Origin of the sequence: Buttiauxella sp. 3AFRM03 (genome assembly GCF_003675305.1) — a bacterium.
GTDB classification, from domain to species: Bacteria; Pseudomonadota; Gammaproteobacteria; order Enterobacterales; family Enterobacteriaceae; genus Buttiauxella; species Buttiauxella ferragutiae.
In genome coordinates, this window is sequence record NZ_CP033076.1 from 1,954,165 (window position 1) to 2,184,850 (window position 230,686).

Here is a 230,686-nt window from a genome sequence, read left to right on the forward strand (position 1 = left end):
CCTGCGCTTATCCAACCTACATGTGAGATCTCGTAGGGCAGATAAGCGTAGCGTCATCCGCCAGCTTTTACTTCTCCAGCGGCCACAACCATGCGGCACCGCGCACGCCGCTGGAATCGCCGTGCACTGCTTTGCGGATTGGAGTTTCGCATTCGCCACCAAACACCCACGGTTTCACCAGCTGTGGCACCGTTTTGTACAAGCGTTCGTTGTTGCTCATGCCACCGCCTAACACGATCACATCAGGATCGAGAATATTGACGATGTGTGCCAAAGATTTTGCGAGGCGCATTTCATAGCGTGAGATCGCCAGTTCAGCGATCGGATCTTGTTGATCCACCAGATGCATAATCTCATTGCCTTTCAATGATTTCCCGCTCAGGCGATGGTAGTCGGTGCCGAAACCAGTACCGGAAATAAAGGTTTCGATGCAACCTTGTTTTCCGCAGTAGCAAGGCACTTCTTCACGAAAACGGAGTTCGTCTTCGTCCATCCACGGTAATGGGTTATGGCCCCATTCGCCCGCCGTGCCGTTGCCGCCGATCAGGCTGCGGCCATTAATGGCCACGCCTGCACCACATCCTGTACCAATAATCACGGCAAAAACCATCGCCGCACCAGCCGCCGCTCCGTCGATAGCTTCCGAAACCGCCAGGCAGTTGGCATCGTTTGCCAAACGCACTTCGCGCTGGAGCGCATCGCACAAATCTTTATCAAAAGGCTGCCCGTTAAGCCAGGTGGAGTTCGCATTTTTGACCACGCGTGTATAGGGTGAAATCGAACCTGGAATACCCATTCCGACCGTTCCCTTCTCCCCGGTTGCCTCTTCAGCCAGACGCACGAGTTCAACGATAGTTGCGATGGTTTGCTGATAATCATTTTTTGGTGTTGGCAGGCGATGACGAAAAAGTTGCTTTCCGTCGTTCGCCAGAGCGATCACTTCTGTTTTTGTCCCACCCAGGTCGATACCAATGCGCACAGCAACCCCCTAATTTGATTAGTATTATCAATAGAATAGAAGTGTTACGCCGTAAAGACAATGAAACACAGCGCCTGATTCGTTATCATGCCCGCTGCGTTTAACTGACAGTCCGGGAAAAAATCATGCTGTGGTTCAAAAATTTAATGGTTTACCGTTTAAGCCGTGACATCACGCTTTCAGCGGATGACATGGAAAAGCAGTTGGCCGCATTTACTTTTACCCCATGCGGTAGCCAGGACATGGCCAAGACCGGTTGGGTATCGCCAATGGGCTCACACAGCGATTCATTAACCCATGTCGCCAATGGGCAAATTGTGATTTGCGCCCGTAAAGAAGAAAAAATTCTCCCGGCTCCAGTGATTAAACAAGAGCTGGAAGCAAAAATCAGCAGGCTCGAAGCCGAACAAGCTCGCAAGCTGAAAAAGACCGAGAAAGATTCTCTAAAAGATGAAGTGCTGCACTCTTTGCTGCCACGCGCATTCAGCCGTTTTAACCAAACGATGATGTGGATCGATACCGTAAACGGTTTGATCATGGTTGATTGTGCCAGCGCCAAGAAAGCTGAAGATACGTTGGCGCTGCTGCGTAAAAGCCTCGGTTCGCTACCGGTTGTCCCGTTGGCACTGGAAAACCCAATTGAACTGACGCTGACTGAGTGGGTGCGCTCCGGCGATGTTCCTCCAGGCTTTGCGCTGATGGATGAAGCCGAGCTGAAAGCCATTCTCGAAGGTGGTGGTGTGATCCGCTGTAAGCAGCAGGATCTGGTGTGCGATGAAATTGCTGCGCATATCGAAGCCGATAAAGTGGTGACGAAATTAGCTCTGGACTGGCAAGAACGTATTCAGTTCCTGGTTGCCGATGATGGTTCAATTAAGCGTCTGAAGTTTGCCGATACGCTGCGCGACCAAAACGAGGATATTGACCGTGAAGATTTCGGTGCTCGTTTTGATGCAGATTTTATTCTGATGACGGGTGAACTGGCGGCGTTGATTAAGAACCTGGTGGAAGCGTTAGGCGGCGAAGCTCAGCGCTAAAATCTGTTCCCTCTTCCCGACGGGAAGAGGGAAATAAAGACATTATTTATCAGCCAGATAACGGCAAAGATAAGAGGTAGGTTCAGCAACTTGTAAATGGAATTCGCTGTGTCCTGGAACATGGAACACGGTGCCCGCCGCATAGGTTTTCCACTCGGTTTCACCCGGCAGTAACACGTGCAATGCCCCACTAATCACTGTCATTTCTTCTGGTTGGGCGGTCCCGAAAGTGTATTCACCTTCAACCATCACCCCAACACTTGCGCGGCCAGTGCTGCTGCTGGTAAACCCAATAGATTTCACTTTACCGGAAAAGTACTCATTACTTTGAAGCATAACCAGGCCCTTTTTAAAATAGTTGAAAAAACAATATAGAGGGGAACGGAAGAGCCTGTCACGCAAATTATTGACCGTTGTTATGCGAGCAACTCTGACGCTAAGCGCGCAATTAACACGTTCGATAACAATACCGGAACATCGAGTGATTTTTGCAACAAATCACGATGTTTTTGGTGGAAACCCAGACAGTCCAGAACCAGCACATCCGCACCATCTTTAACCAGTTTCTTTCCGGCTTCGATTAAATCCTGCTCGCTTCCATGAATGGGATTCGCCAATTCATACAGCGGCTCGTTTTCCAACAACTGCCATTTTTTATTCTGAAATTTCAGCAATTCAGGAACGGGGATGATGATACCGACTTGATGCCCATCGACAATTGAGGCCACCAGCGGTGGGATAATACGTTCTGGCTCGAGCAAAATACCGTTACGCACGGAGAGATTCGATAAGCGGTGGGTGCTCATCAGCAAAATGACATCGAAGCCCTGATTATCCAGCACTTCAATCACACTCTGCAGCGCCTTCTCAACTTTTTGTTTATCGACATAAACCAGCACGTTGCCGGATAAAAGCGTCAGAAGTGGTTCATTTCCCGGTGTAGGGGAGTATTCAGCCATCACTTCATCGTGAGAGAGGTGGCCCAGTAAACTGAGGTGTCTGATTCTCTCTTCAGAGATGTGATCTGTCAGTAGCGGCAGTATTTCACTGACCGGGACGACGCCGATGGTAATAATTGCCAATGTTTGTTTCATGTTCGTTCCGCCCTTGTCCCATATCAGCCCCTCAATGCTGCGCTGGTACCAATCCTTACAAATGATACTCTGCTGAAGGTCGCTCAATAATTAACCACAAAGCGTAGCAGCATATTTGCAGAGCACCTGCTGGAATATTCAACGAAACGTCAACGACATTGATACAACATCATGGTAATGAATATTTAACAAATGAATTGAGCAAAAGATGTGATTAATCACCAGGTCAATGAATTCACTTAAAAGATGAGGGGATTCTGGCGTCCTTGCCGGGATTTTACGTCTTTCGCGGATCTTCATAACGCTGTTTAGCATCCAGCGCTTCTTGTTCGCTTTCGTGCTCACTAATCAGCGTATCAGGATGGGGATGATCGGCTCGAAGTTGATACCAGGTCACAGTTTTATCTGTCGCACCTTTTTCAACGGCAACTATACGCGCTTCCCGGGGGTATGGAGGATTGCTCGCCATCGCTCTTCCTTTGGAGATGAATGAGCGTTAAGTATAGACAAAAATCAGCTGGCTCGAGCCGTATGCAGTACCGCCAGCACCGCTTCAACAATTTCCGCAGGCGGACGAGTGGCATCAACGACATGGTGTGCAGCCTGGTTGTAAAGCGCTTCACGCGCGGCGAGAACCTCAACGATTTCATCCGTAATAGGTCTGCCAGTGAGCGTTGGACGCTGGCCTTCTTCCGGGAAAGCTTCTAAACGTGATGCCAGGATTTGCGCAGGAGCTCGCAAATAAATGACGACACCATGCTCACGCATAAACTGACGGTTACTTTCGGCCAGAACCATGCCGCCGCCGGTGGCAATAACCGTACCGGGAGCAGTAACACTTTGCAGCGCACCTGATTCACGACGACGAAAACCTTCCCAGCCCTCTTTTTCCACAATATCGGCAACGCTCATTTTGGTGCTGTCTAAAAGGTAATGGTCGGTATCGACAAAGTTACAGCCCAATGCCTGCGCTAATGCAACACCGACGGTTGTTTTGCCACAACCTCGTGCGCCGACTAAATAAATGGGTTGAGTCATCAGTGGCTAATCCTCAGCAGTACGCCAGAGTTGGTAAAAATCTGAGTAGGTAAAAATCCAGAGACTGATGACAAACGTCTTCGTAGGTCGGATAAGCGCAGCGTCATCCGACACAACTGGCGTAAATGGTGGATGACGCTAACGCTTAGCCACCCTACAAAACACATTTATCACCCTTTGTCAGCAATCTGAATCTATAACGTTTTTCGTTACGCGAATCATCATATCAGCAAGCTAGTACGCGGAATAGAATTACATCGGTTTTAGGCGCCTTTTGAACGGCTGGCAACCAGCAGCCACTTTTCCAGTTCGTTGGCAAATAGCTGGCGGTCACGCTGGTTGAGGCTGTCTGGCCCGCCAGTTTGTACACCACTGGCTCGTAAAGTATCCATAAAATCGCGCATCGTCAGGCGTTCCCGGATAGTCGCTGGCGTGTACAGCTCTCCACGAGGGTTCAGTGCAATCGCACCTTTTTCCAGCACGTCAGCGGCCAGAGGAATATCTGCGGTGACGACTAAGTCGCCCTTTTCGCAGCGGCGCACAATTTCGTTATCAGCAACATCAAACCCGCTTGCCACTTGCAGGCTGCGGATATAGCGCGATGGTGGAACTTTTAGCCCCTGGTTGGCAACCAGAGTTACCATCATTTGTGCGCGTTCCGCTGCACGAAACAGTACTTCTTTAATCACTTTTGGACACGCATCAGCATCCACCCAGATTTGCATGACGATTCCTGTGGGTCGGGGTTTATGGTGGCGATCTTGCCGTGCTTTTGCAGAATCGCAAACTTTATCTTTGCTTACGGTTAGCCGAAGCGGCGGAAATCACGTTAAGCTATGCTCATCGTACAACTCAGAAGATGGAGTGAGACTATGGATAAGAAGATTGGTTTTATTGGTTGCGGCAACATGGGGAAAGCCATCCTTGGTGGTCTGATAGCCAGTGGACAGGTGCTTCCTGGTAATATCTGGGTCTACACACCTTCGCCCGATAAAGTGCAAGAGTTGCACGATCAATATGGTATTAATGCGGCAGAAAGTGCGCAAGAAGTGGCACAAATTGCAGATATTGTTTTCGGTGCCGTGAAACCAAATGTCATGCTAAAAGTGCTGAGTGAAGTCAATTCCAGCCTGAATAAAGACTCGGTGGTGATTTCCATTGCTGCGGGCGTAACGCTGGATTCTCTGGCTAAAGCACTGGGCCACGATCGCAAAATTATTCGCGCCATGCCCAATACCCCAGCGTTAGTGAATGCGGGTATGACGTCCATCACGCCAAACGCGCTGGCTACTCCCGAAGATATTGCCGATGCGGTTAACATTTTCCGCAGCTTCGGGCTTGCCGAAGTGGTGTCTGAAACCATGATCCATCCGGTTGTGGGGGTTAGCGGCTCTGCACCAGCGTATGTGTTTATGTTTATCGAAGCCATGGCTGATGCCGCTGTGTTAGGGGGGATGCCGCGCAAACAGGCCTATCAATTTGCTGCGCAGGCCGTCATGGGCTCAGCCAAAATGGTACTGGAAACGGGTAAACATCCTGGTGAGTTAAAGGATATGGTGTGCTCGCCAGGCGGCACCACTATTGAAGCCGTGAAGGTTCTGGAAGAAAAAGGGTTCAGAGCTGCAGTGATGGAAGCCATGGTGAAATGTATGGCGAAATCAGAACACTTGGGCAAATCATAATTTTGTTACCCTCTCCTGTTTCCGGGAGGGGGTTTTAAGCTGCAATATCGGCCACTTCAGTACGGCTGCGCCCCAGGTTTTTAGCTTTATACAACGCAACATCTGCCGCTTTTAACCATTCGCGATAGCTCACCATGCTGTGATCAAACTCCGCCACACCGACACTGATACGCAGTGAGATATGCGGTGCATGCGGTAAACGAAACTCATCAAGATAGTCACGTACACGAGCCATGGCCTGTATCGCGCTATCTTGCGCCGTGCCTGACATAATCACGCCAAATTCGTCACCACCGAAACGTCCGACAACATCTGTAATGCGCAAAGTGAGCTGCAAATGCTCTGTAATGGCCAGAATCGCCTCATCACCCACATCATGGCCGCATGAATCATTAATTGATTTAAAGTGGTCAATATCAATCAAAATCAAGGTGGCACTGCGATGATAGCGCTGGCAGTTGTCATATTCACCGTGCAGCAGATGTTCCCAGTGACGACGGTTATATACGCCGGTCATGCCATCACGAGTGCTCATGTGCATTAAGCGCCGTTTATGCTCGGAAAGTTTTAGCGCGGTTCGGTAACTGACCAGTCCAAAGTAAGTAGGGTAAATCAACAAAAACGGCAAGCAAATCCAGACCTGAGATGGCATGGTTTCTAGATTAAGGGGTATTAGGAACATACCTAGCGTCAACAGGCAACTCAGCACTATAAAGCCCAAGCCGTTGAAGAACAGTTTCAATCCACCGCAACCGACATTGTTCATGCATATCATCGCGAGGATTAATGCTGATGGGAGTGCATTCATTCCCATCACCCCAATCCATACGCCGCCCATTAACGAATCAATCATTAAATTACGGGTTTCTGCCCGGGCTGGGTCAGGTGCGCGATCGGCCATTTGCCATGCTAAGTGCGGCCAGATATAGCCATAGGCGATAAGTAACAACCACCACCACCCCGATACTGGCTGCATCACCAATACCGAGGCGACACAGAAAAAACCGGTCCCTAACCCAATAGTTCTCGGTATGTAAAGGCGGCGGGCAAACCGCCTTCCCGAACGATGTCGATCCTCATCGAGGTATGTTGAACCGTCCATAAGCCCCCCAGGAATCCATCTACCAGAATTGTGATCATTAATCATGATATTTAGGAATATTCTGAAACATTTGCCGTAATTATAGAAAGCATGCTTTGGGGGAAAGTATGATTTTTAGGGTGAGGCAGCGGAGCGTCTCACCCATTTAGCTTATTTAGGCTGTTTTTTCAGGCAATTATCCATGAAGGTTTTTCGCACATCACCGGATAAGGTTTGTCGCCCCGCTTGCGCATTACACTCTTTCATCTTCTGTTGTTGCGGGGTCAGGCTTTTATCTGCGGGGGGCGACTCGCTATTTTTTAAGCAGTTGCTCATGTAGGTTTTGCGTTCATCCCCTTTTAAGATTTGTGCAGTGGCTTTTTGATTACACGTCGTCATACGCTGTTGCTGCGGCGTCAGCGCTTTGTCTGCCGCCCCCGCAGAGCCAACAATACCTGCCAATAAAGCGAACATTAATACCGTTTTCATAGCACCACCCTTTTTAATGTGATGCTTTAATTTTGGTCTGTAGAGTGCGAAAAGGCGAACTGCCGGACGCAGGTATTCTGCCGCTTCGTCCGTTATCGAAACTCTGCTGTGAGGAATAATGGAGAAATAAAAACGATGAGTACAACTTAATTACCCTTATTAACTATTAAGGGTATTAATAATAAAAAACCAGACAGAAAAAAGAGTAATACCGAAATTCAAACTGATGGGCGATTCAGAAGTCGGATTAAATATTTCTTCAATAGATCAGTGTCATAAGATGTGACTGTATCACTGGGTTTGACATTGGCTAAAGAGTCTTCAATGCTAGATGTTATTGCCTGCTGATCCTGGTGCCCCATGCGGTGGAGAATGGCAGTAACGACTATTTCAAGGGCTTCTATCTGTGCAACAAACTCTTTTGACTCTTCTTCTTTTTCGGCGAGTCTGGTCAGTAACTCAGAAATGAGGTTTCTCATCATAATTATCCCAAAGGATTTGAAACCTGACGTTATCATTCTGTTTTCATGTTGCCTAGAGGGAGTAGCGACTATTTTTATATGGATTAACAAATTTGTGTTGGAGCGCAAAAACATTTTATAGATGACAACTTAAAAATATCACCATGCAGTTATTTCAGATCTAAAATTAACAACATAGTTTGTGGTTGATGTAATTTTGCTTGGTTTTTGTCCCTTTTAAAAGGGGTAATACCTTGCAGAAACTTTAAAGATTAAGGCAGCATCTGATTTCGCATGGCATCTTGCTGCCTTTTACGCCTTAACATCACGGCCAACTGCCATACATTAAGTAACACCACCAACGCCGTAGCAATAAATACCCAGCGATAGCCAGCCATGGCAGATACACCCGCACCAATTAAGGGGCCAATCACATTCCCCAGATACATAAACGACTGGTTATATCCAAAAATCCGCCCGGTCACCTGGTCACTGCAATACTTCACTAACAACGTTTGAACCGCTGGTAGCATCGCGCCATCGGCAAAGCCCAGTAAAAAACGTAATACGGCTAATTGCATAGGCGAGGTCACCCATGACATAGCAAAAAATAATAGGACTGAAATAATCAACGTTGCCATTAATACACGGGCAGTGCCAATTCTGTCACCCAACTTACCTAATCGTGGGGCCGAAATAAGAGCCGAGATACCGGGAACCGCCGCAATAAAACCACTGATAAAAGCGATATTGTTACTTTCAGGAGAAAGCTGTTTGATAAACAGAGTGAGTATTGGTCCCACCGAACCATTACAAAGCTGAATGACCATGGTGGTGACAAACAAACTCATCATTAATTTAGGATAAGGAAGTGAAGCAAACACGGCTTTGCCTGACAAACGGTCGGATTTACTTATTACAGGTCGTGCACCTTCTTTAATCAGGAATAATGTCACTAAAAAACTGACCATTAACAACGCCGCGGTGACATAAAAGACCATTCTTAAACCAAGGGTATCGGCCATATATCCACCCAATAATGGGCCAACAATAACCCCACTAATTTGCGCGGTTGAAAGAGTACTTAATGCCCAGCCGCTACGTTCCCGAGGGACTTGAGAGGCCACTAACGCCATCGCATTGGGGATATAGCCAGAGGTGAGCCCCATGATGGCGCGTAGAATAAAAAGTTGCCAGACGTTGGTGGCAAACGCCTGTAATAAAATGGCGACAGCCATCCCCAGTGATGCCCGCAGCAGCATTAATTTCCGCCCCTTGCGATCGGCAAGACTACCCCACATTGGCGATACAATAGCGGAAACCAGAAACGTCACGCTGAAGGTCAGCCCTGACCACATAGACAATGCTTGATGGGACGTTACGCCGAGTTGTTCAACATACAGCGGCAAAAACGGCAGAATTTGGCTAATGGCTAATCCGGTAAAAAAACACCCGAACCATACCGAGATAATATTGACCTTCCAGGATTCCATACCGTGCACATTTTATAAGTGAGATAAAAAAGAATAGCGAAGAATGTGAACTTTATCATACAAATTGATTTTATCGAGCCGAGTTGTTGCCCGGTATTTTCACTGCCAAGCCCTAATAACATGCAATATTGATTACGGAATAATCATTATAGAAATTGCGTTGTTTTAAGCTGCAGGAAGCACATGAATCCTCGCAATGAGCGTGGTATGTTGTCCGCCTTTGCACAGTTTAAGGATGGGTTTAGGCATGGCAAAACTGCGGGTGGGTATCGTGTTTGGTGGCAAGTCAGCAGAACACGAAGTGTCGCTGCAGTCAGCGAAAAATATTGTCGACGCCATTGATAAATCAAAGTTTGAAGTGGTGTTGCTGGGAATTGATAAACAAGGCCAGTGGCATGTCAATGATGCGTCGAACTATCTGTTAAACGCAGAAAATCCGGCATTGATCGCCCTGAATCGCTCCGGAACAAATGTCGCCGTGGTGCCTGGTCAAACCCAGAACCAACTGATTGAATCCTCCTCTGCGCAGTTTTTAGCCCCGGTGGATGTGATTTTCCCAATCGTTCATGGAACGCTGGGCGAAGATGGCTCCCTGCAAGGGATGCTGCGCATGGCTAACTTACCGTTTGTCGGTTCTGGTGTGTTGGGTTCCGCCGTAAGCATGGATAAAGACGTGACGAAACGTCTGCTGCGAGATGCCGGGCTGAACATCGCTCCGTTTATCACACTGACCCGAGCAAACCGTAACAAAACTAGCTTTGCCGAAATCCAGGCCAAACTCGGCCTGCCGCTGTTTATTAAACCTGCTAATCAGGGTTCATCCGTCGGTGTCAGTAAAGTCAGCTCCGCTGAGCAGTACGAAACGGCAGTGGCATTAGCTTTCGAATTTGATAGTAAAGTCGTGGTGGAAACGGGTATTAAAGGCCGCGAGATTGAATGTGCGGTGTTGGGTAACGATGAACCACGAGCCAGCACTTGCGGTGAAGTGGTTGTTAACAGCGATTTCTACTCTTACGACACCAAATATATCGATGATAAAGGCGCGCAAGTTGTGGTACCTGCGGCGATCGAGGCTGATATCAACGATAAAATCCGTGAAATTGCGGTACGTGCTTATCAGACGCTGGAATGCAGTGGGATGGCGCGGGTGGATGTGTTCCTGACCGCTGATAATGAAGTTATTATCAATGAGATCAACACGCTGCCTGGCTTTACCAACATCAGCATGTATCCAAAACTCTGGCAAGCAAGCGGCTTAGATTACCAAACGTTGATTACGCGTTTGATTGAGCTGGCTCTTGAGCGCCACCAGCAAGATAGCGCTCTGAAAAGTTCGATTACAGCTTAAGTTCTACTCTTTCGCTGCCGCCGGTTCTTCTGGTTCTGGACGGCGGCGAATGATCAACCCAGCCAACCAGAAGCAAATTACCCACGTCACCAACCCGACTGCATAGTTCTGCCAGCCTTCGGTTTTAAATCCCAGCAAGCCAATCACACCATTCAAAATAAAGATCATGCCAATCGCTACGGCGTAATAGTGCCAGTCACGGCGCATTTTTAAAGACAATGTTTTCGCAGACATGGTGCAACCCGTCAGGACAAAAAAGAGGACTTATTGTGGCATAGCCTGCGGCGATAAACCGCACGTTGATGCGGGCTAAACAGCATAATGTTACGAAAATTTCACCTAAGTTACGAATATGTGATCTCAGACATATAATCGCAAACCAGGACTATTCCGCCCCCTAAATTACCAACAATCTGATATTGACAAACAATATGACCTGCCAAACTCAGCGCAATTGATTTATCAGGCCGATGCCTGAATCGTTTTACTGTTGCATGGGAGGTCGTGATGACTGATATAAGTTTGTCGAAACAGGTTGTTCCGGTAGGCCTTGTTTCAACAACGAAAACAGAGAGATCTACCCGGAGTAATCTGGCTTATGCCGCATTCATTTTGTTCTGCTTCTGGGTGGGGGCGCAAATCCTGAGTTTGATGGTTCACGCCCCTGGCGTACTTGAACACCTCGCTCAGGGTAATGATGCCTCGCGCCCGCGCATTGAAATGGGTTTTGCAGTCAGCACTGTTTTTGGTCTGGTCCCCTTTCTTGCAGGCTGTGCATTAGTCGGAGTCATTTGCCTGGCGCTGAAATTCCATCAACGCCATTATTTTTAAACCTGTTTTGGCGGATAACATTTCGTTTATCCGCCTGCGAATTCCGACTTACAATTTCATACACGCAGCACGCCGCTCGTCCACTCGCTTAGCAAACCAGGCTGTCGTCAAATTACGGGTGATTTTTGGACTTTCGAGCGTAATGCCTGGCAACATTTCTCGTGGCAACTTCTTACCGGTTTTCTTCTCCGCTATCGCATAAACCTGCTGATATAAATCAGTTTTCTCAAAGTCGATGCTGTCGCCTTTTTGCAATGCACGGTGAATATGGCTTTCACTCATATCAAGTGTTTTCGCCAGCTTCCTGACAGCCAGTTCGGTGTTGCCTGCTTTATCGGTGTTATACAAAATTAAGTCGCCATCCAGCGCCAGTTTGACACCGCTGGCCTTGCTGACGGCGCTCTGGAATGCGGCGTTGCGGCTGGCGTACCATCCGGCGTTGAAATCCGCAAAACGGTAAAGTGGTTGGGTGTAATTCGCTGGGTAATTCAGTAAATGATACGTGCCAAACCACAAGCCACCGCGTCGCGTGAACACTTCCTGCCGCACGGTGCCTTCCATTTTCCATGGATAGCCGTTGGTGTGCTGTTCAGCAAAAGCGATACTCACCTGCATTGGGCCGCCGGTATGAACCGGGTTCAGATTGCCGAATAATTTCTGCCCCATCGGCACCATATCGATGAAATCATCAAAAATGGCGCTCAACTGCCCTTCCGTTTTCACGTTATCCAGACGTTCACTGTAACTCTTGCCATTCGGCGATTTGATTAACAGCGCGGTGTGAACCAGGAACACTGGAATATGCATTTTCTCGGCGCGACGGTCGATTTCCTTCCAGGCAATTTTATTCAGATTTGGCACGGTCGGGTCGGCAACCAGATTGGATTCTTGCTGCGCGACCGCCAAAACCGAGCAGATATTTTCCTCGCTTGGCGCAATATCCTGGCTCTTAAAAGTGCTCGCTAAATCTTTCGCCCAGTTGTTACGGTCTTTTACGCTAGCGGGGATTTTCTGCTTTACCACCGTTTCGACATCAACCGGCTTTGCGGTTTCTGAAACAGAAGGCGTGGTTTTAGTGGTACAACCCGCCAGCACCAAAATGGCACCGAGGCTGAGTGCGAAAAGTCCTTGTTGCCTGCTTAAAGTCACTATAGTCATAACGTTCCGTTGTAATTGTTTTGTAAGGCTGGATAAACAATAACAGTTCTGCAATCTGGCGTTTATCAGAGATTGGCTGATAAATGCCAGGGAGCATTCGGCGCGCTGACAAAAAGTGCGCTTATCTTGACACAAACTTGACAGTTAATTGCCTGGTCAGTAATTTCAACTGTAATTACTGACCAGGCAACTATCATGACGAACAATCCGGGTATTATCGATAACAAGCTTCATCTCGGTTTGCTTATCCACCTCGCGAACCAGTTTAAAGATCAGTTGATCAGCCAATATTTCTCTGGTGCGGATATCACCGCAGCGCAATTTAAGGTACTGATTAATATTTATAAAGGCGTGACCAGCCCTGTTGTCATCAGCAAAAACCTGGTGATGGATGCTGGCGCGATGAGCCGTATGGTTGGCCGCATGGTCAAGCGCGAACTGATTGTTCGCCATCCCAATCCACAAGATAAGCGCCAGGTGATTCTGGCTCTGACAGACAAGGGCCAGTTGATTTGCGATCGTTTTCAGAATGAAGCGCTCGCTTCAATTATTGCCTCTCTCACCGCACGCCTGACGCAGGATGAATCTCAACAACTGGTGGCATTAATTACCAAAATGCTGCCGGATGACATCACCGCGCCACATCGCTAACACCGTTTAAAGGCCAAAAGATGGAAACCACTCCAGAAGAACACGTTCAGCGATCCAGTAAGCGCAAACGTAATTTTATTATTTTTATCCTGATTCTTGTGCTGGCCGCCGCCGGCTGTCTCACATGGTATTTCTTGTATGCTCGTTTTTATGAGTCAACAGATGATGCCTACGTGAATGGCAATCAGGTCGCGCTAACCCCGCAAATTAACGGCACAGTGACTCAGGTCACCGCAGACGAAGGGGATTTCGTCGAGAAAGGCCAACCGCTGGTATTACTTGACCCAAGCGATACTCAGATTGCGCTACAACAAGCAGAAGCCAACCTGGCAAACACCGTTCGCCAGGTGCGCGGTTTATACAGCACAGCGGATAATTACCGTGCGCAAGTCGCCGCTAAACAGGTCGCCCTGCAAACGGCTCAAAATGACTATGCGCGCCGCGAGAAAATATTCTCGACTGGTGCGATTGCCGCAGAAGACCTCGCGCATTATCGCGATGCCGTCACCAGCGCACAAAGCGATTTGGCTGCTGCACAACAAGCATTGCGTACCAACCTGGCGATGGTGGATGACACCGTTATTGAAAGCCATCCGGAAATCAAAACTGCTGTTGCAACACTTCGTCAGCGTTATCTGGATAACTCGCGTACCACTATTGTGGCTCCGGTAAGTGGCTATGTCGCCAAACGCGCCGTGCAATTGGGGATGCAGGTCACTTCTGGCACCACTTTGCTGGCCATCGTGCCGCTCAATGAAGTGTGGGTGGATGCTAACTTCAAAGAAAGCCAGATGAAAACCATGCGTCTGGGCCAGAAAGTGACGCTTAACGCCGATCTGTACGGTGATGATGTTGAATACCACGGAACGATTGAAAGCCTTGGGATTGGCACTGGCAGCGCGTTTTCGTTGTTGCCAGCGCAGAATGCCAGCGGTAACTGGATCAAAATCGTTCAGCGCCTGCCAGTACGTATCACGCTCGATCCACATGATATGCGCAAGCACCCGCTGCGCGTTGGGTTGTCGATGAATGCACGTGTGGATATTCGCAATGAAGAGGGTCACCTGCTGCCACAAAAAACTGTCAGCGCCCCTCGCTTTACCACTGATGTCTATCAAGACTCACTGGAAGCGGCAGACAAACTGGTGACGAAAATCCTTCATGACAACAGCAATGCGGTAGCGTCAAGCGCCCATTAAGAGAGAAGTTATGCAAGATAAGGCGGCGTATACGCCACCCAGTCTGCTGCTCGCGACGCTCGCACTGTCGCTGGCAACTTTCATGCAGGTGCTGGACTCAACCATTGCAAACGTCGCATTGCCGACGATTGCCGGCAATCTGGGTGTTAGTGCAGATCAAGGCACGTGGGTTATCACTTCGTTTGCAGTGTGTAACGCTATTGCTTTGCCGCTCACCGGTTGGTTTACCCGACGCTTTGGTCAACTGAAACTTTTTATCGGATCGGTGGTGATGTTTACCCTCACCTCATTCCTGTGCGGTTTTGCCCACAGTATGACCGAGCTGATAATCTTCCGCGCCATGCAGGGTTTTTTCGCCGGCCCCATGTTCCCGATGTGCCAGACACTGTTGTTGGTTATCTTCCCGCCGATGAAACGTGGGATGGCGTTGGCGCTGTTGTCGATGGTGACGGTCGTCGCTCCCATCGTTGGGCCAATTACCGGTGGCTGGATTACTGATAACTACTCCTGGCCATGGATTTTTTACATCAACGTGCCAATCGGCATTTTTGCCTCGATTGTCGTTTGGACACAGATGCGTGGGCGCGAAGAAACTACCACTACATCACCGATTGACTATATCGGCATCGGATTGCTGGTAATCGGTGTAGGGCTGTTACAAGTAGTGCTGGATAAGGGCAACGATCTTGATTGGTTTGCCTCACCAGAAATTATCATCATGTCGGTGATTTCGGCGATTGGTCTGGTGGCTTTTGTCATTTGGGAGTTGGGCGAGCGCCACCCCATTGTGAATTTGCGTCTGTTTAAAGAACGCAACTTTGCGATTGGTACCACGGCATTAATGCTTGGATATGCGGCTTTCTTCGCTATCAACATTATCCTGCCGCAGTGGCTGCAAACACAGATGGGCTACACCGCAATCTGGGCCGGACTTGCCGCGGCACCGATGGGTTTCTTGCCACTGTTACTGACGCCGATTGTTGGCCGTTATGCCAGCAAAGTGGATTTACGAATTCTGGCGTCAATGTCGTTCCTGATTATGGGCGCGTCCTGCTTGTTCCGTGCGCAGTTCAATACCAACGTAGATTTCCGCACTATTGCTGAGGTGCAGATGTTTATGGGTATCGGCGTGGCATTCTTCTTTATGCCGTTAACAACGATTGTGTTGTCGAATCTTCATGGTGCTGAAGTGGCGGAAGGTTCTGGCTTAGCCACGTTCTTCCGCGTATTGGGTGGTTCATTCGCTTCGTCACTGACAACCTGGATTTGGTCACGTCGTGAAGTTTTCCATCATGCCAATCTGACCGAAAGCGTGTCGATTTATAACCCGTCTGCGGTGGATTATCTGGATAAAATGGGTGGCGCGACGCAACAGCATCTGGCGTGGGTTGATAAAACTATCGAACAACAGGCCTACATGATGTCGACCATCGACTACTTCTGGATTTTGGGTTGGGGATTTATGGGGCTGATTGTGATTATCTGGTTCGCGCGACCGCCGTTTATCCGCTCTGGCGCACCTGGCGCTCCGGCTGCGGGGCATTAATAGAATCTGGCGGGTTTCCCCGCCAGACTTTTATTCTTAGACTGACTCACCTGCCGCTTCCACTGGAATATCCTGCAACGTGCGCTCAAAACTGCGCAGACGTTTGTAGATAGACATCAGTTCAACGAGTGTGGTCCACGAGCTAATCAAATACTGGAACGAGCCGCGAACCTGACCGAACACGTTGGTGATTTGCGTCATGAGTCCAAGAGTAATGGTCCCCGCAACAATCGATGGGAACAACAAGAACAGGCCAAACACGTTATCGACTTGCAGATACAGAATACGTGCAATGTTGAAGTACATGTAATGGAAGTACAGCCGGAAATAGTTTCTGCGCACGCCGTCAAATAGCTCTTTTATGGTTGGTGGAGACGCACGAGAAGCATCGTCCTCGCCATAAACGAGCTCTTTACGATAAGCCGCTTCGACACGCTGATTTTTGAACTCAAGACCGGGTAATTTAATCCCGACGACAGCCAATAATCCTGTACCAAGCAAGGACCAAATAATCGCAGCAATGACCAGCCCGTATGGGATGTGCCCGACTATCGGCAAATTTGGAACGTGAGCAGAAAGAGTGACCAGCACCGGCAGGAATGCAATTAACGTCATGATAGCGTTAATAAAACTGACGCCCATATCCTCCAGTGTGGAAGCAAAACGCATGGTGTCTTCCTGCACACGCTGCGCGGCACCTTCGATATTACGCAGTAACTGCCAATTATCCATGTAGTATTCGTTCATCGCTGTGCGCCAACGGAATACATAGTGGCTGACAAAGAAATTGTTCATCACCCCGACAATGACTGCAATTAATGCAATTCCCAGGAACACGCCAACTTCATGATAGAACTGCTCAATCGTGACTTTATGAGGCGAACTGAGTGCCGTCTGGATTAGATCGTAGAATGGGGCATACCACGCATTCACTGCGACCCCGACTTCGACCAGGAACCAGGTCACGAAAATAATCAGTGAGGAGCCGAGAATCGACCAATATTGCCAACGGTGCGGGCTATAAATAAACCAGAAAACCGCAAACGCCCCCACACAAAGCGCGTAATAAGCGTAAAACACCAGATAGCCCATCGACCAAAAACGGGCGGCGCTGATAGGTACTTCCCCCGTCGCACCGGTAATACGCACTACCCAGTTGCCTCCGCCTGCCTGCCAGAAGACAACGGCGATCATCGCCCAAATAAAAGCCGACAGAAAAAACGCTGTCGGGCGTGGGAAAAACGATTTAAACATCTACAACACTCCTGAAAACAAACTCTTATTGTTATGACCATCACGACTCAATAAGGCTCACTGAATGTTGTATCAAGAGATGTCAGGTTTACTGCTTTACCACTGTTCGAGAATCTCCGCGGTAGATTTTACCCGCAGCGTGTTTCCCGGAATCGTAAAGTTACGCCAGACATCGTTGTAATGCTCGATCAACACTTCGGCAAGCGCAGCCGGACGATTTGCTGTTGTATGCGCGTCTGCAGCGACAGTCATGGCATAACCGCGACTGGCTCCGTTTTTAATAGTAGCGTCCACGCAATAATCCGTTGCACAACCGCATACCACAAATTCTTTTATTTGGTGGCGATTGAGGACTTCATCAAGCTCAGTACGGTAAAACGCATCGCACGCTGTTTTGGTAACATAAAGCGCATCAATGGGTTGTATTAACTCTGCTAAAAGATCAAACGCCGCAGTCCCCTGCTCCAACCCCTGTTCAGTATGTTGGATGAAAATGACTTTATCAGCGGCGTTAATCAGTTGGTTAATACGTGTCGTGCAGATGTCCCGGTTAATACGAGGGGCTTCAAAGACCCCATTCTGCATATCAATAACCATCAGTACACGTTGGGCAGGCATGATTGAGCTCTCATCAAACGAGGAATTGCGGAGCGTACCACATACCTGTTTTGGCTTTAAACTGTATAAAGTTTAGGCTCACCCTCTGGACGTGTTTTGAATCGACGATGCAGCCATAAGTATTGCTCTGGCGCACGCATGATTTCGCGTTCGATCTTCCGGTTCACGTACTCCGCTGCGGCCTGTTCGTCATCTAATGGATAATCTTCAAACTCGGGCTCAATAACCAGTTGATATCCTGTTCCATCTTGCTTACGGATTAGCACGATGGTCAGAATCGCAGGTTTTGCCAGACGAGCAATGGTGTAAGTTCCGTTGGTTGTCGCAGCCTTTTGCACAGCAAAAAATGGCGCAAATGAACTGCCTTTCGGACCATAATCCTGATCGGGTGCGAACCATACAGCTTCGCCTGCTTTAAGAGCCTTCACCATGCCTTTCAGATTACGACGATCCAGCATCGCTTTATTGGAGCGAGAACGGCCGCGCGTTTGAATAAATTCCATCGCTTTATTGTTGTGTGGGCGGTACATCGCCATCATCGGACGGCAGAGACCCATCACGCGGCCACCCAATTCCAGCGACATAAAATGCACACCGATAGCCATGACACCTTGCCCTTTATCACAAGCAGCAGTGATATGCTCAAGCCCACGCACTTCGAACCATTTGCGTACCCGTGCATCCGGCCAGAACCAGGCCATACCGGTTTCAATTAAACCCATTCCTAGCGACGAGAAATTCTGTACCACGATGGCGTCAACCTGCTCATCGGTGTAATGCGGGAAACATAATTTAAGGTTCTGGCGAGCAATGGAAACCCGTCGTTTGAGAAAACGCATGGATGCGCGACCAATGAAGTCGCCCATTTTCAGTAGCACAGGGTAAGGCAATTGCACCCACAACCACAAAATAGCCATACCAAACCAGGTCAGCCAGTAGCGAGGGTGGAGGAGTTCAGTTCGAAAGCGCGGTTTACTAGACATTATCAGCTTCTGTATGCGTAATGGGTGTGTATCGCATAAAGAAGTCACTCATTAGCGGTACAGCATAGTGCTCGTACTATGACGCCACTCGGCGGTAATAGTTGCAGCAGTGAAATCAAAGTGACTCCGATAATACGCATTTTCTGATCAAGCCATATATAGATGTTGTCAGTTTTTTTACGTATTTCGCTTCATTGCGTCAGGATTAGGAGTTACGCACCCATTTTAGTTTAAAAAATAGACGATTCAAAACATGTTTCGACGATTTACCAGGAGAGAATGTTGCATTTGCCAGTACCTCAATAGACGGTGAAAACACGAAGCTAAAATTGTGATTTCTAACGGATAAATTTTAGTCTTTTCCGCTGTCGAAAATCAATTTCTGGACTAATACTTATTGGGATTTCCCTACAATCTTCAGGAACCTGGCACAATGAAAAAACTAACTTTAGCGTTACTTTCCAGCACTCTTCTATTCGCAAGCGCCGGCGCCTTTGCCGAGAACCCAGCCACCAGCACATCGGGAATGCAGGCAGAAAAGGAACAACTCAGTAACCCTGGTCATATTATTGATGACTGCCGTGCCGCTGGAAATGAAAACAAGAAAGGCTGCGAATCAGGACACGAGATGCGTTCTGAGCATAAAAGTGACGATAAAATGCTTAAGAAAGGCGGGACAACTGACGAAGTAACGCAGAAAGATGTACAAAAGACAAATTAATGCAAATTGCACCGCAGCCTCAAACTGTGGTGCTTTACTAACCGATAATCCCCCTGAAATGCCGCGTTACGCTTTTTCTCATCACAATCCTCATTTTCCGCGTTTGCGTAGCGCCATAGAGTAGTATAAATACGATCAATATCGCTTCACTTCGTTTATGGGTTATCCGCGTTGAAAATTCGTCTCCCACGTCTCGCAGTACTCGTCATTGCTGCACTGCCAATTATGAGTTTTGCTCAAACTTCTCCCGATCCTGTTTTTGCTTCTGAAATAGCAGATCGTTATGCCAATCATATTTTTTATGGCAGCGGTGCTACAGGAATGGCAATGGTCGTGATTGATGGTAACCAGCGCGCTTTCAAAAGTTTTGGTGAGACACGACCAGGTAATAACGTTCGCCCGCAACTTGACTCGGTTATCCGTATTGCTTCGCTAACCAAACTCATGACCAGTGAAATGCTGGTAAAAATGTTGGATCAGGGCAAGGTTCAGCTCAATGATCCATTAAGCAAGTATGCCCCTGGCGGAGTCAGAGTCCCTACTTATAATGGCAAACCCATTACACTGGTGAATCTGGCGACTCACACCAGCGCATTACCTCGTGAGCAACCTGGTGGTGCCGCGCATCGAACTGTGTTTACCTGGCCGACGCGTGATCAACGCTGGAATTGGCTCGCCAATGCAAGTTTAAAAAGCGCACCAGGTACAATTGCCTCTTATTCAAATCTCGCATTTGATCTTCTCGCCGATGCGCTAGCCCGAGCTGCAAACAAACCTTACCCTCAATTGTTCGAAGAACAAATCACCCGCCCATTGGGTATGAAGGACACAACATTTACTCCTTCACCTGACCAGTGCAAGCGCCTGATGGTGGCAGAGAAAGGTGCCAGTCCTTGCGATAATACACTCGCAGCGATTGGCAGTGGCGGCGTTTATTCGACACCTGACGACATGATGCGCTGGATGCAGCAGTTTTTGAGTTCTGATTTTCATCGTCGTAATACTCAAGCTGACAGAATGCAGACGCTTATCTATCAACGCACACAACTCACCAAAGTTATTGGTATGGATGTTCCAGGAAAAGCCGATGCTTTGGGACTGGGTTGGGTGTATATGGCACCAAAGAATGGTCGTCCTGGCATTGTGCAAAAAACAGGTGGCGGTGGCGGATTTATCACGTATATGGCAATGGTTCCGCAAAGCAATGTGGGAGTGTTTGTTGTCATCACACGCTCACCATTAACTCGTTTTGTGAATATGAGTGATGGTGTAAATGATTTAGTTTCTGAACTAAGTGGTTCCACGTCTCAAGCCGGCCCTGCGTCCTGATAGAAAAGCAGGTCGATGTTTCGACCTGCTTTCTCAATAACTGGTCGGCAGACGACCAACAGAAACCAGCTTACCTTTATCCATCTCAATGTAATTACCTTTGCGTAGCGCAGACAATATTTCAGCAATTACAGAGCGTGATATTTTAGTTCTTTTTTGTATAAAACTAATGACCCCAATACGCGCACGTAAATCAAAACTCCATGAGTCCATAATGAGCAACGTCACCCGAATCTGAGAATAGGTTGTTGTACCAATAAAACGAGAATCACGCCTTTCAAGCCCACGAACAACATAGCTTGTCCAGTGACATGCCTGTTGCCACAATCTATTTTTTTCAATAATTTCAGATGCAAGATGTGCGGGAACGGTGAACCCTTGGCAATCAGTTTGCGTAACCAAGCGATATTTAATTGGAGTCGTTTGGAATATATTTGCCAAACCTAGCAGAGTGGGAGCAGATACGAGCTCCATCAAAAGTTCGTCTGTTTCCCTGTGTAAAATAATACTCCCTTCGCTAAAAAACCAGATTAATGGTTCATTATGTTCATTAAACATACTTAATTCACTGTCTGCTGGCAAGGTGAATTTATTGCCAACCTCCACCAACCTGCTACGAATAGCTTCGAGCGGGGTTAATGGTTTTGTAATCATAATAGATACTCTTTTATCTAATGATAGCTCAATAAAATGCCTGTCTCTATTCGAGACAGGCATCTTTATAATCACTTGATTCACTTTGAAGAGAATACTAAGGGGAGGCAAAAACCTTATATTCTGTGAGTCGTATAATTATTTATCTTATTACCAAGTGTATTTAACACCCACGTTTGCCGACCAATCTTGGTCAACATCACCACCACCAAGGTAGTTAGTGTCAGCATAGGCTGCAAAGTTTTTAGTGAAGCTGAACTGAGTACCAAGTCCTACGCGTACCGCAGAACCTTCCACCCCATTGTCAATATTGTCGCCATTCACATCAGCACTATTGCCGTTAGAATCGTCATAGACGTACGCCAGCTTGAAGTAAGGAGTCAGAGCTTGATCACCGTAGTCGAAGGTATACCCAGCGTCCATACCTAACTCATAACGCATGCTGTCATACGACTGGCTACCCACTTTCATATCATTGCTAAGTTGGTAGTTGTCGCCATCCTGGAACAGACCAGAAATAGAAGCATAAGGGGTCAGATAACCTTCCTTGCTGAGCTGCCAGTCGTAACCCAGTTTCAAGCCAAAGCCCCAGGCATCGGATGAAGCATCGCCGCTTACTGCTGCGCCATTGCTCATGGTTGCAGTCAGGTCATTGCTGTAATGGCTATAGCTCAGACTTGAATCAAAGAAGATATTATTCTGGAAGCGAGCCGAAGAGTAGATACGAGCAGACTGGCTGTCTTGATCTACGCTACCGCTGTTATCATTGATATCGCCTTTTGCAAAGCCTGCTGCTGCACCGACAGTCCACTTAGCACTATTGCCTTCGATCTGTTTATCCAGACCAACCATGATACCACTTACATCCTGGTCATAGTTCAACACGCCATTGTCACCGGAGAAACCGCCACCGATGTAAGTGACCCATGCACCGCCAGTATCACCTTCAGAATGACGGCCATTTGCCAGGCGGGTTGCCAGCGCGTCTTGCTCCAGGTTCCAGATATTGGTATTTGCAGAAGGAATGCTCAACGCCATGTTAGCGTAGTCAGTCAGCTCACCCTGCTTGAGCACAACAGTATTACCATACTGCTCAGCGTGATAGGTGTAAGCACCCAAATCAGCTTTGTTAGCAGCAGAGAAAGTTGCAGTGCTGTTCACATCGTTAACATAGATAATTTCTTTATCTTTATAGTTAGCAACAGAACCTGCACCCGTTGAATTATTGATACGCACTTTGTAGTTACCAGCAGCCGCTACTGTTCCATCGTTGGTATCATCTACACTGAATTCTTGATCAGCATTGTTACTATTACCGTTACCATTAATGGTCAGATGTCCGTCAGAGTTCATAGCAATTACGCCATAACCATAAGTCGCATCTTGAGTATTCGAGGTATTAGTATGACCATTCACTAAGTCAGCATCTAATACATAGTCGCTGCTATTGATGTTGAATACACCACCATTAGTCAGTTCCATTCTATCAGTGCTAAACAGGTTGGCATCGAAATCACCAGCACCAATGCTAAATTCGCCACCGTTAGAAACGGTAACAGTGTTAGCACGCAGGTAGGTGGTTTCATCAGTCAGATCGACTTTACTGTAACTATCAACAGTCAGATGGTCAGTGCCCACTTCACCGCCAGAACTCAGGTTCATCGTAGAACCGTTGGTCAGAGTAATTGAGTCTGACAGCAGAGAAGAATCTTGGGCTACGTTAACCTGAGAACCATTATTCACGGCCAGTGTATCAATATTGGAATTATTGACTGTATCCCATTCTGAACCGTTGTTCAGTGCAACGTTGAACACACCGCTCTGGAAAGTCTGATCATCGACAACATTACCCCAATGATCATAAGTAGAGTTTGGCTCAAGGCTGTTGACTGCAACATCGTACATGCTTGCAGGGCCAATAGCGTCATAGCTGAATACAGCTGCACCAACCCACTTACTACCGTTATCCAGGGTGATATTCAGTTCGTCAACGTTCAGACTATCGTCAGCCCAACCGCCATTGGTATCAAGAACACCATTATCGATAGAATCATGACCACTTGGATAGAAATTAGCATTCCAGGTGCTGGCAAACGCAACATCGCCCATCAGGGTAGAATGGTCGAATCTTACATTGTTTTTCATCGCATAATTTGATGCTGAACTATCAGCAAAAGACATTGCGATGTCGTTTACACTACCATCACCGTTATAGTCACTTGGTTCCTCAGAGTTACCATAGAAACCGTCGCCTTCCAGTGGGGTGTAAGCACCTGAAGTCACTGTAGAGTTAACAACAGAGATGTTGTTGTCCCAGGTGCGATATTCTGTGGCGTAATCTGTATTGCTGGTGTCCCCTTGAGACAGTGCAATACCGGCAACACGAGAGTTATCACTAATGTTGATATTGCTTTCAACATCTAGCGTTACTGCTGCGCCCAAATAGGCATAATCAGCTGTGCGATACTGTTCTGATGCTGCTATAGCATCAGCATTCAAATAACTGTCAGTAAAATAGAAATATTCGTAATCGTCGTCAATTGTAGAATTAGCGATATTAAGAGTGAATACATCACCATCAACCCACTTATAATCAACAGCAGTACCGTTCGTCCAGCCATAACCATCGTGGTCGTAAACTTTTTGAGAGGTAACCATACCGTGAATGACTGAGTTGGAAATGTTCAGCGTATTAGCATCACCATCTGCGTAATCATTATTCAGATAGTAAGTAGAGATAACGCCGTTTACTACATCGTTATTGAAGGTTTGATCATAAGCGCCATCTGCCGCATTGTTATAGATATAACCATCATAAGTAATATAGTTAAGCTTATCGGCATTTTCCCAATCGCTCCAGCTAAAAGCGGTGGTCGCGTCATCGTGATAACCGAAAGTGTTATAAGTAGTAGCATTTGCCTGAGAAGCAATTGCCAAAGTGCAGGCTAATGCTAGTTGTGATACAACGAGTTTCTTTTTCCAAGAGTGCATTTATCATCCCTCCTCAGGGACTAGATCTTATGTTGGTCCATCAATAGTCAATGCAGTAAGCGGTAACCACTAATACATGTAACGTTATTAGTGAGAGGATTATTATGTTCCAATAGCAAATCGTTCAATTAATTTCTGCTGTAAATACGAAAACAGATTTATACCTAAAAAGTGTTATTTCATACAAAATGGAGAAACATTTTAAACATCAATGACATTCATTAAAAAAAGCACAACACATATAAATAACGCATAAATTTCACAGCTCACTTAAATACAAAGTATCATTCAACAAACAAATAAAAACAGAGGTAACATATAAGACAATGCCATATTAACGATTAACATTAAATTTATTGGAATTAATTAAAACTTATTAAGGCGGATTGTTTTAATAGATCACTTGAGGCTTCAGGGTAATAGTAAATAAAGAAGGGTAGGTAACACGTATAACCTTATAGTTTCCAGAAAGACGTATTACCTTTGGTTCAATTACGCTCGGATTGTATCGTCGCCGAATCCAATCCATTTATAAGTCGTGAGCGCTTCCAGCCCCATAGGGCCACGAGCATGAAGTTTCTGCGTACTTACCGCAACTTCGGCACCAAGGCCAAACTGGCCGCCATCGGTGAAACGTGTTGAAGCATTCACATAGACGGCAGAGGAATCAACTTCATTCACAAAGCGGTTCGCATTACGCAGTGTACGAGTCAAAATCGCGTCAGAGTGTTGTGTGCCATGTTCCCGGATATGGTCAATAGCGTCATCAATATTAGCGACAACTTTCACATTCAAATGCAGTGACAACCACTCGTCATCATAGTCTTCTGCTTTTACAGGCAGTACTTCCGCAGGCCCATTCTGTAACAGTGGCAGAGCCTTTTCGTCAGCATGCAATGTTACGCCAGATTCAGCCATTTGTTGGCTTAGCGCAGGCAAGAAGTTTGCTGCTATTCCTTGATGGACCAGTAAGGTTTCTACTGTATTGCAGGTACTTGGACGCTGAGTTTTGGCATTAACAATAATTCTCAGTGCCGGCTCAAATTCAGCACTGTCATCCACAAAGATATGGCAAACACCAATCCCACCGGTAATAACTGGAATCGTTGATTGCTCGCGACAGAGTTTATGTAGGCCTGCGCCACCACGAGGAATCAGCATGTCTACATAACGATCCATGCGTAGCAGCTCATTCACCAGTGCGCGATCGGGACTTTCTATCGCCTGAACCGCTGCCGCAGGTAGGCCACACTCCGTCAGCGCTTGTTGAATAACCTTGACCGTTGCGGCATTAGTGCGCCAGGTTTCTTTCCCGCCACGCAAAATCGCTGCATTTCCTGTTTTCAGGCACAGTGAAGCAACATCAACCGTAACATTAGGACGAGCTTCATAAATCACACCAACTACACCTAATGGAACACGCCGACGCTCAAGACGTAAACCACTGTCCAGCACACCGCCATCAATGATTTGACCCACTGGATCTGCCAAATTGCATACCTGACGAACATCATTCGCAATGCTACTCAGACGTGAAGGAGTGAGTTGTAATCGGTCTAACATCGCTTCGCTTAGGCCATTGGCCTTTGCTTCGGCCAGGTCTTTTTCGTTGGCTTCCAAAATAGCTGCAGCCTGAGCTTCCAGATTATCTGCGATACATTCCAGCGCGCGGTTTTTTTCGCGGCTGGAGAGCAGAGCCATCTGATAAGAGGCAGCTTTAGCTGCTTTACCCATTTTTTCCAGCATTGCCTGCTCCTTAGTTAACTATCATATCGTCACGATGAACGGCTACTGGGCCATATTCGTAGCCAAGAATTTCACCGATCTGTTGAGAGTGATGACCTGCGATACGACGCAAAGCGTCACTATTGTAGCGACAAACACCATGGGCAATATCGCGGCCTTCAAGGCTGCGAATGCGAATAACTTCACCGCGGGAAAAGTTTCCAGTGACGTTTTTGATACCCTTTGGCAATAAAGAGCTTCCGCGTTCAAGAATCGCCGCAAGCGCGCCATCATCGACCGTGATTTCACCTGCAGGAGGCGCACCAAATATCCAACGTTTGCGGTTTTCTAATGGTGATTGTTGAGCATGGAAACGAGTCCCCACTGGCGTACCCGCCATAACATCACCAATCACCCCGGGTTTGCTGCCAGCCGCAATGACTACGTCGATACCTGCGCGGCAAGCGACATCAGCAGCCTGCAATTTCGTCCCCATGCCGCCAGTTCCCAGGCCAGACACGCTATCACCAGCTATTGCTCGCAGTGCGTCGTCAATGCCGTGAACTTCTTTAATGAGTTCAGCTTCAGGGTTATTACGCGGATCAGCAGTAAATAACCCTTGTTGGTCAGTCAGCAGTAATAGTTTATCTGCACCAGCCAAAATGGCTGCCAGCGCAGACAGGTTGTCATTATCACCAACTTTGATTTCTGCGGTTGCAACGGCATCGTTTTCATTGATTACCGGCACGATGTTGTTATCAAGCAGTGCACGTAAAGTGTCACGAGCATTAAGGAAACGTTCGCGATCCTCCATATCGGCACGCGTCAGCAGCATCTGCCCAACATGAATGCCATAAATAGAAAACAGTTGTTCCCAGAGCTGGATCAATCGACTTTGACCAACGGCTGCCAGTAATTGCTTGGATGCAATGGTTGCGGGCAGTTCGGGATAACCTAAATGCTCGCGACCCGCAGCAATTGCCCCAGAGGTCACAATAACAATGCGATGCCCGGAGGCGTGAAGTTGTGCGCACTGACGCACCAGCTCAACAATATGAGCTCTATTCAGGCGGCGCGAGCCACCGGTTAATACGCTAGTGCCTAGTTTTACCACCAGCGTCTGGCTTTCACTCATGATTCTCTGCCGTTTCAACGAAATTGGAAAATTAAAATACCAGATGACGTTGTAGCAGGAGTGACGCGGCTTGCCAACAGGCTCAGAAGGAAAACAGCGATTTGGATGTAAAGTGATCCATAAACGTAGCGGCCAATTTTGTCATTTTTATGACAAATACAAATAATTACCATTATTTAAACTTTCTCTTACTTTGTCATAAATCTTTCATCTCCAAACGATAAAACTCTCTGCGTTTTTTAACGGAATACTTTCCGATTAAATTTTAGCGCGAATACACTATTGGGATGAAAAATGAAGAAAAGCACATTGGCAGTAATGGTATTGGGTTTTCTGGCATCATCAACATATTCGCATGCAGCGGAAATTTATAATAAAGATGGCAACAAACTCGACCTTTACGGAAAAGTAAAAGCTGAACACTATCTAAGTGATAACAAGTCTGTAGATGGCGATCAGTCTTATGTACGTATCGGTTTTAAAGGTCAGACACAAATTAATGACCAATTAACGGGTTTTGGTCAGTGGGAATATCAAGTTGCTGCTAACAAAATTGAAGGTGATGCGAATACAACCAAAACTCGCCTGGCGTTTGCAGGGTTAAAAGCAGGTGATATTGGTTCCTTCGATTATGGCCGTAACTACGGCGTTCTTTATAACATCGCCTCTTACACCGATATGATGCCTGAGTTTGGTGATGACTCTTACACTAAAACCGATAACTTCATGACGGGCCGTGCAAACGGTGTGGCAACCTATCGTAATAACACCTTCTTTGGTCTGGTTGATGGCCTGAAACTTTCCTTGCAGTACCAGGGGAAAAACGAGAATGACGGGCGTGCTACCAGTAAGCAAAACGGTGACGGTTTTGGTACTTCCTTATCTTATGACATTGCTGATACTGGCCTGACTATTGGTGCGGGTTACTCTAACTCCAACCGTACTTTGGCACAGAAAAACCTGGCCGTGGGCACTGGTGATAATGCCGAAGCCTGGACCACTGGTTTGAAATACGATGATCACAATGTTTATCTGGCAGCAATGTATGCAGAAACACGTAATATGACACCCATTTCCGGCACTGCATCTATTAATGGTGTAAACAGAAGCATTAGTGGTTTCGCAAATAAAAACCAGGCGTTCGAAGTTATTGCACAATATCAATTTGACTTTGGTCTACGCCCTTCTTTGGGTTATGTCCAGTCTAAAGGTAAGGATATTGAAGGTGTGGGTGATGCGGATTTGGTTAAATATATTGATATTGGTGCCACGTATTACTTCAATAAAAACATGTCAGCTTTTGTTGATTACAAAATTAACCAACTGAGCGACGACAATGCCCTAAATCTGAACAGCGATGATGTTGTCGCATTAGGTTTAGTTTATCAGTTCTAAGATTCGGGTAAAAAAAAAGTCCCCACCTGGCCGGTGGGGACTTTTTTTATGCTGATAACTTTACCGGTTTTTCCGTAAAATCTTGTGCCGGAACTAATCCAAGACCCAATGTACTTAATAACTCACGCAAGCGCTCATGGAAACCACGCAGTGTTTGCTCAAGTCTTTCATCCACTTCTTTATCTTTTGCTGCCGTCGCAGTCCATTTACCGTCTTTGTCGAACAGACCAAACTGCCAGGTATAGGTAAATTGTTTTTCCTGAGCTTCCAACTCCATCCACCAGCCCCAGAATTCACGTTTCTCTGGTGCAGGCTTCACATTGACGCACACAGCCAGGCAATCGAAGAAGAAACGGTTATCTTCACATTGCTCTTCCCGGATATATGGGCCAAGCGAGGCAAATTTTTTAATCAATCTACTTTTCGGGTGTCCACTTGGTAACGTCATTCCGATCTCCTGTTGTGAAGCATCTGTTTTACCAAACCAATGAAATTTAGCAAATCATTAACGTAATCTCTGCTTGATCCATCCGGTAATTTCTTTCAGAGCTTTGTCAAAGTTTTGATACACCGGGTTAAACGGTATAGCTAACAACTTACCATCCGCAGATGACGAAGTAATTAATCGGGAATCGTCTTCCGGGCTGAACGGATCATTCGCCCAGTAACCAGATAACATCGGTGTTGGACAATGACGCCCCAATAGACCCTGTGTTTTTAACGAGTAGCGGTTTAACTCCACACGTAACGCGTTGTCAGATGCATCGTGCATTCCCAGGCGGCTCGCCAGCACATCAATATACATCTCTGGAACCTGAGCCTGGCGTGATGCATCACTCAATAAACTGTGAACAACCGGCCCAAGACATGCGACGGCTTTCAAACGAGGTGCTTCGATATACCCCAAACGCACTGCAACATTTGCACCGAATCGGAAACCGAACGCCGCCACACGGGTGTGGTCAATCCAGGGGATGTTGGGTAGAGCTTTTAAAACATGCTGGTGTAAAAGACTAGAATCCTGAGTCAGTTTCCATTTTGAAGAAAATCCGACCGACGGCATATCGATGGTTAACATCGCGATACCTTCAGGTGCAAAATATTTCTCAAACAACGTGTAATAATCGCTTTGCAGCGCATCCAAACCACCACAAATTAGCACCGTCGGGAATGGACCGTCACCTTCTTTAGGAACATGGAGGAACCCAGTGATTGCACCACCACCAGGAATAGCAAACTCCAATTCACGCAAGCCGCCGGAAAGACGTGGCGCAGCTTCTTCATAGGCACGGTTTGCCAGAACTTGCGCCTGTTCTGCCAGTTGGTCGCCTTTCAGGTGCGGATAGGCGGCAATGCTGTAAAGATTGGCAGCCTGTAGCCAATATTTTCCACTAAGAACTATATCTGTTTCCTGATTGGCCCGCTGCTGCCAAAGCATTGCTTGCTTCGACCATTCAAAAATCCAGTTGCCGCTGCGATAACCGACCACGGTATCAAACAGACTGTCATTGGTACGTTCTGCTGTATTAACCGTAATGCGAGCTTGCACCTCAAGGATTTCGCGTGGATCGACACCACGCCATACCCACAGCAGGCGGTTAATCATTCGATACCAGTGAGGGACAGATTTACCATCCAGCGCAGACTGGATAACGGGGGCAGTTTGATGTTGAGCACGACGAACTAAAGTCGACGTCTCGGGATGTTTAAATCGGGGTTTAAATAGCGTTTCGCTAAGATTGGCCTGTACCATCGCTTCTGCCTCCATACAAACGTCAGGAATGCAGCTATTGTACTCTGTCGGCAACTAAATAACACAAACGCCCGGCGATGCCGGGCGTAAATCAGTGCATATTCTCAGGCTATTAACGACCAGCCAACGGTGGTACAAACACCACGCCCATATCCCACGGCTGCTCAATCCAGGTGTCCTGAGGGATATCAACGACGTAATCGTCAACCAACGGCTGGCCAGCAGGCTTAGCGAAGATCGTAACGAAATGCGCTTTTGGATACATTTCACGGATAGCCACTGCGGTGCCACCGGTATCAACCAGGTCATCAATAACGATGAAGCCTTCACCGTCACCTTCAGCACGTTTCAGCACGGTCAGTTCACGCTGGTTGTCGTGGTCATAGCTGGAGATGCAAACAGTATCAACATGACGAATCCCCAGTTCACGTGCCAGCAGTGCGCCAGGAACCAGGCCACCACGGCTAACGGCAATAATGCCTTTCCACTGTTCAGCAGGAAGCAGACGGCTTGCCAGCTTACGCGCGTGAATCTGCAACATGTCCCAGGTGACGATGTATTTTTCGCTCATGTGAAATTATCCCAGCCAGTTATTAACGGCTTAAAAATGTTCAAAGGGGTTTTGGTTGCGCGAGATTATAGAGATCTGGCGCACTAAAAACCAGTGCTGTAGGCTCGCCGCTTTCGTTTTTAGGTGCTTTTGATCGTCATAACGTTAGTTAAAGTGGTATTCTCAGGCCAGCACACAATGCTTACTTGTGGTGTATTTCATTTAGATCAATCCTGGTCTCTGTTAACCAATATGGTCTGCAGAGTCGATGTCAAGGAGACTTATCGTGTCTGAATTGTCTCAATTATCTCCGCAACCGCTGTGGGATATTTTTGCCAAAATCTGTTCCATTCCGCACCCTTCTTATCATGAAGAACAACTTGCGGAACATATTCTGTCCTGGGCAAAAGAAAAAGGCCTACATGTAGAGCGTGACCAGGTCGGTAATATCCTGATCCGTAAACCTGCGACAGCGGGCATGGAAAACCGTAAAGCGGTGGTCCTGCAGGCTCACCTGGATATGGTGCCGCAGAAAAATAACGACACTGTCCATGATTTCACCAAAGATCCGATTCAACCGTATATTGACGGTGAGTGGATCAAAGCACGCGGTACGACGCTGGGCGCTGATAATGGTATTGGTATGGCGTCCGCACTGGCAGTGCTGGCCGATGATTCGGTATCTCATGGCCCATTAGAAGTTCTGCTGACCATGACCGAAGAAGCGGGAATGGATGGGGCTTTTGGTCTGCAAGCGGGCTGGTTACAAGCTGATATTCTGATCAACACCGATTCTGAAGAAGAAGGTGAGATCTATATGGGCTGTGCAGGTGGGATTGATTTTATCTCCACGCTGCCACTGCAACGCGAAGAGATTCCTGCCGGTTACGAAACATTTAAGTTGACCATCAAAGGCCTGAAAGGCGGTCACTCCGGTGGTGAAATCCATCTGGGTCTGGGCAATGCAAACAAATTGCTGGCTCGCTTCCTGTTTGCTCACACAGCAGAACTGGATGCTCGTCTGATTAATCTGAACGGCGGTACACTGCGTAACGCGATTCCACGTGAAGGCTTTGCTACTCTGGCTGTTCCGGCAAACAAAGCTGCACAGCTGAAGTCGTTGTCAGATGAATTCCTGTCGATTCTGAAAAATGAACTGGCGGCAGTCGAGAAAAACGTCACTGTACTGCTGGATTCAGTCACCACAGACAAGAAAGCACTGACAGCGAAAAGCCGTGACACTTTCCTGAGCCTGCTGAACGCCACGCCAAACGGTGTCATCCGTAATTCCGACGCAGTTAAAGGTGTTGTGGAAACCTCACTGAACGTGGGTGTGGTCACAATGAATGATGAAAGTGCAGAAATCATCTGCCTGATTCGTTCATTGATTGATAGCGGCAAAGACTATGTCGTTGGCATGCTTCACGCTCTGGGTCAGCTTGCTGGCGCACAAACCGTGGCCAAAGGCAGCTATCCTGGCTGGCAGCCGGATGCAAACTCACCGGTAATGCACCTGGTGCGTGAGACTTACCAAAAACTGTTCAACAAGACCCCTAACATCATGGTCATCCATGCGGGTCTGGAATGTGGTCTGTTTAAAAAACCTTACCCGGATATGGATATGGTTTCTATTGGGCCGACCATCACAGGTCCACACTCTCCGGATGAACAAGTTCATATCGAAAGCGTAGGCCAATACTGGATTCTGCTGACAGAATTGCTGAAAGCTATTCCAGTTAAGTAAGTTCTAAACGCCCTCATCCTCTCTCCCAGGAGAGGGAACTTGTTTGGTTTTCTCCTTCTCCTGAGGGAGAACGCCGGGATGAGGGCTTTTTTTATAGCCCCAACACCAGTTGGCGCTCCATCTGCGGGTCCAGTAAAGTCACATGTAACCCCACCAGCCTGACTCCCCGCCCTCCTCGCCGTTCTTCCCACGTTTGCTTCGCAATAGCGATTAAATCGGCTTTATTCAGCTGAGGCCAGACATGTTCCTGAGTCGTTTGCTGGAAATCATTAAACTTAAGTTTGATACCCTGGCGGGCAATCAATAAATCAGGTTTTACCTTTTTCAAACGGCGTTCAAGTTCAGGATAGAGTTGCTCAATAATAGCCTCACACTCCTGCCACTGATGAATATCTTCCGCGAGTGTTTTTTCAACTCCGACAGATTTACGTTGCCGCTCATTGTTAATCTCGCGTTCATCTATACCCTGACTACGCTCCCACAGTACACGGCCAAATTTGCCAAACCGCTTGAGTAACGAAGCTAAATCCGTTTTCTGCACATCGGCACAGGTGCGCAACCCAAGGCTTTCCAGTTTGCCCGCTGTAACTTTCCCTACGCCGGGGATTTTTCCAAGCGGTAAGGTTTGCAAAAATGCTGGAATCTCCTCGGGAGTGATCAAGAACTGCCCGTTAGGTTTATTGAGGTCAGAGGCAATTTTGGCGAGGAATTTAACCGGTGCAATACCAGCCGATGCGGTGAGATTAAGTTCATCTGAAATAGTCTGGCGAATTTCCCTGGCCATGAGTGTTGCAGAACCATGGCAGTTCGGGCTATCAGTGACATCCAGATAAGCCTCATCAAGTGACAGCGGTTCGATAAGCGTTGTGTAGCGGCTAAAAATTTCCCGGATATGATTTGAAGCTTCTTTGTAAGCATCAAAACGTCCAGGAAGCAGTGTCAGATGTGGGCATAACTTGAGAGCCATTGCAGTCGACATCGCGCTGTGCACACCAAATTTTCTAGCGGGATAATTTGCCGTACTAATGACACCGCGCCTTTTCGCACTACCTCCAATAGCTATCGGAATATCCCGCAGAGTTGGGTTATCACGCATTTCTACGGCGGCAAAAAAGCAGTCCATATCGACATGAATGATTTTACGCATACTTGTTCGCACCAGTTATATTACTGGATAAGTATACAGTTAAAATAATTAAGGAGGAAAGTCTTCAATGGAAAGAAAACCTCCCGACGATGCGGGAGGTTTTACTGGTTTACAGGATGCGGTTCTGCTGAAGTTTTGCTTGCCGCTCAGCCCTTGCGATACGCTTCTTACGAGCATCACAGGGTTCAGGGCAGTTACAAACTTTCTCCATGCCTAACGCGGCAATACCACCACAGCTACCCTGAAGCGATTTGCGCTTCACAATAACGCCCAGTGACATTCCAAAGATCACCAGTAGAAAAATAACGAAGGTGGCTAAAAATACTGTCAGCATAAACGCTCCTGTCAGCCGCCAAAGTCATCTAGCATGATGTTGTCATCCTCAACACCCAAATCTTTGAGCATTTTGATAACCGCGGCATTCATCATAGGCGGCCCACACATATAGAACTCACAATCTTCTGGTGCCGGATGGCTACGAAGATAGTTTTCAAGCAATACGTTGTGGATGAAGCCGGTGTAACCAGTCCAGTTGTCTTCTGGTTGCGGATCTGAGAGCGCCACATTGAACGTGAAGTTCGGGTTTTCCTGAGCCAGTTTTTCAAACTCTTCTTCGTAGAACATCTCACGCGAAGAGCGAGCACCGTACCAGAAACTCATTTTTCGCGTGCTATGAAGACGTTTAAGCTGGTCAAAAATGTGTGATCGCATTGGTGCCATACCTGCACCACCGCCGATGAATACCATTTCAGCGTCCGTCTCTTTAGCAAAGAACTCACCAAATGGACCGGATATTGTCACTTTGTCGCCCGCTTTTAACGACCATATATATGAGGACATAATCCCCGGAGGCGCATCAGGCACATTCGGCGGCGGCGTAGCGATACGCACGTTCAGCATGATAATGCCTTTCTCATCTGGATAGTTAGCCATTGAGTAAGCGCGAACGCATGGCTCTTTAACCACCGACTTGAAGCGGAACAGATTAAACTTATCCCAGTCGCCACGGTATTCCTGAGGAACATCGAAGTCCTGGTAGTTAACCTCATGCGGTGGACTTTCAATCTGGATATAGCCACCAGCACGGAACGGCACAACATCACCATCAGGGATACGCAGTTTGAGCTCTTTAATGAAGGTGGCTTTGTTATCATTAGAGATAACTTCACACTCCCATTTCTTAACGCCAAAGATCTCCTCTGGCAGCTCAATTTTCATGTCCTGCTTAACAGCAACCTGGCAGGCAAGACGGCAACCTTCTTTCGCTTCACGCTTGGTGATATGCGAAAGCTCAGTCGGCAGAATATCACCACCGCCCTCTTTTACGGTCACGCGGCATTGCCCGCAAGAACCACCGCCACCACAAGCCGAGGAGATGAAAATCCCCTGACTTGAGAGTGTGTTGAGCAGCTTATCACCCGCGGGTGCATGAAACTGTTTGTCTGCTTCGTTGTTAATCTCAATCAGCACATCGCCGGAGTTAACGAGCTTTGACTTGGCAAACAAAATCAACAGCGCCAGAGCCAAAACAATTAGCGTGAACATCACCACGCCAAGAATAATTTCCATACGTTTTCGCCCTTATAGCTGCACACCGGAGAATGACATAAAGCCCAGTGCCATCAATCCAGTGGTGATAAAGGTAATTCCTAAGCCACGCAATCCTGCGGGCACATTGGCATATTTCATCTTCTCGCGGATCCCTGCCATCGCGACAATTGCCAGCATCCAACCCACACCTGAGCCGATACCATAAACAATTGATTCACCGAAGCTATAGTCACGCTGCACCATAAACGACACGCCACCAAAGATCGCGCAGTTAACGGTGATGAGCGGCAGGAAGATACCTAACGCGTTGTAGAGAGCCGGGAAGAAACGATCGAGGATCATTTCGAGGATTTGTACCAGAGCGGCGATCACACCAATGAAGGTAATGAAGTTAAGGAAGCTAAGGTCAACACCTTCGACCAGCGCGCCGTCACGAAGAATCAGGTTATAAACAAGATTGTTCGCCGGAACGGCAATCCCTAAAACAACGGTCACCGCTACACCCAAACCGAATGCAGTGGAGACTTTCTTAGACACCGCCAGGAAGGTGCACATACCAAGGAAGAACGCGAGCGCCATGTTCTCAATAAACACTGCGCGAACAAACAGACTAATCATATGTTCCATAATCAGTTAGTCCTTTTCCTGTTGCGCAGGCTTAAGCGTACGCAAGGCCCAGATAAGCAGGCCGATAATAAAGAACGCACTTGGCGCGAGCAGGAACATACCGTTTGGCTGATACCAACCACCGTTCTGAACCGTTTCCAGTACCGTGATACCAAACAATTTTCCACTACCAATGAGTTCACGCAGGAAGCCAACCAGCAGCAATATCACACCATATCCCAAGCCATTACCGATGCCATCCATGAAGCTTGCCAACGGTGGCGACTTCATGGCGTAAGCTTCAGCACGCCCCATAACGATACAGTTAGTGATGATCAGGCCGACGAAGACCGAAAGCTGCTTGGAAATCTCGTAGGCGTAAGCACGCAGAATCTGATCCACAACGATAACCAACGAAGCAATGATCGCCATCTGCACGATGATTCGCACACTGTTTGGGATCAGATTGCGGATCATCGAAATGAACATGCTGGAAAATGCCGTTACCACGGTTACTGCGATGGTCATAACGAATGCAGTTTCCAGTTTCGTGGTCACTGCCAGCGCCGAACAGACCCCGAGTATTTGCAAGGCAATCGGGTTGTTATCCACCAAAGGACTCACCAGTACCCGTTTGACCTCTTTCATGTCTGAAATATCAGCCATTGTTGAGCGCTCCTTCACGAACGTGTTTCAGGAACGGGCCAAAACCAAGTTCACCCATCCAGAAATCAAAAGTGTGTTGTACCCCGTTTGCCGTCAGTGTGGCACCGGATAAACCATCTACCCCATACTCATCCCCCTGACGTGCACCACCTTTCACTAAGCGGATCGCTGGTTGCCCATTGTCATCAAGCAGTTTTTTGCCAATCCACTGCGCACGCCAGTTCGGGTTTTCAACCTCACCACCCAGACCTGGGGTCTCACCCTGATCATAGTAAGTAATGCCTTTTACCGTACGGCCATCGGTTTGCAGAGAAACAAAGGCATACATCATCGACCACAGGCCTTTGCCATAAACTGGCAACACGACTTCCTGCACTTTATTTTGCTCATCACGCACCAGATAAATTTCGACGATATTGCTGCGCTGCTTTATCCCGGCACGGTCGTCACTTGAATCAAGCGTGATGCTCTGTGTTGGATCACGGAGTGCTGCAGCCTGGTCAAATTTTGAGGAATTTTTATCCAGTAGTTCACCACTTTTTAGGTCTAACAAGCGCGGTGTAATGCGTGACTCATAGATTGATTTGACATCTTCGCCGGTCATTTTTGGTGTTGCTAAGCCTGCAACATCCAGGATGTTACGTTGCTTATCGAGCGCTTTCTGCTCTTGCTGGCGAGCTTTAAGCCCTACAGCCGAGCCTGCCACCACGACGGAACACACCAGGCAAAGCACCAGCACCACCAGCAGTGTTCTGCCGATGCTATCGTTACTTTTCACTTCAGCCACGCGACTTCCTCCGCTTAATATTGGCCTGCACCACCAGGTAATCGAACAGTGGCGCAAAGAGGTTGGCGAACAAGATCGCCAGCATCATCCCTTCTGGATAGGCTGGGTTGACGACACGAATCAAGACACACATCACCCCGATGAGTGCCCCGTACCACCATTTACCTTTGTTGGTAAACGAGGCAGAAACAGGGTCGGTCGCCATGAACATCATGCCGAAGGCAAAACCACCCAGCACCATATGCCAGTACCACGGCATAGCAAACAGCGGGTTAGTTGCAGAACCGATGAAGTTAAACAGGGTGGCTGTCGCAATCATGCCGAGCATCACCCCCGCGACAATGCGCCAGGAAGCCACGCGGCCAAACAGAATAATCGCACCACCGATCAGAATCATCAGTGTTGAAACTTCACCAATCGAACCAGGAATGTTGCCAAGGAAAGCATCCATCCATGTGACAGGTTGACCGGTTCCTACATTCACCAGGCCCTCGCTACCGCCGTTCGCCCACTGGGAAAGAGGAGTTGCACCTGAGAAACCATCTGCCGCAGTCCACACCAAATCACCTGAAATCTGCGCAGGGTATGCGAAGAACAGGAAGGCGCGGCCAGCTAATGCCGGGTTTAGGAAGTTACGGCCTGTTCCACCGAAGATCTCTTTAGCGATAACCACACCGAAAGTGATACCGAGTGCGGCTTGCCAAAGTGGTAGCGTTGGAGGAACCACCAGCGCAAACAGAATAGAAGTGACAAAAAAGCCTTCGTTAACTTCATGTTTGCGGATGATCGCAAACATGACTTCCCAAAAACCACCCACCAAAAATACAGTGATGTAGATTGGCAGGAAGAAGACCGCCCCGAGGGTCATCATGCTGAGCCAGCCAGCATCCGGCGTAAAGTTCACTCCGAGCCATTGGGCAACAACATAATGCCAGTCAGATGAAATCACCTGTTGGAGCTGTTCTGCACCGTACATTTTGTTCAGTGCGGGAATGGTTTGTAGCCCGACGTTGTACATGCCCCAGAACATGGCTGGGAATACCGCAAACCACACCAGGATCATCATGCGTTTCAAATCGATAGCATCACGAACATGGGAAGCTCCAGGCGTAACGATGCCTGGTGTATAGAACAATGTCGCCGTAGCTTCAAAGAGTGGGTAGTATTTTTCTAGCTTTCCGCCTTGAGTGAAATGCGGCTCTAGTTTTTCAAATAAATGCTTCAAGCCCATGACTTATCCTTCCTGCTCGATGCGGGTTAACACCTCGCGTAGCACTGGACCGTATTCATACTTCCCAGGGCAAACATAGGTACAAAGCGCTAAATCTTCTTCATCCAGCTCCAGACACCCCAACGCCTGAGCGCTGTCGGTATCCCCCGCCAGTAAATCGCGCAATAACATCGTTGGCAGAATATCCAGCGGCATCACACGTTCATAGTTGCCGATTGGCACCATTGAGCGCTCACCACCATTGGTATCTGTTGAGAAGTTAAAGAGTTTCCGCTTCAGGAAGTGGCCGACGGTGGTACGGGTAATTGAATATTTATCAGCACCCGGCATAACCCAACCAAATAGCTCTTTTTCACGCCCTTCTTTCAGCACAGTAACCTGCAGGTGGAAACGACCAAGCCAGGCTCGCGGACCCGCAGCCATTGTTCCACTTAACACCGAACCCGAAACAACGCGGTTTTCGCCTTCTTCCAGCTCACCCGCCGTAAGCACATCGAGCGAAGCACCCAGGCATGTGCGAATCAGGCGCGGCTTTTTAACCTGCGGGCCAGCTAACGCAATAACGCGTTCGGTCCACAGCTCGCCTTCCACGAACAATTTGCCAATGGCAATCACATCCTGGTAATTCAGGTGCCAGACCATTTTTTGCAAACTAACCGGTTCGAGGAAGTGGATGTGTGTGCCCACTAACCCAGCGGGATGAGGGCCAGCAAACTCATTGAAAGTCACTTGCCCAACAGGATGACCACCGAGCTTACCGCCCCCCGCCTGACAGACGTGGACTTTGCCATCCGTCAATCGGGATAGCAGGGTTAAACCGGCGTCAAACATTTCGCGGTGGGCGCGAATAATGGGTTGTGGGTCAGCCGCCAGCGGATTGGTGTCGATTGCGGTGACAAAAATGGCGGCAGGAACGCTTGCGGGTTGTGGGGCTTTGCTGAATGGACGAGTCCGCAGCGCAGTCCACAAACCGGAAGCTAATAATTGCGACTGAACGGTCTCACGCGGCAGTTTGGCAAGGTTGTCTGGTGCAAAACGTTCGAAAACGACCTGCTCATCACCTTGAACCTCAATAACCAGAGATTGCAGCACTCGACGCTCGCCACGGTTAATCGCTTTTACCGTTCCACTTGCAGGTGCAGTAAAGAGTACGCCTGGGTTCTTTTTATCTTCGAAGAGTGGCTGGCCTTTCAATACCTTGTCGCCCTCTTGCACCAGCATAGAAGGACGCATGCCCACATACTCTTCACCGAGCAGGGCCACTAAGGGTATCGCTGGGCCGTCATGAATTTGCTGTTCCGGCAAACCGGCAATAGGCAAATCCAGACCTTTTTTGATTTTTATCATAAGGTTATCACGTTTAAAATTGGCTTAAACATACCGACAAAAACTGTAGCCGACAACGGATGGGTCGAAACAGGGTTCAACCGATGCGACACATAAGGCAGATTAAAAATGGAAACGCATCCGTTCACTATTGCGAGAGGGAGTGCTAAGTCGCCCTTATGATCGGGACAACTGACTTATGGATAGTTTCCGTTCTAATCCGCAGGTCAACATTCGCGGGGGATTTTAGCATCAATAGGGTCTGGAATGGCGAGAAATCGACACTCCGATATGCAGCAATGCGAGCTGTTACGCAAAAAGTTAACTTACAGGGTTTATCTATTATCAGATAAACGTTAGATATGTTGCTAAATGCTTCGTATCAAGCTTGCGAAAATTCATAACGGTGCTAATGTTGAGCGCTCCTAATCCAGAGCATTCTGATTTCGGGTCTCTTATTTTGCCGTCCTGGCATTTGGTATAAGTCTTATCAAGGAATAAAGCAGTATGCGTAAGATCGCACTCATTATTGCGATGCTTCTGATACCGTGCATGTCGTTTGCCAGCTTATTGAGCGGCAATACGTCAACCACGCCTGTCAGCAAAGAATTCAAGCAACAACTTATGGGCTCTCCTGTTTATATTCAGATATTTAAGGAAGAGCGCACACTAGAGCTATACGTAAAGATGGGCGAACAGTTCCAACTGCTCGACAGCTATAGCATCTGTAACTATTCCGGTGGGTTAGGTCCAAAACAGCGTCAGGGTGATTTTAAGAGTCCTGAAGGTTTTTATAACGTGACCCGCAACCAGCTCAAACCTGATAGCCGCTTTTATAAAGCCATTAACATCGGCTTCCCAAATGAGTTTGATCGCTCACATGGTTATCAAGGCCAATATCTGATGATTCACGGTGCTTGCGTGTCTGTTGGCTGCTATGCCATGACTGACAGCAACATTGATGAGATTTTCCAGTTTGTTACCGGGGCACTGGTGTTCGGCCAGCCAAGCGTGCAAGTTAGCATTTATCCGTTCCGCATGACTGACGCCAATATGGAACGCCACAAGTATTCGTACTACATCAACTTCTGGAAACAACTGAAGCCGGGCTATGACTACTTTACGGCAAATCACCAGCCACCAGGCGTTTCTGTTATCAGCGGTAATTACGTGATTAGTAAGCCGGTTGTGCCAACGACACAACCACAGCTGGCATCAAACTACGCGCTCCCCGAGACAAAATAATTCCGACTCACCTGGTGCAATCTTGTGCCAGGTTTCGTTTCCTGTCAGAGGTTGAGTCGCGATGACCGTGACCACATCATTGAGTGTGGTCTCTTCCTGAAAATCGATTTCCACATCCTGGTCCAACAGTTTTGCCACGCCAAAGGGTGCCCGTCGGGTTATCCAGTACAGGTTCGTGGAACAGAACGCCATCACGTAGCGCCCATCCGACAACAACATATTAAACACACCTTTCTCGCGCAATTGCCCCGCAAGTTCGGTGATGTAACGGAACACTGCCTGCATATTGCCAGGCGTTCGTGGATAACGTTGTGTCAGCTTATGCAGCAGCCAGCAAAATGCTTGTTCACTGTCAGTTTCACCGATTGGACGGAACGGCCCGGTATCAAGAGAGCGATGTCCTTTAAGCTGGCCATTGTGGGCATAAGTCCAGTTACGGCCCCATAGTTCACGCGTAAACGGATGGGTATTCTCGAGCGCCACTTTACCGCGGTTTGCCTGACGAATATGTGCGACTACTGAACAGGATTTGATCGGATAATCCTGCACAAGTTTAGCAATGGGTGAATTAAAGCTGGGTTGCGGATCTTTGAACGTGCGGCAACCTTTACCTTCATAAAAGGTAATTCCCCAGCCATCTTTATGTGGCCCTGTTCCACCGCCACGCTGTACCAACCCAGTAAAACTAAAGCAAATATCCGTTGGTACGTTGGCGCTCATCCCGAGCAGTTCGCACATATTAACCTCCCACTACTCATTCTTTTGTTTTCACCTTCTCCCTGGGAAGAAGGCAGGGATGAGGGCGACCCGAACCTGAGGACAAACTCAATATTCAGGTGCCATCTTTTCCCCCTCACCCTAACCCTCTCCCTGATGGAGAGGGAACAAGATCAGGCAGAACTTAAGCTTTAACCATCTCTTTTTCGATAAGCTGGATCAGGATGTGAATCACTTTAATGTGAATTTCCTGAATGCGGTCAGCGTAACCAAAGTGCGGAACGCGAATTTCAACATCCGCAGTGCCATCCATTTTGCCACCGTCTTTCCCGGTCAGGGTAATGACTTTCATGCCTTTCGCACGCGCAGCTTCAATGGCTTTAATCACGTTGCCGGAATTACCTGAAGTGGAGATCCCCAGCAGCACGTCACCTTCACGCCCAACCGCTTCAATGTAACGAGAGAATATATACTCGTAGCCAAAATCGTTGCTCACACAAGAGATGTGGCTGACATCAGAAATAGCGATTGCCGGGTAGCCTGGGCGGTTTTCACGGTAGCGACCTGTCAGTTCTTCAGCAAAGTGCATTGCATCGCAATGTGAGCCGCCGTTACCGCATGACAGCACTTTGCCGCCTGCTTTGAAGCTATCAGCCAGCAGTACTGCTGCACGCTGAATCGCGTGAATGTTAGCGTCATCTTTCAGGAAGTTAGCCAGTGTTTCTGCTGCTTCATTCAATTCGTTACGAATAAGATCCTGGTACATGAGGATGTCCTTCAGCATTTTTCGATTGATTAACCCAAGCAGTTTACCGGATAGCGCGAGAAGCGCCATAACCTCCTTCTTTTGCGGTTCTGTGCGGTAACAATGTGAGCAAGGTTGTAATTATTTTGTGAATATATTGCTAAAAAAAACCACATGAACTAAAACCAATACATCCAAGTGGTCAGACCTCCTACAAGCAAGGGAGTTTCCTATATGTTGATTTTGAGTATTGTTGCAACGGTTGTTCTCCTCGGTGTGCTTTTCTATCACCAGGTCAATTTACTGCTCAGTAGCGCAATTTTGCTGGTGTGGACGGCAGCGCTTGGTTTCGCCGGTATCTGGTCAATCTGGGTGCTCGTTCCGCTGGCGATAATTCTGGTGCCGTTCGTCTTTACACCAATGCGTAAATCTTTAATTTCCGCTCCGGTATTCCGTAGCTTCCGTAAAGTCATGCCGCCAATGTCACGTACCGAAAAAGAGGCTATCGACGCCGGTACAACCTGGTGGGAAGGTGACTTGTTCCGCGGTAAACCAGACTGGGAAAAACTGCATAACTACCCGCAGCCAAAACTGACTGAAGAAGAACAAGCCTTTATCGATGGCCCAGTTGAAGAAGCCTGCCGTCTGGCGAATGACTTCCAAATCACACACGAAATGGCAGATTTACCGCCAGAGTTGTGGGCTTATTTAAAAGAACATCGCTTCTTCGCGATGATCATCAAGAAAGAGTACGGCGGCCTGGAGTTTTCTGCTTACGCGCAATCTCGCGTACTGCAAAAACTGTCTGGTGTTTCCGGCATTCTGGCGATTACCGTAGGTGTGCCTAACTCATTAGGTCCAGGCGAACTGCTGCAACATTACGGTACTGAAGAACAGAAAGATCATTACCTGCCACGCCTGGCTCGTGGGCAAGAAATCCCTTGCTTTGCATTAACCAGCCCAGAAGCCGGTTCTGATGCAGGCGCGATTCCTGATACCGGCGTGGTTTGCATGGGCGAATGGCAAGGTCAGCAAGTTCTCGGCATGCGTCTGACCTGGAACAAGCGCTACATCACGCTGGCACCTATTGCCACTGTTCTGGGGCTGGCATTTAAATTGTCGGATCCGGACCATTTGCTGGGCGATGAAGAAGAACCAGGCATTACCTGTGCGTTAATTCCAACTCACACTCCGGGAGTGGAAATTGGTAAACGCCACTTCCCGCTCAATGTGCCATTCCAGAACGGTCCAACTCGCGGTAAAGACATTTTCGTACCGATTGATTACATCATCGGTGGTCCGAAAATGGCCGGTCAGGGCTGGCGTATGCTGGTGGAATGTCTGTCCGTTGGCCGCGGTATTACACTGCCTTCCAACTCTACCGGTGGTTTGAAATCTGTGGCGATGGCAACGGGTGCTTATGCTCATATCCGCCGTCAGTTCAGAATCTCTATCGGCAAAATGGAAGGGATTGAAGAGCCACTGGCACGTATCGCGGGTAACGCGTATGTGATGGATGCAGCCGCTTCACTGGTGACCTACGGCATCATGCTTGGCGAAAAACCAGCGGTTCTGTCTGCCATCGTGAAGTATCACTGTACCCATCGTGGCCAACGCGCCATTTTGGATGCGATGGATATTGTCGGCGGTAAAGGCATTATGCTGGGCAATTCTAACTTTGTGGCACGAGCTTATCAGGGCGCACCTATCGCCATTACCGTGGAAGGTGCAAACATCCTGACTCGCAGCATGATTATCTTCGGCCAGGGTGCTATTCGTTGCCATCCGTATGTTCTGGATGAAATGACGGCGGCGCAAAACAATGACGTTAACGCGTTCGATAAGTTGTTGTTCAAACATATCGGCCACGTCGGCAGTAACAAAATGCGCAGCCTGTGGCTGGGTCTGACCAACGGCCTGACCAGCGCCACACCGACTAACGATTCAACCAAACGCTACTATCAGTATATGAACCGGCTGAGTGCCAACCTGGCGTTGCTGTCGGATGTATCGATGGCCGTATTAGGCGGTAGCCTGAAGCGCCGTGAACGTATCTCGGCTCGTCTGGGTGATATTCTGAGCCAGCTGTACCTCGCTTCTTCAGTACTGAAACGTTATGACGACGAAGGCCGTAACGAAGCGGATCTGCCGCTGGTTCACTGGGGCGTTCAGGATGCGTTGTATCAGGCAGAACAGGCGATTGACGATCTGCTGCGTAACTTCCCGAATGCGTTCGTGGCTGGCATGTTGCGTGTGGTTATCTTCCCACTTGGCCGCCGTTACGATGCACCATCGGACAAGCTGGATCATAAACTGGCGAAGATCATGCAGATCCCATCAGCGACACGTTCACGCATTGGTCGCGGTCAGTATCTGACGCCAAGCGAGTTCAACCCGGCAGGTCTGCTGGAAGAAGCACTGATGGACGTAATGGCTGCCGAGCCAATCCATCTGCGCATCTGCAAAGAAACCGGGCATAACCTGCCATTCACTCGCCTGGATGAACAAGCGAAACAGTGGCTGGCGGAAGGCAAAATCAACGCAGACGAAGCGGCGATCCTTACCAAAGCCGAAGCAAGCCGTCTGCGCAGTATTAATGTCGATGAGTTCGAACCGGAGGAGCTGGCAACCATGCCAGTAAAGGTGCCGGAAAAGCATCGTAAGATTGAAGCCGCATAACACTCGATAGTTTAAAAAACCCCGTTCGCGGGGTTTTTTATTGCCCAACAAAAGGCAGTTAACTCATGCTAAAGTGAATGAAAGACTGTTTATCATGAGGCTTCCGATTGTGTCTGGTTTGAAAATTACCGTTCTGCAACAACCGCTAGTCTGGATGGATGGCGCAGCCAACTTACGTCAGTTCGATGTGCTGTTAGATGGCATTCATGGCCGTGACCTGATTGTCTTGCCGGAAATGTTCACCACCGGTTTTGCCATGGAAGCCGCCACTCAGTCGCTCGCCGAAGAGGAAGTGATTGACTGGATGCAGTTTAAAGCCCAGCAAACGCAGGCGATGATTGCCGGAAGCGCAGCGCTGCAAACTGAACGCGGACCGGTGAACCGTTTTCTTCTTGTTCAGCCGGACGGCAAAGTCCATTTCTACGATAAACGTCATTTATTCCGCATGGCGGATGAGCATCATCATTATCAGGCGGGTGAAGAGCGCGTTGTGGTCGAATGGCGTGGCTGGCGTATTTTGCCGCAGGTCTGTTATGACTTGCGTTTCCCGGTATGGTCACGCAATCGCAACGATTATGACTTAGCCCTGTATGTCGCAAACTGGCCAGCACCGCGTTCGCTGCACTGGCAAAGTTTGCTGATCGCTCGTGCGATTGAAAACCAGGCGTATGTTGCTGGCTGTAACCGTGTCGGCACTGATGGAAACGGGCATCATTACCGTGGCGACAGCAAAATTATTAACCCGCAAGGCGACATTCTGGCAAATGGTGAAGCCCATAAAGCGATGCGCCTGGATGCCGATTTGTCGCTGATTGCCTTGCAGGAATACCGTGAGAAATTCCCTGCCTGGCAGGATGCCGATCCGTTTATCCTCTAGTATTAGCTTCCCCGATACGTCGACCACGACCACGGGGAAATCAAAAATGGCAGGTGATAATGCCCGCCATTTTGCGTAATCACGAAATCGATTTGCGCGGAGGGATACAACGTTTCTCTGTTCGTCGCCGCAAAATACTGGCCGATTTCTGCAGTCAGACGATAGCGCCCTGCCGCTAATGGCGATTGAGTGAAACCCTTCAAACGCCCATCAACATCCGTAACACCCTGAGCGATAATTACCCAGGTTTCTGCGTCCTGTTGTTCCAGGCGAATCACCACATTGACCGCCGGTTTTCCCAACGCAGTATCCAGAATATGCGTACTCAATTGGCTCATTGTGCAAACACTCCTTCCAGACGCAACAAGGTGATTTGGCGTAGTTGTTCCAGAGCTTCCACTTCTTCTTCCACGGCGGAGTTTTTCAGGCGGCGGTAGAGTTCACCCAGAATTTCTTCACCGCAGCGCCCCTTGGCGCGAATCAAAAACACGCGCCCAAACCGCGCTTCGTATTCGGCATTTCCCTGCGCCAGAGCCACAATTAACGCACTCTTTTGCCCATCAACAGCGGATTGTTCATTTTTTGAAAGCGCCGCTTCTTTGCTGTTGCCTTGCGCCTTTTCGCCAATCCGTGGATGGGCGCTCAGCGCCTGATTCAGCTCAGTTGTTCCCCAGTCATCGGTCAATTGCGCAGCATAATGCTGTAACACGTCGATGGCTGAAAATGGCCGCGCAGCCACTAAATGCTCAGCCCACGCGGCTATCGCAACGCATGGCGTGATAAGGCTAAGCGCTTCATGCTCTGGCGCTTCGTTAAATTCTGCCAAAGCATTTTTCGCAGCCAGCGCGATCACCGTTTGCGTATAAGCCTGCACTGCCTGCATCACATCCGCTTCCATCACCGACTCAGCCGGATGGTGGCTGATCCCGCGGTCACAACGCACAAACAACATGCCTGAAGGCCAGCATTCAGCAACCGCAATGGCATCATGCCCTGCCCCACTTGGTAGCGACAAACTGCGGCCTTGCACCGTAGTAATTGCGGAACTTAGCTGCTGCTGTAAATGAACATCACATGGCGTCGCCGGAATCGAATAATAGGTTTCAGCACTGAACGCAACTTCACGCGAGGCGGCGATTTTATCGGCCTCGTTTAAGAGATTTTCCAGCAACGCTTCGAGGTCAGAATCTCGCGGGCTGCGGATATCCAGAGTGAGTTGAACTTCACCGGGGATGACATTCGCCGCACCGGGTAAACATTGTAGCGACCCGATAGTGGCGACAATGTCTGGGGCATAAGCGCGCGCTGCACTTTCAACGAAGGTCATCCAGGCCACCGCCGCCGCAAGCGCATCTTTACGAATCACCATTGGCACCGTGCCTGCATGCCCTGCTTCACCCGTGAAGCGGCACTTTAAACGACGAGCGCCGTTGATGGCTGTTACCACGCCAAGTGCCAGGTTTTCACGCTCCAGCACCGGCCCCTGCTCAATGTGTAACTCAAGATAAGCGCTGAATTCTTCCGGGCGACGTGCCGCACTGTGAATCCGCGACGGATCAATACCTGCATTCACTAACGCCTGAGCAACACTGATTCCCGCGGCATCTTCACAGGCTAGCCAATTATCCGGCCATGTTCCGGTAATCCCACGGCTCCCCAACAACGTGATACCAAAACGCGTCCCTTCTTCATCAGCAAAGCCGACGATTTCAATCGCCTGCTCAAGCTGGAGATCGTGCTGATACAAGAAGGCGACAACTTCAAGTGCGTTTAACACCCCTAACATGCCATCGTAACGCCCAGCATTGCGCACGGTATCCAGATGTGACCCTAGCAAAATCGCCTGAGCACCTTCTCTTGCACCTTCGTAGCGCCCGCAAATATTCCCTACCGCATCCTGCCAGGTGGTCATTCCGACCTGTTCCATCCAACTGGCGACCAAATGGTTGGCACGTAAATGTTCGGTTGAAAGGTAGACACGTGTTAACTGGCCCGGGGTTTCGCTAATTTGCGCCAGCTCATCTGCTCGCTGCATGACGCGTTTCGCGGCCAGACTTGCCTGTGCGGCATTCATCGCAAGTTTTACCATCAGCGATTTTCCTGAGAATAGACATCCCACGCCGCCTGCATTGCAGCCCCTTGCGTCGTTTTAAAACCGAGGCGATTCAAGACGGCTTCAAGCGCGGTCAACGTTTGCAGCACGCAATCTTTACGCGCGTTATAACCCATGGTGCCAATGCGCCAGATTTTGCCTTGTAGCGGGCCAAATGAGGTGCCGATTTCGATATGGAAATCATCCAGCAGCATTTTGCGCACTTCTTCGCCGTGGACGACAGATGGGATCACCACGCCCAGTACGTTATTCATTTTATGTTGCAGATCGCCGAAGGTTTCCAGACCCATGCCCTGAATCCCGGCCACCAGCGCACGTCCGTGCAACTCGTGGCGAGCGATGCCCACATCCAGACCTTCTTCAAGAATAATGCGCGCGCATTCACGTGCGGCGAACAGCATGCTGGTGGCTTCAGTATGGTGGTTGAGACGTTCCGGTCCCCAGTAATCCATCACCATGCCGAGATCGAAATAATTCGAGTAGATCATTTCGTCATCGCCATCCTGATGCGCAGAGGTGCGGATCCCTTCTTCGATACATTTACGGCGGCGAATCACTTGTTCCATTTGCGGGCTGAGAGTGATGGGAGAACTACCAGATGGGCCGCCAAGGCATTTTTGCAACCCCGCCGAAACGGCATCTAATCCCCATGCGTCGGTTTCCAGCGCGTTGCCGCCAAACGAAGCGGTCGCATCGGTATAGAACAACACGCCGTGGCGGCGGCAGATTTCGCCCAGTTCAGCCAATGGCTGCAACATAGTCGTAGAAGTGTCGCCCTGAACGGTCAGCAGTAAACGGGGTTTAACACTTTTGATAGCATCTTCGATTTGGTCAGGCGTAAACACTTCGCCCCACGGCACTTCGATGGTGTGAACTTCAGCGCGGCAGCGGCGGGCAATTTCACATAGCAGATGACCAAAACGCCCAAACACCGGCACCAGCACTTTGTCACCAGGCCGAATAGCCGAAAGTAGAATTGCTTCAATGCCGGAACGGGAAGTGCCGTCTACCAGCATCGTCCAGCGGTTTTGGGTACGGAAAAGCTCGCGATACAGCACCATCACTTCATTCATATAGCCGGTCATGACCGGGTCATATTGCCCAATTAACTGGCTCGCCATGGCGCGTAATACACGCGGATCGGCATTAATGGGTCCCGGCCCCATCAATAAACGATGAGGTGGATTAATTTGTGTGAAGTGCTGAATATCGAACATGGCATTTCCTTTTATTCTGCGCGAAACAAAAGATTCTTAATGAAAATATTCTGCAACTAATGTGCCACCAATTTTTGTGAAAGACAAAAGAAGAAAAGAGACAGATGACATACCTCTTCGTAGCTACCGTCTTGGACGTCAAGCGGTAGCTGCATAATTTTCATCCCATGGTAATCGGGTTTTCAGTACGCCGAAGCACATATGTACCAGCTTACGCATCACTGCACCCAGCGCCGCTTTTTTCGCCTTACCTTTCGCTACCAGCCTTTCATATATCGCCTTCGCGGGTTTATTCCACCGGATTGCACTCAGGGCTGCTACATACAGTTTGGCTCTGACTATTGAGGGGCCTGTTTTTGACATATGTGCCCGCCCGCGTACCGAACTGCCGGACACTCTCTCCACCGGTGTTATTCCCAGATACGCTGCCACCTGCGAGGCACTTTTGAACGTCCCGTCTTTCAGTAGTGCCAGCATCTCCCGTCCCACCTGCTCCTTCACACATTTTATCGATTTCAGCAGCTCCAGATCGGCCTTCAGTCCCGGGTCGTTATCTGTGTGGTCAGTAATGAGCTTTTCTATCCGTTCCAGTTCATCACTCAGCCAGCCGTGTGTCCGCTCCAGTGAGCCTATGACCTCCCGTGGTGTCGAGGTTGAATGCGCTTTTTCAAGCCGGTTGGCCGTCCTCTGCACATCCTCTTTCAGCGCGTCGCGCTGACGCAACAACGCCCTGAGTTTACGGACTTCAACTGACGGTGGGACCCAGGCATCGGGATGCTTCAGCTCGCCATAACAGGCCAGCACAAATGCGTCCACTGTGTCATTTTTCGTGAGGATATCCATTCCGCAGGCAAACTCACGGACACGGTATGGATTGGCCATGCAGACAGAAATCCCCGCATCATGAAGCCCATACGCCAGATTCTCATGGTAGATACCCGTGGCTTCCATCACGACTGTCATATTATCAGAGGCGCATTTTTGGGCCTCCAGCCAGTCGATGATTTTGCGGGCCACACAGGGTTCATTGGTGAAGACTTTCTGCTTTTTCTTACCCTTAATACCGGCAACAAGCAGACAGACATCTATTTTATTTTTGCTGATATCAGCACCGAGAAAAGCCATATTTCATCTCCTTCCACGTGAACCAACACGCCATTCCAGCCTTGTACATGCGAAGTCAGAGCTTCTGGTTACCGTTCGGATTTTGAGTGGCGTGAAAGGTGAAACGGAGGGCTTAAGCTACGTCGGAAGATCGAGGTCTTCAGGTCGGATACAAGCTTCCTCCGTTTCATGTAACCGGTAGCTAACCAGCTACCGGTTCAAGATACAAGGTCGGATAAGCAGCAGCGTCATCCGACAAAAGCGGCGAAAATGGTGGATGACGCTGCCGCTTATTCACCCTACAAAAACCCGTTCACTGACTCTTCATCTCTGAACCAGAATGGTTCCCATGATGCGTGCAAACGCACCACTAAAGTGCATTACCGTTGTTCCAGTTCATCAAACTCAGAATACAACTCAGCAATATGATGAATACGCTGGCGACCGGTGGTTAGCGCCTCGTGGAGTACCGCATTAGACAACAAGTTCACCAGGCTCATCGCGCTGCTATAGCTATCAAAAGCTGAAACGCTATCAAGCGGTGCTGCAAAGTGCCAGCGGCAGAATGGCGTAAGACCTGAGCCTTGCGCTTCGCTCATTACCAGCAACGGTATCTGGCGCTTATGCAGGTTTGCCAGCAATGGCTTGATAATTCTCGGCCTTCTGCGAAACGCGATAGCAATAACGCAATCCTGCTCACTGATATCCACCACTTCTTCTGCCAGCGTCTGGCCCGGTTGTGGCAGTAACCAGACATCGTTGCGAGTCTGCAATAACTGTTGGCGCAAATGCGTCGCCACTGGCCATGAATTCCTTAAGCCAATGATGAAAATACGTTTTGAGGTATTAATCGCACTCACGACATCGGTAAATTGCTGCGTATCCAGCAGGCTAACCCACTGCGTCAGGTTGGCCATTTCTTGCTTATAATGTCGTGCTAATAAGGTGTTTCCCTGCACTGCATCGCGGTTTTCTGTCAGCGGCATTCCGCTCTGGCGCAAGGTACGTAACTCTTCACGCATATCTTTGTAACGGTCATAGCCCAAACGCTTAAATAAACGGCTAACCGTGGCTTTTGATACGCCAGAAAGGCGAGCAAGTTCCGCGCTGTTGTAGCTAATCAGGTCGTCAAAATGATCGAAAATAAATGTGGCAACACGTTGTTCTTGCGGAGAAAGCTGCTCATATGTCGCTCTTAAACGCTCATCTAATTGTTTCATTATGACCTCTGTAACTTTTGTTTCACTCGAGCCTGGCACAGTGAAATCAACCGCGTCAACCTGGAACATCTTTTGCTTAAAGATAACCCCGTCTTCCATTCTGAGAGATAACACGATGATGCAAAGCAATATGGCACCTTCCGGCATGGCGGTGACTCCGCACCATTTGGCCAGTGAATCCGCATTATCCGTGCTACGTCACGGGGGGGACGCCATCGAAGCGATGGTCGCGGCGGCGGCAACTATCGCCGTAGTTTATCCGCATATGAATGGTATTGGCGGGGATGGCTTTTGGTTGATCGTGCCGCCAGAAGGCGAACCGATTGCCATTGATGCCAGCGGTGCAGCAGGTTCGCTTGCCTCACTGGAGTTTTACGCCGGTGAAAACGCAATCCCACATCGTGGCCCAAAAGCGGCATTAACCGTACCTGGCACGCTAAGTGGTTGGGACGAAGCGCTAAAAATTGCCGGGCAACTCGGTGGCGGGCAATTACCTCTCTCGCGTTTATTGGCTGACGCCATCCGCTATGCGGCAGATGGTATTCCGGTGACCCAATCTCAGGCGCTCGCCACACACAGTAAATATGACGAACTGGTTAACATCACCGGTTTTGCCGAAACCTTTCTGGAACGAGGCGAAATCCCACGCGCGGGCAGCCGGTTTACTCAACCACGGCTGGCCGAAACGCTGACACGCCTGACCGTTGAAGGGCTTGATAGCTTTTATCGCGGGCCATTAGCCACACTGCTTGCCGAAGAACTCGCTGATTTAGGGATGCCGATTAACTTACAGGACCTCGCCGCCCAGCGTGCAAAACGCCGTATTCCGCTGCATCTGCACCACCAGCAGGGTGAGGTTTATAATATGACACCGCCAACGCAGGGCCTGGTTTCACTGGCGATTCTGGGGATCACCGACCATTTAGAGATGGCGCAAGCCAACGAAACCCAAACGGTTCACCGTATCGTCGAGGCCACTAAAAAAGCCTTCGCCCTGCGCGACAAATACATCACCGATCCTCGTCATATCACGACATCAATCCAAAGCCTGTTAGATCCCGCGCCACTTGCGGCGCTGGCCGCAGAAATTGATGACGGTAAAGCCGCAAACTGGGGAACCGGAAAAGGCCCTGGCGACACTGTCTGGATGGGCGTGATTGATAGCAGCGGCCTGGCCGTTTCGTTTATTCAAAGCATTTATCACGAGTTCGGAAGCGGCGTGGTTCTGCCAAAAAGCGGTGTGCTGTGGCAAAACCGTGGCGCAGCCTTCAGCCTCAACCCCGATAGCCTGTTAAGTCTTGCGCCCGGTAAACAGCCGTTTCACACCCTGAATCCGGCAGCGGCCCGCCTGGCTGATGGACGGACGATGGTGTATGGCTCGATGGGCGGCGACGGGCAACCGCAAACCCAGGCAGCCATTTTTACCCGCCATGTGATTCAGGGTATGCCGTTACAGGAAGCCGTTAGCGCCCCGCGCTGGTTACTGGGCAGAACCTGGGGGCAAGCCTCAGACAGCCTGAAATTAGAAGCCAGATTTAGCCAAGAGACTTTCGACACCCTGCGCCAGTTAGGGCATGAAGTTGAGTCTCTGCCAGATTTTAGTGAAGCCGTCGGCCATGCGGGTGCAATTGTGCGCTATACCAATGGCATGCTTGAAGGGGCTTACGACCCGCGCAGCAACGGCAGCGCGGCAGGATTTTAAGGAGGTAAAAATGACATTAAATTCTATCGACTGGCCCGCATACATCAAAGTCATGGAACAACTTCTCAACGTTCCACTCGATGAAGCACGCCGTAAAGAACTTGAAATACAACTGGCTCGCATGGAGACCCTGGCAGAACCGTTAATGGATTTTCCGCTACCGCAACGCCAGGAAGTCGCCGGAGTCTATAAATTATGAGCGAACTTTCCATTCGCGATATTCAGCAAGGATTAGCCAGCGGCGAGTTTTCAGCTCAGGAATTGGCCCGGCTTACACTGGAAAAAATCACACAGGCTAATCCCGAGATTAATGCTTTTACCGAAGTGACCGCGCAGCGTCTGCTACAAGAAGCCGAAGCCATTGATCAACAGTGCGCACGTGGTGAAACACTGCCGCCATTAGCGGGTGTGCCTTATGCGGTAAAAAATCTGTTTGATATTAAAGGGGTGACGACGCTGGCTGGCGCAGAACTGTTTAGCTCGCAACCCCCGGCAAATAGCGATGCATTTGCCATCAAACAACTGACTACTGCCGGAGCCATGCTTTCAGGCGCACTGAATATGGATGCCTACGCTTACGGTTTCACCACCGAAAATAGCTATTACGGCGCGACCCGCAACCCACATGATCTGGCACGAATTGCCGGAGGATCATCCGGCGGTTCTGCGGCTGCCGTCGCGGCTGGCATGGTGAACTTTACGTTGGGTACCGATACTAACGGATCGATTCGCGTGCCAGCTTCGCTGTGTGGTGTGCTCGGGCTAAAACCGACATTTGGGCGGCTTTCACGCAGCGGCAGCCAGCCGTTTGTTGCCAGCCTCGATCATATTGGCCCGCTGGCGCGCAACGTCGACGATCTGGCTCGCGTGTACGATGCCCTTCAGGGCGCGGATCCAAGCGATCACTTTCAGTCCATACGCAGCATCGATCTGACCAGTGAAAAACTGCAACCGGCTGGAAGTTTGCGTTGCGCGGTTCTGGGCGGTTTTTTTGATGACTGGTGTGACGCCGACGCCAAAGCGGCGGTGGCTCAGGTCGCTCACTCTCTTGCGGCGCTCGAGTCTATTTCAATGCCGGAAGCTGAATTAGCACGCTCGGCGGCATTTTTGCTCTCGGCAGCCGAAGGGGGAAATCATTACTTGCCCGCATTGCGCGAGCACGCTGAACAGTTTGAGCTGAATTCCCGCGAGCGCCTTTTGGCTGGCGCCATGACGCCATCAGCCTGGTACACACAGGCACAAAGGTTTCGGGCATGGTTCCGTGATAAAACACTGCCGCTTTTCAAGCAATACGATCTGCTCATCGCACCCGCGACACCTTGCAGCGCCACGCTAATAGGCCAGCAAACAATGCGTATCAACGGGGCAGACCTTCCCGTCAAAGCCAGTATGGGAATGCTGACACAACCCATTTCCTTCCTCGGCCTGCCGGTTGTGACGGTGCCATTAGCCACTGCCCATGGCAGCCCAATTGGTGTGCAACTCATTGCCGCGCCCTGGCGAGAAGATATCTGCCTGAGAGCCGCCCATCAGCTTGAAATAAAGGGTATGCTGATGGGAAAACCCACCAGGTAAGGTAAATACTATGATGCGTGACAATATTGATCGTCCTGCCATCGTCAATGAGGTAAGCGCTGCGTTTTACCGCTACGAACAGGCGTTAATTAGCAACGATGTCGCCGTATTAGATGAATTATTTTGGTCCGATCCCCGCACCGTTCGCTACGGTGCCAGTGAAAATCTGTATGGAATCGACGAGATCAGAGCGTTCAGGAATACCCGCTCTACTCAGGGGTTAGAGCGGCTGTTGCAAAATACCACCATCACAACTTACGGTGATGACATGGCGGTGGCCAGCACTGAATTTACTCGCGAAGGCAGTGACAAAATTGGCCGCCAGATGCAGACCTGGGTCAAGTTCCCCTATGGCTGGCGGATAGTCGCCGCACACGTCAGTATCATGAGCTAAGCTGTGGGCGGGTAAACTCGTGTTACCCGCAGCCACTCAAATCAGCCTTTAAACGGATGCGTCTTCACCCAATGCTCGGCAATATCCTGACGGCGGCAAATCCACACATCATCATGCTGCTGCAGATAATCCAGAAAACGTTGTAACGCCCTGAATCGCCCCGGACGCCCCAGTAAACGGCAGTGCATGCCGATAGACATCATTTTCGGCGCGGTTTCCCCTTCCTCGTACAACACATCAAAGCTGTCTTTCAGATAGGTATAAAACTGCTCGGCGGTATTAAAACCTTGCGCGGTGGCAAAGCGCATATCGTTGGCATCCAGGGTATATGGCACCACCAGATGCGGCTTGATGGAACCGTCGCTACAGGTCACTTCACTCCAGAATGGCAAGTCGTCGCCGTAATAATCGCTGTCGTAAAGGAAGCTGCCGTTTTCCGCCACCAGCCTGCGCGTGTTCGGGCTATCGCGGCCGGTATACCAACCCTGCGGCTTGCTGCCGAACAAATCCTCCAGGATTTCGATCGCCTGGTGCATATGCTGGCGTTCAGTCGCTTCATCGAGATTTTGATAGTGGATCCAGCGCCAGCCGTGGCTCACCACGTCGTAATCCGCCGCTTTAATCGCGGCGACGATTTCAGGATTTCGCGTCAGCGCCATTGCGACGCCGAAAATACTCATCGTCAGGCCGCGTTTTTGAAACTCATTGTGGATACGCCAGAAACCCGCGCGGGAACCATATTCGTACAGTGAATCCATCGACATATGGCGGTCGGGGAAGCTGGCGGCACCGATAATATCGGAGAGGAATTGTTCAGATCCGGCATCGCCATGCAGAACATGGTTCTCACCGCCTTCTTCAAAATTCAGCACAAACTGCACGGCGACTCGGGCGTTATTCGGCCATTGCGCATGAGGTGGTTTACCCGCATAACCTTTCATGTCACGCGGATAGTTCTCGGTAAAGTGATAGCGCTTATTTTTCGCTACTTCATTCATGGTTCGGTTCCTTATGAGCCGAGCCAGAACATCAACTCAGCATGTCAAAACAGCCTGATAACGGCTTTTTATTCGGATACGCGAGATCACCGTGTTTGCTGGTTCCAAGTCCAAGTGCGATGAGGGATTCCACCATTTTCACCGCAGCGGTGACGCCATCAATAACAGGAACACCCAATTCGGCCGTTAGCTCACGGGCAAGATTTGCCATCCCCCCGCAGCCAAGCACAATCGCCCCGCTGTTATCTTCTTTTATGGCCTGGATACAACGCTCGCGTACCTTCATCTGAGCAAGACCCGTGCCATCTTCTAATGCCAGAACCGGCAAATCGATGGCGTGCAGCGCGGCACAATGATGCTCAAACCCATACTGCCGAAGTAAATGACGGGCAATAATCACCGTTCGCGGCAAAGTGGTGACAATAGAAAAGCGCGTGGCAACCATTGTGGCGGTATGCATCGCAGCTTCGGCAATACCTATTACCGGCCCAGTTGCCAGTTCACGCGCGGCCAGCAAACCGGGGTCACCAAAACAGGCAATCACATGGCCGCTGACTCCCTGCTCTTTACCGCGTTTGATTTGCTCAAGAACTCCGATAGCAGCAATCGTTTCATCAAAATGTCCTTCTATCGATTCCACACCCTGTGAGGAGCAGACAGCAATAATCTCGCTGGTGTTTGCGGCTACGCTGCGAGCCGCTTCGGCGATAGTGTGGGTCATCGCCACATTGGTGTTGGGATTGACTACCTGAATCAAATGTTTCTTCACGTTCACTCCTTTTGGTTCCGTTAGCCCAGTGATTAGCACCACTTCTGGGCAAAAAATTAAACATCTGCACCATGAAAAGGCGCGTCATTCCTGGATGCTCTTCATTTTCTGCTTTCGTAGTCCGCGGTTTGCGTCTTGCTGCTAAAAAATCAAACCTGGCCTGGTTCCTGCAACAAAGGTTTCAGACAATCCGTCAGCATCTGTTTTTATTAGGGAGCAGATATCATGCCAGGTATTAAACACAACACGACAGCCATGAACGATAACGCCGGTTATAGCCCACGTTTATGCAATGAAGATTTGGCGCCGACGCGCAACCAGACATGGTCCTGGTACAATATTTTTTCTTTCTGGATGTCCGATGTCCACAGTATGGGCGGCTACGTGGTCGCCGCCAGCTTCTTCACCTTGGGGCTGGCGAGCTGGCAAGTTTTGCTTTGCCTGTTAGTCGGGATTTGCATCGTTCAGCTTTGTGCGAACCTGGTGGCCAAACCAAGCCAAATGGCTGGTGTACCTTACGCAGTGATTTGCCGTCAGGCATTTGGCGTGTTCGGAGCCAATATTCCGGCGGTAATTCGTGGGTTAATCGCCTTCGCCTGGTACGGCATACAAACCTGGCTGGCAGCCAACGCCCTGATGCTGGTTATGCTGAAATTCTGGCCATCACTGGCACCCATGACCACCGGGCACTTCCTCGGGCTTTCACATCTCGGCTGGATTTGTTTCGGCATTATGTGGGTGCTGCAGGCGATGGTGTTCTGGCACGGTATGAACGCGATTAAGCGCTTTATTGATATCGCCGGGCCTGCGGTTTACATCGTGATGATGGCTTTGGCTGGCTGGATTTTGTATCAGACAGGCTTTGATGGCATTTCATTTACGCTTGCCAGCAAACAACTGACTTCTGGTGAGCAAGCGTGGCAGATGTTGACTGCAATCGCTCTGGTGGTTTCGTACTTCTCCGGTCCACTGCTGAACTTCGGTGACTTCTCGCGTTACGGCAAGAGTATGAAAGAGATCCGCCGTGGTAACCGTTGGGGGCTACCATTTAACTTCTTACTGTTCTCTATTGTTACCGTGATCATTGTCTCCGGGACACAATCGCTGTTCGGCAAAATGATTACCGACCCTATCGAAACCGTCAGCCACGTTGGTAACAGCCTAGCAATGGCAATTGGTTTGCTGACCATGATCACCGCCACCATTGGTATTAATATCGTGGCGAATTTCGTGTCACCGGCTTTCGATTTCTCTAACTGCTCACCACAGAAAATCAGCTTCCGTACCGGTGGCATGATTGCGGCAGTAGGCTCAGTACTGCTGACCCCGTGGAATTTGTTCCAGTCGCCAGAACTTATTCACTACACGCTCGATGTGCTGGGATCGTTCATTGGACCGCTGTTCGGCATTTTGTTAACTGATTTCTATATCATTAAACGCAGCAAAATTTATGTCGAGGATCTGTTTGATGACACATCAAAAGGGCGTTACTGGTACAAAAGTGGCTTCAATCCCAAAGCGATTCTGGCACTACTGCCCTCAGTCGCCGTTTGCCTGACCATCAGCTTTATTCCATCGCTGCATGAAGTAGCTAACTTTAGCTGGTTTATCGGTGCATTCCTGAGTGCAGGTTGTTACCGCTGGCTGGCACGTGCGGAAATAGAGAGTGAAGTGGCGGGATATAACGGACAGGTTGTTGCTTCAAAAGATTAGGCTTCAGAAACGACGAAAGCCTGAATCATTTCTGATTCAGGCTTTCTGATTGTGGCGGAACGGACGGGACTCGAACCCGCGACCCCCTGCGTGACAGGCAGGTATTCTAACCGACTGAACTACCGCTCCGCGTTTGTTCCCCGTCGGGAACGAGGCAGATATTACGTATTGCACTCATGAGCGTCAATGTTTTTTCTTATAAATCTAATCGCTTGCCGCTATTTTCACCCAAACGGTTATTTTTAATCCATCAGTGCTGTTTTTACATGCGCCACAGACAACTTCCACCCTTCTTTTCTACCAAATCAAGTCTCGACTCATGTGCTTCCAATTCTGCATCGCTGGCCCGAATGATGCGTACGCCCGAACTATGGCGGACAACACGCTGAATACCGTTGTCTCCACTACGCTGTTGAACATCCCCTTCCATAGCAAACTTCAGAGAGGTTTGCCCACCGGTCATCATTAAATAGACATCAGACAGGATTTGGGCATCGAGCAATGCGCCGTGCAGCGTTCGTTTACTGTTGTCTATTTCGTAGCGTGAGCAAAGAGCATCGAGGCTGTTACGCTTGCCAGGGAACATCTTACGTGCGAGTGCAAGGCTGTCCGTGATTTTGCAGAAAGTATTGGTTTTTGGGATATCGCGCTTGAGCTTACTGAACTCGTAGTCCATAAACCCGATATCAAACGATGCGTTATGGATAACCAGTTCTGCACCGCGGATGTAATCCATAAACGAATCAGCAACCTGGTCAAAGGTTGGTTTATCTGCCAGAAACTCATCGGCAATTCCATGGACACCAAATGCTTCCGGGTCCACCAGCCGGTCTGGCTTTAAGTAGACATGGAAGTTATTGCCTGTCAGGCGGCGGTTGATCACTTCAACCGCACCGATTTCAATAATGCGGTGCCCTTCGTAGTGAGCACCGATTTGGTTCATACCGGTGGTTTCAGTATCGAGAACGATCTGTCGTGTAATTGCTGTGCTCATGGCGCTCGTTTATGTCAGACTTGGTTTTTTAATCACAGGAAGTCTACCAGAGATGCGTAAACAGGTAGAAATTTTCACCGATGGCTCTTGCCTCGGTAACCCAGGGCCAGGTGGATACGGCGCCATTCTACGGTACAAACAACACGAAAAAATTTTTAGTGTCGGTTATCGTTTGACGACGAATAATCGCATGGAAATGATGGCCGCTATTGTTGCTCTTGAGGCGTTAATCGAGCCTTGTGACATTGTGCTCAGCACCGACAGTCAGTATGTTCGCCAGGGAATTACCCAATGGATCCATAACTGGAAAAAGCGCGGCTGGAAAACTGCCGATAAAAAACCAGTGAAAAATGTCGACCTATGGCAGCGTCTTGATGCGGCTTTGAGCGAGCACAAAATCAGTTGGGAATGGGTGAAAGGGCATGCCGGCCACCCTGAAAACGAACGCTGCGATGAACTGGCACGCGTTGCCGCTTCTAATCCAACTCTTGAGGATGTTGGTTATCAACCAGAGGTGACGAAACTTTAGTCGTTTTCCGAAACTGCCTGGTAGCGCCAACTGCCGAGCGGATTTGCGTTTTCGCTTTTCGGCTTTTCATTGGGTTAAGCGTAAGTGGCAAGGTCCTCTTACGCGCCACTATGACATGCATGCAGCCCAGCGCTGGCAAGTGAGTACTCAGCATTTTTCCGCCTTGTTTACTCCAGGGTAAAACCTGGAAACTTCGCTGGTGCATGACTTCAAAATTCAGCAATGCCAACCAATCGAAAATCCTCATCGGCGTAAACATTCGGCAATGATACGGCGTGCGCTTGCGCATAAATGGCACTGTTTTGCCCAAACCTAACAAACTCATCGGGTTGAAGCTGCTCAGAATTAACCATCCGTCATCAATTAATATCCGATCGGCTTCACGCAGTAATCCGTGAGGATCCTGGCACCAGGGCAATGTATGGGCCAACATACAAGCATCTACAGATTTCGCCGCAAAGGGTAAATGAAGTGGATCGGCATTAACCTGAAGCCTGTCGCCCTGAAGGGCGACATTAACCTGATGTGAAATAGCGCAAGCTTCAGTGTTAATTTCAGCGCTTAGGTTGCCTATCTTCAATAGATGGAAACCAAACATTTTAGCAAGCCAGGGCTGGAGTTGAGTTTCCAGTGCCTCACGGTAGTACTCGCCCCACGGGAGTTCTCCCCAATGATGCGGTGAAATGAAATTTTCAGGTATCCTTGCCGGTTTCATCACTACCTTCTTAGCGCAATTCAAAGAGGTCGAATTATGAATCTTAACAGTATTTCCGCATTCCAGGATAACTACATCTGGGTTCTGAATGATGAGCAGGGTAAATGTATCATTGTGGACCCTGGTGAGGCTCAACCGGTGCTAAAAGCGATTGAAGAGAATCACTGGCAGCCAGAAGCCATTTTACTGACACACCATCACAACGATCATGTAGGTGGTGTAAAAGAACTTCTCAAAAAGTACCCAGGCCTTGTGGTATATGGGCCCGAAGAGACACAAGATAAGGGAACGAACCGGGTAGTCAGAGAGGGCGATAAGGTCAATATTTTGAAGTGTGAATTTAGCGTTATTGCTACACCCGGTCACACTTTAGGACATATCTGTTTCTATAGTAAACCTTATCTTTTTTGCGGCGACACGATGTTTTCCGGGGGGTGCGGCAGACTTTTTGAAGGTACCGCCGAGAATATGTATGATTCTTTTCAAAAGCTTAACAAACTCCCTGCTGATACGTTAATTTGTTGTGCACATGAGTACACGCTTTCAAATATGAAATTTTCCTTATCTATCTTGCCTGACGATGATGAGTTAAACCGTTATTGTCGAAAAGTTAAGGAGTTACGCGCAAAAAACCACTCAACCTTACCCAGTTCCCTGGCAATTGAGCGTAATATAAATTTATTTTTAAAAACAAATGACCTTGATTTAAAAGAAAAAATTTTCAAAGAAACAAACTTGCAACAACCACAGCAAATATTTGCCTGGTTACGGACAAAGAAAGACTCTTTCTGAATTTTCTGGTTGTGTTGTTGGAAAGCTGAAGGTATTCTTGCTCGTCTTTTAAGCAACTATTGACACACACATGAAGGCAAAAGCGATATTACTCGCCTCTGTCCTGCTTGTGGGGTGCCAGGCGTCAAAGTATGACGGCAACATCCAACAGCACGCACAGAGTCTGTCTGCAGCTGGTCAAGGTGAAGCAGGTAAGTACACAAGTACGCGATGGATGGACGATGGGACATATCTCGCAGATAACCAAAACTTGTGGAACTTCATTGGCGACGAGCTAAAGATGGGGATACCGGAAAATACCCGGATCCGCGAACAGAAACAGAAGTACCTTAAGAATAAGAGCTATCTCCACGATGTAACATTACGGGCAGAGCCGTATATGTACTGGATTGCCGGGCAAGTTAAGAAACGCAACATGCCAATGGAACTAGTACTGCTACCCATAGTGGAGAGCGCTTTTGACCCCCACGCTACATCATCTGCGAATGCCGCTGGCATCTGGCAGATTGTACCGAGCACGGGTCGAAATTATGGTTTAAAACAGACCAAAGCATACGATGCACGTCGTGATGTAGTGGCTTCAACCACTGCTGCACTCGATATGATGCAACGTCTGAACAAGATGTTTGACGGCGACTGGTTGTTAACCGTGGCGGCGTACAACAGCGGCGAAGGTCGTGTACTGAAGGCAATGAAAGCGAATAAAGCGCGTGGCTTGCCCACAGATTTTTGGTCGCTTTCACTGCCACGGGAAACCAAGATTTACGTACCTAAAATGCTGGCTTTGAGTGATATTCTCAAGAACAGCCAAAAGTACGGTGTACGCCTGCCGACCACTGACGAAAGCCGTGCATTAGCACGTGTAGAAGTGAGTGATCCGGTTGAGCTTACGCAGGTTGCCGAAATGGCCGGGATATCATTAAGTACGCTGAAAACGTTCAACGCTGGGGTTAAAACTTCGACGATAGGCAAAAATCAGCGTTATGTAATGGTACCTAAAAAGCATGCTGATAAGCTTAAAGCCTCTTTGGCTGCAGGTGAAATTGCAGCAGTGCAACCTACGTTAGTCGCTGATAACAGAGCTAATGCAGGCAGCAACAAATCTTATCGTGTTCGTTCAGGGGATACCTTATCGAGCATTGCTACACGCTTAGGCGTGAGCTCTAAAGATTTGCAAAGCTGGAACGGCATCAGCGGCGCACATATCAAAGTTGGTCAAACACTTAGCGTCAAAAAAGGCGATGAGCGTTTAGCGAAAAACGATAGCATCACTTACAAGGTTCGTAAGGGTGATTCATTGTCGAGTATTGCAAAACGTCACGGCGTGAACATTAAAGATGTATTGCGCTGGAACGATGATACTGACGATCTGAAACCTGGCGATCAGCTAACACTGTACGTTGGCAACAACTCTACACCTGATACGTGATTGTTAATCAAAGAAAAAGGCACCTTTTAGGTGCCTTTTTTATTTATCACTTACACTCGTTTAGCTTCAAGCATGATAATGTCGCTTGTGAACGAACCGTCCGTTTGCAATTCAAAGTAGCGCCGCACTTCATCAGATGCACTTTGCTGATACATCCGAATAGCGTCAGCCAGCGTTGCAGGTGTTCTCATCCGCGCAATCCAGCTTGAGAACTCCAGATTCAAGCGGTCGCACAACAGATTTTGTGAGCTCAGCCCTGCGTCATTAAACAGACTCAACCATTCGCCACTAGAATAATTACGCACGTGAGAGGTATCGCGTAATGCTTCTACCGTTTGCAACCAGATGTCTAACACAGGGTGTCCCGGAGACATCACATCCATGAAAATGACAACACCGCCAGGTTTCAATACGCGCCTTACTTCACGCAACGCTTTACCGACATCATGCCAGTGGTGGGCTGAATAACGGCTTATCACAACATCAAATGAGCAATCATCGAAAGGTAAGACTTCAGCGTAACCCTGCTGAGTTTCAACATTATTGATCCCACGAGTTTTAGTCGCTTCATTCACCACAGCCAGCATTTGCTCTGAGAGATCATAAGCAACAACTTCCCTCACGTGCGCTGCCGCAATAAAGCTCGCGTGCCCGGCCCCACATCCCATATCGAGTAATCGAGCCTGTGGAAATGCCACCAGGCGTTCACTGAGGCGTTCGAGATCACGACCAGAAGCATGAACCGCACTGGTCAGATAGGCACTAGCCTGTGAGCCAAATTGCTGATCGACTTTGTCATGGTGAGATTGTGTTGTCATTGTCTTGTCCTTGCAGTTGATGATAAGAAAGGGCAGCACATAGGTCTGCCCGATGGCAGACCTGACTAACCTTACTTCAGCTCAGGTTTGCCGGGACGGAATTCGACTAGTAGAGGGTTATGGTCAGATGCGCGAGTCACCAGAACAGAGGCTTCTGTGACGTTCAAACCACGGTAAAACACGAAATCGAGTGGGCGCCCAAATGCACGACGGCGATGATCATCAGTGAAGCGCACTTCGCGTAATGTCATTTCACGAGCGAAGCGGTAAAGCGCATTCATACGTGGGCGGCTCCAGGCATTGAAATCCCCTGCCATGATAACTGGGCCGTTATGGTGACCAATTTGGTCGCCAATTGGACCAAGTTGTTTGCTGTACACATCCACGCCGAGACTAAAGTTCACAGCATGAATATTAACGACCATCAACAGCCGCCCATCAGGTAATGGATAAACTGTCACTAATGCGGATTTAGATAGACGTAAAATCGGTTCTCTTTCGCGTAATGGACAGCAATAAACAGGATGTGCCGCAGATAACGTCATGACGCCTGAAGGATGTTGAGGCAATACAAAAGCCGGTACCTGGTCTGCCGCCAGATAATTACTGGTGGCAAATCTAACCAGTTCAGGCGTAGTTTGCGCTTCTTGCAATAAAACCAGGTGGGCATCTTTCCCGAAATTTTGCAGCACTGAAAGCCATTCTGCGCGCTGTTGCTTGAAGATGTTCCATACCAATACTTTTAATGATGCCTCACTCGGCAGGGGTTCTCCGGGCGGCAATGCCTGACCTATAGTCGCAAATGAGCCTGGAGGCAGAATGCGTTCTGCTGGCTGACCGGCAACATATCTCATGGCATAAGTATTTTTGCGCACGTTTTTACTAATGACTCCTGTAACCAAAGAAGCCTCCACATCGAAGGCTGTCTTTCAGTTATAGGGACTTTAGAGTCGAGTTTCAACGACCAATTCAAACCATTGCTGAACAAGACCGTAAGTAATTGCTAACAATCTGGCTCGCGTAGGTTAACCGATAGCAATTTCACGGCGTGTATCAAGCCGACCACTGAAGTTAATTAACAGTAATGCACCAGCGACAATAACCGCCCCGATCCATGGGGTTTGCTCCAAACCAAAGCTTTGCACTGTTTGTCCGCCAATAATCGATCCTAATGCTATCCCAATATTAAATGCGGCAATATTCAGTCCAGAGGCAACATCTACCGCATTTGGGGTATATTCCTCTGCTTTCTGCACTACGTAGACCTGCAAACCAGGCACATTTCCGAAGGCAAAAACCCCCATAATCAGCACTGTGACTAACGATCCAACATGTGAACTCGCGGTAAATTGAAACACTAAAAGTAATACGGCAAGTGAAGCAAAAATAAACTTTAATGCCGGTACTGCACCATGGCGATCTGCAAGTTTACCTCCCCAGATATTGCCAATCGCAACAGAAACGCCGTAGCCCAATAAAATCCAACTTACTGCCGCCGGTGAATAACCTGCAAGGTCTTGCATCATCGGAGCCAGGAAGGTGAATGCGGTAAACACACCGCCATAGCCCAGCGCAGTGATCGCATAAATGATCAGCAAGCGAGGATGGGTCATCACTTTTAATTGATCTTTAAGGCTAGCGACTGCTCGCATCGGGATATCTTTAGGAACCAGAATAGTGCTGCTAATTAAGGCAATAACTCCGATAACAGATACCGCAAGGAAGGTTTCACGCCAGCCGAAATGCTGGCCGATATACGTCCCAAGTGGAACACCTGTCACCAGGGCAACTGTTAAACCACCAAACATAATCGCTATCGCTGAGGCAGCTTTCTCCTTTGGTACGAGGCTTGTTGCAATCGTGGAGCCAATTGAAAAGAACACTCCATGTGTCAAACCCGTCAGCAGACGAGCAACAACCAATGTTTCATAGTTTGGTGACAGCCAGGCTAACAAATTGCCTGCAGTGAAAAGTGCCATTAAACCTACCAACAGCTGTTTGCGTGGGAGTTTTCCTGTCAGAGCAGTTAATACCGGTGCTCCGACGGCAACACCCAATGCGTAAATTGAAACCAGTAACCCAGCAGAAGGTAGTGAAATTGAAAGTTGATCGGCAATTGTTGGCACCAACCCAACAATAACGAATTCGGTAGTACCGATAGCAAATGCACTGATAGTCAGTGCCCATAGTGCCAGTGGCATGATTTACTCCATAGCAGGTGTCTTTTGATGGCACGCAGTATGGCAAGGTGGTTAAATAACAAAAATATGCAAAATCTCAATACAATTTTGTCTCAGGAGCAATAATGAAAGCCACCTCTGAAGAACTGGCAATTTTTGTCGCCGTTGTGGAAAACGGAAGTTTCAGTCGTGCGGCAGTGCAACTCGAACAAGCAAATTCAGCTGTGAGTCGTTCGGTAAAGAAACTAGAGATGAAGTTGGGTGTGACACTTCTTAATCGTACAACGCGCCAGTTGAGCTTGACTGAGGAAGGTGAGCGCTATTTCCGTCGCGTACAGCAGATCTTGCAAGATATGACCACCGCAGAAAATGAGTTAATGGAAACCAGACAAAGCCCGCGTGGTTTACTGCGTATCGATGCTGCCACACCAGTAATGCTACATCTTTTAATGCCGTTGATTAAACCGTTCCGTGAACGTTACCCGGATGTGACACTTTCTCTCATTTCATCAGAAACATTCATAAATCTGATTGAGCGCAAAGTAGATGTTGCTATACGCGCAGGTACTTTGACTGACTCAACTCTACGAGCCAGACCGCTTTTTACCAGCCGCCGTAAAATTATCGCATCACCAGAATATTTAGCGCAGCATGGCTTACCACAATGTGCAGAAGATCTTCAGGATCATATTTGCCTGGGTTTTTCTGAGACGGAGAGTTTGAATAAATGGCCTGTCGCACAGTCTGATGGGTTACGGTATGACATAACACCAGGAATAACCTCAAACAGTGGTGAGACTCTCAAGCAACTTTGCCTGAATGGGAATGGGATAGCCTGCCTTTCTGACTATATGATTAACAGGGAAATTGCTGAGGGGAAGTTTGTCGAATTACTGGCGGATAAGTTACTGCCGGTAGAGATGCCATTTAGCGCGGTGTATTACAGTGATCGGGCCGTGAGTAGTCGGATACGAGCGTTCATTGATTTTCTGAGTGAACATGTTCAACAGCCCCCGCAGGGGCTGTAATGGGTAATCAATCCCACTCAGGAGCCAAACCTTCTGGGCTAACCAGCCGGTCATTGCAATCCAGAGCAGCAATAGTAGTCATATCTTCAGTATCGAGAAGCACAGCCTGTGCTTGTAAATTACTTTGCAAATTCTCGCGCTTAGTCGAAGAAGGAATGACTGCGTAACCCAACTGCATTGCCCACGCTAAAATAACCTGGGCCGGAGTCGCATTATGTTTCAGTGCAATCTGGCTAATCACTTCGTCTTTCAGAGCCTTGCCATAGGCAAGCGTCATATATGACGTTATATGAATCCCCTGCACTTGTGCCCATCCAACTACCTTGCGATTCTGTAAGTAAGGTGAAAGCTCAATCTGGTTAGTTGCAATATTTTCAGCCCCAACGGTATCAATAGCCTTCTGCATCAGATCAATATTGAAGTTAGAAACACCAATATGGCGAGTCAAGCCTTCACTTTTTGCTTCCAACAATGCCTGCATGAATTCTTCTACCGAAACAGCATTATTCGGTGAAGGCCAGTGAATAAGTGTCATATCAACGTATGGCGTACGCAGTTTACGCAAACTTTCCTTCAGACTTGGAATTAATTGGTCTTTTCCAAGATTCTCAATCCAAATTTTGGTGGTGAGAAACAGTTCATCACGCCCCACTCCACTTTCTTCAATCGCCTGGCCGACTGCAGCTTCATTGTCATAGATTTGAGCTGTATCTACGGCACGGTATCCCAGTTCAAGAGCAGTTTTTACCGATGCGATAACAACGTCGTCTTTTAAGCGAAAAGTACCTAAACCAAATGCAGGAATTGTCATTTTTTACCTCGTTGGGGGATATATATTTGTTATACGAGGATTATGGAGGTGATTACTTTGCTAAAAAAGAGATCCAAATGCAGAAGATATTTGCGAAATTAACAATAATAAGAAAATTTCCAGTGAATTTTAGACGGCAAAAAGCCCTGAGTCTAAAAGACTCAGGGCTTAATAAGTGGCGGAACGGACGGGACTCGAACCCGCGACCCCCTGCGTGACAGGCAGGTATTCTAACCGACTGAACTACCGCTCCACCGAATTTCTTTACTACCACCAGATGTCACAGTCTGGCTTTTACTGCTTTGAATTTGGAGCCTGGCAGTTCCCTACTCTCGCATGGGGAGACCCCACACTACCATCGGCGCTACGGCGTTTCACTTCTGAGTTCGGCATGGGGTCAGGTGGGACCACCGCGCTAGTGCCGCCAGGCAAATTCTGTTTTGTTAACCGTTGCGTTATCCACACAACCATCAACTTAATCTCGGTTCAAGCTGAAAATCAAATGCTTAGTCTCTCAACCAAAACACCTTCGGTGTTGTAAGGTTAAGCCTCACGGATCATTAGTACTGGTTAGCTCAACGTATCGCTACGCTTACACACCCAGCCTATCAACGTCGTAGTCTTCAACGTTCCTTCAGGACCCTTAAAGGGTCAGGGAGAACTCATCTCGGGGCAAGTTTCGCGCTTAGATGCTTTCAGCGCTTATCTTTTCCGCATTTAGCTACCGGGCAATGCCATTGGCATGACAACCCGAACACCAGTGATGCGTCCACTCCGGTCCTCTCGTACTAGGAGCAGCCCCCCTCAATTCTCCAGCGCCCACGGCAGATAGGGACCGAACTGTCTCACGACGTTCTAAACCCAGCTCGCGTACCACTTTAAATGGCGAACAGCCATACCCTTGGGACCTACTTCAGCCCCAGGATGTGATGAGCCGACATCGAGGTGCCAAACACCGCCGTCGATATGAACTCTTGGGCGGTATCAGCCTGTTATCCCCGGAGTACCTTTTATCCGTTGAGCGATGGCCCTTCCATTCAGAACCACCGGATCACTAAGACCTGCTTTCGCACCTGCTCGAGCCGTCACTCTCGCAGTCAAGCTAGCTTATGCCTTTGCACTAACCTCACGATGTCCGACCGTGATTAGCTAACCTTCGTGCTCCTCCGTTACGCTTTAGGAGGAGACCGCCCCAGTCAAACTACCCACCAGACACTGTCCGCAACCCGGATTACGGGTCTACGTTAGAACACCAGCCATTAAAGGGTGGTATTTCAAGGTTGGCTCCACAAGAACTGGCGTCCTCGCTTCAAAGCCTCCCACCTATCCTACACATCAAGGACCAGTGTTCAGTGTCAAGCTATAGTAAAGGTTCACGGGGTCTTTCCGTCTTGCCGCGGGTACACTGCATCTTCACAGCGATTTCAATTTCACTGAGTCTCGGGTGGAGACAGCCTGGCCATCATTACGCCATTCGTGCAGGTCGGAACTTACCCGACAAGGAATTTCGCTACCTTAGGACCGTTATAGTTACGGCCGCCGTTTACCGGGGCTTCGATCAAGAGCTTCAGCTTGCGCTTAACCCCATCAATTAACCTTCCGGCACCGGGCAGGCGTCACACCGTATACGTCCACTTTCGTGTTTGCACAGTGCTGTGTTTTTAATAAACAGTTGCAGCCAGCTGGTATCTTCGACTGCCTTCAGCTCCATCCGCAAGGGACTTCACCTACCGACAGCGTGCCTTCTCCCGAAGTTACGGCACCATTTTGCCTAGTTCCTTCACCCGAGTTCTCTCAAGCGCCTTGGTATTCTCTACCTGACCACCTGTGTCGGTTTGGGGTACGATTTGATGTTACCTGATGCTTAGAGGCTTTTCCTGGAAGTGCGGCATTTGTTACTTCAGCACCGTAGTACCTCGTCATCACACCTCAGCGTTAGATAAGAGTCCGGATTTACCTAAACTCTCCGCCTACATGCTTAAACCGGGACAACCGTCGCCCGGCTAACATAGCCCTCTCCGTCCCCCCTTCGCAGTAACACCGAGTACAGGAATATTAACCTGTTTCCCATCGACTACGCCTTTCGGCCTCGCCTTAGGGGTCGACTCACCCTGCCCCGATTAACGTTGGACAGGAACCCTTGGTCTTCCGGCGAGCGGGTTTTTCACCCGCTTTATCGTTACTTATGTCAGCATTCGCACTTCTGATACCTCCACCAGACCTCACAGTCCAGCTTCAACGGCTTACAGAACGCTCCCCTACCCAACAACGCATAAGCGTCGCTGCCGCAGCTTCGGTGCATGGTTTAGCCCCGTTACATCTTCCGCGCAGGCCGACTCGACCAGTGAGCTATTACGCTTTCTTTAAATGATGGCTGCTTCTAAGCCAACATCCTGGCTGTCTGTGCCTTCCCACATCGTTTCCCACTTAACCATGACTTTGGGACCTTAGCTGGCGGTCTGGGTTGTTTCCCTCTTCACGACGGACGTTAGCACCCGCCGTGTGTCTCCCGTGATAACATTCTTCGGTATTCGGAGTTTGCATCGGGTTGGTAAGCCGGGATGGCCCCCTAGCCGAAACAGTGCTCTACCCCCGAAGATGAGTTCACGAGGCGCTACCTAAATAGCTTTCGGGGAGAACCAGCTATCTCCCGGTTTGATTGGCCTTTCACCCCCAGCCACAAGTCATCCGCTAATTTTTCAACATTAGTCGGTTCGGTCCTCCAGTTAGTGTTACCCAACCTTCAACCTGCCCATGGCTAGATCACCGGGTTTCGGGTCTATACCCTGCAACTTAACGCCCAGTTAAGACTCGGTTTCCCTGCGGCTCCCCTATACGGTTAACCTTGCTACAGAATATAAGTCGCTGACCCATTATACAAAAGGTACGCAGTCACCCCATAAAAGAGGCTCCCACTGCTTGTACGTACACGGTTTCAGGTTCTGTTTCACTCCCCTCGCCGGGGTTCTTTTCGCCTTTCCCTCACGGTACTGGTTCACTATCGGTCAGTCAGGAGTATTTAGCCTTGGAGGATGGTCCCCCCATATTCAGACAGGATACCACGTGTCCCGCCCTACTCTTCGAGTTCACAGTATGTGCATTTTTGTGTACGGGAGTATCACCCTGTACCCTGCGACTTTCCAGACGCTTCCACTAATACACAAACTGATTCAGACTCTGGGCTGCTCCCCGTTCGCTCGCCGCTACTGGGGGAATCTCGGTTGATTTCTTTTCCTCGGGGTACTTAGATGTTTCAGTTCCCCCGGTTCGCTTCGTTAAGCTATGTATTCACTTAACGATAGTGCAACGAATTGCACTGGGTTTCCCCATTCGGAAATCGTCGGTTATAACGGTTCATATCACCTTACCGACGCTTATCGCAGATTAGCACGTCCTTCATCGCCTCTGACTGCCAGGGCATCCACCGTGTACGCTTAGTCGCTTAACCTCACAACCCGAAGATGTCTCGTAAGACACAATCGTATGTTGCGAAAATTTGAGAAACTCGAACACACCGCATTTTCCTTTCTTATTACGGAGAAAGGAAACAGTGTGTCGTTTCAATTTTCAGCTTGTTCCGGATTTTTAAAGAGCAAATACTTCTCAGCACACTGTTAAACAGTACACTTAGAAGTATTGGGTGAGCATGAAATGATGGTGGAGCTAAGCGGGATCGAACCGCTGACCTCCTGCGTGCAAGGCAGGCGCTCTCCCAGCTGAGCTATAGCCCCATCGATTTCGTAAAACCTTTTGATTTACCTTTAACTTCTCATCAGGCAAGGCGCGTCACCGCGAAGCATACTAAAGTATGTGAGCGGGGTCGCAACACAGCATGGAGAGAAGTTTGGTAGGCCTGAGTGGACTTGAACCACCGACCTCACCCTTATCAGGGGTGCGCTCTAACCACCTGAGCTACAAGCCTATAAGGTTTTACTGCTCGTTTTCTATCAGACAATCTGTGTGAGCACTACGCAAGTTCGTATCTATTAGGTAAGGAGGTGATCCAACCGCAGGTTCCCCTACGGTTACCTTGTTACGACTTCACCCCAGTCATGAATCACAAAGTGGTAAGCGCCCTCCCGAAGGTTAAGCTACCTACTTCTTTTGCAACCCACTCCCATGGTGTGACGGGCGGTGTGTACAAGGCCCGGGAACGTATTCACCGTAGCATTCTGATCTACGATTACTAGCGATTCCGACTTCACGGAGTCGAGTTGCAGACTCCGATCCGGACTACGACGCACTTTATGAGGTCCGCTTGCTCTCGCGAGGTCGCTTCTCTTTGTATGCGCCATTGTAGCACGTGTGTAGCCCTACTCGTAAGGGCCATGATGACTTGACGTCATCCCCACCTTCCTCCAGTTTATCACTGGCAGTCTCCTTTGAGTTCCCGGCCGAACCGCTGGCAACAAAGGATAAGGGTTGCGCTCGTTGCGGGACTTAACCCAACATTTCACAACACGAGCTGACGACAGCCATGCAGCACCTGTCTCAGAGTTCCCGAAGGCACTAAGCTATCTCTAGCGAATTCTCTGGATGTCAAGAGTAGGTAAGGTTCTTCGCGTTGCATCGAATTAAACCACATGCTCCACCGCTTGTGCGGGCCCCCGTCAATTCATTTGAGTTTTAACCTTGCGGCCGTACTCCCCAGGCGGTCGACTTAACGCGTTAGCTCCGGAAGCCACTCCTCAAGGGAACAACCTCCAAGTCGACATCGTTTACGGCGTGGACTACCAGGGTATCTAATCCTGTTTGCTCCCCACGCTTTCGCACCTGAGCGTCAGTCTTTGTCCAGGGGGCCGCCTTCGCCACCGGTATTCCTCCAGATCTCTACGCATTTCACCGCTACACCTGGAATTCTACCCCCCTCTACAAGACTCTAGCCTGCCAGTTTCGAATGCAGTTCCCAGGTTGAGCCCGGGGATTTCACATCCGACTTGACAGACCGCCTGCGTGCGCTTTACGCCCAGTAATTCCGATTAACGCTTGCACCCTCCGTATTACCGCGGCTGCTGGCACGGAGTTAGCCGGTGCTTCTTCTGCGAGTAACGTCAATCGCCAAGGTTATTAACCTTAACGCCTTCCTCCTCGCTGAAAGTACTTTACAACCCGAAGGCCTTCTTCATACACGCGGCATGGCTGCATCAGGCTTGCGCCCATTGTGCAATATTCCCCACTGCTGCCTCCCGTAGGAGTCTGGACCGTGTCTCAGTTCCAGTGTGGCTGGTCATCCTCTCAGACCAGCTAGGGATCGTCGCCTAGGTGAGCCATTACCTCACCTACTAGCTAATCCCATCTGGGCACATCTGATGGCAAGAGGCCCGAAGGTCCCCCTCTTTGGTCCGAAGACGTTATGCGGTATTAGCTACCGTTTCCAGTAGTTATCCCCCTCCATCAGGCAGTTTCCCAGACATTACTCACCCGTCCGCCGCTCGTCACCCAGGAGCAAGCTCCCTGTGCTACCGCTCGACTTGCATGTGTTAGGCCTGCCGCCAGCGTTCAATCTGAGCCATGATCAAACTCTTCAATTAAAAGCTTGATTTGCTTCAACTCGTGAAGCGGTGCTCAAAAATTAACTTTCGTAGTACTTCTTTAGTTAAACAAGTCAACTAAATGAATTACTGCTTGGTCACTCTTCAAGACTTGATATTTTTTTGATACCCGAAGGTATCTGAGATATCAATCCTGCGAGTGCCCACACAGATTGTCTGATAAATTGTTAAAGAGCAGTGAGTTACGCGCTTCCGCTTGCTAACTCGAGGTGGCGTATATTACGCTTTCCTCTTTCAGAGTCAAGCGTTTATTTTCGCTTTTCATCTGGCTGACGGGCCGGTTTGTAAGCCGTTGTGCCGTGTCAGTGGAGGCGCAGTATAGGGATTTTCTGGAGGCTGACAACCCCTATTTTCAAAATAATTGCCAACCGTTTAACTTTTGAGCGTAACGTCTATTTTTGACGCGCTTTTATCGCTTTTGGTAGGTCTGCGAGGCTATTAATAACAATATCAGCCGCGGCTTCGCTTTGCTCAGTGACCGGTTTACCTGTACGAACCAATACTTTTGTCCCGACTTGTGCCGCTGCAGCTGCTTGCATGTCTTCTAACTTGTCTCCAACCATATAAGAAGAAGCCATATCTATATGAAGGAACTCTTGAGCTGAGAGCAGCATCCCCGGTTGTGGTTTACGACAATCACAGGTTTGGCGAAACTCTTCTACTATTGCCTCAGGGTGATGTGGGCAATAATAGATACCATCAAGGTCAACACCACGGTCAGCTAAGGACCAGTCCATCCACTCAGTCAGATTTTCAAAATCAGCTTCAGTAAACATGCCACGGGCAATGCCAGACTGGTTAGTGACAAGAACTAACGCATAACCCATTGCTTTTAACTCACGCATTGCGTCAATCACACCATCAATGAACTCAAACTGATCAACTTCATGGACATAACCATGATCAACATTAATGGTGCCATCACGATCGAGAAAAATAGCGGGAACAGACTGTGCCACTTGGAAACTCCTGATACTGGGGATTTGGTGTAGTATCGCATGAATTACTATTTGGGCGAGAACAGACAATCATTCGCTGATTGATTTAGACGTCTGGATGCCTTAACATCCATATCGATAACGGTCATCGCCCGTTATCGGCAGCAGAAAATGCCACGGCTTACACTCATACGATAATAAATAACCTAATGATAAAACTTTCTAATATCACCAAAGTGTTCCAGCAAGGTAACCGCAGCATACAGGCGTTGAATAACGTCAGTCTGCATGTTCCTGCTGGGCAAATTTATGGCGTGATTGGCGCATCTGGTGCAGGGAAAAGCACATTGATCCGTTGTGTGAACCTGCTTGAGCGTCCAACACAAGGTTCTATTCTGGTCGATGGCCAGGAATTGACGACTCTTTCTGAAAGCCAGCTAACCAAAGCACGTCGTCAGATTGGCATGATTTTCCAGCACTTTAACTTACTCTCTTCCCGCACTGTGTATGGCAACGTCGCTTTGCCTTTAGAGTTGGACAATACACCGCGCGAAGAAATCAAACACCGCGTATCTGAATTACTCGATTTGGTCGGTCTGAGCGAAAAGCACGATGCGTACCCAGCCAACCTCTCTGGTGGACAAAAGCAGCGTGTTGCGATTGCTCGAGCGCTGGCAAGCAACCCGAAAGTTCTTCTATGCGATGAAGCCACCAGCGCGCTTGATCCAGCAACAACACGTTCCATTCTCGAACTGTTGAAAGATATTAACCGCCGTCTTGGTCTGACTATTCTATTGATTACCCATGAAATGGATGTTGTAAAACGCATCTGTGATTGTGTCGCGGTGATTAGCGACGGTGAATTAATAGAACAAGATACGGTAAGTGAAGTGTTCTCTCATCCGAAGACACCACTTGCACAACAGTTTATTCAGTCCACTCTGCATCTGGATATTCCTGAGGATTACGCGCAACGCTTAAGTACAGAAAAGAGTGGAGATACCGTTCCATTGCTGCGCCTGGAATTTACCGGCCAATCGGTTGATGCGCCGTTACTTTCCGAAACAGCCCGTCGCTTTAATGTGAATAGCAATATCATCAGCGCGCAGATGGATTACGCCGGTGGTGTGAAGTTCGGCATTATGCTGTGCGAGTTGCATGGAGAACATCAGGATATGGACGCTGCGATCGCATACTTGCAGCAGCAACATGTAAAAGTAGAGGTGCTGGGTTATGTCTGAGCCAATGATGTGGTTACTCCTTAAAGGAGTGTATGAGACGCTGGCAATGACTTTTGTGTCTGGCTTCTTTGGCTTCGTGCTTGGGCTACCTGTTGGTGTGCTCCTCTATATTACACGTCCGGGTCAAATCAGCGAGAACGCCAAGCTTTATAACAGCCTTTCGGCGTTAGTGAATATCTTCCGTTCTATACCGTTCATTATATTGCTGGTATGGATGATTCCGTTTACCCGCACCATTGTCGGCACTTCAATTGGCCTGCAAGCGGCAATCGTTCCATTAACCGTAGGTGCAGCACCGTTCATCGCACGTATGGTGGAAAACGCCCTGTTAGAAATCCCATCGGGTCTGATTGAAGCTTCACGCGCAATGGGTGCAACTCCAATGCAAATCATCCGCAAAGTTCTGCTGCCAGAAGCACTGCCAGGTCTGGTAAATGCAGCCACCATTACACTGATTACTCTCGTAGGTTATTCCGCGATGGGCGGTGCCGTTGGTGCCGGTGGCTTAGGTCAGATTGGTTATCAGTATGGTTATATCGGTTATAACGCTACCGTGATGAATACGGTATTAGTGTTATTGGTAGTATTAGTGTATTTAATTCAATTCTCTGGCGATCGTATCGTCCGGGCTGTAACTCACAAATAATACGTTCAACACAACATCGTTTTTTACACATAGTAAGGAAAGGATATGTCTTTTAAATTTAAAACCTTTGCGGCAGTTGGTGCTCTGATTGGTTCTCTGGCACTAGTGGGTTGTGGTCAGGACGAGAAAGATCCAAACCATATTAAAGTAGGCGTCATTGTTGGTGCTGAGCAGCAGGTTGCCGAAGTTGCGCAGAAAGTCGCAAAAGAGAAATACGGCCTGGATGTTGAGCTGGTTACTTTTAACGACTACGTTCTGCCTAACGAAGCACTGAGCAAGGGCGATATCGATGCTAACGCTTTCCAACACAAACCATACCTGGATCAGCAGATCAAAGACCGTGGCTACAAACTGGTTGGTGTAGGCAATACTTTCGTTTACCCGATTGCTGGCTACTCCAAAAAAATCAAATCTGTAGATGAACTGCAAGCTGGCGCGCAAATCGCTCTGCCAAACGACCCAACTAACCTTGGCCGTTCTTTGCTGCTGCTGCAAAAACAAGGTCTGATTAAACTGAAAGATGGCGTGGGTCTGCTGCCAACCGTTCTGGACGTAACTGAAAACCCTAAAAATCTGAAGCTGGTTGAACTGGAAGCTCCACAGCTGCCACGCTCCCTGGACGATGCTCAGATTGCGCTGGCTATCATCAACACCACTTACGCAAGCCAGATTGGCCTGACTCCAGCGAAAGATGGTATCTTCGTTGAAGACAAAGACTCTCCATACGTGAACCTGATCGTTTCCCGCGAAGACAATAAAGATGCAGAAAACGTGAAGAAATTCGTTCAGGCTTACCAGTCTGACGAAGTTTACGAAGCAGCAAACAAAGTCTTCAACGGCGGCGCAGTAAAAGGCTGGTAAGTTTCCATTCTTTTATTTTTGCGTAAATATTCTAAGGCGGGCGAAAGCCCGTCTTGTTATTTGTGCAATAGCTTGATTCAATAATCGCGTTTTATCATTCATTGAGGAAAAATTATGCGTGCTTTACCGATCTGTTTATTAGCAGTCATGCTGAGCGGCTGTACGATGCTAAGCAGATCCCCTGTTGAGCCCATCAAAAGCACCGCAACACCACCGAAACAGGAGCCTGCAAAACCAAAAGTCGTGCGCCCTGCCCCCGTAAAAATCTATACCAATGCTGAAGAGTTAGTGGGTAAACCTTTCCGTGATCTCGGTGAAGTCAGCGGCGATTCATGCCAGGTGAGCAATCAAGATTCTCCACCGAATATCCCAACTGCCCGCAAACGCTTGCAAGTCAACGCCTCAAAAATGAAAGCCAACGCGGTGTTATTGCATAGCTGTGATGTTACCAGCGGCACACCAGGTTGCTACCGGCAGGCCGTTTGTGTAGGTTCGGCATTGAACGTATCGGCAAAATGACAGCGTTTAGCTTTGAGCAGATTGGCGTTATTCGCTCCCCTTATAAAGAGAAGTTTGCCGTTCCCCGTCAGCCCGGTTTAGTGGCTGATGGCGGTGGCGAGTTGCATTTTCTGCCACCGTATAACGTGGCAGATGCGGTTCGTGGCCTCGAAGGCTTTAGTCATTTATGGCTGCTATTTGTTTTTCATCAAACGATGGAAGGCGGCTGGCGGCCCACGGTGCGCCCACCTCGTCTGGGTGGCAATGCCCGAATGGGTGTTTTCGCTACGCGTTCGACATTCCGACCAAATCCCATTGGAATGTCATTAGTTGAACTGAAAGGCATTCGCTGCCAAAAAGATCAGGTCATTTTGCAATTGGGGAGTCTCGATTTGGTCGATGGCACACCGGTGGTTGATATCAAACCTTATTTGCCATTTGCTGAAGCTGTACCAGAAGCCATTGCGGGATACGCGCAAAACGCCCCCGCAGCCGATATGCCGGTTTATTTCACACCTGAAGTACAGCAGCAGTTATTGCTGCTTGAGAAACGTTTTCCCCACATTGAGCGTTTCATCCGTCAGGTACTGGCTCAGGACCCTCGCCCGGCTTATCGCAAAGCTGAAGAGCCAGGTAAAAGCTACGCCGTTTTATTGCTGGATTTTAACGTCCGCTGGCGTGTTACCGAGCTAGGTTCAGAAGTGTTTGCCGTTGAGAACCGTTAATTTATCGCCCTTCTCTTTTGACATTCCTGCCACACTGGTAAACTAAAACACTTATTTTGCATCAGGCTACTCAGGTAGCCAGTTATCTGCCGTTCAAATGGAACCGTAACAACATGCGTACTAGCCAATATCTGCTCTCCACATTGAAGGAGACACCAGCCGACGCCGAGGTCATCAGCCATCAACTGATGCTGCGCGCCGGGATGATCCGTAAACTCGCTTCAGGTTTGTATACCTGGTTGCCGACCGGTCTGCGTGTCCTGAAAAAAGTCGAAAACATCGTGCGTGAAGAGATGAACAACGCCGGTGCCATCGAGATGTGCATGCCCGTGGTTCAGCCCGCAGATTTGTGGCAGGAGAGCGGTCGTTGGGAACAGTATGGCCCGGAGCTGCTGCGTTTTGTTGACCGTGGCGATCGTCCATTTGTCCTCGGCCCAACTCACGAAGAAGTCATCACTGACTTGATTCGTAATGAACTCAGCTCTTACAAACAGCTGCCACTGAACTTCTTCCAGATTCAGACTAAGTTCCGTGACGAAGTTCGCCCACGTTTCGGCGTGATGCGTTCCCGTGAATTCCTGATGAAAGACGCTTACTCTTTCCATACTTCTCAGGAATCCTTGCAGGAAACTTACGATGCGATGTATCAGGCTTACAGCAAAATCTTCAGCCGTATGGGTCTGGATTTCCGCGCAGTAGAAGCTGATACCGGTTCTATCGGCGGCAGTGCATCTCACGAATTCCAGGTGCTGGCACAAAGCGGCGAAGATGATGTCATCTTCTCAACCGAGTCTGATTACGCAGCTAACATCGAATTTGCTGAAGCGGTTGCTCCAGTTGGCGGCCGTGCGGCACCGACTGTTGAAATGACGCAGATCGACACCCCGAACGCAAAAACCATCGCTGAGCTGGTTGAGCAGTTCAATCTGCCAGTTGAAAAAACAGTGAAGACTTTGATGGTCAAAGCCACCGAAGGGAGTGCTTATCCTCTGGTTGCTCTGCTGGTTCGTGGCGATCACGAACTGAACGAAGTCAAAGCAGAGAAACTGCCACAGGTTGCCAGCCCACTGACTTTCGCGACCGAAGAAGAAATTCGTGCAGTTGTTAAAGCAGGCCCTGGTTCACTTGGCCCAGTCAATCTGCCTATTCCGGTGGTTGTTGACCGTACTGTTGCGGCGATGAGCGACTTCGCTGCGGGTGCAAACATCGACGGTAAACACTTGGTTGGTATTAACTGGGAACGTGATGTTGCGCTGCCAGAAGTTGCCGACATTCGTAACGTGGTTGAAGGCGACCCAAGCCCTGATGGCAAAGGAACTTTGCTGATTAAACGCGGCATCGAAGTGGGCCATATCTTCCAGCTCGGCACCAAGTATTCAGAAGCGATGAAAGCATCTGTTCAGGGTGAAGATGGTCGCAATCAGACGCTGACAATGGGTTGCTACGGTATCGGTGTGACTCGCGTAGTAGCAGCTGCCATTGAGCAGAACTATGACGACCGTGGCATTCTGTGGCCAGATGCGATTGCTCCGTTCCAGGTTGCTATTCTGCCAATGAATATGCACAAATCTTTCCGTGTGAAAGAGTTGGCAGAAGAGCTGTATTCGACTCTGCGTGCCAAAGGCATTGAAGTACTGATGGATGACCGCAAAGAACGCCCAGGCGTAATGTTTGCGGACATGGAACTGATTGGTATTCCGCACACTGTCGTTATCGGCGATCGTAACCTTGATAGCGAAGAAGTCGAATACAAAAACCGTCGTGAAGGCGAGAAGCAGATGATCAAAACCAGCGAAATCATTGATTTCCTGCTGGCGCAGATTAAACGCTAACAACAATTGTGTTCAGTAAAAAGCCCCGCTAATTTCTTAGCGGGGCTTTTTTTATTCATTTGATTAGTCGTGGCAGGTTTTCTTCGGCTCGAACTTAGCGGCCCGGTCTGCAACCACTGTTTTTCTCAATTCGCCGCTATCAGGTGAAGCCTGTAAGGCAAAGTGCGCTTCAACCACCAGCAACACGGGCTGGAAATCCTCGCCACGTGCGGCCGCATAGCCACGCTCAAGTTCAGCATTGCTGGCAACGTCAAAGGTTTTCCCTGTCGCACAATCCTGGAAAATTGCCGCATCAGCCATGTACTTATACATGCCTTTCATGGTCATTGGTGTCGCAGGCAGAGCGTCTTTCATCGGCTGTAGCGTGTAATTGAGCTGTGACTCAATGGGATTGCCACTCCTATCCAACATTTCCAGGCTATCACCTTTAGGACGGAAGTAGAGCTTTTCACCGTCGCTTGCGGTCAACACTAATTTATCAGCCGTACGCGCCCAACTGCCATATGAGGCAAATACCGCTGGCTCTTTCGCGCCCTCGTAGCGCTGATTCATGACCCACGAGCCATCTTTTTCCAAAAACAGCGAGGTTTCAATTCCTGAGCAATCCGCACAAGGTAAAACACCACGGTAGCTTTGCTGCATCGGTTGCAGCTCTGCAACTTGCGTCTGCTGCAACGTTTGAACTTCGGCCCGGTTATTACAGCCAAAAAGAGCGAACAAACTGCACACAGCCACAGCTGACAATAGTATTTTTTTCACCATCTCTTCCTTCTGCTGGTCAATTTCTTTGCCGTTCGTCATTCAGGGCGACGGACTTTTCCTCGTAGCGACTTAGTCGTAGATTTTTGTGATTTCGATGCCAGACGGCGCTCTTTTGACGCGCGTGTAGGCCGGGTCGCCCGACGGTTTTTCTGCTCAACGGTTAATTCCTGAATCAAGGAAACGAGCCTTGCCACCGCCGCTTCACGATTCATTTCCTGGCTACGATATTCCTGCGCTTTAATCACAACCACACCATCAGGCGTAATCAGATGATGGCTGGCCGCCAATAAGCGTTCTTTATAATACTCTGGCAGGCTGGAGCCTCGAATGTCAAAACGCAAATGGATTGCCGTTGAGGTTTTATTCACATGCTGGCCACCCGCTCCTTGTGCGCGGATAGCCGTAATGGTGACTTCGTTGTCCGGTATGGCTACCGCACGAGAGACGACAATCATCAATGATGCTGCCAGGCCGTGAAGTGAATTTCGAGATTATTCTCAGCATCAGACAGCCAAATCGCACCATCCTGAATCGTGGCCTGCAAGTTCATTGAGCGCGTGCCGAACTCACACAGCTTCGCCAGTTGCTCATCATCCAGGTACCAGATAGACAAGTTTTGGTATTGCTTGAGTTTATTTTGATGCTGCTGCCACCAGATTTCTGCGGCACGGCTGTTATAAGTAAACAGCGCCACTTCTGCAGATTGGCTACAGGCTTTTTTCAGGCGTTTTTCTTCCGGCAGACCGAGTTCAATCCACAAGTCGATGCCCATATGATCGTTGCGCTGCCAGATTTCAGGCTCGTCTTCAGCACTTAATCCGCGAGAAAACTGCAGGCGCTCATTGGCATATTTAATCCACGCCAGCAAACGCAGCATCATGCGTTCTTGAGTTTCCGAAGGATGGCGCGCAAGCGTCAGGTTGCTATCCAGAAACTGATTTCGATCGAGATCGGCAACATTCACCATCGCTTTATAGATTGTCGCTTTTAACGCCATCACACTTCTCCACACTAATTAGGCAGTCATTGTAACGAAAACCTCGCTAAAACGCTGTTATGTATTCACTGATGTAGAGAGTTACGCTGCTGATATCGCTTTCATCACTGTGGTATAGTCACCTTGCTAAACAGAGTTTATCTTCGTAGGCTTAACTTGCATCCCACGATTAAGTCTGAGGTCGGGACTCTGAAAGGAGGGCGTGTGGAAAAGTATTGTGAATTAGTACGAAAGCGCTATGCGGAAATAGCCAGCGGAGATTTGGGTTACATTCCGGATGCACTAGGTTGCGTCTTGAAGGTGCTGAACGAAGTGGCTTCCAACGAAGCACAACCAGAATCTATCAGGGAACAGGCGGCGTATGCTGCCGCGAACTTACTGGTGAGCGATTATGTCAATGAATGATGCCTATCAACCCATCAATTGTGATGATTATGACAATCTCGAGCTCGCCTGCCAGCATCACTTATTATTGACGCTGGAATTAAAGAGCGGAGAAGTTTTCAAGGCGAAAGCCAGTGACCTGGTATCTCGTAAGAACATCGAATATTTGATTGTCGATGATGCCGGCGCCACTCGCGAAGTTCGTCTCGATAAAATAACCAGTTTCAGCCATCCTGAAATTGGGACTGTCGTAGTTAGCGAGTCCTGATACGCAAAGTATCCGCATGCGCGGGCAGCCTTACTTGGCTGCCCGTTTTTTTTACTACGGTTTCATGGACGCGTAGTAAGCCGCCAGATTGCTAATATCTTCATCAGACAAACCACTGACGTAAGCCTTCATGATTTCCGCTTGTCCGCCACTGCGTTCGCCTTTTTTATACGCTTGCAATGAGTGCTCAAGATACGCCTGGTTTTGCCCCGCCAGATTCGGGTACATCGGTACAGAAACTTTCCCGGTCGCGCCATGACAGGCCACACACATCATGGCTTTCTGTTCACCGGCTGCGGCATCACCTTTTGCCCATACAGGCTGAGCGCACACCAGCACACCGGCCAAAATAAATATTCTCTTCACTGCTGATTCTCCTTTTGCCAGTCGACATGCCAGCATGATTGTTCTGTTGCCCTTCCCTCCTGGGTGACAAAAACGCCCAGAGCGGCAATTAATTTTTCGCCGTAATATAACAGCGGTGTTCGCTCGCGTAGCCATGGCGGAATGCCAAATTCCTGCCATATTTTTTTCAGGCTACGGCCACGATCCCGCCCGACAATGTGGAGCTGCCCGGTAGCCTTAAATCGAATACTCACCGGTTCGTTATCCAGCGGTGCACGAATCTCTTGCCCGGTTGCCACAAGTTGAACCACTCCCAAACCGTCGGGCAAGATTAATGGCTCGAAAGGCGCAGCCCAGCGAACCACTTCATCACCTAACCCATGGATTATTGGCAACCAGTACAGCGCGCCCTGAAAACGACGGACTTCATAGCAGCCAAACTTCAGCCGCGGATTGGCATCCTCACGGCTGGTTGCCACTTCATCCCATAAACGCACAAGTGCTGCTCTGGAAGGCATCACCGCTTTCTGTCTGGCAATCCAACGGCGTAACAGCGCAGCACGACGAACCTCGCTCAACGGCTGCATAGGCTCAATTAACAACGATCCATCAGACTGAATGAGTTCATCGAGTTGTTCGGCCAGCAACTCATCAAGTAGTTGTTCTTGTTCACCGCACAACTCCGCACTGCGCGCCACGCTTTGCGGGAAATGAGGCCAGCGCTGTTGGATTTCAGGAAGCACTCGCAGCCGTAAGAAATTACGGTCGTAGCTGTCGTCCTGATTACTTTCGTCTTCTATCCAGGTTAGCTGGTGTTCATCCGCCCATGCTTGCAACTGCTGACGCGCTTGCCCGAGCAACGGCCTGATTAATTCCGTCTCGCCCAAAGGCAAGCGCACTGGCATTGCGGATAATCCCGCAGGGCCACTTCCACGCTTTAGGGCCAACAAAAACGTTTCGCATTGGTCGTCGAGATGTTGTGCTGTGAGTAGCACCTCTTCAGGAAGTAATGCTTCCGTCAGCGCCTGATAACGTGCTGCCCGGGCGTGAGCTTCAATGCCTAATCCGTCGTCGGCTAACTGCACTCGTCTGACTTCGCATGGCACGTTCCATTGCAAACACACTTTCTGACAATGCTCAGCCCAATCATCAGCGAAAGGGCTTAAGCCGTGATGAATGTGCATTGCACGAATTTTATAATTTGCAGCCTGGCTGTCACGCAGTGTGACCAACTGATGCAGTAAAACCGTGGAATCCAGCCCGCCACTAAACGCCACCAGCAATTGTTGGTGCGGATGCAGTAATGTGAATAGAGGACGAAGTTGCATAATCAGTAGTTTGAATAAGGATTTGCCCAGCACGTTACTGGGCAACGAGATATGAGGCAAGTGTTACTGCTGATAAAGCTCCAGCGGTAAGCCATCTGGGTCACTAAAGAAAGTAAAACGTTTATCCGTGAAAGGATCGATACGCACGGGTTCGCACTTCACGCCATGCTTCTCAAGATGAACAATCGCGCTATCAATGTCATCAACGCTAAACGCCAAATGGCGCAGCCCACAAGCTTCCGGGCGGCTTGGCCTTGCAGGCGGAAAAGGAAACGAGAACAGCTCAATGACATATTGCCCGTTCAGCGCCAAATCCCCTTTCCATGAATCTCGCTCTTCACGATAAGCCTCTGCCTGCAGCGTGAAGCCGAGAATGTCACAGTAAAAATGCTTACTGATTGGGTAGTCCGAAGCAATAATCGCGATGTGATGAACTTGTTTTAAACCCAGCATAAGTGCTCCTTTATCTTTTCCGCACGGTAACTATCGCGCCTTGCTAAATCAAGACCCTAAACCGTTTTTAAGACTCGTACACGGTAGATGCCATCGTCACCCAATTTAGCGCCGTGAATATCGGTTTCAAAGCCGGGATAGTGTTCTCCAACCGAGCACAGCATCAGCAAGAAATCGAGCACGGCGCGGCTTTCATCGGTAATCATCTCACCAGGCATCACCACCGGGACACCCGGCGGATACGGCAGGATCATGTTAGCCGAGACACGGTTTAGTAGTTGTTCAATTTCGACCGTTTCAACGTTGCCTTTCACTTGTTGTTGATAGGCTTTGTGCGGTGTCATTTTCATTTCCGGTAACACATCAAAAGCCCGCAGCATCAGATCGGAAAGGTTGTGCTGCTTAATCAGTTTATGAATGCCTTGCGCCAGATCCTGGATACGCATATTGCGGTAAAAATCTGGGTCTTCGGCATACAAATCTGGCAGCATGTTTTTCACCCGCAGATTGAGGTCATAAGAGCGTTTAAACTCCGTCAAACCACGCAGCAAACTTAAAGCTTTGGTTTTGTCGATGCCAATACTGAACAGGAAGAGCAAGTTATACGGCCCGGTTTTTTCAACCACCACACCACGCTCATCAAGGAACTTCGCCACCAATGCCGCAGGGATCCCCTGCTCGGCCATCGTACCTAACTCATCCATGCCCGGCGTCAGAATGGTGACTTTAATCGGGTCGAGGTACATATGGTCGGCATCCGCATCTTTGAAGCCGTGCCAGTCTTCTTCGCCTGGTGAAATAGGCCAACAAGCCGCTTCGTCTATGTGTTCCGGCTGCCAGATATCGAAGAACCAATCCTCAGTCTCTTCACGTAAACGCTGAACTTCACGACGAAAATGCAACGCACGTTCTACTGAACGGTTGATCAACCGCTTACCTGGGTTACCACGCAGCATCGCTGCAGCCGTTTCAATCGACGCCACCAACGGATAACTTGGCGAGGTCGTGGTGTGCATCATGTAGGCTTCGTTGAAAGTCTCCTCGTCGTAATTCCCTTTAATATGAATCAGAGATGCTTGTGAGAACGCTGCCAGTAACTTGTGTGTGGATTGAGTTTCGTAAATGACTTTTCCCACGACCCGATCGCCGCTCATGCCACTTTTCCCCTGATAAATCGGATGGAAATTGGTGTATGGCACCCAGGCGGAGTCAAAGTGGATAGACGGAACATCCAGGGTTTGTTTGATAAATTCGGTGTTATACAGCAAGCCGTCGTATGTCGAGTTGGTAATGACCGCATGAACTGGCCACTGCGCATTTTCAGTGTTCGCCACCTTTTCTTCGATGCTCGCGCGCATAAACTCACGCTTCGGAATACCGCCTAAAATCCCCAACGCGTTACGAGTCGGCTTGAGCCAGATGGGAACCAAATCCGTCATCATCAACAAATGCGTCAGCGATTTGTGACAATTACGGTCAATCAACACCGTGCTGCCAGAAGGAGCTGCGTACATACCAACGATTTTATTCGACGTCGATGTACCGTTAGTCACCATGTAGCTCTGTTCAGCACCGAAAGTACGGGCGATGTATTCCTCGGCTTCCAGATGCGGCCCTGTGTGATCCAGTAACGATCCCAGTTCTGTCACCGAAATAGAGACATCTGCCTTGAGAGTGTTCGCACCAAAAAAATCGTAGAACAGGCAGCCGACCGGGCTTTTCTGGTAGGCCGTGCCCGCCATGTGGCCAGGTGTGCAGAAGGTATATTTTCCTTCGTTAACATAGTTAAACAGCGCTTTAGTTAACGGCGGAGTGATGTTATCCAGATACTCGTTGGTGTACTGACGGATGCGCAGGGCGATGTCGTCAGCGGCACTGAGAGCATATTCAAAAAACCACAGCGCCATGCGCATTTCGTTGACGCTGACATCCAGCGAAGAGTGCGTATTGATAAACGCATACAGCGGCAAATATTCATTCAGCGCATTAATTTCGCTGCATAAATCCATGCTGTACTCGTCCCAGTCAAAAATGACACCACAAATACGCGGATTATGTTCGATGAGTTTAAGCAGGTCGGTGCTGTTGGTGGGGTAAATGAGCCGGAAACCTTGCACTTCCAGTGCTTTATGTAACTCTTTAATTGGCTCATCTTTGTAGAAAACACCATGCGGGCCCATGATTGCAATAATATTCAACGCTTACCTCCTGGCAAAAAACCTTTAAGTAAGCATAGTTTATTGAAATCAGGCTGAGGACAAGCTCAGTGGTGTAAAGCTTTTTAAAGTCTGGGATTCAGGCAATAAAAAAGGCCAGAATTTCTTCTGACCTTTCCTGGCAATGCTTCATGCTATCACGCGTAGCCGTAGCTCATCAGACGGTGATAACGACGAGCCAACAGCTCTTCGGTATTCAGCACGTCCAGATCGGCTAAATCAGCCAGTAACTGCGCTTTCAGTGATGCTGCCATTACTTCCACGTTACGGTGCGCACCGCCCAGCGGTTCAGGAATGACGGAATCAATCAGCTTCAGCTCTTTCAGGCGCGGAGCAATGATGCCCATCGCTTCTGCGGCGATAGGGGCTTTATCAGCACTTTTCCACAGAATTGACGCACAACCTTCTGGGGAGATTACGGAATAGGTGCTGTACTGCAGCATATTCACTTTATCGCCCACACCAATTGCCAACGCACCACCAGAACCACCCTCACCAATTACGGTACAGATGACGGGCACTTTCAGGCCAGACATCTCACGCAAGTTGCGAGCGATAGCTTCGGATTGACCGCGCTCTTCCGCACCCACACCAGGGTATGCGCCTGGAGTGTCGATGAAGGTAATGATTGGCATCTTGAAGCGCTCAGCCATTTCCATCAAACGCAGTGCTTTACGATACCCCTCAGGTGCTGGCATACCGAAGTTACGGCGAATCTTCTCTTTGGTTTCACGGCCTTTTTGATGGCCAATAACCATCACCGGACGACCATCTAAGCGCGCAATCCCGCCAACAATAGCTTTATCGTCAGCATACGCACGGTCACCCGCAAGCTCATCAAACTCATCAAAAGCGAGACGCAGGTAATCAAGCGTATACGGGCGCTGCGGATGACGCGCCAGTTGAGCAATCTGCCATGCCCCTAAATCGGCGAAGATTTTACGTGTGAGTTCTACGCTTTTTTCACGCAGACGCTGCACTTCTTCGTCGAGATTAATATCTAACTTTTCGTCCTGACGGCTAACTGCAGTCAGGGAATCAATTTTCGCTTCCAGCTCTGCAATCGGCTGTTCAAAATCGAGGAAATTCAGACTCATAATATTCCTGTATTAGTCAAACTCCAGTTCCACCTGCTCCGAGCCTATCAGCGTGCGAAGCTCATTGAGCAAACGATCGCTTGGGGATACACGCCATGCTGCGCCAAAACGCAAACGCGCTCGTGCATCCGCTCTCTGATAGTAGAGATGTACTGGAATGGTCCCCGAACGATGGGGTTCCAGAGACTGACGGAGACGGTTCAAAAGCTGGTCATCAATTTGCCTGTCCGTCAGCGAGATAGCAAGCCCACGCGCATACTTTTCGCGGGCCTCGTCAATGTCCATTACTTCGCGAGCAGTCATTTTAAGGCCACCGCTGAAGTCATCAAAGCTGACCTGTCCGCTGACGATCAGGATACGGTCTTTTTCCAACAGATGCTGGTACTTTTCTAACGCATCTGTGAATAGCATCACTTCCAGGCGACCAGAACGGTCATCCAGAGTACAGATGCCAATGCGATTGCCGCGCTTGGTAACCATCACCCGCGAAGCAATCACCAGACCCGCAGCCGTGGTCATTTTACCACGTTCTGTCGGGTGCATCTCTTTCAGGCGCATGCCACCGACATAGCGCTCAATTTCTTTAAGGTACTGTGTGATGGGGTGGCCAGTAAGATACAAGCCCAGCGTTTCACGCTCGCCGTCCAGTACCACTTGCTCAGGCCACGGCATCACGCTGGCATAAGACTGTTCAACCTGCTCTGGTTCATCAGCCAGTACACCGAACATATCAACCTGGCCGATAGCTTCCGCTTTAGCGTGCTGATCAGCCGCTTTTAGCGCATCGGGCAGCGCATTCATAAGTGCAGCCCGATGCGGTCCAAGACGGTCAAAGGCCCCGGACATCACTAATTTTTCAAGGATACGTTTATTGAGTTTTTTAACGTCAGCACGCGCACAGAGGTCGAACAACTCACGGAAATAACCGCCTTCGTTACGCGCCTCAATTATCGCTTCAATTGGGCCTTCACCAACACCTTTAATCGCGCCAATGCCGTAAACAATTTCCCCGTCGTCATTAACGTGGAAATGGTACAGACCCGAGTTAATATCTGGTGGCAGAATTTTCAGACCCATACGCCAGCATTCGTCGACCAGGCCAACGATTTTCTCGGTGTTATCCATATCCGCAGTCATTACTGCGGCCATAAATTCTGCCGGATAGTGCGCTTTTAACCATAGCGTCTGGTAGGAAACCAGCGCGTAAGCTGCGGAGTGAGATTTGTTAAACCCGTAACCGGCGAATTTCTCTACCAGGTCAAAGATTTTGATCGCCAGTTCGCCGTCAATACCGCGAGATTTCGCGCCATCTTCAAAGCCACCACGCTGCTTCGCCATCTCGGCTGGGTTCTTTTTACCCATCGCACGACGCAACATATCTGCGCCGCCGAGCGAGTAACCCGCCAGAACCTGCGCAATTTGCATAACCTGTTCTTGATACAGGATGATGCCGTAGGTCGGTTCCAGCACCGGTTTCAGGCTTTCATGCTGCCACTGAATATCCGGATAAGAGATAGCTTCACGCCCGTGCTTACGGTCGATAAAGTTATCAACCATGCCTGATTGCAGCGGGCCAGGGCGGAAAAGCGCCACCAGTGCGATCATATCTTCGAAGCAGTCAGGCTGTAGACGCTTAATCAAATCTTTCATGCCGCGGGATTCAAGCTGGAACACCGCAGTGGTTTCCGAGCGTTGCAGCATGTCGAAGCTTTTCTTGTCTTCGAGCGGAATAGCGGCGATATCAATCGGCTCTAAACCTTGCTTTGCCCGACGCGGGTTAATCATCTTCAACGCCCAGTCGATGATGGTCAGCGTACGCAAGCCAAGGAAGTCGAACTTCACCAGACCCGCATATTCCACATCATTTTTATCGAACTGGGTGACCGGGTTCTGCCCCTGGTCATCGCAATACAGCGGAGCAAAGTCGGTAATTTTGGTTGGCGCGATGACAACACCACCGGCGTGTTTGCCAGCGTTTCGCGTCACACCTTCAAGTTTTCGCGCCATATCGATTAGCGCTTTAACTTCTTCGTCAGCCTCGTAGATTTCAGGAAGCTGTGGCTCGACCTCAAACGCTTTGGCAAGCGTCATTCCCGGATCTGGCGGGATCAGTTTAGAAATACGATCGACAAAGCCGTACGGGTGACCCAGTACGCGGCCCACATCGCGGATAACCGCTTTTGCCGCCATGGTACCAAAAGTAATGATCTGCGATACCGCCTCACGCCCATACATTTCGGCCACGTGATCAATAACCCGATCGCGTTTCTCCATGCAGAAGTCGATATCAAAGTCAGGCATCGAAACACGTTCCGGGTTCAGGAAGCGTTCGAACAGCAGATCCAATTCAAGCGGATCGAGGTCAGTGATTTTCAGAGCGTAAGCAACCAGCGAGCCCGCACCAGAACCACGACCTGGGCCGACTGGCACACCGTTATCTTTGGACCACTGGATAAATTCCATTACGATCAGAAAGTACCCAGGAAACCCCATCTGGTTGATAACTTTGAGTTCAATTTCCAGACGCTCATCATACGGTGGCCGTTTTGCTGCCCGCTCTTCAGGATCTTTGAATAAGAATTCCAGACGATCTTCTAGCCCTTCCCGGGATTTCATCACCAGGAAATCTTCGGTCGACATTTCACCGGTTGGGAATTGGGGCAAGAAGTACTCACCCAGGCGCACGGTGACATTACAGCGTTTGGCAATTTCTACGCTATTTTCTAGCGCTTCCGGAATATCTGAAAACAGCTCACACATCTCTTCTTCAGTGCGCAAGTATTGCTGCGAAGAGTAATTGCGTGGGCGTTTCGGGTCATCAAGCGTAAAGCCGTCGTGAATCGCGACACGAATTTCGTGAGCATCAAAATCTGTGGCTTCAATAAACCTGACGTCGTTGGTCGCCACCACCGGCAAACCACGCTCATCGGCCAAAGCCACAGCGGCGTGTAAATAGCTTTCTTCATCGGGACGGCCGGTTCGAATCAGCTCCAGATAGAAGCGATCGGCAAAATACTGCTGGTAGAATTCCAGGCACTGATCAAGCTGTGCCGTATTGCCACGCAACAAGTTTTTGCCAATATCCCCCATCCGCCCGCCAGACAGCAGGATCAGCCCTTCGTTGAGCTCGGCAAGCCAGGTTCGGTCAATAATCGGGCCTGCTGCTCCATAACCACGTTGGTAGGCTTTAGAAATCAACAGGGTAAGGTTCTGGTAACCGTCATTATTGGTGGCGAGAACCGTCAGATGGCTAAGCTCATCACCCAACAACTCATTGGCAACGTTAAAATCAGCACCGATGATCGGCTTAAGCCCTACGCCATGAGCTGCACCATAGAATTTCACCAACCCGCAAAGGTTAGTAAAATCGGTGATAGCGATCGCCGGCATCCCCATCGCCGCGGCTTTCTTCACCAGCGGAGCAGTTTTTGCCAGGCCATCAACCATAGAGTAGTCGCTGTGCACCCGCAGGTGTACGAAACGTGGTTCAGCCATTTCTCATTCCGTTTAGATGTGTAACGTACGTCCGCAAATCAGGACGCCAGTCCGAGAGCGCGTTTGACCGGAGCAAAACTACGACGATGATGTTCAGTCGCACCATGCTCTGCCAACTTTTCCAGATGAAAAGCGGTAGGGTAACCCTTGTGTTGGGCAAAACCGTATTGCGGAAAACAGAGGTCTAGCTCTGTCATTTCACGATCGCGCGTCACTTTGGCAATTATCGATGCCGCGCTAATTTCTGCAACCCGGCTGTCGCCTTTTACTACCGCCAGTGAAGGCATTGGTAGCGCTGGGCAGCGGTTACCATCGATCAGCACATATTCAGGCACCACACTGAGGCCAGCAACTGCACGCTGCATCGCCAGCATAGTGGCATGCAAAATGTTTAACTGGTCGATCTCTTCCGGTTCAGCTCGGCCAAGACTCCAGGACAGCGCTTTTTCGATGATTTCATCGTAAAGCGCGTTGCGGCGTTTTTCAGAGAGTTTCTTCGAATCAGCAAGGCCAATAATAGGTTTTGCAGGATCAAGAATCACCGCCGCAGTGACAACTGCGCCAACCAGTGGGCCACGACCCACTTCATCAACACCTGCTACCAGGTGCGTATGAGGGTAAATAAATTCAATCATTGTGCGAGCTCCAGCACGGCGTCTGCGGCCTGTTCATCTGCGTTACAACGAATTTGCTGATGCAGATCGCGGAAGGTGTCATGCATTTGGTGACTCTGCGCACCGTCTTCAAGCAACGGGCCCAGCGCCTTCGCAAGCGCATTGGGCTCACACTCATCCTGCAATAACTCTTTAACCAGTTCACGGCCAGCCAGCAGATTTGGCAATGAAACGTAATCAGTTTTAACCAGGCGCTTCGCAAGCCAGAAAGTGAACGGCTTCATGCGATAACCAACCACCATCGGGCATTTCGCCAACATGCACTCCAGTGCAGCGGTACCCGATGCCAGCAATGCGGCATCGCTCGCCACCATCGCTTCGCGCCCTTGCCCATTGAGCAAGTGCATCGTCAAGTCTGGAGCGACTTCAGCTTTGATTCGTTCGAATTGTTCACGACGTTTGGCATTAACCAGCGGAACAACGATTTCCAGACTCGGAAAACGTTCACGCAGCAAAAGTGCTGTTTTGAGAAAATCTGCGCTGAGCATTTCAACTTCTGCACCGCGGCTACCAGGCAACAGTGCCAGGCATTTAGCCTCAGGGGAAATACCTAAAGTCGCGCGTGCGGCATTTTTATCAGGATCAAGCGGCATAGCATCCGCCATGGTATGACCGATAAACCGACACGGCACATTAAATCTATCGTAAAACGCTTTTTCGAAAGGCAGAAATGCGAGCACTAAATCCGTTGCTCTGCCAATTTTGAAAACACGTTTTTGACGCCATGCCCAAACAGAAGGACTGACGTAATGAATGGTACGAATACCCTGCTTTTTGAGATTACCTTCCAGCGTGATGTTAAAATCAGGCGCATCGATACCGACAAAAACATCTGGCTGTAATTCTGTGAAACGGCGAGTCAAATCAGCACGAATATGAAGTAATCGACGCAGGCGACCCAGCACTTCAACAATGCCCATCACGGCCAACTCTTCCATTTCATACCAGGCTTCACAACCTTCAGCCTGCATCAATGGCCCAGCGACACCCACGAAGCGAGCATCAGGAACACGAGCTTTTAATGCACGAATCAGACCTGCACCAAGAATATCGCCGGAAGTTTCTCCGGCGACCAGGGCAATCGTAAGCGGACGACCAGGCTTCATTTAGCGAATCAGACCACGAGTTGAACGAGCGAAGAATTCAACGAATGCGTTCACTTCTGGATGTTGCTCGGCAATTTGAGCAATCTCAGGCTTAGCTTCTTCGAAGGTTTTCCCGCTGCGGTAGAGAATTTTATACGCATTACGAACTGCGTGGATTGCTTCTCTACTGAAACCGCGGCGTTTAAGCCCTTCGATATTGACGCCAAATGGTGTCGCGTGGTTGCCCTGCGCAATAACATACGGTGGAACATCTTGTGCTACACCAGAGCAGCCACCCACCATCACGTGCGCACCGATAATACAGAACTGGTGCACCGCGGTCATGCCGCCGATGATGGCAAAATCATCAACGCAAACGTGACCAGCAAGTGTTGCGTTATTCGCGAGGATACAACGATTACCAACCGTACAATCATGCGCCACGTGGGCGTTAATCATCAGTAAGTTATCGCTACCCACCTTCGTCAAGCCACCGCCCTGTTCTGTTCCACGATGGATGGTTACGCTTTCGCGAATGCGGTTGCGGTCGCCAATTTCCACTCGGGTTGGTTCACCAGCATATTTAAGATCCTGGTTCACTTCACCAATGGACGCGAACTGATATATCTCGTTATCGCGACCAATAGTCGTATGACCATTTACCACAACATGAGACTTCAGAACGGTACCGTCACCGATCTCAACATGCGGACCAACAATACAAAACGGACCAATATGAACGTTAGCACCGATGACGGCACCTTCTTCCACAATGGCTGATGGATGAATAAAGGCGGATTTATCAATCACGTATTAACTCTCCCGGCTGCGGGCACACATCATAGTTGCTTCGCAGACAATTTTACCGTCAACAGTTGCCACGCCTTTGAAGCGCGTCAGACCACGGCGGGTTTTCTCGAAAGTAACTTCCATGACCATCTGGTCACCAGGCACGACTGGGCGCTTGAAACGTGCTTCATCAATACCAGCAAAGTAATAAAGCTCACCAGGTTCCAGTTTGCCTACGCTTTTAAACGCAAGAATACCGGTGGCTTGCGCCATCGCTTCAAGAATCAAAACACCTGGGAAAATCGGTTTACCAGGGAAGTGGCCCTGGAAAAACGGCTCGTTTACTGAGACATTTTTTACTGCACGTAAAAAACGGCCTTCTTCAAAATCCAGCACGCGATCTACCAGCAAGAACGGGTAACGGTGCGGCAGAAGTTCTAAAATCTCTTCGATGTGCAGAGTATGAGTGTCGATAGTCAAGATACTCTTCCTGTCTAAATGTACCAAATGACAATAATAACACGGCCTGCGGCTATCTCGGGATAGCTAGCAGGCCGCAAATCAGTAAGCACTAACGCGTCTTGGGCGGGTGACTTTTAGTCTTGTTGATTGATTTTTTTCTCAACTGATTTCAAGCGCTTGCTGATTTCGTCGATATTCATCACCAACGCGGCTGTTTTACGCCACACTTTGTTTGGCTGTAGTGGAATACCTGAGGAGTAAACTCCCGGTTCTGTGATTGGGCGCATTACCATGCCCATTCCAGTCACGGTGACTTTATCGCAGATTTCCATATGACCATTGATAACACTGGCACCGCCAATCATACAGTAGCGCCCAATTTTCAGGCTACCAGCCATGATGACACCACCAGCAACGGCAGTATTGTCGCCAATCACAACGTTATGTGCAATCTGGCATTGATTATCGATGATAACACCATTGCCAATAATCGTGTCGTCCAGTGCACCACGGTCGATTGTTGTACATGCACCAATTTCAACACGATCGCCAATGATCACTCGGCCAAGCTGGGGGATCTTCACCCAGTTTCCACGATCGTTAGCATAACCAAAACCATCAGAACCAATGACAGTACCGGACTGAACCAGGCACTGCTCACCAATCTGGATTTCGTGATAGATCGACACATTCGCCCACAGGCGAGTGCCAGCACCAATATTGGTGTTTTTGCCCACGAAACAGCCAGGGCCAATCACGACATTATCGCCCAGCACTACGCCAGATTCGATAACCGCATTAGCGCCAATGGCGACATTTTTACCCAACGTCGCAGTCGCATCAACCACCGCGCCTGACGCGATATTTTGAGCAGGTTGCGGCGTGGAATCAAGAATTTGCGCCATACGAGCATAAGTCAGGTAGGGGTTATTCACTACCAAAGCTGCGCTATGTGCGAAAGGAAGATCGGCTTCAGTCATCACGACGGCAGAAGCCTGGCAAACAGCCAATTGCTCACGATAACGAGGGTTTACCATGAATGTAATTTGGCCTGCTTTTGCCGTTTGCATAGATGCAACGCCGGTGATGACGAGTTCGCCATCACCGTGCAATTCTGCATCCAACTGCTGGGCTAAATCAGCCAGTCGAATTGAAGACATTACTTATTTAACCTGTTTCAGAACATCTGAAGTGATGTCTTTTACACTGCTGCCTGCATAAGCAACGGTGTTAGTATCCAGAACTACGTCGTAGCCTTTGTCGTCAGCAACTTTCTTCACTGCGCTCTGAATACGAGTAACCAGTTTACCACGTTCTTCGTTAGAACGACGGTTACGGTCTTGTTCAAAAGCTTGAGCTTTGGTCTGGAACTGCTGGCGCTGAGCCATCAGATCTTTTTCCATTTTGCTACGGTCAGCAGCTTTCATGGTAGAACCATCACGTTGCAGCTTTTGCATTTTGGATTGCAGATCGCCTTCCATTTTCTGCAACTCGCTCGCGCGGCCTTTGAACTCGTTTTCCAAAGTTTTGGACACACCGGTGCTCTGTGCAACCTGTTGGAACAGATTACCCATGTTGACTACAGCAATGCTGTCTGCTGCTTGAACACTGGCTGATGCAGCCATAGCGAGGCCAAGACCTGCGGCAAATAACCACTTTTTCACAATAAACTCCTTACCATCCCGTATGTGTCCTGAGACACTCTTTTTGCGCGTGCCAGTTCTGCATTTAGCGAACTGGCATCAACGCGACACTGCTTACTCGCATTCCTTTGCACAAAACAATTACCAGGTTTTACCAATGTTAAACTGGAATTGTTCCGCTTTGTCACCTTCATATTTCTTGAACGGTTGGGCATAAGAGAACACCAACGGCCCTAACGGTGACATCCATTGCAATGCAATACCTGCGGACATACGAATGTTGCTTGGGTCACTGTAGTCAGGAATCCCATCCGCAGCATACTTCTCATTATCCCAGTTTGTATCCCAAACGGTACCCATATCCATGAACAGCGAGGTACGAACCGAGTTCGCATACTTCTCGCTCAGGAATGGCGTTGGCGTGATAAGTTCTAAACTTGCCACAGCCATTGCGTTACCACCGACTGCATCGTCGGATGAGCAATACCCGTTATCCTGGTCGCAATTATCATTTCCAGGACCACCAATATAGACCGCTTTCGGACCAATGTTGTTGGACTGGAAGCCACGGACTGTACTGGAACCTCCGGCATAGAAGTTTTCATAGAACGGCATTTCTTTGCCGCCCAGGCCATCACCGTAACCAATACGAGCACGGCCTAACATTACCCAAGTATGATCATCATCAATTGGGAAGTAGCTTGCTGTATCAAACGTGACTTTGTAGAACTCGTTGTCAGAACCTGGTACGGTCACTTTACCGTTCAGGTTCACACGTGAACCTTCCGTTGGGAAGTAACCACGGTCAAGTTTGTTATACGTCCAGCCATAGTTCAGCGTGAAGTCATCTGCCGCAAAACCATTATCAGTCGACGTAGTACCCGCTGATTGACCCATTGAATCCAGGTAACGCCACATCGCAACCTGCGGCTGCATGTTGGACAGGTCGTTGTGTACATAACCTACACCAAGACGCAACGTGTTGTTTTCATTAACCGGGAAACCAAGGGTTCCATCCACACCATAACTTTTGTTGGTGTAGTCAGAAAGGTCCGCGTCATCTGCTTTAAAGTCGTTGTAGAAGACACGACCGCCAAGGCTCACACCATCAACTGTAAAGTACGGGTCGGTTAAGGACAATTCCGCATATGTCTGATAATCGTTTTTGGTCCCGTTGATACCGACAGAGTAACCCGTTCCAAGCCAGTTATCCTGCTGGACACCCACCTGGAAGCTGATACCACTTTCAGTACCGTAACCGATACCAAAGTTGAAGCTACCGGTATTACGCTCCTTAACTTTGTAAACCACATCAACCTGGTCAGGGCTACCTGCCACACGCTGCGTGTCGACATCTACAGTTTCGAAGTATCCCAGACGGTTCAGACGTTCTTTGCCTGAGTCGACAAGGTCACTACCCAGCCACGTTCCTTCCATTTGGCGCATTTCGCGACGCAGGACAGAATCTTTACTGGTGTCGTTACCTTCAAAGCGAATTTTACGCACGTAGTAACGGTTACCTGAATCAACGTTAACATGCAGTTTAACGGTCTTGTCTGCATCATTGATTTCAGATTGTGTTTGCACGCGCGGATAGGCGTAACCATAACGACCCAGCAATTTCTTGATGTCGTCTTCCATTTTGGTCACTTTAGTGCCGTTATAAAGCTCGCCCGGCTTGAGTTTAGTCAGCGTTTCAATTTCTGCTGAGTGCCCTGCCAGATTACCGCTCACCGTCACGCCAGCAATCTTATACTGATCACCTTCTGTCACGTTGATGGTAACGTAAATGCTTTTCTTATCAGGCGTCAAACTGACCTGGGTAGAATCGATGTTAAAGCGTGCATAACCACGATCCAGGTAGTAACTGCGCAGTGTTTCGAGATCACCAGCAAGCTTCTGCTTCTGATATTTACGATCGCCCACCACGTTCCACCACGGCACCTCATCACGCAACTGGAAGTGCGAAATGAGCTCGTCAGTAGCAAACGCATGGTTGCCCACGATGTTGATTTGCTGAATTTTGGCGGAAACGCCTTCCTGGAATACCAGTTTCAGGTCAACACGGTTACGCGGCAGTGGCGTAACAACGGCTTTCACGCTGGCACTGTATTTACCAACGCTGTAATAGAAATCTTCCAGCCCTTTTTCAATATCGGCCAGGGTTGTTCTGTCCAGTGACTCACCGACACGCACGCTAGAAGCCTCGAGGTTCTGTTTAAGCATGTCGTCCTTCACGGACTTGTTACCAGAGAAAGTAATACTCGCGATTGTCGGGCGTTCTTTCACCTGTACAACCAACGTTTCACCATCACGCAGTACCCGGACATCTTCGAAGTTCCCGGTAGCAAAAAGTGAACGGATAGTATTACTGATATCCTCGTCAGAGACAGTATCGCCTACGCGAACCGGCATGCTGAGGAGGGCCGCACCGACGGCGACTCGCTGCAGGCCTTCGAAATGAATATCCTTCACCACGAACCCGTCTGCACCGTATACGGTGGCGCTGCTAAACAGCAGCGACGCTATGAGCAACTTTTTCATCGCCATCGTTGTTATGCGTTCTTCCTAACCTAATTCTCTCTAAAACCGAGAGAAATCATTGAAAAGTGCAAGCCCCATCAACAGCACCAGCAATATAGAGCCAATGCGGTAACTAAAGTCTTGAACTCGCTCGGAAACCGGTCCACCTTTCAGTTTTTCAATCGCCAAAAAGAGCAGATGCCCCCCGTCCAGGACGGGTAACGGAAACAGGTTGATAATCCCCAGATTGACGCTAATCAGCGCCAGGAACATCAGATAGTAAATCAACCCAGATTCCGCTGACATACCAGCCCCTTGAGCTATGGAGATTGGCCCACTGAGGTTATTCAGCTTGATGTCACCGGTTATTAATTTTCCCAGCATATTGACCGTAAGCTTCATCAGTTGCCAGGTTTTATCCGTGGCTTCCGCAACAGCCGCAAACGGCCCATACTGGCGTACTGTTTTATACTCATCCGGTAGCGGGATAACCTTTGGAACCACACCCGCAAACCCTTCAGCCTTCGCTTTACCCAGTTTTGTATCCGGTATCAACGTTAAAGACAAGAGCGCCCCTTGTCTTTCTATTTCTAGCTCCAGTGGTTGACCTGGATTGTCACGCACCTGACTAACAAATTCTGTCCACTGAATCAGTGCCGCACCGTTGACTTTAGCGATCCTGTCGCCAGCTTGCAAACCCGCTTTTTCCGCTGCGGAATTTGGCTGTACTTCCTGTAGTAATGTCTCAATCTGCGGACGACGTGGTTCGATACCTAAAGAAGTGATCGGATTCTGCTTTTCTGGGTCAAATTGCCAGTGGCGCAAATCAAGCGTTTTTTCACTTTTCAGATTCGAGCCCAACGGTGCCGTCGTCATCTTGACGCTGTCATCGCCAATTTTGCCCATTAACGCAAGTTGAACTGATTCCCAATCAGGCGTTTCGATACCATCTATCGCTTTAAGTTCCGTGCCTTGTGCAATTTGTGCCTCGGCCGCTATCGAGTTGGGCATAACTTCGCCAACAATCGGACGAATACCAGGAACACCGATAATAAATACCAGCCACCAGGCAAACACAGCGAAGATAAAGTTGGCAATCGGGCCGGCAGCAATAATTGCTGCTCGTTGAGAAACAGTTTTGTTATTGAAAGCCTGATGGCGCAGTTCCGGGCTAACCGGCTCAACACGTTCATCAAGCATTTTGACGTAGCCGCCAAGAGGGATTAGGGCAATGACAAATTCGGTACCATGACGGTCAGTGCGACACCAGAGCGCTTTACCAAAACCAATGGAAAAACGTTCTACTTTTACACCGCAGCGACGAGCAACCCAAAAATGGCCGAACTCATGCACGGTAATTAACACACCCAGTGCAACGATAAATGCAGCCAAATTCCAGAGTAAGCTCAGCATATAACCTTCCGTTAAATCGTCCTGAATACCAGCAATAACAGACAGGCAAATACCGGTACTGCTGCTGTAAGGCTATCAATGCGGTCAAGGATACCACCATGACCGGGGATCAGGTGACCGCTATCTTTAATCCCAGCTTCGCGCTTAAACATGCTTTCGGTTAAGTCACCAAGAACTGAAGCCAGAGCCGCAACGACCGAACAGGTCAACAGGATAGCCGGTGATACATCCAGGTTCGCCCACATGCCGAACAGCACTGAGATAATCGCAGAAGTGAACAAGCCACCAAAGAAACCCTGCCATGTTTTGCCAGGCGATACTTTCGGAGCTAGTTTATGTTTGCCGAACATTTTGCCAAACATATACGCTCCGGAGTCCGCACCCCAGACCAGAACCATTACATACAACAGCCAGATTGAACCGGTGTAGTGGTTGATATCGTAATGCCAGTTACGCAGTACAATCATGCCCCAGAAAAACGGCACGATCGTCAGCACACCAAATACCAAACGCAGTGTTTTTGAATTACGCCAAATGGATGCAGAGCCCGGATAGAACAACACCAGTAACAGTGCAGCAAACCACCAGGCGAGCGATGCCCAAAGTGACGCCTCAATGAACGGAATATGGACCGTACGCTGGTACTCGGGCAATGCAAACAACATCAGCGCCAATAACAGGCCGCACAGCACAGCAAGCCATACTCGCTGAGAGCGTGCTTTAAAGCCTGCCAGCTGCCCCCATTCCCAGGCGGCGAGCATGCAGACCACCAGAGTGGTAATAGCAAATCCTACGGGTGGGAGCCAAAATAGCGCGGCTATAACCACCGGGATTAAAATAAACGCAGAAAGCAGGCGATACTTCAGCAAAGGTGACCCCCAACAGGCTTACTCACTACCAGGTGCCGTGCCGCCAAAACGACGCTCTCGATTTGCAAAAGCATGTAGTGCACCTTCAAAGTCTTGTTCATCGAAATCAGGCCAAAGAACATCAGTGAAATAAAGTTCTGCATAGGCAATCTGCCAAATCAGAAAGTTACTGATACGATGCTCTCCCCCTGTCCTAATTACTAAATCTACGGGAGCCAGTTCATTCATGCAGATTTGCTGACTCAGCATCTCTTCATCAATCTGGTCTGGGCGCAATAAGCCTTCCTGTACCTGTTCGGCAAGATGCCGCACTCCCTGAATAATATCCCAACGTCCGCCATAATTCGCGGCAATGTTGAGAGTTAAACCGGTATTGGCACTGGTGAGGGCTTCGGCTTTGTTAATACGTTCTTGCAGGCGAGCATTGAATCGACTGGTATCACCAATAATCCGCAGACGAACATTGTGTCGATGTAAACTTTTGGCTTCACTATCTAAAGCCCACACGAACAATTCCATCAACGCGCTGACTTCTTGAGCAGGGCGATTCCAGTTTTCACTACTGAAGGCATAAAGTGTTAGCGCATCAATACCGTTGTTTGCTGCAAAACTCACAGCCCGCCGTACTGATTTCGCACCCGCTTTATGGCCGGAAATCCTCATCTTCCCCTGTCGTTTAGCCCAACGTCCATTACCGTCCATAATGATGGCAACATGACGTGCGCCATGGTCAGATTGTGATTCGCTTAATTGTTGGTTTGCAGACAACATAAGACGTAATTATTCCCAGATAAGGATTAAGCGGTACTCAGAATGATTTCAGCTTTTACATAAAAAAGCCGTGCTATAACACGGCTTACCTATCTTTCAGTCAATAATTATCGACTGAAAGATGGCGCAGACTATATCACTGAAGCACAGAGCTAACAAATGGAGGCACATCAGCCGGATGAATAATCATCGGGAAGCGATACGTGTCACCAAATTTCGAGCAACTTCACGCGCTTTTGCGTCCACAGTAATCACATCTTCAACGCTCTTCGGTTCCGTCAAATCAACACTTTCCAACACGGCCCGATTCAGGGCTGCAATCTCGGTGAATCGCAGTTGTTCGCGTAAGAAGGCTTCAACAACCACTTCATTAGCCGCATTTAGTACTGTCGTTGCGGCCTGCCCCTGCTCAAACGCGTCCATCGACAATTTCAGACAAGGATAGCGGTGATAGTCTGGTTCCATGAAGGTGAAAGTGCCAATTTTACAAAAATCGAGCGGCTCAACACCGGATATAACACGCTCCGGGAACGCCATTGCATGTGCGATTGGTGTGCGCATATCTGGCGCGCCCAATTGTGCCAATACACTGCCATCGCGATAGCGAACCATCGAATGGATAACCGACTGCGGATGTATCAGGACTTCCATTTGCTTCGCTGTTGCATTGAATAGCCAGCGAGCTTCAATATATTCGAGACCTTTATTCATCATGGTGGCTGAATCGACAGAGATTTTACGTCCCATCGACCAGTTCGGATGGCTACAAGCCTGGTCTGGCGTCATTGCAGCCAAGTCGCCTAAAGGCGTCTCACGGAACGGGCCACCTGAGCCAGTAAGAATAATGGACGAAACGCCATTACTCTCAAGTTCAGCGTACCCGAGGTTTTGCTGGATTGGTTCCGGCAAACTCTGAAAAATTGCGTTGTGTTCACTGTCGATAGGTAGCAACTGGGCTTTACTGCGTTGAACGGCGTCCATAAATAGACGACCACAAGTCACTAACGACTCTTTGTTTGCCAGTAAAACTTGCTTGCCTGCAGCGATAGCTGCAAGTGTTGGTAACAACCCCGCAGCGCCAACAATCGCGGCCATAACCTGATTAACTTCATCCAGCGCGGCCATTTCGCAAGCCGCTTGCTGCCCTGCCAGGACTTCGGTGCGACTCCCATGCTCTTTTAACAGGCGACGTAACTCACCGGCAGACTTCTCATCATCCATCACTGCCCATTTTGGCTGGAACTCCAGGCACTGCTCGGCCATACGCGCGACATTTTTCCCGGCAACTAATGCCGTGACGGAAAACTTCTCAGGATTATGACGAACAACGCTAAGGGTACTGGTACCGATAGACCCGGTAGAGCCAAGAATGGTCAGTTGCTTCATAAGACGCTCTGGAATTTTAGAATTAATAATAGTTTGCCGCGACACAGAGAGATTGCCGACACTTTCGCGTGAAAAACAAAACGCCGTAAACAATGACTGCAACGTTAGCCACAGCCTGTATACGGCGTTTGATCCGTCATCTCAACGGATTAGAACTGCATCAACTCAGCTTCTTTCTCAGCAAGCGCAGCATCTACTTTTTTGATAGCAGCATCAGTCATTTTCTGAACGTCATCCTGTGAACGACGATCGTCATCTTCACTGATTTCTTTATCTTTCAGCAGTGCTTTAACTTTGTCGTTAGCATCACGGCGAACGTTACGAACCGCAACACGCGCGCCTTCAGCTTCGCCACGTACAATTTTGATCAGATCTTTACGACGTTCTTCAGTCAGTGCTGGTAGTGGAACACGAATGTCGGTACCGGCAGAGCTTGGGTTCAGACCGAGGTCGGAAGTCATGATCGCTTTCTCAACGGCCTGGCTCAGAGAGCGGTCAAACACGTTGATCTTCAGTGTACGAGAATCTTCAACCGTTACACTTGCCAGTTGGCGCAGTGGAGTTGGTGTTCCGTAATACTCCACAATGATACCGTCCAGCAGAGATGGAGAGGCGCGGCCGGTGCGGATTTTACTGATTTGAGTTTTGAATGCTTCTACGCATTTTTCCATACGCACTTCGGCATCTTTTCTGATATCACTTATCACGTTACGAATCCTTGAAAACTGGTTTAGGGCAGACCACACTTCACGCTGCGATGCAGACGCTGCGAGCTAAGTATAGCCCTGTTTATTCATGGCGCCCGTTGGGGTTGCCTGCTACTCAATTAATCAGAGTAAGTGAAATCGAATCTTACCCTGATTTATCATCGACTGAAATTATTCAGTGATTAAAGTGCCTTCTTTTTCGCCCATCACAACACGGCGAAGCGCACCAGGTTTGTTCATGTTGAAAACACGAATCGGGATTTTGTGATCGCGTGCGAGGGTAAACGCCGCCAGGTCCATCACTTTCAGTTCTTTTTCCAGTACTTCGGTATAGGTCAATTGCTCACAAAGCGTAGCGGTAGGATCTTGAACCGGATCTGCGGTAAACACGCCATCAACTTTTGTCGCTTTCAATACGACGTCAGCTTCAATTTCAATACCGCGTAAACACGCTGCAGAGTCAGTGGTAAAGAACGGGTTGCCAGTACCGGCAGCCAGGATAACTACGCGGTTATTACGCAGCAGGCTGATGGCTTCTGCCCAGCTGTAGTTATCACACACGCCATTCAATGGAATAGCGGACATTAAGCGGGCGTTCACATAGGCGCGATGAAGCGCATCACGCATTGCCAGGCCGTTCATGACGGTGGCCAACATGCCCATGTGGTCGCCCACAACACGGTTCATACCGGCTTTTGCCAGGCCCGCACCGCGGAATAAGTTGCCACCACCAATCACCACCCCGACCTGAATGCCCAATTCAACCAGCTCTTTAATTTCCTGAGCCATACGATCAAGGATGCTTGCATCAATACCGAAGCCTTCGGTACCTTGCAGCGCTTCGCCGCTTAGCTTGAGCAGAATGCGTTTGTAGACAGGTTTTGCATTGGTAGCCATGATTCTTTCCTGGGAACAGTCAACGAATGGGGATGGTAAATTCAGGCGACATAGTGTCGCATATCAGTAAGATCTGTATCAGAGCAGACTGATTTTTAAAGGCAGATATAAAGGAGCCGCCAATTGGCGGCTCCTTTAAAAATTAAGACTGCTTAGACATTGCAGCAACTTCTGCTGCGAAGTCAGTCTCAACTTTCTGGATGCCTTCGCCCACTTCAAAGCGGATGAAGCCAGTCACGTCAGCATTGTGCTCTTTCAGCAACTGAGCAACAGTTTTGCTTGGGTCGATTACGAAAGGCTGACCAGTCAGAGAAACTTCGCCGGTGAATTTCTTCATGCGGCCTTCAACCATTTTCTCTGCGATTTCTTTCGGCTTACCAGACTGCATAGCGATGTCCAGCTGAACCTGGTACTCTTTCTCAACCACGTCAGCAGACACATCTTCTGGCTTAACGAATTCTGGCTTGCTTGCAGCAACGTGCATAGCAATTTGCTTAACCAGTTCTTCGTCAGCGCCTTTAGCGGCAACAACAACACCGATGCGAGCACCGTGCAGGTAGCTACCCAGAACGTCGCCTTCCAGAACAGCAACACGACGAACGTTGATGTTCTCACCGATTTTAGCAACCAGTGCAACACGCTCTTCTTCGAATTGTGCTTTCAGCACTTCGATGTCAGTTACTTTGCCTGCAGCAGCAGCGTCCAGCACTTTGTCAGCAAATGCCTGGAAACCACCATCTTTAGCAACGAAGTCAGTCTGGCAGTTAACTTCCAGAATCACAGCATAGCCGTCAGCAATCTTAGTTTTGATCACGCCGTCAGCAGCAACGTTGCCTGCTTTCTTAGCCGCTTTGATCGCACCAGACTTACGCATGTTTTCGATTGCCAGCTCAATGTCGCCATTAGCTTCAGTCAGTGACTTTTTGCAATCCATCATGCCTGCGCCAGTACGCTCACGCAGTTCTTTTACCAGAGCAGCAGTAATATCAGCCATTCTAAAATCCTCGGTTATCTCGTAGAGAGAGATAAGCCCTGGTCCACGGAACAGACGAACCCTGGCTCAAAATAAAAAGGGGGCCTGTGCAGGCCCCCTAACCAAACTATTCAATATACCCATAATCTTTCAAGCCACAGGGGCGTTGGCTGCACTCACTCACCCAGTCACTTACCTAAGTAAGCTCCTGGGGATTCTTGAGTTTGCCGTCTACCTGCAACTCGAAATCTAAAGGGTATACCTGGTTAATAAGAGCTCAAATAAGAGCGAACCTTATTATTCAGCTTCTACGAAGCTTTCTTCTGCCTGAGAAGCCAGATCCTGAGAACGGCCTTCACGAACGGTAGCAGCTACAGCACCCAGGTACAGGGTTACAGCACGGATTGCATCGTCGTTACCAGGGATAACGAAATCAACGCCATCTGGATCAGAGTTAGTATCAACGATAGAGAATACTGGGATACCCAGGTTATTCGCTTCTTTGATTGCAATGTGTTCGTGATCGGCGTCGATTACAAACAGTGCATCCGGCAAGCCGCCCATGTCTTTGATACCGCCGAGGCTGTTTTCTAACTTAATCAGCTCACGGGTACGCATCAGCGCTTCTTTCTTGGTCAGTTTGTCGAAGGTACCGTCCTGAGACTGGATTTCCAGGTCTTTCAGACGTTTGATGGACTGACGAACGGTTTTCCAGTTAGTCAGCATACCGCCCAACCAGCGATGGTTCACGAAGAACTGATCGCAGCTCAGAGCAGCTTCTTTTACTGGTTCGCTTGCTGCGCGCTTAGTACCAACGAAAAGGATTTTGCCTTTACGAGAAGAAATCTTGCTCAGTTCAGCCAAAGCTTCGTTGAACATAGGTACAGTTTTTTCAAGGTTGATGATGTGAACTTTGTTACGAGCGCCGAAGATGAAAGGCTTCATTTTCGGGTTCCAGTAACGGGTTTGGTGACCGAAGTGAACACCAGCCTTGAGCATGTCGCGCATGGAAACAGTTGCCATGATTAAAACCTCTATATAGTGATTGGGGTTAAGCCTCCACGTATCCCATATTACCGACCCCAAAGGGCACCCCGGAATATGTGTCGATACGTGTGTGTTATTTACACAAAGTGAGAGTGTTGGCTGTATCCGAAAAATCGAAATACAAGTCCGGCGCGCTTTATACCATAAAACGCACCAGGACTCCAATAGTTGTTGGCAGATAGTGCGCGCAAGGATTCTCAATTTGGCACCGATCGCCTGCCCTGATAACATTGCTATACACTTGCTCAATTATTGTCGATATTGACGACACCTGCGGATCGAATTAATGGCTATCTCAATTAAAACCCCTGAAGAAATTGCAAAAATGCGCGTTGCGGGCAGGCTTGCCGCTGAAGTGCTGGAAATGATTGAACCTCACGTGCGGCCTGGTGTTAGCACTGGTGAGTTGGATCGTATTTGCAACGATTACATCGTTAACAACCAACAGGCTATTTCAGCGTGTTTGGGTTACCACGGCTTCCCAAAATCCGTGTGCATCTCCATCAACGAAGTGGTATGCCACGGTATCCCTGATGACACTAAAATTTTGAAAGATGGCGACATCGTCAACATCGACGTCACTGTCATCAAAGATGAATACCACGGCGATACCTCAAAAATGTTCCTCGTGGGCAAACCAACCATCCTTGGTGAGCGTCTGTGTCGTATCACGCAAGAAAGCCTGTATTTGTCTCTGCGCATGGTAAAACCAGGCATTCGCCTGCGTACCCTCGGTGCGGCAATTCAGAAGTTCGTTGAAGCAGAAGGTTTTTCTGTAGTACGTGAATACTGTGGACACGGTATTGGTCGCGTATTCCACGAAGAACCACAAGTGCTGCATTATGATGCTGACGACGGCGGCGTAGTGCTGCAACCGGGTATGACGTTCACCATCGAGCCGATGGTGAACTCCGGTGATTACCGCATTCGCACCATGAAAGACGGTTGGACGGTGAAAACCAAAGATCGCAGCTTGTCTGCACAATACGAGCATACTATTGTGGTGACAGATAACGGCTGCGAAATTCTCACTTTGCGTAAAGATGACACCATCCCAAGTGTGATTTCGCATAACGAGTGATTCGCCTGACGAAAGTCAGCGATCGAAGCCGGCTTATGCCGGCTTTTTTTATGGATGGCGACATGACCCAGAGTTTACCCGAGCAGTACGCGACCACAGTGCTTCCTGAGATTTCCGGGCAACCTGAATACCCCGTCAGTTGGCCAGATGCAGAGCTTGAATGCAGCCAGATAAAAGCCCGAATCGACCTCTTCCAGCAATGGCTGGGGCGCGCTTTTGATGACGGGATTTCAGCCGAAAAGTTAATGGATGCCCGCACCGAATTTATCGATCAACTGCTACAGCGGTTGTGGCTGAAATATGACTTTGGCGATGTTGCCGAAACGGCTCTGGTCGCGGTTGGGGGATACGGACGCGGGGAGCTACATCCTCTTTCCGACATTGACTTACTGATTCTCAGCCGTAAGCGTCTGACCGAATCTCAAGCCCAGAAAATCGGCGAGCTGCTAACGCTATTGTGGGATGTGAAACTGGAAGTCGGCCACAGCGTGCGTACGCTTGAAGAGTGTTTACTCGAAGGTTTGTCAGATTTAACCGTCGCCACTAACTTGATTGAATCGCGCTTGCTGATTGGCGATGTCGCTCTGTTTCTCGAACTTCAAAAACACATTTTTAGCGATGGTTTTTGGCCATCGGCGAAATTCTTTGCCGCCAAAATTGACGAGCAAAACGAACGTCATCAACGTTATCACGGTACCAGTTATAACCTCGAGCCAGATATCAAAAGTAGCCCCGGTGGCCTGCGCGACATCCATACTCTGCAATGGGTTGCCCGTCGCCACTTTGGCGCAACGTCATTAAGTGAAATGGTCGGCTTTGGCTTTTTAACCGAAGCGGAACGAAATGAACTCGACGAATGTCAGCACCTGTTATGGCGCATCCGTTTTGCACTGCATCTTGAAGTGAATCGCTACGACAACCGCTTATTGTTCGACCGCCAGCTCAGCGTCGCCCAACGCCTGAATTACACCGGTGAAGGTAATGAGCCAGTCGAGCGCATGATGAAAGATTTTTATCGCGTGACCCGACGTGTGGGTGAGCTTAACCAGATGCTATTGCAGCTTTTTGACGAAGCGATTCTTGCCCTGGATGCCAGCGAAAAACCTCGCCCGCTTGATGATGACTTCCAGCTGCGCGGAACACTGATTGATCTGCGTGACGAAACACTGTTTATGCGCGAGCCACAGGCCATTCTGCGCATGTTTTACACGATGGTACGCAATCGAGACATCACCGGAATTTATTCGACTACCCTGCGCCATTTACGTCATGCACGTCGCCATCTCAAACAGCCTCTTTGCTACATTCCTGAGGCGCGTGAACTGTTTCTGGTTATCCTGCGCCACCCTGGTGCCGTTAGCCGTGCATTATTACCGATGCACCGCCACAGCGTGTTATGGGCTTATATGCCACAGTGGTCGCATATCGTCGGCCAGATGCAGTTTGACCTATTCCACGCTTATACCGTTGATGAACATACTATTCGTGTGCTGCTAAAACTGGAGAGTTTCGCCAAAGAAGAGACTCGCTCGAAACATCCTTTATGTGTGGATCTGTGGCCACGCCTGGCGCATCCGGAACTTATTCTGATCGCAGCCCTGTTCCACGATATCGCCAAAGGCCGTGGCGGAGATCACTCGGTCCTCGGCGCACAGGACATTGTAAAATTTGCGGAACTTCACGGGCTGAACTCGCGTGAAACACAGTTAGTCGCATGGCTGGTACGCCAGCATTTGCTGATGTCGGTAACGGCACAACGCCGCGATATTCAGGATCCAGAAGTGATTAAGCAGTTCGCTGAAGAGGTACAGACTGAAAACCGCCTGCGCTATTTGGTTTGCCTGACCGTTGCCGATATTTGCGCGACTAACGAAACTTTGTGGAACAGCTGGAAACAAAGCTTGCTACGTGAACTGTACTTCGCAACCGAAAAACAGCTACGCCGCGGGATGCAGAACAGCCCGGATATGCGCGAACGTGTGCGCCATCATCAATTACAGGCGCTGGCATTGTTGCGTATGGACAACATCAACGAAGAAGCGCTGCATAATATCTGGCGCCGTTGCCGGGCAAACTATTTCGTCCGCCATACACCAAACCAAATTGCCTGGCATGCCCGCCATTTACTGAAACACGATCTCAGCAAGCCGATGATTTTACTCAGCCCGCAGGCAACTCGCGGTGGCACCGAAATTTTCATCTGGAGCCCTGACCGCCCTCACCTGTTTGCTGCGGTTTGCGCGGAGTTAGACCGGCGTAACCTTAGTGTTCACGACGCGCAAATCTTTACCACCCGCGACGGAATGGCGATGGATACCTTTATCGTTCTGGAGCCAGACGGCAGCCCGCTTTCCGCCGACAGGCACGAGCTTATTTGCCACAGCCTGGAACAAGCCATCACGCAAGCCAGCTGGCAGCCACCACAACCCCGGCGCCAGTCGGCAAAACTGCGCCATTTTACTGTCGATACTGAGGTGAATTTCCTGCCGACACACACCGACAGACGCACATTCCTCGAGCTGATTGCTTTAGATCAGCCGGGTTTGTTGGCAAGGGTTGGGGAAGTATTTGCCGATCTCGGGATCTCGCTTTATGGTGCAAGAATCACGACAATTGGTGAGCGAGTAGAAGATTTATTTATAATAGCCACTGCCGACCGGCGTGCTCTTAATGATGAGTTACAACAGGAAGTACAGCAACGGTTGACAGCGGCCCTTAATCCCAACGATAAATAACAGTCTTTTTTAATTCAGCTACGATCAGGAAAATTTTAATGCAGCAGCTACAAAATATCATTGAAACCGCTTTCGAGCGCCGCGCCGAAATCACTCCGGCAAATGCAGATACCGTGACTCGTGAAGCGGTAAACCAGGTCATCTCCCTGCTCGACAGCGGTGCGCTGCGCGTTGCCGAAAAAATTGATGGCCAGTGGGTTACCCACCAGTGGCTCAAAAAAGCCGTTCTGCTCTCTTTCCGTATCAATGACAACCAGGTTATTGATGGCGCAGAAAGCCGCTACTTCGACAAAGTGCCGATGAAATTCGCCAACTATGACGAAGCACGCTTCCAGAAAGAAGGTTTCCGCGTTGTGCCACCAGCGGCAGTACGCCAGGGCGCATTCATCGCGCGCAATACCGTTCTGATGCCTTCTTACGTCAACATCGGCGCATACGTTGATGAAGGCTCGATGGTTGATACCTGGGCGACCGTAGGTTCTTGCGCGCAGATTGGTAAAAACGTACACCTGTCTGGTGGCGTGGGAATTGGTGGTGTTCTGGAACCACTGCAGGCTAACCCAACCATTATCGAAGATAACTGCTTTATCGGTGCGCGTTCAGAAGTTGTGGAAGGCGTTATCGTTGAAGAAGGGTCTGTCATTTCCATGGGCGTTTACATCGGTCAAAGCACGCGTATTTATGACCGTGAAACGGGTGAAGTGCATTATGGCCGCGTACCAGCAGGCTCCGTAGTTGTTTCCGGTAACCTGCCATCCAAAGATGGTAAGTACAGCTTGTACTGCGCGGTTATCGTGAAAAAAGTAGACGCCAAAACCCGCGGTAAAGTGGGCATCAACGAACTGCTTCGCACTATCGACTAAATATAAATGTTCAAAAGGCGGGGCGACTCGCCTTTTTTGCATCCGGGACTGGCGGAAAGGGAATTTTCCGTTGATTATCTATAGGTTAATGATATCGAAAAGGTAACACTATGTACGATAACTTGAAAAGTCTGGGTATTACCAATCCTGATGAAATCGATCGTTATAGCCTCCGGCAGGAAGCCAACAACGATATCCTGAAAATCTATTTCCAGAAGGATAAAGGCGAGTTTTTTGCTAAAAGCGTGAAGTTTAAATACCCACGCCAGCGTAAAACTGTCGTTGCCGATGGCGTTGGCCAGGGCTACAAAGAAGTACAGGAAATCAGCCCGAACTTGCGTTATGTGATTGATGAACTGGATCAACTGTGTCAGCGCGATCGCACAGAAGTCGATCTGAAACGCAAAATTCTCGACGATCTCCGCCATCTGGAGTCTGTGGTTGCTCATAAGATCAGTGAAATTGAATCCGATCTCGATAAGCTAACCCGCGGTAAATAAAGTCCTGCGTATGCCACGAGTGGATGACACAACGTCATCCACTCTATTTCATCTCTGTTCATCCAGTTGCAACGCCACATACAGCAACAACCGGTCGTCAAAATTCCCTAAGTCCAAACCCGTTAATTCGGAGATGCGATTTAACCGATATTCAAGCGTATTACGATGAATAAACAACGCTTTAGATGTCGCCAGCGGCTGCACATTATGACGAAACCATGCGCTAAGCGTGCGGCGTAATAATCCATTGTTATCCATTGATTTCAGACGAGCCAACGGACGAGCCAGTTCGTTCGCCTGCCAACCGCCACGCAAACTATCCAACAGCACCGGCAACATCAAATCCTGATAAAAATAGCCACGGCTTTCCGGCATACGCTGTTTACCAACTATCATGGTGGTGCGAGCGGTACGATACGAACGTGCGATACTGCCAGGGCCGGTAAAATAGTTGCCCAATGCAACGCGAAAACGCAGCTGACCGTTTTCTTTCATGCGGCTAATCAACTGTTCAACGCGTTTGCGATGATCTTCTGCATCCCAACGGCCAAACTGGTTGAGTGCCGGTTTCAGCACGACCATTTCGGTTAACGACACAATAGCAATCAGGTTATTTCTCTCAGGTGTCGTCAGCGCAGTTTGCAGTTGTTGCAACTCTTCCATGGCACTGTCCACGCCAAGCTGACCGCTGTCGACTTCCACCACGGCAACCACTCGAGGCTGATTCAGGTCAATCCCCAAACGCTGCGCCCATTCACTCAACGCGGGCGTATGCTCTTCCGCCTGAATCAAATTCATCACCAACTCTTCGCGTAAACGGCTGTCTTGCGCCAGCAGGTGCATCAAACGAGATTGTTCAAGCATCATCTCGGCTGTCATACACACCAACTCACCGTACTTACGCAACGAGCCCGGTTCCCCCGTCAAACCAATTACACCAACGATTTCACCATCGATACGCAAAGGCAGGTTGATGCCCTGACGCACGCCGTGAAGATGCCGGGCTACTGCGTCATCAATATCGACAACACGTCCCTGAGAGAGCACAAGCAACGCACCTTCATGCAGTTCACCAATACGTTCTTTATCACCGCTACCAATAATCCGCCCACGCGCATCCATCACGTTGATGTTGGTATCAATGATGGTCATGGTGCGCGCCACAATGTCCTGCGCCATTTTGGTATCAAGATGCCAGCCAGCCATGCTTCCTCCTGAATCGTGCTAATGGCCTAGCATAGGCGAGATGAATCGCCCCAGCATTGTGCAAATGCACAAAGCACAAAGGAAGAGTATGGAGTTGTGGAAAGGCTCACAAAAAAGGGCCGCATAGCGCGGCCCTGATAGTTTTGAGTGTATCTCAGTGACGATTACTGCATCAGCAGGTAGATAGTGGTATCACCTCGCTGAATGTTCAGCGCCATTACTGACGGTTTAGCGTCAAGAATTTTACGCAATTCAGCAATGTTGTTCACTGCCTGCTGGTTCACACCAATGATGATGTCACCTTTTTTCAGGCCAATACGTGCCGCCGGGGTATTCCCTTTAACGTTGTTAACGATAACCCCTTTTTCGCCTTTACCGCTGCGGTTGCTCATTTCAGCACCTTCAATACCGGTAAAGATGGTTGCTGAGTCAACCTGAGTCTGGCTACTTTGTTGCAACTCCAGATCTACCGATACTGGTTTGCCATCACGCAGCAGGCCAAGAGTCAGTTTGCTACCCACCGGCATAGAACCGACTTCAGCACGCAATGCGGCAAAGCTGGTAATTGCTTTACCGTTCATTGACACCACCACATCACCGGCTTTAATACCCGCTTTTGCAGCAGAAGAGTTTGGCATCACCTGGCTGACAAATGCGCCACGCTGCGCGTCGACTTTCATCGCTTTCGCCAACTCAGAGTTCAGCTCGGTACCCATAATCCCCAGCTCGCCGCGTTTAACCTGGCCGAACTCCACCATCTGAGCAGTCAAGTTTTTCACCATGTTGCTTGGAATGGCAAAGCCGATACCGATGTTGCCGCCGTCCGGTGCCAGAATCGCAGTGTTAATCCCGATCAGTTCGCCATTCAGGTTAACCAGTGCGCCACCCGAGTTACCCCGGTTGATTGCCGCATCTGTCTGGATAAAGTTTTCATAGTTTTCAATGTTAAGACCACTACGACCCAGTGCAGATACAATACCGGAAGTCACGGTTTCACCCAGGCCGTATGGGTTACCAATTGCCACGGTGTAATCACCAACGCGCAATGCGTCTGAATCAGCCATTTTAATGGCAGTCAGATTTTTCGGATCTTGTAATTGCAATAGTGCGATATCAGATCGTGGATCTTTACCCACCACTTTCGCCTCAAACTTGCGACCATCACTCAGTGAGACCTGAATTTTTGTTGCATTATCAACAACGTGGTTGTTGGTCACGACATAGCCTTTCGCTGCATCAATAATGACACCAGAACCAAGGGCTGCAAATTTCTGTTGCTGTCCACCACCCTGGCCGCCGTTCCCAGGCGCACCTTCCTGGCAGAATGGAGAGCTCTGGAACGGTGAACCTTCCTGGCAGAATGGTGAGTTATCACCAAAGAATTGCTGGAAGTTACGTCCCATGCGTGGCGTGTTAACGGTAGTGCTGCCTTCAACATTGATGCTCACCACTGAAGGCATCACTTTTTCCAGCATCGGCGCAAGGCTTGGAAGCGGTTGTGCTGCGGATGCGGAAGATGCGGTTTCTGCTGCAATTGCAGATACAGGGCTCAGCGCTAAACCCAAACTCAGAGCCAGCGCGCTCATTGCTAAAGTTGTTTTTTTCATTGATTTCGATCCAAAGTTAATAAGTCACGCAAAATTGCTGTGTAGGCCAATATAGAGTGACTAATGCGACGCTAAGTTCCGTCTATAAGTCACTGGAAAACGTAAAAGTTTATTGTCCGTCTTTACAAAACTCAGCGACTCCATTACTCCACAGCCATCAGACGACGATATTCATCCCAGGCGAATAAGTCCGTCATTCCACTGATATAATCCTGAATCAGGCGGCAGCGGTAGTAATATTCCCATACCGGAAAATCACTGGCCGACGGCGTCAAATCATTGACTGCCTCTATGTAAGCAAGCCGATGTTTTGTCGATAATTTATGGAATAACCGACTCTCAATCGGCAAACGGCGTAAACTTTCCTTTTCCACCAACTCAGCAAAATCCTCAAGGGATATATTGAGTAAGGGACTGTAAATATCAAGTAAGCCGCTTATTACCCGATAACCCTGTAACTCTAACTGCTCAACCTCCGGGTGGCTAAACACGTGTTTGAACGCCACTTGTTTATATAACTCCAACAGGCGCGCAAATGGGCTGTCATCTTCAAGAAGCGCGTGATTAAACTCCCCACGAAAGATCTCAGCCAGGTTATCGATAAAACGCTGGGCGGCATACGGCACCAGTTGATTTAGCGTGTTGACACGCAGATACATAAAGAACTGATCTTCGGTGCTGCGGCGCATCTGGTTTGAGCGGGATTTCTCCCAGGCTTCATTCACCACGCGTTCGAAAAGATCCCCCTCGCGATGCTCGCCCCAGGCGTCACATAAGTGCTGGTAAAGTTGATCAACACTGAAAATGCGCTTCTCAACGGCATCTTCGAGATCCGCCACGCAATAAGAGATGTCGTCAGCCGCTTCCATTATCCACGTCAGTGAAAAACGGCTGTACTCACCGAGTTCAAGTTCGCTACGCAAACGCACAATGTACGATTCTTCGGAAAGATAAAAACCCGGCTTCTTCATCAGATAGGCGTGGCTTTCTGGAGGCTCACCAACAAACCAGGCGGGACGGGTATATTTGAGGATGCAGCCAACCTGCGCCCAGGTCAGATTCATACGCAGCAGACTGTGTACCAGACGAATGCCCTGAGCATTGCCCTCAAACTGGCAGAGATCCTGGCGGACTTTACGGCGCAAACCGTTCAGTTGATCTTCGCCTTCGTGCAGACGCAACGTCGCCACACGGCAACGATCATCGCTGCGTGGCTGGCTCCCGGCATCAGCAGGAAACAAACGCTGGCGGAACCAGTCATTTATTGCCGATTCCCCAAAATGACCAAACGGCGGGTTACCGATGTCGTGCATCAGGCAGGCCATTTCGACAATACTTTCAAACGGGCCGGTCAGTTCATGCAGCCCGTAGCGCTCAAGCGCTTGCTGCTCTTTCAAGCGGCTCAACACTTCTTTGGCGATATAGCGCCCGACCTGCTGCACTTCCATTGAATGCGTTAAACGCGTGCGCACCGAAGCATTACGCTCCAGGGGGAAGACTTGTGTTTTCTGCTGCAAGCGGCGAATCGCCGGGGAATTCACGATACGCCCGCGATCGCTTTCAAAAATTCGCAGGATCTCATGCTCGCTTTTCTGCCCTTCTGGCGAGCGGAAACGGCGGTGCCAGTTAATTTTCTTGCGGAAATCTATCTCACTCATGCCCTCTCCTGCGCCGTTTTCTCTGCGGTTTGTCATGGTAGACTATGCGACTGATTTATTACTTTAGCGAGTATCACTATGAAAGCAGGCATTATTGGTGCAATGGAAGAAGAAGTTACGTTGCTGCGTGACAAAATTGAAAACCGTCAAACTCTGACGCTGGCTGGGTGTGAAATCTACACCGGCACACTGGACGGCGTTGAAGTCGCATTGTTGAAATCAGGCATCGGTAAAGTGGCCGCAGCCATGGGTGCAACGCTTCTGCTTGAGCATTGCAAACCAGATGTTGTGATTAACACCGGCTCTGCAGGTGGCCTCGCATCCACGCTCAAAGTAGGCGATATCGTGGTTTCCGATGAAGTGCGTTACCACGATGCAGACGTTACCGCTTTTGGCTATGAATATGGTCAATTACCTGGCTGCCCGGCAGGTTTCGCCGCCGACGCTAAACTGATTGCCGCGGCTGAAGAGTGCATTGCCGAGCTGAACCTGAATGCAGTACGTGGCCTGGTGGTCAGCGGTGATGCCTTTATTAATGGTTCTGTGGCATTGGCAAAGATCCAACATAACTTCCCGCAGGCTGTAGCCGTTGAAATGGAAGCGACCGCCGTTGCGCACGTTTGCCATAATTTCGGTACACCATTTGTGGTAGTTCGCGCGATTTCCGACGTCGCCGACCAACAATCTCACCTGAGCTTTGACGAGTTCCTCGCCGTAGCGGCGAAGCAGTCCACGCTGATGGTTGAAAAACTGGTACAGAAACTGGCTCGTGCATAATAAAAAAATCTGGCGCGGGCTCACCGCGCTGCTGTGTTGCCTCCCGGCGTTGCTGATTGCAGCGCCGCGGGTTATCTCATTGTCGCCCAGTAATACTGAACTGGCGTACGCTGCGGGAATTACCCCTGTGGCGGTCAGCGCGTGGTCGAATTATCCGGATGCCGCCAAAAAACTTGAGCAAGTCTCTAACTGGCAGGGGATGAACCTCGAACGTATCGTGGCACTTAAACCCGATGTAGTGCTGGCGTGGCGTGGTGGTAATGCCGAACGGCAAGTCAATCAAATGCAGGCACTGGGGATTAAAGTCATTTGGCTTGATCCAACAACCGTTGAAGGTGTGGTTGCCGCACTGCGTCAACTTGGCCAATTCAGCCCAACACCACAAACTGCCCAGGACGCCGCAGATCGGCTGGCAAAAGAATTTGCTGAGTTAAAAGCCCAGTACTCTCAACACCCGAAGAAAAAAGTATTCCTGCAATTTGGTCAGCAACCGTTATTTACTTCAGGAAAAGGTTCGATTCAGAACGAAATTCTGGAAGTCTGTGGCGGGCAAAATATCTTTGCGGACAGCCGGGTTCCCTGGCCACAGGTGAGCCGCGAACAAGTGATTAGTCGGCGTCCCCAGGCTATTATTATTACCGGCGATGAGACCCAGATTCCTCCGGTTGAACAATTTTGGAATACCCAGTTAAAAATTCCGGTTATCGCAGTGAATGATGACTGGTTTAGTCGCTCGAGCCCACGTATTATCCTCGCCGCAAAACAGCTCTGTAAGGAGCTGAATAACAATGAACAATGAGGGTAATCTCACATGCTTGTCTATTGGCTGGACATCATAGGCACAGCCGTCTTTGCCATATCCGGCGTATTGTTAGCTGGAAAACTCCGTATGGACCCGTTCGGTGTACTGGTGCTGGGCGTAGTGACAGCTGTGGGCGGTGGGACAATACGCGATATGGCTCTGGATAACGGCCCGGTATTTTGGGTTAAAGACCCGACCGACTTAGTAGTCGCGATGGTGACCTGTTTACTCACTATCCTGTTAATACGCCAGCCGCGTCGCCTGCCAAAATGGATTTTACCGGTACTGGATGCGGTCGGTCTTGCGGTGTTTGTCGGAATTGGGGTAAATAAAGCATTTCTGGCTGGCGCCAGCCCGCTGATTGCTATCTGCATGGGCGTGCTCACTGGCGTTGGTGGCGGGATCATTCGTGACGTTTTAGCGCGTGAAATCCCGATGATTCTGCGCACCGAAATCTACGCGACAGCCTGTATTGCAGGCGGTATCGTTCATGCCACCGCCTATCACACCTTCCACGTCCCGCTAGACCAGGCCAGTATGATTGGCATGGTGGTCACGCTAGGGATTCGTCTGGCTGCCATTCGCTGGCACTTAAAACTGCCGACGTTTGCGCTGGATGACCGGTAATTTAGACATAAAAAAGCCGTGTTAAAAAACACGGCTTCGGATAGCTAAACAGGTTTTGTAGGGTGGATAAGCGTTAGCGTCATCCACCATTTTTGTCGGATGGCGCTTCGCTTATCCGACCTACAAAAGAACGATGTCTTTAAACGCTGAAAGATGAACCACACCCGCAGGTGCTCTTGGCGTTCGGGTTGGTCACCACAAAGCGGGAACCTTCCAGACCTTCGGTGTAATCCACCGCACCACCTACCAGATATTGCAGGCTCATCGGGTCAACAACCAGTGCAACGCCTTGCTTCTCGATAGTCATATCGCCGTCGTTGATCTGGTCATCAAAAGTAAAACCATACTGGAAGCCGCTGCAACCACCACCGGTGATGTAAACGCGCAGTTTCAGATTCGGGTTTTCTTCATCCGCGATCAGGGTTTTTACTTTATTGGCTGCGGCTTCGGTAAACTGCAACGGCAGCACTGCTACGTCATCACTCATTTTTTGCTCCCAACGAAATAAGAAGTCGGGCAAAGAATAACCCGATCTTTAGCGCCATTATCTAATACCCGAGTAAATCGTTCAAGTATTCTCCCCGACCGGGCTTTGCTGCTCTTTGCTGTGCTTTTCGGCGTCTTGTTTGGCAAGCGTACGCGCAAGGATCGAGGAGTATAGCGGTTTTCCACCCAGGAATTGTGCCAATAGTGTCGCGCCCAGGCAGGTAATAATCATTGGCAGAATGAGCTGATAATTGTCAGTCATTTCCAGCACCAGCACAATTCCCGTCAGTGGTGCACGCACGGAAGCCGCAAATAATGCGCCCATACCAGCAATGGCAAATGTTCCCACTTCAAGATGATAGGCCGGGAACCAGGCGACACTAGCGGCACCGAAAGCCGTACCCAGCAATGTGCCCAGTGCCAACATTGGCGCAAAGATCCCACCCGGCGCACCGGATGCGAAGCACAACAATGTGGTAATCACGCGGGCAATAAAAATAAATAGCAGCATGCCGATGGTGTAGTTACCCGCCGCAGCAATAGGGATCAAGTTAAAACCGCCACCGGCTGCTGCGGGCTGAATGAGACCTAACACACCGCAAACACCGCCCAACAGGCCACCGATGATCACCCATTTTTTGAGGTTGCCGCCATGAATACGCTGGAACATATCCTGAGTGCGAAACACCATCGCATTAAACATGACGCCGACAATGCCAAATACCATGCCGAGTACCAGATACAGCCACAATGTGTTAACCGGCGCGTTAGAAAGTTTCTCGACTTCAATAACCGCATTTTCACCGTTAAAAATACGGAACACGACGCTCGACATAATCACGCCGATAAACACGGCTTTGATCGAAATGAGGTTGTAGCGGAACTGCGGGCGCATCTCTTCGATGATGAACAAAATGCCCGCCAGCGGAGCGTTAAACGCCGCGGATAAACCAGCAGCCGCACCGGTGGCTAACAGTGAATGGCGAGCTTCGGCACCGCGCAGACGGAAAATATCCAGCACCATACGGCCGATATTCCCGCCAAGTTGTACTGTTGGTCCTTCGCGGCCCAGCACCATGCCCGCGCCGAGCGTCCCCATACCGCCGATGAATTTCACCGGGATGACACGCCACCAGCGAACCGGGCGCAACTCTTCAAGCGCACCTTCAATTTCAGGGATGCCTGAACCGCCTGCTTCCGGCGCAAAACGACGCACCAGATAGTAGCCGATCATCGCCAAAAGCATTGAACTGATGAATGCCAGCGGCCAGACGATCACGCTGTAATCTGCCACATGCGCCAGCATCGCCAGGCGATTTTGTTGAATCCAGGTCACTGATTTTTCAAACGCGACCCCCACTAAACCGGTTAACGTCCCTACTATCGCGGCCATAAAAAGAATAGCGACAGGGGTTTTATCCTGTCGAATCAGGCGACGCACCATGTCGCCCCGGCGTAAGCGCACAACCTGTTGTGCTTCAAAAGAGGGCTGGGAGTGATTCATTAGGCTAATCATTTATTGGTAATACAAATCGAGCGGGCATTCTACTCCCTCGACGCGTTTGGGCAATACTTTCATAACGTCGGCGGTTTCCCTTAGAATAGTGCGTTGCCATTCTTTATACGAATCCAGGAGCCGCTCCATGAGTAAGTCTGAAAACCTCTACGCTGCCGCACGTAAAGTCATCCCGGGTGGGGTGAACTCGCCAGTTCGTGCTTTCACCGGCGTCGGCGGTGTGCCGCTGTTTATCGAACGTGCTGACGGGGCTTACCTGTTTGATGCAGACGGCAAAGCCTATATCGATTACGTAGGTTCATGGGGGCCAATGGTTCTCGGCCATAACCATCCGGCGATTCGCAACGCGGTTATTGAAGCTGTTGAGCGTGGTTTAAGCTTTGGTGCGCCGACGGAGATGGAAGTAAAAATGGCGGAACTGGTCACCGAACTGGTTCCAACAATGGACATGGTTCGCATGGTGAACTCCGGTACAGAAGCCACCATGAGCGCGATTCGTCTGGCGCGTGGTTTCACCGGGCGCGATAAAATCATCAAATTCGAAGGCTGCTATCACGGCCACGCCGATTGCCTACTGGTGAAAGCCGGTTCTGGCGCCCTGACCCTTGGCCAGCCAAATTCACCGGGCGTTCCGGCTGATTTCGCCAAACATACCCTCACCTGTACCTATAACGATCTCGCCTCGGTGCGCGCCGCGTTCGAGCAATATCCGCAAGACATCGCTTGTATTATCGTTGAGCCGGTTGCCGGCAACATGAACTGCATTCCGCCAAACGATGATTTCCTGCCAGGCCTGCGCGCGTTGTGCGATGAGTTTGGCACACTGTTTATTATCGACGAAGTGATGACTGGCTTCCGTGTCGCGCTGGCTGGCGCACAGTCTTACTACGGCGTGGAGCCTGACTTAACCTGTCTGGGCAAAATCATCGGTGGTGGCATGCCTGTCGGAGCATTCGGTGGCCGTCGTGAAATTATGGATGCGCTGGCACCAACCGGACCGGTTTATCAAGCGGGAACACTTTCCGGTAACCCAATTGCCATGGCTGCAGGCTACGCTTGCCTGACAGAAGTCGCACAACCGGGCATTCACCAGACGTTGACCGAACTGACCGAAATGCTGGCTGATGGCTTGTTGAATGCAGCGATTGCCGAAAATATCCCACTGGTGGTGAATAATGTTGGGGGGATGTTTGGTTTGTTCTTCACCGATGCCGAGAGCGTAACGTGCTATCAGGATGTGATGGCGTGTGACGTTGAACGCTTTAAAAAGTTCTTCCACTTAATGCTGGAAGAAGGTGTTTACCTGGCACCGTCTGCGTTTGAAGCAGGCTTTATGTCAGTTGCCCATTCGAAAGAAGATATTCAGAAGACTATCGACGCTGCGCGTCGGGCATTCGCAAAACTGTAACGCTGATTGCAAAATAGGTTCGTAGGGCGAGCTATCGCCCTACGAAAGTGGTTATCACGTAGTTTCAATGCAGCAATAAATGCAGCAATATCAGAACCCAGTTACCATAAACTCACCAAATTCTTCCTTAAGTTTTGTCGATTGACTGACTGAAGGTTTACCTCCTCCCGCCAGCGCTGAAAAGTGCCTCCTTACTTCGCTAAGTAACGGCAATCGATCCGCATCTTCTGCCTCCTTCAGTCCAATCATTTGCGCCAGACGCATAGAGCTGAGTAGCGTGTTGTTCAGTTCTTTCACATTGCTAAAAGTATGTGACATGCCTTGCTGTAACATAACCTGGATACTGCTGTTGGCTTCTTTCTCGGTCGCATTAAGCGCCTGGAAGACGAGTTTCAAATATTTACGTGTGGCTTTCAGCAATGGGCTTCGATTCATAATCTGCTCAACTTGCTCAATATTTTTGAAATTGATGGCGATATCATTGTTAAACAACCGATCATAAGCCTGCCGCACATAGCTATTTTGATCGCTAATTGCGGTAATGAATTCGTTCATGGTGCACGGTGCTTCACGCGTTTTAGGCTGATCGCTAACAAAACGCAGAAGCGAATCAGAAAGTTGTTCGGTTGCAAGTGTACGTACCACAAAAGCTTTGATTTCGTTGTCTTCAGAAATCACATCGGCATTCTTCTCTTGCTCGTTGTGACCTTCAATAGGTAAGACCAACAAGCGTGAACCACATCCCGCCTGTTTCCGTAAATAGGCAAATTCGCCAATCGTACCCGCCCCAGCGGTAGTAATACCATCAGCATCGGCAATATAAGCCAGATGCATGGCATTAAAATCACCCGCAGCTCCCGGCCCGCAAAATAAGAATATTATGCTCTGAAAAAGGGGATCATTGGCACACATTCGTTCATTGACACAACGTGCTACTATATTTGTTTTCTTATGTGCATAAACATAAACAATATTTTGGGCATCGCCACCATGCTGCACTAAAGAACCCGCCATCACACCAGAAAAGGGACGATTAGCATCCGCTAATTTTTCTTTAATTTTTTCTGCAGGAAGCGCATGTGACAATAATAAATCAGCAATTTTTAGCCTGGCAATATATTTGGGTGTTCCACTTAATATACCAAGACGTTCAGTAATATTACTGATACTCACCAACGTATTACGCCCACCTAAATCAATATGCGAGATTTGCTCACCGTATCCACCTAATACTTTTGATAACAGAGCATATTTAGGCAATATGTTGAGCTGGCTATCATTAAGATTCAGTAAAATTGCATGATTTTGTTGATCCAGGCATCGTTTCCCTGGAACCCCCGCAGCCTGTGCCGCTTTCTGCAAATAGGGGTCCATATCAGTCAAAACATAACAACGCTCCGCCATAATTTCACGCCCAAATGTAGCCGCCATGCTATTCATCAGATTCTTTGCTGAAATAATGGGCAAATTCTTACAATCTTCATCAGTTTGGAAAGAAACACATTGCGTAAGTTCTGTGATCGTTTTCTGGCTATCATCCTTTCTGGCGGATTGGGGCGTGACATTGCGTTGAGGAAAGCGCGTGATATGCTGGAGAATGCTGGCATCATCTGATCCCCCCGTCTCTTTATTCAGATATCCATAGATAGATTTATCTGACTCAGCTATCCAGACATTAATTTGGCGATTGATGAGTGTCTTTGCAAGATTTGCGACTAAAGGGGAGCGTGGCGTACCTTCCCAGGGACAGGGGACATGAAACATAACGATGCTATCTTCGGGGATTGATTTTTTTTCTAGCGCCATCGAAATAATATTGAGTAAACGTGCAGTATGCCCACCCCCGGTTGGTGAGTAGCTAACAATAATTAATTTAGCGGAAGGATTGCTTATATATTTTTTTACAGTTGCAGTAATCATGAGTTCCCTTCTAATACATCACTTAATATAAATCCCAACCAATATCATTGACCTAAATGATAGGTTTAACTTAATTCATTGATGGAATAAATTTAACTTTGATATCTATTCTAGGCGGCTGCAGCATTCATCTGTTAGCTACAAATGCTAAAGAGTAGTGATATCAGCCACATTTTTAATCATGATATTTTGCAACGTAAATAAACTCTTCATTATAAGAACCAGGTCGTCATAAAAATTCACCTCTTGGAAGGAAATTAAAATGTATAAAAGATATCTGGATTGTAATGCCTCAGATTTGATGGATCTTTCCCGTACCGATTTACTGTTTTCTCTCAGGGCCTGCGAAGGCCGTATTCTGGTGAGTGAAACCATTGTCACCGTCGCACCGTTACTGACCTCGGTCACCAATGCTGAACTCGCTGCCAGCCAAGGGGCAGATCTTTTATTGCTCAACCTGTTCGATATTGAAAATCCAAAAATTGCAGGAATGCCTGCCGATACCCCGCCCGAGGATGTCATCCGCAAATTGCAGCATCTAACCGGGCGGATAATTGGCGTTAATCTGGAAGCAGTAGATAAGGGTTTTTCTGCAACACACGAAGAGCTTTGGATGATGCGTCAGGGGCGTTTTGCTACCGCTGCTAATGCACGCCGGCTCCATGAAATGGGCGTCGGATTTATTGTGCTGACGGGAAACCCGGGCAACGGCATCAGCAATGAAGCGATCGCTGAAAGTTTGCAGGAAATACGTGCTGAATTAGGTGAGGATATGGTGCTGATAGCAGGGAAAATGCACTCTGCGGGGATCTTACCCTCTGGCTCTCAAAAGCTGATAACGCCAGACGATGTAGAGAAATTCATCCAAAAAGGTGCCGATATTATTTTGTTGCCCGCCCCCGGAACTGTACCAGGAATAACGCTCGAGTATGCGCAAAAGCTTATCGATCTGGCACATCAAATGGGCGCGATGACCATGACCGCAATTGGTACCTCGCAAGAAGGTGCGGACGCTGAAACGGTACGTCAAATTGCACTGATGAGTAAAATGGCCGGAACGGACTTACACCACATTGGAGATACCGGTTACACCGGGATAGCCATACCCGAAAATATTCGCACCTACAGCATCGCTATCCGCGGTGTTCGTCATACCTACACGCGTATCGCAAGGTCCGTCAATCGCTGATACAGATAGGGCCGTTATAGACCCTATCAACGGCTCTGCTTACGCAGTAAATAAACGAAATAAGGCGCGCCGATAAAGGTCGCCAACAACCCCGCCGGAACCTGATCGGGGAACAGAATCATCCTTCCACACCAATCCGCTGCCACCATCAACATACCACCTAACAACGCCGACATGATCAGTTGCGGCATCGCACGGCGGAATCCCAGCATGCGCGCGATATGCGGTGCCATTAAGCCAACAAAACTCAGCGGGCCGACGGTCATGGTTGCTGCTGCCGTCAACGTGGCGGCTAGTAATAACAGCGCAAAGCGTGATGGTGTCAACGCCATACCAATGGCACGCGCGGTTGCCCCACCTAGCGGCAGAATCATCAACCAACGGCGGCACAGCGGCGTCAGGGCAAACAAAATCACCATCAGGATTAACGTTCTGACCGCCTGATCGCCGGTCACGTTATAGGTTGAACCAGAAATCCAGGTGAGAATGCCAGCCATGCGCGGGTCACCACTCGCCATCAGTAACATCAGCAACATGGTAAATGCGGTGCTCAGCGCCATCCCGGCCAGCAACATACGTTGCGGGGAAAAACCGCCACGGCTGGCAGTGACCATAATCACCAGTAATGTGACCGCCGCTCCCAGGCTACCCGCAGGGAATAACCAACCGAACGCATTCCCCGGTACGATAAACAGCATTACGACCACGCCGAATGCCGCACCGGAACTGATACCTAACACTTCCGGGCTGGCCATCGCATTACCCGTCAGGCGCTGGATAACGCTACCGGCAACCGCCAACATCATACCCGCCGTCAACGCGGCTAATACTCGCGGCCAACGCCACTGCAACAAATCATGGAATAACGAACCGCTCACCCAGTTCCAGCCATGTACGTCACGCCCCAGCGTCAGCGCAGTGACAATCACCAGCGCTAACACGCCGCTGCCGATTAACGCCCACCAGCCCAAATGCTGGCGTTCAGCCGGAACGTTGTCGCCCTGATTCATCGCAGGCGTGCCGACGGTACGCAGGCGCGGCAGCAACCACAGCAGCAACGGTGCACCAATCAGCGCGGTCACGGTACCGGTCGAAATTTCACGCCACACGCTCGTCAGCCAGATAACCGACTGATCCGACAACCACAAGATCAACGCGCCGATAAGCGGAGCGAGGAACAAACGCGCCACCAGGCGACGCGCGCCGAGCATCTTCGCCAGCAACGGCGCGAACAGGCCGATAAAGCCAATAATCCCAACCGCATTCACCAGCAGCGCACTGATGGCAATCGCCAGCACTAGTGTGGCGAGGCGCACCATCGAAAGTGCCAGACCAAGATTTCGCGCCACACCATCGTCAAGCCCCATCAGGGTAAGCGGGCGCAACAACAGCAATGTCAGCAATAAACCACCCACCAGGCGCGGCCACAGGCCGTTGACGATGTCCCAGTCTTGCTGGTTCAGCGAACCGGTGCTCCACAGGAACATGTTCTGCAATTGGTCGTGATGGAAAATCGCTAATAGCTGATTTACCGCGCCGCAGTACAGGCTCAGCACCAGACCGGCGAGGATCAGCGTGACCGGCGATAACCGCTTGCCCCAGGCGACACCAAACACCAGCAAACCAACAACGCCTGCCCCGACTAATGCCGCGAACTGTTGGGTAACAAACCCACCCGGCAACGCCCACAACGTAGCAACGGTGACACCTAACTGTGCACCACTGGCCACGCCCAGGGTGGTCGGTTCGGCAAGTGGATTTCGCAGCACTTGCTGGAAAAGCACGCCCACTAACCCCAGCCCCGCGCCCACTAACAGCGAGATAGCAAGGCGTGGAAGCAAGCTGTAGTGGAATAACATCTGGTTGATGTTATCAATGTTGGGCTGCCACCAGGCCGCACTCCACTGGGCAGCAGGCAGTTGTGCGTTGAGGTTGTGTAGTGTTAGCGCGCAGGCAACCACAAACAGCAGCGATAACAGTATCGCCGGGAACAAGGCATAACGATGTTTCACGCTTCGCTCCCTATAGCTTTAGCCAGCGTGTTGGTGAAACTCATCGCAGAGAGTGTCGCCCCGTAAAGCCAGACTGGCGGGACTCGCTGGAAACGCTGCTGGCGCACAAAAGGCATCGCCTTCCATAATGGTGTCGCCATCACACGCTCCATTTCAGCGTCGTTATTGTGATCAAAGCAGATAACGTCGGCGTCTTTGACTTCAGCGAGACGTTCAAGCCCCACCACCGCGCTGCCCCAGAAATTGGTTTCCCCAGACCAGGCATTTTTCACACCGAGTAAGTCCATCACTTGCTGGAACAGGCTGTTTTTGCCGATCACCAGCGCATGGCGGGAATCTAATAACGTCATCAGCAACACAGGTTTTTCACCACGTGCGGCAAAGCGCGGTTTCATCTGCTCAATAAATTGGTCGAATTTCTGCAAGTGGTCACGAGCCGCTTGCTGCATGCCCAGTTTCTCGCCCAGTTCAATCAGCGACTGGCGCGCTACGGTCAGCGGTTTTCCGGAACCGTCGTTAAAGCTAAAACCTAATCCCGGAGCGATACGCGCCATTTTTTCAGGCTGTGGGCCATAGCCTGCAGAATAGAGAATCAGTGAAGGTTTCAGCTGTGTCAGGAGTTCAAGATTGGGTTCAGTGCGCAGGCCGACTTCAATAATGCCATCCGGCAATTTCGGTTCGCCGACCCACGCCTGGTAATTTTTAATGTCCGCCATGGCGTAAGGCTTGATTCCCAGCGCCAGCATCAGTTCTACGGGCAACCACTCCAGCGCCACAATACGCTGAGGGTCAATGGTTGCCGCCTGTGCATTACCCATTTTGAGCAATAGCGGTGAGAGTGCCAGAGCAGTGAGCAACTGACGACGACTCAACAAAGGATTGATTAGTTCAGGCATCAGTAAACAAAGCTCACCGGAGCGGCACCCGCAGGATGAGGCAGAATGCCCATTGGAATTCCGTAAATCTTCTCCAGCGTTGCGCTTTGCATCAGGTCAGCCGGGCTACCCTGGGCAATCATTTCACCACCGCGCAGTGCCACCAGGTGGTCGCAATAGCGAGCGGCCATATTGATATCATGCAGCACAGCAATCACCGTCAGACCGCGTTCCTGGCTCAGACGATGGATAAGCGCCAGCACGTCAACCTGATGGGCAATGTCCAGTGCCGACGTGGGTTCATCAAGCAGCAAACAGCGGCTGTCCTGCGCCACTAACATAGCAATCCACGCCCGTTGGCGCTCGCCACCAGAAAGACTATCCACCAGACGATGCGCAAAAGGTTTCAACCCCACCAGCGTAATTGCCTCTTCAACCAATTCACGGTCTGCCGCGCCGAAACGCCCCAGCGCGCCATGCCACGGATAACGACCAATCGCCACCAACTCACGCACCGTCATCCCTTCTGCCGCCGGAAGTTGCTGCGGTAAATACGCGACTTTGCGCGCAAATTCCTTGCTGCTCCAGCTATCTAACGGTTGATTGTTGAGCTGAACTTCCCCATCAGAAGGCTTTTGATGACGGCCAAGCATTTTCAGCAATGTCGATTTCCCCGAGCCATTGTGCCCAATCAGGCCGGTGACTTTGCCAACGGGAAAGGTTATCGAGAGAGGGTGAAGAAGCGTGCGACCGGGTACGCGAAAGGTAACGTCTGAGAGGCTAAACGTGGTATCGGGATGAAGGTGTTTGTCCTGCATGGTAGCCAACTTTGTTGATGGGCACGGCGAACCGTGCCCGAATACACTTAGAAGCGGAATGTAGCAGTCGCAACAACCTGGCGCTCAGCGCCCCAGAAGCAGCCATAAGTGGCGAAGCAGCTGGCAACGTATTCACGATCAAGCAGGTTGTTCACATTCACCGCCACGCTTGAACCATTCATACCGAAACGGCCGAGGTCATATTTAACCACTGCATCCAGAACCGCAGCACTACCCACTTTGAAGCTGTTAGCCGGGTCGCCGTAGCTGGAGCCGATGAAGCGACCACCGGTACCGATAGTCAGACCGGTCAGCGAGCCTTCATTGAAGGTATAATCCCCCCACAGTGAAGCCATGTGCTCTGGCACCTGCTCAGGCGTGTTGCCTTTGTAGTTGGTGTCAGTGGTGTATTCCGCATCGGTGTAGGTGTAAGAAGCCGTCACGTTGATGTTGGCATTCACCGCCGCTTTCGCTTCGAGTTCTACGCCGCGAGAACGAATTTCACCACCCTGAATGGAGGAGAAACCGTGGGAAGTGTCTGGGTCGGACATCAGGTTATCAGACTTAGTCAGTTGATAAATCGCACCAGTAATCACCACCGCCATATCCTTCGGCACATACTTCACGCCCGCTTCGTACTGACGGCCTTTAGACGGTTTGAAGGTGTTGCCGTAGAAATCTGCACCTGAGTTTGGCTCGAAAGATTCGCTGTAGCTGATGTACGGCGACACACCGTTATCGAACAGGTAGTTCAGACCCGCACGGCCAGTGAATTCGCTATCGTCACGCTCGGTGTAGTTATTCGCCTGGTAAGCGAGTGTTGACTGTTTCAGCCAGTCGTAACGGCCACCGACGGTCAGAACAAACTTGTTCCACTCAGCTTGATCCTGAATGTAGATGCCGGTCTGTTTCTGTTTGTTTTGCTGATACGGGTCTGCATCGCCAAAATCGTAGTTTTCGTACACTGGGTTATACAAATCCAGTGGCGGAGCGCTGCCGAAGGTGGCGTTCACATCGTTACGCATCTGCTGGAAATCAACACCAGTCAGCAAGGTATGTGCCACGTCACCGGTCGCAAAATTACTTTGCACTTGAGTATCAACAGCAAAGTTGTGCAGCTTTTCGTTATCCACAACAGTGCCGCGAGTCAGCATATAACCTGAAGAGTCTACGCCAGTGCCGTAAACGCTTTTCTGATTGGTTTTAGACTCAACATAACGCAGGTTCTGACGCACGGTGAAAGTGTCGTTGAACTCATGGTCAAAGGTATAACCGACCATTTTATGGGACAACGAGTAGGTGTTATTTGGAACACCTTCGTTGAAATCAGTCGGCAGATAAGAACCATCTGGCAACGGCTCAACGGTACCTTCTTTCGGCAACCAACCGTAATAACCCGTCTCTGGAGTGTCTTGCAGGTTCGCTAAGAAAGTGAAATTAGTTTTATCGTCAGGACGCCAGGTGAATGACGGAGCAATCGCATAACGTTTCTGTTTGGAGAATTGTTGCTGGTCGTCGTTAGAACGCGCCACACCAGTCAGACGATAAGAATAAACGCCTGCATCATCCAGTGAATCACTGAAGTCGAAACCGGTTTGCCACAGATTGTCAGTGCCCATCTTGAACTGAACTTCTTTCAGCGGTTCAGTGGTTGGACGCTTGCTTACCATAGTGATAATACCGCCTGGACTGCTTTTTCCGTACAGCACGGAAGTTGGGCCACGCATTAATTCCACGCGCTCAAGCATGTACGGGTCGATGATCACTTCGTTATAGAAGTCGCCCTGAAGTTTCAGGCCATCTAAATAGTTGTTCTGGTTAACCGAACCGAAACCACGAATTTTCACCGCGTCATAGGTGTCGGATGCACCACGGGTAGAAACGGTGATACCTGGCGTGTAGCCCAACGCTTCTTTCACGGAAGCTGGCTGGTGAGTATCCATCTCTTCACGAGTCACAATCGAAATAGACTGTGGAGTCTTTTCAATTGGCGTATCAGTTTTGGTCGCGGTTGCCGTGCGTTTAGCGGCAATCGTTGGAGACGGGCCCCACGCGCTTTCGTCAGCAACACTGGCGGAAACGGTGATGGTATCTTCTTTAGCTGTTGTGTTGTCTGCTGCAAAACTTGATGCACTGACACCGCTTACAGCGGCAGCAACAAAGAATGCAAGTTTGCGAATTGAGGTATTGACTGGTTGTCCAGTTCTTAAGCGCGCCATTGTATTATCTCTGATGAAGTAACGAATGATAACGAAAACGAGAATTATTATTATGCCGCAGAATAATAGACGAAACGGAAAGTGCATGGCAAGCGGATCACACCCCCTGGGGGACCAGGGGGATAAAAAATAACCATACAAAGTGCAAGGAGTGAAAAAGGACTCACAAACAGAGAAAACCAGGCAGGAATGACACATCCCGATCACGCTGTCAGCAACGTGACCGAATGGCTAATGCGAGTGGTTCAGGAAATCGCGCTTCTGTCTATCAATGAATAATGCTGTTTATTTTTTGAAGCGAGTGTTTTCCCAGCAGCGGTTTGCTCAAAAATAATAAATTTACCCACGCGAATACTCTCGCGAGAACATTCATCGTAAAAAGGGTCAAACGTACCTTCGACACATTTCCCCATAAGCCCACGATTGGACCATTTATTCATTTTCATTTTCCATTCGAGGGAGTAATGCGCTATTGGGCAAACGATTTTCGCCCATGGATCACATATTAATGTGTTCTCAATTAATTTCCGACTGCCGCGACGAGGTAGTGTGCCGACTAATACCAGACAGTGATCCACGGGATGTTGAAGGAAAATTTGTAATATAAGGATTGGGCACCCGACCTTCCGTTCAAGCTTGCTAATACGATCGGTGAGATAGCAAAAAGCGATTCGGGCATTTTCCCCACAATTGCCTGCGTTCTGCACTCCATTGCGGTAATCATTTTCAACTTTTTGGTACAGTTGCCTGGAAGATAGCTTGAGTTTGCGCTGTGCAGAAACCGCCGCGCTGCGCATCTTGTCCCCGCCAAGGGTATGCAGCCGATATTTTTGCGGATTCGTCAACATCCACTTTTCAATCATATTTTTATCTGGATAAAACTTATTAGATGATTTTAGAGATAACCTGGAACGGGTAAAAAGCATGGCTTCGGTGAGATGTGGTAATACTATTTTTTGAAATGTTTTGCTGTCCATCTGACTTTCCTGTCTTGTACTGTGAAATTTTAAGCATTCAACAAAACATTAGAGCATTCTTCACAAGAGGCAGACAGGAAATAAATAATTAAGAAAAATATATGCCACCCGTTAGATTATTATTCTAAAAGGTGGCACACAAGGACGTTCAGCAATTAATTCCCGCCGAACATATCCTTAATCCAACCGGCAACACCATCACTGGATTCAGGCTGCTGCTGAGGTTGTTGCTGCTGTTGCTGCGGCTGCTGTTGAGGCTGTTGCTGCTGCGACTGATTAAATGGATTATTGGTCTGCTCGGCCTGCTGGCTTTGCTGGCACAATCCATCCGGATTGGTCGTCCAGACAGGAAGGACGCGATCCCCACCGCCACCACACTGGAAGTAACCCGCGCTATCAACACCCATATCAACAATGTCTTCCGGTGGATTCAGCACCAGCGGAATTGGCGTCTGGTTAGCCAGATAACGTTGATACAGCGACATCGCCCCGCTCGCACCATATAGTTTGGTCGGCTGGTTGTTGTCACGTCCTACCCAGGTAATCGCCACTTCTTTGCCATCAATACCGGCAAACCAGGTATCCACATTATCGTTGGTGGTACCCGTTTTCCCTGCCAGATGCAGGTTCGGATACTTGCCACCCAACGCACGCCCGGTACCACGAGCCATAACCTGCTGCATGGTAAACAGCGTCATGTAGGCTGCCTGCGGAGGAACTGCCTGTTCCGCCTGCGGGAAGCTTTGATATAGCACGGTGCCGTCTTCCGCAATCACCGAACGCAATGCAGAAAGCGTTGCACGGTTACCGCCGCTGGCGATGGTCTGGAATGCCTGCGCCACTTCGATTGGCGTCAGGTTCAGCGCGCCCAGCAACATAGCCGGAACCGGATGCAATTGGTTCTGCGGCACGCCGAGTTTGACCCAGGTGTCGGTTACGGCTGGCAAGCCCAACGCCATCCCCAGATTTACGGTTGGCACGTTCATCGAACGCGTCAGCGCATCCACTAACATGACCTTACCGCTCTCACTGTAGCGACGGTCATCGTTTTGCGGCGACCACACTTGTCCGTTTGGCTGTTTCAGCGCGATTGGCGCATCGGTAATCCAGGTATTCAGGCGGTACGAATCCGGCTGGCTTAACGCCGTCAGATAAGTCGCTGGTTTTGCCAGAGAACCGATGGAACGACGAGCCTGCATCGCACGGTTAAAGCCGGCAAATTGCGTTTCTGCCCCGCCGACCATGGCACGAACTTCGCCGGTCGAACGGTCAACAATCACCATAGCCGCTTCGAGATCTTTGAGCTTACGAGAGGCACGCAGTACCGGAACCCCTTCGCTTACCGCTTTCTCTGCCGCATCCTGGGAAACGGAATCAAACGTGGTGAAGATCTTCACCCCAGACAGGTCTTTAACTTTGTCACCAAGCTTAGTCTGAAGCTCGTTACGCACCATCTGCATAAAAGCAGGCTGTGGCGAAATCACGCCACCGCGCGGTTGCACACCCAGAGGACGGGCGCTCAGCATGTCGTAAAGTTCCTGGTCGATCACCTTCTGCTCTTGCAGCAAGCGCAATACCAGGTTGCGACGTTCCAGCGCCAGTTTCGGGTTACGCCACGGGTTGTAAATCGACGCCCCTTTCACCATGCCCACCAGCAACGCTTGCTGGTCAAGGCTCAGCTCTTCAACCGGACGACCAAAGTAGTACAGGCTCGCCAGCGGGAAACCGCGAATTTCGTTATCGCCGCTCTGGCCGAGATACACCTCGTTCAGATACAGCTCAAGGATGCGATCTTTGCCATAACGGGCGTCCATGATCAGCGCCATGTACGCTTCGTTCGCTTTACGCCAGTAAGAGCGCTCGCTCGACAGGAACAGGTTTTTCACCAACTGTTGCGTCAGCGTACTTGCGCCCTGCACGGTGCGACCCGCGGTTAAGTTCGCCAGCATCGCACGACCGATGGAGTACAAACTGATGCCATCGTGTTCATAGAAATGGCGGTCTTCGGTAGCAATCAGCGTATCAACCAACAAATCCGGGAAGCCGGTGCGTGGGACGAAAAGACGCTGCTCACCGTTCGGTGAAGACAACATGGTGATCAAACGTGGATCCAGACGGAAGAAACCGAAGCTGCGGTTACTATCCATGTTCTGGATCGATTCCAGATGATCATTATCAAACACCAGACGTGCGCGGATCTGCCCTTCTTTACTGTCAGGGAAATCAAACGGACGGCGGATCATTTCGATGCTGTTGCCCTGTACTGTAAACTCACCAGGACGCGTCATCTTCGTCACCTGACGGTACTGCGTGGCTTCCAGCAGGTTGACCATCTCTTTTTTGCTGTACGGCATGTCTGGCTCAAGGTTCACCATACGGCCATACACTGCTGCCGGCAGTTGCCAGACCTTGCCATCAATACGGGCACGGATCTTCTGGTCAAGATAGACGCCGTAGATCACGAACAGCACGACAAAGACAACAAACAGTTTGACTAAGAACCACAACCAGCGGCGCTTTTTACGTGGCGGACGGCCATTGCCGCTGCCTTTTCCTTTGCGTGGCGGCATCGGTTCCTCGTCATCATAATCATCATCGTAATCCGCGTCGTATTCCTCTTCACGGACTCGACGGCGGCTTACTTTCTCTTTTACAGGACGTGAAGGTTTACCTTTACGTCCAATCGGTTCGCGGTCATTCCCCGCCATTGCTTTCTCCACCAAAAATAAGGCGCATCGCCTGATTCTCCTTTCTTCCGCTCTGGTCGGAAGAGGAAATCTCTCAAAGTTATTGGTACTTTTTAGTGCGCCGCGTGGGCTGCGCGTCTGCTGGCGAATCCGGCCAGACGTGTTTTGGATAACGTCCTTTCATCTCTTTTTGCACTTCCCGGTAGGCTCCGTTCCAGAAAGCGGTTAAATCACGCGTTATCTGTAGTGGCCGCTGTGCCGGGGAGAGCAGTTCCAGAACCAGTGGCACACGGCCTTCAGCAATTACTGGCGTCCGCGCTTCGCCAAACATCTCCTGCATACGAACAGCAAGAACTGGCGGGTTTTCATCATCATAGCGAATGGCTATCTGGCTGCCAGTCGGCACAGTGTAATGAGTTGGCAACGCACTATCCAGACGTGCACGCGCGTTCCAGTCGAGCAAATTGTGTAACGCACGTGTGACATCAATGTTTTTTAATGCCCGCAGCGAGTGTACACCATGCAGTTCAGGTAATAACCAGCTGTCTAAATCACGCAGCAAAGCATCGTCCGAAACATCAGGCCAGGCAAGTTCCGGCAACCATTTTGCCGCACATGCCAGGCGCAAACGAAACTGTTGCGCATGCGCTGACCAGTTCAATACCGACAGCCCTTTTTCGCGAATGCCATTGAGCATCGCTTGATGCAATTCGTCTTCGGAAGGTTTCGCCAGCGGCTGAACTTTCAGAATTAGCTTGCCAATCTGGCTGCGGCGAAACGCTTTTAAAGTACCTTGCGTTTCGTCCCATTCCACGGAGTCGCTTTGCGTCAGCAACATCGGGCATTGCGCAGTCAGTGCGTCAATATCCAGCGGAATAGCCTGCAAGATTCGCGCATCAGGCGTGTTACTTCCCTGCAATAACAACGGTGCTAACAGCCATTCATAACGCGTTAAAGGATCGTCCTGATTAAGCATCGCCCCCATACCGTTGGCTAACTGGTAGCGACCATCCTGACCACGACGGCGAGCAATACGGTCGGGAAAAGCTTGCGCCAGTAACGGGGCGGCAAGAGCGAAATCCACTTCTCCACCACGGCTATTAAGCCGTTTGAGCAACTGAGCGCTGCGTTGTTGCCAGTTATCCTGGCGGCGGCTAAACGCGTTTCGTAAATCACTGTCCTGGCCACGTGGCGGCTCTTCCAGAATCGCGACAATACGTGCCGCCGTAGCTTGTTCATCAGGCGTTTTGGCGTTGACCAACACCGCAGCGAGGCGTGGATCGTTACCGAGATTCGCCATTTTTTGGCCAATGGGCGTGAGCCGGTGTTGTTCATCCAGCGCATTAAGCTGGCGTAGCAATGTTCGCGCAGCAGCAAGATTGACAGCAGGCGGCGTATCAAGCCAGGTCAGTTGCTGTGGGTCCTGACATCCCCATTGCAGCAAATCGAGTAACAAACCGGAGAGGTCGCTTTGCAGGATTTCCGGCTCGCTTTGTGCAGCTGCGCGTTCTGCCTGTTCAGCGCTGGTCAGATGCAGGCAGATCCCCGCCTCCAGACGCCCCGCTCGCCCGGCGCGTTGGATCATCGACGCCTGGCTAATGCGCTGTGTGATAAGCCGCGTTAAGCCAGTGCGCACATCAAAGCGCGCCACCCGTTCTTGCGCGGTATCCACCACCAGGCGAATGCCTTCGATGGTGAGACTGGTTTCGGCAATGTTGGTCGCCAGCACCACTTTGCGCATGCCGTTTGCCGCCGGTAAAATAGCTTTACGCTGTTCGCTCAACGGTAATGCGCCGTATAACGGGCAAAGCTGAACGTCGCTCGCCACGCGCTCTTGCAGTTGCTGCCCAACTCGCTGGATTTCCCCCACGCCCGGTAAAAACAGCAGCAGCGATCCAGATTCTTCACGCAGCAAATTCGCCACGGCAATCGCCACCGCTTCATCAACACGAAGGTTTGTGGAAAGCGGGCTGTAACGGCGTTCCACAGGAAATGCGCGCCCTTGAGAACTGATAACCGGCGCGTCAGGCAAACACTGCTGGAGGCGCGAATTATCCAGCGTTGCCGACATAATCAGCAGTTTGAGATCGTCGCGTAGCCCTTGCTGCACATCCAGTAATAATGCCAGCGCCAGGTCGGCTTGCAGGCTGCGTTCGTGAAATTCATCGAGGATCACCAGCGTCACGCCTTCCAGCTCAGGATCGTGCTGGATCATGCGTGTCAGAATGCCCTCGGTGACCACTTCGAGTTGGGTATTTGGCCCGACGCAGGTTTCGGCACGCATTCGGTAACCGACGGTTTCACCCGGTTTTTCGCCTAATAATTCTGCAAGGCGCTGTGCGACGTTCCGTGCCGCCAGGCGGCGTGGCTCCAGCAACAGAATTCGACCGCCTAAATTGGCCTGCTGTAAAATCTGCAACGGCAGCCACGTCGATTTACCGGCACCTGTCGGCGCACTCAGTAAAACCTGCGGCGCGTTTTTCAATGCGCTAAGAATATCGGGCAGCACGGCAGCAACCGGTAATGACGACACAAACGGCTCCAAAAGGGTATGATGCAAAGTTCGCTAGTGTAGCATCACATGAATCTATACCCGAGAATCCACCATTACCGAGAGACCCACAATGGCTGAAACTCGCCGTCTGTTCTTTGCCCTCGAATTACCTGCAGAGGTACAAAAACAGATTATCCAGTGGCGCGCCACGCAGTTTCCTGAAGATGCTGGTCGCCCGGTTGCTGCGGCAAACCTGCACCTGACGCTGGCCTTTTTGGGTGATATCAGCGCTGAAAAGCAAAAAGCACTCAGCCAGTTAGCCGGACGTATTCGCCAGCGCGGTTTTACCCTGACCATTGATGATGCCGGGCAGTGGCTGCGCTCGAATGTGGTGTGGATTGGCCCGCGCCATGCGCCTTTGGGGCTGATTCAACTGGCAAATATGTTACGCTCCCAGGCAGCGCGCAGCGGCTGTTACCAAAGCCCGCAGCCGTTTCATCCACATATCACGATTTATCGTAACACTTCGCGTGCAGTCTCTATTCCGCCCCCTAATTTCCGCTGGCAATATCCGGTTGAAGAATTTGTGTTGTATGAGTCTGTTTTTAAACAAGGGCGAACGCGTTACCTGGAATTACAACGCTGGACATTAAGTAATAAGGAAGAGTGAATGGAATTTTCTCCGCCGTTGCAGCAGGCCACGTTAATCAAACGCTACAAACGTTTTCTGGCTGATGTCATCACACCTTCCGGTGAAGAGCTAACGCTTCATTGCCCAAATACCGGCGCAATGACCGGTTGTGCCACACCTGGCGACACCGTGTGGTATTCCACTTCGGATAACCCGACGCGCAAATACCCTCACACATGGGAAATGACGCAGACGCAGAACGGGGAGTTTATTTGCGTAAATACCCTGCGGGCGAATGCCGTGGCTAAAGAAGCGTTAGAAAAAGAAATTATTTCGGAATTAACCGGTTACAGCACAATTAAAAGCGAAGTAAAGTACGGCGCCGAACGCAGCCGTATTGATTTTATGTTGCAGGCAGGTTGCAAAGTTAACTGCTATATTGAAGTGAAATCAGTCACGTTATCACAACAAGGTTGTGGCTATTTCCCGGATGCAGTAAGCCTGCGTGGCCAGAAGCATTTACGGGAATTGATGAACGTGGTTTTGCAGGGCGAACGCGCGGTGCTGCTGTTTACAGTGTTGCATTCGGCTATTACTCAAGTCTCCCCGGCACGCCACATCGATGCAAAATACGCGCAATTGTTATCCGAGGCGCAACAGTGTGGAGTAGAAATTATTGCCTGGAAGGCCGAACTTTCGGACAAAGGCCTGACTCTAACCTCGCCGTTGCCTGTCCTTCTATAATTTTTACTTAATAAAAGAGCAGTTAACGTTTGTCTGTTTTGTATGCTGGTGGCTCGCGTAAATACGCTTTTCTTCACAGGCTTGTCAAGAGAGGAATTTATATAATTGCCATCCTGAAAAGCATCTGCTATTTATAGCGGCCTGATTTTCCCCCTACCAGGGGACCGATAGTGCGTGTTAAGGAGAAACAACATGCAAGAAGGGCAAAAGCGTAAAACATCGTCCCTGAGTATCCTCGCCATCGCTGGGGTGGAGCCATATCAGGAGAAAGCGGGCGAAGAATATATGAACGAAGCCCAGCTGTCGCACTTCAAGCTAATTCTTGAAGCCTGGCGTAGCCAACTTATGGATGAAGTTGATCGCACGGTGACGCATATGCAGGATGAAGCAGCAAACTTCCCGGACCCGGTAGACCGTGCAGCCCAGGAAGAAGAATTCAGCCTCGAACTGCGTAACCGTGACAGGGAACGTAAACTGATCAAGAAAATCGAGAAGACCCTTAAGAAAGTAGAAGACGAAGATTTCGGCTACTGCGAATCTTGTGGCGTTGAAATCGGCATCCGCCGTCTCGAAGCTCGCCCGACAGCTGATTTGTGCATTGACTGTAAAACGTTGGCAGAAATTCGCGAAAAACAAATGGCTGGCTAACAGCCCGCAATTTCAGCACGTACCCAAAATAATTCGCGTTGCAGGAAGGCGACCAGACCGTAAGTCCCCAGGAGCATAGATAGCTATGTGACCGGGGCGAACGGGTGCAGCCAACGCACCTGCAACTTGAAGTATGACGGGTATACTTTCAAAGGCGGGAGACTCTCCCGCCTTATTCATTTCTGACCTGTCACAAAACTGATGACCACATCTCGCTACATTGGCCGCTTTGCCCCTTCGCCTTCAGGTGAACTCCACTTTGGTTCGCTGATTGCCGCACTAGGCAGCTACCTACAAGCACGCGCGCAACGCGGCCTTTGGCTGGTGCGTATTGAAGATATCGACCCGCCTCGTGAAGTTCCTGGCGCTGCCACAACGATATTGCAACAATTAGAACATTACGGTTTGCACTGGGATGGTGAGGTTTTGTGGCAATCCCAACGGCACGAAGCCTATCGTGAAGCACTCTCTTTCTTGCAACAACAAGGTTTGAGTTATTACTGCACTTGCACCCGCAGCCGTATTCAGCAAATTGGCGGTTACTACGATGGCCATTGCCGCACCCTGAATCATGGGCCAGAAAATGCGGCGCTACGATTTGTACAGCATCATCCGGTATTAAGCTTTGAAGATAAGCTACGCGGGAAGCTAATTGCCGATGAAAATCTGGCGCGCGAAGATTTTATCATTCACCGCCGCGATGGGTTATTTGCCTATAATCTTGCTGTAGTAGTGGACGATAATTATCAGGGCGTAAGCGAAATTGTCCGCGGTGCAGATTTAATTGAGCCTACGGTGCGACAAATTTCTCTGTATCAACAGTTTGGCTGGACAGTACCTGATTACGTTCATTTACCGCTGGTGCTCAACGAAAATGGCGCCAAGTTATCGAAGCAAAATCACGCGCCAGCCCTGGCTCAGGGCGATCCGCGTCCGGTTATTCATGCCGCGCTGACGTTTTTGAACCAACCAATAATTGCTGGCTGGCAAGATTTGAAGCTGAGCGAATTACTCCGTCTGGCGGTGCAAAATTGGTCGCTGCCGGCTGTTGTGCCAGGCTCTTCGTGAATACATCATTCTCAAATGCCGCACACTGAGCTATGATTAGCCGCTGTTTTTTTGTCCCTATGATTGACACTGCCGAGGTGTACTATTTTTACCCGAGTCGCTAATTTTTGCCGCAAGGTGCTTAACCGCGATGACGTCGTGGTCGAGGAGAATGAAGATCTCCCGCAAATCACGGTGATTCCGCGTGACCAGCACGCTCTGTCCCGCAAAGATATCAGTGAAAATGCCCTCAAGGTACTCTATCGTCTGAACAAAGCAGGCTACGAGGCTTACCTCGTGGGTGGTGGTGTCCGTGACCTGTTGCTCGGCAAACAGCCGAAAGACTTTGATGTCACTACCAGCGCCACACCGGATCAAGTGCGTAAACTGTTCCGCAATTGCCGCCTGGTTGGCCGTCGCTTCCGCCTGGCTCATGTGATGTTTGGGCCGGAAATCATCGAAGTTGCCACTTTCCGTGGTCACCACGAAGAGCAAAAGTCTGATAAACAGACTTCCCAGACTGGCCAGAACGGCATGCTGTTGCGCGATAACATCTTTGGTTCAATCGAAGAAGATGCTCAGCGCCGTGATTTCACCATCAACAGCCTCTATTACAGCGTGGCTGATTTCTCAGTTCGCGATTATGTCGGTGGCCTGCGTGATTTACGCAATGGCGTTATCCGTTTAATCGGCGATCCTGAAACGCGCTATCGCGAAGACCCGGTGCGCATGCTGCGTGCGGTGCGCTTTGCTGCCAAACTGAATATGACGATTAGCCCGGAAACTGGCGAGCCTATTCCGCGTTTAGCCACCTTGATTAATGATGTCCCTCCAGCCCGTTTGTTTGAAGAATCGCTGAAACTTCTGCAAGCCGGCCATGGATATGACACTTACGAATTGCTGCGTGAATATCAGCTGTTCCAGCCGTTATTCCCGACCATCACTCGCTACTTCACCGAACAAGGTGACAGCCCGATGGAGCGCATGATCACTCAGGTGCTGAAGAATACCGATAACCGCATTCATAACGATATGCGCGTTAATCCGGCCTTCTTGTTCTCCGCCATTTTCTGGTATCCGCAACTGGAGATGGCTCAAAAGCTGACTCAGGAAAGCGGCCTTGCCTATATGGACGCCTTCGCATTAGCAATGAACGAAGTGCTTGATGAAGCCTGCCGTGCGCTGGCGATTCCAAAACGCATTACCACGCTGGTTCGTGATATCTGGGGCTTGCAGCTTCGTCTGTCACGCCGCCAGGGCAAACGCGCCTGGAAGCTGATGGAGCATCCTAAGTTCCGCGCGGCGTATGATTTGTTGGCACTGCGTGCTGAAGTGGAAAACAACCAGGAATTACAACGCCTGACCAAATGGTGGGGTGAATTCCAGGTGGCTGCTCCACCGGCGCAAAAAGATATGCTTGATGTGTTAGGTGATGAACCTGCGGTACGCCGCCGTCATCGTCGCCCGCGCAAGCGTGCACCACGCAGCGGTGGAAGTGCATGACGCTTGCGTATATCGCGCTAGGCAGCAACCAGGCGTCGCCGCTTGAGCAAGTGACTCATGCGCTCGACGCCATTGCAGCCATCCCGCAAAGCCGGGTGGTTGCCATCTCCTCTTTCTATCGCACCCCGCCGCTCGGCCCGCAAGACCAACCCGATTACCTGAATGCTGCTGTCGCACTGGAAACTGAACTGTCTCCCGAAACATTACTGGCCCATACTCAACGTATAGAGCTGGAACACGGACGAGTGCGCAAAGCTGAACGCTGGGGGCCACGCACGCTTGATCTCGACATGATGCTGTTCGGTAATCTGACTATTGCCACATCAACGCTGACAGTGCCGCATTACGATATGAAAAACCGCGCTTTTATGTTGGTTCCATTGCTGGAAATTGCGCCTGACTGCGCGTTCCCCGAAGGCCTGCCAGTCGCGAAAGTTTTAGAAAACCTCTCCCAGGATGGGATTACTTTTTGGTAACCACGGACGCGTTCATTTAATCAATATCATTTCTCACCGGGACTGCCATGAAACCAATCACTATGTCTCAGTTGCGCCAATGGAAACAGGCTCAACGCAAGTTCGCCACCATCACCGCTTACGATTTCAGCTTTGCCAAACTGTTTGCCGAAGAAGGCATTGGCGTGATGCTGGTTGGCGATTCATTAGGGATGACCGTTCAAGGCCACGACTCCACGCTGCCAGTCACCGTAGAAGATATTGCCTACCACACTCGCGCAGTACGCCGTGGCGCGCCGAATTGCCTGTTGCTGGCAGACCTGCCGTTTATGGCTTATGCCACCCCGGAACAAGCTTTTGCTAACTCCGCTGAAGTGATGCGCGCTGGTGCCAACATGGTCAAAATCGAAGGCGGTCGCTGGCTGGTCGAAACCGTCAAAATGCTGACCGAACGTGCCGTGCCGGTCTGCGGGCATTTGGGCCTGACGCCGCAATCCGTGAACATCTTTGGTGGTTATAAAATCCAGGGCCGTGATGAAGCTGCCGCACAAACGTTGTTTGACGATGCCGTGGCGCTCGAAGCCGCAGGCGCTCAATTGTTAGTACTGGAATGCGTACCGGTTGTGCTGGCAAAACGCATTACCGACGCGCTGACGATCCCGGTTATTGGTATTGGCGCGGGCAATGTCACTGACGGGCAAATTCTGGTGATGCACGATGCCTTCGGTATTACCGGCGGTCACATTCCAAAATTCGCTAAAAACTTCCTCACCGGAACCGGCGACATGCGTGCTGCGGTGCGTCTGTACATCAACGAAGTTGAGTCCGGCACCTATCCAGGTGAAGAACATAGTTTCCACTGACAGGAGAAGGGTTGTGTTGATTATCGAAACGATACCGCTGTTACGTCAGCAGATTCGCCGTTGGCGCCAGGAAGGTAAACGCATCGCATTGGTTCCGACCATGGGCAACCTGCATGACGGGCATATGAAGCTGGTCGACGATGCGAAAAGCCGCGCCGATGTCGTTATCACCACCATTTTTGTGAATCCGATGCAGTTTGACCGCCCGGATGACTTAACGCGCTATCCACGTACGTTGCAGGAAGATTGCGAGAAGCTAAACCGCCGCAAAGTGGATTTGGTATTTGCGCCGGCACCTGGCGATATTTTCCCGAAAGGCCTGGATTCCCAGACCTTCGTCGAAGTGCCTGGCCTTTCGACCATGCTTGAAGGCGCCAGCCGCCCAGGGCATTTCCGTGGCGTTTCGACCATCGTCAGCAAGCTGTTTAATCTGGTGCAGCCTGACATCGCTTGCTTCGGTGAGAAAGACTTCCAGCAAGTGGCCGTGATCCGCAAAATGGTGGCGGATATGGGCTACGACATTGAAATTATTGGCGTGCCAACTGTGCGTGCAAAAGATGGCCTGGCGCTGAGTTCACGCAATGGCTATCTGACCGCCGAGCAGCGCAAAATCGCGCCCGGTCTGCATAAAGTGATGCAATCCCTGGCGGATAAACTGCGTGCGGGCGAGCGTGATACCGAAGAGATGCTGGCGATTGCCGCCACCGAGCTTAACGAAAAAGGCTTCCGTTCCGACGACCTGCAAATCCGCGATGCCGATACCCTGCTGGAGCTGAATGTTGAGAGCAAACGTGCGGTGGTACTTATGGCCGCGTGGCTAGGCCAGGCGCGTTTGATTGATAATATTCAGGTCGAGCTGGCGCAGTAGACAGCGTCATAAAATCGGGCAATACTGCCCGACTAAATTCCGGTGGCAAGCATTCTGGCTTGCTGCTTACGTAACTCTAGTGATGAAGGTTTAAGCTATGATACGCACCATGCTGCAAGGCAAACTTCACCGTGTCAAAGTGACGCAGGCGGATTTGCACTATGAAGGCTCCTGCGCCATCGATCAGGACTTCCTTGAGGCGGCAGGCATTCTGGAATATGAAGCCATTGATATTTATAACGTCACCAACGGTAAGCGTTTTTCAACTTACGCTATCGCTGGCGAACGGGGTTCTAAAATCATTTCGGTGAATGGTGCTGCGGCACATTGTGCTGATGTGGGTGACATTCTGATTATCGCGACCTACGTCACCATGCCGGATGAGCAAGCCCGTAGCTGGCAGCCAAAAGTGGCCTATTTCGATGGCGACAACGAAATGAAACGCCTGGCGAAAGCCGTACCGGTTCAGGTGGCGTAATCTTTACGGATTTGTAGGTCGGGTAAGCGAAGCGTCACCCGACATAATTGACGCATTTGGTGGATGACGCTTTCGCTTATCCACCCTACAAAACCATTATACCTTTCAAGACTGCGGCTGGTTACTAATCAACCGCGACATCGTTTCCAGCGAATCCGTCCGCAAAATATATAGCCGTTTTAGCAAAAACGGATTATCCCCCGGCTTCACCTTTCCACGCACCGTTGTCACCGCCATATGGAATCCCGCATCGTTCGCCGCTTTCACAGCCTTATCGTTATATCCACCAAACGGATACGAGAGGTACAAAACATGCGGATTAAACTGCGCCAGGGCGCGTCTTGAGTGTTCAAAATCAAGCAGGATATTACGATAGCTACGACGTAACAGTGTCGGCTGGCGGTTAGCGTCAACGCGATGCAGGAAATGGGTATGCGACTGAACATCAAACACATCCTGGCTGGCCTGCAATTCCGAAATACTCATAAATTGCAGTGCCTTCGGGTTCCAGAGTTGCGGGTGCGCTTTAATACGTGACGAAATGATAAATGAGGTTGCCTTAAAACCGTACTGTTTGAGAATTGGGTATGCATAGCGATAAACCGATTTCAGTCCGTCATCAAAGGTAATCACCACCGCACGTGCTGGCATATTCATCCGGTTACGCACATAACCTTCAAGTTGATACATCGTCAGCGTGGTATAGCCCATATCGCGCAGCCAGGTCATCTGGTTGTTGAAGGCCACCACCGAAGTCGTGGTTGAGGTATGACGGAAGCGAGTATTCTCTTCATCACGCAAAATATGGTGATAAGTCAGCACCGGAATGCCGTTATCGGGCTGCGCATCAAGGCTGCTGACATACCCGAGGCGGTTACCAATGCGGATTTGATACCAAGTTTGATTGAGGTGGTCTTTTAGGCTGGCAATAATCGGGTAACGCAAATTGTCTGCCAGCGTACCGAACTGAGCACTACCGCTGCTAGGTGCGTTATATACCGTGATATCGCGGAAGGTGACCAGATTCTGGTTGCTCAACGGTTTGTGCAAATCACCCAGACGGTCTTCAACACGTTGTTTTCCTGCTACCGGTTCAAGGTGTGTTTTATCAATAAAGCCGGTGCCAAAACCAAAATTGAACTCGTAATAATCTGCCGCAGTAGGCACTACGGCCAGGATTTGCCCTTCCTGAATGTTACCGACAGAAATGACTTTATCCCCCACCTGTGCCCAAATATCAGCATCTTCTGTGGTTTGCATATATTGTGCGGGAGTGTGATGGCTACTGAGCAGGCTGGCATTGGCGCTACTGCCACCAATCAGCATCAGCACGGTAAAGAAAAGGCGAGTTAGCATAACAAGTTTGATAACACTGGGTGTCTCAATGGCGAGAAGAAGCGGTTATTCTAACAAAAGTCCACCCAATACCAACCTTTCCGCTCAATATTGGTGGAGTAACACAAACGGTGGGTTTTTCTGCTGCTGATGCCAAAGGCTGGTGACGTCACCCCCTCCATGCTCAACAATAAGTTCACGGAATGCTTCGCCAGTTTGTGTTTCACGGTGCGCACGCATCGCAAACAGCAGCGGCAGTGTGACGCCTGAAATCACTTCACAATGGGGATGCTGGTGGCTAATCAGTGCCGCAGTACGGTAAGGAGCCGCGCCAGTAATATCCGTCAGAAAGATCACGCCATCACCAGAATCACAATTGTACAACGCATCACACATCATACGGCTGAGCATATTGGTGCTAAGCCCTTGCCAGTAATTTACCGCACAGCATTGCGGCTGTGGGCCAAAACGTCGCTCAATCGTATCGAGCATATCCTGAGCATAATAGTCATGACCGGCAATAACCCAACCCAACATGGCCTTCTCCTTTTTGCGGAGCGACAGTGTGCCAGAGCGAAAAATAAGCACCCTGATGCTAATCAAAACTGGGTAAGAAAGAAGGATGTTTACCTCCCCTTGCGGGGAGGTCAGATTGCTGACAAAGGTCACTGAACAGGTTTTGTAGGGTGGATAAGCGATAGCGCCATCCACCATTTACGCCAGTGATGTCGGATGACGCTATCGCTTATCCGACCTACGAAAGAGCTTTGTCATCAGTCTCTTAGCTACGTAGACCACGGCCACGCTGAATCAGATACCAGCACAGAATGTAGAAGGCCAGAATAAAGCCCACCAGCACGGCAACGGTAAACAGCAACGGGACATCGTTAATGCCGAGGAAACCATAACGGAAGCCGCTGATCATATACACCACAGGGTTGAGGTGAGACAGCGCTTTCCAGAATGGAGGCAGCAATGAAAGAGAGTAAAACACACCACCTAAATAGGTCAGCGGGGTCAGCACGAAGGTTGGGATCAGGCTGATATCGTCAAATGTTTTAGCAAACACCGCGTTCAACAAACCGGCCAGCGAGAACAGAATCGCCGTCAACAGCAGAGTTAACGCAACAAACAGCCATGAATGCACCTGGAACGGCACAAAGAACAGCGACACAGCGGTAACCAGAATACCAACACACAAGCCACGCGCCACACCACCACCAACATAACCGGCGATAATAATATGCGTCGGCACCGGCGCCACCAGTAGTTCTTCAATGTTGCGCTGGAATTTAGCGCTAAAGAAAGAGGAAGCAACGTTGGCATAAGAGTTGGTGATCACCGCCATCATGATCAAACCCGGCACGATGAACTGCATGTAGGTAAAACCATGCATTGAACCGATTTGCGAGCCAATCAAATTACCAAAAATGATGAAATACAAGGTCATGGTAATGACCGGTGGGACGAGAGTTTGTATCCAGATACGCGTGAAACGGTGGACTTCTTTGGTCCAGATACTTTTTAACGCCACCCAATAGAGATGCATCATGCCTGGTCTCCTTTATGACCGTTAACCAGCGTGACAAACAGCTCTTCAAGACGGTTAGCTTTGTTACGCATACTTAGTACCTGAACCCCTTGAGAACTTAACTGGCTAAACACGCTGTTGATTCCCTGTTCGCGCAGCACTTCTACTTCCAGGGTGGAAGTATCAACCAGGCGATATTGGTAACCATCCAGCTGCGGAAGTGGGCTTTTCGGCGCAAGATCGAGGATAAATGTTTCTGACTTCAGCTTTGAAAGCAGTGATTTCATGGAGGTATTTTCGACCAGCTCGCCATTTTGAATAATACCGATGTTGCGGCAGAGCATTTCTGCTTCTTCAAGATAGTGAGTGGTCAAAATGATAGTAGTGCCTTTGTCGTTTAAATCCTTCAGGAAACCCCACATAGAGCGGCGCAGCTCGATGTCGACGCCCGCGGTGGGTTCATCAAGGATCAGCAATTTTGGTTCGTGCATTAAGGCACGGGCAATCATTAAACGGCGCTTCATGCCACCAGATAACATACGCGCACGTTCGTTGCGTTTTTCCCACAGATCGAGCTGTTTCAGGTACTTTTCGCTACGTGCGATGGCATCAGCTCGTTCAACACCATAATAGCCCGCCTGATGAACGACAATTTGCTGCACGGTTTCAAACGGGTTGAAGTTAAATTCCTGCGGCACCAACCCGAGCTGACGTTTAGCGTTAACCACGTCTTTTTCCAGGTCGTATCCAAACACACGCACCCGGCCAGAGGTTTTATTAACCAGCGAGCTAATAATCCCGATGGTGGTGGATTTTCCTGCGCCGTTCGGCCCCAGCAGAGCATAAAAATCCCCTGCTTCAACACGAAGATCTATGCCGCGCAGCGCCTGAACACCGCCGGGATAGGTTTTCGTTAACTGTTCCAGCTCTAATGCAATAGTCATGGATATACGGTTACCTTGTCCGGTACAAAAAAAATTATGCCGTTTAAAAATTATTTCAGTTGCCCTATATTACCTCAACGCACTTCTTCCGTTACAGGTTGTTAACCTCCATGAAAGACATTGATACCCTCATCAGCAATAACCAGGTCTGGTCAAAACTGATGGAGGACGAAGACCCGGGCTTTTTTGAACGTTTGTCTCAGGCCCAAAAACCGCGCTTCTTGTGGATCGGCTGTTCTGATAGTCGCGTACCCGCTGAGCGTCTGACCGGCCTTGAGCCTGGCGAATTATTTGTTCACCGTAACGTGGCAAACCTGGTCATTCATACGGATCTAAATTGCCTTTCTGTAGTGCAGTACGCCGTTGATGTTCTTGAAGTTGAACACATTATTATTTGCGGCCACTACGGATGCGGCGGCGTACAAGCAGCGGTTGAGAACCCAGATTTAGGGCTTATCAACAACTGGCTGCTGCACATCCGCGATATCTGGTTCAAGCATAGTTCGCTGTTGGGAGAACTCCCACCAGAGCAACGTCTGGATACGCTTTGCGAGCTGAATGTCATGGAACAGGTTTATAACCTCGGCCATTCCACCATTATGCAATCAGCATGGAAACGCGGGCAGAAAGTCACAGTACATGGCTGGGCTTACGGGATTCATGATGGTCGCCTGCGCGATTTAGAAGTCACCGCCACTAGCCGTGAATCGCTGGAAAAAGGTTACCGCAGCGGAATTTCGAATCTGCAAAACTCCCATCGCAGCCACAAGAATAGAACACCTTCGCAGTAACTCAGATAGCAAAAAGGGCCTTAAAGGCCCTTTTTATTTATCGGTGATTGGGCGTTTGCTCAACTTATTCGTCTAACAAAACCACTTTACCGACGTATGGCAGATGGCGATAACGCTGAGCGTAGTCAATGCCATAACCCACCACGAACTCGTCAGGAATGGCGAAACCAACCCACTCCACGTTCACGTCCACTTCGCGGCGCTCTGGTTTATCCAGCAGCGTACAAATGGCCAGTGATTTTGGCTCACGCAGGCTCAGAATTTCGCGCACTTTGCTCAGCGTATTACCAGAATCGATAATATCTTCGACGATCAGCACGTCTTTGCCGCGAATATCTTCATCAAGGTCTTTGAGGATTTTCACATCGCGGGTGGTAGACATGCCACTGCCATAACTGGATGCGGTCATAAAATCGACTTCGTGGGGCACTTGAACTTCACGGCACAAGTCAGCCATAAACATAAATGAGCCACGCAGCAAGCCAACCAGCACCATATCACTACCGCTATCACGATAATGTTCAGTGATCTCACGACCCAATTCAGCGATACGGGCTTTGATCTCCGCTTCGGGGATCATCACTTCAACAGTATGTTTCATAGTTATAACCATATGATTTAAAAATAAATCATTCGATGTCGATTAAATTTCAACCAACACAAAATATTCAGGCCAGCAGTATACCAGCAAAACACATTCGCATGCGCTATCAGTAAAAAAGCCATTTATGTGATGAATATCACGTTTGTTAATAACTATAATGAATTGCTATCAAATTTTTAAGAGCGTGATAATTGTGAAAACAAATAACTCCGGTTCGCGAGTCATCGCAACCTTAACAGTCCTGTTTGCGGTATTAACTGGGCTGTATTTACTCATTGGCGGGATATGGTTAGTGGCAATTGGTGGGTCATGGTATTACCCGATTGCCGGGGTGGTGATGTTAATCACCGCAGTGTTACTTTGGCAACGTAAAGCGCTGGCGCTGGGGATTTACGCCGCATTACTGCTTTGCACCGTGGCGTGGGGTGTCTGGGAAGTAGGTTTCGACTTCTGGGCATTAACACCACGTTTAGACGTACTGTTCTTCTTCGGCGTATGGCTGCTGCTGCCGTTCGTTTATCGTCATCTGACTCTGCCTTCTTCGGGTGCCGCAGCAGCACTTGGCTCGGTGCTGGCGATTACCGTGGTGGTATTGGCCTGGGCCGTGTTTAACGATCCTCAAGAAATCAACGGTACGCTCAGTGCGGATGCGCAGGCTCCTGTGGCAGCAAGTTCCGCAATTCCTGATGCCGACTGGCCTGCATATGGCCGCAATCAGGAAGGACAGCGCTACTCTCCTCTAAAACAGATCAACGATAAAAATGTCGGTCAACTTAAAGAAGCGTGGACTTTCCAGACTGGCGATGTGAAGCGCCCAACCGATCCGGGTGAAATCACTAACGAAGTCACCCCGATTAAAGTCCGCGATACGCTGTACCTGTGTACCGCTCACCAGCAACTGTTCGCGCTGGATGCGGCAACCGGTAAGCAGAAGTGGAAATTCGATCCGCGTCTGGATACCAATCCTTCGTTCCAGCATGTGACCTGCCGTGGTGTTTCTTACCACGAAGCAACGGCTGATAACGCGAGTGCGGATGTGGTTTCTGACTGCCCTCGTCGAATCATTCTTCCAGTGAATGATGGCCGTCTGTTTGCGATTAATGCCGATAACGGCCAGCTTTGCGAAAGCTTTGCTAACAAAGGCATTCTGAACCTGCAAACCAACATGCCGGTGACCACTCCAGGGATGTATGAACCGACATCACCACCGATTATCACCGATAAAGTGATCGTGATTGCCGGTGCAGTGACCGATAACTACTCCACTCGCGAGCCGTCTGGCGTGATCCGTGGTTTTGATGTCAACAGCGGCAAACTGCTGTGGGCATTCGATCCGGGAGCCAAAGACCCGAATACAATTCCAGGCGACGAGCACCATTTCAGCCTTAACTCGCCGAACTCCTGGGCACCTGCGGCCTATGACGCGAAGCTGGATTTAGTGTATCTGCCGATGGGTGTCACCACGCCAGATATTTGGGGTGGCAACCGCACACCGGAACAAGAGCGTTTTGCCAGCAGCATCGTGGCGCTGAACGCGACCACCGGCAAACTGGTGTGGTCTTATCAAACGGTGCACCACGACCTGTGGGATATGGACATGCCGTCGCAGCCAACGCTTGCCGATATTACCGTTAAAGGCGAAACCGTTCCGGTTATCTACGCGCCTGCGAAAACCGGCAACATCTTTGTGCTCGACCGTCGTGACGGTAAACTGGTTGTTCCGGCTCCGGAAAAACCAGTTCCACAAGGTGCGGCGAAAGGTGACTACGTGACGCCAACTCAGCCATTCTCGGATTTGAGTTTCCGTCCGAAGAAAGACCTGAGCGGTGCCGATATGTGGGGTGCGACCCTTTACGATCAAATGGTCTGCCGCATTATCTTCCACAACCTACGTTATGAAGGCATCTTCACGCCGCCTTCTGAGCAAGGCACGCTGGTGTTCCCGGGGAACCTGGGGATGTTCGAATGGGGTGGGATTTCAGTCGACCCTAACCGTCAGGTGGCGATTGCCAACCCAATGGCACTGCCGTTTGTTTCTAAACTGATGCCACGCGGGCCAGGTAACCCGATGGAGCCGCCAAAAGATGCTAAAGGCAGTGGTTCTGAATCCGGCATTCAGCCGCAGTACGGCGTACCATTTGGCGTGACGCTGAACCCGTTCCTTTCTCCGTTCGGCTTGCCGTGTAAGCAACCGGCCTGGGGTTACATCTCTGCGGTAGATTTGAAAACCAACGAAGTGGTGTGGAAAAAACGTATCGGGACAGTGCGCGACAGTTCGCCGCTTCCGCTGCCGTTTAAAATGGGGATGCCAATGCTGGGCGGCCCAATTTCTACCGCCGGGAATGTGTTGTTCATTGGCGCAACCGCAGATAACTACCTGCGTGCTTATAACATGAGCAACGGTGAAAAACTGTGGGAAGCGCGTCTGCCAGCCGGTGGCCAGGCAACGCCGATGACCTATGAAGTGAATGGCAAGCAGTACGTGGTGATTTCTGCAGGTGGCCACGGATCCTTCGGGACGAAGATGGGCGATTACATCGTCGCTTACGCTTTGCCGGACGTTAAATAAACCATTATCTCCCGGCAGGCAACCTGCCGGGAGATAATTTTATTCATAGGAGATAGTAAAAACAGCCTGCGAGGTAAAAGAACCCGGTCGGGTAGATTTACCATTTTTCTCTAATTGTGCGGTCAGATTTATAGTCGTTGAGCCAGTCATTGATACACTAAAGGTAGAAGAGCCATCCGGGACGACCGTTGAACTGCCGTTCTTAATTCGTAATGCTACGCCGGTGCTACCACTGGAAGTCGTCGTGGTATTTTTTAATAACTGGCTGCTATCTTCCCTGGAATTAGTATTAAGTTTGACCTTAACTTTTGTACCCACGCACTGAGTCATTTTAAGTGAAAAAGGTACGGGGTCCTTTCTATTCAAGTCATCCATATCATATTCACCAAGCGCTAGTGTATTTCCGCTAACGTTGGTACCCGCGACAACCGCAGTGCTACAGGTAGGAAAACTGTTTAGAAGATTAATACTAATTGCACTATTAGTAAGCACGTCCGTATTAAAATCACTCATTTGTAACGTCGTTAATCTTCCTGCTATTGGATGCGCAACCGTCTGGCCTGGAGCCCATTTGTAGTCAGGAGTTTGATAAATCCTCATGTAAATTCCATAGGTTTGACTATCTCTATCCCATGGGTACGATTCGCTGCCGAGATGCCCCCAGTTATTAGTTGCTCCAAGTGGCAAAGTCTGGTTGTTTCTTATACCGCCATCGCATCCATTACTTTTGTGGGCGCGACATATTATGGCCACCTCATAGACGATACCTGGAATAGTGGTTCTAAAGAAAGTTGAATAATTATTACTACCACCTGAGTCACCGGTATTGGTATCTTTAATGACAACATTCTGCGCATTGCCTGATATTTGATTAAAATACAGATACCCCCTGCCATTATAACAGTCAGTTTTAATAGCACTAGTCTCAGTAAGTGATATCCAACTTGGCGTCAGTCTCACATAGGGCGCATTATTGACACCTGCAAACTGATATACAGAAATAGCCGCCGAAGGTATTGTCACTGAATAAGGCGATTCAAATTGACAAAATGTTGCGGCGATACCAGGTGTACTGAATAAAGTATAAAATGAAGACATTATCAGCAGTAATATTCTAACAACAGGTAGAATTTTCAGACATTGCAGGTTAATCATAAATTACACTCACCATAATATTCGAAGCCACTCTTCCAGCTGAAACGACTCCCGTATTCTGGTAACGGGCATAAAAGAGATAATCTGTTAAATACTCTGAAGATGTTTGATCCTGCACGTCATAAATAACATCGGAACTACCATCGCTCTTCAAGACATTGGTATTTGTCAGCGCAGAGAAAATGACAACACCAACGTTCTCCGCACCGCCTGACGAAGGGGAAGCTTCATTAATAAAGACTTGTTTTGACTGCGCAGGAAATTGTTCCGAAACGGGTTTAAACTGAAAATGAAGGCGGTTTGCCTCACCCTGAACCCAGTCAACGCAGTCATCAACTGTAATTTTAAAAGGTTGCCCACCTGCAGCATCTGTAGGAGACAACGGCGCTGGAGGATTGCCGCGTGGTGAAAAATAATCCCGACTCACCGTCGGCAAATGCACACTGCCATTATTTTCTACCGTCACATTACAGGTATTATTAATTATGTTGGCGTTGATATTCATATCCACACCAGCCTCGCACGCTAAAGAGGTGCCACTTGCTAAAATGAATAGTGCCAGGTACCTAAAAATAGCTCCACGAGACCGGTGGGATATCATAACCAAACCTTATTTGTAAGTGATAACAAAAGTAATCGGGACTTGGAAGGTACCGGCAGTAACCTCGTCAATTGAGCGCTCATTCCCAATCACCATTCTGGCATTCATAGCAACATCAAGCGTACTTCCAGAAATAGCAAGTTCCTGAGGGATGGAACGATCTTTACAGCTAAATTCTGTACCGCTGTCCGGCAGACCGCGCCATATCTCAACGGCAGTTGCTACCGCAGTGCCCGTATAATTTGGATATGAGGTTCCATCGCCATTTAGGCCAGAGCACCCCCCGCCGCTAATTTGTGTGCTCACCATGGCACTCTTGACCCCAGAACAGCCGCTAAACGCTAACTTAAAATTCTCGACACGAGCCTTCGTCTGTAAATCAGATTTAAATACATCGCCGAAAGAAATAGTTGACGTAGCCGCTCCTGCACTATCCTTTATTTGAGCATTGCAAGTCCCCGCTTCTACAGTCGAGGTAAATGTTGCAGTCACACTATCCGTACCCGTAATAGCGTAAGCGGATGATATGGAAAATAGACTTGCAAACAGAGATAAGAAATAGATTTTTAGATTTATATTCTTCATGATCGCACTCCTTGATCTGAGCGAGAAAAATTATTCATAAGTGAAGTTAAATATTGCAGTGGCATTAAAAGCACCCGTTGTGACCTTCGTGGCATCCGTAGGCACAAGCTTTGCTAACAAATTAACTTTCTTAGCAGCTATTTCACTGGTAGTCCAAACCAAACGCTTAGCATCTACCGTTGAGTTAATAGTGAATGCCTCGCCACCTGAAGCTCTCGCTACTGAAACCCCAAGATAATCTGCCTTGTCAGTACTTGTAATACCATTGATGATTAATGTAGGGACAATTCCAGATTGAGTGCCAGTTATAGTGGTTTTTATTACTGCCAGGCTCGATGGGCATGTCACGATATCCAGTGAAAAGGGAACCGAAACGCTGGCGTCACCGGATAATATCTTATCTAAAGATGTTTTCCCTGAATTACCAATGGCAATAGTATTATTTTGATTATTTCCCGTGCCACCGGTAATGCGCATATCACACGTAGTTTCCCGAATATTCGCAGTAAAATTGACAGTCAGATCTGTAGCATAAATGTTACTGGATAATATTCCACATGAAACACATAGTAATTTTGCTATCGATGAATTTAACCTCATTGAACTCCTCCTTGATTATAATAAATAACTACCTATTATTAATTCACATGACAACTTTGGTTAGTTAATACCGTGGTTAAACCGATTGTTTGCGCATTCGCAGGGATCTGATAATTTACTGTGCATTGTTCTTCAGACTTGTTTCCCCAGCGAATCGTTAATCGTCCTGCGTCATTAATACCCCTGACAAACGCACGTCCCGCCTGGCCCACGCTACCTACAACATTATTATTTTCATCATAGACATCAGCCCCCAACGGAATAAAACCTTTATCATTACGAATGAGTTCAAGAAGTACCGAGCGCCCCTCTTCAGTGGCAAAATCAACACGCACGACAGCACCATCACGCGGAATAGCAGTGGTACTGGTGTTCATAATTGCCACATCATTTTCCAGAGTATCAATATTCAGCCCAATGGTATTTTCACGATATGGCGAAAGATAAGGCACCACCGCGTAACCCTGCCCATCGATTTCTCCATCACCGTTGGTCATTTTTGCGCCTTTCGCCCCTTTGGCTTTTACCAAAGCGATCGTACTTGTTGTGCCTATGTTTCCGGGTGAAAAGGTTATTCCACCTGAATGAATAACGACACCACCGCTATTGCCAAATGAAGCTTGTTGTCCACTGTGATCATTGATAGAAGCAGACACGCTTATAGGCCCATAGGCACTATTGTAACTGCCATAACCACCAATCTGAGTTAAATCCTGAGACTCCGACAATGTTGAAGATGCATTCACACTATAGTTATAGCGGTTGTCTGCAGAATTACCCGATGCAGAAACATCAGCCTGAGAATTCCCTTTAAAATCACTGCTGATGGAAGCATTCATGTTATTGAACCCTCCTTTGCGAATATCATGTCCGGGTAGATTACCAAACGGAATACTTAAACCTATATACGCACGGTCATCTTCTTCACCATTGACGTTATAAGCACGCTGCAACGAGAGATTATAGCTCACCCAGCTAAATGAATTGCTATAACCAAATGAATACTGTGACGTTGTTTTACTATTATTCCAGTAATCTTCCCAACTCCCGGTTAAATAAACGGAACCGTAGTTATTATCTCCGGCTTGCAGCAGTTGGTTGATACTCACCTGGACTTGGTTTTTCTGTCGATCAAAATTGTTCCAGCTGTTTTCATTTCCATCAGCATTATTAGTACTATCGATATCATTATTTAAACTACTTGCATCACTTAAACTAAGGTAGTCCGTCGTTGAGAACCGATATGCGGTAACGTTGAATGAGGTATCGGTCATTTCCAGCAGTTTACTAAATGTAAGACGATAGCTCTGCCCCTGCAGTGTTCCAACAGTTTCGATATCCGCCTGCGACTGTGTTACATCTAATGCTATTGCGCCGAAAGAAGTATTTACCGCCACACCGAGTAAAGCAGCGAAATAATCAGTATCCGTGAATTCAATACCGGTGTAGCCGGTTAAAAGATTATTGATCCCATAATATCCGGAAGCCACAACGACTTTAGGTTTGTTACCGGGAGTCTCATCATTGAGTTCACCCAGGCCAAAATCCCAACGCGCAGTACCCGGACGCAACATTTGAGTAACCGAAGAGAAGGGGATAGAAAAGCTACGTTTGCTACCATCGGCCTCTTCAACTGTTACATCAAGATCGCTACCAGAACCCGATGGATTCAGGTCATCGATAGCGAAGGGGCCTGGCGGTACAGTGGTTTCGTAAATGGTATTGCCACTCTGGCGCACGGTAACCTTGGCATTGCTGTTAGCCACCCCGCGTACTACTGGTACATAGCTTTCTTCCCCACCAGGTTGCATACGGGTATCGCTGTATAAACGGATCCCTCGCAAACTCACTGAATCGAAAGTATCCCCGCTGGTAAAGGTATCACCGATAACAAACTGAGATTTCAGTGACGGAATATCACGCTGGACATAAATATCCTGGCTTTCATATCCGCTGCCATTATCTTTCGACCAATTAGCCGAACCACGAGATCGAAAACGCCATGCCCCCAGGTTCACACCATAATTAAGCCCCATATAAGCGCTTTGAGCCATGTCGCCATCATTGTTAGAGGTATATGCATTCAGATCGTAAGAGAGCATGGCCGCGTTGACACCGCTATCCCACAAAGAAGGATCGATATACCCTTTTGGGCGCTTAAGAACATATATTTGTGGCAACGAAATATCCAGTCGTTGCTCTTCGCTGGCAAAGCTGACATGAGAACCAGAATAAATTGCACTTAAGTCGTAACAGGTCGCCTGCTCGGAGGAAGCATCCTCTTCTTCCGCAACAAACTTAATAGTAGAGGTGTCTATTCCTAACTGAGACAATAGCAACTGAGTAATACAGGGTGAAGCAATATCAGTACCATTGGCTTTGAATGTGATTTTCCCATTATATTTTGCAGCGTTATTAACATATACGACAACACTGTAAACGCCAGGTAATACCGGGTTCCCGTGAGAGAAACGGCTGACATCCACCTTGCCACTGCTGTCTGTGTTAAAGAGAAATTGATCGTTGAACTCAACACCGTCTTCTGAAGAAGATATTTGTTCGTGATTCTCTTCCGCATAAATAGGTACCGATAATAAAGTACCTATTAAAAATAACGGACTATAGTATCTCGTTAAGCCACGCACGATAGCACACATCCATATTATGATAAACCAGGTCCACCTGAAAAGTTAGATATTCACTTCACGCTCAATGCTTCCGCCATAGTCATTTATTGCGCTATATTTTATTTTCCCACCAGAGGCGGTATTACTAAGATCCTTTATCTTAAAGGAAGCACTGCTACCTGGTGCTATAGCACTGGTATCAATGCTATATTTTTTATTGTTATTTAAATATGTAGCATCACTGAATGACACATAATATTGAGAGCTATTTTTTACTTCTGCATATACTCCCTGCGCATCTTTTCTTAATGACCATTGTAATTTCGTGGCCGCTTCTTCAGGAGTACCTTGTAAACCATCAGGACGATAGAACATTTTTATCCGTGTACGGAAAGCAAGTTGGACAATATTCTCACCATCTGTATTTTTAGCTTTAGGCGGTACTTCCAGTACGTTAAACCAAAAGAGACTTTCTTTATCCTTCGGTAACTCAGCCCCAAGAGAAGTAATCCTGATTGTCTGCCCTTTATTTGGATCAATACGTGAAACTGGTGGGGTGACTAAAAAAGGAAGCTTTAACTCCTGCGGATTCACAGAATCACGCCCATCATCCAGCCATGACTGGACAAGCAAAGGCTTTTGCCCACGATTATCGAGTTTAACCGAAACATCTTTCGCAGATTGCTGATAGATAATCCGGGTACCCGAAATAACAATATCGGCATAACAGTTAGAAGCCACAAACCAAGCGCTCAAGAAGACGACTAAAGAATATACTCTCTTGTAATTAATGAAGCTCATAATGATATACCGGTAAAATAAAGAATAATAAACCTGCCTTAATGGCAGGTTTAATAAATAACACTTTAGAATAAAATTTTATTCATAAGCCATCGTGAAGGTAACGTTGGTATTGACTTTACCTGGCACAACGGGATTGCTGGCTACGTTCCAGTCAGCACTGGGTACATAAGCGGCACGATAAGCAAATACACCTCTACCAGCATCGAGGGTGACCACCTGAGAAACATCAGTTGGGTCACCAATCTTAACCTGAGTGACATTACCTGAAGCGTTATTAAACAGCGCCACACTCACGTTTTGAGCAGCGCCAGAAACAGTGGAATCAGGCTTCAGAGTACCATTTGATAGCTCAGCAAATTGCTGTGAAGAGAATGAAATTGTTGCTTTAGTCAAAGACTCTTCACATTCGTTTAGCATCAGTTCAAATTCCTTCGAACCCACACCACCCGCAACAAGAGTTGAGCCTTCTACAGCCGCTTTAGTGACTACCGGCATTGAAATAGTTACGTTACTAGCATCAATTCCGTTGTTGGTCGTAATTTTACAAGTGGTACCTGTAACTGCACCATCGAGAGTAATCAGACCAAGATCTGTTGCATGGGCAGAAAATACCCCCATTGCCAATAGCAACGCAGAAACTTTAAATTTCATATAAACATCCCTTTAATTTAAAATTAATTATCTATTAATAATTCCAGTGACATAGGCATGAACTAATAAGCGCAATATGCGTTAAATACATTTAACACAAGCGATCATTAGATATTTTATTGAAAATTTGCAAATGCCAGTAGAAAGATGGAGTATGTAGTCAAGGGAGGGTATACACAACACCTCATTATTGAAATAATATATTAAGTAATCGTTAATACACCATCCAGAGCACAACAAGATGAATAGCAGGTGTCGGGTAATGATGTTTTATCTTTAATGAAAAATAAAAAGCCTGCATTTTTTCATGCAAGCTTTTATGAGGCAGAGTTTATTTAGAGAATATGAGAATTTACTTAACAGTAAATCCTAACATCATGCCAGTATCTTCATGTTCCAGCAGATGGCAGTGCGCCATATAGGCATGTTCCTGAGAGGCGGCATGTTCAAAACGTACTAATACTTCACTACGCCCGCCTTCGACACGAACCGTATCTTTCCAGCCCTGACGATGTGGAGCAACGGGCTGACCGTTTTCACTCAGGATGCGGAACTGCGTGCCATGAATGTGGAACGGATGCAGCATCATGTCGCCTTCACCAGAAATCGTCCATTTCTCGAATTTGCCTTTCTCGGCGGCAAACGCTGGGGTGTTCATATCAAATGCTTTGCCGTTAATCTTGTTGGCATTATGGAAGTCGAATCCTGAACCCTGTTTTCCGTGCTTCATGCCACCATGGTTCATCATTCCATCCTTCATATGGCTCATGTTGCCCATATTACCCATATCGCCGTGTCCGGACATGCTCATGCCCGCCATTGCCTGCGGACCATATTTTTCCATCAACGCCTGCATACCCATCATGTCCAGCATCGGGTCCATCATCAGCTGTAGCCAACGCTCGGTAATACCTTCAATTTTCGGCAACGGCGGAACATCTGCTAGCTTGTCTGGCATTTCGCCAGAAGCCGCAATAATTAAAGGCTGGATGTGCACTATCGGCTGCGGTTTATCGAACGGGGCAACCGTCATGCCCATTTGTTTAACAGGCAGCGTGACAATATCAAACGCTTTGCCGTCGCGGGTATCGATCAGTACTTCGAAACGCTCGCCCATCAGCATAGAAAGTTCAGTGACTTTCACAGGCTCCGCTAATAAGCCGCCGTCGCTAGCTATAACGTAAAGCGGACGGTTATCACTAGCGGCAATATTGAGCGAACGCGCGTTACAGCCGTTCAACAGGCGTAAACGCAACCAGCCACGCGGGTTAGCATGTTGTGGGTACATCGCGCCATTACACAATAATGTATCGCCAAACCAGCCAACTGCGGCACTCATCACGTCCAATTGATAGTCGATTTGCCCGTCAGCAGCGAAACGCTTGTCCTGAATGATCAGCGGCACGTCGTCGATGCCCCACTGTTTCGGTAAACGCAACGCACGGCTTTCGGCATCGTCGATTAACACCAGCCCCGCCAACCCCATCGCCACTTGATGGCCGGTTTTGCCATGCTGATGAGGATGGAACCAACATGTTGCAGCGCGTTGTTGCGGAGTAAATTTCACAGTGCGCTTGCCACCTGCGGCAATCACTCCTTGCGGCCCACCGTCGACATCGCCAGGCACTTCTAATCCATGCCAGTGCAGCGTGGTTTCTTCTGCGAGGTTATTATTAATCTCAACAGTGACTTCTTCGCCCTCACTTAACTGCAATGCTGGCCCCAACAAGTTACCGTTATAACCCCAGGTGGTAGCGGTTTTTCCGTTGAAAGTACTTTTACCCGCTTGCACTGTTAAACGGATGCTATTCTTTGCATCAGGGGCGAGAATTTGCGGGATCGGTAATACGGGTCTGTCAGCCGCCAGCGCAGCTTTACTCCAGAGCGGCAGTGCACTGAATGCACTGATGGCTGCAGAATATTTCAGAAAATCACGGCGATGCATATTCAATTCCTTTCTATTAGCAGGCTTGGGATTGAGCATAAACCTTACCCCAAGGGTAAGGTCAAATTTAAAGCGATGAATAATTCTCGTCGTGCCTCAATTAACTGTGTTAACGTTTCGTATCTAATAAAAAGTGGTAGAAGTGATGAAGATGGGTGTTAGGGCATTAATGCTGGGGTTATTGCTGGCTTTTTCCACCAGCAGTCAGGCACTTAGCGAGTCTGAAGCAGAAGATATGGCCGATCTTACTGCGGTATTTGTGTTCCTGAAAAATGATTGTGGCTACCAAAACCTGCCTAATGGACAAATTCGTCGCGCATTGGTCTTTTTTGCCCAGCAAAACCAGTGGGATTTGAGTAATTACGATACCTTCAATATGAAAGCATTGGGGGAAGATAGTTATCGCGATCTCAGCGGTATCGCCATTCCGACAGCAAACAAATGCAAATCCCTTGCCCGGGATTCATTGAGCTTGCTCGCCTACGTGAAGTAACCCGCCCTTCTCATTCTGGCTACTTTGAATCGAGTGCTCCCAAAAGTCGTTCAGCAAACTTTTGGGACACCGTATTGAAAAACAGGTTTAGCGCTTGTGAGAGATAAATTCCCGATAAGCGTTAACCACCTGCATAAAGTCCTCAATACCGCAAAAAGACAAACTTTCTTCGTCGTAGTAGTTCATCCCGTCTTCCATTTCATCACCAGTAATTTCCAGCTGATTGGCCCGGATAATCACCTCTTCACCGTCGAGCCACAACGTGTATTCGTGCCCGGTGCGTTGCCACTGACGCTCACTGCCTTTAACTGAGTTTGCTGCCTCTTCGACTTCATCGAGCAGGGCGAGATTATCTTTTACTTCTTCATTAAACCAATGACCCACCACTTCGTGACCCATCGACATACGCACTTTCACCAACCCGGTGACATCACGCAAAAATTCATATTCCATGGTGTTTTCCTCTACCCAGCCTGGGGAAATGCAGTACCCCTTAGCGTATAAGGTAATTATCGCAGCAAAACCGGCGAAAAACAGCGTGGTGGGCGCGCGTGAAGGAAATAAAAAGGGAGGCCTAAGCCTCCCCTGTCGCAGAATGGGTAAATGTTATACCGCAGTCTGGAAAATCACGCCGTCTGCTTTCTCGGTGTACTGAGAAAGTTTGTCGAAGTTCAGGTAACGGTAGGTATCCACAGCAGTCTTATCGACTTGTGCCATGAAGGTCTGGTACTCGTCAGGCGTTGGCAGTTTGCCCAGCAGTGAAGCCACTGCGGCCAGTTCTGCTGAAGCCAGGAATACATTCGCACCGGTGCCCAAACGGTTCGGGAAGTTACGGGTCGATGTTGAAACCACGGTTGAACCGTCCGCCACACGCGCCTGGTTACCCATGCACAGTGAACAGCCAGGGATCTCAATACGCGCACCGCTCTTACCAAACACGCTGTAGTAGCCTTCCTCAGTTAACTGAGCGGCATCCATACGCGTTGGTGGCGCAACCCACAGGCGAGTTGGCAACTGGCCTTTGTGGCTATCCAGCAGTTTACCTGCCGCACGGAAGTGGCCAATGTTGGTCATGCAAGAACCGATGAATACTTCATCGATTTTCTCGCCAGCCACATCAGACAGCAGACGTGCATCGTCAGGATCGTTTGGCGCACACAGAATTGGCTCTTTGATATCGTTCAGATCGATTTCGATGATCTCTGCGTATTCCGCATCAGCATCGGCTTCCATCAACTGAGGATCTGCCAGCCATTTTTCCATGCCCTGGATACGGCGCTCAAGCGTACGACGATCGCCGTAACCTTCGGCGATCATCCACTTCAGCAGCACGATGTTTGAGCTCAGATACTCTTCGATCGGCTCGCGATCAAGCTTGATGGTACAGCCCGCAGCAGAACGCTCTGCGGAAGCATCGGTCAGCTCAAACGCTTGTTCAACTTTAAGCGTAGGCAGGCCTTCGATTTCCAGGATGCGACCAGAGAAGATGTTTTTCTTACCTTTCTTCTCAACGGTCAGCAGACCTTGTTTAATCGCATACAGCGGGATCGCGTGAACCAGGTCGCGCAGAGTGATACCCGGCTGCATTTTGCCTTTGAAGCGCACCAGTACCGACTCAGGCATATCGAGTGGCATCACGCCGGTTGCCGCAGCAAACGCCACCAGACCAGAACCTGCCGGGAAGGAAATCCCGATTGGGAAACGAGTATGGGAGTCACCGCCAGTCCCGACGGTATCAGGCAGCAGCATACGGTTCAGCCAGGAGTGGATAACACCATCGCCCGGACGCAGCGACACGCCGCCACGGTTCATGATGAAGTCCGGCAGCGTGTGGTGAGTGTTCACATCCACCGGCTTAGGATAAGCAGCAGTGTGGCAGAAAGACTGCATCACCAAATCAGCAGAGAAGCCCAGGCATGCGAGGTCTTTGAGTTCATCACGGGTCATTGGACCGGTGGTGTCCTGAGAACCTACAGAAGTCATTTTTGGTTCGCAGTACTGATTCGGGCGAATACCTTCCACGCCACAAGCACGGCCAACCATTTTCTGCGCCAGCGAGAAGCCGCGCGTGCTTGCTACGACGTCTTTTGCCTGCACGAACACTTCGCTGCGTGGCAGATCCAGCGCTTCACGTGCTTTAGTTGTCAGACCGCGACCGATGATCAACGGAATACGGCCACCGGCACGAACTTCATCCAGCAGCACGTCAGTTTTCAGCTCGAAATTAGCGATAACATCGTTGGTTTCGTGGTTACGCACTTCGCCTTTGTATGGATAGATGTCGATAACATCGCCCATGTTCAGGTCGTTGACGTCAACTTCGATTGGCAGCGCACCAGCATCTTCCATAGTGTTGAAGAAAATTGGCGCGATTTTGCCACCCAGCACCACACCGCCGCCGCGCTTGTTCGGCACGTTCGGGATATCGTCGCCCATAAACCACAGCACGGAGTTGGTTGCAGATTTACGCGAAGAACCCGTGCCCACAACGTCGCCCACATAGGCCAGCGGGAAACCTTTTTTGTTTAACGCTTCGATCTGTTTGATCGGGCCAACGCTACCAGGTTGATCCGGCTCGATACCTTCACGGGCGTTTTTCAGCATCGCTAACGCGTGCAGAGGGATATCCGGGCGTGACCAGGCATCAGGTGCCGGTGACAGGTCATCGGTGTTGGTTTCACCAGTGACTTTAAATACGGTAACGGTGATTTTCTCAGCCAGTTTAGGACGAGACAAGAACCACTCGGCATCAGCCCAGGATTTCAGTACTTGTTGTGCATGGGTGTTACCGGCTTTTGCTTTCTCTTCTACGTCGTAGAAGTTATCAAACATCAGCAGCGTATGGGACAGCGCTTTGGCTGCAATCGCGGCCAGCTTTTCGTTATCCAGCGCGTCAATCAGCGGATGAATGTTGTAGCCACCTTGCATAGTGCCAAGCAGTTCTACAGCTTTTTCAGGAGAGATTAGCGGGGAAGTGGCTTCGCCTTTAGTCAGGGCAGCCAGAAAACCAGCTTTAACATAGGCGGCTTCATCAACGCCTGGCGGAACACGATTAGTAATAAGATCTAAAAGGAATTCTTCTTCACCCGCTGGCGGGGTTTTCAGCAGCTCGACCAGTGCGGCCATTTGGGATGCTTCTAAAGGTTTTGGAACAATCCCATCTGCAGCACGTTCGGCTACGTGCTTACGGTATTCTTCTAGCACGACGGTTCTCCTCGCTCTCATTGTCATTTCGGTTCCGGCTATTCTCTTCACGCTCCTGTGAGACAGCAGTTTGTAGGGTAAATGCCCGGTACCGCGACGGGCAGCATAGCAGGATTTTCAGGGGGTGTTAATCCGTTTACAAAAAAGCAACATTAAATACTTGCTGAATCGTTAAGGGCAAAATATTACTTTTCGATATGACCTTCGGGCACAAAAAAACCGCCTTTGGATACCTGTTTTGTACAGAATTTGTATAGCCAGAAATAATATTTCACGGTTTCGTACTACATTTACGGCAAGAATCACCGTTTAAGACAAAAATTAAACTATCAGCTCCATATACTCACCCAGACACAGCCGCCTCCCGGCATAGCTCTCTAATTCACGGGTATCCTTCTGAATACCAGGAGAAGTTAAATGAAGTTGCCATTCAAGCCTCATATTTTTGCCCTTGTAGGGAGTGCTGTCATTTTAGCGGCATCCGGCATGCTATTTGTGAAAAGCCAATCCACGGAGGCGGCATCATCTCCGCCAGCTCCGGTTGCACAACCTGCAACGCCTGCTCCTGTGGCGGCACCCGCAGCACCCGTAGCAGGGGCGACAGCACCGCTAACCAATGCACCTACATTTACTACTGCCCAAATCGACCAATGGGTTGCGCCTGTTGCGCTATTCCCTGACCCGCTTCTATCGCAAGTGCTAATGGCGTCAACCTATCCGGCGAACGTCGTTCAGGCGGTGCAATGGTCCCATGACAACCCGAAGCTACAAGGTGATGCCGCCGTTCAGGCTGTCTCAAATCAACCCTGGGATCCGAGTGTAAAATCTCTGGTCGCTTTCCCGCAATTAACAGCGCTGATGGGTGAAAATCCGCAATGGGTGCAAAATCTGGGTGATGCGTTCCTCGCACAACCTAAAGATGTCATGGATTCCGTGCAGAAATTGCGTTTGATGGCGGAACAGACGGGTACTCTGAAAACCACTCCGCAACAAACGGTGACCACTACCCCTGTTACGGTAAACCAAAATACGACGGTTCAAGAGCCATCCACTACCAGCGCAGCTCCGGCTCAGGTTATAAAAATCGAACCCACTAATCCGGAGGTCGTTTATGTTCCTACTTACAACCCAACGACCGCGTACGGTACCTGGCCAAATACCGCTTATCCGCCTGTCTATCTTCCACCTCCCGAAGATCAGTTCGGTGACAACTTTGTTGATGGGCTCGGATTTGGCCTTGGTATCGTGACCACTGCGGCTTTATTTGGCAGCATCGACTGGGATGATGACGATTACGATGGTTATCATGGTGGTGGTGGTGGCTATAACCGTAATGGGGACAACAACATTAATATTGACGTTGACCGTTACAACCGCGTTTCCGGGCAGCAACTGGCCAAGGGCAGCAATGTGCGCTTCCAGCATAACCCAGCCTACAGGGATGGGGTTGGCTATCAATCCAACGCAGTATCTCAACGATATAACCGGACTAATACTGCAGGTGGGCTGAGCGCAACGCCTAATGCCGCAACAGTCAACCGTGATGCCCAGCGGCAAGCGGCCAGGACGCAAATGCAGCAGACTCAACGGAAAGACGCAGGCACAGCAGCACAGCGCACTACCCGCGACACTCAGCGTCAGGCATCTTCCCAACAAGTGAACAAAATTGCTCAGCGCAATAATTATCGGGGTTACGACAGCCCTAACACTGACGCACGCCGTAACGCCGCGAAGACTCAGGCCAACCGTTCAACGAATCAACAAACACAGCGTCGTCAGGAAGCAGCCAGAACCCAGACGCGAGAAACCCAGAATCGGGCCACGACCAATACCAGGCCACGTCAGCAACAAACGAGGTCTGCATTAAGCGGTAACGACAGCCGTTCCCCTTCCTGGCAGGCGCAGAACCAGCGTGGCCAGCAAAGTCTTAACCGCTCATCAGCTAACCGTGAGCAACGGAGCCCTTCCAGAGAACGTAGTTCTGGGCATCGTGAAGTTAATCGCCGTTAAAAGGAGGCATCATGAAAAATCGTATGAAGTTATGTGCATTAGTAATGCTTATGCTGCCTGCCTTTGTTCAGGCACAGCAGTTGTTCACTACACCTGAACTGGCAGCCACCTCATTTGCCGACGCTGTCATTAGTCAGGATGAAGCCGCACTGACCAAGGTGCTGGGTGATAACTGGCGGCAGTATCTTCCCGATGACAAAGCCGATCCTGAAGCAGTGGCTCGTTTTGTTCGTGACTGGAAAGTGAGCCATAACATTGAGCAGAAAGGTGAAACTGCGCATCTGAATGTTGGGCACGAAAACTGGCAATTGCCTATCCCGATAGTAAAAACCGATGCGGGCTGGCACTTCGATATGCAGCAGGCGGCGGATGAAATTCTCACGCGCACTATTGGCCTTAACGAGCTTTCCGCGATTCAGGCGATAGACGCTTATGTCGCGGCACAGGAAGATTATTATCAGCTCAATCAGCAATATGCCCAGAAATTTGTCAGCAGCGAAGGTAAGAAGGATGGATTGTACTGGCCACTCACACCGGGTGAATCTCCCAGCCCTCTCGGCCCAAGTTTCAGTCCTGAGCATCCTGGCATGGGCTATCACGGATATCACTTCCGAATTCTTACAGCTCAAGGGGCAGACGCTGCGGGTGGTGAGAAAAACTATATTTCAGACGGGAAAATGGCAGCTGGCTTTGCGTTAATTGCCTGGCCTGTGGAGTATGGGGAAACAGGTATCACCACCTTTATGGTCGATAACCAGGGGGTGATTTATCAGAAGGATCTCGGTGAGCAAACGGCTGAAAAAGTGAAAGAGATAAAACAGTTCAACCCGGATAAAAGCTGGGAAGAAGACCAATAGTAACCCAATAAAAAAGCGGCCAAGGCCGCTTTTTTATTACCATCAAGCGCTTACTTCTTTTTCTTCGCTTTCGGGTTTGGCAGGTCGGTAATGCTACCTTCGAAGATCTCGGCAGCCAGACCTACAGACTCGTGTAGAGTCGGGTGCGCGTGGATAGTGAGCGCGATGTCTTCTGCGTCACAACCCATTTCGATAGCCAAACCAATTTCGCCCAACAGCTCGCCGCCGTTAGTCCCGACAATCGCACCACCGATAACACGGTGAGTTTCTTTGTCGAAAATCAGTTTGGTCATACCGTCTGCGCAATCGGAAGCGATAGCACGGCCAGAAGCAGCCCACGGGAAGGTGGCGGTTTCGTAGCTGATGCCTTTTTCTTTCGCTTCTTTCTCGGTCAGACCAACCCATGCAACTTCTGGTTCGGTATAAGCGATTGAAGGAATCACTTTCGGGTCGAAGTAATGCTTCATACCGGCGATAACTTCAGCGGCAACGTGACCTTCGTGAACACCTTTGTGCGCAAGCATTGGCTGGCCGACGATGTCGCCGATAGCGTAGATGTGCGGCACGTTAGTGCGCATTTGCTTGTCAGTGCGGATGAAGCCACGCTCATCAACTTCAACGCCAGCAGCGCCTGCATCCAGCAGCTTACCGTTAGGTACGCGGCCGATTGCCACCAGAACCGCATCGTAACGCTGTGGTTCAGCTGGGGCTTTTTTGCCTTCCATGGTGACGTAGATGCCATCTTCTTTGGCTTCAACCGCAGTCACTTTGGTTTCCAGCATCAGGTTGAATTGCTTGCTGATACGCTTGGTGAAGACTTTAACCACGTCTTTGTCGGCAGCAGGGATAACCTGGTCGAACATTTCAACCACGTCAATCTCTGAGCCCAGCGCATGGTACACAGTACCCATTTCCAGACCGATGATACCGCCGCCCATAACCAGCATGCGTTTTGGTACGGATTTCAGTTCCAGTGCGTCGGTAGAATCCCATACGCGTGGATCTTCATGCGGAATGAATGGCAATTGAATCGGACGAGAACCCGCCGCGATAATTGCGTTATCAAAAGTGATAGTTGTTGGACCATTCTCACCTTCAACAACCAGGGTGTTAGCGCCGGTAAATTTACCCAGGCCATTCACCACTTTAACTTTACGACCTTTTGCCATACCGGACAGGCCACCAGTCAACTGGTTGATAACCTTTTCTTTCCAGGTACGAATTTTGTCGATGTCAGTTTTCGGCTCACCGAAAACAATGCCGTGCTCAGCCAAAGCTTTTGCTTCTTCGATAACTTTAGCAACGTGCAGCAGGGCTTTAGAAGGGATACAGCCAACGTTCAGACAAACACCACCGAGGGTGCTGTAACGCTCTACAATGACGGTCTTCAGACCTAAATCAGCGCAACGGAATGCAGCAGAATAACCTGCCGGGCCTGCCCCAAGTACGACGACCTGAGTTTTGATTTCAGTACTCATCATGACCTCTTAATTTATTTCCGGCGGTCCCTGGTCTTTAACGCCCATCGCCACCGGGACGTTCTATCCGCACGCAGTTTACAAAATTGTTAACAATTTTGAAACAACAAACGGCAAACGAATTGTCCTTTGCATCAGATAATCTCGAACTGCATCACGAGATTACCAGAAAAAAGCCGACCGCAAGGCCGGCTTTTTGGCTTACATCACCAGACGGCGAATGTCGGCCAGCATATTGTTGATGATGGTGATAAAGCGCGCACCATCAGCACCGTCAATCACGCGGTGGTCGAAGGAAAGAGACATCGGCATCATCAGACGCGGCGTGAACTCTTTACCATTCCAGACCGGCTCGATAGCGGACTTGGAGACACCGAGGATTGCCACTTCTGGCGCATTAACGATTGGCGCGAAGTGAGTCGTCCCGATACCACCCAGGCTTGAGATAGTGAAGCAACCGCCCTGCATTTCGCCAGCAGTCAGCTTGCCATCGCGAGCTTTCTTAGAGATAGCCATCAGTTCGCGAGACAGCTCGCTGATGCTCTTCTTGTTCACGTCTTTGAAGACTGGAACAACCAGGCCGTTTGGCGTATCAACCGCAACACCGACGTTGATGTATTTTTTCAGCGTCAGCTTCTGACCGTCTTCGGACAGGGAGCTGTTGAAGCGAGGCATTTGCTCAAGAGCGGCAGCCACGGCTTTCATGATGAACACAACAGGAGTGAACTTCACGTCCAGCTTGCGCTTGGCCGCTTCATCGTTCTGCTGTTTGCGGAACGCTTCAAGGTCAGTGATGTCGGTTTTGTCGAAGTGCGTAACATGCGGGATCATTACCCAGTTACGGCTCAGGTTCGCACCAGAGATTTTCTGGATACGGCCCAGTTCAACTTCTTCGATTTCGCCGAACTTGCTGAAATCAATTTTCGGCCATGGCAGCATGCCTGGCAGACCGCCGCCAGTTGCAGCTGCTGGTGCTGTTTCAGCACGCTTAACCGCGTCTTTCACGTAAGCCTGAACGTCTTCGCGCAGGATACGACCTTTACGGCCAGTCCCTTTCACTTTCGCCAGGTTCACACCAAACTCACGCGCCAGACGGCGAATCAGTGGGGTGGCGTGAATGTATGCGTCGTTTTCAGCGAATTCAGTTTTGCCGGAAGCCTGAGCTGGTGCAGCAGCCGGTTTCTGAGCCGCAGGAGCCGGAGCAGCTGCTTCTTGCTTAGCGGCAGGAGCTGGTGCAGCGCCTTCCACTTCAAAGACCATAATCAGAGAACCAGTAGACACTTTGTCGCCAGTTTTGATTTTGATTTCTTTGACTACGCCTGCGAACGGAGCCGGGACTTCCATAGAGGCTTTGTCGCCTTCTACGGTGATCAGTGATTGTTCAGCGGCAACTTTATCGCCCACTTTAACCATCACTTCAGTCACTTCAACTTCGTCACCGCCGATGTCTGGCACGTTCACTTCTTTCGAGCCAGATGCCGCTGGTGCTGCTGCCGGAGCCGCTTCAGCTTTGGTTTCTGTGGCAGCAGGTGCAGCACCCGCTACTTCGAAGACCATAATCAGAGAACCGGTAGACACTTTGTCGCCAGTGTTGATTTTGATTTCTTTGACAACGCCTGCGAACGGTGCCGGGACTTCCATAGAAGCTTTGTCACCTTCAACGGTGATAAGAGATTGCTCTGCTTCTACTTTGTCGCCCACTTTAACCATGATCTCGGTAACTTCTACTTCGTCACCGCCGATGTCTGGCACGTTCACTTCTTTAGCTGCAGCTGCTGCCGGAGCGGCTGCTGGCGCTGCTTCTTTCTTCTCTTCAGCCGGAGCTGGTGCAGCTGGCGCTGCACCTTCGGCGGATTCGAAAATCATAACCAGTTTGCCGGTTTCAACTTTGTCACCCACCGCAACTTTGATCTCTTTGACCACGCCTGCTTGCGGAGAAGGGACTTCCATTGAAGCCTTGTCACCTTCCACGGAGATGATGGACTGGTCAACTTCAACCTTGTCGCCCACTTTCACCATGATTTCGGTAACTTCAACTTCGTCTGCACCGATGTCCGGTACCTTGATTTCGATAGCCATTTTATTCTTTACCTCTTATGCCAGACGCGGGTTGACTTTATCTGCATCGATGTTGAATTTGGTGATAGCGTCAGCCACCACTTTCTTATCGATTTCGCCACGTTTAGCCAGTTCGCCAAGTGCTGCAACAACCACATAAGATGCGTCCACTTCGAAGTGGTGACGCAGGTTTTCGCGGCTGTCTGAGCGACCGAAGCCATCAGTACCCAGTACGCGGTAATCGCTTGCCGGGATGAAGTTACGGATCTGCTCAGCGAACAGTTTCATATAGTCAGTAGATGCCACTGCTGGTGCATCGCTCATTACCTGAGCAACGTACGGTACACGTGGTTCAGCAGTTGGGTGCAGCATGTTCCAGCGCTCACAATCCTGGCCATCACGAGCCAGTTCAGTGAAGGAAGTTACGCTGAATACATCAGAGCCAACGCCGTAATCTTTAGCCAGGATCTGTGCCGCTTCACGTACGTGACGCAGGATGGAACCCGAGCCCATCAGCTGAACTTTACCTTTGCTACCTTCAACTGTTTCCAGTTTGTAGATACCTTTACGGATGCCTTCTTCCGCGCCTTCTGGCATGGCTGGCATGTGGTAGTTTTCGTTCAGCGTAGTGATGTAGTAGTAAATGTTCTCTTGCGCTTCACCGTACATACGCACCAGGCCGTCATGCATGATGACTGCAACTTCGTAAGCGTAAGATGGATCATAAGAGATACAGTTAGGGATAGTCAGAGACTGAATATGGCTGTGGCCATCTTCGTGCTGCAGACCTTCACCGTTCAGCGTCGTACGACCAGAAGTACCACCGACCAGGAAGCCACGCGCCTGTTGGTCACCCGCTGCCCAGCACAGGTCGCCAATACGTTGGAAACCGAACATGGAGTAGTAGATGTAGAACGGGATCATTGGCAGATCGTTGGTGCTGTAAGAAGTCGCAGCAGCCAGCCAGGAAGAACCTGCGCCCAGCTCGTTGATACCTTCTTGCAGGATCTGGCCTTTCTCGTCTTCTTTGTAGTATGCAACCTGCTCACGGTCCTGCGGGGTGTACTGCTGGCCGTTCGGGCTGTAAATACCAATCTGACGGAACAGACCTTCCATACCGAAAGTACGCGCTTCATCAGCAATGATTGGAACCAGACGGTCTTTGATAGACGGGTTCTTCAGCATTACGTTCAGGGCACGAACGAAAGCGATAGTGGTGGAGATTTCTTTGTTCTGCTCTTCTAACAGAGAGCTGAAGTCAGCCAGTGTTGGCAATTCCAGTTTCTCGGTGAATTTTGGCAGGCGAGTCGGCAGGTAGCCGTTCAGTTTTTCACGCTGGCCATGCAGATATTTGTACTCTTCGCTGCCTTCTTCGAACTTGATGTATGGCAGTTTTTCAATTTCGGCATCGGTCACTGGCACATTGAAACGGTCGCGAACATAACGCACGCCGTCCATGTTCATTTTCTTAACCTGGTGAGCGATGTTTTTACCTTCGGCAGTTTCACCCATGCCATAACCTTTAACGGTATGAGCCAGGATGACAGTTGCTTTGCCTTTGGTTTCTTGTGCATTTTTCAGTGCAGCGTAGATTTTCTTAGGATCGTGGCCGCCACGGTTCAGTGCCCAAATCTCATCGTCGGACATATCTTTAACCAGTGCAGCAGTTTCAGGATAACGACCGAAGAAGTGCTCACGTACGTAAGCGCCGTTTTTGGATTTGAAGGTCTGGTAGTCACCGTCAACGGTTTCGCCCATCAGCTGCAGCAGTTTACCGCTGGTATCTTTACGCAGCAGAGCATCCCAACGAGAGCCCCAAATCACTTTAATCACGTTCCAGCCAGCACCCGCGAAGATACCTTCCAGTTCGTTAATGATTTTGCCGTTACCGGTTACTGGGCCATCCAGACGCTGGAGGTTACAGTTGATGATGAAGCACAGGTTGTCCAGCTTCTCACGGGTTGCGATAGTGATCGCACCTTTGGATTCTGGCTCATCCATTTCACCATCGCCCAGGAACGCGTAAACGCGCTGTGCGGAAGTGTCTTTCAGACCACGGTGTTCCAGGTATTTCTGGAATTTAGCCTGATAGATAGCACCGATTGGACCCAGACCCATAGATACGGTCGGGAACTGCCAGAATTCAGGCATCAATTTCGGGTGCGGATAAGAGGACAGACCATTACCGTGAACTTCCTGACGGAAATTGTTCATCTGGTCTTCAGTCAGACGGCCTTCAAGGAAAGCACGTGCATAGACGCCTGGGGAGATGTGGCCCTGGAAGTACACCAGATCGCCGCCATCTTTCGCATTGCGTGCGCGGAAGAAGTGGTTGAAACACACGTCATACACGGTTGCAGAGGACTGGAAAGAAGACATATGGCCGCCCAGATCGAGGTCTTTTTTAGACGCACGCAGGACGGTCATGATGGCGTTCCAACGGATAGCAGAACGAATACGGCGTTCCAGCTCCAGATTCCCCGGGTATTCCGGTTCATCTTCAACGGCGATGGAGTTTACGTACTGACGGGCAGCAGAACCTTCTGCAACTTTTACTCCGCCTTTACGGGCTTCGCTCAGTAACTGATCGATCAGGTACTGTGCGCGCTCAACACCTTCTTCACGGATGACCGATTCGATCGCCTGTTGCCAGTCGCGAGTTTCGATCGGATCCACGTCATTTGGGAAACGTTCTGACATGGGTGGTATTCCTTATCTGTGTCTAATACGTTGATTATCTGGAACCTGTCCCATTGTGCTTTTTGCCCTTCATATTTCGGGTTGTCTCTTTGTTGGCAGCACTTCCTCACCCCAGTCACATAGTTAGGCTATGCTCCTGGGGATTCGCGCGCTTGCCGCCGCGATACACCCCGAACTATTTGGACAACACAAAGCACAATAAGACAGGTTCTGCGTTTAGTTGCCGCGCTCTAAAAATTGGCGCTTATATTTTACCCTTTAACATTCAGGTTGCTGGTAGGCGGCAAAGGAGTGAATCCCGATGAGCTTACTCAAGTAAGTGATTCGGGTGAACTCCTGTAGCCAACACCCCAGCAGCGTGAAGGATGAAGGGTAGAAGACTCTTATTCCTTACGTTGCTGCAAGCGCCGCAGAGAACGTTCTCGACGGCTCTGTTCGCGGTTGCGATCCAGCAATATTTCTTCGATAAATGCCAGGTGACGGTGCGACGCTTCACGCGCCTGCTCCGGCTGGCGAGCCATAATCGCCGCAAAAATACTGGCGCGATGGCTGCTCACTTGCGCCAGCATTTCACGGCGCGCATAGAGCAATTCAAAATTCTGACGAACGTTTTGTTCGAGCATCGGTGACATACAGCGCAACAAGTGTAGTAGCACCACATTGTGGGCGGCTTCGGTTACAGCGATTTGATACTGCATAACCGCATCGGATTCTGCATCCAGATCGCCGGACTCTTGCGCTTTTTGAATGGCTAAATGGCAATCGCCAATACGTTTGAGATCTTCGTCCGTACCACGTAAGGCAGCGTAATACGCAGCAATACCTTCAAGTGCGTGGCGGGTTTCGAGCAGATCAAACTGGGATTCGGGATGGTCAGACAGCAGTTCGACCAGTGGGTCGCTTAAACTTTGCCAAAGACTGTTTTGGACAAAAGTACCACCGCCCTGACGACGTAGCAGGAGCCCTTTCGCTTCAAGGCGTTGAATAGCCTCGCGCAGTGAAGGACGAGAAACGTCGAACTGTTTTGCCAATTCGCGCTCTGGTGGGAGTTTTTCGCCGGGACGCAAGGTTCCCTCGAGGATGAGAAACTCCAACTGCTGCTCAATCACATCGGATAATTTTGGTTGGCGGATTTTGCTGTAGGCCATGTATTCCCTGTCTCTGCCATTAGCGCTTATGCCCTTCAAACTTTAAATCATTCGGGGCAAAGTCAATTGGTATGACCAATTTCACATTCTTGACGCTAAAGTAACAAAGTATTCACCTTCTGTCCATATTGGTTTTGATTGAAATCATTAAACCCGGCACATTTTAACAACATTACAGAAATGACGTTTCATAACTGTAACTTTGCACAAATGTCACATTTACTCACACCCAGACGTATTTAACGTTTACGAAACAGTAAAAAGTGCTTTTTCTTGCAAATTGAAGCGATTCATCAGTTTAAAATATGAATATTAATTCACTGACATCGCTTAACCTGGATGAATAATTGACGAAGTGGAAAATGTGAGCGATATGACAACTGGTTTCTTTTTATTCAACTCGTCACGGCAATAATAGAAAGCAGGTGCAAATGCTGGCACTTACCACTATTCTTTGCGCTGCGGTAGTCTAATGCGCAAAATACTGGAATTAAAAACCGTAAAACAAACACTACACATTACGGAATTACAAACTTACATGTGCCGCTACGAGTACATAAATAAGAAAAGACACGAGGGTTAACAATGGAACAAGGCGACACGCTTAAACGCGGCCTTAAAAACCGCCATATCCAGCTCATCGCGCTGGGCGGAGCTATTGGGACAGGCCTGTTTCTGGGCAGTGCATCCGTCATTCAATCCGCCGGGCCGGGGATTATTCTTGGTTACGCGATCGCAGGCTTTATTGCCTTTCTGATCATGCGCCAGTTGGGTGAGATGGTGGTTGAAGAGCCTGTAGCAGGTTCATTTAGCCACTTTGCTTACAAATACTGGGGTGGTTTTGCCGGTTTTGCGTCTGGCTGGAACTACTGGGTGCTGTACGTGCTGGTCGCCATGGCAGAACTGACTGCCGTCGGTAAATACATTCAGTTCTGGTACCCGGAGATCCCAACCTGGGCATCTGCTGCGGTGTTCTTTGTGGTTATCAATGCCATTAACCTCACCAACGTGAAAGTGTTCGGTGAAATGGAATTTTGGTTCGCTATCATTAAAGTCATCGCTGTCGTCGCGATGATTCTGTTTGGTGGCTGGTTGCTGTTCAGCGACAATGCAGGCCCACAAGCAACAGTGCGCAACCTTTGGGAACAAGGCGGATTCTTGCCACACGGCTTCACTGGTCTGGTGATGATGATGGCAATTATCATGTTCTCCTTCGGTGGGCTCGAGCTGGTCGGTATTACGGCTGCAGAAGCGGATAACCCACACGTTAGTATTCCGAAAGCGACCAACCAGGTTATCTACCGTATTCTGATTTTCTATGTGGGCTCACTGGCAGTTTTGTTGTCTCTGATGCCGTGGACTCGCGTTACTGCTGATACCAGCCCGTTCGTGCTTATCTTCCACGAATTGGGTGACACCTTTGTTGCCAACGCGCTTAACATCGTGGTTCTGACCGCCGCACTGTCTGTTTATAACAGCTGTGTTTACTGCAACAGCCGTATGCTGTTCGGCCTGGCGCAGCAAGGCAACGCGCCAAAAGCATTCCAGAAAGTGGATAAACGTGGCGTGCCGGTGAATACCATTCTGGTCTCCGCACTGTTCACCGCACTGTGTGTCCTGATTAACTATTTGGCTCCAGCAGAAGCATTCGGCCTGCTGATGGCTCTGGTGGTTTCTGCACTGGTAATCAACTGGGCGATGATCAGCCTTGCACACATCAAGTTCCGTCGTGCGAAGGATAAAGAAGGGATGAAAACCCGTTTCCCTGCCCTGTTCTATCCATTAGGTAACTACATCTGTCTGCTGTTTATGGCGGCGGTGCTGGTTATCATGGCGATGACGCCAGGCATGGCGATCTCCGTATGGTTGATTCCTGTGTGGGTGGTGATTCTTGGTATCGGTTACTTCATCAAACAGAAGAACCTGAAGAGCGTTAAAGCTTAAGACTTTCTTCTTTGAATAAAGCGCCCCGGTGAGCCAACGCTTGCCGGGGCGCTTTGTTATCTACTTCACACTTCCTTTACAATGACAGTATTGTCCATCACTGCGCTGAATTACTGACACGCAATTATTCACCAATAGTTCAATACTCTTGTCCATATACTGGTCAGGAGCATTTCCAATGGAAAGCAGCAAATTATCGATTAAAGAAAAGATTGGCTACGGAATGGGCGACGCCGGGTGCAACATTATCTTTGGCGCCATAATGTTGTTTGTTAACTATTTTTACACTGACATCTTTGGCCTGGCTCCGGCACTCGTCGGCGTGATGCTGCTTTCTATCCGCGTTATTGATGCCGTCACCGACCCCATTATGGGCGCAATTGCTGACAGAACGCAGAGCCGCTGGGGGCGTTTTCGTCCATGGATTTTATGGATGGCTGCGCCATTCGCCTTCTTCAGCTACCTGATGTTTACCACACCAGACTGGGCTTATAGCAGCAAAGTTATCTATGCCTTCGTCACTTACTTCCTGCTGTCTTTAACCTATACCGCCATCAACATTCCTTATTGCTCACTCGGAAGCGTTATCACCAACGACCCGAAAGAACGCGTGGCCTGCCAGGCATATCGCTTTGTGATGGTCGGGATTGCCACGCTTATCCTGTCACTTTCACTGCTACCGATGGTTGACTGGTTTGGTGGCGGCGACAAAGCCAAAGGTTACCAAATGGCGATGGGTGTGTTGGCGGTACTGGGAATGTGTATGTTCCTGTTCTGCTTCACCACCGTTAGAGAACGTGTGCGCCCGGCTGTACCAAGCAACGACGATCTGAAGGCTGACCTGAAAGATGTGTGGAAAAACGACCAGTGGGTGTGCATTCTTCTGCTGACCCTGTGCAACGTCTGTCCTGGATTTATCCGCATGGCAGCCACCATGTACTACGTCACCTGGGTAATGGGGCAAAGTACCAGCTTCGCAACGTTGTTCATCAGCCTGGGCGTGGTAGGCATGATGGGCGGCAGTATGCTGGCGAAAGTGCTGACCGACCGCATTTGCAAACTGAAAGTGTTCTTCTGGACCAACATCGTACTGGCGATTTTCTCCTGTGGTTTTTACTTCCTCGACCCGCACGCCACCACGCTTATTGTAGTGATGTACTTCCTGCTCAACATTCTGCACCAGATTCCGTCACCGCTGCACTGGTCATTAATGGCTGACGTTGATGACTACGGCGAGTGGAAAACCGGTAAACGCATCACCGGTATCAGCTTCTCTGGTAACTTATTCTTCCTGAAACTGGGGTTAGCAATTGCTGGTGCGATGGTTGGTTTCCTGCTTTCCTGGTACGGTTACGATGCGGGTGCAAAACAACAAAGCGCCGACTCAATTAACGGAATCGTGATGCTGTTTACCATTATCCCTGGCGTCGGCTACCTGATTACCGCAGGCGTAGTGCGTCTGCTGAAAGTTGACCGTGAACTGATGCAGCGCATTCAGGCTGACCTTGAAAAACGCCGTATCAACTACCGCGAACTGAATGAATATCACGACAGCAAACCTGTTGAAGCCAAACTTTAAGGAAGCGTTATGAACCAGGAGCAATGGCCAAATCCCTTTATAGAGCAACGCGCTGACCCGTTTATTTTGCAACATGGCGATGGCTACTATTTTATTGCGTCAGCGCCGGAGTACGACAGACTGGAGATCCGCCACGCAGCAACTTTAAGCGAGTTGCCTAATGCACAGCCTTCCGTTGTGTGGCGCAAACCGAACCACGGCCCGATGAGCGAGCTTATCTGGGCTCCAGAACTGCATCATATCGACGGCAAGTGGTATATCTACTTTGCCGCCACCCATACACAAGAGCTGGATCAGCTAAATATGTTCCAGCATCGGATGTTTGCGCTGGAATGCGCAGACGCCGATCCGTTAAGCGGAAAATGGAGTGAAAAAGGCCAGGTAAAAACCCAATTCGACAGCTTCTGTCTGGATGCCACAACCTTTAAACATCAGGGCAAGCAATGGTATTTATGGGCGCAAAAAGATCCGAATATTGCCGGTAACTCGAATATCTATCTTGCCGAACTGGAAACGCCGTGGGCCATCAAAGGCACGCCTGTGATGTTAAGCAAGCCTGAACTGGACTGGGAATGCAGAGGTTTTCTGGTTAACGAAGGCCCGGCGGTGGTGGTTCATGGCGACAAGCTGTTTGTCAGCTATTCAGCCAGCGCCACCGACGAAAATTACTGTATTGGGCTGTTGTGGATCGACCTGAAAGCGGACCCAACCAACGTGGCTAACTGGCACAAATCTCCGCAGCCGGTGTTTACCACCAGCTACGAGAACAAACAGTTTGGGCCAGGGCATAACAGCTTTACCAAAACCAAAGACGGTAAGGATGTGCTGGTGTACCACGCGCGAAATTATACGGAAATTGAAGGTGACCCGCTGTATGACCCGAACCGCCACACACGTCTGAAAACACTCGAATGGGATGAAAACGGTATGCCAGTGTTTGGCATACCGCCTGCGGATAACCGTTAACCTGAGCGGCGCTCTGGCCTAAACCAGAGTGCCGTAAATAGTCAGCAACGCCACTACCACCAAAATCACCAAAGATGTTTTCTTCGCCAGAGAAACGGCGGCTTTCGGCGTTTTGATTTTATCGAGATGCGGCTCTCGTGCCAGTGAAAACTGGGCGAGTTGAGTCAGCACCTGATACTGCGAAGTATGACGGTCGGCCAGGGATGCAAACCACGCCGGAAGTGCCCTTTCACCGTGCCCCAGTAGCGCGTAAGCCACGCCAACCAGACGCACCGGCACCCAATCCAGCACATGCAGAATGGCATCAATTCCTGAATGCAGACGCTGCTGCGGCGTGTGATGACGAGCAAGCCAGGTCTGCCAGGCGCGCAGAAAAGCATAGCCCGCAAGCGTAACCGGCCCCCAAACTCCACCGACGATAAACCAAAAAAGCGGTGCGATATAAAAACGAAAGTTAATCCACAACAGCGCGTTTTGTAGCTCTTTGAGGTACTCACGTTCATCGCAGTCTGGCGGGATGCCATGAATCAGCGTCAGTTCACTCGCCATCGCATCACGCGCGTGGCTGTCGTCGTGGCTCGCTGCCTGCAAATAAGCGTGATAATGCAATCGAACCTGGCCTGCGCCAATACACAGCACGCCGAGCGCAATCCAGAAAACCAGCAACGGGACATTGAAGAACAAACCATGCAACGCACGAATACAGAGGAAAACCACCAGCATGCACAGGGCGGTCATCAAGATAGTGCGCATCAGCGAGAAGCTTTTTACTCGCCGAAAAAGCACTTCAAGGCGGTGATCTAACTGCCAGTGCTCACCCAGCTTAAACAGCCGCTCTGAAATCATCACCAGCAGCAATGTAAATAGCGTCATTTGTTCTCCTTGTTTGACGTGACCTCAACCGCCTGACGAAAACGCGACCAATCAAACGCGGGGCCTGGGTCTGTCTTACGATCCGGTGCAATATCGCAATGCCCCGTCATATTGTCAGCAATTGACGGATACGCCTGAATCAATGTTTCAGTGATAGCCGTAAGCTGTTGATATTGCGCATCAGTATAAGGCAGCGTATCGGTACCCTCCAGCTCTATACCAATGGAAAAATCGTTACAGCGCTCACGCCCCTGATACAAAGAAATACCCGCATGCCAGGCACGTTTATCAAAAGGAACATACTGAACGATTTTGCCATCACGGCGAATCAAACAATGCGCCGAAACGCGCAAATGGGCGATTCCGGCAAAATATGGGTGAGCCGTGGCGTCAAGCGTGCCACTAAACAAAGCATCAATCCATGGACCACCAAATTCTCCTGGTGGCAAACTGATGTTATGCACCACCAGCAGCGAAGGGGTTTCATCCTCCGGTCGGCAATCGAAATGTGGGGAAGGAACCTGCTTTACGCCCACTAGCCAGCCGTCTTTTAGCTGCATCCATAGTCTCCTCAGTAGTGGTACTTGACGTCGCATCAATGTAGCATGTTTCGACATTAACTAAGCCATTTCGGAGTTTTATCATGCCGCCTCGCCGTTATAACCCAGACCGCCGACGTGACGAGCTTCTCGAACGTATTAACCTTGATATTCCCCAGGCTGTTTCCCAGGCTTTACGTGAAGATCTGGGTGGTGACGTCAACCCTCAAAATGATATTACCGCGCAATTACTACCTGAAGAACATTGTTCCCATGCGGTGGTCATCACCCGTGAAAACGGCGTATTTTGCGGTAAACGCTGGGTTGAAGAAGTGTTCATCCAACTTGGCGGAGATGTCAAAGTCACATGGCATGTCGAAGATGGCGATCTCGTTGTGGCTGACCAGCCGTTGTTCGAACTGGCCGGCCTTTCGCGCGTATTGTTAACCGGCGAACGGACTGCGCTTAACTTTGTGCAAACGCTGTCTGGCGTCGCCAGTGAAGTTCGCACTTACGTCGACCTGCTGGCAGGGACCAATACGCAACTACTTGATACGCGTAAAACACTGCCAGGCCTGCGCACCGCGCTGAAATACGCAGTATTGTGCGGTGGCGGCAGCAACCACCGCTTAGGCTTGTCTGACGCTTTCCTGATTAAAGAAAACCACATCATCTCCTCGGGTTCGATTCGCCAGGCGATAGAAAAAGCCTTCTGGTACCATCCGGATGTGCCGGTAGAAGTTGAAGTTGAGTCGCTTGAAGAACTGGAACAGGCGCTGCATGCTGGGGCTGATATCGTCATGCTTGATAATTTCAACGTTGAAGATATGCGCCAGGCTGTCGCTATCACCGATGGCAAAGCCCGCCTGGAAGTTTCCGGCAACGTGACGAAAGAAACCATCCGTGAATTTGCCGAAACAGGTGTCGACTTTATCTCTGTGGGTGCGCTAACTAAACATATTCGCGCACTCGATCTCTCTATGCGCTTCCGCTAATGCCTGCCAGGCAGATGAGGTAATATTCATCTGCCTTTTTCTTCTCGTTTCGTCACCGCTCGCATTTTCAATGCTTCCCTATGCAAACCATAAATAAATCCTGGAAGACGCCTTCCTGATACTTCGACTCGCCCTCGTCTGAGCCATTTTTACGGCGCAAAGTGCCCGCAATCATATTCAGGAGCGGCACATGAACAAACAACATGGATTCACACTCATTGAGCTAATGGTGGTCATTGGCATCATTGCGATTCTTAGCGCCATCGGCATACCGGCTTACCAAAACTACCTGCGAAAAGCGGCACTGACAGACATGCTACAAACCTTTGTCCCCTACCGTACCGCTATAGAGCTTTGCGCGCTTGAACGAGGTGGAATTAGCGAGTGTGATGCCGGAACTAACGGTATTCCGCCCCCTAAAACGACCCGTTATGTCAGTGGTATGAGCGTTGAAAATGGCACGGTTACTCTGACAGGACAAGAAAGCCTGAATGGGCTTTCCGTTTCGTTAACCCCAAGCTGGAGTGACTCCGAGGGTGTGGAAGGTTGGACACGAACCTGCGCCACGACCGATGGCGGTTCGCTTAAACAGACTTGTGAAGAGGTTTTCCGTTTTGATAATAACCAGGCGGGAAACTAAGCCATGGAAAATCGGCAGATCCTCGCCCTGTGCAACCAATATCAAGCAGTATTACTTTCTGAAACTCCAACACTGCATATCGCCATTGCACCGAATCCGCCCGCGCAGTTTTTTGAAGCATTGCGTTTTATCTGTGATAAACCAGCAAACATTGAATACTGGCCAGTCGAGCAGTTGGAGAAAGCACGCCATTCAGGTGTTTCTGCCAACACAGCTGAAACAGCTGAAAATTTCGCGCCAGTGGTTAAGTTGCTACAAGAAACACTTCATAAAGCAATACAACTCCGTGCTTCAGACATTCACTTTGAGCCGATAGAGCAAGGCTACCAGATTCGTTTTCGCGTCGACGGTGTACTACAACTGCAACCCCTTCTACCCGCTCATCTGGCTGCACCATTAACGGCAAGGTTAAAAGTACTGGGAAGTCTGGATATCGCAGAGCGTCGCTTACCCCAGGATGGGCAAATGGAGATTGAAGTCGAACAGCACAAATGTTCATTTCGCATTGCTACGCTACCGGTGTATCACGGTGAAAAGGTCGTTCTACGTTTAATGACCCAAACCAAACAAACTTTTGAGCTTTCAGATTTGGGAATGTCACCGGATGACTGCACCCGTTTTCAGAGTTGTTTAGCCAACCCACAAGGCATGATTCTGGTCACCGGCCCCACCGGCAGCGGTAAAACCATCACACTTTACAGCGCACTAAAGATACTCAACCAGATTTCCAGCAACCTCTGTAGCGTAGAAGACCCGATAGAAATTCCGATGCGGGGGCTCAATCAAACGCAGGTAAACAGTAAAGCAGGGTTGAGTTTCCAGAGTGTATTACGCGCCTTACTGCGCCAGGATCCCGACATCATCATGGTGGGTGAGATTCGGGACGGTGATACCGCTGATATTGCCATTAAAGCAGCGCAAACTGGGCATCTTGTACTTTCAACACTCCATACCAACTCAACGGCTGAAACTGTGGTTCGCCTGCAACAAATGGGGGTGGAACGCTGGATGTTAGCCTCGGCGTTGAACATGGTGGTCGCACAGCGACTGGTTCGCAAACTCTGCCCTCACTGCAAGCAACAGCTTGCGGAAGACATCACGCTTCCGACAACACTCTGGAATCGAGCTTTACCCTACTGGCAGGCAGTCGGTTGTGAACGCTGCTACGGCGGCTTTTATGGGCGAAGCGCCTTGTTTGAAATTTTGCTTATCGACCCGCATCTACAAGCTGCGATTATCAAAGGCATGCCCGCTAATGAAATCGAAGCTTTGGCTCGTCAACAAGGTATGGAGACGCTATTCGAAAATGGTTGTCGAGCAGTGGAACAAGGGCTAACCACTCTCGAAGAGTGTTATCGGGTACTGGGTATACCTCATGGCTAAGTTTTTGCTTTGGCGCTGGAAAGCGATCGATCAATTCGGACAAGTACAGAAAGGAGCGGTATTGGCGGAGGATGCCACATCCGTTACCGATCAATTATTCAATGCCGATCTTCAGCTGTTGCATCTACGTAAAACCTCACACACCCGTCGTGGATGCTGGAATATTCAGCAAAAAATTCAAGTATTCCGCCAGCTTGCTACGCTACTTCAGGCAGGAATTTCCTTATCTGATGGATTAGTGCTTATTGCTCAGCAACATCCCTTTGAGGAATGGCGGGCTTTGCTAAAAGACATTGAGCAACGTGTTTCAAACGGTACACCATTTTCTGCCGCATTAAGGCAATGGCCGAAGATTTTCCCTGCGCTATTCATTGCCCTTATTCACATTGGGGAGTTAACGGGAAAGCTGGACGAGTGCTGTAAAAGATTAGCTGACCAACAAGAAAAACTGTATCAGCTGCGTAAAAAGGTCATGAAAGCCTTGCGCTACCCACTGTTTATTATAGTTGTCGCCTTACTTGTCACTATCGGAATGATGAGTTTTGTGCTGCCGGAGTTTGCCAATATCTATCGATCTTTTAACGCTCCACTGCCTGCCATTACGGCGATGGTAATGGCAGTGTCAAATTGGGTCACGACGCAAGGTTTGGGATGGTTATTGGCGTTTGTCATTCTGTTTGCCTGTGGATATTTTCTTCGGCGACGAAAACCTCACTGGCAAGAGTATGAGCAAAATCTTTTGCTGCACATTCCGCTGATTGCCCCACTTTGGCGAGGGCAAATTCTCAGCCAAATCTATACCACACTGTCACTCTCCCAGCAGGCAGGCATTCCTTTATTACAAGGACTTGAGGCGGTGGAAACGACACTCACTCCACTGCTGTGGAAAAAAGTGATCTCGCAAATTAGCGCCAAAGTGATCCAGGGTGTTCCGTTTTGGCATGCGCTCAATGAGAGTGAGCGATTCACAGCGTTGTGTTGTCAGCTGGTACGGGTTGGTGAAGAGTCAGGCTCTTTGGATTTGATGCTGGAGAAACTGGCGAGTTGGCATCACAACAATACTGAGGAACTGGCGGATAACCTGGCCGCAGCGCTGGAGCCAATCATGATGATCGTCGTGGGTATTATAATTGGGACACTAGTGATTGCGATGTATCTGCCTATTTTCCAGCTAGGAGATGCGATGAGTGCGGGATGACGGCGCGGCCAAAGCCACGCCGTTTATATCGCTTAGAGGCTATTGAAAACGCGGTTTTCCTGCTCATTCACACGAATGAACGTAGTACGTTTGGTCAACTCTTTCAGGCGAGAAGCACCAACGTAAGTACAGGCAGAACGCAGGCCGCCCATAATGTCACGAGCAGTGTTTTCAACCGGGCCGCGCAATGGCAGCTTAACGGTTTTGCCTTCTGCTGCGCGGTATTGCGCAACACCACCAACGTGGCGAGTCATTGCAGACTCGGAACTCATACCGTAGAACAGCATGAATTTCTCACCGTTTTCTTCAACGATTGTGCCACCGCTTTCGTCATGACCAGCCAGCATACCGCCCAGCATCACGAAATCTGCACCGCCGCCGAATGCTTTAGCAACATCGCCCGGCATAGTACAACCACCGTCGCTAACAATCTGGCCGCCAAGGCCATGAGCCGCGTCGGCACATTCGATAACAGCTGAAAGCTGTGGGTAACCCACGCCGGTTTTCACACGGGTAGTACAAACTGAACCAGGACCGATACCGACTTTAACGATATCCGCACCAGAGAGAATCAGCTCTTCGCACATTTCGCCAGTCACAACGTTACCCGCACAGATCACTTTATCCGGCCATGCTTCACGCGCTTTAGACACGAACTGAGTGAAGTGTTCAGAGTAACCATTCGCCACATCGATGCAGATAAATTGCAGCGCAGGGTTCAGGTTGAGAATTTGTTTGGTTTTCTGGAAGTCAGCATCAGATGTGCCGGTGGAAACCATCACGAACTTCAGGATGTTTTCTGGAACAGATTTAACGAAGTTGCTCCACTCTTCAACAGAGTAGTGCTTATGGACAGCAGTAAGGATATCAAACGAAGCCAACGCCTCGGCCATACCGAATGTACCCACGGTGTCCATGTTAGCAGCAATGATCGGCACACCTGACCATGCAATACCGGAGTGTTTGAAAGTGAATTGGCGCTCGAGCTCTACATCAGAGCGGCTTTTAAGAGTGGAACGTTTTGGGCGAATAAGAACGTCTTTAAAACCTAACTTCAAATCTTCTTCAATACGCATGTTGCAGATTCCTGGGTCGAATGGCGAAGGACGCGTGAACGCAATTGGCGATTTAGGCACCAATTCCAGTGACGCTATCATACGCACTATTAATGCCGCCGCAAGACTGCGAAAACAGTCTTTTTTGCGCTACAATCGTTAAAATTTACCTTAGAAATATGAAATCGCTTTAGGGTCTGGGTCTTATGGTTTATACGGTGGCATTAACGGGTGGGATTGGCAGTGGTAAAAGTACTGTCGCCGATAACTTTTCCCAATTAGGTATTACCGTAGTAGACGCAGATGTAATTGCTCGTCGGGTGGTTGAGCCAGGGCAACCTGCTCTTAGCATTATTTCTGACCATTTTGGCAAAGAGATTCTTCTTCAGGATGGCACTCTTAACCGCCGGGTTCTTCGCGAAAAGATCTTCTCTTCACCTGAAGAAAAACAATGGCTCAATGCGCTGCTACATCCACTGATCCATCAACGAACCCGAACTGAAATCAATGAGGCTCTTTCCCCCTACGTTTTGTGGGTTGTTCCGTTGTTAGTTGAGAATAATCTACAGCAAATGGCCGATCGCGTGCTGGTTGTTGATGTCTCGCCAGAGGTGCAAATCGCACGTACTATTGCGCGCGATAAAGTCAGTCGTGAACATGTGCAACAAATCCTTACTGCACAGGCGACACGCGAGGCGCGCTTGAGCGCTGCCGATGATGTAATTAATAATGATGGTGCCGCCGAACAGGTGGCCGCACATGTTGACCGTCTGCACCGCCAGTATCTGGAACTGGCGTCCCAGGCCGCACAGCAGGAAAATGAATAATGAGCACCCAGATTCTTTTTGAGCACCCACTGAATGAAAAAATGCGTACCTGGTTGCGTATCGAGTTCTTAATCCAACAACTCGACAGTTCATTACCGGTAGATGGGACTTCCAAAGCCCTTCATTTTTTCCGTAATGTCGGTGACCTGCTAGACGTCTTTGAACGAGGTGAAATTCGCACAGATATCCTCAAAGAGCTTGAGCGCCAGCAGCGTAAATTATTGAACTGGGCTGAGGTTCCTGGTGTAGATATGCAGCTTATCGATTCGCTGCGTAGCCAGCTCAAAGAACGCGGTAGTGTTTTAATGGCAGCGCCACGCCTTGGGCAGTCTTTACGAGAAGACCGTCTGATTGCCCTTGTTCGTCAGCGTCTAAGTATTCCTGGCGGATGCTGCAGTTTCGATTTGCCAACGTTACACATCTGGTTGTATTCGCCACAAGAGCAGCGCAATGCCCAAATTAATACCTGGCTTACGAGTTTGCAGCCGTTGAAGCAGGCATTGGATTTGTTGCTGGATATTATTCGTAATTCGGCTCCATTCCGTAAACAAACCAGCCTGAATGGTTTTTATCAGGATAACGGTGATGATGCTGATTTGCTGCGTTTACAGCTGGATCTCTCGTCCCAGCTCTACCCCCAGGTTTCTGGTCATAAAAGCCGTTTTGCAATCCGTTTCTTACCGCTAGATAGCGAAAATGGAATTATCCCTGAGCGTCTCGATTTTGAGCTGGCATGCTGTTAAGGAGCGAATATGTCTGAACTTACTAAAGTAAACTGCCCTGGTTGTGGCAAAGTCGTTGTCTGGAATGAAGCCAGCCCGTATCGCCCATTTTGCAGTAAACGTTGCCAGCTGATTGACTTAGGTGAATGGGCCGCTGAGGAAAAACGTATTCCAAGCAGCGGCGATTTGTCAGAGAGTGATGACTGGAGTGAAGAAGATTTACGTTAGCTCTGCTGTAATTTTCTGATAATCGGTTCATTTGCTGGTGGGAAATCTGCTGCCACCAGCGCATTCTGTGTAACCCACTGCCCCGGTTGCCCTTCTTTGCCCCACGGCTCGCCTTCCCAGCTCTCCACCATGAAAAACCACAGCGTGATATGTCGGTCCGGGAACTGGTAAGCCAGTTTATCAAACAGCGTAAACCCAGTGACCGTGATGCCTGTTTCTTCATGTAGCTCGCGAACTAATGCTTGCTCTGGCGTTTCATCAACTTCGATTTTCCCACCGGGAAACTCCAGCTTATTTGCCATATGAGCGTCAGCAGCTCGCTGAGTGATAAAAATCTGCCCTTGGGAATTGCGAATGATCCCGACGGCTATTTCTAGTTGTTTCATTTTTGTGCAGGTGCTCCATAGAAAAAAGGCGCAGCAAGCTGCGCCTTCGTCAACAATACAGTTCTTAGCTTAAACGGCCATGACACTGCTTGAATTTTTTACCGGAACCGCATGGGCACGGATCGTTACGACCCACTTTGCGCTCACCCGTCTCTGCTGCCAGTGATTCCGCAGCCAGCGTGTCGTCATCCTGATGGCTCAACTGCTGCATCTGCGCCAAACGCTCAGCTTCATCACGACGCTGTTGTTCCATCGCTTCTACTTCTTCAGGCATACGAACCTGAACTTTGCTCAATGTACTGATAACTTCATATTTCAGAGCTTCGAGCATAGAAGCAAACATGGCAAAAGATTCACGCTTGTATTCTTGCTTAGGATCTTTCTGCGCATAACCACGCAAGTGGATACCCTGACGCAGATAGTCCATAGCCGCCAGGTGCTCTTTCCACAATGAATCCAGGGTCTGTAGCATCACGCCTTTTTCGAAATGACGCATCATTTCAACGCCAACCACTTCTTCTTTACGCTGATACACTTCCATTGCGTTTTGCAGAATACGCTCACGCAGAGTTTCTTCATGCAGCTCAGGCTCTTTATCCAGCCACTCTTTAATTGGCAGCTCGAGGTCAAAGTCGTTTTTCAGGCGTTCTTGCAGACCTTCAACATCCCACATTTCTTCGAGTGATTGCGGTGGGATGTGCGTGTCGATTGTCACTTTAAAGACATCTTCACGGATGCTGTTGATGGTTTCGCTAACGTCGCTCACGTCCAGCAATTCGTTACGCTGGCTGTAGATCGCACGACGTTGGTCGTTCGCCACATCATCATATTCGAGAAGCTGTTTACGGATATCGAAGTTACGGCTTTCAACTTTACGTTGTGCGTTAGCAATTGCCTTAGTGACCCATGGGTGTTCAATCGCTTCGCCCGGCTTCATGCCCAGTTTACGCATCATGCCTGAAACACGATCGGATGCGAAAATACGCATCAGTGAATCTTCCATAGACAGGTAGAAACGCGATGAACCCGCATCACCCTGACGACCGGAACGGCCGCGCAACTGGTTATCAATACGGCGAGATTCGTGACGCTCAGTACCGATGATATGCAGACCACCAGATGCCAGAACTGCGTCATGGCGAATCTGCCAGTCAGCTTTAATCTGCGCGATTTGCTCAGGCGTTGGGTCTTCAAGCTCAGCGACCTCAGCCTGCCAGCTACCACCCAGTACGATATCCGTACCACGACCAGCCATGTTGGTTGCAATGGTCACTGCGGCAGGATAACCCGCCTGCGCCACGATACCGGCTTCGTTAGCGTGGAACTTAGCGTTCAGAACATTGTGTTTGATACCCGCTTTGGTCAACTCAGCAGAAACCACTTCGGATTTTTCGATAGAAATGGTACCAACAAGAACGGGCTGACCGTTAGTAGTACGCTCTTTAATATCTTCAATGATTGCCATAATCTTGTCTGCTTCAGTCATATAGACCAGATCAGGCATGTCTTTACGGATCATTGGACGGTTAGTCGGCACAACGATAGTATCGAGTTTATAGATAGAGCTAAATTCGAATGCTTCGGTATCCGCAGTACCCGTCATACCGGCCAGTTTTTCATACAGGCGGAAGTAGTTCTGGAAGGTAATAGATGCCAGCGTCTGGTTTTCGTTCTGAATGTCGACGCCTTCTTTAGCTTCAACAGCCTGGTGCAGGCCATCAGACCAACGGCGGCCTTGCATGGTACGACCGGTGTGTTCATCAACGATGATAACTTCGCCATCTTTAACGATGTAATCAACGTCACGGGCGAACAGCACATGCGCACGCAGTGCTGCAGTCACGTGGTGCATCAGCATAATGTTCGTCGGGGAGTACAGAGACTCACCTTCTTCCATAATGCCTTCCTGTACCAGTAACTCTTCAACCAGTACCAGACCGCGTTCAGTAATGTTTACCTGACGAGATTTTTCGTCTACGGAGAAGTGGCCTTCACCCTGGAAAGTATCAGAATCTTCTTTTTCCTGACGGATCAGGCTCGGGATGATTTTGTTTACTTTACGGTACATCTCGGAGCTGTCTTCAGCAGGACCGGAGATGATTAGCGGCGTACGCGCTTCATCAATAAGAATTGAGTCAACCTCATCCACCAATGCGTAGTGCAGTTTACGCTGTACACGTTCTTCAGGGCTGAACGCCATGTTGTCACGCAGGTAGTCAAAACCGTATTCGTTGTTGGTGCCGTAAGTGATGTCAGCGGCATAAGCTTCACGCTTTGCCGGAGCTGGCATGTTTGGCAAGTTAATGCCAACGCTCAGACCGAGGTATTCGAAAAGCGGACGGTTGTTTTCGGCATCACGCTGGGCCAGGTAATCGTTCACTGTAACCACGTGAACACCACGGCCACTCAGCGCATTCAGGTATGCTGGTAGAGTTGCGGTCAGTGTTTTACCTTCACCTGTACGCATCTCTGCGATACAGCGATCGTTTAGTACCATACCGCCAAGCAGCTGCACGTCGAAGTGACGCATCCCGAATACACGCTTACTAGCTTCACGAACAACCGCAAAAGCTTCTGGGATCAGATTTTCAAGTACTTCACCTTTCGCAAGACGAGCACGGAACTCATTCGTTTTGGCTTTTAATTCATCATCGGAAAGTTTTTCAATTTCCGGTTCCATACTATTGATCAGGGTGACAACTTTACGCATACGACGCAGAGTGCGGTCGTTACGACTACCGAAAACTTTAGTTAATAATTTGATTAGCATGATTAATTCTCAAACGCCTGCCATCAGGGCAGAGCTAAAAATAACGTTATAATTAAAGGAAAGGAATTTAGCTGAGGCGTTGTGGACCGGCGCGGATACCGTGAACCTGGCTAATCCAAATGGCAGGACTGAATGTCTCAACCGCTGGAGATTGCCAAAGCGCGATATGACGCACAATAACAGGGGGTTTGCTTTCCTGGGTAAGAAGCGCTGTGAGCGTGTCCAGCAAAGCGAGTTTGTGTGCCTGAAGTGGCAAACTTTCTTGTGCTACAGGCAATGCTTGAGGTGCCATTGCAAATGAAAGATGACGAATTACTGTACGAATAGCATGTTGATGCCAGTAATCGACACTAAAAGATGGTCGGCGGGTACTTTCCTGCAATAATGCCAGACTATTGAAGCTAACCTTATTCAGGTAGTCGTGGCTACTGGTAGATGTTTCGGCAGGGGCGGTTGGTTCGGTATTTTGGCTGAGCGCAGGCATGCCAAAACTCGCCGCAACCATCCCTAATAAGAGATGCGGCCAGAAATAACGTCTGCCAAACTGTCGCCAACGATTTAGAATACCAATCACTTTATCCGCCGGAGCATTATGTATGCGTGATAGCCGCCCACAATCTTTAGATCATTTGTTCGATGATGCTGGTGCCGAAAGCGTGTTGCAAAACGTGCAACAGCGCGCAACTGCGCTACTTAAGCTCAACAGGGCAGTGAAAGGGATATTACCCGCTCAACTGCATCCCTGGTGCCGGGTAGCAAATTTCCGACAAGGCATTCTCGTACTTGAAACTGCAAATGCTAGCTGGCTGATGCGGTTACGCTATGAACAAGCCACGCTACTGAGTGCATTACGTGCACAAATATTACCATCATTGACATCAATCGACATCAGGATTAATCCATCACTGGCTGCAATTGGACAAGAATCAGTACAAGAAAACAGCACTCAGACAGTGAAAGGGAAAACTGAAGGGGTCAACAGAGTGTTAAGCCAGCAAAGCGCGGAGGCATTAAGAATGGTGGCTGAACGTAGCCCTGAGAAATTGAAGGCAATAATAGAACGACTGGCGTCATTGGCCGGAGAGAGTACCAATGAAACCAGTCGTAATAAATAATTCTGGTGTTATGCCAGAACCATTTTCGGTGCTTTGAACGCTAACGGAAGTTCGGCATCGTCCTGGAAGGTTGCCCATTCCCAGGCTTCTTGCTTCGCCAGAACCGCTTGAAGCAGTTTGTTATTCAGTGCATGACCTGACTTATAGGCGGTAAACGCGCCGATAATGTTATGGCCGCACATGAACAAGTCGCCGATTGCGTCGAGCATTTTGTGACGAACGAATTCATCTTCAAAACGCAGACCGTCTTCGTTCAGTACGCGATAATCGTCAACAACGATGGCACAATCGAAGCTACCGCCCAGGCACAAACCACGGGACTGCAGATATTCGATATCACGCATAAAACCGAAGGTACGAGCACGACTAATCTGGCGCATAAACGCGTCCGCAGAGAAGTTCATACTGTAGCGTTGGGTACTGGCATCAATCGCCGGATGGTTAAAGTCGATGGTGAAATCCAACGAGAAACCATTGTACGGCTTGAATTCAGCCCATTTATCGCCGTCTTCAACGCGAACTGTTTCTTTCACGCGCACAAATTTCTTCGCACAGTTTAATTCGTCAATCCCGGCATCAAGCAGCAGGTAGACGAATGGCGCTGCACTACCGTCCATGATTGGGATTTCTGGGGCATTGACTTCAATAATAATGTTATCAATACCTAATCCCGCAAGGGCGGCATTCAAATGCTCAACGGTAGAAATCCGCACATCGTGCTCGTTCACCAGGCAAGTACAGAGCATGGTATCACGCACAGATTTGGCATCTGCCGGAAAATCTACCGGAGGATTCAAGTCGGTGCGACGATAGATGACCCCGGTATTTGCCGGCGCAGGGCGCAACGTCAGTGTGACTTTCTTGCCGGTATGTAAACCGACGCCAGTCGCCTGAACGATACGTTTAAGTGTCCTTTGTTTGATCATCGTATAATCTCGCCAATTACCTATCCAACCGAAGTGTATATCACAATCGGTGGGCCAGTTTAGCACAAAGAGCGCAGATCCCCAACTTCCGGTTTATTCTTAATCAGCTTGCTTACGCAGAAACGCTGGAATATCCAGATAATCAGGCTCTTTCGTTGTTTGTGGCGTATTGTCATTCACTACTTTTGCAACTGGCTTTTGCTCTTGTTGAAGAGGAGCCATACCGTGTTGCTGGTAGCGATCCATCACTGGCTGCTGAGTCTGCTTGTTGGTCACTAGAGTAATTTCTGGACGTTTGTCCATGCCAATACCAGTTGCAACAACAGTCACACGCAGTTCGTCATTCATCTCTGGATCCAGAGAAGTACCGATAACCACAGTAGCGTTATCAGATGCGAACGCACGAATGGTGTTACCCACAGTTTCGAACTCATCCAGACGCAGGTCAAAGCCAGCGGTAATGTTGACCAGAACGCCACGAGCACCAGACAGATCGATGTCTTCCAACAGTGGGCTGGAAATCGCCATTTCTGCCGCTTCTTCTGCACGATCTTCGCCACTTGCTACACCAGAGCCCATCATGGCATAACCCATTTCGGACATTACGGTGCGCACGTCAGCAAAGTCGACGTTCATCAGACCCGGACGGGTAATCAGTTCAGCGATACCCTGAACTGCACCTTTCAGTACATCGTTTGCTGCGCCAAAAGCGTCCAGCAGAGAAATACCACGGCCCAGAACTTTCAATAATTTGTCGTTCGGAATGGTGATCAGTGAATCAACATGCTTAGACAACTCGGCAATACCCTGCTCCGCGAACGCCATGCGCTTCTTGCCTTCGAAGTTGAAAGGCTTAGTCACAACGGCTACGGTCAGGATGCCCAGATCTTTAGCGACTTCCGCAACTACCGGCGCTGCACCTGTACCAGTACCGCCACCCATGCCAGCGGCGATAAAGACCATGTCTGCGCCTTCAAGGGCTGCACGTAACGCATCGCGGTCTTCTTCCGCAGCGGTACGACCCACTTCAGGGTTAGCTCCAGCACCCAGACCTTTGGTAATACCATTACCAATCTGGATAGTCTGGCCTACCGCAGTTTTACGTAACGCTTGCGCGTCAGTATTCACTGCAAAGAATTCAACACCTTCGATGCGTTCACGCACCATGTGTTCAACGGCATTACCGCCGCCACCACCGACGCCGATGACTTTAATCACCGCGTCGTTGGTCAGTTCCATAGGTTCAAACATAGTTTCTCTCCGTTTTGTGCCTGTCGCCTGAGACCACTAATTTTGTCTGGTCTCTTATAAAAATTAAAACTCTTTTCTCAGCCAGCTGTTGATTCGCTTAATCCATGAGCCGACAGAGGTCCGTTTTTCCACTTCCGCTTCACCACTGAGATGAGTTTCTTTCCCGTAGTGCAGCAAGCCGACCGCTGTGGAGTAATAAGACTCCTGGGCGTAATCAGTCAGGCCGGTAATATTTAACGGTTGTCCGATACGAACTTGCGTATGGAACACGCGTTGCGCACAGGCTGCCAGACCTTCAATTTGTGCAGCGCCACCCGTTAGTACAATCCCCGCCGCCAGGTGGTGCTTCACACCTTGTTGGCGAAGTTGCTCTTGTAATTGCAAAATCTCTTCGTTGACCAGATTCAACAGTTCGGTATAACGAGGCTCGATGACTTCAGCGAGCGTCTGGCGTTGCAGGCTACGCGGTGGACGTCCACCGACACTTGGCACTTCAACGTTTTCATCTTTACCGACAATTGAACCCAACGCGCAACCATGACGGACTTTAATGGCTTCTGCATCACTCGGTGGTGTACCAAAGGCGTAAGCGATATCGCTGGTCACCACGTTCCCCGCATAAGGGATAACTTTGGTATGGCGCAACGCGCCGCCAGTGTAGACCGCGATGTCCATAGTACCACCACCGACATCCACAACGCAGACCCCTAATTCACGCTCATCTTCGGTCAATACTGCGTAGCTCGCCGCAAGACCTGCAAAGATCAGTTGGTCCACTTTCAAGCCACATCGTTCAACAGCTTTGACGATGTTTTTAGCCATATCGTTATGGCAGGTAATGAGGTGCACTTTAGCCTGCATGCGCACCCCCGATAAACCTACAGGATTTTTGATGCCTTCCTGGTAGTCAATTGCATATTCTTGCGGGATAACGTGCAAAACACGATGTTCGTCACGTACGCGTACTGACTTCGCGGTGTGAACAACGTTCTCAACGTCTTCCTGCGTCACTTCTTCTTCGGAAATTGGCACCATGCCAATCTCGTTTTGACAGCTAATGTGTTTACCTGACAGCGCAAGGTAGACCGAAGAAATCTGGCAATCAGCCATAAGCTCGGCCTGGTCAATCGCGCGCTGAACGCATTTTACGACTGATTCGAGATCGTTTACGCCACCTTTGTCCATACCACGCGATGGGCAACTGCCCACGCCAATAATATTGACCATACCGTCAGGCAGAACTTCCCCTACTAAAGCGGCAACCTTTGCGGTACCGATCTCCAGTCCTACTACCAGTTTTCTGTCCGTCGCCTTGATCATTGTTATTCTGCCTGTGCCTGATTCTGTTGCTGATTAGGATTAGGTTCCTCTACGGGAGCTGGCTGCCAACCCACTGCCGCGCCTGAGTCATAACGCAAGTCGACGTAGCTAATCCTTTTATTGTCGGCTTGCTCTTGCTGCTGCAGAACAGGGTAAAGTTCTACAAAGCGACTCAAGCGTTTCATCGTATCGCCACGGCCCAAGTTGAGCTTGATGCCATTATTCAACGTCAATTGCCAGGAACGACGAGCGGTCATCGCCGCTTCTTTCAAAGTAAATTTATCCTTTGCCAGCACATCGCCCATTGCGCGATAGCCTTGCAAGACTTCACCTTCACTGCCTTCGGGTCCAGATAACATAGGTAAAGTCTGCTTTACCGCGCGTTCTGCTGGAACGCTAAACGCAATTCCTTGCGCATCAATCATATGCTGATCATTCCAGCGCGCTATGGGTACATATTCAACCAGATGAATCTTCAATTCGTCCGGCCACTGCTTTCTGACACTCGCCTGCTTAATCCACGGCAAGCGTTCAATTTGCTGCTGGATGATATTCACATCCTGAGTCATAAAGGTGCCTGGTGGCCCAAGTGCCAGAATTGACTGACGAATATCATCGTTACGGGTGTAATGCCGTTCACCAGTCACTACCAACTTAGACAGTGGCAGACGTTGTGCATCTTCCATCCAGCCGACGACAATCCAGCCGCCGATAAATACCGTAAACAGCACTGCACTGAGGAAAATGATCCCGGCCAGTCGCCCGCCATTACTCCGGCGAGAGCTGGTTTCCTCTTCTTCCTGGCGATTACGTGTATTCAGAGCTGCTTGCGACATATCAGTCTGCCAACTCCAGAATACGCACCACCAGTTGAGAGAACGTCATGCCTGCCTGACGTGCCGCCATCGGCACCAGACTATGGCTGGTCATGCCAGGGGACGTGTTAACTTCCAGCAGATAGAACTGCCCGTCACTATCCAGCATGACATCTACGCGCCCCCAACCACTGCAACCCAAAGCTTGCCAGGCTTGCAGCACTAACGCCTGCAATTCTTGCTCGCGTTGTTCGATTAAACCGCCTGGGCAAAAATACTGTGTTTCATCAGAGAGATACTTCGCCTCATAATCATAGAAAATTCCGGCGGGTTGAATGCGAATTGACGGCAAAATTTCTTCACCCAGGATAGCAACCGTGTACTCAGGGCCACTTAACCATTTCTCAATCAACACTTCTTCATCGTGTTCGAAGGCCAGTTCAAGTGCTGCTGGCAGTGCAGCAACGCTATCAACCTTCGACATCCCCACGCTTGAACCTTCACGGCTTGGTTTCACGATAACTGGCAGCCCCAGGCTGGCAATACGTTCTACCGTGGTTGCGCTGATACCGGCTTCCACATCACGGCGAGTCAATGCAACCCACGGAGCAACGGGTAAACCGGCACCTTTCCATAACAATTTGGTACGCAGCTTATCCATAGAGATAGCTGAAGCCATCACGCCACTGCCGGTATATGGCAGTTTCAGGAAATCCAGTAACCCTTGCAGGGTTCCGTCTTCGCCACCACGGCCATGTAAAGCAATAAATACTTTTTCAAAACCCTGCGCTTTCAGTTCAGTCACGGGTGTATTTTTCGGATCGACCTCGTGAGCGTCAATTCCGGCTTCTCTCAGGCCCGCGAGTACCGCTGCACCTGATTGCAATGACACCTCACGTTCAGCAGAAGTTCCGCCGAACAGGACAGCGATTTTCTCAGCCATGTTGGTCGCCCTCCTTAGTGTGGGACTGCAAGCGGAATTCAGCCAGGTTTCTGGCAACTTTCCCAACATTTCCTGCACCTTGCACCAGGATCAGGTCATTTCCTGACAAAACTGGCGCTAAAATGTCCGCAATCTGACTTGCGTCAGGTACAAGAATTGGGTCGACTTTTCCACGGCCACGAATAGTGCGGCATAGCGAACGGCTATCAGCGCCTGGAATTGCAGCTTCACCGGCAGAATAAACATCCAGCATCAGCAAAGAGTCGACTTGCGACAATACGTTAGCAAAATCATCGTACAAATCACGAGTACGCGTGAAGCGATGCGGCTGGAAAATCATCACCAGATTTTTATCCGGCCATCCCGCACGTGCAGCTTTAATGGTGGCATCCACTTCTGTCGGATGGTGACCGTAGTCATCAACCAACATCGCGGTACCTTCTTTGCCATTCACTTCGGCAAGCGGATACTCACCCAGGAAATCAAAGCGACGCCCTGTACCCTGGAAGCTTTCCAGCGCACTCAGAATGTCAGCATCATCAATGCCTTCTTCAGTGGCAACGGACACCGCAGCAGCCGCATTTAATGCGTTGTGGCGGCCAGGAGCATTCAAGGTCACATGCAGAGCAGGCTTACCCTGACGTGCGATGGTGAAATGCCCCTGCGGCCCTTTCTGCTGATAATTTTCAACACGAACGTCAGCGTCTTCACTAAAACCGTAAGTGGTGATCTTGCGGCCCACTCGTGGCAACAGCTCGCGAATAACCGGATCGTCTACACACATCACAGCCAGGCCATAAAACGGCAGGTTGTGCAGGAAGTTAATAAACGTCTGCTTTAAATTCTCGAAGTCGCCCTGGTAGGTATCCATATGGTCAGCTTCTATATTTGTCACCACAGAAACCATCGGTTGCAGATGGAGGAATGACGCATCACTCTCATCGGCTTCAGCAATCAGGTAACGGCTATGACCCAGACGCGCGTGGGTTCCTGCAGCTTTCACCAGACCACCATTGACAAAAGTCGGGTCGAGGCCTGCTTCTGCATAAATGCTGGAAACCATCGCTGTGGTGGTGGTTTTCCCGTGTGTGCCTGCAATGGCGATGCCATGACGGAAGCGCATCAGTTCTGCCAACATTTCAGCGCGACGGATAACGGGAATACGCGCTTCATGCGCCGCAACAATTTCTGGGTTATCCATCGAGATGGCGGTAGAAACCACCACAACACTCGCATCCAGTACGTTCTCTGGACGATGGTTGAAATAAATCGTGGCGCCCAGCGCCGACAACTGCTGAGTGACCGGGTTCGGAGCCAAATCAGACCCGCTGATCTGGTAACCTTCGTTAGCTAAAACTTCGGCAATACCGCCCATACCGGCGCCGCCGATGCCAACAAAGTGAATGTGCCGGACGCGACGCATCTCGGGCACGATAGAACGCAGTTTCGCCAGTTGTTGTGTATTCATTCTCTAACCTGCAGCGTCAAACGCCATTACTTCAAATATTCATGGGCAAAAGAGCCACCCACAATGATTACGCCAGTGCTGCGGCGCTCACTTCATTTGCTACCCGTTCTGTGGCATCAGGAATGGATGCAGCACGCGCACGTTCGGCCATTGCCAGTAACGTCGTTCTGTCCCACCCGGCGAGAGTTTGGGTAACGGCATCCACGGTAAACTGCGGTTGCTCCAGTATTTTTGCCGCTCCAGCTTTTTCCAGCGGCAACGCATTCCAGTATTGCTGCCGATCTTTATGCTGGAAGGGAACAAACAGTGCAGGTAACCCTGCTGCCGCGATTTCACTGACGGTTAACGCACCGGAGCGACACACCACGACATCGGCCCATGCATAAGCAGCAGCCATATCATCAATAAATTCGGTCACTTTATGCTGAGGCTGTGCGGCTTCAGCATAGGCCTGCTGAACAACGTCCAGCCCACCTTTACCACATTGGTGCCAGATAGTGACAGAATCACCCAGACGGCCTGCAACTTGCGGCATCGTCTGGTTCAGCACACGAGCCCCTTGAGAGCCACCGACGACTAAAACGCGGACAGGGCCTTCACGTCCGGAAAAACGTTCTTGCGGTAATGGTAGCGCCAGCACATCAGTGCGCACCGGATTGCCCACCACATCAGCATTCGGGAAAGCCCCCGGAAATGCCTGCATCACTTTTTTTGCGATTTTTGACAACCATTTGTTGGTTAAACCAGCAATACCATTTTGCTCATGTAACACCACGGGAATACCGAGCGACCAGGCTGCCAGACCACCAGGGCCAGATACATAACCGCCCATCCCCAGAACCACATCCGGGCGATACGCTTTCATGATGGCTCGCGCCTGACGCCAGGCGTTGAAAATACGCACGGGCGCCAACAACATGGCTTTCAGGCCTTTACCGCGCAAACCTGAAATACGAATAAAATCGATCTCAATCCCATGTTTAGGAACTAAGTCAGCTTCCATACGATCGGCGGTTCCCAGCCAGCGGACTTGCCAGCCCTGGTCCATTAAGTGATGCGCCACAGCAAGCCCCGGGAACACATGCCCGCCTGTCCCGCCTGCCATCACCATTAACCGCCGGGTTTGATTACTCATCGCACACCCTTCGTGAACGCCTGTGCTTTTGCCAGACGGGTTTCATAATCAATACGCAGCAACATCATGATTGCTGTAGACATAATTATCAGGCTTGAACCACCGTAACTGATCAGGGGTAATGTCAGGCCTTTGGTTGGCAACATGCCCGCTGCAGCCCCAACGTTTACCAGAGCCTGGAAACTAAACCAGATCCCGATTGAGCAGCCTAAAAACCCTGCAAAACGTTGGTCCATTTCTAACGCACGTTTACCGATGGACATCGCACGAAAAGCCACGAAGAATACCATCATTAATGCCAGCACCACACCGATATATCCGAGCTCTTCTCCGATAATGGAGAAGATGAAGTCGGTATGAGCTTCCGGTAAATACTCGAGTTTTTGTACCGAATTCCCTAAGCCCTGCCCCCACAATTCACCTCGGCCAAACGCCATCAGAGATTGTGTTAGCTGGTAGCCACTACCAAACGGGTCTTCCCACGGATTCCAGAAGGACGTTACGCGGCGAATACGATAAGGTTCTGCGAGGATCAATAGCACCACGGCAGAAATACCCATGCCGATAATCGCGAGGAACTGCCAGAGTTTGGCACCGGCGAGGAACAACATCGCAAGCGTTGTCACAAACAGCACAACCACAGTACCGAGGTCAGGCTGCGCCAGCAACAACACTGCCATCACCAGAATAACGCCCATCGGTTTGAGGAAGCCGCGCAAGTTGTTACGTACTTCATCAACCTTACGAACCAGGTAGTTGGCCAGATAGCAGAACAACGACAGCTTGGTAAACTCAGCAGGCTGAATACGCAGTGGACCGAACGCAATCCAGCGTGATGCCCCGTTAACCGAGCTACCGACGACCAGTACGATCAACAGCATTGCGATGGATAATAGCAGCAGCGCGGTACTGTGACGCTGCCAGAATTCCATCGGTAAACGCAGTGTTACCAACGACAGTGCAAAAGCCAGTGCGATGTACAAACCATCACGTTTGGCAAACAGGAACGGATCATTTGCCAGACGCTGCCCCACCGGCATCGATGCCGATGTGACCATAACAAAGCCTACTGCGGCCAACCCGAAAGTCAGCCAGAGCAAAGTACGGTCGTACAGCACCATGCTATTTGAATCAGCTTCGCGGGAGCCCATCACCCAGCCTTTTACCGCCGACGCCAGCCAACTCAGGATGGCAAATCCTGGCAGTCGTGGCATTCGCAGGCGAGGGAGAGATAAGCGCATCAGCCAAGCTCCTTCGCAAGCAGAGTGAATTGGTCGCCACGTTGCTCGAAGTTTTTGAACTGATCGAGACTGGCGCAAGCCGGTGAAAGCAGAACCATGTCACCCGGTTGTACGCGGGTTGCGATCAATTTCATCGCCTGTTCCATGGTTTCAGTTTGCTCGGCAACATCCGGGCGCAGTGCCGCAAGTTCAGCACCATCACGGCCAAAACAATAAAGGCGAATTGCTGAACCTTGCAGATATTGGCTAAGCGAGGAGAAATCCGCAGATTTACCGTCACCGCCTAACAGCAGATGCAAAGTCCCGTCGACTTTCAAACCGTTCAACGCCGCTTCAGTACTGCCGACATTGGTCGCTTTAGAATCGTTAATCCAGCGCACACCGTTACGTTCCCAGGAAAGCTGGAAGCGGTGAGCCAGACCCGTAAACGTGGTGAGGGCTTTCAGGCTACTGGAGCGTGGGAGTTTCACCGCATCAGCCAGTGCCAGTGCAGCAAGCGCGTTGGTGTAGTTATGACGCCCCACCACTTTCATCTCTTTGGTGTTCAGGACTTTCTCGCCCTTCACTCGTAGCCAGGTGTCGCCCTGCTGGTAATTAAGATGATAGTCACCGACATCCACACCAAAGCTCACACAGCGCTCGTCTGCACCACGCACTGGCATCGTCAGCGCGTCATCAGCATTGACGACACAAAGCGCCGCGTTTTCATAAACTCGTAACTTAGCCGCACGGTACTGCTGCAAACCCAACGGATAGCGATCCATATGATCTTCAGTGACGTTGAGAATGGTCGCCGCTGCGGCTTTCAGGCTAAACGTGGTTTCCAGCTGGAAGCTGGATAACTCAAGTACATAAAGCTCACAGTTCTGATCGAGTAACATCAATGCTGGCAACCCGATGTTTCCACCCACGCCAACATTGACGCCAGCGGCTTTCGCCATTTCACCGACTAACGTGGTGACCGTGCTTTTACCGTTAGAACCGGTAATCGCCACAATAGGCGCTTGTGCTTCACGGCAAAACAGTTCGATATCACCAATGATTTCAACACCGGCGTCTGCGGCACGGCTCAACGCAGGATGAGCGACAGCGATACCAGGGCTGGCAATAATCAAGTCAGCCGCTAACAACCAGTCTTCGTTGAGTGAGCCAGTATGTCGTTCCACCGAGTCTGGCAATCTTTCCAGCCCCGGTGGTGAGATGCGGGTATCCATTACGCGAGGCGTGACGCCGCGCGCAAGGAAGAAATCCACACAGGACAGGCCAGTGAGGCCCAATCCGATAATAACGACTTTTTTACCCTGGTAATCAGTCATGGTTAGCGCACCTTCAGGGTAGCGAGGCCGATCAGAACCAGCATCAGCGAAATAATCCAGAAGCGCACAATGACTCGCGGCTCAGGCCAGCCTTTCAATTCATAATGGTGATGAATCGGGGCCATGCGGAAAATACGCTGCCCGCGCAATTTGAAGGAACCAACCTGCAAAATAACCGACAGCGTTTCAACCACGAACACGCCACCCATAATCACTAACAGGAATTCCTGGCGCAGTAGTACCGCGATAGTGCCGAGTGCACCGCCCAGAGCCAAAGAGCCGACATCGCCCATAAAGACTTGCGCTGGATAGGTGTTGAACCACAGGAAACCTAACCCGGCACCGACAATCGCCGTACAGACGATAACCAGTTCACCGGAATGGCGCAGATAAGGGATATGCAGATACTCAGCAAACTTAATGTTACCTGTCGCCCACGCCACCAGCGCAAATCCTGCCGCCACCAGCACGGTTGGCATAATCGCCAGGCCATCGAGACCATCGGTCAGGTTTACGGCATTGCCAGTACCGACGATCACAAAGTACGCCAGCAGTACGTAAAACAGGCCAAGTTGCGGCATCACGTCTTTAAAGAACGGCACAACCAGCTCGGTGGCTGGCGTTCCCTTCCCTGCGATGTACATCGTGAAGGCAACAGCCAACGCGATAACCGACATCCAGAAATATTTCCAACGAGCAATCAAACCTTTGGTGTCTTTGCGTACCACTTTGCGGTAGTCATCGACAAAGCCAATCGCTCCGTAACCGACTAAGACAAACAACACGCACCAGACGTATGGATTGGAAGGATACGCCCACATCAACACAGAGATAACGATTGAGGTCAGGATCATAATCCCGCCCATCGTTGGTGTACCGCGCTTGCTAAAATGGGACTCCGGGCCGTCATTACGCACGACCTGGCCGAAAGAGAGTTGCTGCAAACGAGCAATCATACGCGGCCCCATCCATAACGAGATGAACAGAGCAGTCAGCAGGCTGACAATGGCGCGAAACGTCAGATAGGAAAAGACGTTAAAGCCTGAATAATATTTGACCAAGTGTTCGGCCAGCCAAACTAACATGTTCCATTCTCCTGTAATGCGAGTACTACCTGTTCCATGGCAGCACTACGTGAACCCTTCACTAAAATGGTCATCATTGAATGCTCTTCGATAAGCGCCTTCAGACGCACGATTAAAGAAGGCTTATCGGTAAAATGTTCGCCAACTTCAGAGGCTTGGCTGATAATTTCGCTCAGTTTGCCAACACTCAATACACAATCAATACCCACGGCTTTCGCCGCTTCCCCCACCTGACGATGGCATTCAACAGACTCGTCGCCCAGTTCAGCCATATCGCCAACAACCATCACACGGAAACCCGGCATTTCAGACAGCACCTGCGCGGCGGCGGTCATTGAGCCCACATTCGCGTTGTAACTGTCGTCGAGCAGAAGTTGGTTTTCGGAAAGTTGAATCGGGAACAAACGCCCAGGAACAGCTTTTAAGTCAGCAAGACCTGCTTTCACAGCTTCCAGTGACGCCCCCACCGCCAACGCCAGCGACGTTGCAGCCAATGCATTAGCAATGTTGTGACGGCCAGGAAGCGGCAAGGTCACATCAACATCGCCGATTGGCGTTTTGATGGTGAACTCAGTGCCATGTACGGTGATGTGGACATTGGTCGCGGTAAAATCACTTCCGGTTGCATTCGGAGAGAAACGCCAGGTTTTGCGCGCACCAATAATTTCTTGCCAGTTCAGCCAGTCATTATTGTCGGCATTGAGAATCGCAATACCATTCTCCGGCAGGCCGGCGAAGATCTCACCTTTCGCTTTCGCAACACCGGCAAGTGAGCCAAAGCCTTCAAGGTGTGCCGCGGCAAGGTTGTTCACCAGTGCGGCTTCCGGGCGCGTCAGATTAACCGTCCAGGCGATTTCACCTTGATGGTTTGCACCCAGCTCAATGACAGCATATTCATATTCTGGCGTCAGGCGTAACAACGTCATTGGCACACCAATGTCGTTATTCAGATTGCCAGCGGTATACAAGGTGTTACCGCATTCGCGCAAAATCGCTGCGGTCATCTCTTTTACAGAGGTTTTTCCGGAAGAACCAGTCAACGCCACAATCCGCGTTGGAACCTGTTGACGGACCCAGGCCGCCAGTTCGCCGAATGCTTGATGTGTATCTGCAACCACAAGTTGCGGAACCTTAACATCCAGCTTGCGAGAAACCAGTAATGCACCTGCCCCGCCGTTTACCGCATCTTGCGCAAAATCGTGTGCATCGAAGCGTTCGCCTTTTAATGCGACAAACAGGCACCCAGGCGTTAATTTGCGCGTGTCGGTGGTGACATCAATGATGTCCGCATCAGCGCCGTGCAATTCGCCATGCAGGATAGTGGCGAGCAGGCCTAATGAAACGCGGATCATGCCACAACTCCCAACAGGCGGGCGGCAGTGACGCGGTCGGAATAGTCCAGACGGCGCACACCAACAATCTGATAGTCCTCATGGCCTTTGCCTGCTACCAGAACGACATCATTTTCTTGCGCCTGCATAATCGCGTTGGTTACCGCTTCGGCACGACCTGAAACCACATGTGCACGCCCGGCGTCCAGCATGCCAACCAGAATATCAGCCACAATTGCGTTCGGCTCTTCAGTACGTGGGTTGTCATCGGTGACAACCACAACATCCGCATATTGCTCGGCGATACCGCCCATAATCGGACGCTTGCCTTTATCACGATCGCCACCGCAACCGAAGACGCACCATAGCTTGCCACTGCAATGCAAACGGGCAGCCTGCAATGCTTTTTCCAGAGCATCCGGCGTGTGGGCATAATCCACCACTACCGTCGGTTTACCCGGCGCGCTGAAAACTTCCATTCGCCCGCAAACCGGTTGCAGACTCGGAGCTGTTTTCAGTAATTCTTCAATTGGGTAATCCAGCACTAACAGAGTCGCCAGCGCTAACAACAAGTTGCTGACGTTAAAGGCTCCCATCAGGCGGCTTTCAATTTCGCCATCGCCCCAGGAGGAGCTGAACTGGATAGTCGCGCCACCATCGTGATAATGCACGTTGGTGGCTTTCAACCAACGGCCACGACAGCCAGGCTGTAAATTATTTTCCATCGTCACGGCAACGGCGTCAGGTAAACGCGCCAGCCATTTGCGCCCAACCTCATCGTCAGCATTGATGATGGCATGGCCATAATCGTGTTCGGAGAACAGCAGCCATTTAGCCGCTTCGTAACCTGCCATATCACCGTGGTAATCGAGGTGATCACGGCTTAGGTTGGTGAACACGCTGGCGGCAAATTTCAGAGCGGAAACACGATGCTGAACCAGACCGTGGGAGGAAACTTCCATTGCGGCAAAGCTCGCACCTTGCTCTGCAAGGTTAGCAAGCACTTGCTGTACATCAACGGCAGAACCGGTGGTGTTTTCGGTTGGTTTTACGTTACCAAGCAGGCCGTTACCGACAGTCCCCATAACGGCACTGGTTTCGCCTAATAACTGGCTCCACTGCGCAAGCAACTGAGCTGTAGTAGTTTTACCGTTAGTACCCGTCACGCCAACCAGGCGTAATGCACTCGAGGGTTGGTGGTAAAAACGCCCTGCCAGGGCAGAAAGGCGTTGATGCAGCTGGCTCAGATAAATAACCGGCACACCGTGCATTTCACGGACTTCGCCATCCGTTGCTTCGCCTTCAGCTTCAGCCACGACAGCGGCTACGCCTTGCGCTATTGCCTGCGGGATATATCGACGCCCGTCCGCCTGATGGCCGACTACAGCCACAAAAAGGTCGCCCGACGCCGCCACGCGACTATCGAGTGTCATTTCTCGCAGAGCTCTCGCAGGTAGCGCTGGCACCCACGGAGCGAGAAGGTCGCGCAAATTACGATCTGCCACCTGTTCCCTCTTTTTGATTGATTACAAATTCACTTTTTTCACCTGTCGCCAAAGCATCCGGTTCGATATTCATGGTGCGCAGAACGCCGCCCATGATGGCACCGAACACAGGTGCAGAGACGGCACCACCGTAATATTTACCTGCTTGTGGATCGTTAATGACCACAACCAAAGCGAATCGTGGATTACTGGCTGGCGCAACACCTGCGGTGTAAGCGATGTATTTGTTGACGTATTTTCCATCCGGCCCGACTTTTTTCGCAGTACCGGTCTTAATTGCAATGCGGTAACCCTTGATGGCCGCTTTCACGCCACCACCACCGGGTAATGCCACACTTTCCATCATATGAACGACGGTACGAACCAACGGTTCAGGGAAGATACGTTCACCTGGAACCGGTGGATCAACCTTCGTTATCGACAACGGACGATATACGCCGTAGCTGCCGATCGTTGCGTAGACACGCGCTAACTGTAACGGGGTTACCATTAGCCCGTAGCCGAAAGAGAAGGTGGCCCTCTCTATGTCAGACCACCGTTGTTTTTGCGGATATAAGCCACTGCGTTCTCCGACCAGCCCCAAGTTGGTCGCTTTTCCCAATCCAAAACGTGAGTAAGTATCTACCAACGCTGAGGAGGGCATCGCTAACGCCAGTTTTGAAACCCCGACGTTACTCGACTTCTGTAGTACCCCGGTAAGGGTCAATTCGCTGTAGCGCGCCACATCTTTGATCTCATGACCATTAATGCGGTACGGCACGGTATTCAGAACGGTGTTTTCACGTACCACACCACGTTGCAGAGCGGTCATGACAACCATCGGTTTAACTGTCGAACCCGGCTCGAAAACGTCCGTAATAGTACGGTTACGCATAATGTCTTTCGGCGTGCCGGTCAGGTTATTGGGGTTGTAGGAAGGGCTGTTAGCCATCGCCAACACTTCACCTGTATTCACATCCACCAGCACTGCACTACCTGATTCAGCTTTGTTGAAGGCCACAGCGTTGTTGAGCTCGCGATAAACCAGCGCCTGCAGGCGTTCATCAATGCTCAAAGCCAGGTTATGGGCAGCCTGGCTATCGGTTGAGGAGATATCTTCGATGACGCGACCGTAGCGGTCTTTACGCACAACGCGCTCGCCAGGTTGGCCGGTAAGCCATTTATCGAAGCTCTTTTCTACGCCTTCAATCCCCTGACTATCGACGTTGGTGAAGCCAATAAGGTGAGCGGTTACTTCGCCAGATGGGTAGTAGCGACGAGACTCTTCACGTAGATGAATCCCTGGAAGTTTGAGTTTTTTGATGTAGTCGCCGATATCGGGGTTTACCTGGCGTGCCAGATAAATAAAGCGACCTTTTGGATTGCTGTTGACGCGAGATGCAAGCTGATCAAGAGGGATTTTTAGAGCATCTGCCAGTGCTTTCCAGCGGTTATCAAGCGTAATGCCACCCGCATCATGCAACTCTTTAGGGTCTGCCCAAATCGCATTCACCGGCACACTCACTGCCAGTGGACGACCTGCACGGTCGCTAATCATGCCACGAGAAGTCGAGACTTCTTGCACGCGCAGGGAACGCATATCCCCCTGGCGCACTAACATGTCTGGCGCGATGATTTGCAGCCAGGCAACGCGCCCCAACAGGAAAACCAGCGCCAGCAAGATGCAACCGCAAAGCAACGCAAAACGCCAACTTACAAAGTTGGCCTGTTCTTCCTGGCGTTTCGGTTTAAGCGTTTTTGCCGCTGCTCTCATCTGTCACGCGATTCCTTATTGCTGAACTACGATGTTTTCCTGCGATGGGTCGACATGCTGCAATTGCAGCTTTTCCGTCGCGACCCGCTCCACTCGGCTATGATCGCCTAGTGCATTTTCTTCCAAAATCAGATTGCGCCACTCGATATCTAACGCATCACGCTCCACCACCATTTGCTCACGCTGTGCGGTAAGCAGACGGGTATGGTGCGCGGTGGTGACCACGAAAATGGCGGTAACGATAATGGCGGTAAACAAAATCAGTGGCATTTTCCCATGACGCAGCAAGTCACCACCAATCACCGCTGGTAGTGCATGACGCTCGCCACTGCTCAACTGGCCAGTAACTTTATTTAGGGCTTCTGCCACTTTATTGATCATGCGTTCGTCCTTTCAGCGATACGCAGTACCGAACTACGCGCGCGTGGGTTTTCCGCCACTTCTTCGTCACCCGGCATCATTTTGCCGATGGATTTTAAATATCTGCCGCCGAGTTTATTCAACTGAGCTTCAGTCATTGGAATACCAGCCGGAACCTGTGGCCCACGGGTGTTTTCACGCATAAAGCGCTTAACAATCCGGTCTTCCAAAGAGTGGAAACTGATAATCGACAAGCGGCCACCAGGGGACAGTGTTTCAATTGAACCTTTAAGTGCCTGTTCAATCTCTTCAAGTTCACTGTTGATCCAGATACGGATCGCCTGGAACGTACGCGTTGCCGGATGTTTAAACTTATCTTTTACCGGCATTGCCGCAGCCACGACTGTTGCCAGTTCTTTGGTACGGGTCATTGGCTGTTCACGGTTGCGCTCAATAATGGCGCGAGCAATACGCTTACCGAACTTTTCTTCACCAAAGGTTTTAATAACCCAGGCGATGTCAGCTTCTTCAGCGCTCAGCAACCATTGCGCGGCAGATTGACCACGAGTCGGGTCCATACGCATATCCAGCGGGCCGTCGCGCATAAACGAGAAACCGCGTTCAGCATCATCGAGTTGCGGTGAAGAGACGCCAAGATCCAACAGGATGCCGTCAATTTTTCCCAGCAAATCGCGTTCGCGTGCGTATTCAGCTAATTCAGAGAAAGGCCCATGAATAATGGAGAAGCGTGGATCATCAATTGCCTGAGCAGCTTCAATTGCTTGCGGATCACGGTCGATAGCCAGCAAGCGTCCTTCTGGTCCCAGTTGGGAAAGAATCAAACGAGAATGGCCGCCACGACCAAAGGTGCCATCAATGTAGATGCCATCCTGACGAATGTTGAGACCATTCACGGCCTCATCAAGCAGCACCGAAGTATGTTTAAAATTTTCCATCATTATTTATAGTGACAAGTCCTGCAGCCTATCCGACAACGTAGTCGTCGTGGCCTGCTCAGCGTCGATGTCTTCCTTGACCTGTTGATGCCAGGTCGTTTCATCCCACAGTTCAAACTTATTGAACTGCCCAACCAGCATCACTTCTTTGGTTAGCCCGGCGTGTTGGCGCAAAACTGGGGCCAACAACAAACGCCCGGCGCTATCCATCTGACATTCACTGGCATGGCCCAGTAACAATCGCTGCACGCGACGCTCAACCGGGTTCATGCTCGACAGACGAGCTAGCTTTTGTTCAATAATTTCCCATTCGGGAAGGGTATAAAGCAGCAGGCATGGGTGATGGATGTCGATGGTACAAACCATCTGACCTTCAGAGGTTTCGACAAGCGCATCCCGGTAACGGGTAGGAACGGCGAGCCGCCCTTTGCTGTCGAGATTGACTAATGTTGCCCCACGGAACATGCCAGCCTCACCCTTAAATTCCCCTTTCCACCACTTTGACCCACAAAATCCCACCTAAAGGAGTTTACGGAGCGGAGGAAAACCTTGTCAAGCAAGCTACAACGCAGACGGAAATAATTTTCATCTCCTAAGCGATTGATAAATGACTGGCGTGAAAAGGCGCTACATTCACGATGCAAAATTAACGTTATGAATATTTGAAAGAAAAAGGATCAATAAGCATAAATATCGTTAAATCGACTGAAAACCTGACAGGTAAAATATGAAGTGTCCAGTTTGCGACGCGGTCGGTATTTTAAGGTATTTTTCGGCAGGATAACAGCGTCAGATGTAGGCGAAGCACGGGCTGGAGGGTAGTTTGATTCTTTTCAGATAGCTATTGTTTAATTATCCGGCATTTTTACACATTGCTATGTAACAAAATAATTCCAAAGCCGTGTTATATCGATTCTGGAATAAAAGGTTTAACCATTACCGGTAAAAAATAATTATCTGAATAACTAAGGGAAATAACACGGGAATATTCTTAATTAGAAATGGCAGCCGGAACTGCCATTTCTTGTTAGTGGCGACTTAAGCTGCCACGGCGATATAGATTACGGCGGATACGAGTGAGGCCCGCCTTAGGCTTACGTGGCTCATCAAGGCTGGCAAGCACCAATTCCAGCACACGCTCCGCAACGTCACGGTGGCGCTGCGCTACAGCGAGAACTGGGCATTGCAGGAAATCGAGCAGTTCATGATCCCCAAAGGTAGCAATCGCCAACTCTGTCGGTAATTGCCCCTCACGCCGCAATGTTACATCCATAACACCTTGTAATAAAGCAAATGAAGTGGTGTACAGGGCCTGTGGCATTGGATGGGTTTCCAGCCATTTATCAAATAACTGTGCTGCAGCTTCGCGCTCGTAGCTGTTGGCATAGAGGAAATTCACCTCACGCGGATCATCCTTCCATGCAGTGCGAAAACCTTGTTCACGCAGATAGCTGACGGAAAGCTCCGGCAATGCGCCAAGGTAAAGTACAGTTTCAGCAGGAAAAGTACGCAGCTCGCTGGCCAGCATTTCTGCATCTTCCTGGTCAGCACCCACTACGCTGATGAAATTTTCACGGTCTAATGCACGATCGAGTGCAATTATTGGGAAGGGATCGTTCGCCCAACGCTGATAGAACGGATGCTCAGGGGGTAAAGAGGTGGAAACAATGATGGCATCCACCTGACGTTGCAACAGATGTTCGATACAGCGCATTTCGTTATCCGGCTGATCTTCAGAGCAGGCAATTAATAGCTGGTACCCACGCTGACGAGCCTGCCGCTCGAGATAGTTAGCGATACGGGTATAACTCGTGTTCTCAAGATCTGGAATAACCAATCCGATAGAACGCGTACGCCCGGCACGTAATCCCGCCGCCACCGCATTCGGGTGGTAGTTATGTTCGCGAACAACCGCCATAACTTTATCAACAGTCTTATCGCTGACGCGATACTGCTTTGCCTTACCGTTGATGACGTAGCTCGCCGTGGTGCGCGAAACTCCAGCCAGGCGCGCGATTTCATCCAATTTCACAGTAGCCCCTTATTTAGGATTGCCATAACCATGCCCTGGTCATGGTTTCATTTTTATCATCTAAGCGCAGAATAATAACTCGGGCAACCGCTTTTACTGGCAGTTGTTGGGTCATTTGCAAAAAAAAACCCGGCATGAGTAGACCGGGTTACTTTTTATTCGCCATTCACAGGCTAGCGCATGATCTTATCACCACGCGATACGCCCACAATACCGGAGCGTGCCACTTCGACAATTTTTGCCACTTCACGAATCGTATTCAGGAAAGCGTCTAGCTTATCGCTGGTTCCTGCTAACTGAACCGTATACAGCGTTGGGGTTACATCAATGATTTGCCCACGAAAGATCTCAGCGTTGCGCTTCACTTCTTCACGCCCGTAACCACTGGCTTGTACTTTAACCAGCATGATTTCGCGCTCAACGTGAGCCCCTTGTCCCAGTTCACTCACCCGCAGAACATCAACCAGCTTGTGCAATTGCTTTTCAATCTGCTCAAGCACTTTTGCATCACCTACCGTTTGGATAGTCATACGAGACAGTGTCGGATCGTCAGTCGGTGCCACCGTCAGGCTTTCAATGTTGTAACCACGCTGAGCGAACAAGCCAATAACTCGGGACAGCGCCCCGGACTCATTTTCGAGTAATACAGATAATATCCGGCGCATAATCAGGTTCTCTCCGTTTTACTTAACCACATCTCATCCATACCACCGCCACGGATCTGCATTGGGTACACATGCTCAGTGCCATCGACAGTCACATCGACAAATACCAGACGCTGGTTACGCACCGCTTCCAGCGCTTCAATAAGTTTGCTTTCCAGTTCTTCAGGTTTACTGATACCAATCCCAACGTGGCCGTAAGCTTCTGCAACGCGTACGAAATCAGGTAAAGACTCCATATAGGATTGGGAGTGGCGACCCGAATAAATCATGTCCTGCCACTGTTTGACCATGCCGAGATAGCGGTTATTAAGATTGAGCACTAACACTGGCAAACCGTATTGCAGCGCAGTAGAAAGCTCCTGGATATTCATCTGAATACTGCCATCGCCGGTGACACAAACTACGGTTTCCTCCGGCAATACCAGCTTCACACCTAGTGCCGCAGGCAGGCCAAAGCCCATGGTGCCGAGGCCACCAGAGTTAATCCAACGGCGTGGTTTATCAAAGGTGTAATAGAGTGCGGCGAACATCTGGTGCTGGCCGACATCCGAAGTGACGTAAGCTTCGCCTTTGGTCAGACGGTAGATAGTTTCAATAACTGCCTGTGGCTTAATTTTATCGCTGGTTCTGTCAAATTCGAGGCACTGACGCGCACGCCATTGCTCAATCTGTTGCCACCAGTCACGAATTTCATCGCAGGATTGTGACGTATCCTCCTGCGCCAGCAATTCCAGCATCTGCTGTAAAACCTGACGCGCATCGCCAACAATTGGAATATCTGCACCGACTGTTTTAGATATCGAAGTTGGGTCGATATCAATATGCAGCACAGTCGCGTTCGGGCAGTACTTCGCCAGATTGTTAGTGGTGCGGTCATCAAAGCGCACTCCGACACCGAAAATCACATCGGAATTGTGCATCACCATGTTGGCTTCGTAGGTTCCGTGCATCCCCAGCATTCCTAATGCCTGACGATGCGTTCCCGGGAATGCACCCAACCCCATTAAGGAGGAAACAACGGGAATATTGAGTTTTTCCGCCAGCTCGTGCAATTCGTCATGGCAAGCAGCAGTGATTGCCCCGCCGCCGACATACATCACCGGTTTTTTCGCCGCCAGCAACGTTTGCAGTGCACGCTTAATCTGCCCTTTGTGACCTTGAGTGGTCGGGTTATAAGAACGCATGCTGACGGATTCAGGGTAGCTATAAGGAAACTTGTTTGCCGGACTCATAATGTCTTTCGGCAAATCCACCACCACCGGCCCTGGGCGACCGCTTGCTGCGAGCCAGAAGGCTTTTTTAATAATGGCCGGAATATCTTCCGCTTGTTTGACTAAGAAACTATGTTTTACGACCGGGCGAGAAATTCCCACCATGTCGCATTCCTGGAAAGCATCATAGCCAATAAGGGATGTCGCCACCTGGCCCGATAGTACGACCATCGGGATTGAATCCATATAAGCCGTAGCTATACCGGTTATCGCGTTTGTCGCACCCGGACCTGATGTCACAAGTACGACACCCACTTCACCGGTTGCACGTGCAAGGCCATCGGCCATATGCACTGCTGCTTGTTCGTGGCGTACCAGCACATGATCAATGCCGCCAATAGTATGAAGCGCATCGTAAATATCGAGTACTGCGCCTCCGGGGTAACCGAATACATGTTTAACGCCCTGATCGATAAGCGATCGAACGACCATCTCGGCTCCTGACAACATCTCCATGGTTTGCCTCCAGGCTTACGTGTTTGACCGACCGCTGAAATCATTTCGGCTAAGTCGTTAAGACAGGTTGTTGCGCCCTGCATTTATTTTCTTTTTTGATAGTCCGCCTAACATAACCGCTGAAAATCAGGCAATCAATTGCCAATCTTCAGCCGTCGATACAGCGTTTTCTCATCAACACTGCAAAACACTACTCAGACGGAGTTAAGCTCTGAGCATAAGCAAAGATTATGATTGAAAATGTTATGAATGATGGCTTTGTAGGTTAAATCTAATTACAGCAGGAATTATTGGGATCGAAGGAAGGAAAGAACAAAAACAACTACAGAGAAAAAAACCAGAAAAATGAATAAATGCGGAATAACCGAATAGCTTTTACTATCCGGCTGGATCAAGTGAACAATCGGAACCTATTTACTACATACAGTGGTCAGAAGTTTTTCCATCCACTGATGCCCTTTATCGCGTCCGGCAGCTTCGTGCCAGGATAAATAGCAGGTGGCCTTATTATTTTGCAGCGGCAGTGGGAATGTTTGCAAATGAAGTGATTCAGCAAACTCTTCAGCTAACCAGCGTGGTGCGATAGCGACCAATTGAGTCTGCGAAACAACATTTAAAACACTAGTTAATGCCATTCCTTGATAAGCAATACAGGATTGCTGTTCCAACGTGTGATACCACGGAGCACTAAATGATGCAAAACGCTCAAGGGAGACCACTGCATGTTTTTCGTTATAAACATCTTCTTCAGTAAGCGGTTTAATTAAACGCGGATGCTTCTGATTGGCTACCAGTACCATTTCATCTTCAAACAATGGGATACAAGTAAACTCAGGACGACGAAATTCACTATAGCTAATAACAAACTCGGTCTCTTGATAACGCAATTGATGTTCAATATCTTTATTTAATGAAGACTTAAACAATAATTGAATACCTGGAGCAAAACGCTTCATATTATTGAAAATCGCAGAGGTTAACATATTGTCCAAAGGACTACTGACGCAGATGTTAAACACTCTTTCACTGCTGCTCGGTTCGAAACCTGCTCCCGGCAACTCATTCTGTATCAATTGCAGAGCCTGACGAATTGAACCAAATAGCTGAAATGCGCGTGCTGTAGGCTGGATACCACGGCCGTAGCGAACAAACAGCTCATCATTGAACATCACTTTAAGCCGGGCTACTGCATTACTCACTGCGGGTTGGGACATTCCCAGAGATTGAGCAGCACGAGTAATATTCTGCACCTGCATAACAGCATCAAATACAGTTAATAAATTTAAATCAACGGAACGCAACTGAGGCTTAAACCCATCATGAGCTGCTGGCTGCTCTACGTAGTTATCAGACATGTTAGTCTCCACTAAGATTTCAATTCCTTATTCACAGATTAGCCCTGTGAACTACTCCTATTATCATTTACTAAGCAGAGCATGCTGATTTATGCATTTAAAAACGTTAATGAAACAATTCAGATATAAATCAATAAATTTACGCTTTCTAATATACCAACACAACTTCAGCTACTGACACCCTGATAAATCTATAAAACTCATATGATTTTACTCTTCGTCAGTTGATTTCTGGATCGTGCTAATCAAATCACAAAATGACTTAACACACAATGATTCGCACAGTGAATAATATATTAAGCATGGATAACATCATCATCACGGAAACAATCTCCCTACTCATATTCAGTTAATAAAGAAAGAGGCCAAATTCCTAAAATAGCATCAAAACATGGATTATTGACCTCAAATCATAACCATGATAAATGAAATAGATAACAAACATTATATTTTTAATTGTTTCTGAGAATTTCAATTTTACAGGGGAACGTAAGTAATCTTTTTCCATACTTTTTAGATATATTATGAAAGTTACATATGTCAGCACAAATGGCTTAGATCGGTGGTTGTCTTTCAATCCTTAATCGGGAGTTGAGGCAATCGAGTGTTGACACAGCAAAGCAGATCAAGTACCAATAAATGCATAACGAATTCACTTGAGGCTTGAAACATGATTCGCAGCATTCGCCTACTAGACCTACTACTAAACGCAACTTCTTTGCGCGGTAGGCTGGTGGGCGAAATCAAGCGTTGATTCAAGCCATCAGACAGAAAAAACCCGCGCCACTGCGCGGGTTTTTTTATGCTCGTAGCAACGGCCCCTAAGACGAGAAAGGACCACAACATGAGCCAACAAGTCATTATTTTCGATACCACTTTACGTGATGGTGAGCAGGCGTTACAGGCTAGTCTGAGTGTTAAAGAGAAACTGCAAATCGCAATGGCACTGGAGCGTATGGGTGTTGACGTGATGGAGGTTGGTTTCCCTGTTTCCTCCCCTGGTGACTTCGAATCTGTGCAGACCATCGCTCGCAACATCAAAAAAAGCCGTGTGTGTGGCCTCGCTCGTTGTGTAGATAAAGATATTGATGTTGCAGCCGAAGCATTAAGAATTGCCGAGGCCTTCCGTATTCACGTGTTCCTGGCGACATCCACGATGCACATCGAAACGAAACTGCGTAGTACCTTCGATGATGTGTTAGCCCGTGCAGTCAATTCTGTAAAACGCGCCCGTAACTACACCGACGACGTAGAGTTCTCTTGTGAAGATGCAGGCCGGACCCCAATCGATAACCTGTGCCGCATTGTAGAAGCTGCAATTGGCGCTGGCGCTACCACAATTAACATCCCGGACACCGTGGGTTACACCACCCCAGTACAGTTCGGCGGCATTATCCAGACCCTGTATAACCGCGTCCCTAACATTGATAAAGCGATTATCTCCGTTCACTGCCACGATGATTTGGGCATGGCGACAGGCAACTCTATCGCGGCAATTCAGGCAGGCGCTCGCCAGGTTGAAGGCACCCTGAACGGCATCGGTGAACGTGCTGGTAACACCGCGCTGGAAGAAGTGATCATGGCGATTAAAGTACGTGGCCAAATGTTGGGCGTGCATACCAATATCAATCACCATGAAATTTACCGCACCAGCCAGATTGTCAGCCAGTTGTGCAACATGCCAATTCCAGCTAACAAAGCGGTGGTTGGTTCCAATGCTTTCGCGCACTCCTCCGGGATTCATCAGGATGGCGTACTGAAAAACCGCGAAAACTACGAAATCATGACCCCGGAAACTATTGGTTTGAATCAGGTGCAATTGAACCTGACCTCCCGCTCTGGCCGCGCTGCTGTGAAACACCGCATGGAAGAGATGGGTTATAAAGAAGACGATTACAATCTGGATTCGTTGTACGACGCCTTCCTGAAACTGGCTGATAAGAAAGGCCAGGTATTTGATTACGATCTGGAAGCTCTGGCCTTTATCGGTAAGCAACAAGAAGAGCCAGAACATTTCCGCATGGAATACTTCAACGTGCAGTCCGGTTCAAGCGTGATTTCTACCGCTTCCGTCCAGTTGCAATGTGGCGAAGAAACACAATCTGAAGCAGCAACAGGCAACGGCCCGGTCGATGCGGTCTACCAGGCGATTAACCGCATCACCAATTACGATGTGGAACTGGTGAAATACCAGCTGTCTGCGAAAGGCCAGGGTAAAGATGCGCTGGGTCAGGTGGACATAGTCGTCACCCACAAAGGCCGTCGCTTCCATGGCGTAGGTCTGGCGACCGATATCGTCGAATCCTCAGCAAAAGCGATGGTCAACGTGCTGAACAACATCTGGCGCGCGGGAATCGTCGAGAAAGAATTGCAACGCAAAGCTCATAATAAAGAAAATAATCAGGAAACCGTGTGACATGTCAAAAACTCATCATATAGCAGTATTGCCGGGTGACGGCATTGGCCCAGAAGTCATGGCTCAGGCGCTGAAAGTGCTGGATGCAGTTCGTACGCGCTTCGATATCCGCATAACCACCAGTCAATATGACGTGGGCGGTATTGCCATTGACCGCCACGGCAATCCACTGCCGCCGGTGACCATTGAAGGCTGTGAACAAGCAGATGCCATTCTGTTTGGCTCCGTCGGTGGCCCGAAATGGGAACACTTGCCACCCGCTCAGCAACCTGAGCGTGGCGCGTTACTCCCATTGCGTAAGCACTTCAAATTGTTCAGCAACTTGCGCCCTGCTCGTCTGTATCAAGGCCTGGAAGAGTTTTGCCCGCTGCGTGCTGACATTGCCGCTAACGGTTTCGACATTCTGTGTGTGCGTGAATTAACCGGCGGGATCTACTTCGGCCAACCGAAAGGCCGCGAAGGTTCTGGCATGCACGAAAAAGCGTTTGATACCGAAGTGTATTACCGCTTTGAGATTGAGCGTATTGCCCGCATCGCTTTCGAATCAGCACGCAAACGTCGCAACAAAGTGACGTCGATTGATAAAGCTAACGTGCTGCAATCGTCGGTAATGTGGCGTGAAATCGTCGGCGAAATCGCTAAAGAATATCCGGACGTAGAACTGGCGCACATGTACATCGACAACGCCACCATGCAGTTGATCAAAGACCCATCTCAGTTTGACGTGCTGCTGTGCTCCAACCTGTTCGGCGACATTCTGTCTGACGAATGCGCGATGATCACCGGCTCTATGGGCATGTTGCCTTCCGCAAGCCTGAACGAACAAGGTTTTGGTTTGTACGAACCTGCTGGCGGTTCAGCGCCTGATATCGCAGGTAAAAACATTGCTAACCCAATTGCGCAGATCCTGTCTCTGGCTCTGTTACTGCGCTACAGCCTGGATGCTGAAGAGGCCGCACAGGCCATCGAAAACGCTATCAACCTTGCGCTGGAAGAAGGTTTCCGTACCGGCGATTTGGCTCGCGATGGCAATGCAATCAGCACCGACGAAATGGGCGATACCATTGCTCGTTTCGTGGCAGAGGGGAAATAATCATGGCGAAGACGTTATATCAAAAATTGTACGATGCCCACGTCGTTTACGAAGCCGTGGACGAAACGCCGCTGCTGTATATCGACCGTCATCTGGTTCACGAAGTGACCTCCCCGCAGGCGTTTGATGGCCTGCGTGCGCATAAGCGCCCGGTGCGTCAGCCAGGCAAAACGTTTGCCACCATGGATCACAACGTTTCTACGCAAACTAAAGACATCAACGCTTCCGGCGAAATGGCCCGCATTCAAATGCAGGAGTTGATGAAAAACTGCCAAGAATTCGGCGTTGAGTTGTATGACCTGAACCACCCATTCCAGGGAATCGTCCATGTCATGGGCCCAGAACAAGGTATCACCTTGCCTGGCATGACCATTGTTTGTGGCGACTCCCACACCGCGACCCACGGCGCATTCGGTGCACTGGCGTTCGGTATTGGCACTTCTGAAGTTGAACACGTTCTGGCGACGCAAACCCTGAAACAGGGTCGTGCTAAAACCATGAAGATTGAAGTCACCGGCACCGCCGCACCAGGCATCACGGCAAAAGACATCGTGCTGGCAATTATCGGTAAAACCGGCAGCGCTGGCGGTACCGGGCATGTGGTGGAATTCTGCGGTAGCGCAATTCAGGCGTTGTCGATGGAAGGCCGCATGACGCTGTGCAACATGGCAATCGAAATGGGTGCCAAAGCTGGCATCGTTGCTCCAGACGAAACTACGTTTAACTACGTGAAAGGCCGCCTGCATGCACCAAAAGATGCCGACTGGGACGATGCAGTAGCGTACTGGAAAACCTTCAGCACCGACGAAGGCGCTAAGTTCGACACCATTGTAACGCTGGACGCCGCTGACATTGCACCGCAAGTCACCTGGGGTACCAACCCAGGCCAGGTGATTTCCGTCACCGAAAACATCCCGAATCCAGAATCCTTCGCGGACCCTGTTGAACGCGCCTCTGCTGAAAAAGCACTGGCTTACATGGGCCTGAAACCAGGCATTCCATTAACCGAAGTGGCTATCGATAAAGTGTTTATCGGTTCCTGCACCAACTCACGCATTGAAGATTTGCGTGCTGCGGCTGAAATTGCCAAAGGCCGCAAAGTGGCTCCAGGCGTGCAGGCGTTAGTGGTTCCTGGTTCCGGCCCTGTCAAAGCGCAGGCCGAAGCTGAAGGTCTGGATAAGATCTTTATTGAAGCGGGCTTTGAATGGCGTTTACCAGGCTGCTCGATGTGCCTGGCAATGAACAACGACCGCCTGGAACCCGGTGAGCGTTGTGCTTCCACCAGCAACCGTAACTTCGAAGGCCGTCAGGGCCGTGGTGGCCGCACGCATCTGGTTAGCCCAGCAATGGCAGCCGCCGCTGCGGTATCTGGTCATTTTGCTGACATCCGCACGTTGAAATAAGGGAAAACACCATGGCAGAAAAATTTATCCAACATACCGGCCTGGTCGTTCCGCTGGATGCCGCAAATGTTGATACTGACGCAATCATTCCTAAGCAATTTTTGCAGAAGGTGACACGCACCGGTTTTGGCGCTCATCTGTTTAACGACTGGCGTTTTCTGGATGATGCAGGCCAACAACCGAACCCGGAATTCGTGCTGAACTTCCCGGAGTTTAAAGGCGCTTCAATTTTACTGGCGCGTGAAAACTTCGGCTGTGGTTCTTCGCGTGAACACGCACCGTGGGCCTTAACCGATTACGGTTTTAAAGTGGTTATCGCGCCAAGTTTTGCGGATATCTTCTACGGCAACTCATTCAACAACCAGCTGCTGCCGGTGACGTTGAGCGAAGAAGAAGTGGACGAGCTGTTCAAACTGGTTGCGGCAAATCCGGGGATTAAGTTTGTCGTCGATCTGCAAGCGCAAACCGTAATTGCGGGCGAGAAAAGTTACTCGTTTAATATCGATACTTTCCGCCGCCACTGCATGTTAGAAGGGCTGGATAGTATTGGCCTGACGCTGCAACACGAAGGTTCAATTTCTGCTTACGAGCAAAAACAACCGGCGTTTATGCGTTAACAATAATGGCGGGTGTTTCACCCGCCATTAGACTGATGACACTGCTTTGTTGTAGGTCGGGTAAGCGCAGCGTCACCCGACAAACGGTGGATGACGCTTCGCTTATCCACCCTACAACGGCTAAAACATTACTTTAATGTTTCGACCAGCCCTTTGCGCTGCCCTTCCAGCGTCACCACTTTGCTGCACACATCGCGGCCAAATTGCTCGAAATCTTTTTCCTGATTTTTCCACTCATTCTGAATGGAAGTCTGTAAGCCACCGAGGCTACCCAGCACGCCTTGCAGCGGGTTACCGCCACCTTTCAGAACCGCTTTCGCACCCATTTCGTTAATGCTGTCTTGCAAGATGCCGCCCATCGCCTGGTTTACCAGCTGTTGCCCATCGGCTCGAACCTGGTCAATCGCTTTGTAATGGAAGGTTAAACCGTCCTGACGAGTCTCGATAATACGGTTCATCTGCTCTTTGAGTTGCGCGTCGAGTTTAGTCAGGCGGCCACGCATATTGCTGCTCTCACCCACTTCTTTAGCGATGATTTTATCCAGCGCGACACGGCCTTTTTCTACACGAGCCAAAGCACCGTTATTGATCCATGGCAGGTCTGTACGCAACGCTTGCTGATAATTCACCGCCAATTGGCGCTGCGTTGCATTTAAAGTCTGTGGCTTGCCGTTGAATTGCAGGCTACCGTCTGGGGCAATAACCAGATTTCCATTCTCACCAACAACCTGGACTGATTGCGGGTTGATGACCACGTCATCGCGAGGAGTGACGCTACATTTATAGTCGGCCTGCGCCTGCATCGCGGTGAGCAGCAAAACGCCCATCAGTGCCTTACGAATCATAGTGACTCCTGAACTTCTAAAAATTTAAGAAAAAAAAGGCCGGTTTTCACCGACCTAATTATTCTGCAAATATCAATCCCACCAAACATCAAACAGCTCGCTGGTGCGAACGTCTTCTGCTTTGTGATCTTCAAGCCATTTGCGCACCAGAGCCTGATGCTCTTCGGTGCATTTGCCGATTTCCTGCAGGCAGATTAAGCCTTCCCAGGAAAGGTGGCCGCCGCCATCAAAAGCCAAACCATTTTTATCGATAACTTCGTCAATAAACGCATCAACGATTTTATCAATTTGTTCTTCGGAGGTGCCTTCCGGGAAACGCCATGCAACAGAGAACCCTAGTTCCTGGAATTCGTCGATGTGCATTTTCTTACGCAAACGACGGCTACGATTAATTGCCATTACTTTACCCTCTCGAACATTAAGTCCCATACGCCATGACCAAGACGATGGCCACGTTGTTCAAATTTGGTCACCGGACGTGAATCCGGGCGCGGTACGTAGTCGTTACTCTCTGACTGGTTTTGATAACCATCGATAGAGGACATCACTTCGAGCATGTGTTCTGCATAAGGTTCCCAGTCGGTTGCCATATGGAACACACCACCCAATTTCAGTTTGCTTTTTACCAGCTCGGCAAACGGCACTTGAACGATACGGCGCTTATTATGACGTGCTTTGTGCCACGGATCAGGGAAAAAGAGCTGAACCATGGATAAAGAATTGTCAGGAACCATTTTTTGCAGCACTTCAACCGCGTCGTGACACATCACGCGCAGGTTCTCAACGCCCTCTTCATGAGCTGTCGCGAGGCATGCACCGACGCCTGGCGAGTGCACTTCAATGCCTAAAAAGTTCTGCTGTGGATTAGCCTTTGCCATTGCCACCAGCGACGTACCCATGCCAAAACCAATTTCCAGCGTCACTGGTGCTTCGCGGCCAAACAGCTCGGCAAAATCGACAGGCGCGTCTTGATATTCAACGCCCATCACCGGCCAATAGTTTTCCAGTGCGTACTCCTGCCCTTTAGTCAGGCGACCCTGGCGGCGCACAAAACTACGAATCCGGCGCATTGCGCGGCCTTCTTCATTAAATTCCGGTGAGATGACGTCATTTTTCATGGTGTTCAGGCTTTGAGTTAGTGTTCGGGAAACGGGCATTATCCAAAGTTAATGATGAGAAGCAAGCACCAGAAAGTTCCGGTTTACAGCACGGAGCCGTCTGTGCTGGAATCAGCCCCCTAAATCACACATTTATCGGATGCCAGGCAACAATGATACAAGCGCCGCAATTCGCCAACCAGGTTCTCGACTGGTACCAAAAGTACGGGCGCAAAACCCTGCCATGGCAACTCGAAAAAACGCCATATAAAGTATGGCTGTCGGAGGTAATGTTGCAACAAACGCAAGTTACCACCGTCATTCCTTACTTTGAGCGCTTTATGGAACGCTTCCCGACCGTCACCGATCTCGCTAATGCGCCACTTGATGAAGTGCTACATCTTTGGACTGGCCTCGGTTATTACGCTCGCGCCAGAAATCTGCATAAAGCAGCACAAATGGTGGCTAATCTTCACAATGGCCTGTTCCCGGAAACCTTTGAAGAGGTTTCAGCGCTACCCGGTGTGGGTCGTTCCACCGCAGGTGCAATCCTCTCTCTATCGCTGGGCAAACATTTCCCGATTCTTGATGGCAACGTAAAACGCGTGCTGGCACGTTGTTATGCGGTTTCTGGCTGGCCGGGTAAAAAAGATGTTGAGAAGAAACTTTGGGACATCAGCGAACAAGTCACACCCGCGCAAGGCGTTAGCCAATTTAACCAGGCGATGATGGATATTGGCGCGATGGTTTGCACGCGTTCGAAACCCAAGTGCGAACTTTGTCCGGTGAATAATATTTGTGTCGCTTATGCCAATAACAGTTGGGCGAACTATCCAGGCAAAAAACCGAAGGTGACGATACCTGAGCGCACTGGCTATTTCCTGATGATGCAGCATCAACAAAGCATCCTGCTTTCCCAGCGCCCTGCTGTTGGATTATGGGGCGGTTTGTACTGCTTCCCACAATTTGCGAGCGAAGAAGAGCTGTACGACTGGCTAGCACAACGCAATATTCCCGCAGATAATCTCACGCAATTAAACGCCTTCCGCCATACATTCAGCCACTTCCATTTGGACATTGTCCCGATGTGGCTGCCGGTGCTTTCGTTTAAAGGGTGCATGGATGAAGGAACCGCTCTCTGGTATAACTTAGCGCAGCCACCGTCCGTAGGACTGGCCGCCCCTGTAGAGCGTTTATTACAGCAATTACACGCCGAGCCGGTGGTACTTAAACCCGCACGAGCTGTTGAAGAGGAATAATGATGAGCAGAACTATTTTTTGTACTTACCTACAACGTGACGCGGAAGGCCAGGATTTCCAGTTGTATCCAGGTGAACTCGGCAAACGTATCTATAACGAGATCTCTAAAGAAGCATGGGCTTTGTGGCAGACCAAACAAACCATGCTTATCAATGAACGCAAAATGAGCATGATGAATCCAGAACACCGCAAAGAGCTGGAAGCTGAAATGGTCAACTTCCTGTTCGAAGGCAAAGAAGTCCACATCGAAGGCTACACGCCGCCAGAAAAATAAAAATACAGGGGCCATCGCCCCTCATGCAAACTCCAACAAGCACACGCATACACGGAACGATGAAAAAATTTCTCGCGCTAGCTCTGGTTGTCCCCTTGCTCATCTCATGTTCGAGCAAAAAAGAAGACTCCTATAACGAGGCTTTTGTTAAAGACACCAATGGTTTCGATATTTTGATGGGGCAATTCGCTCATAACATTGAAAATATCTGGGGCATCAAGGAAGTGTTGATTGCGGGTCCTAAAGACTACGTGAAATATACCGACCAATACCTGACCCGTAGCCACATCAACTTTGACGAAGGTACGATTACCATCGAAACCATTGCCGGCACTGAACCTGCTGCGCACTTACGTCAGGCGATCATCAACACGTTACTGATGGGCGACGATCCGGGTTCAATCGACCTTTATTCCGATGCCAACGATGTGGTTATCTCCAAAGAACCGTTCCTGTATGGCCAGGTAGTTGATAACACCGGCCAGCCGATTCGCTGGGAAGGCCGCGCCTCTAAGTTTGCTGATTACCTGCTGCAAACACGCATGAAAAGCCGCAGTACCGGGCTGAAAATTGTTTATAGCGTGACCATCAACCTGGTACCAAACCACCTTGATAAACGTGCGCATAAATACATTGGCATGGTACGCAAAGCGTCGAAGAAATATGGCGTCGATGAATCCCTGATCCTGGCAATCATGCAAACCGAATCGAGCTTTAACCCGTATGCCGTGAGCCACGCTGATGCACTGGGCCTGATGCAGGTTGTGCAGCACAGCGCCGGGGTTGATGTCTTCAAATCGCAAGGGAAATGGGGCAAACCAAGCCGCAGCTTCTTGTTTGACCCGGAAAGCAATATCGATACCGGCACGGCTTATTTGGCGATTCTGCAAGACAGCTATTTGAGCGGAATTGATAACCCAACCTCGCGCCGTTATGCCGTCATCACCGCATATAACGGCGGTGCGGGCAGCGTGCTGCGCGTGTTCAACAACGATAAGAACCGCGCGTTCAATATTATCAATAGTATGGCTCCAGGTGATATCTATCAAACCCTGACAACACGCCACCCGTCTGCGGAATCTCGTAATTATCTGAAAAAAGTGAACACCGCACAGAAGAGCTATCGTCGGCGTTAATCCTCTGTTTGTTGTCTCTCCTGTCATTCATTTTGATGCCAGGAGAGACAACATTGCCCGCGCTTTACCTGCCTCATTCAGCAAAAAATGTAGCCCCGGTCACTATTTTCGAATGTAACTTGAAGATGTTTTCATTTATTTGCTGAATTTACCAAAAATTACTCCGCAGCCCTGCTAATGTTACGATTACAACATATCGAAACAGATATGTGAGAAATGCAACATTCGATAGTTAAATCCTGTGAGGAAATTTCCATGAACCTTAAGCTGCAGCTTAAAGTACTTTCGTTTCTGCAGTTCTGCTTGTGGGGTAGCTGGCTGACTACACTCGGCTCATACATGTTCGTCACCCTCAAGTTTGATGGCGCGGCCATCGGCGCGGTATACAGTTCATTAGGGATTGCTGCGGTATTTATGCCAACGCTACTGGGTATTATTGCGGACAAATGGATTAGTGCGCGCTGGCTCTACGCTGCCTGTCATCTGGTTGGCGCCGTCACACTGTATTTCGCAGCCCAGGTCACCTCACCGAGTGCGATGTTCGTGGTGATTCTGCTGAACTCACTGGCCTATATGCCAACGCTTGGCCTGGTGAACACCATCTCTTACTATCGCCTGCAATCAGCGGGAATGAATATTGTCACTGACTTCCCGCCAATTCGTATCTGGGGAACCATTGGCTTTATCTTCGCCATGTGGGGCGTGAGCTTCTCAGGCTTCGAATTGAGCCACATGCAGCTTTATATCGGTGCCACACTGTCAGTGGTTTTAGCCTTGTTCACCCTGACACTGCCACATATTCCGGTCGCCAACGCGCAAAAAAACCAAAGCTGGACTTCCATGTTAGGGCTGGATGCCTTCGCTTTATTCAAAAACAAGCGCATGGCGATTTTCTTTATCTTCTCTATGCTGTTAGGTGCCGAGTTACAAATTACCAATATGTTTGGCAACACCTTCCTGCACAGCTTCGATCAAAACCCGCTGTTCGCCAGCAGCTTTATTGTTGAACACGCGTCAGTGCTGATGTCTATTTCGCAGATTTCTGAAACCGTATTTATCCTGACGATTCCGTTCTTCCTGCTGCGTTACGGCATCAAGAACGTGATGCTTATCAGTATTGTGGCGTGGATGCTGCGCTTTGGTCTGTTTGCCTTTGGCGACCCAACGCCGATGGGCACCATGCTGCTGGTAATGTCGATGATCGTCTACGGTTGCGCCTTTGACTTCTTCAACATTTCCGGTTCGGTATTCGTTGAGCAAGAAGTGAAACCAGAAATTCGTGCCAGCGCACAGGGCATGTTCCTGATGATGACCAACGGCTTTGGTTGCATTTTGGGCGGGATTGTCAGCGGCAAAGTGGTGGAAAACTACACGACGGCGGGCATTACTGACTGGCAAAGCGTATGGCTAATTTTCGCCGGATATTCACTGGTACTGGCCTTCGCCTTCGTCGCACTGTTCAAATATAAACACGTCAGAACGCCTGCGGCTATCCAGCCAGTTGCCTGATTGATAACGCCTAAAACTACTGGCAAATCTTTTTTCGTAGGTCGGATAAGCGCAGCGTCATCCGACACCACTAATGTAAATTGGTGGATGACGCTAGCGCTTATCCCCCTACAAAAGCTGAAAAGAGGAGCGTTTTTAGGCTTTTATCATGTAGCCGTACAAACGCTTGATCCCATCCGCATCTGTTTCGCTATACACACCCTGCAATTCTGGCGAGAAGCCCGGCAACATATTCACACCTTCCTCCAGCGCGAGGAAATAACGCAGCGCGGCACTGCCCCAGACTTCGCCCGGTACGACACACAACACGCCCGGCGGATACGGCAACGCACCTTCCGCCGCAATGCGCCCTTCTGATTCGCTTAAACGCACCAGTTCCACATTACCGCGAATAAACTCGCTGTTGGCATCCTGTGGATTCATAGCAACCGCAGGCAAGCTGGCTTTGCGGAACATCGCTTTTTGCAGATCCTTCACCGCAAAACTGACGTAAAGATCGTGCATTTCCTGGCACAACTGGCGCAGCGTATAGCCTCTGTAGCGTTGGGAATATTTCTGATAGATCGTCGGCAAAACATCCACCAGCGGTGTATCGTCTTCGATATGCTGCTCAAACCGCGCCAGCATCGCCACCAGATGCGCCAGCTTCTCAGTGCTTTCCGCAGGCGTCAGTAAGAACAGAATCGAATTAAGATCCGATTTCTCAGGGACAATCCCGTTTTCACGCAGATAGTTTGCGAGGATCGCCGCAGGTACACCAAATTCAGTGTATTGCCCGGTTTGTGGATCGATACCCGGCGTCGTCAGCAACAACTTGCAAGGATCAACGAAGTATTCATCCTGCGCATAACCTTCAAAACCATGCCACTTCTCACCCGGCTCAAAACTGAAGAAACGGCGCTCCTGCGCGATTGCCGTAGTGGGATGATCCTGCCACGGCTTACCCGCCACCACCGGTGGGATAAACGGTTTGATCATCTTACAATGGGCGATGATCGCTTTGCGCGCTTCAATGCCCTGCACCACGCACTCGGCCCACAGACGGCGTCCGCTCTCCCCTTCGTGAATTTTCGCGTTCACATCAAGAGCGGCAAACAGCGGATAAAACGGGCTGGTTGAAGCATGCAACATAAACGCGTTATTCAGCCGCTTATGCGGGCAGAATCGTGCTTGCCCACGCAAATGGTTATCTTTTTTGTGGATCTGCGAAGTCTGCGAGAAACCGGCCTGCTGCTTATGCACCGATTGCGTCACAAAGATCCCCGGATCGTTTTCGTTAAGATCCAACAGCAGCGGCGAGCAGTCCGCCATCATCGGGATGAATTGCTCATAACCGACCCATGCTGAATCAAACAAAATGTAATCACAAAGGTGGCCGATGTTATCCACCACCTGGCGCGCGTTATAGACGGTGCCATCGTAAGTGCCGAGTTGGATCACCGCCAGGCGGAACGGACGCTTTTCTTGTGCGCGATCTGGCGCAACTTCGGCGATCAACTCACGCAGATACTTTTCATCAAAACAGTGCGCATCGATACCGCCGATAAACCCAAATGGATTACGAGCAGCCTCGAGATAAACCGGAGTCGCTCCGGCCTGAATCAACGCACCATGATGGTTTGATTTATGGTTGTTGCGGTCAAACAGAACCAGATCGCCACGGGTCAGCAGCGCATTAGTGACGACTTTATTGGCCGCCGAGGTGCCGTTTAGCACGAAGTAAGTTTTATCCGCGTTAAACACTTTGGCGGCAAACTTCTGCGCATGCTTGGCCGATCCTTCATGGATCAGCAAATCACCGAGTTTAACGTCAGCGTTGCACATATCGGCGCGGAATAGATTCTCGCCGAAGAAATCATAGAACTGGCGGCCGGCCGGGTGCTTTTTGAAAAATTCACCGTGTTGGTGGCCAGGGCAGGCAAAAGTGCTGTTTTCCATCGCGACATATTTCGTCAACGTATCGAAAAACGGCGGCAACAGATTGGCTTCGTAGTCACTGGCCGCTTTTTCCAGCTCCAGATAATCCTGCGCTTCGCCGGTTATCAGCCCCGATATCCCTTCTTGCTCGCCAGGCCTTGCATCAGCGGCTAAAAAAACGGGAATCGAAAAACCTGTACGTTTGAGTAGCGCCAGAATACCGCTGCGGCTATCAGCGACAGAAAGGACAACGGCGGCGATATCGGTGAAGTCAGTGCTATCGAGCGTGACCACTTCGCGATGCGTTTCAAGTGTGGCAACCACATTGTGGCTGGCGGCAATTTTCAAAGATTTCATATGCACAAATCCCAGAGGTCAAGGATGAGTGAGTGCCAGATGGCACGGCAAAGGGAGCATTCCCCGGCGAATGTGTCTTGATGGTCTGAAGGATGATTCCCACTCCGACCGCCAGACATCAGTAAAACCAGGCATCACCTGATTTTACTGTTGTCCTGCAGTGAGCGTGCGATGCCCTCACCGCATGGTGAGCAAGGGTCTTCGGGATACAACAGAAAGGTGAACGAGCGCCATCGAGAGATGCCGGTGAACATTGACTCTAAACATCAATAAGCGCCCCGTTGCGATGTGTGAAATTTCGCGCAATCATGGCACCTTCTGCACGAGGGTTCAAGACGACGCTGCTAGCCGGAGCACAATATTCGCGCAAACGCACGGCTTATTAACACAAAACCATTGACGACAAACGGCCTTTACGGTTTAATGCGCCCCGTTGCCCGGATAGCTCAGTCGGTAGAGCAGGGGATTGAAAATCCCCGT

The 230,686-nt window shown here is 49.7% G+C and carries 203 protein-coding genes, 5 tRNA genes, 3 rRNA genes and 3 pseudogenes (1 of these 214 cut by a window edge); 74 read left to right on the forward strand and 140 right to left on the reverse strand.

The window, feature by feature from the left end; translation table 11 throughout:
• Positions 1-67: 67 nt before the first annotated feature.
• A complete protein-coding gene (mak, locus tag D8682_RS10590) occupies positions 68-979 on the reverse strand; it encodes a fructokinase (RefSeq protein WP_064549218.1) in 912 nt (303 codons plus the stop codon).
• Between the two features lie 125 nt (positions 980-1,104).
• Here mak and rdgC point away from each other — a divergent pair, with 125 nt between their 5' ends.
• Positions 1,105-2,016: a recombination-associated protein RdgC gene (gene rdgC / locus D8682_RS10595; RefSeq protein ID WP_064549221.1), complete on the forward strand. Its 912-nt coding sequence runs from the start codon at positions 1,105-1,107 to the stop codon at positions 2,014-2,016.
• Between the two features lie 42 nt (positions 2,017-2,058).
• Here rdgC and ppnP read toward each other — a convergent pair whose 3' ends face one another.
• The 5 genes from ppnP to D8682_RS10620 form a co-directional block, all read right to left on the reverse strand.
• A complete protein-coding gene (ppnP, locus tag D8682_RS10600; RefSeq protein ID WP_034457894.1) occupies positions 2,059-2,352 on the reverse strand; it encodes a pyrimidine/purine nucleoside phosphorylase in 294 nt (97 codons plus the stop codon).
• A gap of 80 nt (positions 2,353-2,432) precedes the next feature.
• Positions 2,433-3,110: an AroM family protein gene (locus D8682_RS10605; protein WP_121814239.1), complete on the reverse strand. Its 678-nt coding sequence runs from the start codon at positions 3,108-3,110 to the stop codon at positions 2,433-2,435.
• Positions 3,111-3,387: 277 nt separating this feature from the next.
• Positions 3,388-3,579, reverse strand: a complete 192-nt coding sequence (locus D8682_RS10610; RefSeq protein WP_121814240.1) for a YaiA family protein — start codon at positions 3,577-3,579, stop codon at positions 3,388-3,390.
• A gap of 44 nt (positions 3,580-3,623) precedes the next feature.
• Positions 3,624-4,148 (reverse strand): shikimate kinase AroL, encoded by a 525-nt coding sequence (aroL, locus tag D8682_RS10615; RefSeq protein WP_121814241.1) that lies wholly within the window; start codon positions 4,146-4,148, stop codon positions 3,624-3,626.
• Between the two features lie 263 nt (positions 4,149-4,411).
• Complete coding sequence (locus tag D8682_RS10620) at positions 4,412-4,873, reverse strand: YaiI/YqxD family protein (RefSeq protein WP_121814242.1); 462 nt, start codon at positions 4,871-4,873, stop codon at positions 4,412-4,414.
• A gap of 147 nt (positions 4,874-5,020) precedes the next feature.
• On the opposite strand from D8682_RS10620, the gene proC reads away from it, so the two are divergent.
• Positions 5,021-5,830, forward strand: a complete 810-nt coding sequence (gene proC, locus D8682_RS10625) for a pyrroline-5-carboxylate reductase (RefSeq protein ID WP_064549230.1) — start codon at positions 5,021-5,023, stop codon at positions 5,828-5,830.
• A gap of 34 nt (positions 5,831-5,864) precedes the next feature.
• On the opposite strand, the gene adrA is transcribed toward proC, so the two are convergent.
• From adrA to D8682_RS10645, 4 genes are all read right to left on the reverse strand, one after another.
• A complete protein-coding gene (adrA, locus tag D8682_RS10630; protein ID WP_064549233.1) occupies positions 5,865-6,932 on the reverse strand; it encodes a diguanylate cyclase AdrA in 1,068 nt (355 codons plus the stop codon).
• Between the two features lie 150 nt (positions 6,933-7,082).
• A complete protein-coding gene (locus D8682_RS10635; RefSeq protein ID WP_064549236.1) occupies positions 7,083-7,400 on the reverse strand; it encodes a PsiF family protein in 318 nt (105 codons plus the stop codon).
• 218 nt (positions 7,401-7,618) lie between these two features.
• Positions 7,619-7,879: an anti-adapter protein IraP gene (gene iraP, locus D8682_RS10640; protein ID WP_064549344.1), complete on the reverse strand. Its 261-nt coding sequence runs from the start codon at positions 7,877-7,879 to the stop codon at positions 7,619-7,621.
• A gap of 254 nt (positions 7,880-8,133) precedes the next feature.
• The gene (locus D8682_RS10645; protein WP_064549239.1) at positions 8,134-9,354 is read right to left on the reverse strand and encodes a multidrug efflux MFS transporter; all 1,221 of its coding nucleotides are present in this window, start codon (positions 9,352-9,354) and stop codon (positions 8,134-8,136) included.
• Positions 9,355-9,601: 247 nt separating this feature from the next.
• Between D8682_RS10645 and ddlA the strand changes: the two genes are divergently transcribed.
• Positions 9,602-10,702 carry a D-alanine--D-alanine ligase gene (ddlA, locus tag D8682_RS10650; protein ID WP_121814243.1) on the forward strand — a complete coding sequence of 367 codons (1,101 nt, stop codon included), beginning with the start codon at positions 9,602-9,604 and terminating at the stop codon, positions 10,700-10,702.
• A 3-nt stretch (positions 10,703-10,705) separates the two neighbouring features.
• On the opposite strand, the gene D8682_RS10655 is transcribed toward ddlA, so the two are convergent.
• Entirely contained in the window at positions 10,706-10,936 is a 231-nt protein-coding gene (locus D8682_RS10655; protein ID WP_064549245.1) for a DUF2754 family protein, read from the reverse strand.
• 273 nt (positions 10,937-11,209) lie between these two features.
• Here D8682_RS10655 and D8682_RS10660 point away from each other — a divergent pair, with 273 nt between their 5' ends.
• Positions 11,210-11,533, forward strand: a complete 324-nt coding sequence (locus tag D8682_RS10660; RefSeq protein ID WP_064549248.1) for a DUF2755 family protein — start codon at positions 11,210-11,212, stop codon at positions 11,531-11,533.
• 48 nt (positions 11,534-11,581) lie between these two features.
• Here D8682_RS10660 and D8682_RS10665 read toward each other — a convergent pair whose 3' ends face one another.
• Positions 11,582-12,691: a DUF1615 domain-containing protein gene (locus tag D8682_RS10665; RefSeq protein WP_121814244.1), complete on the reverse strand. Its 1,110-nt coding sequence runs from the start codon at positions 12,689-12,691 to the stop codon at positions 11,582-11,584.
• Between the two features lie 195 nt (positions 12,692-12,886).
• On the opposite strand from D8682_RS10665, the gene D8682_RS10670 reads away from it, so the two are divergent.
• From D8682_RS10670 to D8682_RS10680, 3 genes are read left to right on the forward strand one after another with little or no spacing between them, the layout of a single operon-like run.
• The gene (locus D8682_RS10670; protein ID WP_064549254.1) at positions 12,887-13,342 is read left to right on the forward strand and encodes a MarR family transcriptional regulator; all 456 of its coding nucleotides are present in this window, start codon (positions 12,887-12,889) and stop codon (positions 13,340-13,342) included.
• 20 nt (positions 13,343-13,362) lie between these two features.
• Positions 13,363-14,541: an efflux RND transporter periplasmic adaptor subunit gene (locus tag D8682_RS10675; RefSeq protein ID WP_121814245.1), complete on the forward strand. Its 1,179-nt coding sequence runs from the start codon at positions 13,363-13,365 to the stop codon at positions 14,539-14,541.
• Between the two features lie 10 nt (positions 14,542-14,551).
• Positions 14,552-16,087 (forward strand): DHA2 family efflux MFS transporter permease subunit, encoded by a 1,536-nt coding sequence (locus tag D8682_RS10680; RefSeq protein ID WP_121814246.1) that lies wholly within the window; start codon positions 14,552-14,554, stop codon positions 16,085-16,087.
• 36 nt (positions 16,088-16,123) lie between these two features.
• On the opposite strand, the gene sbmA is transcribed toward D8682_RS10680, so the two are convergent.
• The 3 genes from sbmA to lpxP form a co-directional block, all read right to left on the reverse strand.
• Positions 16,124-17,341, reverse strand: coding sequence for a peptide antibiotic transporter SbmA (sbmA, locus tag D8682_RS10685; RefSeq protein ID WP_064549263.1), 1,218 nt, complete (start codon positions 17,339-17,341; stop codon positions 16,124-16,126).
• A 96-nt stretch (positions 17,342-17,437) separates the two neighbouring features.
• Positions 17,438-17,959: an isochorismatase family protein gene (locus tag D8682_RS10690; protein WP_064549265.1), complete on the reverse strand. Its 522-nt coding sequence runs from the start codon at positions 17,957-17,959 to the stop codon at positions 17,438-17,440.
• Positions 17,960-18,015: 56 nt separating this feature from the next.
• A complete protein-coding gene (gene lpxP, locus D8682_RS10695) occupies positions 18,016-18,942 on the reverse strand; it encodes a kdo(2)-lipid IV(A) palmitoleoyltransferase (RefSeq protein ID WP_064549268.1) in 927 nt (308 codons plus the stop codon).
• Between the two features lie 433 nt (positions 18,943-19,375).
• On the opposite strand from lpxP, the gene D8682_RS10700 reads away from it, so the two are divergent.
• Together D8682_RS10700 and ampH are read left to right on the forward strand one after the other, a co-directional pair.
• On the forward strand, positions 19,376-19,663 hold the full coding sequence (locus tag D8682_RS10700; RefSeq protein WP_064549271.1) for a hypothetical protein: 288 nt from the start codon (positions 19,376-19,378) through the stop codon (positions 19,661-19,663).
• 171 nt (positions 19,664-19,834) lie between these two features.
• The gene (ampH, locus tag D8682_RS10705; protein ID WP_121814247.1) at positions 19,835-20,992 is read left to right on the forward strand and encodes a D-alanyl-D-alanine-carboxypeptidase/endopeptidase AmpH; all 1,158 of its coding nucleotides are present in this window, start codon (positions 19,835-19,837) and stop codon (positions 20,990-20,992) included.
• A gap of 33 nt (positions 20,993-21,025) precedes the next feature.
• Here the strand turns inward: ampH and D8682_RS10710 are convergent, their stop codons facing one another.
• From D8682_RS10710 to proB, 4 genes are all read right to left on the reverse strand, one after another.
• Positions 21,026-21,646, reverse strand: coding sequence for a helix-turn-helix domain-containing protein (locus D8682_RS10710; RefSeq protein WP_064549274.1), 621 nt, complete (start codon positions 21,644-21,646; stop codon positions 21,026-21,028).
• Positions 21,647-21,796: 150 nt separating this feature from the next.
• Complete coding sequence (locus D8682_RS10715) at positions 21,797-24,637, reverse strand: autotransporter outer membrane beta-barrel domain-containing protein (RefSeq protein ID WP_064549276.1); 2,841 nt, start codon at positions 24,635-24,637, stop codon at positions 21,797-21,799.
• A gap of 492 nt (positions 24,638-25,129) precedes the next feature.
• Positions 25,130-26,383, reverse strand: a complete 1,254-nt coding sequence (gene proA / locus D8682_RS10720; protein WP_064549279.1) for a glutamate-5-semialdehyde dehydrogenase — start codon at positions 26,381-26,383, stop codon at positions 25,130-25,132.
• Positions 26,384-26,393: 10 nt separating this feature from the next.
• Positions 26,394-27,497, reverse strand: a complete 1,104-nt coding sequence (gene proB / locus D8682_RS10725; protein ID WP_064549280.1) for a glutamate 5-kinase — start codon at positions 27,495-27,497, stop codon at positions 26,394-26,396.
• 294 nt (positions 27,498-27,791) lie between these two features.
• Here proB and D8682_RS10730 point away from each other — a divergent pair, with 294 nt between their 5' ends.
• Positions 27,792-28,892: a porin gene (locus tag D8682_RS10730; RefSeq protein WP_064549281.1), complete on the forward strand. Its 1,101-nt coding sequence runs from the start codon at positions 27,792-27,794 to the stop codon at positions 28,890-28,892.
• A gap of 46 nt (positions 28,893-28,938) precedes the next feature.
• Here D8682_RS10730 and crl read toward each other — a convergent pair whose 3' ends face one another.
• The 3 genes from crl to gpt all read right to left on the reverse strand — a co-directional run bounded on the left by crl (position 28,939) and on the right by gpt (position 31,216).
• A complete protein-coding gene (gene crl / locus D8682_RS10735) occupies positions 28,939-29,340 on the reverse strand; it encodes a sigma factor-binding protein Crl (protein ID WP_064549283.1) in 402 nt (133 codons plus the stop codon).
• A gap of 57 nt (positions 29,341-29,397) precedes the next feature.
• Positions 29,398-30,645, reverse strand: a complete 1,248-nt coding sequence (gene frsA / locus D8682_RS10740) for an esterase FrsA (RefSeq protein WP_064549285.1) — start codon at positions 30,643-30,645, stop codon at positions 29,398-29,400.
• Positions 30,646-30,757: 112 nt separating this feature from the next.
• Positions 30,758-31,216 carry a xanthine phosphoribosyltransferase gene (gpt, locus tag D8682_RS10745; RefSeq protein ID WP_064549286.1) on the reverse strand — a complete coding sequence of 153 codons (459 nt, stop codon included), beginning with the start codon at positions 31,214-31,216 and terminating at the stop codon, positions 30,758-30,760.
• Between the two features lie 265 nt (positions 31,217-31,481).
• Between gpt and pepD the strand changes: the two genes are divergently transcribed.
• Entirely contained in the window at positions 31,482-32,939 is a 1,458-nt protein-coding gene (gene pepD, locus D8682_RS10750) for a cytosol nonspecific dipeptidase (RefSeq protein WP_121814249.1), read from the forward strand.
• 91 nt (positions 32,940-33,030) lie between these two features.
• Here the strand turns inward: pepD and dinB are convergent, their stop codons facing one another.
• The 8 genes from dinB to D8682_RS10790 form a co-directional block, all read right to left on the reverse strand.
• The gene (dinB, locus tag D8682_RS10755) at positions 33,031-34,086 is read right to left on the reverse strand and encodes a DNA polymerase IV (protein WP_064549288.1); all 1,056 of its coding nucleotides are present in this window, start codon (positions 34,084-34,086) and stop codon (positions 33,031-33,033) included.
• A gap of 109 nt (positions 34,087-34,195) precedes the next feature.
• Entirely contained in the window at positions 34,196-34,420 is a 225-nt protein-coding gene (nqrM, locus tag D8682_RS10760; protein WP_064549290.1) for a (Na+)-NQR maturation NqrM, read from the reverse strand.
• 11 nt (positions 34,421-34,431) lie between these two features.
• A complete protein-coding gene (gene nqrF, locus D8682_RS10765; RefSeq protein ID WP_064549291.1) occupies positions 34,432-35,655 on the reverse strand; it encodes an NADH:ubiquinone reductase (Na(+)-transporting) subunit F in 1,224 nt (407 codons plus the stop codon).
• Between the two features lie 12 nt (positions 35,656-35,667).
• A complete protein-coding gene (gene nqrE / locus D8682_RS10770; protein ID WP_064549293.1) occupies positions 35,668-36,264 on the reverse strand; it encodes an NADH:ubiquinone reductase (Na(+)-transporting) subunit E in 597 nt (198 codons plus the stop codon).
• A 6-nt stretch (positions 36,265-36,270) separates the two neighbouring features.
• Positions 36,271-36,909 carry an NADH:ubiquinone reductase (Na(+)-transporting) subunit D gene (locus D8682_RS10775; protein ID WP_081908371.1) on the reverse strand — a complete coding sequence of 213 codons (639 nt, stop codon included), beginning with the start codon at positions 36,907-36,909 and terminating at the stop codon, positions 36,271-36,273.
• A complete protein-coding gene (locus D8682_RS10780) occupies positions 36,902-37,696 on the reverse strand; it encodes a Na(+)-translocating NADH-quinone reductase subunit C (RefSeq protein ID WP_064549295.1) in 795 nt (264 codons plus the stop codon). The genes D8682_RS10775 and D8682_RS10780 overlap by 8 nt, the downstream gene beginning before the upstream one ends.
• Positions 37,689-38,927 (reverse strand): NADH:ubiquinone reductase (Na(+)-transporting) subunit B, encoded by a 1,239-nt coding sequence (locus tag D8682_RS10785; protein ID WP_121814250.1) that lies wholly within the window; start codon positions 38,925-38,927, stop codon positions 37,689-37,691. The genes D8682_RS10780 and D8682_RS10785 overlap by 8 nt, the downstream gene beginning before the upstream one ends.
• 3 nt (positions 38,928-38,930) lie before the next feature.
• Positions 38,931-40,274 carry a Na(+)-translocating NADH-quinone reductase subunit A gene (locus D8682_RS10790; protein ID WP_121814251.1) on the reverse strand — a complete coding sequence of 448 codons (1,344 nt, stop codon included), beginning with the start codon at positions 40,272-40,274 and terminating at the stop codon, positions 38,931-38,933.
• A 486-nt stretch (positions 40,275-40,760) separates the two neighbouring features.
• Here D8682_RS10790 and dpaA point away from each other — a divergent pair, with 486 nt between their 5' ends.
• A complete protein-coding gene (dpaA, locus tag D8682_RS10795; protein WP_064549301.1) occupies positions 40,761-41,498 on the forward strand; it encodes a peptidoglycan meso-diaminopimelic acid protein amidase in 738 nt (245 codons plus the stop codon).
• On the opposite strand, the gene D8682_RS10800 is transcribed toward dpaA, so the two are convergent.
• Both D8682_RS10800 and lpcA read right to left on the reverse strand, forming a co-directional pair.
• Entirely contained in the window at positions 41,469-42,236 is a 768-nt protein-coding gene (locus tag D8682_RS10800; protein WP_064549303.1) for a class II glutamine amidotransferase, read from the reverse strand. The genes dpaA and D8682_RS10800 overlap by 30 nt on opposite strands.
• A 163-nt stretch (positions 42,237-42,399) precedes the next feature.
• Positions 42,400-42,981, reverse strand: a complete 582-nt coding sequence (gene lpcA / locus D8682_RS10805; RefSeq protein ID WP_064516752.1) for a D-sedoheptulose 7-phosphate isomerase — start codon at positions 42,979-42,981, stop codon at positions 42,400-42,402.
• Between the two features lie 213 nt (positions 42,982-43,194).
• On the opposite strand from lpcA, the gene fadE reads away from it, so the two are divergent.
• Both fadE and D8682_RS10815 read left to right on the forward strand, forming a co-directional pair.
• Entirely contained in the window at positions 43,195-45,639 is a 2,445-nt protein-coding gene (gene fadE / locus D8682_RS10810) for an acyl-CoA dehydrogenase FadE (protein ID WP_121814252.1), read from the forward strand.
• 109 nt (positions 45,640-45,748) lie between these two features.
• Complete coding sequence (locus tag D8682_RS10815; protein ID WP_064549306.1) at positions 45,749-46,516, forward strand: amidohydrolase; 768 nt, start codon at positions 45,749-45,751, stop codon at positions 46,514-46,516.
• Between the two features lie 2 nt (positions 46,517-46,518).
• Here D8682_RS10815 and uraH read toward each other — a convergent pair whose 3' ends face one another.
• The 6 genes and pseudogenes from uraH to D8682_RS10840 form a co-directional block, all read right to left on the reverse strand.
• Positions 46,519-46,854 carry a hydroxyisourate hydrolase gene (uraH, locus tag D8682_RS10820; RefSeq protein WP_121814253.1) on the reverse strand — a complete coding sequence of 112 codons (336 nt, stop codon included), beginning with the start codon at positions 46,852-46,854 and terminating at the stop codon, positions 46,519-46,521.
• Positions 46,851-47,369 (reverse strand): 2-oxo-4-hydroxy-4-carboxy-5-ureidoimidazoline decarboxylase, encoded by a 519-nt coding sequence (gene uraD, locus D8682_RS27200; protein WP_238392853.1) that lies wholly within the window; start codon positions 47,367-47,369, stop codon positions 46,851-46,853. Before uraD ends, uraH begins: the two co-directional genes overlap by 4 nt.
• Positions 47,352-48,605: pseudogene (hpxK, locus tag D8682_RS10825) on the reverse strand (allantoate amidohydrolase); the annotation flags it as partial. The pseudogene hpxK and the gene uraD, both read right to left, overlap by 18 nt.
• Positions 48,605-49,846 (reverse strand): alanine--glyoxylate aminotransferase family protein, encoded by a 1,242-nt coding sequence (locus tag D8682_RS10830; RefSeq protein WP_064549310.1) that lies wholly within the window; start codon positions 49,844-49,846, stop codon positions 48,605-48,607. The pseudogene hpxK and the gene D8682_RS10830, both read right to left, overlap by 1 nt.
• Before the next feature lie 138 nt (positions 49,847-49,984).
• Positions 49,985-50,971: an IS110 family transposase gene (locus D8682_RS10835; RefSeq protein WP_121813607.1), complete on the reverse strand. Its 987-nt coding sequence runs from the start codon at positions 50,969-50,971 to the stop codon at positions 49,985-49,987.
• 359 nt (positions 50,972-51,330) lie between these two features.
• Entirely contained in the window at positions 51,331-52,170 is an 840-nt protein-coding gene (locus D8682_RS10840) for a MurR/RpiR family transcriptional regulator (protein ID WP_121815682.1), read from the reverse strand.
• Positions 52,171-52,285: 115 nt separating this feature from the next.
• Here D8682_RS10840 and D8682_RS10845 point away from each other — a divergent pair, with 115 nt between their 5' ends.
• Genes D8682_RS10845 through hpxZ form a run of 4 tightly spaced genes read left to right on the forward strand, consistent with a single transcriptional unit; the run spans position 52,286 to position 55,841 of the window.
• Positions 52,286-53,872: a gamma-glutamyltransferase family protein gene (locus D8682_RS10845; protein ID WP_121814254.1), complete on the forward strand. Its 1,587-nt coding sequence runs from the start codon at positions 52,286-52,288 to the stop codon at positions 53,870-53,872.
• A gap of 10 nt (positions 53,873-53,882) precedes the next feature.
• On the forward strand, positions 53,883-54,071 hold the full coding sequence (gene hpxX / locus D8682_RS10850) for an oxalurate catabolism protein HpxX (RefSeq protein ID WP_121814255.1): 189 nt from the start codon (positions 53,883-53,885) through the stop codon (positions 54,069-54,071).
• Entirely contained in the window at positions 54,068-55,447 is a 1,380-nt protein-coding gene (locus tag D8682_RS10855) for an AtzE family amidohydrolase (protein WP_121814256.1), read from the forward strand. Before hpxX ends, D8682_RS10855 begins: the two co-directional genes overlap by 4 nt.
• 10 nt (positions 55,448-55,457) lie before the next feature.
• On the forward strand, positions 55,458-55,841 hold the full coding sequence (gene hpxZ, locus D8682_RS10860; protein ID WP_064549318.1) for an oxalurate catabolism protein HpxZ: 384 nt from the start codon (positions 55,458-55,460) through the stop codon (positions 55,839-55,841).
• A gap of 41 nt (positions 55,842-55,882) precedes the next feature.
• On the opposite strand, the gene puuE is transcribed toward hpxZ, so the two are convergent.
• On the reverse strand, positions 55,883-56,839 hold the full coding sequence (gene puuE / locus D8682_RS10865) for an allantoinase PuuE (protein ID WP_121814257.1): 957 nt from the start codon (positions 56,837-56,839) through the stop codon (positions 55,883-55,885).
• A 31-nt stretch (positions 56,840-56,870) separates the two neighbouring features.
• Positions 56,871-57,608, reverse strand: coding sequence for an allantoin racemase (gene hpxA, locus D8682_RS10870; protein WP_074388607.1), 738 nt, complete (start codon positions 57,606-57,608; stop codon positions 56,871-56,873).
• A gap of 225 nt (positions 57,609-57,833) precedes the next feature.
• Between hpxA and D8682_RS10875 the strand changes: the two genes are divergently transcribed.
• Positions 57,834-59,321, forward strand: a complete 1,488-nt coding sequence (locus tag D8682_RS10875; protein ID WP_064549321.1) for an NCS1 family nucleobase:cation symporter-1 — start codon at positions 57,834-57,836, stop codon at positions 59,319-59,321.
• Between the two features lie 52 nt (positions 59,322-59,373).
• Here D8682_RS10875 and D8682_RS10880 read toward each other — a convergent pair.
• Together D8682_RS10880 and dnaQ are read right to left on the reverse strand one after the other, a co-directional pair.
• A tRNA-Asp gene (locus D8682_RS10880) sits at positions 59,374-59,450 on the reverse strand.
• A gap of 133 nt (positions 59,451-59,583) precedes the next feature.
• Positions 59,584-60,315 carry a DNA polymerase III subunit epsilon gene (dnaQ, locus tag D8682_RS10885; RefSeq protein ID WP_121814258.1) on the reverse strand — a complete coding sequence of 244 codons (732 nt, stop codon included), beginning with the start codon at positions 60,313-60,315 and terminating at the stop codon, positions 59,584-59,586.
• Between dnaQ and rnhA the strand changes: the two genes are divergently transcribed.
• The gene (rnhA, locus tag D8682_RS10890) at positions 60,269-60,844 is read left to right on the forward strand and encodes a ribonuclease HI (RefSeq protein ID WP_162303012.1); all 576 of its coding nucleotides are present in this window, start codon (positions 60,269-60,271) and stop codon (positions 60,842-60,844) included. The two genes, dnaQ and rnhA, sit on opposite strands and share 47 nt — an antisense overlap.
• Here the strand turns inward: rnhA and D8682_RS10895 are convergent.
• Entirely contained in the window at positions 60,792-61,559 is a 768-nt protein-coding gene (locus D8682_RS10895) for a class I SAM-dependent methyltransferase (protein WP_074388609.1), read from the reverse strand. The genes rnhA and D8682_RS10895 overlap by 53 nt on opposite strands.
• A 36-nt stretch (positions 61,560-61,595) precedes the next feature.
• On the opposite strand from D8682_RS10895, the gene gloB reads away from it, so the two are divergent.
• Positions 61,596-62,351: a hydroxyacylglutathione hydrolase gene (gene gloB, locus D8682_RS10900; protein WP_121814259.1), complete on the forward strand. Its 756-nt coding sequence runs from the start codon at positions 61,596-61,598 to the stop codon at positions 62,349-62,351.
• Between the two features lie 70 nt (positions 62,352-62,421).
• Entirely contained in the window at positions 62,422-63,780 is a 1,359-nt protein-coding gene (gene mltD / locus D8682_RS10905) for a murein transglycosylase D (protein ID WP_121814260.1), read from the forward strand.
• A 50-nt stretch (positions 63,781-63,830) separates the two neighbouring features.
• Here the strand turns inward: mltD and D8682_RS10910 are convergent, their stop codons facing one another.
• The 3 genes from D8682_RS10910 to D8682_RS10920 all read right to left on the reverse strand — a co-directional run bounded on the left by D8682_RS10910 (position 63,831) and on the right by D8682_RS10920 (position 66,799).
• The gene (locus D8682_RS10910) at positions 63,831-64,598 is read right to left on the reverse strand and encodes a class I SAM-dependent methyltransferase (RefSeq protein ID WP_121814261.1); all 768 of its coding nucleotides are present in this window, start codon (positions 64,596-64,598) and stop codon (positions 63,831-63,833) included.
• Positions 64,599-64,669: 71 nt separating this feature from the next.
• Complete coding sequence (locus D8682_RS10915; RefSeq protein ID WP_064549333.1) at positions 64,670-65,473, reverse strand: endonuclease/exonuclease/phosphatase family protein; 804 nt, start codon at positions 65,471-65,473, stop codon at positions 64,670-64,672.
• A 150-nt stretch (positions 65,474-65,623) separates the two neighbouring features.
• Positions 65,624-66,799 (reverse strand): MFS transporter, encoded by a 1,176-nt coding sequence (locus D8682_RS10920; protein ID WP_121814262.1) that lies wholly within the window; start codon positions 66,797-66,799, stop codon positions 65,624-65,626.
• A gap of 104 nt (positions 66,800-66,903) precedes the next feature.
• Here D8682_RS10920 and yafC point away from each other — a divergent pair.
• Positions 66,904-67,814: pseudogene (gene yafC, locus D8682_RS10925) on the forward strand (DNA-binding transcriptional regulator YafC); the annotation flags it as partial.
• On the opposite strand, the gene dkgB reads toward yafC, so the two are convergent.
• The 8 genes from dkgB to gmhB all read right to left on the reverse strand — a co-directional run bounded on the left by dkgB (position 67,814) and on the right by gmhB (position 75,128).
• Complete coding sequence (gene dkgB / locus D8682_RS10930) at positions 67,814-68,617, reverse strand: 2,5-didehydrogluconate reductase DkgB (protein WP_121814264.1); 804 nt, start codon at positions 68,615-68,617, stop codon at positions 67,814-67,816. The pseudogene yafC and the gene dkgB overlap by 1 nt on opposite strands.
• Before the next feature lie 176 nt (positions 68,618-68,793).
• Positions 68,794-68,870 (reverse strand) — tRNA-Asp (locus D8682_RS10935).
• A 60-nt stretch (positions 68,871-68,930) separates the two neighbouring features.
• Positions 68,931-69,046: ribosomal RNA gene (gene rrf, locus D8682_RS10940) — 5S ribosomal RNA — on the reverse strand.
• A 110-nt stretch (positions 69,047-69,156) separates the two neighbouring features.
• Positions 69,157-72,065: ribosomal RNA gene (locus D8682_RS10945) — 23S ribosomal RNA — on the reverse strand.
• 207 nt (positions 72,066-72,272) lie between these two features.
• Positions 72,273-72,348 (reverse strand) — tRNA-Ala (locus tag D8682_RS10950).
• A gap of 114 nt (positions 72,349-72,462) precedes the next feature.
• Positions 72,463-72,539: transfer RNA gene (locus D8682_RS10955), tRNA-Ile, on the reverse strand.
• Between the two features lie 69 nt (positions 72,540-72,608).
• Positions 72,609-74,148 (reverse strand): 16S ribosomal RNA (locus D8682_RS10960).
• The 16S, 23S and 5S rRNA genes sit together here with 3 tRNA genes alongside, the layout of an rRNA operon.
• Positions 74,149-74,561: 413 nt before the next feature.
• Positions 74,562-75,128, reverse strand: coding sequence for a D-glycero-beta-D-manno-heptose 1,7-bisphosphate 7-phosphatase (gene gmhB / locus D8682_RS10965; RefSeq protein WP_121814265.1), 567 nt, complete (start codon positions 75,126-75,128; stop codon positions 74,562-74,564).
• A gap of 188 nt (positions 75,129-75,316) precedes the next feature.
• Here gmhB and metN point away from each other — a divergent pair, with 188 nt between their 5' ends.
• The 6 genes from metN (at position 75,317) to proS (ending at position 80,910) form a co-directional block, all read left to right on the forward strand.
• Positions 75,317-76,348 (forward strand): methionine ABC transporter ATP-binding protein MetN, encoded by a 1,032-nt coding sequence (gene metN / locus D8682_RS10970; RefSeq protein ID WP_121814266.1) that lies wholly within the window; start codon positions 75,317-75,319, stop codon positions 76,346-76,348.
• Positions 76,341-76,994 (forward strand): methionine ABC transporter permease MetI, encoded by a 654-nt coding sequence (locus D8682_RS10975; protein ID WP_064539735.1) that lies wholly within the window; start codon positions 76,341-76,343, stop codon positions 76,992-76,994. Before metN ends, D8682_RS10975 begins: the two co-directional genes overlap by 8 nt.
• Before the next feature lie 45 nt (positions 76,995-77,039).
• On the forward strand, positions 77,040-77,855 hold the full coding sequence (gene metQ / locus D8682_RS10980; RefSeq protein WP_064539737.1) for a methionine ABC transporter substrate-binding lipoprotein MetQ: 816 nt from the start codon (positions 77,040-77,042) through the stop codon (positions 77,853-77,855).
• Positions 77,856-77,969: 114 nt separating this feature from the next.
• A complete protein-coding gene (gene rcsF / locus D8682_RS10985) occupies positions 77,970-78,374 on the forward strand; it encodes an Rcs stress response system protein RcsF (protein WP_064539739.1) in 405 nt (134 codons plus the stop codon).
• Complete coding sequence (gene tsaA, locus D8682_RS10990) at positions 78,371-79,078, forward strand: tRNA (N6-threonylcarbamoyladenosine(37)-N6)-methyltransferase TrmO (RefSeq protein WP_064539741.1); 708 nt, start codon at positions 78,371-78,373, stop codon at positions 79,076-79,078. Before rcsF ends, tsaA begins: the two co-directional genes overlap by 4 nt.
• Before the next feature lie 113 nt (positions 79,079-79,191).
• Positions 79,192-80,910, forward strand: a complete 1,719-nt coding sequence (proS, locus tag D8682_RS10995) for a proline--tRNA ligase (protein WP_121814267.1) — start codon at positions 79,192-79,194, stop codon at positions 80,908-80,910.
• 63 nt (positions 80,911-80,973) lie between these two features.
• Here the strand turns inward: proS and nlpE are convergent, their stop codons facing one another.
• The 3 genes from nlpE to D8682_RS11010 are packed head-to-tail and all read right to left on the reverse strand — an operon-like array spanning position 80,974 to position 82,669.
• Positions 80,974-81,669 carry an envelope stress response activation lipoprotein NlpE gene (gene nlpE, locus D8682_RS11000; RefSeq protein WP_121815683.1) on the reverse strand — a complete coding sequence of 232 codons (696 nt, stop codon included), beginning with the start codon at positions 81,667-81,669 and terminating at the stop codon, positions 80,974-80,976.
• A gap of 38 nt (positions 81,670-81,707) precedes the next feature.
• Positions 81,708-82,127 carry an alternative ribosome rescue aminoacyl-tRNA hydrolase ArfB gene (gene arfB / locus D8682_RS11005; RefSeq protein ID WP_121814268.1) on the reverse strand — a complete coding sequence of 140 codons (420 nt, stop codon included), beginning with the start codon at positions 82,125-82,127 and terminating at the stop codon, positions 81,708-81,710.
• Positions 82,127-82,669, reverse strand: coding sequence for a YaeQ family protein (locus D8682_RS11010; RefSeq protein ID WP_064539748.1), 543 nt, complete (start codon positions 82,667-82,669; stop codon positions 82,127-82,129). The genes arfB and D8682_RS11010 overlap by 1 nt, the downstream gene beginning before the upstream one ends.
• A gap of 204 nt (positions 82,670-82,873) precedes the next feature.
• Between D8682_RS11010 and D8682_RS11015 the strand changes: the two genes are divergently transcribed.
• Both D8682_RS11015 and rof read left to right on the forward strand, forming a co-directional pair.
• On the forward strand, positions 82,874-83,074 hold the full coding sequence (locus D8682_RS11015; RefSeq protein WP_064540227.1) for a YaeP family protein: 201 nt from the start codon (positions 82,874-82,876) through the stop codon (positions 83,072-83,074).
• Positions 83,061-83,321, forward strand: coding sequence for a Rho-binding antiterminator (gene rof, locus D8682_RS11020; RefSeq protein ID WP_121815684.1), 261 nt, complete (start codon positions 83,061-83,063; stop codon positions 83,319-83,321). The genes D8682_RS11015 and rof overlap by 14 nt, the downstream gene beginning before the upstream one ends.
• Positions 83,322-83,375: 54 nt before the next feature.
• Here the strand turns inward: rof and D8682_RS11025 are convergent, their stop codons facing one another.
• The 21 genes from D8682_RS11025 to rpsB form a co-directional block, all read right to left on the reverse strand.
• Complete coding sequence (locus D8682_RS11025) at positions 83,376-83,687, reverse strand: cytochrome c (protein WP_064539752.1); 312 nt, start codon at positions 83,685-83,687, stop codon at positions 83,376-83,378.
• A complete protein-coding gene (tilS, locus tag D8682_RS11030; RefSeq protein WP_121815685.1) occupies positions 83,684-84,994 on the reverse strand; it encodes a tRNA lysidine(34) synthetase TilS in 1,311 nt (436 codons plus the stop codon). Before tilS ends, D8682_RS11025 begins: the two co-directional genes overlap by 4 nt.
• 63 nt (positions 84,995-85,057) lie before the next feature.
• Positions 85,058-85,447, reverse strand: a complete 390-nt coding sequence (locus tag D8682_RS11035) for a VOC family protein (RefSeq protein WP_064539754.1) — start codon at positions 85,445-85,447, stop codon at positions 85,058-85,060.
• A gap of 56 nt (positions 85,448-85,503) precedes the next feature.
• Entirely contained in the window at positions 85,504-87,645 is a 2,142-nt protein-coding gene (locus tag D8682_RS11040; protein WP_064539756.1) for a lysine decarboxylase LdcC, read from the reverse strand.
• A gap of 155 nt (positions 87,646-87,800) precedes the next feature.
• On the reverse strand, positions 87,801-88,760 hold the full coding sequence (gene accA, locus D8682_RS11045) for an acetyl-CoA carboxylase carboxyl transferase subunit alpha (protein WP_064539758.1): 960 nt from the start codon (positions 88,758-88,760) through the stop codon (positions 87,801-87,803).
• Between the two features lie 12 nt (positions 88,761-88,772).
• Positions 88,773-92,255, reverse strand: a complete 3,483-nt coding sequence (gene dnaE, locus D8682_RS11050; RefSeq protein WP_064539760.1) for a DNA polymerase III subunit alpha — start codon at positions 92,253-92,255, stop codon at positions 88,773-88,775.
• A gap of 38 nt (positions 92,256-92,293) precedes the next feature.
• Positions 92,294-92,890, reverse strand: a complete 597-nt coding sequence (gene rnhB, locus D8682_RS11055; protein ID WP_064539762.1) for a ribonuclease HII — start codon at positions 92,888-92,890, stop codon at positions 92,294-92,296.
• Positions 92,887-94,035: a lipid-A-disaccharide synthase gene (gene lpxB, locus D8682_RS11060; RefSeq protein WP_064539764.1), complete on the reverse strand. Its 1,149-nt coding sequence runs from the start codon at positions 94,033-94,035 to the stop codon at positions 92,887-92,889. Before lpxB ends, rnhB begins: the two co-directional genes overlap by 4 nt.
• Entirely contained in the window at positions 94,036-94,824 is a 789-nt protein-coding gene (gene lpxA, locus D8682_RS11065) for an acyl-ACP--UDP-N-acetylglucosamine O-acyltransferase (protein ID WP_064539766.1), read from the reverse strand. It lies immediately after the preceding gene.
• 3 nt (positions 94,825-94,827) lie between these two features.
• Positions 94,828-95,283 carry a 3-hydroxyacyl-ACP dehydratase FabZ gene (gene fabZ / locus D8682_RS11070; RefSeq protein ID WP_064539768.1) on the reverse strand — a complete coding sequence of 152 codons (456 nt, stop codon included), beginning with the start codon at positions 95,281-95,283 and terminating at the stop codon, positions 94,828-94,830.
• Between the two features lie 116 nt (positions 95,284-95,399).
• Positions 95,400-96,425 carry a UDP-3-O-(3-hydroxymyristoyl)glucosamine N-acyltransferase gene (lpxD, locus tag D8682_RS11075; RefSeq protein ID WP_121814270.1) on the reverse strand — a complete coding sequence of 342 codons (1,026 nt, stop codon included), beginning with the start codon at positions 96,423-96,425 and terminating at the stop codon, positions 95,400-95,402.
• A gap of 3 nt (positions 96,426-96,428) precedes the next feature.
• Positions 96,429-96,929 carry a molecular chaperone Skp gene (gene skp / locus D8682_RS11080; protein WP_121814271.1) on the reverse strand — a complete coding sequence of 167 codons (501 nt, stop codon included), beginning with the start codon at positions 96,927-96,929 and terminating at the stop codon, positions 96,429-96,431.
• Positions 96,930-97,049: 120 nt separating this feature from the next.
• On the reverse strand, positions 97,050-99,458 hold the full coding sequence (gene bamA / locus D8682_RS11085; protein WP_121814272.1) for an outer membrane protein assembly factor BamA: 2,409 nt from the start codon (positions 99,456-99,458) through the stop codon (positions 97,050-97,052).
• Between the two features lie 33 nt (positions 99,459-99,491).
• A complete protein-coding gene (gene rseP / locus D8682_RS11090; protein WP_121814273.1) occupies positions 99,492-100,844 on the reverse strand; it encodes a sigma E protease regulator RseP in 1,353 nt (450 codons plus the stop codon).
• Between the two features lie 11 nt (positions 100,845-100,855).
• Complete coding sequence (gene cdsA, locus D8682_RS11095; protein WP_121814274.1) at positions 100,856-101,713, reverse strand: phosphatidate cytidylyltransferase; 858 nt, start codon at positions 101,711-101,713, stop codon at positions 100,856-100,858.
• Positions 101,714-101,731: 18 nt separating this feature from the next.
• On the reverse strand, positions 101,732-102,484 hold the full coding sequence (gene ispU, locus D8682_RS11100; RefSeq protein WP_121814275.1) for a (2E,6E)-farnesyl-diphosphate-specific ditrans,polycis-undecaprenyl-diphosphate synthase: 753 nt from the start codon (positions 102,482-102,484) through the stop codon (positions 101,732-101,734).
• Between the two features lie 186 nt (positions 102,485-102,670).
• Complete coding sequence (gene ispC, locus D8682_RS11105; protein ID WP_121814276.1) at positions 102,671-103,870, reverse strand: 1-deoxy-D-xylulose-5-phosphate reductoisomerase; 1,200 nt, start codon at positions 103,868-103,870, stop codon at positions 102,671-102,673.
• Positions 103,871-104,019: 149 nt separating this feature from the next.
• Complete coding sequence (gene frr, locus D8682_RS11110; RefSeq protein WP_034460857.1) at positions 104,020-104,577, reverse strand: ribosome recycling factor; 558 nt, start codon at positions 104,575-104,577, stop codon at positions 104,020-104,022.
• A 171-nt stretch (positions 104,578-104,748) separates the two neighbouring features.
• A complete protein-coding gene (gene pyrH, locus D8682_RS11115; RefSeq protein ID WP_064516322.1) occupies positions 104,749-105,474 on the reverse strand; it encodes a UMP kinase in 726 nt (241 codons plus the stop codon).
• 142 nt (positions 105,475-105,616) lie between these two features.
• Positions 105,617-106,468: a translation elongation factor Ts gene (gene tsf, locus D8682_RS11120; RefSeq protein ID WP_064539782.1), complete on the reverse strand. Its 852-nt coding sequence runs from the start codon at positions 106,466-106,468 to the stop codon at positions 105,617-105,619.
• A gap of 276 nt (positions 106,469-106,744) precedes the next feature.
• Positions 106,745-107,470 (reverse strand): 30S ribosomal protein S2, encoded by a 726-nt coding sequence (gene rpsB / locus D8682_RS11125; protein WP_064516318.1) that lies wholly within the window; start codon positions 107,468-107,470, stop codon positions 106,745-106,747.
• A gap of 310 nt (positions 107,471-107,780) precedes the next feature.
• On the opposite strand from rpsB, the gene map reads away from it, so the two are divergent.
• From map to D8682_RS11145, 4 genes are all read left to right on the forward strand, one after another.
• Positions 107,781-108,575 (forward strand): type I methionyl aminopeptidase, encoded by a 795-nt coding sequence (map, locus tag D8682_RS11130; protein WP_064539784.1) that lies wholly within the window; start codon positions 107,781-107,783, stop codon positions 108,573-108,575.
• Between the two features lie 62 nt (positions 108,576-108,637).
• Entirely contained in the window at positions 108,638-111,310 is a 2,673-nt protein-coding gene (gene glnD / locus D8682_RS11135; RefSeq protein ID WP_064540234.1) for a bifunctional uridylyltransferase/uridylyl-removing protein GlnD, read from the forward strand.
• A gap of 38 nt (positions 111,311-111,348) precedes the next feature.
• A complete protein-coding gene (gene dapD, locus D8682_RS11140; protein ID WP_064539786.1) occupies positions 111,349-112,173 on the forward strand; it encodes a 2,3,4,5-tetrahydropyridine-2,6-dicarboxylate N-succinyltransferase in 825 nt (274 codons plus the stop codon).
• A gap of 110 nt (positions 112,174-112,283) precedes the next feature.
• A complete protein-coding gene (locus D8682_RS11145; protein ID WP_034493480.1) occupies positions 112,284-112,673 on the forward strand; it encodes a DUF3461 family protein in 390 nt (129 codons plus the stop codon).
• 48 nt (positions 112,674-112,721) lie between these two features.
• On the opposite strand, the gene cdaR is transcribed toward D8682_RS11145, so the two are convergent.
• From cdaR to dgt, 3 genes are all read right to left on the reverse strand, one after another.
• A complete protein-coding gene (gene cdaR, locus D8682_RS11150) occupies positions 112,722-113,879 on the reverse strand; it encodes a DNA-binding transcriptional regulator CdaR (protein WP_121814277.1) in 1,158 nt (385 codons plus the stop codon).
• Positions 113,880-114,043: 164 nt separating this feature from the next.
• The gene (gene degP / locus D8682_RS11155) at positions 114,044-115,486 is read right to left on the reverse strand and encodes a serine endoprotease DegP (protein ID WP_064539790.1); all 1,443 of its coding nucleotides are present in this window, start codon (positions 115,484-115,486) and stop codon (positions 114,044-114,046) included.
• A 143-nt stretch (positions 115,487-115,629) separates the two neighbouring features.
• Positions 115,630-117,144, reverse strand: coding sequence for a dGTPase (gene dgt, locus D8682_RS11160; RefSeq protein WP_121814278.1), 1,515 nt, complete (start codon positions 117,142-117,144; stop codon positions 115,630-115,632).
• A 78-nt stretch (positions 117,145-117,222) separates the two neighbouring features.
• On the opposite strand from dgt, the gene mtnN reads away from it, so the two are divergent.
• From mtnN to D8682_RS11175, 3 genes are read left to right on the forward strand one after another with little or no spacing between them, the layout of a single operon-like run.
• On the forward strand, positions 117,223-117,921 hold the full coding sequence (gene mtnN, locus D8682_RS11165) for a 5'-methylthioadenosine/S-adenosylhomocysteine nucleosidase (protein WP_064539794.1): 699 nt from the start codon (positions 117,223-117,225) through the stop codon (positions 117,919-117,921).
• Positions 117,914-118,720: a vitamin B12 ABC transporter substrate-binding protein BtuF gene (gene btuF / locus D8682_RS11170; RefSeq protein WP_064539796.1), complete on the forward strand. Its 807-nt coding sequence runs from the start codon at positions 117,914-117,916 to the stop codon at positions 118,718-118,720. Before mtnN ends, btuF begins: the two co-directional genes overlap by 8 nt.
• Positions 118,721-118,732: 12 nt before the next feature.
• Positions 118,733-119,350 carry a TRIC cation channel family protein gene (locus D8682_RS11175; RefSeq protein WP_064539798.1) on the forward strand — a complete coding sequence of 206 codons (618 nt, stop codon included), beginning with the start codon at positions 118,733-118,735 and terminating at the stop codon, positions 119,348-119,350.
• 139 nt (positions 119,351-119,489) lie between these two features.
• Here the strand turns inward: D8682_RS11175 and erpA are convergent, their stop codons facing one another.
• Both erpA and clcA read right to left on the reverse strand, forming a co-directional pair.
• Entirely contained in the window at positions 119,490-119,837 is a 348-nt protein-coding gene (gene erpA, locus D8682_RS11180; protein WP_064539800.1) for an iron-sulfur cluster insertion protein ErpA, read from the reverse strand.
• 81 nt (positions 119,838-119,918) lie between these two features.
• The gene (gene clcA, locus D8682_RS11185) at positions 119,919-121,340 is read right to left on the reverse strand and encodes a H(+)/Cl(-) exchange transporter ClcA (RefSeq protein ID WP_121814279.1); all 1,422 of its coding nucleotides are present in this window, start codon (positions 121,338-121,340) and stop codon (positions 119,919-119,921) included.
• 139 nt (positions 121,341-121,479) lie between these two features.
• Between clcA and hemL the strand changes: the two genes are divergently transcribed.
• Positions 121,480-122,760 (forward strand): glutamate-1-semialdehyde 2,1-aminomutase, encoded by a 1,281-nt coding sequence (hemL, locus tag D8682_RS11190; RefSeq protein ID WP_121814280.1) that lies wholly within the window; start codon positions 121,480-121,482, stop codon positions 122,758-122,760.
• 90 nt (positions 122,761-122,850) lie between these two features.
• On the opposite strand, the gene D8682_RS11195 is transcribed toward hemL, so the two are convergent.
• The gene (locus D8682_RS11195) at positions 122,851-124,680 is read right to left on the reverse strand and encodes a hypothetical protein (protein ID WP_121814281.1); all 1,830 of its coding nucleotides are present in this window, start codon (positions 124,678-124,680) and stop codon (positions 122,851-122,853) included.
• Positions 124,681-124,942: 262 nt separating this feature from the next.
• On the opposite strand from D8682_RS11195, the gene D8682_RS11200 reads away from it, so the two are divergent.
• Complete coding sequence (locus D8682_RS11200; RefSeq protein WP_064539808.1) at positions 124,943-125,869, forward strand: hypothetical protein; 927 nt, start codon at positions 124,943-124,945, stop codon at positions 125,867-125,869.
• Between the two features lie 26 nt (positions 125,870-125,895).
• Here the strand turns inward: D8682_RS11200 and fhuB are convergent, their stop codons facing one another.
• From fhuB to hrpB, 7 genes are all read right to left on the reverse strand, one after another.
• Positions 125,896-127,881, reverse strand: coding sequence for a Fe(3+)-hydroxamate ABC transporter permease FhuB (gene fhuB, locus D8682_RS11205; RefSeq protein ID WP_121814282.1), 1,986 nt, complete (start codon positions 127,879-127,881; stop codon positions 125,896-125,898).
• Positions 127,878-128,777, reverse strand: coding sequence for a Fe(3+)-hydroxamate ABC transporter substrate-binding protein FhuD (gene fhuD, locus D8682_RS11210; RefSeq protein WP_121814283.1), 900 nt, complete (start codon positions 128,775-128,777; stop codon positions 127,878-127,880). Before fhuD ends, fhuB begins: the two co-directional genes overlap by 4 nt.
• Entirely contained in the window at positions 128,777-129,574 is a 798-nt protein-coding gene (gene fhuC / locus D8682_RS11215; protein ID WP_121814284.1) for a Fe3+-hydroxamate ABC transporter ATP-binding protein FhuC, read from the reverse strand. The genes fhuD and fhuC overlap by 1 nt, the downstream gene beginning before the upstream one ends.
• 47 nt (positions 129,575-129,621) lie before the next feature.
• On the reverse strand, positions 129,622-131,793 hold the full coding sequence (gene fhuA, locus D8682_RS11220; protein WP_064539817.1) for a ferrichrome porin FhuA: 2,172 nt from the start codon (positions 131,791-131,793) through the stop codon (positions 129,622-129,624).
• Between the two features lie 245 nt (positions 131,794-132,038).
• Positions 132,039-132,770 carry a hypothetical protein gene (locus tag D8682_RS11225; RefSeq protein ID WP_064539819.1) on the reverse strand — a complete coding sequence of 244 codons (732 nt, stop codon included), beginning with the start codon at positions 132,768-132,770 and terminating at the stop codon, positions 132,039-132,041.
• Positions 132,771-132,925: 155 nt separating this feature from the next.
• Entirely contained in the window at positions 132,926-135,478 is a 2,553-nt protein-coding gene (mrcB, locus tag D8682_RS11230; protein ID WP_064539821.1) for a bifunctional glycosyl transferase/transpeptidase, read from the reverse strand.
• 79 nt (positions 135,479-135,557) lie between these two features.
• Positions 135,558-137,990, reverse strand: coding sequence for an ATP-dependent helicase HrpB (gene hrpB, locus D8682_RS11235; protein ID WP_064539824.1), 2,433 nt, complete (start codon positions 137,988-137,990; stop codon positions 135,558-135,560).
• Positions 137,991-138,081: 91 nt separating this feature from the next.
• Here hrpB and thpR point away from each other — a divergent pair, with 91 nt between their 5' ends.
• The 9 genes and pseudogenes from thpR (at position 138,082) to panD (ending at position 145,188) form a co-directional block, all read left to right on the forward strand.
• Entirely contained in the window at positions 138,082-138,621 is a 540-nt protein-coding gene (gene thpR / locus D8682_RS11240) for an RNA 2',3'-cyclic phosphodiesterase (protein WP_064539826.1), read from the forward strand.
• Entirely contained in the window at positions 138,622-139,326 is a 705-nt protein-coding gene (sfsA, locus tag D8682_RS11245; RefSeq protein ID WP_064539827.1) for a DNA/RNA nuclease SfsA, read from the forward strand.
• Positions 139,327-139,518: 192 nt separating this feature from the next.
• On the forward strand, positions 139,519-139,974 hold the full coding sequence (gene dksA / locus D8682_RS11255) for an RNA polymerase-binding protein DksA (RefSeq protein ID WP_034493443.1): 456 nt from the start codon (positions 139,519-139,521) through the stop codon (positions 139,972-139,974).
• A gap of 201 nt (positions 139,975-140,175) precedes the next feature.
• Positions 140,176-141,071: pseudogene (gene gluQRS / locus D8682_RS11260) on the forward strand (tRNA glutamyl-Q(34) synthetase GluQRS).
• A gap of 55 nt (positions 141,072-141,126) precedes the next feature.
• Positions 141,127-142,524, forward strand: a complete 1,398-nt coding sequence (pcnB, locus tag D8682_RS11265; RefSeq protein WP_208111337.1) for a polynucleotide adenylyltransferase PcnB — start codon at positions 141,127-141,129, stop codon at positions 142,522-142,524.
• Positions 142,521-143,000, forward strand: a complete 480-nt coding sequence (folK, locus tag D8682_RS11270) for a 2-amino-4-hydroxy-6-hydroxymethyldihydropteridine diphosphokinase (RefSeq protein ID WP_064539834.1) — start codon at positions 142,521-142,523, stop codon at positions 142,998-143,000. The genes pcnB and folK overlap by 4 nt, the downstream gene beginning before the upstream one ends.
• Positions 143,001-143,047: 47 nt before the next feature.
• The gene (gene panB / locus D8682_RS11275) at positions 143,048-143,842 is read left to right on the forward strand and encodes a 3-methyl-2-oxobutanoate hydroxymethyltransferase (protein WP_064539836.1); all 795 of its coding nucleotides are present in this window, start codon (positions 143,048-143,050) and stop codon (positions 143,840-143,842) included.
• 13 nt (positions 143,843-143,855) lie between these two features.
• Positions 143,856-144,710, forward strand: a complete 855-nt coding sequence (gene panC, locus D8682_RS11280; RefSeq protein WP_121814285.1) for a pantoate--beta-alanine ligase — start codon at positions 143,856-143,858, stop codon at positions 144,708-144,710.
• Positions 144,711-144,807: 97 nt separating this feature from the next.
• Positions 144,808-145,188 (forward strand): aspartate 1-decarboxylase, encoded by a 381-nt coding sequence (gene panD, locus D8682_RS11285; RefSeq protein WP_034493438.1) that lies wholly within the window; start codon positions 144,808-144,810, stop codon positions 145,186-145,188.
• Between the two features lie 105 nt (positions 145,189-145,293).
• Here the strand turns inward: panD and D8682_RS11290 are convergent, their stop codons facing one another.
• The 4 genes from D8682_RS11290 to D8682_RS11305 form a co-directional block, all read right to left on the reverse strand.
• Complete coding sequence (locus D8682_RS11290; protein ID WP_064539841.1) at positions 145,294-146,544, reverse strand: polysaccharide deacetylase family protein; 1,251 nt, start codon at positions 146,542-146,544, stop codon at positions 145,294-145,296.
• Between the two features lie 84 nt (positions 146,545-146,628).
• Complete coding sequence (locus tag D8682_RS11295; protein ID WP_121814286.1) at positions 146,629-147,060, reverse strand: PTS sugar transporter subunit IIA; 432 nt, start codon at positions 147,058-147,060, stop codon at positions 146,629-146,631.
• Positions 147,061-147,304: 244 nt separating this feature from the next.
• Positions 147,305-148,075: an ABC transporter permease gene (locus tag D8682_RS11300; protein WP_064539845.1), complete on the reverse strand. Its 771-nt coding sequence runs from the start codon at positions 148,073-148,075 to the stop codon at positions 147,305-147,307.
• Positions 148,072-148,998 (reverse strand): ABC transporter ATP-binding protein, encoded by a 927-nt coding sequence (locus D8682_RS11305; protein WP_121814287.1) that lies wholly within the window; start codon positions 148,996-148,998, stop codon positions 148,072-148,074. The genes D8682_RS11300 and D8682_RS11305 overlap by 4 nt, the downstream gene beginning before the upstream one ends.
• A 110-nt stretch (positions 148,999-149,108) precedes the next feature.
• Here D8682_RS11305 and can point away from each other — a divergent pair, with 110 nt between their 5' ends.
• Positions 149,109-149,789, forward strand: coding sequence for a carbonate dehydratase (gene can / locus D8682_RS11310; RefSeq protein WP_064539851.1), 681 nt, complete (start codon positions 149,109-149,111; stop codon positions 149,787-149,789).
• Positions 149,790-149,853: 64 nt separating this feature from the next.
• Here can and hpt read toward each other — a convergent pair whose 3' ends face one another.
• Positions 149,854-150,390 (reverse strand): hypoxanthine phosphoribosyltransferase, encoded by a 537-nt coding sequence (gene hpt / locus D8682_RS11315; protein ID WP_034460899.1) that lies wholly within the window; start codon positions 150,388-150,390, stop codon positions 149,854-149,856.
• 160 nt (positions 150,391-150,550) lie between these two features.
• Between hpt and D8682_RS11320 the strand changes: the two genes are divergently transcribed.
• Positions 150,551-152,962: a glucose/quinate/shikimate family membrane-bound PQQ-dependent dehydrogenase gene (locus D8682_RS11320; protein ID WP_370090842.1), complete on the forward strand. Its 2,412-nt coding sequence runs from the start codon at positions 150,551-150,553 to the stop codon at positions 152,960-152,962.
• Between the two features lie 39 nt (positions 152,963-153,001).
• Here the strand turns inward: D8682_RS11320 and D8682_RS11325 are convergent, their stop codons facing one another.
• The 8 genes from D8682_RS11325 to cueO form a co-directional block, all read right to left on the reverse strand.
• Positions 153,002-154,117, reverse strand: a complete 1,116-nt coding sequence (locus D8682_RS11325; RefSeq protein WP_121814288.1) for a fimbrial protein — start codon at positions 154,115-154,117, stop codon at positions 153,002-153,004.
• A complete protein-coding gene (locus tag D8682_RS11330; protein WP_237929867.1) occupies positions 154,110-154,622 on the reverse strand; it encodes a fimbrial-like protein in 513 nt (170 codons plus the stop codon). Before D8682_RS11330 ends, D8682_RS11325 begins: the two co-directional genes overlap by 8 nt.
• Before the next feature lie 105 nt (positions 154,623-154,727).
• The gene (locus D8682_RS11335; RefSeq protein ID WP_121814290.1) at positions 154,728-155,303 is read right to left on the reverse strand and encodes a fimbrial protein; all 576 of its coding nucleotides are present in this window, start codon (positions 155,301-155,303) and stop codon (positions 154,728-154,730) included.
• Between the two features lie 30 nt (positions 155,304-155,333).
• Positions 155,334-155,903, reverse strand: a complete 570-nt coding sequence (locus D8682_RS11340; protein ID WP_064539860.1) for a fimbrial protein — start codon at positions 155,901-155,903, stop codon at positions 155,334-155,336.
• Between the two features lie 38 nt (positions 155,904-155,941).
• A complete protein-coding gene (locus tag D8682_RS11345) occupies positions 155,942-158,548 on the reverse strand; it encodes an outer membrane usher protein (protein ID WP_166642092.1) in 2,607 nt (868 codons plus the stop codon).
• A gap of 45 nt (positions 158,549-158,593) precedes the next feature.
• Entirely contained in the window at positions 158,594-159,331 is a 738-nt protein-coding gene (locus D8682_RS11350) for a fimbrial chaperone (protein WP_064539864.1), read from the reverse strand.
• Between the two features lie 78 nt (positions 159,332-159,409).
• The gene (locus tag D8682_RS11355) at positions 159,410-159,985 is read right to left on the reverse strand and encodes a hypothetical protein (RefSeq protein ID WP_064539866.1); all 576 of its coding nucleotides are present in this window, start codon (positions 159,983-159,985) and stop codon (positions 159,410-159,412) included.
• 352 nt (positions 159,986-160,337) lie between these two features.
• Positions 160,338-161,930 (reverse strand): multicopper oxidase CueO, encoded by a 1,593-nt coding sequence (gene cueO, locus D8682_RS11360; RefSeq protein ID WP_121814291.1) that lies wholly within the window; start codon positions 161,928-161,930, stop codon positions 160,338-160,340.
• Between the two features lie 145 nt (positions 161,931-162,075).
• Between cueO and D8682_RS11365 the strand changes: the two genes are divergently transcribed.
• A complete protein-coding gene (locus D8682_RS11365; protein ID WP_064539870.1) occupies positions 162,076-162,423 on the forward strand; it encodes a YacC family pilotin-like protein in 348 nt (115 codons plus the stop codon).
• Positions 162,424-162,510: 87 nt separating this feature from the next.
• Here D8682_RS11365 and yacL read toward each other — a convergent pair whose 3' ends face one another.
• On the reverse strand, positions 162,511-162,876 hold the full coding sequence (gene yacL, locus D8682_RS11370; RefSeq protein WP_064539872.1) for a protein YacL: 366 nt from the start codon (positions 162,874-162,876) through the stop codon (positions 162,511-162,513).
• Between the two features lie 153 nt (positions 162,877-163,029).
• Complete coding sequence (gene acnB / locus D8682_RS11375) at positions 163,030-165,627, reverse strand: bifunctional aconitate hydratase 2/2-methylisocitrate dehydratase (RefSeq protein WP_121814292.1); 2,598 nt, start codon at positions 165,625-165,627, stop codon at positions 163,030-163,032.
• Between the two features lie 417 nt (positions 165,628-166,044).
• Between acnB and D8682_RS11380 the strand changes: the two genes are divergently transcribed.
• Together D8682_RS11380 and D8682_RS11385 are read left to right on the forward strand one after the other, a co-directional pair.
• Positions 166,045-167,637, forward strand: coding sequence for a DUF3300 domain-containing protein (locus D8682_RS11380; protein ID WP_121814293.1), 1,593 nt, complete (start codon positions 166,045-166,047; stop codon positions 167,635-167,637).
• A gap of 11 nt (positions 167,638-167,648) precedes the next feature.
• Positions 167,649-168,494: a DUF2950 domain-containing protein gene (locus D8682_RS11385; RefSeq protein ID WP_121814294.1), complete on the forward strand. Its 846-nt coding sequence runs from the start codon at positions 167,649-167,651 to the stop codon at positions 168,492-168,494.
• Positions 168,495-168,544: 50 nt separating this feature from the next.
• On the opposite strand, the gene lpdA is transcribed toward D8682_RS11385, so the two are convergent.
• The 4 genes from lpdA to pdhR form a co-directional block, all read right to left on the reverse strand.
• A complete protein-coding gene (gene lpdA / locus D8682_RS11390) occupies positions 168,545-169,972 on the reverse strand; it encodes a dihydrolipoyl dehydrogenase (RefSeq protein WP_162303013.1) in 1,428 nt (475 codons plus the stop codon).
• Positions 169,973-170,173: 201 nt separating this feature from the next.
• The gene (gene aceF, locus D8682_RS11395) at positions 170,174-172,051 is read right to left on the reverse strand and encodes a pyruvate dehydrogenase complex dihydrolipoyllysine-residue acetyltransferase (protein WP_064539880.1); all 1,878 of its coding nucleotides are present in this window, start codon (positions 172,049-172,051) and stop codon (positions 170,174-170,176) included.
• A gap of 15 nt (positions 172,052-172,066) precedes the next feature.
• Positions 172,067-174,730 carry a pyruvate dehydrogenase (acetyl-transferring), homodimeric type gene (aceE, locus tag D8682_RS11400; protein ID WP_064539882.1) on the reverse strand — a complete coding sequence of 888 codons (2,664 nt, stop codon included), beginning with the start codon at positions 174,728-174,730 and terminating at the stop codon, positions 172,067-172,069.
• Between the two features lie 383 nt (positions 174,731-175,113).
• Entirely contained in the window at positions 175,114-175,878 is a 765-nt protein-coding gene (gene pdhR / locus D8682_RS11410; RefSeq protein ID WP_064539884.1) for a pyruvate dehydrogenase complex transcriptional repressor PdhR, read from the reverse strand.
• Positions 175,879-176,463: 585 nt separating this feature from the next.
• On the opposite strand from pdhR, the gene aroP reads away from it, so the two are divergent.
• The 3 genes from aroP (at position 176,464) to D8682_RS11425 (ending at position 180,367) form a co-directional block, all read left to right on the forward strand.
• Positions 176,464-177,822, forward strand: a complete 1,359-nt coding sequence (aroP, locus tag D8682_RS11415) for an aromatic amino acid transporter AroP (RefSeq protein ID WP_064539886.1) — start codon at positions 176,464-176,466, stop codon at positions 177,820-177,822.
• Between the two features lie 178 nt (positions 177,823-178,000).
• Entirely contained in the window at positions 178,001-179,401 is a 1,401-nt protein-coding gene (locus tag D8682_RS11420) for a glycoside-pentoside-hexuronide (GPH):cation symporter (RefSeq protein WP_121814296.1), read from the forward strand.
• 9 nt (positions 179,402-179,410) lie between these two features.
• Positions 179,411-180,367 carry a family 43 glycosylhydrolase gene (locus D8682_RS11425; protein WP_064539890.1) on the forward strand — a complete coding sequence of 319 codons (957 nt, stop codon included), beginning with the start codon at positions 179,411-179,413 and terminating at the stop codon, positions 180,365-180,367.
• 18 nt (positions 180,368-180,385) lie between these two features.
• Here D8682_RS11425 and ampE read toward each other — a convergent pair whose 3' ends face one another.
• Together ampE and ampD are read right to left on the reverse strand one after the other, a co-directional pair.
• Positions 180,386-181,240 (reverse strand): beta-lactamase regulator AmpE, encoded by an 855-nt coding sequence (ampE, locus tag D8682_RS11430; RefSeq protein ID WP_064539892.1) that lies wholly within the window; start codon positions 181,238-181,240, stop codon positions 180,386-180,388.
• Complete coding sequence (gene ampD, locus D8682_RS11435) at positions 181,237-181,800, reverse strand: 1,6-anhydro-N-acetylmuramyl-L-alanine amidase AmpD (RefSeq protein WP_064539894.1); 564 nt, start codon at positions 181,798-181,800, stop codon at positions 181,237-181,239. The genes ampE and ampD overlap by 4 nt, the downstream gene beginning before the upstream one ends.
• 83 nt (positions 181,801-181,883) lie before the next feature.
• Between ampD and nadC the strand changes: the two genes are divergently transcribed.
• The 4 genes from nadC to hofC all read left to right on the forward strand — a co-directional run bounded on the left by nadC (position 181,884) and on the right by hofC (position 185,995).
• Positions 181,884-182,774, forward strand: a complete 891-nt coding sequence (gene nadC / locus D8682_RS11440) for a carboxylating nicotinate-nucleotide diphosphorylase (protein ID WP_064539896.1) — start codon at positions 181,884-181,886, stop codon at positions 182,772-182,774.
• Between the two features lie 190 nt (positions 182,775-182,964).
• Positions 182,965-183,414 (forward strand): prepilin peptidase-dependent pilin, encoded by a 450-nt coding sequence (gene ppdD / locus D8682_RS11445; RefSeq protein WP_064539899.1) that lies wholly within the window; start codon positions 182,965-182,967, stop codon positions 183,412-183,414.
• Positions 183,415-183,417: 3 nt separating this feature from the next.
• Positions 183,418-184,797 (forward strand): type II secretion system protein GspE, encoded by a 1,380-nt coding sequence (gspE, locus tag D8682_RS11450; RefSeq protein ID WP_064539900.1) that lies wholly within the window; start codon positions 183,418-183,420, stop codon positions 184,795-184,797.
• A complete protein-coding gene (gene hofC / locus D8682_RS11455) occupies positions 184,790-185,995 on the forward strand; it encodes a protein transport protein HofC (protein WP_121814297.1) in 1,206 nt (401 codons plus the stop codon). Before gspE ends, hofC begins: the two co-directional genes overlap by 8 nt.
• A gap of 32 nt (positions 185,996-186,027) precedes the next feature.
• Here the strand turns inward: hofC and D8682_RS11460 are convergent, their stop codons facing one another.
• Positions 186,028-187,071, reverse strand: a complete 1,044-nt coding sequence (locus tag D8682_RS11460; protein WP_064539904.1) for a GMP reductase — start codon at positions 187,069-187,071, stop codon at positions 186,028-186,030.
• Between the two features lie 185 nt (positions 187,072-187,256).
• Here D8682_RS11460 and coaE point away from each other — a divergent pair, with 185 nt between their 5' ends.
• From coaE to yacG, 3 genes are read left to right on the forward strand one after another with little or no spacing between them, the layout of a single operon-like run.
• Positions 187,257-187,877 carry a dephospho-CoA kinase gene (gene coaE, locus D8682_RS11465; protein ID WP_064539906.1) on the forward strand — a complete coding sequence of 207 codons (621 nt, stop codon included), beginning with the start codon at positions 187,257-187,259 and terminating at the stop codon, positions 187,875-187,877.
• Positions 187,877-188,620, forward strand: a complete 744-nt coding sequence (gene zapD / locus D8682_RS11470; RefSeq protein WP_064539908.1) for a cell division protein ZapD — start codon at positions 187,877-187,879, stop codon at positions 188,618-188,620. The genes coaE and zapD overlap by 1 nt, the downstream gene beginning before the upstream one ends.
• A 9-nt stretch (positions 188,621-188,629) precedes the next feature.
• Positions 188,630-188,827, forward strand: a complete 198-nt coding sequence (gene yacG, locus D8682_RS11475; protein WP_064539910.1) for a DNA gyrase inhibitor YacG — start codon at positions 188,630-188,632, stop codon at positions 188,825-188,827.
• On the opposite strand, the gene mutT is transcribed toward yacG, so the two are convergent.
• From mutT to secM, 3 genes are all read right to left on the reverse strand, one after another.
• Positions 188,824-189,213, reverse strand: coding sequence for an 8-oxo-dGTP diphosphatase MutT (gene mutT, locus D8682_RS11480; protein WP_064539912.1), 390 nt, complete (start codon positions 189,211-189,213; stop codon positions 188,824-188,826). The genes yacG and mutT overlap by 4 nt on opposite strands.
• Before the next feature lie 64 nt (positions 189,214-189,277).
• Positions 189,278-191,983: a preprotein translocase subunit SecA gene (gene secA, locus D8682_RS11485; protein WP_064539914.1), complete on the reverse strand. Its 2,706-nt coding sequence runs from the start codon at positions 191,981-191,983 to the stop codon at positions 189,278-189,280.
• 67 nt (positions 191,984-192,050) lie between these two features.
• Entirely contained in the window at positions 192,051-192,557 is a 507-nt protein-coding gene (secM, locus tag D8682_RS11490) for a secA translation cis-regulator SecM (protein WP_064539915.1), read from the reverse strand.
• Positions 192,558-192,579: 22 nt separating this feature from the next.
• On the opposite strand from secM, the gene D8682_RS11495 reads away from it, so the two are divergent.
• Positions 192,580-193,098, forward strand: a complete 519-nt coding sequence (locus D8682_RS11495; RefSeq protein WP_064539917.1) for a DUF721 domain-containing protein — start codon at positions 192,580-192,582, stop codon at positions 193,096-193,098.
• An 8-nt stretch (positions 193,099-193,106) separates the two neighbouring features.
• On the opposite strand, the gene lpxC is transcribed toward D8682_RS11495, so the two are convergent.
• The 20 genes from lpxC to leuO form a co-directional block, all read right to left on the reverse strand.
• Complete coding sequence (gene lpxC, locus D8682_RS11500) at positions 193,107-194,024, reverse strand: UDP-3-O-acyl-N-acetylglucosamine deacetylase (RefSeq protein WP_064539919.1); 918 nt, start codon at positions 194,022-194,024, stop codon at positions 193,107-193,109.
• A 99-nt stretch (positions 194,025-194,123) separates the two neighbouring features.
• The gene (gene ftsZ / locus D8682_RS11505) at positions 194,124-195,275 is read right to left on the reverse strand and encodes a cell division protein FtsZ (RefSeq protein WP_064539921.1); all 1,152 of its coding nucleotides are present in this window, start codon (positions 195,273-195,275) and stop codon (positions 194,124-194,126) included.
• Positions 195,276-195,338: 63 nt separating this feature from the next.
• Positions 195,339-196,595 (reverse strand): cell division protein FtsA, encoded by a 1,257-nt coding sequence (ftsA, locus tag D8682_RS11510; protein WP_034460940.1) that lies wholly within the window; start codon positions 196,593-196,595, stop codon positions 195,339-195,341.
• Between the two features lie 2 nt (positions 196,596-196,597).
• Positions 196,598-197,431: a cell division protein FtsQ gene (gene ftsQ, locus D8682_RS11515; protein WP_064539923.1), complete on the reverse strand. Its 834-nt coding sequence runs from the start codon at positions 197,429-197,431 to the stop codon at positions 196,598-196,600.
• 1 nt (position 197,432) lies between these two features.
• Positions 197,433-198,353, reverse strand: a complete 921-nt coding sequence (locus D8682_RS11520; protein ID WP_064539925.1) for a D-alanine--D-alanine ligase — start codon at positions 198,351-198,353, stop codon at positions 197,433-197,435.
• On the reverse strand, positions 198,346-199,821 hold the full coding sequence (gene murC, locus D8682_RS11525) for a UDP-N-acetylmuramate--L-alanine ligase (protein WP_064539927.1): 1,476 nt from the start codon (positions 199,819-199,821) through the stop codon (positions 198,346-198,348). The genes D8682_RS11520 and murC overlap by 8 nt, the downstream gene beginning before the upstream one ends.
• Before the next feature lie 67 nt (positions 199,822-199,888).
• Positions 199,889-200,956: an undecaprenyldiphospho-muramoylpentapeptide beta-N-acetylglucosaminyltransferase gene (gene murG, locus D8682_RS11530; RefSeq protein WP_121814298.1), complete on the reverse strand. Its 1,068-nt coding sequence runs from the start codon at positions 200,954-200,956 to the stop codon at positions 199,889-199,891.
• Positions 200,953-202,197: a cell division protein FtsW gene (gene ftsW / locus D8682_RS11535; RefSeq protein WP_064539930.1), complete on the reverse strand. Its 1,245-nt coding sequence runs from the start codon at positions 202,195-202,197 to the stop codon at positions 200,953-200,955. Before ftsW ends, murG begins: the two co-directional genes overlap by 4 nt.
• The gene (gene murD, locus D8682_RS11540; RefSeq protein WP_121814299.1) at positions 202,197-203,513 is read right to left on the reverse strand and encodes a UDP-N-acetylmuramoyl-L-alanine--D-glutamate ligase; all 1,317 of its coding nucleotides are present in this window, start codon (positions 203,511-203,513) and stop codon (positions 202,197-202,199) included. Before murD ends, ftsW begins: the two co-directional genes overlap by 1 nt.
• 2 nt (positions 203,514-203,515) lie before the next feature.
• Positions 203,516-204,598 (reverse strand): phospho-N-acetylmuramoyl-pentapeptide-transferase, encoded by a 1,083-nt coding sequence (mraY, locus tag D8682_RS11545; protein WP_064539934.1) that lies wholly within the window; start codon positions 204,596-204,598, stop codon positions 203,516-203,518.
• Positions 204,592-205,950, reverse strand: coding sequence for a UDP-N-acetylmuramoyl-tripeptide--D-alanyl-D-alanine ligase (gene murF / locus D8682_RS11550; RefSeq protein ID WP_121814300.1), 1,359 nt, complete (start codon positions 205,948-205,950; stop codon positions 204,592-204,594). The genes mraY and murF overlap by 7 nt, the downstream gene beginning before the upstream one ends.
• A complete protein-coding gene (gene murE, locus D8682_RS11555) occupies positions 205,947-207,434 on the reverse strand; it encodes a UDP-N-acetylmuramoyl-L-alanyl-D-glutamate--2,6-diaminopimelate ligase (protein ID WP_121814301.1) in 1,488 nt (495 codons plus the stop codon). The genes murF and murE overlap by 4 nt, the downstream gene beginning before the upstream one ends.
• Positions 207,421-209,187, reverse strand: coding sequence for a peptidoglycan glycosyltransferase FtsI (locus D8682_RS11560; RefSeq protein WP_064539940.1), 1,767 nt, complete (start codon positions 209,185-209,187; stop codon positions 207,421-207,423). The genes murE and D8682_RS11560 overlap by 14 nt, the downstream gene beginning before the upstream one ends.
• A gap of 15 nt (positions 209,188-209,202) precedes the next feature.
• A complete protein-coding gene (gene ftsL, locus D8682_RS11565; RefSeq protein ID WP_064539942.1) occupies positions 209,203-209,568 on the reverse strand; it encodes a cell division protein FtsL in 366 nt (121 codons plus the stop codon).
• Entirely contained in the window at positions 209,565-210,506 is a 942-nt protein-coding gene (gene rsmH, locus D8682_RS11570; RefSeq protein WP_121814302.1) for a 16S rRNA (cytosine(1402)-N(4))-methyltransferase RsmH, read from the reverse strand. Before rsmH ends, ftsL begins: the two co-directional genes overlap by 4 nt.
• Positions 210,507-210,509: 3 nt before the next feature.
• The gene (gene mraZ / locus D8682_RS11575; RefSeq protein ID WP_064539946.1) at positions 210,510-210,968 is read right to left on the reverse strand and encodes a division/cell wall cluster transcriptional repressor MraZ; all 459 of its coding nucleotides are present in this window, start codon (positions 210,966-210,968) and stop codon (positions 210,510-210,512) included.
• A gap of 562 nt (positions 210,969-211,530) precedes the next feature.
• A complete protein-coding gene (gene cra / locus D8682_RS11585) occupies positions 211,531-212,535 on the reverse strand; it encodes a catabolite repressor/activator (protein WP_064539948.1) in 1,005 nt (334 codons plus the stop codon).
• 173 nt (positions 212,536-212,708) lie between these two features.
• Positions 212,709-213,200 carry an acetolactate synthase small subunit gene (gene ilvN, locus D8682_RS11590; protein ID WP_064539950.1) on the reverse strand — a complete coding sequence of 164 codons (492 nt, stop codon included), beginning with the start codon at positions 213,198-213,200 and terminating at the stop codon, positions 212,709-212,711.
• 2 nt (positions 213,201-213,202) lie between these two features.
• The gene (gene ilvI, locus D8682_RS11595) at positions 213,203-214,927 is read right to left on the reverse strand and encodes an acetolactate synthase 3 large subunit (RefSeq protein WP_121814304.1); all 1,725 of its coding nucleotides are present in this window, start codon (positions 214,925-214,927) and stop codon (positions 213,203-213,205) included.
• 410 nt (positions 214,928-215,337) lie between these two features.
• On the reverse strand, positions 215,338-216,282 hold the full coding sequence (gene leuO / locus D8682_RS11600) for a transcriptional regulator LeuO (protein ID WP_064539952.1): 945 nt from the start codon (positions 216,280-216,282) through the stop codon (positions 215,338-215,340).
• Positions 216,283-217,126: 844 nt separating this feature from the next.
• Here leuO and leuA point away from each other — a divergent pair.
• The 4 genes from leuA to leuD are packed head-to-tail and all read left to right on the forward strand — an operon-like array spanning position 217,127 to position 221,811.
• Entirely contained in the window at positions 217,127-218,698 is a 1,572-nt protein-coding gene (gene leuA, locus D8682_RS11610; protein ID WP_064539954.1) for a 2-isopropylmalate synthase, read from the forward strand.
• 1 nt (position 218,699) lies between these two features.
• Positions 218,700-219,791, forward strand: a complete 1,092-nt coding sequence (gene leuB, locus D8682_RS11615; RefSeq protein WP_064539956.1) for a 3-isopropylmalate dehydrogenase — start codon at positions 218,700-218,702, stop codon at positions 219,789-219,791.
• A gap of 2 nt (positions 219,792-219,793) precedes the next feature.
• Complete coding sequence (leuC, locus tag D8682_RS11620) at positions 219,794-221,194, forward strand: 3-isopropylmalate dehydratase large subunit (protein ID WP_064539959.1); 1,401 nt, start codon at positions 219,794-219,796, stop codon at positions 221,192-221,194.
• An 11-nt stretch (positions 221,195-221,205) separates the two neighbouring features.
• The gene (gene leuD / locus D8682_RS11625) at positions 221,206-221,811 is read left to right on the forward strand and encodes a 3-isopropylmalate dehydratase small subunit (protein WP_064539962.1); all 606 of its coding nucleotides are present in this window, start codon (positions 221,206-221,208) and stop codon (positions 221,809-221,811) included.
• A 128-nt stretch (positions 221,812-221,939) separates the two neighbouring features.
• Here the strand turns inward: leuD and D8682_RS11630 are convergent, their stop codons facing one another.
• From D8682_RS11630 to trmB, 3 genes are all read right to left on the reverse strand, one after another.
• The gene (locus D8682_RS11630) at positions 221,940-222,656 is read right to left on the reverse strand and encodes a DUF2884 domain-containing protein (protein ID WP_064539964.1); all 717 of its coding nucleotides are present in this window, start codon (positions 222,654-222,656) and stop codon (positions 221,940-221,942) included.
• 72 nt (positions 222,657-222,728) lie between these two features.
• Positions 222,729-223,055: a YggL family protein gene (locus tag D8682_RS11635; protein ID WP_064539966.1), complete on the reverse strand. Its 327-nt coding sequence runs from the start codon at positions 223,053-223,055 to the stop codon at positions 222,729-222,731.
• Positions 223,055-223,774 carry a tRNA (guanosine(46)-N7)-methyltransferase TrmB gene (trmB, locus tag D8682_RS11640; protein ID WP_064539968.1) on the reverse strand — a complete coding sequence of 240 codons (720 nt, stop codon included), beginning with the start codon at positions 223,772-223,774 and terminating at the stop codon, positions 223,055-223,057. The genes D8682_RS11635 and trmB overlap by 1 nt, the downstream gene beginning before the upstream one ends.
• 155 nt (positions 223,775-223,929) lie before the next feature.
• Here trmB and mutY point away from each other — a divergent pair, with 155 nt between their 5' ends.
• The 4 genes from mutY to D8682_RS11660 all read left to right on the forward strand — a co-directional run bounded on the left by mutY (position 223,930) and on the right by D8682_RS11660 (position 227,932).
• Positions 223,930-225,012 carry an A/G-specific adenine glycosylase gene (mutY, locus tag D8682_RS11645; protein ID WP_121815687.1) on the forward strand — a complete coding sequence of 361 codons (1,083 nt, stop codon included), beginning with the start codon at positions 223,930-223,932 and terminating at the stop codon, positions 225,010-225,012.
• Positions 225,013-225,014: 2 nt separating this feature from the next.
• Complete coding sequence (locus tag D8682_RS11650) at positions 225,015-225,287, forward strand: oxidative damage protection protein (RefSeq protein ID WP_034493327.1); 273 nt, start codon at positions 225,015-225,017, stop codon at positions 225,285-225,287.
• A gap of 59 nt (positions 225,288-225,346) precedes the next feature.
• Positions 225,347-226,423, forward strand: coding sequence for a membrane-bound lytic murein transglycosylase MltC (mltC, locus tag D8682_RS11655; protein WP_064539972.1), 1,077 nt, complete (start codon positions 225,347-225,349; stop codon positions 226,421-226,423).
• Between the two features lie 255 nt (positions 226,424-226,678).
• Positions 226,679-227,932 (forward strand): nucleoside permease, encoded by a 1,254-nt coding sequence (locus D8682_RS11660; protein WP_064539974.1) that lies wholly within the window; start codon positions 226,679-226,681, stop codon positions 227,930-227,932.
• A gap of 135 nt (positions 227,933-228,067) precedes the next feature.
• Here D8682_RS11660 and D8682_RS11665 read toward each other — a convergent pair whose 3' ends face one another.
• Complete coding sequence (locus tag D8682_RS11665) at positions 228,068-230,206, reverse strand: ornithine decarboxylase (RefSeq protein ID WP_121814306.1); 2,139 nt, start codon at positions 230,204-230,206, stop codon at positions 228,068-228,070.
• 435 nt (positions 230,207-230,641) lie between these two features.
• On the opposite strand from D8682_RS11665, the gene D8682_RS11670 reads away from it, so the two are divergent.
• Positions 230,642-230,686 (forward strand) — tRNA-Phe (locus tag D8682_RS11670); it runs 31 nt beyond the window's last position.

What these genes read in the sequence shown, in the direction of transcription:
- trmB (WP_064539968.1), bottom strand. Translation starts at nt 223,774, where the DNA reads ATGAAAAATGACGTCATCTCACCGGAATTTAATGAAGAAGGCCGCGCA.
- D8682_RS11305 (WP_121814287.1), bottom strand. Translation starts at nt 148,998, where the DNA reads ATGACTATTGCATTAGAGCTGGAACAGTTAACGAAAACCTATCCCGGC.
- fhuD (WP_121814283.1), bottom strand. Translation starts at nt 128,777, where the DNA reads ATGCCTGAACTAATCAATCCTTTGTTGAGTCGTCGTCAGTTGCTCACT.
- ftsZ (WP_064539921.1), bottom strand. Translation starts at nt 195,275, where the DNA reads ATGTTTGAACCTATGGAACTGACCAACGACGCGGTGATTAAAGTCATC.
- fhuA (WP_064539817.1), bottom strand. Translation starts at nt 131,793, where the DNA reads ATGGCGCGCTTAAGAACTGGACAACCAGTCAATACCTCAATTCGCAAA.
- D8682_RS10790 (WP_121814251.1), bottom strand. Translation starts at nt 40,274, where the DNA reads ATGATAAAAATCAAAAAAGGTCTGGATTTGCCTATTGCCGGTTTGCCG.
- ftsW (WP_064539930.1), bottom strand. Translation starts at nt 202,197, where the DNA reads ATGCGCTTATCTCTCCCTCGCCTGCGAATGCCACGACTGCCAGGATTT.
- metQ (WP_064539737.1), top strand. Translation starts at nt 77,040, where the DNA reads ATGTCTTTTAAATTTAAAACCTTTGCGGCAGTTGGTGCTCTGATTGGT.
- crl (WP_064549283.1), bottom strand. Translation starts at nt 29,340, where the DNA reads ATGACGTTACCAAGTGGACACCCGAAAAGTAGATTGATTAAAAAATTT.
- mutT (WP_064539912.1), bottom strand. Translation starts at nt 189,213, where the DNA reads ATGAAACAACTAGAAATAGCCGTCGGGATCATTCGCAATTCCCAAGGG.
- thpR (WP_064539826.1), top strand. Translation starts at nt 138,082, where the DNA reads ATGGCTGAAACTCGCCGTCTGTTCTTTGCCCTCGAATTACCTGCAGAG.
- D8682_RS10635 (WP_064549236.1), bottom strand. Translation starts at nt 7,400, where the DNA reads ATGAAAACGGTATTAATGTTCGCTTTATTGGCAGGTATTGTTGGCTCT.
- D8682_RS10620 (WP_121814242.1), bottom strand. Translation starts at nt 4,873, where the DNA reads ATGCAAATCTGGGTGGATGCTGATGCGTGTCCAAAAGTGATTAAAGAA.
- rdgC (WP_064549221.1), top strand. Translation starts at nt 1,105, where the DNA reads ATGCTGTGGTTCAAAAATTTAATGGTTTACCGTTTAAGCCGTGACATC.
- rcsF (WP_064539739.1), top strand. Translation starts at nt 77,970, where the DNA reads ATGCGTGCTTTACCGATCTGTTTATTAGCAGTCATGCTGAGCGGCTGT.
- panD (WP_034493438.1), top strand. Translation starts at nt 144,808, where the DNA reads ATGATACGCACCATGCTGCAAGGCAAACTTCACCGTGTCAAAGTGACG.
- D8682_RS10675 (WP_121814245.1), top strand. Translation starts at nt 13,363, where the DNA reads ATGGAAACCACTCCAGAAGAACACGTTCAGCGATCCAGTAAGCGCAAA.
- cdaR (WP_121814277.1), bottom strand. Translation starts at nt 113,879, where the DNA reads ATGGCTGGCTGGCATCTTGATACCAAAATGGCGCAGGACATTGTGGCG.
- D8682_RS11520 (WP_064539925.1), bottom strand. Translation starts at nt 198,353, where the DNA reads ATGGCTGAGAAAATCGCTGTCCTGTTCGGCGGAACTTCTGCTGAACGT.
- aceE (WP_064539882.1), bottom strand. Translation starts at nt 174,730, where the DNA reads ATGTCAGAACGTTTCCCAAATGACGTGGATCCGATCGAAACTCGCGAC.
- dnaQ (WP_121814258.1), bottom strand. Translation starts at nt 60,315, where the DNA reads ATGAGCACAGCAATTACACGACAGATCGTTCTCGATACTGAAACCACC.
- D8682_RS11195 (WP_121814281.1), bottom strand. Translation starts at nt 124,680, where the DNA reads ATGATTACTGCAACTGTAAAAAAATATATAAGCAATCCTTCCGCTAAA.
- erpA (WP_064539800.1), bottom strand. Translation starts at nt 119,837, where the DNA reads ATGAGTGATGACGTAGCAGTGCTGCCGTTGCAGTTTACCGAAGCCGCA.
- D8682_RS11380 (WP_121814293.1), top strand. Translation starts at nt 166,045, where the DNA reads ATGAAGTTGCCATTCAAGCCTCATATTTTTGCCCTTGTAGGGAGTGCT.
- mtnN (WP_064539794.1), top strand. Translation starts at nt 117,223, where the DNA reads ATGAAAGCAGGCATTATTGGTGCAATGGAAGAAGAAGTTACGTTGCTG.
- D8682_RS10605 (WP_121814239.1), bottom strand. Translation starts at nt 3,110, where the DNA reads ATGAAACAAACATTGGCAATTATTACCATCGGCGTCGTCCCGGTCAGT.
- murD (WP_121814299.1), bottom strand. Translation starts at nt 203,513, where the DNA reads ATGACTGATTACCAGGGTAAAAAAGTCGTTATTATCGGATTGGGCCTC.
- D8682_RS10670 (WP_064549254.1), top strand. Translation starts at nt 12,887, where the DNA reads ATGACGAACAATCCGGGTATTATCGATAACAAGCTTCATCTCGGTTTG.
- ilvN (WP_064539950.1), bottom strand. Translation starts at nt 213,200, where the DNA reads ATGCGCCGGATATTATCTGTATTACTCGAAAATGAGTCCGGGGCGCTG.
- mraY (WP_064539934.1), bottom strand. Translation starts at nt 204,598, where the DNA reads ATGTTAGTTTGGCTGGCCGAACACTTGGTCAAATATTATTCAGGCTTT.
- hpt (WP_034460899.1), bottom strand. Translation starts at nt 150,390, where the DNA reads ATGAAACATACTGTTGAAGTGATGATCCCCGAAGCGGAGATCAAAGCC.
- D8682_RS10830 (WP_064549310.1), bottom strand. Translation starts at nt 49,846, where the DNA reads ATGTTCGATATTCAGCACTTCACACAAATTAATCCACCTCATCGTTTA.
- D8682_RS11425 (WP_064539890.1), top strand. Translation starts at nt 179,411, where the DNA reads ATGAACCAGGAGCAATGGCCAAATCCCTTTATAGAGCAACGCGCTGAC.
- proS (WP_121814267.1), top strand. Translation starts at nt 79,192, where the DNA reads ATGCGTACTAGCCAATATCTGCTCTCCACATTGAAGGAGACACCAGCC.
- mrcB (WP_064539821.1), bottom strand. Translation starts at nt 135,478, where the DNA reads ATGGCGGGGAATGACCGCGAACCGATTGGACGTAAAGGTAAACCTTCA.
- D8682_RS10840 (WP_121815682.1), bottom strand. Translation starts at nt 52,170, where the DNA reads ATGAAACAATTAGATGAGCGTTTAAGAGCGACATATGAGCAGCTTTCT.
- D8682_RS10895 (WP_074388609.1), bottom strand. Translation starts at nt 61,559, where the DNA reads ATGAAACCGGCAAGGATACCTGAAAATTTCATTTCACCGCATCATTGG.
- D8682_RS10845 (WP_121814254.1), top strand. Translation starts at nt 52,286, where the DNA reads ATGATGCAAAGCAATATGGCACCTTCCGGCATGGCGGTGACTCCGCAC.
- bamA (WP_121814272.1), bottom strand. Translation starts at nt 99,458, where the DNA reads ATGGCGATGAAAAAGTTGCTCATAGCGTCGCTGCTGTTTAGCAGCGCC.
- fadE (WP_121814252.1), top strand. Translation starts at nt 43,195, where the DNA reads ATGTTGATTTTGAGTATTGTTGCAACGGTTGTTCTCCTCGGTGTGCTT.
- gspE (WP_064539900.1), top strand. Translation starts at nt 183,418, where the DNA reads ATGGAAAATCGGCAGATCCTCGCCCTGTGCAACCAATATCAAGCAGTA.
- accA (WP_064539758.1), bottom strand. Translation starts at nt 88,760, where the DNA reads ATGAGTCTGAATTTCCTCGATTTTGAACAGCCGATTGCAGAGCTGGAA.
- nqrE (WP_064549293.1), bottom strand. Translation starts at nt 36,264, where the DNA reads ATGGAACATATGATTAGTCTGTTTGTTCGCGCAGTGTTTATTGAGAAC.
- D8682_RS11300 (WP_064539845.1), bottom strand. Translation starts at nt 148,075, where the DNA reads ATGATGCATCTCTATTGGGTGGCGTTAAAAAGTATCTGGACCAAAGAA.
- lpxP (WP_064549268.1), bottom strand. Translation starts at nt 18,942, where the DNA reads ATGTCTAGTAAACCGCGCTTTCGAACTGAACTCCTCCACCCTCGCTAC.
- hpxZ (WP_064549318.1), top strand. Translation starts at nt 55,458, where the DNA reads ATGATGCGTGACAATATTGATCGTCCTGCCATCGTCAATGAGGTAAGC.
- leuA (WP_064539954.1), top strand. Translation starts at nt 217,127, where the DNA reads ATGAGCCAACAAGTCATTATTTTCGATACCACTTTACGTGATGGTGAG.
- secA (WP_064539914.1), bottom strand. Translation starts at nt 191,983, where the DNA reads ATGCTAATCAAATTATTAACTAAAGTTTTCGGTAGTCGTAACGACCGC.
- D8682_RS11660 (WP_064539974.1), top strand. Translation starts at nt 226,679, where the DNA reads ATGAACCTTAAGCTGCAGCTTAAAGTACTTTCGTTTCTGCAGTTCTGC.
- murC (WP_064539927.1), bottom strand. Translation starts at nt 199,821, where the DNA reads ATGAATACACAACAACTGGCGAAACTGCGTTCTATCGTGCCCGAGATG.
- D8682_RS11340 (WP_064539860.1), bottom strand. Translation starts at nt 155,903, where the DNA reads ATGAGGTTAAATTCATCGATAGCAAAATTACTATGTGTTTCATGTGGA.
- D8682_RS11560 (WP_064539940.1), bottom strand. Translation starts at nt 209,187, where the DNA reads ATGAGAGCAGCGGCAAAAACGCTTAAACCGAAACGCCAGGAAGAACAG.
- D8682_RS10835 (WP_121813607.1), bottom strand. Translation starts at nt 50,971, where the DNA reads ATGGCTTTTCTCGGTGCTGATATCAGCAAAAATAAAATAGATGTCTGT.
- sfsA (WP_064539827.1), top strand. Translation starts at nt 138,622, where the DNA reads ATGGAATTTTCTCCGCCGTTGCAGCAGGCCACGTTAATCAAACGCTAC.
- D8682_RS10875 (WP_064549321.1), top strand. Translation starts at nt 57,834, where the DNA reads ATGCCAGGTATTAAACACAACACGACAGCCATGAACGATAACGCCGGT.
- iraP (WP_064549344.1), bottom strand. Translation starts at nt 7,879, where the DNA reads ATGAGAAACCTCATTTCTGAGTTACTGACCAGACTCGCCGAAAAAGAA.
- rseP (WP_121814273.1), bottom strand. Translation starts at nt 100,844, where the DNA reads ATGCTGAGCTTACTCTGGAATTTGGCTGCATTTATCGTTGCACTGGGT.
- D8682_RS10645 (WP_064549239.1), bottom strand. Translation starts at nt 9,354, where the DNA reads ATGGAATCCTGGAAGGTCAATATTATCTCGGTATGGTTCGGGTGTTTT.
- D8682_RS11010 (WP_064539748.1), bottom strand. Translation starts at nt 82,669, where the DNA reads ATGGCGTTAAAAGCGACAATCTATAAAGCGATGGTGAATGTTGCCGAT.
- dpaA (WP_064549301.1), top strand. Translation starts at nt 40,761, where the DNA reads ATGCGTAAGATCGCACTCATTATTGCGATGCTTCTGATACCGTGCATG.
- D8682_RS10855 (WP_121814256.1), top strand. Translation starts at nt 54,068, where the DNA reads ATGAGCGAACTTTCCATTCGCGATATTCAGCAAGGATTAGCCAGCGGC.
- leuD (WP_064539962.1), top strand. Translation starts at nt 221,206, where the DNA reads ATGGCAGAAAAATTTATCCAACATACCGGCCTGGTCGTTCCGCTGGAT.
- D8682_RS11335 (WP_121814290.1), bottom strand. Translation starts at nt 155,303, where the DNA reads ATGAAGAATATAAATCTAAAAATCTATTTCTTATCTCTGTTTGCAAGT.
- D8682_RS11665 (WP_121814306.1), bottom strand. Translation starts at nt 230,206, where the DNA reads ATGAAATCTTTGAAAATTGCCGCCAGCCACAATGTGGTTGCCACACTT.
- D8682_RS11145 (WP_034493480.1), top strand. Translation starts at nt 112,284, where the DNA reads ATGTACGATAACTTGAAAAGTCTGGGTATTACCAATCCTGATGAAATC.
- ispU (WP_121814275.1), bottom strand. Translation starts at nt 102,484, where the DNA reads ATGTTGTCTGCAAACCAACAATTAAGCGAATCACAATCTGACCATGGC.
- map (WP_064539784.1), top strand. Translation starts at nt 107,781, where the DNA reads ATGGCTATCTCAATTAAAACCCCTGAAGAAATTGCAAAAATGCGCGTT.
- D8682_RS10680 (WP_121814246.1), top strand. Translation starts at nt 14,552, where the DNA reads ATGCAAGATAAGGCGGCGTATACGCCACCCAGTCTGCTGCTCGCGACG.
- arfB (WP_121814268.1), bottom strand. Translation starts at nt 82,127, where the DNA reads ATGATTGTCGTCTCTCGTGCGGTAGCCATACCGGACAACGAAGTCACC.
- uraH (WP_121814253.1), bottom strand. Translation starts at nt 46,854, where the DNA reads ATGAGCCAATTGAGTACGCATATTCTGGATACTGCGTTGGGAAAACCG.
- D8682_RS11365 (WP_064539870.1), top strand. Translation starts at nt 162,076, where the DNA reads ATGAAGATGGGTGTTAGGGCATTAATGCTGGGGTTATTGCTGGCTTTT.
- mltD (WP_121814260.1), top strand. Translation starts at nt 62,422, where the DNA reads ATGAAGGCAAAAGCGATATTACTCGCCTCTGTCCTGCTTGTGGGGTGC.
- D8682_RS11355 (WP_064539866.1), bottom strand. Translation starts at nt 159,985, where the DNA reads ATGAAATTTAAAGTTTCTGCGTTGCTATTGGCAATGGGGGTATTTTCT.
- nqrM (WP_064549290.1), bottom strand. Translation starts at nt 34,420, where the DNA reads ATGCTGACAGTATTTTTAGCCACCTTCGTTATTTTTCTACTGGTGATC.
- D8682_RS10700 (WP_064549271.1), top strand. Translation starts at nt 19,376, where the DNA reads ATGAAAAAACTAACTTTAGCGTTACTTTCCAGCACTCTTCTATTCGCA.
- zapD (WP_064539908.1), top strand. Translation starts at nt 187,877, where the DNA reads ATGAGCACCCAGATTCTTTTTGAGCACCCACTGAATGAAAAAATGCGT.
- D8682_RS11320 (WP_370090842.1), top strand. Translation starts at nt 150,551, where the DNA reads ATGAATTGCTATCAAATTTTTAAGAGCGTGATAATTGTGAAAACAAAT.
- aroP (WP_064539886.1), top strand. Translation starts at nt 176,464, where the DNA reads ATGGAACAAGGCGACACGCTTAAACGCGGCCTTAAAAACCGCCATATC.
- nadC (WP_064539896.1), top strand. Translation starts at nt 181,884, where the DNA reads ATGCCGCCTCGCCGTTATAACCCAGACCGCCGACGTGACGAGCTTCTC.
- murF (WP_121814300.1), bottom strand. Translation starts at nt 205,950, where the DNA reads ATGATCCGCGTTTCATTAGGCCTGCTCGCCACTATCCTGCATGGCGAA.
- nqrF (WP_064549291.1), bottom strand. Translation starts at nt 35,655, where the DNA reads ATGGAAATTATTCTTGGCGTGGTGATGTTCACGCTAATTGTTTTGGCT.
- D8682_RS10730 (WP_064549281.1), top strand. Translation starts at nt 27,792, where the DNA reads ATGAAGAAAAGCACATTGGCAGTAATGGTATTGGGTTTTCTGGCATCA.
- puuE (WP_121814257.1), bottom strand. Translation starts at nt 56,839, where the DNA reads ATGAATGAAGTAGCGAAAAATAAGCGCTATCACTTTACCGAGAACTAT.
- D8682_RS11460 (WP_064539904.1), bottom strand. Translation starts at nt 187,071, where the DNA reads ATGCGTATTGAAGAAGATTTGAAGTTAGGTTTTAAAGACGTTCTTATT.
- ppnP (WP_034457894.1), bottom strand. Translation starts at nt 2,352, where the DNA reads ATGCTTCAAAGTAATGAGTACTTTTCCGGTAAAGTGAAATCTATTGGG.
- dapD (WP_064539786.1), top strand. Translation starts at nt 111,349, where the DNA reads ATGCAGCAGCTACAAAATATCATTGAAACCGCTTTCGAGCGCCGCGCC.
- D8682_RS10975 (WP_064539735.1), top strand. Translation starts at nt 76,341, where the DNA reads ATGTCTGAGCCAATGATGTGGTTACTCCTTAAAGGAGTGTATGAGACG.
- ppdD (WP_064539899.1), top strand. Translation starts at nt 182,965, where the DNA reads ATGAACAAACAACATGGATTCACACTCATTGAGCTAATGGTGGTCATT.
- ampD (WP_064539894.1), bottom strand. Translation starts at nt 181,800, where the DNA reads ATGCAGCTAAAAGACGGCTGGCTAGTGGGCGTAAAGCAGGTTCCTTCC.
- rpsB (WP_064516318.1), bottom strand. Translation starts at nt 107,470, where the DNA reads ATGGCAACTGTTTCCATGCGCGACATGCTCAAGGCTGGTGTTCACTTC.
- yacG (WP_064539910.1), top strand. Translation starts at nt 188,630, where the DNA reads ATGTCTGAACTTACTAAAGTAAACTGCCCTGGTTGTGGCAAAGTCGTT.
- ddlA (WP_121814243.1), top strand. Translation starts at nt 9,602, where the DNA reads ATGGCAAAACTGCGGGTGGGTATCGTGTTTGGTGGCAAGTCAGCAGAA.
- D8682_RS11290 (WP_064539841.1), bottom strand. Translation starts at nt 146,544, where the DNA reads ATGCTAACTCGCCTTTTCTTTACCGTGCTGATGCTGATTGGTGGCAGT.
- ampE (WP_064539892.1), bottom strand. Translation starts at nt 181,240, where the DNA reads ATGACGCTATTTACATTGCTGCTGGTGATGATTTCAGAGCGGCTGTTT.
- D8682_RS11495 (WP_064539917.1), top strand. Translation starts at nt 192,580, where the DNA reads ATGCGTGATAGCCGCCCACAATCTTTAGATCATTTGTTCGATGATGCT.
- rnhB (WP_064539762.1), bottom strand. Translation starts at nt 92,890, where the DNA reads ATGATTGAATTTATTTACCCTCATACGCACCTGGTAGCAGGTGTTGAT.
- aroL (WP_121814241.1), bottom strand. Translation starts at nt 4,148, where the DNA reads ATGACTCAACCCATTTATTTAGTCGGCGCACGAGGTTGTGGCAAAACA.
- gpt (WP_064549286.1), bottom strand. Translation starts at nt 31,216, where the DNA reads ATGAGCGAAAAATACATCGTCACCTGGGACATGTTGCAGATTCACGCG.
- lpdA (WP_162303013.1), bottom strand. Translation starts at nt 169,972, where the DNA reads ATGAGTACTGAAATCAAAACTCAGGTCGTCGTACTTGGGGCAGGCCCG.
- proB (WP_064549280.1), bottom strand. Translation starts at nt 27,497, where the DNA reads ATGAGTGAAAGCCAGACGCTGGTGGTAAAACTAGGCACTAGCGTATTA.
- dnaE (WP_064539760.1), bottom strand. Translation starts at nt 92,255, where the DNA reads ATGGCTGAACCACGTTTCGTACACCTGCGGGTGCACAGCGACTACTCT.
- murG (WP_121814298.1), bottom strand. Translation starts at nt 200,956, where the DNA reads ATGAGTAATCAAACCCGGCGGTTAATGGTGATGGCAGGCGGGACAGGC.
- D8682_RS11630 (WP_064539964.1), bottom strand. Translation starts at nt 222,656, where the DNA reads ATGATTCGTAAGGCACTGATGGGCGTTTTGCTGCTCACCGCGATGCAG.
- dksA (WP_034493443.1), top strand. Translation starts at nt 139,519, where the DNA reads ATGCAAGAAGGGCAAAAGCGTAAAACATCGTCCCTGAGTATCCTCGCC.
- D8682_RS11200 (WP_064539808.1), top strand. Translation starts at nt 124,943, where the DNA reads ATGTATAAAAGATATCTGGATTGTAATGCCTCAGATTTGATGGATCTT.
- yacL (WP_064539872.1), bottom strand. Translation starts at nt 162,876, where the DNA reads ATGGAATATGAATTTTTGCGTGATGTCACCGGGTTGGTGAAAGTGCGT.
- D8682_RS11175 (WP_064539798.1), top strand. Translation starts at nt 118,733, where the DNA reads ATGCTTGTCTATTGGCTGGACATCATAGGCACAGCCGTCTTTGCCATA.
- D8682_RS11385 (WP_121814294.1), top strand. Translation starts at nt 167,649, where the DNA reads ATGAAAAATCGTATGAAGTTATGTGCATTAGTAATGCTTATGCTGCCT.
- glnD (WP_064540234.1), top strand. Translation starts at nt 108,638, where the DNA reads ATGACCCAGAGTTTACCCGAGCAGTACGCGACCACAGTGCTTCCTGAG.
- D8682_RS10785 (WP_121814250.1), bottom strand. Translation starts at nt 38,927, where the DNA reads ATGGGCTTGAAGCATTTATTTGAAAAACTAGAGCCGCATTTCACTCAA.
- adrA (WP_064549233.1), bottom strand. Translation starts at nt 6,932, where the DNA reads ATGGACGGTTCAACATACCTCGATGAGGATCGACATCGTTCGGGAAGG.
- D8682_RS11420 (WP_121814296.1), top strand. Translation starts at nt 178,001, where the DNA reads ATGGAAAGCAGCAAATTATCGATTAAAGAAAAGATTGGCTACGGAATG.
- degP (WP_064539790.1), bottom strand. Translation starts at nt 115,486, where the DNA reads ATGAAAAAAACAACTTTAGCAATGAGCGCGCTGGCTCTGAGTTTGGGT.
- coaE (WP_064539906.1), top strand. Translation starts at nt 187,257, where the DNA reads ATGGTTTATACGGTGGCATTAACGGGTGGGATTGGCAGTGGTAAAAGT.
- ilvI (WP_121814304.1), bottom strand. Translation starts at nt 214,927, where the DNA reads ATGGAGATGTTGTCAGGAGCCGAGATGGTCGTTCGATCGCTTATCGAT.
- leuC (WP_064539959.1), top strand. Translation starts at nt 219,794, where the DNA reads ATGGCGAAGACGTTATATCAAAAATTGTACGATGCCCACGTCGTTTAC.
- D8682_RS11225 (WP_064539819.1), bottom strand. Translation starts at nt 132,770, where the DNA reads ATGGACAGCAAAACATTTCAAAAAATAGTATTACCACATCTCACCGAA.
- leuB (WP_064539956.1), top strand. Translation starts at nt 218,700, where the DNA reads ATGTCAAAAACTCATCATATAGCAGTATTGCCGGGTGACGGCATTGGC.
- ftsL (WP_064539942.1), bottom strand. Translation starts at nt 209,568, where the DNA reads ATGATCAATAAAGTGGCAGAAGCCCTAAATAAAGTTACTGGCCAGTTG.
- D8682_RS11325 (WP_121814288.1), bottom strand. Translation starts at nt 154,117, where the DNA reads ATGATTAACCTGCAATGTCTGAAAATTCTACCTGTTGTTAGAATATTA.
- lpcA (WP_064516752.1), bottom strand. Translation starts at nt 42,981, where the DNA reads ATGTACCAGGATCTTATTCGTAACGAATTGAATGAAGCAGCAGAAACA.
- D8682_RS11295 (WP_121814286.1), bottom strand. Translation starts at nt 147,060, where the DNA reads ATGTTGGGTTGGGTTATTGCCGGTCATGACTATTATGCTCAGGATATG.
- D8682_RS10660 (WP_064549248.1), top strand. Translation starts at nt 11,210, where the DNA reads ATGACTGATATAAGTTTGTCGAAACAGGTTGTTCCGGTAGGCCTTGTT.
- D8682_RS11330 (WP_237929867.1), bottom strand. Translation starts at nt 154,622, where the DNA reads ATGAATATCAACGCCAACATAATTAATAATACCTGTAATGTGACGGTA.
- D8682_RS11035 (WP_064539754.1), bottom strand. Translation starts at nt 85,447, where the DNA reads ATGCTGGGTTTAAAACAAGTTCATCACATCGCGATTATTGCTTCGGAC.
- D8682_RS10775 (WP_081908371.1), bottom strand. Translation starts at nt 36,909, where the DNA reads ATGGCTGATATTTCAGACATGAAAGAGGTCAAACGGGTACTGGTGAGT.
- dinB (WP_064549288.1), bottom strand. Translation starts at nt 34,086, where the DNA reads ATGCGTAAAATCATTCATGTCGATATGGACTGCTTTTTTGCCGCCGTA.
- pyrH (WP_064516322.1), bottom strand. Translation starts at nt 105,474, where the DNA reads ATGGCTACCAATGCAAAACCTGTCTACAAACGCATTCTGCTCAAGCTA.
- dgt (WP_121814278.1), bottom strand. Translation starts at nt 117,144, where the DNA reads ATGAGTGAGATAGATTTCCGCAAGAAAATTAACTGGCACCGCCGTTTC.
- proA (WP_064549279.1), bottom strand. Translation starts at nt 26,383, where the DNA reads ATGCTGGAAAAAATGGGTAAAGCAGCTAAAGCTGCCTCTTATCAGATG.
- rof (WP_121815684.1), top strand. Translation starts at nt 83,061, where the DNA reads ATGTCAATGAATGATGCCTATCAACCCATCAATTGTGATGATTATGAC.
- panB (WP_064539836.1), top strand. Translation starts at nt 143,048, where the DNA reads ATGAAACCAATCACTATGTCTCAGTTGCGCCAATGGAAACAGGCTCAA.
- D8682_RS10910 (WP_121814261.1), bottom strand. Translation starts at nt 64,598, where the DNA reads ATGACAACACAATCTCACCATGACAAAGTCGATCAGCAATTTGGCTCA.
- D8682_RS10665 (WP_121814244.1), bottom strand. Translation starts at nt 12,691, where the DNA reads ATGACTATAGTGACTTTAAGCAGGCAACAAGGACTTTTCGCACTCAGC.
- tilS (WP_121815685.1), bottom strand. Translation starts at nt 84,994, where the DNA reads ATGCAACTTCGTCCTCTATTCACATTACTGCATCCGCACCAACAATTG.
- D8682_RS10920 (WP_121814262.1), bottom strand. Translation starts at nt 66,799, where the DNA reads ATGCCACTGGCACTATGGGCACTGACTATCAGTGCATTTGCTATCGGT.
- fhuC (WP_121814284.1), bottom strand. Translation starts at nt 129,574, where the DNA reads ATGCAGGACAAACACCTTCATCCCGATACCACGTTTAGCCTCTCAGAC.
- D8682_RS11650 (WP_034493327.1), top strand. Translation starts at nt 225,015, where the DNA reads ATGAGCAGAACTATTTTTTGTACTTACCTACAACGTGACGCGGAAGGC.
- hemL (WP_121814280.1), top strand. Translation starts at nt 121,480, where the DNA reads ATGAGTAAGTCTGAAAACCTCTACGCTGCCGCACGTAAAGTCATCCCG.
- tsf (WP_064539782.1), bottom strand. Translation starts at nt 106,468, where the DNA reads ATGGCTGATATTACTGCTGCTCTGGTAAAAGAACTGCGTGAGCGTACT.
- ispC (WP_121814276.1), bottom strand. Translation starts at nt 103,870, where the DNA reads ATGAAGCAACTGACCATTCTTGGCTCTACCGGGTCTATCGGTACCAGT.
- D8682_RS10690 (WP_064549265.1), bottom strand. Translation starts at nt 17,959, where the DNA reads ATGCCTGCCCAACGTGTACTGATGGTTATTGATATGCAGAATGGGGTC.
- aceF (WP_064539880.1), bottom strand. Translation starts at nt 172,051, where the DNA reads ATGGCTATCGAAATCAAGGTACCGGACATCGGTGCAGACGAAGTTGAA.
- rsmH (WP_121814302.1), bottom strand. Translation starts at nt 210,506, where the DNA reads ATGATGGAAAATTTTAAACATACTTCGGTGCTGCTTGATGAGGCCGTG.
- D8682_RS10655 (WP_064549245.1), bottom strand. Translation starts at nt 10,936, where the DNA reads ATGTCTGCGAAAACATTGTCTTTAAAAATGCGCCGTGACTGGCACTAT.
- lpxC (WP_064539919.1), bottom strand. Translation starts at nt 194,024, where the DNA reads ATGATCAAACAAAGGACACTTAAACGTATCGTTCAGGCGACTGGCGTC.
- can (WP_064539851.1), top strand. Translation starts at nt 149,109, where the DNA reads ATGAAAGACATTGATACCCTCATCAGCAATAACCAGGTCTGGTCAAAA.
- mltC (WP_064539972.1), top strand. Translation starts at nt 225,347, where the DNA reads ATGAAAAAATTTCTCGCGCTAGCTCTGGTTGTCCCCTTGCTCATCTCA.
- D8682_RS10710 (WP_064549274.1), bottom strand. Translation starts at nt 21,646, where the DNA reads ATGATTACAAAACCATTAACCCCGCTCGAAGCTATTCGTAGCAGGTTG.
- ftsQ (WP_064539923.1), bottom strand. Translation starts at nt 197,431, where the DNA reads ATGTCGCAAGCAGCTCTGAATACACGTAATCGCCAGGAAGAAGAGGAA.
- hofC (WP_121814297.1), top strand. Translation starts at nt 184,790, where the DNA reads ATGGCTAAGTTTTTGCTTTGGCGCTGGAAAGCGATCGATCAATTCGGA.
- lpxB (WP_064539764.1), bottom strand. Translation starts at nt 94,035, where the DNA reads ATGAAGCCTGGTCGTCCGCTTACGATTGCCCTGGTCGCCGGAGAAACT.
- ftsA (WP_034460940.1), bottom strand. Translation starts at nt 196,595, where the DNA reads ATGATCAAGGCGACGGACAGAAAACTGGTAGTAGGACTGGAGATCGGT.
- D8682_RS10800 (WP_064549303.1), bottom strand. Translation starts at nt 42,236, where the DNA reads ATGTGCGAACTGCTCGGGATGAGCGCCAACGTACCAACGGATATTTGC.
- mraZ (WP_064539946.1), bottom strand. Translation starts at nt 210,968, where the DNA reads ATGTTCCGTGGGGCAACATTAGTCAATCTCGACAGCAAAGGGCGGCTC.
- tsaA (WP_064539741.1), top strand. Translation starts at nt 78,371, where the DNA reads ATGACAGCGTTTAGCTTTGAGCAGATTGGCGTTATTCGCTCCCCTTAT.
- clcA (WP_121814279.1), bottom strand. Translation starts at nt 121,340, where the DNA reads ATGAATCACTCCCAGCCCTCTTTTGAAGCACAACAGGTTGTGCGCTTA.
- leuO (WP_064539952.1), bottom strand. Translation starts at nt 216,282, where the DNA reads ATGTCTGATAACTACGTAGAGCAGCCAGCAGCTCATGATGGGTTTAAG.
- proC (WP_064549230.1), top strand. Translation starts at nt 5,021, where the DNA reads ATGGATAAGAAGATTGGTTTTATTGGTTGCGGCAACATGGGGAAAGCC.
- sbmA (WP_064549263.1), bottom strand. Translation starts at nt 17,341, where the DNA reads ATGTTTAAATCGTTTTTCCCACGCCCGACAGCGTTTTTTCTGTCGGCT.
- dkgB (WP_121814264.1), bottom strand. Translation starts at nt 68,617, where the DNA reads ATGACAATTCCTGCATTTGGTTTAGGTACTTTTCGCTTAAAAGACGAC.
- D8682_RS10715 (WP_064549276.1), bottom strand. Translation starts at nt 24,637, where the DNA reads ATGCACTCTTGGAAAAAGAAACTCGTTGTATCACAACTAGCATTAGCC.
- lpxD (WP_121814270.1), bottom strand. Translation starts at nt 96,425, where the DNA reads ATGTCTTCAATTCGACTGGCTGATTTAGCCCAGCAGTTGGATGCAGAA.
- hpxX (WP_121814255.1), top strand. Translation starts at nt 53,883, where the DNA reads ATGACATTAAATTCTATCGACTGGCCCGCATACATCAAAGTCATGGAA.
- D8682_RS10610 (WP_121814240.1), bottom strand. Translation starts at nt 3,579, where the DNA reads ATGGCGAGCAATCCTCCATACCCCCGGGAAGCGCGTATAGTTGCCGTT.
- metN (WP_121814266.1), top strand. Translation starts at nt 75,317, where the DNA reads ATGATAAAACTTTCTAATATCACCAAAGTGTTCCAGCAAGGTAACCGC.
- D8682_RS11635 (WP_064539966.1), bottom strand. Translation starts at nt 223,055, where the DNA reads ATGGCAATTAATCGTAGCCGTCGTTTGCGTAAGAAAATGCACATCGAC.
- pdhR (WP_064539884.1), bottom strand. Translation starts at nt 175,878, where the DNA reads ATGGCCTACAGCAAAATCCGCCAACCAAAATTATCCGATGTGATTGAG.
- frsA (WP_064549285.1), bottom strand. Translation starts at nt 30,645, where the DNA reads ATGGTACAGGCCAATCTTAGCGAAACGCTATTTAAACCCCGATTTAAA.
- folK (WP_064539834.1), top strand. Translation starts at nt 142,521, where the DNA reads ATGACGCTTGCGTATATCGCGCTAGGCAGCAACCAGGCGTCGCCGCTT.
- D8682_RS11350 (WP_064539864.1), bottom strand. Translation starts at nt 159,331, where the DNA reads ATGAGCTTCATTAATTACAAGAGAGTATATTCTTTAGTCGTCTTCTTG.
- cueO (WP_121814291.1), bottom strand. Translation starts at nt 161,930, where the DNA reads ATGCATCGCCGTGATTTTCTGAAATATTCTGCAGCCATCAGTGCATTC.
- gloB (WP_121814259.1), top strand. Translation starts at nt 61,596, where the DNA reads ATGAATCTTAACAGTATTTCCGCATTCCAGGATAACTACATCTGGGTT.